Below are 228772 nucleotides of genomic sequence, written 5' to 3'. Positions count from 1 at the left end.
TGATTTTCTGGGCAAGGCTGACCTCAGGGATTTTTCCTATGCCGGCCCGAAAGCCGATCTGGTGACGGTGGCCGATGTATTCATCTATGTCGGCGGGCTCGCAGCCATGGTGAGGACGATTGCCGGGTTGCTGGCCGGCGACGGCCTGTTTGCGTTCTCGGTCGAGAGTTTGGCTGACCCGGCCGGCGATTTCGCGCTGCAGCCGTCACGACGCTTTGCGCATTCGGAACCCTATGTCAGGGGGGTTCTCACCGCCAACGGGTTTTCGATCCTGTCATCGGAGGCAACAACCATCCGGCAGGATCGCCGTCAGGCGGTCGAGGGGCTGGCGGTGGTGGCAGGGAAAATCAGCACAGGCTGAATGCTCACAATGGTGACCACAGCGGTGGTGCCGTCCCGCCTGCCTTTGCTGTGAAAAAGCCCGAATCGCATGCGCGGATGACAGGGGGCTGATATCGGCTGGAGCAAAACCAATGCGCTGGAACATGATGGTCTTGGCGTCTTGCCTGGCGATGGCCGGCTGCATGGGCTCGTCGATGTCCGAACGGCAGGACGCCAATGTCGAGTCCTCGCTGCAGTTCGACACCGTGCCTTGCGATCAATTGCTGGCACAGCGAAACGGCCTGGCCCAGCAATATCATTTGGCGGTGGATGCCAAGCCGACCTTCTCCAATCCGGCGTTGGGTTTTGGTCCGTTCACGCCGGATATGCGCTCGAAAAACCGGCGCGATATCGACCAGGCAACGGGCAGGATCGACGCCATGAACCGCTCGATCGACCGCCGCGATTGCGGCCAGCCGGGCAAGAAAACCAAGTTCGCTTTGCCGGGCTAAGCCTCGCCTGCGTCAATAGCCCGCGTCGCGATCGACCAGATTGTCGAGCTTCTCGCCGCGCTCATAGGCGGCCATCTGCCGAAGCATGATCGGCACCAGATGGACGGGGTCGGAGGTTGCCGCCGCGTGCGGCGTCACGAACACCTTGGGATGGCCCCAGAGCGGGCTGGTCTTCGGCAGCGGTTCGACCTCGAACACGTCGAGGCTCGCCTCCTTCAGCGTGCCGTCGTCCAGCGCCCGCAAGATATCGGCATCTTTTTGCAGCCGGCCGCGCCCGGCATTGATCAGCACCGCGCCGCCAAGGCCATTGCGCCTGCGCAACTCCTTCAGCACGCCATGATTGATGATGCCTTTCGTGTCGGGCGTCAGCGGCAAGAGCACCACCAGGATGTCGGTGGCATTGAGGAAGGGAACCAGCCCGGCCTCGCCCGCGTAGGTCGAAACACCTTTCATCGGTCGCTCGGTGCGCGACCAGCCATTGACCGGAAAGCCTAGCGACAACAGCACCGACGCCGCCGCGCGGCCGAGATTGCCGAGGCCCATAATGCCGACCGAGATGTCGCCGGCCGGTCGCTGCGGCGGTTCGTGCCAGATCTTCTTCGGCTGCTGCGATCGGTAGAGCATGCCTTGGCGGTGATGATCGAGCACCCGCCAGACGACATATTCGGTCATGTACTGGGTGAGGTTGTCTGCGACGACCTTGACGATCGGCACTTTGGGCAGACCGGGGTCGGCGAAGATATGGTCGACGCCGGCGCCGATCGAGAAGATGGCGCGCAGATTGGGCAACGACGCCAGAAGGTTCGGCTTCTGCTTCCACACCACCGCATAGGTAATCGACGGATCGCTGGCGCCGTCCGGCTCGAGCACCACCTCACGCTCGGCCGACAAAAGTTCGCGCCAGCGCTGCGGATGAAAGCCGGTAACGGCAAGCAGGATGCGGCCTTTTTCCATTTGCGGATCTTATTCCCTCTTGCGCAGTCTACTCGCTCACGATGCCAACCGGCGCCGTCTCGATCCTGAAGGCGGCCGAGATCAGCGCCTTGGTATAGTCGGTCTGCGGCCGCTCGAAAATCTGTTCGGACGGGCCGGCTTCGACGATCCTGCCATTGCGCATGACGATGACGTCGTTGGCAAGGGCGCGGATGACTTTCAGGTCGTGGCTGATGAAGAGGTAGGCAAGGTCGTGCTTTGCCTGCAGGCTGCGCAAAAGGTCGACCACCTGCGCCTGCACGCTCATGTCGAGCGCCGAGGTCGGCTCGTCCAGCATGACGAAACGCGGATTGAGCACCATGGCGCGCGCAATGGCGACGCGCTGGCGCTGGCCGCCGGAGAATTCATGCGGATAACGGTTGCGCGTAGCGGCATCGAGGCCGACTTCGCCGAGCACGTCGACCACCCTTTTGTCGCGCTGGTCGGGCGATAGCTTCGGCTCGTGGATCTTCAGGCCTTCCTCGATGATCTCGGAGATGGACATGCGCGGGCTGAGCGACCCGAACGGGTCCTGGAAGACGATCTGCAACTCGCGCCGCAGCGGTCGCATGGCGTTGAAGGAGAGCTGGTTGATGTCGCGTCCGTTGAACCGGATGGCTCCCGTCGACGAGATCATCCTGGCCAGCGCCAGGCCGAGCGTTGTCTTGCCCGAACCGGATTCGCCGACGACGCCAAGCGTCTGGCCGGCGCGTACGGTGACATCGATGCCGTCGACGGCTTTCACATTGTCGACGGTGGTGCGGAAGAAGCCTTTCTTGATCGGAAACCAGACCTTGATGTCGTGACCCGTCATCACCGGCTTGGCGGCGTCGTTGGCGGCCGGCGGTTTGCCCTTCGGTTCGGCGGCCAGCAGATGGCGCGTATAGGCATGCTGCGGATTGGCGAAGATATCCTTGGTCGGCCCGGCCTCGACGATCTTGCCCTTGGTCATCACGCAGACCCGGTCGGCGATTTTCCGGACGATGCCGAGATCGTGGGTGATGAACAGCATCGACATGCCCTTGCGGCTCTTCAGGCCCGCCAGCAGTTCGAGGATCTGCGCCTGCACGGTGACGTCGAGCGCCGTCGTCGGTTCATCGGCGATCAGCAGTTCGGGTTCGTTGGCTAGCGCCATGGCGATCATGACGCGCTGGCGCTGGCCGCCGGAAAGCTGGTGCGGATAGGCATCGAGCCGCTTCTGCGGCTCGCGGATGCCGACCTCGTTGAGCAGTTCCAGGGTGCGCGCCTTGGCTTGGCGATCGCCCAGGCCCTGGTGCAGTTTCAGGATCTCGACGATCTGCTGCTCGATCGTGTGCAGCGGATTGAGCGAGGTCATCGGCTCCTGGAAGATCATCGTGATCTTGTTGCCGCGCACGCTGCGCAATTTCTTCTCGTTCATCGCCAGCAGGTCGGCGCCCTGGAACAGGATCCGTCCCGACGGATGGCTAGCGGTCGGATAGGGCAGCAGCTTCAGCACCGACAGTGCCGAGACCGATTTGCCGGAGCCGGATTCGCCGACCAGCGCCACCGTCTCGCCCTTGGCGAGGTCGAATGAGATGTGGTCGACCGCTATCGACTGGTTGCCGCCCTGGGTGAAGGCAACGCTGAGATCGCGGACGGAGAGCAGGGGCTCGCTCATCTGAACGCCTTGCGCGGATCGAAGGCGTCGCGCGTCGCCTCGCCGACGAAGACGAGCAGCGACAGCATCAGCGAAATGACGACGAAGCCGGAAATGCCCAGCCACGGCGCGTTGAGATTGCGCTGCGCCTGTTTCAAGAGTTCGCCGAGCGAGGCGGAGCCGGGCGGCAGGCCGAAGCCGAGATAGTCGAGCGAGGTCAGCGTCGAGATCGAACCGCTGAGCAGAAAAGGCATGAAGGTCAGCGTCGCCACCATGGCGTTGGGCAAAAGGTGCCGGAACATGATGGTGCGGTTGGGTACGCCGAGCGCGCGGGCTGCGTTGACATATTCGAAGTTGCGGGCGCGCAGAAACTCGGCCCGCACCACCCCGACCAGTGCCACCCAGGAGAACAACAGCATCAGCCCGAGCAGGATGAAGAAGCCGGGCGGCAAGATGGCGGCGACGATCAGCAAGAGATAGAGCACCGGGATCGCCGACCAGATCTCGATGAAGCGCTGGAACAGAAGGTCGGTCCAGCCGCCGAAATAACCTTGCAATGCGCCGGCCATCACACCGATTACCGACGAGCCGGCGGTCAGGATCAAGCCGAACAGCACCGACACTCTAAATCCGTAGATGACGCGCGCCAGCACGTCGCGCGCCTGATCGTCGGTGCCTAGCCAGTTCCAGTTGCCGATGACGCAATTGGGGTCGGCGGCGCCTTGCGGATACTGGTTGCAACGGGTCTTGGCATCATAGAGCCAGGACGGCTTGGTCGGTGCCGCCTCGGGAATGGCGTTGTTGACGGTCTGGTAGGAGTAGCGCACCGGCGGCCAGATCATCCAGCCATTGGCGTTGATCTCGTCCTGGATGATCGGATCGCGATAGTCGGTAACCGCGTAAAAGCCGCCGAACTTCTCTTCCGGGTAGGCGACCAGCACCGGAAACAGGATCTCGCCCTTGTAGGAGGCGATGATTGGTTTGTCGTTGGCGATCAGTTCTGAAAACAGCGACAGCACGAACAGGACGAGAAAAATCCACAACGACCAGTAGCCGCGCCGGTTGGCTCTGAAATTCTGCAGGCGCCGCTGGTTGAGCGGCGATAGCCGCGGCCGCGGGATCCGCGCCGGCACCGTATCAGTGGCAGTTTGCGCCATCAGACGTCTCTCCGCTCGAAGTCGATGCGCGGGTCGACCCAGGTGTAGATCAGGTCGGACAAGAGCCCGACAAACAGGCCGAGCAGCGAAAAGATGTAGAGATTGGCGAACACCACCGGATAGTCGCGATCGATCACCGACTTGAAGCCAAGCAGGCCGAGGCCGTCGAGGGAGAAGATGTTTTCGATCAGCAGCGAGCCGGTGAAAAAGGCCGAGATGAAGGCGCCGGGAAAGCCCGCGATGACGATCAGCATGGCGTTGCGGAAGACATGGCCATAGAGCACCTGCCGCTCCGACAGGCCCTTGGCGCGTGCGGTCACCACATACTGTTTGCGGATTTCCTCAAGAAACGAATTCTTGGTCAAAAGCGTGGTGGTGGCGAAGGCCGACAGCACCAGCGCAGTCAGCGGCAAGGTCATGTGCCAGAAATAGTCCAGAATCTTGCCTGACCAGGACAGCTGGTCCCAATTGTCGGAGGTGATTCCGCGCAGCGGGAACCAGTCCCAGAACGATCCGCCGGCAAACAGCACCATCAGCATGATGCCAAACAGGAAGCCTGGGATGGCGTAGCCGACAATGACGACGCCGCTGGTCCAGATATCGAAGGGCGTGCCGTCCTTGACTGCCTTGCGGATGCCGAGTGGGATCGAGATCAGGTAGGACAAAAGCGTGATCCACAGCCCGATCGAAATCGAAACCGGCATCTTTTCCAGGATCAGGTCGAGCACCGAAATGTCGCGGAAATAGCTGTCGCCGAAATCGAAGCGGGCATAGTTCCACAGCATCAGGCCGAAGCGCTCAAGCGGCGGCTTGTCGAAGCCGAACTGCTTCTCCAGCTTTTTGATGAATTCCGGATCGAGTCCTTGCGCGCCGCGGTATTTCGAACTGACGTCGCCGGCCGGATCGAAATTGGCGCCGCCCGAATCGCCGCCGCCGCTGCCGAGACGATCGCTGCCACCCTGGTTGGTCAGCTTGGCGATGACCTGCTCGACAGGGCCACCGGGTGCGAACTGGACGACCGCGAAGGACACCGCCATGATGCCGAACAGCGTCGGGATCATCAACAGGATGCGGCGCAGTACATAAGCGCCCATCAGGCTCTCTGCCCTCGATGGGCGAACATCTCAGCCTTTGCCAATCTTTGCCGCCTTGCCCTTGTCCAACCACCACAGCGCTTCGACCGGAAAGCCGAAATCAGGTTTTTGTTCGGGGAAACCGAACATATCCCAATAGGCGCTTCGGTGATTCGCCAGGAACCAACTAGGAATCCAATCGCGTCGCGCACGCAAGGCCCGGTCGAGCGCCCGGACCGCAACCGTCAAGCTTTCACGATCTTTGGCGGCGCCGACAGCGTCGATGAGCGCGTCGATGGCGGGGCTCGAAATGCCCGGCAGGTTGCGAGAGCCGGAAACGGTCGCAGTGCTCGAATGGAAGAAGATTTCGAGATCATCTCGGGTCGGTGTCGCCGAAAACGAGAAGGCGACCGAGATCAGGTCGAAATCGAAGGTCGACTGCCTGAGCTGGTATTGCGCCGGATCGACCAGTCGTATCGTGGCGTCTATGCCGACCGCCCTCATATTGGCGATCCACGGCGAATAGACCTTCACGAAAGTGTCGTCGTCGACGAGGAATTCGGCTGACAGCCGCCCGCCCTTGTCGTTGACGGCAAAATCGCCGGAACGTTTCCAGCCTGCCTCGGCCAGAAGTCTCGCAGCCTTCCCCAACATCTTGCGGTCTCGCCCTGAACCGTCCGAGGCAGGCTGCGTCACCGCCTCGCCGAAGGTCTCCGGCGGCAGCTTGTCACGCAGCGGCTCCAGCAGAGCGAGTTCTTCCGGCGACGGCAGTCCTTCGGCGCGATAGTCCGACTTCTCGAAGCAGGATTGCGAGCGTTCGTAGGAGCCGTAGAAGAAGTTGCGCCGCGTCCATTCGAAGTCGAAGCAGAGCGCGATCGCCTGCCGCACACGCGGGTCCCGAAACTGCTCGCGCCGCTGGTTGACGGCGGTGGCCTGCATGGAAGGGACTGTTTCAGCGGGAAATTCGTGCTTGACCACCTTGCCGGCGGTGAAGGCCGGAAAGTCATAGGCCGTCGCCCACAACCGCGAGGTGAACTCCTCCCGGTAGGTGATTTCGCCCTTCTTGAAGGCTTCGAAACCGGCGGTGCGGTCCTGGTAGAACTCGATGCGGATGCGCTCGAAATTGTTCTGGCCGCGATTGACCGGGAGATCCTTGCCCCAATAGTCGGCGACGCGCTCATATTCGATCCACGACCCCGCCGACCACCGCCCGACCTTGTAGGCGCCGCAGCCGAGCGGAGGGTTCAGTTGCGAGGAATCGAAGGGATTAGCGCTGTAGAAGGTCTTCGACAGGATCGGGAATTCGGCGACGTTGAGGATGGTGCGAACGGAGTGCTTGCCGGAAAAGCTCAGCCTGAGCGTGCGCGGATCGACAGCGACCGCATCCTCGAGATGCGTAAGCGACAATGCCAGGTCGGGATGACCCTTGTCCTTGAACAGCTTGAAGGTAAAGGCCGCGTCCTCGGCGGTCAGCGGCGTGCCGTCGTGGAAGCGCGCTTCGGGCCGAAGCGAGAATTCGAAGCTCTTGCGGTCGTCCGAGATGGTCACACCGTCGGCAATCAGGCCGTAGACGGCATCCGGTTCGTCCAGCGCCCTTGCCATCAGCGAATCGAAGCACATTGCCATGCGCGGTGGCGCGTCACCCTTCGGCGTGAAGGAATTCAGCGTGTTGAAGGTCTCCGTGTTCTGATTGTAGTTCCAGTTGGGCGGCGAGAAATTGAAGGTGCCACCCTGCGGCGCATCGACGTTCACATAGTCGAAATGCGTGAAATCAGATTTGTACTTCAGGTCGCCGAAGGCCGACAGGCCATGCAGTTTCACGCCGGTCGGGATGGCGGCAAAGGCCCGGCCAGGCAGCAATGCGGCGGCGAAGGCCGCGCCGCCCAAGGCCAGGAAGTCGCGGCGGGGCAGCACCGCCATCAATTGCTGCCCTTGTATTTGGCGGCCAGCGCCTTTTCCTTGTCCGGATCGATCCACCACGAATCAATGTCCACGCCCGCGTAGCTTGGCTGCTTTGCCGGGACGCCGAACTTGTTCCAGTAGGCGATGCGAATTTTCCCCAGATGCCATTGCGGGATCACGTAGTAATTCCACAGCAGCACCCGGTCGAGCGCATGGGTCGCCGCCACCAGATCGTCCCGGTCGGTGGCAAAGATGACGCGGTCGATCAGCGCATCGACGACCGGGTTCTTGATGCCGGCGAGATTGCGCGACCCGGACCTGTCGGCTGCGGTGGAGCTGAAGAAATCCCGCTGTTCGTTGCCCGGCGAGTTGGATTGCTGCATGCTCGAAAGCGCCAGCATGTCGAAATCGAAAGCGCGGGTTCGGTTCGTGTATTGGCTGTCATCGACGATGCGCAGCGTGGCATCGATGCCGAGGCGCCGCAGATTGTCGATCAAAGGCGAGGCGACGCGCTCATCCACGGGGTCGTTGCCGAGAAACTCGATCTTGAACGGTTCTCCGGTCTTTTCATTGACCAGCTTGCCGCCTTGATTGATCCAACCCGCTTGCTTGAAAAGATCATAGGCCTTGCGCAGATTTTCACGCCCCGATTGCGGCGTGTTGTAGAGGGGCAGCTTGAACTCCTGGGTGAACAGGTCAGGCGGCAGTCTGTCTCGATATTGCTGCAGGATCTCCAACTCCTTGCCTTGCGGCAGGCCGGTTGAGGCCAGATCGCCACCTTCAAAGTAGCTGTCCGTGCGCGTATAGGCGCCGTAGAAGATGGTGCGGTTCATGCTCTCGAAATCATAGGCGTAGGTCAGAGCCTCGCGCACGCGCACGTCCTGGAACTGGGGGCGGCGCGCGTTCATGACATAGGCCTGCATCGGTTGCGGCGAGGTCGTAGGGTATTCCGTCTTTATGACGTCGCCTGCCTTGATGGCCGGAAACGTGTACTCGACCGCCCATCGCTGGGCGCGTGACTCGACGCGGTAATCCTGAAAGCCGCCCTTGGTGAAGGCTTGCCAGGACGCGTTGTCGTCAAGGAAGTAGCTGAGGCGTTGCGTATCGAAGTTCTCGCGGCCGATCTTTACCGGCAGCTTGGCCCCCCAATAATCGGGCACGCGCTGCCACACGATTTCCGCACCCGGTTTGAAGCTGGCGATCTCGTAGGCGGCCGAGCCCAACGGCGGCTCCAGCGTCGGCCTTGTGACGTCGCGCTTTTTGCCGTTGGCGTCGGTCCCTTCCCACCAGTGCTTCGGCAGCACGACGAGATCGCCGAGGATTTTCGGCAGTTCCCGATTGCCCTTCTGGCTGAAGTGGAACTCCACCTCGCGGTCGGACACGGCGACCGCATCGGTGACGTTCTCGAAATAGCGGCTGTACATCGGGCTGTTGGCCTTCAGCACCTGGAACGACCAGATGACGTCGTCGGTGGTGATCGGCTGGCCGTCATGCCACTTCGCCCGCGGATCAAGCCGGTAGGTGGCCGATGAAAAATCGTCAGGGTATTTGTAGGCGTCGGCGACCAGCGGATGGCTGGTGCTGCCCTCGTCGGTAGCCTGCTCCATCAGCGTGTCGTAGAGCAGGCCGCCGCCGAAAGCGGCAAAACCGGCAGCGGCGGATCCTTGCACGATGTAAGGGTTAAAGCTGTCGAACGTACCGATCACGACCGAATTCACCGTGCCGCCCTTTGGCGCGTCCGGATTGACATAGTCGTAGTGCTGGAAATCGTCGCCGTATTTGGACTCGCCGATCAGCGAGGAGGAAGTCCGCCATTCGTCAGAGGAGGCTGCCTGCAGGCCGCCGGCCAAAGCCGCCACGATCAGCATCGATCTGAAAAGCGCTCGGCCAACCGTCATGCGTTTCCTCTCTGCGGTGCGTTCGCGGACAGTCTAGATGATTTGACGTCCGTGAAAACCGCGACAGACCGGCTTTGTCGCCGCATATGCATCATTCCTAACAAAAAAGCCGGGTTGAACCCGGCTTTTTCAAGGAAGTGTCTATTACAATTTCGTTAGTTGGCCGGCGCTGCCGGTGCCGCAGCCTCGGCCGGCTTGGCTGGCGCTGCACCTTCGGCGGGCTTGGCCGGCGCCGTTGCGTCGGCAGCGGCACCCGGCGCCGGCAGCGGCTTCGGGCTGTCCGAAAGCGTGCGCAGATAGGCGATGACGTTGGCGCGGTCCTCGTCCTTGGGCAAGCCGGCGAAGCCCATTGCCGTGCCCTTTACGAACTTCTTCGGCGAGGTGATGAAGTGATTGATGTTGTCATAGGTCCACTTCTCGGTGCCGCCCTTGGAAAAATCCTTCATGCCGGCCGAATAGGCAAAGCCCTCATGCGCGGCGACCGGACGGTCGATCAGGTCCCACAGATCGGGACCGACCTTGTTGGGGCCGCCCTTTTCGCCGGAATGGCAGGCCTGGCATTTCTTGAAGACGGCAGCGCCTTGCTCGACATTGGCAGTGGCCAAAAGGTCGGCGATCGGCTTGGCCGCTTCGGCAGGCGCCGCCGGGCCGCCTTCGGCAGGCTCGGCCGCCTCGATGGCGAAGCCGGGTTTTTCCGGCGCCGGCGAGGCGAACAGTGCGTCAGACACCAAACCGACCGAGAAGACCACGAAACAGGTTCCGAGCAATCCGGCGAGCAGTTTGTTGACTTCGTTGGAATCCATACGCCCCAGGCTCCCTTTTCCGGCGGACCTCTCCGTCCACGCGTCCGTCGGTATCGCGACCCACCCCGCGGAGCCGGTCAAATCGGGCGGAAACTAGGTCTTTTGCTCAGGCGTTGCAACACCTATAAGGGCGCTTCCAGTGAGACCTTTTGCCACTTTCCCCATCCTCTTTTCGAACGCCTGCTGACTTCATGTCCACGCTCATCCTCATACCGGCCCGCATGGCCTCGACTCGCCTGCCGGGCAAGCCCCTGGCCGACATTGCCGGCGCGCCGATGATCGTCCATGTCGCCCGCCGCGCCGCCGAGGCCGGGCTTGGCCGGGTGGTGGTGGCAACCGACACGCAAAGCGTGGCGGAAGCGGTGCGCGCGCATGGCTTCGAGGCGGTGATGACGCGGAGCGACCACGAGTCGGGCTCGGACCGCATCTTCGAGGCGCTGACCACGCTCGACCCCGGCCGCAAGGTCGAAACCATCGTCAATGTCCAGGGCGACCTGCCGACCATCGACCCCGAAATCATCGGCGCGTCGCTGAAGCCGTTCGAGGATGCGGCGGTGGATATCGCCACGCTCGGCGTCGAGATCGTCCGCGACGAGGAAAAGACCAACCCCAACGTCGTCAAGATCGTCGGCTCGCCGCTGTCGGCGACACGGCTCAAGGCGCTCTATTTCACCCGTGCCACCGCCCCCTGGGGCGACGGGCCGCTCTATCACCACATCGGCCTCTATGCCTATCGCCGCACAGCCCTCGAGCGCTTCGTCGCGCTAAAACCGTCGCCGCTGGAGCGGCGCGAGCGGCTGGAGCAGTTGCGGGCGCTGGAGGCCGGCATGCGCATCGACGCCGAGATCGTCCAGTCGCTGCCGCTCGGCGTCGACACGCCGGAAGACCTCGAACGCGCCAGATCGATCCTTTCAACCTGAGATATTTGCGTCATGCCTGAAAAGACCAACAGAATATCCTTCCAGGGCGAGCCGGGCGCCAATTCCGACACCGCCTCCCGCAACGTCTATCCGTCGATGGAACCGTTGCCGTGCCCGACCTTCGAGGATGCCTTCAATGCGGTCGAGACCGGCAAGGCCGATCTGGCCATGATCCCGATCGAGAACACCATCGCGGGCCGTGTCGCCGACATCCACCATTTGCTGCCGGAATCGAAGCTGCACATCGTCGGCGAATATTTCCTGCCGATCCATTTCCAGCTGATGGTGCTGCCGGGCGTGAAGCGCGAAGAGATCAAGACCGTGCACAGCCACATCCACGCGCTTGGCCAGTGCCGCAAATACATCCGCAAGAACGGCTGGAAGGCGATCGTCGCCGGCGACACGGCGGGTGCGGCCAAGCTGGTCGCCGAGGTCAAGGACCGCACAATGGCGGCGCTGGCGCCGGCGCTGGCCGCGACGCTCTATGGGCTCGACATCATCGAGGAAAATGTCGAGGACACCGACTCTAACGTCACCCGCTTCGTCGTGCTGACCAAGAACAAGCAATGGGCCGAGCGTCCGTCGCCCGACACCAAGATGATGACGACCTTCATCTTCCGCGTCCGCAACGTACCGGCCGCGCTCTACAAGGCGATGGGCGGCTTTGCCACCAACGGTATCAACATGACCAAGCTGGAGAGCTATCAGCTCGGCGCATTCACGGCGACGCTGTTCTATGCCGATATCGAGGGTCATCCCGACGATCCGCTGGTCAAACTGGCGCTTGAGGAGCTGCGCTTCTTCTCCCGCGAAATGCGGATCCTGGGCGTCTACCCCGCCGCCAATTCGCGCGAGGAATGGAAAGTCGCGGATTAGACAAGCAGGCCCAGCGGCACATAGTCGATCTCGAGAAACTTCTCGACCTCCGGCACCCAGCGGTCGCGCACGAAGGCGACGTGGTCGGGATGGTCATTGTACCTGGTATAGGCGGCCTGATCGACGAACTCCATCGAGAAGCCGAAGTGGTAGTCGTTCTTGGGGCTGACCTGCCGCAGCGGCTCGAAATGCGTGACGCCCTTGATCGCGCTGAGGATTCTCTTGGCGTCGGTGAGGAATCTTTTTTCCTCCAGCGAGTGGGGCGGATGCTTCAGCGTGAAGATGACGGTGTGACGGATCATGTTCGTACTCCTGCGACATCTCTTGTTTCGCTGTCGACCCAGGCGCGGATCAGGTGATGCGCGATCGCGCCTTTCGGCGGCGTGACCAGATTGTCCTTGTGCGTCCTGTCCAGCATCAGGCGTACCTCGTCGCGGAAAAACCAGCGGCAGTCTTCGAGTTCGTTGAGGTCGGCCTGGATGTCGTCGTTGAGCGGTTCGCCGAAGCAGCCGATCATCAGCGAGTAGGGAAACGGCCAGGGCTGGCTGGCGTGGTAGACGACGCGGCCAAGCCGGATGCCGGCTTCCTCCAGCGTTTCGCGGCGTACCGCCGCCTCGATCGTCTCGCCCGGCTCGATGAAGCCGGCAAGGGCGGAATACATGCCCGGCCCAAAATGCCGGCCACGGCCAAGCAGGCATTTTTCCGGGGTTACCGTCAGCATGATCGCCACCGGGTCGGTGCGCGGAAAATGCTCGGTGCCGCAATTGGGGCAATGGCGCTTGTAGCCGCCGGCCCGCATGTCCGACTGGGTGCCGCATTTGCTGCAGAAGCGGTGGCTGGCATGCCAGGCGAGCAAGGCCGCCCCTTGCGCCAGCGCACCAGCAGCCGTCTCGTCGATCAGCCCTTGCATATAGACCGAGCGATAGTCGATGGCCTTGATGGTTTCAGGAAGCTGCTCAGGCTCGATCGCGACCGGCACCGCCAACACCGGGCCGCTCTCGGAAAAGCCGAGCAGCACGCCCTGTTCGGGCGAGGCTGTAAGCGGCTGGCTCTCGGCCAGATGGAACCACGGGTCGAAGCTGCCATCCCTCAGCTTCAAGTGAAGCCGGCCGCCATGCATCAGCAAAAGCCTTGCCGAAGGGTCGGCCAGCGCCTTCTCGACGGAATCGTCGGCACGGTTTTCGGATTGCCGGTCGATGGTGTTGCCGGCAAAGCCGACGAACTGGCTCGGCTCGCGCAAGGGCGCGTCAAACAGGCGGAAGGTCATGCAGGGGACTCGAAGGCTGGGATTGGCACGGACAGGCTTATAACGCCGCCTTGATCTGTTGCGCAAACTTGCGGATGTCGGAGCGCTGATAGGGTTCACGCATGCCGTGCCCCCACACCGGCCCCGGCCAGCCGGGATCGCCTTCCGAGCGGGCGATGACATGAACATGCAGCTGGCGCACGATATTGCCGAGCGCGCCGGTGTTGATCTTGGTGCAGCCGGTCACCTTTTTCAGCGCCTGCGCCACCATGTTGGTCTCGAAGGTCAGCATCGCCTGGTCGAGCGGCGTCAGTTCGTGGATTTCCTCCGAGCCCGGCCGCTGTGGCACCAAAAGCAGCCACGGCCAGCGGCGGTCGTTCATCACGCGCAATTCGCACAGCCCGAGCCACATCAGTTGCTCGCTGTCCGCCTCCAGCCTGGAGTCGAGCGTGAATCCGGCCTTGAGGCCCGGCAGCATTGGTGTTTCCCTCACTTTTGCGGCTTTTTTCAAACTTATGAACGCTAGAGCGGCTGCAAGGGGGCTGCAAGCGAATCCTTGACCGGCTCCGGCCTGCGTTGCGGATTCTCATGCGCACTTGCATTTCATCGCGCAATTGCCGATATGGAAAGCGGGAGGTTGGTGGTGGACGATCCACTCGCCAACCGGGTCAGGTCCGGAAGGAAGCAGCCCTAACGAGCCCGGAACGGGTCATTGTTCCAGCCTCCCACCTCATCGGCCCCTCTCGCGACATTGACGACGCATTGCAGCGCGGGCGAGACTATTAGCAGGAATCGGCCACCCTCGGACGCGGCCTTTTGGAGCTTTACGGGCGAATGAGCGAAGCCGGAAATTCGGGGACGGAAAAGGCCGGCGCCTATCGCGTTCTGGCGCGCAAATACCGTCCCTCGAATTTCTCCGAACTGATCGGCCAGGAGCCGATGGTCCGCACGCTGACCAATGCCTTTGCCACCGGCCGCATCGCCCAGGCCTGGATGCTGACCGGCGTGCGCGGGGTCGGCAAGACGACGACGGCGCGCATTCTGGCGCGGGCGCTCAACTACAAGACATCAACTGTCGATCAGCCTTCGATCGACCTTGCCGTGCTGGGTGAGCATTGCCAGGCGATTATGGAAGGCCGCCATGTCGACGTCATCGAGATGGACGCGGCGTCGCACACCGGCATCGACGACATCCGCGACATTATCGAGCGCGTGCGCTACGCCCCGGTGTCGGCGCGCTACAAGGTCTACATCATCGACGAAGTGCACATGCTTTCCACCCAGGCCTTCAACGGCCTGTTGAAAACGCTGGAAGAGCCGCCGCCACACGTCAAATTCATCTTTGCCACCACCGAAATCCGCAAGGTGCCGATCACCGTCCTGTCGCGCTGCCAGCGCTTCGATCTCCGGCGCATCGATGCCGGCGCGCTGGTCGCGCATCTCGCCTCGATTTCGGCCAAGGAAGGCATTGCCGTCGACGACGATGCGCTGGCGATGATTGCGCGGGCCGCCGAAGGCTCGGCCCGCGATTCGCTGTCCATCCTTGACCAGGCGATCGCCCATGGCGGCGGCGCGGTCACCGCCGAAGCGGTGCGTGCCATGCTGGGCCTGGCCGACCGCGCCCGCATCGTCGACCTGTTCGAACATGTGATGAAGGGCGACGTGGCCGCCGCCTTGGCCGAATTCCGCAATCAATACGACACCGGCGCCGATCCGGCCGCGGTGCTGACAGACCTTGCCGAATTCAACCATCTCGTCACCCGGCTGCGTTTCGTGCCGACGGCGCTCGATGACGCCTCGCTGTCCGAGGACGAGCGTGCGCGTGGCGCCGATTTTGCCAAGGCGCTCTCGGTCCGGGTACTGTCCAGGACGTGGCAGATGCTGTTGAAAGGCATTCCCGAGGTGCAGTCGTCCAACCGGCCGGTCAGCGCTGGCGAGATGGTGCTGATCCGGTTGGCGCATGCCGCCGACCTGCCGACGCTGGACGAGGCCTTGAGATCGCTGGAGGGCACGGCGCCGGCTCAAAATAGCGCGCCGCGCTCGAACGGCGCACCGGCAAGCCCCGGCAATGGCGGCGGCGCCAGCGCTGTGGCGCAGACCCGGATGCCGACGCCCAGCGGTGGCGCGCAGACCATGCGATTGGTCGAGACCGAGCCGATGCCTGCCGCCTTTGTTGCACCGCCCGAGCCTGTCGCGGAAGTGCCGCCGGTGTCGCTGAAATCGCTGGCCGACATCGCCGCCCTTGCCGACGCCCAGCGCGACATCGCCTTCAAGGTGCTGGTCAAGCGCTGCATGCGCCTGGTGCGCATCGAGCCCGGCCGCATCGACCTCAGCCTGACCGACGATGCGCCGAAAATGCTGCTCAACGATCTGACCACCAAGCTGCGCGCCTGGACCGGGCGCAGCTGGCTGGTGTCGCTGTCGAAGGAAGCCGGCGGCCAGACGCTGGCCGAGATGGAATCGACCAAGCGCGAGAACGCTTTCCTCGATGCCAAGAGCGACCCGACCGTCGCTGCCATCCTGGCCCGCTTTCCCGGCGCCAAGATCATCGACGTGCGCATTCCCGACGCGCCGGAAGTCGACACGGACAAGACCGAAGTGCCGGTCGAGCCGCCGACCGACGACGACGAAACCTGATAGCAGGCGCTAATCCGCAAAGGACCTGACCATGAAAGATCTTCTCGGCCTGATGGGCAAGGCGAAGGAAATGCAGGCCAAGTTCCAGGCCATGCAGGACGAGATCGCTACGCTGGAGGCCACCGGTGTGGCCGGTGGTGGCCTGGTCGTCGTGACACTGACCGGCAAGTTCGAGATGAAGTCACTGAAGATCGATCCGTCGCTGTTTAGGGAAGACGAGGTCGAGATTCTCGAAGACCTGCTTCTGGCGGCCCACAATGACGCCAAAAATAAGGTCGAGCAGGTCATGCAGGAGAAGACCAAGGCGCTGACGGCAGGCTTGCCGATACCGCCGGGGATGAAACTGCCGTTTTAAGCCGGTGGCTACCAGTTAATTGATTATGAACGGAAATCTGCCGTCGGCCCCAGTGTTAACGGTTTTCCCGGCAGTGTTCACGGCGTTGTTTCCAAGCATTCATAAAGTTTTACCCAAGCTGCACGAATGCTAATCCTTTAGCCATCTTTTTGCCTTTAAGAGTCTCATTCTTGCCACATCTCGGGGCGGGCTGGCATCTGGAAATGAGGCATTTTTGTTGATCGCGACGCGATGGAAGACGCCGCTTTTACTCGGCATTATCTTCTCCCCTCTGTTCCTGGCGGGTTGCAGCCAGACCACGTCTTCGCACGGCATATCGGTCGCCAGCCTGACGGATGCTATCACGCCCAGTTTCCTGAGCTCACGCCCCTTCAGTCACACGCCGAAGGACAAGGAGTGCCTGGAACGGGCGATGTTCTTCGAGTCCAATCGTTCGAGCCGTGACGGCATGATCGCCGTCGGCACCGTCGTCATGAACCGGTTGCGCTCGGGCCAGCATGGCAGCACCATCTGCGACGTCGTCGGTGAGCCAGGCCAGTTCGCCCCCGGCGTGATGACGCGGCCGATGAACTCCAAGGCGATGCCGGATGTCGAGGAAGCCGCCGAGGCGGTGCTCAAGGGCGAGCGCAAGGCCAAGCTCAAGAACACGATGTATTTCCACACCGCAGGCCTGCGCTTCCCTTACAAGAACATGCACTACACCATGGTTGCCGGCGGCAATGCCTTCTACGAAAAGCGCGGCCGCAACTGGCAGCCGCTGCCGGACGAGCCGACAATCATGGTTGCCTCTGCCGAGCCAAAGGCGCCGGTGCCTGCCGCGCCGGTTACGCTTGTCGCCTCAGCTGAGCCGGTAGAGCCTGTCAAGGCGACAGCCGCCAAGGCAACCTATATGACCGCCGGCGTGGCGCAGCCGGTAAAGTCCGCAAGGGTGAGCCCCGCCAAGCCGGTCCTCGTCAAGCCCACCGCCAAGCCGACAATGGTGGCGATGCAGGAGCCCATGCAGGAGCCGGATGCCGCCCGTTTCGGCGGACCGGCGCAGCCCCAGGTCATCACCTCGTTCCCGGCCGCGCCGCAGCAAGCAGCGATGGCATTTGAATCGACGCCGGAGAACACCGACGCCGTCGGCGCCATGATCGCCGGCGAAAGCCTTTCGCTGCAGGCAAACTAGGCGGCGGCGTTCGATCGCCGCGTCCTTTGCGCGTTGATACGTTCCAAAGCGCGTCAAAAAATCCTAAACCGGTGCGATGTCCAAGCGAATCGCCGGTCCCGAGATTGAACGCCTGATCCAGCTCCTGGCCAAGGTGCCGGGGCTCGGTCCGCGTTCTGCCAGGCGCGCAGCCCTCCACCTCATCAAGAAGAAAGAGCAGCTGCTGTCGCCGCTCGCCGCTGCGATGAGCGAGGCGGTCGATAAGGTGCGCATCTGTTCGACCTGCGGCAATGTCGATACGTCGGATCCTTGCATGATCTGCACCGATCCGCGCCGCGATGCTGCCACGCTCATCGTCGTCGAGGACGTCTCCGACCTGTGGGCGCTGGAGCGGGCGGCCGCCATGAATGTGCGCTATCACGTGCTCGGCGGCACGCTGTCGCCGCTCGACGGCATCGGTCCCGAACAGCTCAACATCCGCTCGCTAGTCGACCGCGTCGCCGGCGGCGAGGTGAAGGAAGTGATCCTCGCCGTCAACGCCACCGTCGAAGGCCAGACCACCGCGCATTACCTGACAGACCAACTGTCCGGTTTCGAGATCAAGGTGACCCGGCTGGCGCATGGCGTGCCGGTCGGTGGCGAACTCGACTATCTCGACGAGGGCACGCTGGCCGCCGCATTGCGCTCGCGGACGGCGTTTTGACGCAATTGGCGGGCAGGGAATGCGAATGAAGCCTGCTTCCATGAAATCGGCCCTTGTCTTTTTCTGCCTCGCTTTGATGGTGGCCGTCTCGGCCGCCCCCGCCTCCGCCGCAAAAATCGACGACCAGTTCCACGCCTGGTTGCAAAGCGACCTCTGGCCAGAAGCCAAAACGAAAGGCATCTCCAAAAAAACCTTCGATGCCGCTTTCGATGGCGTGACGCCCAACCTGAAATTGCCGGACCTGGTAAAGCCGGGCGAGAAAGCAACAACGCCGCAAAAGCAGCATCAGGCCGAGTTCGGTTCGCCCGGCGCCTATTTCGCCGAAAAGACCGTGCGCGCCGTCACCGCTGGTGGCCGCACGCGCGAGGCTGCCAATGCCAAGACGCTGGCCGCTATCGAGAACCGTTATGGCGTGCCGGGTGAGGTGCTGCTGGCGATCTGGGGCCGCGAGACCGGATTTGGCGCCGCAAAAATGCCCTATGATGCCTTCGAGGTGCTCGGCACCAAGGCCTTCATGTCGACCAAGAAGGACTTTTTTCGCACCGAACTGCTGGCCGCACTCGAGATCGTCGAGCGCGGGCTGGCCCCGGTCGGTGCGATGAAATCGTCCTGGGCCGGCGCGCTCGGCCAGCCGCAATTCATGCCGACCTCGTTCCTGAAACATGCCGTCGATTTCGATGGCGACGGCCGCGTCGATATCTGGAATTCGACGCCGGACGTGCTCGCCTCGATCGCCAACTACCTCGTCCACTATGGCTGGGTGAAGGGCCGCGGCTGGGGTTTTGAAGTGACCGTGCCGGAAACGGTCTCTTGTTCGCTTGAAGGCCCTGATCAAGGCAAGAAGATTTCCGAGTGGGCGGCGATGGGCATCAAGCGCGTCGGCGCAAAACCGTTTCCGGCCAGCGAATTGAAGGCCGAAGGCTTTCTGTTGATGCCGGCCGGGCGCAGCGGTCCGGCCTTCATCGCCACGCCCAATTTCTACGTGCTGAAGCAATACAACACCAGCGACCTCTACGCCCTGTTCATCGGCCATGGCGCCGACCGCATCGCCCATGGCGACAGCGATTTTTCCGGCAGCTGGGGCGCCGTCGGCGGCCTCTACCGCTCCGACATTGCTGGCTTGCAGCGGGCGCTGGAGGCCAAGGGTTATGATGTCGGCAGTGCCGATGGCTTGCCCGGTTTCAAGACGCGCCGCTCGATCGGTGAGTGGCAGGCCAAGAACGGCCGCGCCGCCACCTGTTTCCCCGACGCCGATCTGGTCGCGGCGCTGAAGTAGCCATAAAACTTAGCAGATTTTTCCCGATTGGCGGCTTCAATTAGCCGGCATATGCGTCGACGCGGCCCTGCCCATTCTGGTCCAATAGGCTGTCGTGCAAATGCTCGTTGCCGGCTTGAAAGCTGCCGGATATGGTGTTGACCAATTGGACAAAAACCACGACGGTAAGGGGTCAGAGAGCCGTCGTGCGGCCCGGAACTAATTCTGCAGCCTGAGCCGGGAACTCAGGTCAACAAACCAACAAAACAGGGAACAGTCAAAATGATGATGATGGAAAAGTTTGCTCTGCGCTCGCGCGTCCTGCTCGCGGGCGCAGCCATGTCCGCGCTGCTGCTGGCCGGTGCGCCGGCTGGCGCGGTTACTCCCGCCGACACGCTGGTCGAAGGTTTCGCGATCGACGACATCATCTCCATGGATCCGGGCGAGGCGTTCGAGCTCTCGACCGCCGAAGTCACCGGCAACACCTATGATCTTCTTGTCCGCCTCGACCTTAGCGACACGTCCAAGGTCAAGGGCGATCTCGCCGAAAGCTGGGCCGTCTCCGATGATGGCCTGACCTACACCTTCAAGCTCAAGCCGGGCCTGAAATTCGCCTCGGGCAATCAGATCACCGCGGCCGACGTCGCCTACTCGTTCGAACGCGCCGTCAAGCTCGACAAGAGCCCCGCCTTCATCATCGGCCAGTTCGGCATCAGCGGCGACAACGTCACCGAAAAGGCCAAGGCAGTCGATGACGCGACCCCCAGTTCACGGTCGACAAGGCCTATGCGCCGAGCTTCGTCTTGAACTGCCTGTCGGCAACTGTCGCTTCGGTCGTCGATGCCAAGCTGGTCAAGGAACATGTCGCGGCGGTGACGCCGAGCGCCGACTACAAATGGGACAATGATTTCGGCAATGCCTGGCTGAAAACCGGCTATGCGGGCTCCGGCACCTTCATACTGCGCGAATGGCGTGCCAATGAAGCGGTCGTCCTCGAGCGCAACGACAACTACTACGGTGAAAAGGCCAAGCTCGCCCGCATCATCTATCGCAACATGAAGGAAAGCTCGGGCCAGCGCCTGGCGCTCGAAGCCGGCGACATCGACGTCGCCCGCAATCTCGAGCCGAACGACCTCGACGCCATCGCCAAGAACGCCGATCTCACCACCACCAGCGCGCCGAAGGGCACGGTGTACTACGTCAGTCTCAACCAGAAGAACCCGAACCTCGCCAAGCCCGAGGTTCGCCAGGCCTTCAAATATCTGGTCGACTACGATGCGCTGAGCTCGACCATCCTCAAGGGCATCGGTGAGATCCACCAGACCTTCCTGCCGAAAGGCGTGCTGGGCGAACTGGACGAAAACCCGTTCAAGCTCGACGTCGCCAAGGCCAAGGACCTGCTCGCCAAGGCCGGTCTGCCAGACGGCTTCAGCGTAACCATGGACGTACGCACCGGCCAGCCGACCACCGGCATGGCGGAATCGATCCAGCAGACGCTGGGACAGGCCGGCATCAAGCTGGAGATCATCCCCGGCGACGGCAAGCAGACGCTGACCAAATACCGCGCCCGCAACCACGACATCTACATTGGCCAGTGGGGTCAGGATTACTTCGACCCGAACTCGAATGCCCAGACCTTCGCCTCGAATCCGGACAATTCGGATGCCGGCAAGTCGCATACGCTGGCCTGGCGCAATGCCTGGGACATTCCGGATCTGACCAAGGAGACGGAAGCCGCCTTGCTCGAAAAGGATGCCGGCAAGCGCGCCGATATGTACAAGGATCTCGAGAAGAAGATCCTCGACACCAGCCCCTTCATCATCATCCACCAGCAGCTGGAAGTGGCCGGCCTGCGCAAGAGCCTCAAGGGCTTCGCGCTCGGGCCGAGCTTCGACTCGAACTTCGTCGGGCCGGTTTCCAAGGAATAGCGTTTTCGGACGCGCCGCATGAGCGCGGTTGACAGTGAGGTCCCAGCCGGGCGCGCAAGCGCCCGTGCTGTTGCCATTGCATCATCGATCGGGCGCTTCCTGCTCATCGCGATAACGACCTATCTCGGTCTTCTCGCGGTGACTTTCTTCATTGGCCGCGTCATCCCGATCGACCCGGTGCTGGCGGTGCTCGGCGACCGGGCGCCGGCTAACGTCGTCGAGCGCACGCGCCGCGAGATGGGTCTCGACCTGCCGCTGGTCGAGCAATTCTACATCTACGTGAAAAGCGCCCTGAACGGCGATTTCGGCACCTCGGTGCTGACCACCAATCCGGTCATGACCGATATCCGCCGCACCTTTCCGGCGACGATCGAACTGGCGACGCTGGGCACTTTGATCGGCTCGCTGCTCGGCGTGCCGCTTGGTGTGCTGGCCGCGGTGCGACGCGGCAGCATCATCGACCAGATCGTGCGCATCGTCGGCCTGATCGGCTATTCCGTGCCGATCTTCTGGATCGGGCTGCTGGGTCTGGTGCTGTTCTACGCCAAGCTGAAATGGGTCGCCTTTCCTGGTCGGCTTGACGTCGTCTATGAATATACCTTCACGCCGATCACCGGCTTCTATCTTCTGGATGCCCTGTGGCAGCGGCAATGGGATGTCTTTTACGATGCCTTCCGCCACATCATCCTGCCGGCAGGGCTGCTCGGCTACTTCTCGCTCGCCTATATCAGCCGCATGACGCGCTCGTTCATGCTCAACGAACTTGCCCAGGAATACATCGTCGCGGCGCGCGCCAAGGGCCTGTCGGAAACCCGCATCATCTGGCGCCATGCGTTGCGCAATGCCGCGGTGCCGATGGTCACCGTGATCGCGCTTTCCTATGCCGGGCTGCTCGAAGGCTCGGTACTGACCGAGACGGTGTTTTCGTGGCCGGGCATCGGCCTCTACATCACCAATTCGCTGCAGAACGCCGACATGAACGCGGTGCTCGGCGGCACCATCATCATCGGCTCGGTGTTCATCGCCATCAATCTTTTCTCCGATCTGCTCTACCGCGTGCTCGATCCGAGGACCAAGGCAGGATGAGCGCGGAGGTGATCCAGAGCCGTCGCGACTGGCTGCTCAGCGAGCGGCCGGCCTCGCGCATGCAGGCCAGGCTCGGCCGCGCCTACGTGGCGTGGCGGCGCTTCTCCGCCAACCGGCTGGCGTTTCTCGGCCTGCTCATCATCATCGCCTTGCTGGTGGTTGCCGGCCTTGCCGATGTGCTGGCGCCCTACTCCCCGACATTCGGCGACCTGAAGAACGCGCGGCTGCTGGCGCCGAGCGCCGCGCACTGGTTCGGCACCGACGACCTTGGCCGCGACATCCTCTCGCGCATCATCTTCGGCTCGCGATGGACGCTCTATGTGGTCATCCTTGTCGCTGTCATCGCCGCCCCGATCGGCCTGCTGGTCGGCACTGTAGCCGGCTATGCAGGCGGCTGGACCGATGCGATCCTAATGCGCATCACCGACATCTTCCTTGCTTTCCCAAAGCTGATCCTGGCGTTGGCCTTCGTCGCTGCCCTTGGCCCCGGCATCGAGAACGCCGTGCTCGCTATCGCCATCACCTCATGGCCGCCTTATGCCCGCATTGCGCGCGCCGAAACACTGACCGTGCGCAACTCCGATTACATCAAGGCGGTGCAGTTGATGGGCGCGTCACCGTTCCGCATCGTGCTGCGCCACATCATGCCGCTCTGCATCTCCTCGCTGATCATCAGGGTGACGCTCGACATGGCCGGCATCATCCTGACCGCAGCCGGTCTCGGCTTCCTTGGCCTCGGCGCGCAGCCGCCGCTGCCCGAATGGGGCGCGATGATCGCCTCAGGCCGCCGGTTCGTGCTCGACCAATGGTGGGTGGCCGGCGCGCCCGGCTTCGCCATCCTTATCGTCAGCCTCGGTTTCAACCTGCTCGGCGACGGCCTGCGCGACGCGCTCGATCCCCGGAGTGGCGAGCAATGAACGGCGACCGTGCGCTTCTTGAGGTCGACGACCTGCGCGTCACCTTCCCGACCCGCACCGGCCTGATCGAAGCGGTGCGTGGCGTCTCCTTCTCGCTTGGCCGCGAACGGCTGGGCATCGTCGGTGAGAGCGGCTCGGGCAAGTCGCAAACCGGCCGCGCCATCATGGGCCTGACCCCGCCGCAGGCCCGCATATCGGCCAACAAGCTTGCTTTTGACGGCATCGACCTGCTCAGCGTCTCGCCGCGCGAACGAAGGGCGATGCGGGGAAAACGCATCGCCATGATCCTGCAGGATCCGAAATATTCGCTCGACCCGGTGATGAGCATCGGCCGCCAGATCGTCGAGACGCTGCGCACACATGAGAAGGTCGGCAAGGCGGAGGCCCGCGACCGCGCGCTCGCCATGCTGGAAGCGGTGCAGATCCGCGACCCGGCCCGTGTCTTCGACCTGCATCCACATGAAGTGTCCGGCGGCATGGGACAGCGCGCCATGATCGCCATGATGCTGATCGCCGGACCGGAAATGATGATTGCCGACGAGCCGACCTCGGCGCTCGACGTCACCGTGCAGCTCGACGTGCTGGGCATTCTCGACCGCCTGGTCAGCGACCGTGGCATGGGGTTGATCTTCATCTCGCACGATCTGCGCCTGGTCTCGTCCTTCTGCGACCGGGTCATCGTCATGTATGCCGGCAAAGTGGTCGAGCAGCTGAAGGCGTCGGAGCTCCGCGACGCCCAGCATCCCTATACGCGCGGTCTGCTCAACTGCATGCCCAGGATAGGCTTCGAACGCCACCCCCTGCCGGTGCTCGACCGCAAGCCGGAGTGGGCGGCATGAGCGCGGCCCTTTCCGTCGACAGGCTGGAAGTGATCTTCGACCGTTTTCGCGCGCTGAAGGGCGTCAGTCTCGAAGTGCAGCCGGGCGAGTCCTTCGGCCTGGTTGGCGAATCGGGCTCCGGCAAGTCGACGTTGCTGCGAGCCATCGCCGGCCTCGCTCCGGTCGCTTCAGGCGGCATCACCGTCAACGGTAAGAAGCTTGGCGTGCGCCGCGACAAGGCCTTTTACCGCGAAGTGCAGATGGTCTTCCAGGACCCCTACGGCTCGCTGCATCCGCGCCAGACCGTCGACCGGCTGCTGCAGGAGCCGCTCGCCATTCACGGCTTTGCCGACGGCGAAAAGCGCATCCAGCAGGCGCTGGACGAGGTCGGTCTCGGCAATGGCTTCCGCTTCCGCTATTCGCATCAATTGTCGGGCGGGCAGCGCCAGCGGGTGGCGATCGCCCGCGCCTTGATCCTCGAGCCGTCGATCCTTTTGCTCGACGAACCGACTTCGGCGCTCGACGCTTCCGTGCAGGCAGAAGTGCTCAACCTGCTGGAGGAAATCCGCAGGCGGCGCAAGCTGACCTTCCTGATGGTCAGCCACGACCTCGCCATCGTCACCCATATGTGCGAGCGGCTCATGGTGATGCAGAACGGCGAGGCGGTGGAAAATCTCACCGCAAGCCAGTTGATCGGCCACCGCGTGACCAAGGATTACACGCGCAATTTGCTCAGGGCGAGCGAGGGGTTTGTGAGGGTTTAGGGTAGCCTGAGCAGCGTTCTGTCGCGCCCCCCTCTGTCCTGCCGGACATCTCCCCCACGGGTGGGGAGATTGCTGTCGTCACGGCTTTCGCCAATCTCCGGCGTTGTAGAATTGGCGCGGTGCAGAAACCGCCAATCTCCCCCCTTGTGGGGGAGATGTCCGGCAGGACAGAGGGGGCGCGAAGGAACTCGACCTTACCTCAAGTCTCTGCAACAGCAGCTCTGTCTACCAGAGCGTTGTCCTGCTCCTACTTCGGCTCCTTGATCCGGAACCACGTCACGTAAAGCGCCGGCAGGAACAGCAGCGTGATCGCGGTGCCGGCGATGATACCGCCCATCATGGCGTAGGCCATCGGCCCCCAGAACACTTCGCGCGCGATCGGGATCAGCGCCAGGCTGGCGGCGGCTGCCGTCAGCGCGATCGGCCGCATGCGGTGTTCGGTCGCTTCGATGACGGCCGCCCAGCGGTCCTTGCCCTCGCGCACCAGATCCTCGATCTGGACGATCAGGATGACCGAGTTGCGGATCAGGATGCCGATCAGCGCCAGCACCCCGAGAATGGCGACGAAGCCAAGCGGTGCGCCGCTCGGCACCAGGGCCGCGACCACGCCGATCAGCCCAAGGGGCGCGACAGCGACGACCAGGAACAGGCGCTGGAAGCTTTGCAGCTGGATCATCAGGATGGTCGCCATGACGAACAGCATTAGCGGCACCACGGCGGCGATCGGTCCCTGGCTTTTGGCGCTTTCCTCGACCGAGCCGGCGGTTGCGACCGAATAGCCGGGCGGCAGCTTGGCGATGAAGGCGTCTACCGATGGCTTCAATTCGTTGACGACGGTGGCCGGCAGCACATCGCCAACCAGCCCGGCGCGCACGGTGATCGTCGGGATGCGATTGCGCCGCCACACAGTCGGCTGTTCCAGGTCGTAGCGGAAGTTGGCGACCGCGGCCAGCGGGATCGCCTCGCCGTTGCCGGTCGGCAGCTGCATGTTCTGCAGCGTGTCGATCGAGCCGCGTTCGGCCTCGCGCGAGCGGGCGACGACGTTGATCAGGTAGGTGGCGTCGCGCACCTGGGTGATGGTGGCGCCGCCAACCGTGCTGTTCAGCGCGCTGGCAATGTCGGAGGAGGTGATGCCGAGTTGCCGCGCCTTGTCCTGCAGCACGTCGACCCGCAGCACACGCTGCGGCTCGTTCCAGTCGAAAGTCGGCGCCGCCAGCTTTGGATTGGCAGAGATCAGGCCGGCGACTTGCTGCGCCAGCTCCCGCACCGTCTGAATGTCGGGGCCGCCGACACGGTACTGCACGGGACGGCCGACCGGCGGCCCGAGTTCGAGCGGCTTGACGAAGGCATCGGTGCCGACGAACTCCTCGCGCAACAATTTTTCCAGCGCCGGCTTGATCCGGTTACGGGCCTCGATGCTCTTGGTGACGATCACGGTCTGGCCGAAATAGGGATTGGCCGGTTGCACATCGAAGGCAAGCAGGAAGCGCACCGCGCCCTGGCCGATATAGGAGCTGAAATGGTCGATATCAGGGTTGCCGGCCAGCGCCCGGCCTTCGAAACGCTCGATCTGGTCGCGCGTCTCGGTGATCGACGAGTTCTGCGGCAGGTTCCAGTCGACGATCAGTTCCGGCCGATCGGAAGGTGGAAAGAACTGCTGCTGGACGAGGCCGAAGCCGGCTATCGAGCCGGCAAACAACAGCACCGTGGCGATGATGGTCAGCCAGTGATGGCGCACCGAGCCCAGAAGCACACTCCGGAAGAGGCTGGTGAAGCGGCCGGGTTTGTCGTGATGCTGTTGCTTCATCGTCGCCGGCAGGATGGTGACGCCAAGCAGCGGCGCAAACAGCACCGCGACGATCCATGACACCAAAAGCGACACGGCGATGACGACGAACAGCGTGAACGTGTACTCACCCGCGGCGCTGTTGTTGAGGCCGATCGGAATGAAGCCGGCGACCGTCACCAGCGTGCCGGTCAGCATCGGGAAGGCGGTCGAGGTGTAGACGTAGGTCGCCGCCTTGCGCAGAGTGTCGCCGACCTCCAGCCGCGCCACCATCATCTCGACCGCGATCATCGCGTCGTCGACCAGCAGCCCGAGCGCGATGATCAGCGCGCCGAGCGAAATGCGCTGCAGCGAGATGCCGAGATAGGCCATGACCGTGAAGGTGATGGCCAGCACCAGCGGGATCGACAGCGCCACGACGAAGCCGGCGCGCATGCCGAGGCTGATGAAGGACACTGCGAGCACGATGGCGACCGCTTCAGCCAGCGCCCGGGTGAAGCCCGAAACCGCCTCCTCGACGATGACAGGCTGGTCGGCGACCAGATGCACGCCGACGCCGACCGGCAGGTCGGCCAGCACCTCGTCCATTTCCTTCTCGAGTGCGGCGCCGAATTCGAGCAGATTGGCGTTGGGCTTCATACCGATGGCCAGCCCGATCGCATCCTGGCCGTTGAAGCGGAACAGCGCCGTCGGCGGATCGGCATAGCCGCGCCGGATCGTCGCCACGTCGCTCAGCCGGAAGAAGCGGTCGTTGACGCGCAGATTGATGGCGCGCAGGCTCTCCTCCGAGGTGAATTGGCCTCCGACGCGCACGCTGACGCGCTCGGGCCCGGATTCGATAACGCCCGACGGCGTGATGGCGTTCTGCGCCTGCAGGCTCGCCACGATCGCCTGCTGGTTGAGGCCAAGCGCGGCGATCTGGCGGGTCGAGAATTCGAGATAGATGGCTTCGTCCTGGTCGCCGACCAGATCGACCTTGCCGGCGTTCGGCACGGCCAGGATCCTGGTCCTGACATCCTCGACATAGTCGCGCAGCTGGCGCGGCGTCAGCCCGTCCGAGGTGAAGGCGTAGATATTGCCGAAGACGTCGCCGAAGCGGTCGTTGAAGAACGGCCCCTGCACGCCTTGCGGAAACTGCGCCTGGATGTCGTTGACCATGTTGCGCACCTGGGTCCAGTTCGGCACGACATCGCGCGCCTTGGTGGTGTCCTTCAGGTTGACGAAGATGACGGTCTTGCCCGCGGTGGTGACCGAGCGGGTGAAGTCGAGGCTGTCGAGTTCCTCGAGCTTCTTTTCGATGCGGTCGGTGACCTGCCGCACCGTCTCGTTGACCGAGGCGCCCGGCCAGTTGGCCTGGATAACCATGGTCTTGATGGTGAAGGCCGGATCTTCCTCGCGGCCGAGATTGAGATAGGCAAAGACGCCGGCGACGACGAAGACCAGCATGAAGTACCAGACCAGCGAGCGGTGGTTGAGCGCCCAGTCGGAAAGGTTGAACCCCTTCATGTCGCCCCTCCTTGCGGGATCTTGACCTTCTGGCCCTCCACGAGGCTGTGGACGCCGGCGGTGACGACGCGCATGCCGGCCTCGAGGCCTTCGGCGACAATGAAGGTGGCGGCACCCTTGGCGGCGACCTTGATGTCGCGCGAACGCACGCTCGACGTTTGCTCATCGACGATCCAGACCTTGTCAGCGCCATTCTTCTCAAGCAGTGCCGACAGCGGCAGCTCGATCGTTGGCGCAACCGTAGCGACGCGTGTCGCCGTCACCGTCGAACCCAGCCGAAATGCCTGCGGCGGATCGGTCAGCGTCAGCCGGACGCGGCGGGTCCGCGTCGAGCCTTCGGCCTGCGGCGCGATCTCGCGCAATTTGGCCTCGGTATGGATCGTCGGCAGCGATTGCAGGATGATGTCGAACGGCGTGCCGGCCGCAAGGTCGCCGGTCAGCTGGTCGGGAATATCGACGACCGCGTCACGCAGGTCCGAGCGGGCCACGGTGACGACGGTCTGGCCGGGCGAAACCGTCTGGCCGACCTCGGCGCCGACGGCTGTGACGACCCCGTCGAAGTCCGAAAACAGGCGGGCATAGCCCAGTTGCTCCTGCGATTTGGCAAGTGCTGCCTTGGCCTTTTCGACGCCGGCTTCGGCCGCCTTCCTGGCTTGCTGCGCGGCATCGAAGACCGCCTGCGAGGTGTTGGCGGCGGCGAGCAACTGGCGCTGCCGCTCCTCGCTGGCGGCGGCATTGGCGAATTGCGCCTCGGCGTTGGAGAGTTCGGCCTTGGCCGCCTGCACGGCAAGCTCCAGCGCTGTCGGATCGAGTGCGGCGATCGTCGTTCCCTTGGTGACGATGTCGCCGACCTTGACGTCACGGGAGACGATCCGGCCGAGCAGGCGGAAGGCGAGATCGGCGCTGAATTGTGGCTCGACCGAGCCAGCAAAACCGAATGTCTGGCTGGTTTGCGGTTCGATCACCACCGACAGCACCGGCCGGACGATCTCTGGCGGCTTCTCGTCCGACTGCGAGCAGGCGGCAAGAGGCGCGAGCGCAAGCAAGCCAAGCAGGCTGAGCGAGAGGGGGATGCGCGGCAGCCGACTCATTGACCCGCTCCCGATATCTCGACCGTCTGGCCGGGGCTGAGCAACTGGCCACCGGCGGTGACAACGCTTTGTCCGGCCTCCAGGCCCTTGTCGATCACGACGATGCCGGAATCGAAGGCCAGCACATTCACCAGTGCCGTTGCCACTGCCTTGCTCGACGCATCGACGACCCAGACCGCCGGCTTGCCCTCGCTCGAGGTTAGCGCCTGCCAGGGCAGGATGACGGCCTTCGACGGCTGGGCGCTGACCGAGCCGATGACCGCCGCGCCCAGCGGCATGCCGGCGGGCGTGTCGGGAATGGCGATCTTGACCCGGATCGAGCCCGAAACCGGGTCGACCGCAGGCGCAATTTCCCGCACCTTGCCCATCGCCTTGACCTGCGGGTCGGACAACAGCGTGATGGTCACCGCCGGCGATGGCGGCGTCTTGGCGACCAGGGTTTCCTGCACATTGAAGACCGCATCGCGGTCGCCGTCCTCGGCGACGGTGAAGACGGTTTGCGCCGCTTGCACCACCTGTCCGGCTTCGACCTGGCGTGCGGTGATGACGCCGCCGGCGCCGGCCCTCAGCTCGGTGAAGGACAGGTTCTCCTTGGCGTTGGAGAGCGCGCTTTGCGCCGCATCGACACTGCCTTGCGCCACCTTCAGCGCCTGGTCGGCCGCATCATAGTCGCGCCGTGTGGTGAAACCCTGGGCAAGCAGCGTCTTCTGCCGCTCGAAGGCCGCGGTGGCCTGGGTCAGCTGCGCTTGCGCCGCATCGAGGTCGGCCTGCGCCGAGCGCAAATCGGATTCCTGTTCCTGCGGATCGATGCGGGCAAGCACGGCATCCTTGTCGACATGCTGGCCGACATCGACAAGGCGTTCGGCGACCCGGCCGCCGACCCGAAACGACAGATTGTTCAGCGTGCGCGCCGCGATCACGCCGGTCAGCGAGGTCCTCGGCGCATAGTCGGCGACCGTCACTGTTTCGGTGCGCACCATGACCGGCAGTTTTTTCGCGGCCGCCTCCTGCTTCTGGCAGCCGGCCAGAAACAAACTCAGCATCGCACAGGCCAGAAGGGCGGGGGCATATTGAAACGGCGAAAGTCTGTGAACCGATGACTGCGTGGCGGACGATGTCGCGTTCCTGCTCATGGGGTCCCTCACCAGCCTGGGATGCTCATGACGAGCGAGCTGTCACAGACGATCGGAAGGATAATCGATCCCAAGGAAAAGGGAACCTGTCTCCTACGCGTATCGGTCGACTGGTTAAGGGCAGAACGGCAGGCCCAATGGCCGGGCGATGGTGCCGACTTGAGCAAAACGTGAAATAAGGTCAGAAGAGGCCTTGGCAGTCATCAAACGAGAACGGGCGCCGCCCGGCGAGGGACAAACATGAAGAATTCAGCCATTTCCGAACGCAAGAACCAGTCGATTTCGCGCGGCGTCGGCATGACCACGCAGATTTATGCCGATCGCGCCGAGAATTCGGAGATCTGGGACGTCGAGGGGCGCCGTTACATCGACTTCTCCTCCGGCATCGCCGTCGTCAACACCGGGCACCGTCATCCCAAGGTGATCGAGGCCGTCAAGGCGCAGCTCGACCGCTTCACCCACACCTGCCACCAGGTGGTGCCTTACGAGAGCTACGTTCGGCTGGCCGAGCGGCTGAACGGCATGCTGCCCGGCAAGTTCGAGAAGAAGACGATTTTCGTCACCACCGGCGCCGAGGCGGTCGAGAACGCCATCAAGATCGCCCGCAACGCCACCGGCCGCCAGGCCGTCATCGCCTTTGCCGGCGGCTTTCATGGCCGCACCTTCATGGGCATGGCGCTGACCGGCAAGGTCGTGCCCTACAAGGTCGGCTTCGGCGCCATGCCGGCCGATGTTTTTCATGCGCCGTTCCCGGTGCCGCTGCATGGCGTCTCGGTTGCCGATTCGCTGGCCGCCCTCGATCGCCTGTTCAAGGCCGATGTCGATCCGGCCCGCGTCGCTGCCATCATCATTGAGCCGGTCCAGGGCGAGGGCGGTTTCTACGACGCGCCGCGTGAGTTCCTGACGGCGCTGCGCAAGCTCTGCGACCAGCACGGCATGCTTTTGATCGCCGACGAGGTGCAGACCGGTTTTGCCCGTACCGGCAAGATGTTCGCCATGGATCATCATGAGGTCGCTGCCGACATCACCACCATGGCCAAGAGCCTGGCCGGCGGCTTCCCGCTGGCGGCGGTCACCGGCCGCGCCGAAATCATGGATGCGCCCGGTCCCGGCGGGCTCGGCGGCACCTATGGCGGCAGCCCGATCGGTGTCGCTGCGGCGCATGCCGTGCTCGACGTGATCGAAGAGGAAAAGCTCTGCGACCGCGCCAACACACTGGGCGCCCGGCTGAAGCAGCGGCTGCAGTCGATCCGTGACGACGTGCCCGAGATCGTCGACATCCGAGGCCTCGGCTTCATGAACGCGGTCGAGTTCAACGACGTCAAGAAGGGCCTGCCGTCGGCCGAGATCGCCAATGCGATCAGGCTGAAGGCGCTCGACAAGGGGCTGATCCTCTTGACCTGCGGCGTCTATGGCAACGTCATTCGTTTCCTTGCCCCGATCACCATCCAGGACAACGTCATGAACGAGGCGCTCGACATTCTGGAAAGCTCGATCCGCGAAGTCTGCGCTGCCTGAGCAGCGCTTACCTCCCCCTCGTGGGGAGGTCGGACCGCAGGTCCGGGTGGGGGCGGTGCCGCTCCCCCACCCCGCTGCTCGCAGCGACCCTCCCCACAAGGGGGAGGGTAATCGCATCAGCCCGCAGCCCTGGCCGGCTCATCCTGTTGGAACGCCGCCAGCGCCGCCTTGAGCCCATCGGGTCCCTCAGCCACACTCTGCGGCGTCGGCGAGAAGCCGGCGCCGAGCATCTTGCGGCCAAGCATATGGTCGCCCGGCCGGTTGACCGATTCGATGCCGAGCAGCCGGTCTCCGGCATAGTGGTAGATCGAGAATTTGTTCTCGGCGAGATCGCCGAGCACGACATGGCTGTCGCCGCCCGAGGTCAGCCCGACCATCTGCAGCTTCATGTCACCGATATCCGACCAGAACCATGGCACTGCCGCAAAGGCGTCGGCATGACCAACGATGGTGCGCGCCGCAAGCCGCGCCTGGTCGGTGGCGTTCTGCACCGATTCCAGCCGCACATCTGCGCCGGTGAACCAGTGCCGGTAGGAGGCGGCGTCGCCGATGGCGAGGATTTCCGGCAACGAACTGCGCATTTGTTGGTCGACGCGGATGCCGTTGGCGATCGCGATGCCGGCGGCCGCAGCCAATTCGACATTGGGAACGACGCCGATGCCGATGATGACCATTTGCGCCGGCAGCTTTTCGCCCGCCGAAGTCACCGCAGCCGAAACACGGCCGTTCTCGCCTTCGAGCCGGGCAATCGTGGTGCCGGTGAGGATGCGCACGCCCGTCGCCTCAAGCCGCTGCCGGACATGGCTGGCGATGACCGGCGCCACCGCCCGGCCGAGCAGCCGGTCGACCGCTTCGACCACTGTGACCTTGCGGCCGGCGGCTTTCAGCGTCGCGGCGATCTCCAGCCCGATGAAGCCGCCGCCGAGGATGACGACATCTTCGCTGTGTGCGCTCAGATCGCGTATCAGCCGCGCATCTGCGAGCGAGCGCAGCGACACGACGCCGGAAAGATCCGAACCCGGCAACGGCAGCATGCGCGGCCGCGAGCCGGTCGCCAGGATCAGGCGGTCGAATGGCAAAACACCACCGCCTGCAATCTCCAGCTTGCGGCCTCCGGCATCGATGCGGTCGATGCGGATGCCCGGCCGGAAGTCGATGGTGCTGCCGGTGTAAAAGGCCTCGCCGCGCAATGGCTGCGGTTTTGCCTCCGGGTCCTTGATGAAGGTCTTTGACAGCGGCGGCTTGTGATAGGGCAGTTCGTTCTCGTCGCCGGTCAGGATCACCGGCCCGTCATAGCCCTCTTCGCGCAGGCTGGCGGCCGCTTGCACGCCCGCATGCCCCGCACCGATTATGACCACACCGTTCTTCATCGCAGCGCCCCAAATTCCTCAACCGATTCTAGGACGTCTGGCCAAGTGGCGATTGTCCGCCGCCGCCGCAAGAGCCCCGGTCCGGGTCGCACCCGGAATGGCCACCTGTCAATCGCCGCATTCCGGAGCCGTGCAACGGGCGAGGCAATTAAAGTTGACAATTATAGTTTAGAATAATTCTAAACTGTTGTTTCGATTGAATTTTCTCGCTGGTGCCAGTTGACTTCCGGCCCCTTCGCCGCTTTATGGGAGGCTCGCGCAGCAAGCGCATCCCTTTGATGTCTGGGCCTTGAACCCTTTCGATTGGAGGCATTTCGGTGTCTTTCTTCCCAAATCGCGCCCGTGTCGCGGCCTCTTTTTCGCCCGATGGCAGATGCATGCCGCGGCGCCGATCATCCATTGCTGCGCTGACGGCGCCGGCATTTCACTGAATTCCCGAGGAGACGACAATCATGAGAGCGATGATCACGGCACGGTATGGCTCAAGGCTTGCAGCGATCGGCGCCACTGCGGTGCTGACGGCGGCGGTGTTCGTGCTGCCGGCCAAGGCGGAAACCGATGCCAAGGCGGTCATCAAGACATATGCCGATATCGGGCTCGCCAAATATGAGGATTCGCTGACCACGGCGCAGGCGCTGGACACGGCCGTCGATGCGCTGCTCGCCAACCCTTCGGTGGAAACGCTGACCGCCGCTCGCGAAGCCTGGAAGGCGGCGCGCGTCCCTTACCAGCAGACCGAAGTCTACCGTTTCGGCAACAAGATCGTCGACGAATGGGAAGGCAATATGAATTCCTGGCCGCTGGACGAAGGCCTGATCGACTATGTCGCCAAGAGCTACGGCACCGAGTCGGATGCCAATGCGCTCTACACCGCCAATGTGATCGCCAACAAGTCGATCGAGATCAACGGCAAGAAGGTCGACGCCACCAACCTCACGCCGGAATTCCTGTCGGGCACGCTGCAGGAGGCCGGCGGCATCGAGGCCAATGTCGCCACCGGCTATCACGCCATCGAATTCCTGCTCTGGGGCCAGGACCTGCATGGCACCGGCCCCGGCGCCGGCGAGCGGCCCTACACCGATTACGACCTCAAGAACTGCACCGGCGGCAATTGCGACCGCCGCGCGCAATATCTGAAGTCGGCGAGCGACCTGCTGGTTTCCGACCTGCAGGAGATGGTCGGCAACTGGAAGGAAGACGGCGCCGCCCGCAAGAACCTCGTCGATGGTGAGCCGAACACCGCCATCTCGGTGATCTTTACCGGCATGGGCTCGCTGTCCTATGGCGAACTGGCCGGCGAACGCATGAAGCTCGGCCTGTTGCTGCACGATCCCGAAGAAGAGCATGACTGCTTTTCCGACAACACCTATAACTCGCATCTCTATGACGCCATCGGCATCCGCGCCGCCTATCTCGCCAGCTATACGCGCCTCGACGGCACCGTCGTTTCGGGCCCGTCGGTGCACGACATGGTCAAGGCCGCCGATCCGGCGATCGACAAGGAACTGTCGGACAAGCTGGATGTCTCGGTCGCCAAGATGGAAGCCATCAAGGCCCGCGCCCTGGCCGGCGAGGCCTATGACCAGCAGATCGCCGAGGGCAATACGCAAGGCAATGCCACCGTGCAGGCGGCAATCGACGCGCTGATCGACCAGACCAAGTCGATCGAACGCGCCGTTGGCGCCCTCAAGCTCAACAACATCGCTTTCGAGGGCTCCGACAGCCTTGATGCGCCGGACAAGGTGTTCAAGTAAGGTCTAAGAAAACAAGCCACACGGCGCGGGAGGCGCCGTCAGCCAGAGCAAATCGATGCTGATCTGCCATTGCAACATCATCACTGAGAAGGAGATCGAGCAGACGATTGTAGCGCTGCTCGATCAGGATCCGTGGCAGCTCATCGTGCCGGCGAAGGTCTATCACGCCATGCAGAAGCGCGGCCGCTGTTGCGGCTGCTTCCCAAATGTGGTCGAAACGATCATTCGGGTCACCGAGAATTACCACGCCCGCTCGGAGGCGAGCGGCGTCGACATCGTTTCACACCTGGATCGCGTCAGAGGCCTGCGCGTCCAATACGGGAGCAGAACCCATGAAAGGCGAAAAGCAGGTCATAGAGCGGCTTAACGAGGCTCTGTTTCTGGAGCTCGGGGCGGTCAACCAATACTGGGTGCATTTCCGTCTTCTGGAAGACTGGGGATACGCTAAGCTGGCGAAGAAGGAACGCGCTGAATCGATCGAGGAGATGCACCATGCCGACCGGCTGGTGGCCCGGATCATCTTCCTCGAGGGACATCCGAACCTGCAGTCCGTGGCGCCCCTGCGCATCGGGCAGAACGTCAAGGAAGTACTCGAATCCGATCTTGCCGGCGAGTATGACGCGCGCACCGCCTACAGGCGCTCGCGCGAGATCTGTGAAGAAGCAGGCGACTACGTGACGATGAAACTGTTCGAGGAATTGCTGGCCGACGAGGAAGGTCACATCGACTTCCTCGAGACGCAACTCGATTTGCTAGCCTCGATCGGCGAGGAAAAATACGGCCAGCTCAACGCCACATCGGCCGACGAAGCGGAATAAGGACATGCGGGAATGCGGCGCCCCTTAGACGTTCTGCGCCGCCTACGGCGGGCCGACGACGGCCTGCCGCCCCGGAAGAACCCACGACACCAAATGTTTCGGGGCCTTTCGCTTGCCGTCGTGGTGACATTGGTGGCTTCGGCCCAGGCCGGCGAGCCGGACCCGGCAGGCCTGGCCACCAGCCGCACGGACCTCACTCCGAAAGACCTGGCGCGCGTCATCGCCGTCACCCGGCCGACGTCAGATTTCTCCAAGCCCGAGCCATCCGAGCTGATGCAGGGCGGCGCCGGCACCTCGAGGAAGGGCGTCGACAGGGACGCGTTCTCGCAATCCGCCGCCAACATTACCTTCGAGGAACAAGGCACTTTCAAACTCGGCAATGCCCTCTTCCGCAAGAACTGGGTGTCGTCGCCCTCGTCGACGCAAGCCTCCGACGGGCTCGGACCGCTGTTCAACGAACGGGCCTGCCAGAATTGTCATCTGAAGGACGGCCGCGGTCATCCGCCGGAGGGCGACACCGGCACCACCTCGATGTTCCTGCGGCTGGCGCGGCAAGCCGGCACCGAGGAAGAGAAAGCCGAGTTCGCCGACCGCAAGGTGCTCAACTTCCCCGACCCGGTCTACGGCACGCAATTGCAGGAATTGGCGGTGCCGGGTCTGCCCGGCGAAGGCAGGATGCGGGTCGACTACAGGGAAGAAAAGGTGACGATCGGCGATGGCAGCGTCGTTTCGCTGCGCAAGCCCAGCTATTCGGTCGATGGTCTCGCCTATGGACCGCTCGATCCGCACACCACCTTGTCGCCGCGCCTGACGCCGCCGATGATTGGGCTCGGCCTGATCGAGCAGATCGCTGCGGCCGATATCCTCGCCAATGCCGATCCGGATGACCGTGACGGCGACGGCATTTCCGGCAAGCCCAACCTCGTGCGCGACATCGGCAGCGGCGAACTGACGCTCGGACGCTTTGGCTGGAAGGCGCAGACCCCGTCGATCCGCCAGCAGGCCGCGGACGCTTTCGCCGGCGATATCGGCATTTCGACACCCGAAGTGCCGAAGCACTGGGGCGATTGCACCGCAGCCGAGCAGAAATGCCTGGCCATGCCGAACGGCGTGCAAGAACGCCTCGGTCCGGTCGAGGCGCCGCCGCCGATCATGGACCTCGTCACCTTCTATTCGCAGAACCTTGCCGTGCCGGCGCGGCGCGACGTCGACGCGCGCCAAGTGCTCGTCGGCAAGGAGCTGTTCTACGCCATGGGCTGCATATCCTGCCACACGCCGAAATTCGTCACCCGTCGCGACGCGCCCAACAAGGCGCAGGCCTTTCAGCTGATCTGGCCATATTCCGACTTTCTGTTGCACGACATGGGGCCGGAACTCGCCGACGGGCAGGCCGTGGGCGACGCCACTGGCAGCGAATGGCGCACGCCGCCGCTATGGGGCATCGGCCTGACCAAGACGGTCAACGGCAACACTTTCTTCCTTCACGACGGGCGCGCGCGCAGCCTTGATGAAGCCATCCTGTGGCATGGTGGCGAGGCCCAGAAGGCCCGCGACCGCTTTGCCGCCGCCAATGCCGCCGACCGCGATGCGCTGGTCAAATTCCTGGAGTCACTCTGATGCTGAAGCGTTCCGCGCTGGTTCTCGTTCTGCCGCTGGTCCTGCTTGGCGGATTCCCCGCGTCGGCCGCGGTGAAGGCCTCCGAAATCATCCAAGGGGTGATCGACGGCTTTGTCCGCCCGGCCTATGCCAATCTGCATGACCATGCGGGACGTTTGAGCAAGGCGATGCACACGCTGTGCGACGCGCCCTCGCAAGCCGACCTCGATGCGGCGCGCGCCGAATTCTCGGCCACGGTCGAAGCCTGGTCATCAGCCGAAATCATCGGCTTCGGGCCGATCAAGGAGAACAACCGGCTGGAGCGGATGCTCTATTGGCCGGATCGCAAGAGCATCGGCCTGAAGCAGGTCCAGGCGGCACTGGCCGGCAAGGACCCGACCGCCACCGATCCGTCACAACTGGCCGGCAAGAGCGTCGCCATGCAAGGGCTGGGCGCGCTGGAATTCGTGCTCTACGGCGATGGCGCCGAGGTGCTCGCCGGCAAGGACGATCCCTATCGCTGCGCCTATGGTGCGGCGGTGGCCGGCAACATCGAAACCATGGCCGCCGATGTCAGCGAGGCCTGGAACAGACCGGATGGGTTTGCAGCACTCTGGGCCAATCCGGGACCGCAAAACGCGCTCTATCGCGATGGCACCGAAGCGGTGACCGAACTGGTGGGTGTCTTCATCAATGAGCTGGATATGATCCGCGATGTGCGCCTGAAAGGATTTCTGGGCGGCAAGCCGGAGGGTGACAAGCCCAGGCAGGCGATCTACTGGCGCTCGCAAAACACCGGCCTGTCGCTAGCTGGCAATCTCTCCGGCATCGATGCGCTGTTCCAGGCCTCGCAACTGGGCGACGCGCTGCCGCAAGATGCGCGATGGATGGCGGACTCGATCCATATCCAGCTGGAGAATGGGGTTGCGACCGCCAAGTCCATCCAGGGTCCGATCGACAAGGCGCTCGCCGATCCGGTGCTGCGCGACAAACTCGACCATTTCGCGCTGATCACTTCGAGCCTGTCGACACTGATCGGCACGCGGCTGACCGCCGAATTCGGCCTGACCGCCGGCTTCTCCTCACTCGACGGAGACTGATCATGAGGACGCCGCTCATTGACCGCCGCGATTTCCTGAGAGCCGCAGGCATTGGCTTCGCCGCCGCAATGGCACCGTCGGCATGGGCAAAGACGCTCGATGTCGACGCCGTCTTCGCCACCGCTTTCGTCAAGCGCGACGGCAGCTATGGTGCGGCGATCCTCTCCGATTCCGGCAAGGTGCTGCATGCGATCGACCTGCCCGATCGCGGCCACGACGTCACCTTCGATCCGGTGTCGAAGCGCTCGGTGGTCTTCGCCCGGCAGCCCGGCACCTTCGCCGTGGTCTTCGACCACACCGGCCGCGACAAGCCGCAGACCATCGCCAGCGTCACCGGCCGGCACTTCTTCGGCCATGGCGTGTTCTCGACCGATGGTGCGCTGCTCTACGCCACCGAGAATGATTTCGACAACGCCGCCGGCGTCGTCGGCATCTATGACGCCCGGGCGAAATTCAACCGCATCGGCGAGTTTCCAACCTACGGCATGGGCTCGCACGAGCTCTTGCTGCTGGGCGACGGCAGGACGCTGGCCATCGCCAATGGCGGCATCGAGACCCATCCCGATTTCGGCCGCGCCGAACTCAACATCGCAACGATGAAGCCGTCCTATGTGCTGGTCGACCGCGCCACCGGCGATCTCATCGAAAAGCACGAATTGCCGGCCGCACTGCACCAGCTGTCGATCCGTCACATGGATGTCGATCAATCCGGCACCGTCTGGTTCGGCTGCCAGTACCGGGGACCGGGCACCGATCGTCCGTTGCTGGTCGGCCGCGCCGCGCGCGGCAAGGAGTTGCAACTGCTCGACATGCCGCAGGACGTGCTCTCCGGCTTCAGGAACTACATCGGCTCGGTCGCGGCCAACCCTGCGAGCGGGATCGTCGCCGTATCCTCGCCGGAGGGCAATTCGCTGGCGACGATCGACGTCACCAGCGGCCGCATCGTCGCCACCCGGTCGCTGGCCGAGGTCTGCGGCGTCGCGCCCGACAAAGCGAGCTTCATTGCGACCACAGGCGCCGGCGCGATCGTCGAAGCAGGCGGCACCATACGCTCCGAACCGGACTACGTCTGGGACAATCATATGCTGCGCATCGAGCAACTCGCCTAGGCTGGCCTGTCGTCCTGGCAAAGCAAGCCGCTTAACGATTTATGCACTATCCCCTTGCGGTCACGGGCCATGGCGGGCACAGGGAAACTGTTTCTCGAACCGGCTGCCTCATGAAGTTGCTTACCATCGACTGTGCCGCCTCTCTCTGTGCTGCCTGCGTCTATGACGCGGCGGCAGGGGAGGAACTTGGCCGCTCGGTGGTCGACCTCGGCAAGGGCCATGCCGAGCATCTGATGGCCGTCATCGATGCGGCGTTGAAGGCAGGTGGAACCGACTTTGCCGGCCTCGGCGCCATCGCCGTCTCCATCGGCCCCGGCTCCTTCACCGGCCTGCGCGTCGGTGTTTCGGCGGCGCGCGGCCTAGCTCTGGCGCTCAAAATCCCGGCGATCGGGGTGACCACGCTGGAAGCGCTCGCCGCGCAAGCAGCAGCTGGATTTCCCGGTCGTGCCGTGCTCGCCGCGCTCGATGCCGGGCGCGAGGAGATCCATGCCGCCCTTTACGATGAATTGTCGGTTTTGCGCTATGGTCCGGCGGTGACCAGGCTCTCGCAGGCCGCCACCATGGCGGCGGACAAGTCTCCGGTTCTTACCGGTACCGCGGCCATGCAGATCGCCGCGACCGTCGGGCACGCCCTAGACATCGGCCCGACGACAGCCACCGCCGACATCCAAATCTATGCCCGTTTGGCGGCAGCCAAGGGTGAGGGCGAAAAGCCGAAACCGCTCTATTTGCGCGGAGCAGACGCGAAGCCGCAGGCCGGTTTTATCCTGGCGAGGCAGGACAAATAATGCGCATTCCCTTCCTCCAGCCACGCCGCAGGGACTATGCGCTCGAGCCGCTGACCATCGCCGACAGCCCGGCGATGTCGGTTCTGCATCGCGAGGATTTTGTGCGGCCGTGGACCGACGGCGAATTCGCGGCATTGCTCGAACAGGATACGGTGTTCGGCTATGCCGCGCGCGAGACCGGGCACGGCGCCAAGCCGCCGGTCGGCTTCGTGCTGGCCCGGCTGGCGGCCGGCGAAGGCGAGATCCTGACCGTGGCGGTGGCGCGCTCGCACCGCCGCCAGGGGCTTGGCTGGCAATTGATGGACGCCGTGCTGCGCGAACTGCACGCGCAGCGCGCCGAAGCGCTTTTCCTCGAAGTCGACGAAACCAATGTCGCTGCCATCGCGCTCTACCGGCGGCTGGGCTTCCGCGAGGTCGGCAAGCGCGCCAACTATTACAAATCGCCGGAACACGGCCCGACCGGCGCGCTTGTCATGCGCCGCGATCTTCGCTAGCCAGAACGCGAGCAGGGCCAGGGCGAATGATCAAGAAAATCCGGATTTTCCTGGCGCTGGGCCTCGTTGTCGTGGCCACGCTTGTCCTTGCGCCGCTGCAGATCCTGTCGATGAAGACCGGCTGGTGGCCCGAGACGTTCATCCTCAAGATCTGGCACGGGATCATCGTCAGGGCGCTCGGCATTCGCATCCATGTCACGGGCAAATTGTCCGACCAGCGTCCGCTGCTGGTGGCGTCCAACCACATCTCCTGGACCGACATCATGGTGCTGGGCTCGATGGTCGATGTGAAATTCATCGCCAGGGCCGATATGGAAGGCTGGCCGCTGATCGGCATGCTGTCGAAGCTGCAGCGCACCGTCTTCATCGAGCGCGAGCGCAAGCGTTCGTCGGGCGATCAGGCGAGCGAGATCGCCAACCGCATGGCCAAGGGCGACGCCATGGTGCTGTTTGCCGAAGGCTCGACCGGCGATGGCAATTTGCTTCTGCCGTTCAAGAGCACGCTGTTCGGCGCCGCCTCGATGGCGCTCGCGGAAGGCGCGGTCGAACAGGTGTTCATCCAGCCGGTGGCGATCGTCTACACGCGCCTGCATGGCGTGCCTCTCGGCCGCCGGCACCGGCCGATTGCCGCCTGGATCGGCGATGAGGACCTGATGCCGCATCTCAAAGTATTGCTGGCCGAGGGCGCTCTCGATGTCGAGGTGCATTTCGGCGAGCCGGTTTCCTTCTCCAAGGGCTCGAACCGCAAGGAAACTTCGAGGCTGATGGAAAGCCAGGTGCGCGCGATGATGCAGGCGGCACTCGCCGCGCCGAAGCCAAGCCGGTAAGCCTTAAGGGCTCCGGGGCAAAAGCGTCTGTTTTTTGTCACCAAAAGGCGTTAGAAGCCGCCGGATGGATTTGAAGACGATAGAACGGGACGACATCGCCACTGCGGCCGAAAGCGCGGTCGCGCCGGCTGCCGCGACCAGAAAGGTCTTCGTCAAGACCTATGGCTGCCAGATGAACGTCTATGATTCACAGCGCATGACCGATGCGCTGGCCGCCGACGGCTATGCCGCGACCGATGCCATCGGCGAGGCCGATCTGGTGCTGCTCAACACCTGCCACATCAGGGAGAAAGCGGCCGAAAAGGTCTATTCCGAGCTCGGCCGTATCCGCGAGATGAAGACCGAACGCGCCCAGGCCGGGCGCGAGATGCTGATCGGCGTCGCCGGCTGCGTGGCGCAGGCGGAAGGCGCGGAGATCCTGCGGCGCTCGCCGGCTGTCGATCTTGTCATCGGCCCGCAGACCTATCACCGGCTGCCCGACGTGCTGGCAAGGGTGCGCGGCGGCGAGAAGGTCATCGAGACCGATTACGCCGTCGAGGACAAGTTCGAGCATTTGCCGCAGCCACGGCGCGCCGAAGTCATCAAGCGCGGCGTTACCGCGTTCCTCACCGTGCAGGAAGGCTGCGACAAATTCTGCACCTTCTGCGTCGTGCCGTATACAAGAGGCTCGGAAGTGTCGCGGCCGGTGGCGCAGATTGTTGCGGAGGCTGAGCGCCTGGCGGAAGCCGGCGTGCGCGAGGTGACGCTGCTTGGCCAGAACGTCAACGCCTGGCATGGCCAGGGCGAAAACGGCGCGGAATGGGGCCTTGGCCGCCTGCTGTTCCGGCTCGCCGAGATTCCCGGCCTTGCCCGGCTGCGCTACACCACCAGCCACCCGCGCGATATGGACGACGAATTGATCGCTGCCCACCGCGATCTGCCGGCGCTGATGCCTTATCTGCATCTGCCGGTGCAGTCCGGTTCCGACCGCATCCTCAAGGCGATGAACCGCCGGCATACGGCAAAAGACTACCTGACGCTGCTCGACCGTGTCCGCGCCGCGCGCAGCGATATCGCGCTTTCGGGCGACTTCATTGTCGGTTTCCCCGGCGAGACGGAAGCCGATTTCGAGGCGACGATGCAGCTGGTACGCGAGGTAAACTATGCCTCGGCCTTTTCGTTCAAATACTCGCCGCGTCCCGGCACGCCGGGCGCGGAGATGACCGATCATGTGCCGGAAGCGGTCAAGGACGAGCGCCTGCAGCGGCTGCAAGCCTTGCTCGTGAAACAGCAGCAGGATTTCGGCTTGAGCCTGGTCGGTAGCACCATCGACACGTTGATCGAGAAGCCCGGCCGCCAGGCCGGACAGAAGGTTGGCCGCTCGCCATGGCTGCAGCCGGTTATTGTTGATGAAAAGGCCGGCGAAATCGGTGACATTATCCAGGTGCGAATCACGAAGACGGGCTACAATAGCCTGTTCGCCGAATTGGCCTGACGGCCTCGGCAGATGAGGAGAGACGGTTGAGCGCTGCTGAAGTGAAGAATCTGCCTCAGAGTTTGACGTCTGGGGCCTCGGATATGGCGCACATCGTTCTGACTTTCGACAACAACAAGCTTGCCAGCGCCCTTTACGGCCAGTTCGACGAGAATCTGGCCCGACTCGAACAAAAGCTCGGTATCGATATCCGCTCGCGCGGCAATCAGCTGACCATCAAGGGGTCCGCTTCGGCAGCCGAGCAGGCGCGCCGCGCGCTCGACAATCTCTATGGCATTCTCCAGAAGGGCGTCGATATCGGCCAGTCGGACGTCGATGGCGCCGTGCGCATGGCGATCGCCGCCGACGACCAGCTGACGCTGCCGACGCTGGAGCGCAAGGGCAAGGTGTCCGCCGCCCAGATCGCCACCCGTAAGAAGACGATCTATGCTCGCTCGCTCAACCAGGACGCCTATATGCGCGCGCTGGAGCGGTCCGAGCTTGTCTTCGGCATCGGCCCTGCGGGCACCGGCAAGACCTATCTGGCGGTGGCGCATGCGGCGATGCTGCTCGAACGCGGCATGGTCGAGCGCATCATCCTGTCGCGGCCTGCGGTCGAGGCCGGCGAACGGCTGGGCTTCCTGCCCGGCGACATGAAGGAAAAGGTCGATCCGTATCTGCGGCCGCTCTATGACGCACTCTACGACATGATGCCGGCCGACAAGGTCGAGCGCGCCATTGCCGCCGAGGTGATCGAGATCGCCCCGCTGGCCTTCATGCGCGGCCGCACGCTGGCGCACGCCGCCGTCATCCTCGACGAGGCGCAGAACACCACGCCGATGCAGATGAAGATGTTCCTCACCCGTCTCGGCGAGAACTCGCGCATGATCGTCACCGGCGATCCGACGCAGATCGACCTGCCCTCCAACACCAAATCGGGCCTGGTCGAAGCGCTGCGGGTTCTCGATGGCGTGGCCGGCGCGGTGACCGTGCGCTTCAACGACGGCGACGTGGTCCGCCACCCGCTGGTGGCCGAAATCGTCAGGGCCTATGATCGCGACGCCAAGCTGGCGCGTGGTCTGGGCGCCGAGAATTGATGTGACGATGCGGGCTCATGCCTGAAGACAAAGAACCTGGCGACGGGAACCTTCCGGTTCCCGTCGAGATCGATATTTCGGTCGAAGCCGGCGACTGGCCCGACGAGGCAGCTCTGACGCGGCTGGTCGATCGCGCCGTCGCGGCTGCTTTCGCCGAAACCGGCGTGGCGGGAAGCTCCGAACTCAGCATCGTCTTTTCCGACGATGCCCATATCCGCACCCTCAATGCCGATTGGCGCGGCAAGGACAAACCCACCAACGTCCTGTCTTTCCCGGCTTTTCCAGTCGCCATAGGCGATCCGCTGCCGCCGATGCTGGGCGATATCGTGCTCGCCGCCGAGACCGTCGCGCGCGAAGCGGCACTGGAAGACAAGCCGGTCGACAACCATATCACCCATCTCGTCATCCACGGCCTGCTGCATTTGCTGGGCCACGATCACGAGACCGACGCCGAGGCCGAGGCAATGGAAGCCATCGAGCGCGCAGCGCTGGCAAGGCTTGCCATTCCCGATCCCTACGCGTAACTACAAAAGACCAAATGACCGGACGACGATGAACGACAAACCAGAAACTGCCGCCCGCCCCGACGCCGGCAGTGCGACCAAGCCTTCCGATACGACGGAAGAGGGCTCGAGTCCCAGTACCATCACCGGCAGCCCCGCTTCTGGTAGCATTGCCAGCGAGCCATCGCCTGCCGGTCCTTCCCTGTTCGACCGCGTGCTCGGCCTGTTCCGGCAGCGCAACGGCACCAGCCTGCGCGAGGAAATCGCCGACGCCTTGGCCGAAACCACAAGCGACGCCGGCGCCTTTTCGCCCGGCGAACGCGCCATGCTCAACAACATCCTGCGTCTGCGCGAAGTGCGCGTCGAGGACGTCATGGTGCCGCGCGCCGACATCGAGGCGGTCGAGATCACCACGACATTGGGCGATCTTCTCGGCCTGTTCGAACAGTCCGGCCATTCGCGCATGCCGGTCTATTCCGAGACGCTCGACGATCCGCGCGGCATGGTCCACATCCGCGACGTGCTGGCGCACATCACCAAGGTCGCCCGCGTCAAGAAGGGCAGGACATCAAGGAAAACCCCTGCTGCCACGCTGCTCGACCTCGCCCAGGTCGATCTTGCGCGCACCATCGGCGATTTGAGCCTGATCCGTCCGGTGCTGTTCGTGCCGCCGTCGATGCTCGCCTCCGATCTGATGGGGCGGATGCAGACGACGCGCACCCAGATGGCTCTGGTCATCGACGAATATGGCGGCACCGATGGTCTCGCCTCGCTCGAAGACATCGTCGAAATGGTGGTCGGCGACATCGAAGACGAGCATGACGACGACGAGCCGCTGATCACCCAGACCGGCGAAGGCGTGTTCGTCGTCGACGGCAAGGCCGAGATCGACGAGGTCGCCAAGATGATCGGTGAGGATTTCACCGCCGGCGAACATGGCGAATATGTCGATACGATCGGCGGCATGATCTTCAACACGCTGGGCCGCGTGCCGGCGCGTGGCGAAGTGGTGCAAGCCATACCCGGCTTCGAGTTCCACGTGCTCGACGCAGACCCGCGCCGCGTCAAGCGGGTGCGCATCGTGCAGAGCCAGAAAGGCGAGCGTCGCCGGCGCGCCGCCCGCACCGAGCAGGCGTAAGGAAGCGCCGACCGATGGCGGTCGACGATCCGTTCAGGCACGCGACGCTCGGCTCCGGCATATTCTACAAGGACCCGCGCGCCGCATTACGATGGCTCGAAGCCGCTTTCGGCTTCGAACCAAGCATGGTCGTCAGTGATGCCGACGGAAAACTTGTCCATGCCGAAATGCGCTTCGGTGATGGCTATATCATTGTCGATTCCGAATGGGCTGACCATATCGCCAGTCCGGCTTCGCTCGGCGGCAGGAACACGCAATCGGTCTATATCAGGCTAAAGGACGGCCTGAACGCCCATTGCGAGCGGGCGCGGGCGGCCGGCGCCGACATCGTTCAGGAGCCCGCCGATCAGTTCTACGGTGAGCGGCTGTATCGGGCGCGCGACGCCGAAGGCCATGTCTGGACTTTCACACAGACTCTGCACGCCGTCCCACGCGAGGAGGCGGAACGGCTGAGCGGCCTCAGCATCGAAGGCTGGCACCGCTAGATCACGTTTAAGCGGTTTGGAGCGGGGACTGCGGCCTGCTAAATCTTCTGCCGTGATTCGCACGAGTCGGAAGCTTTGATGCAGCGCCTTGCCGGCCGGATAATTCTGCTTTGGGGCTGGCGGCGCGCGCTGGTGGCGTTTCTCGCTGGGGCGTCGGCGGTTCTGGCCCAGGCGCCCTACGATTTTTTCGCTGTCTGTTTCGTTTCGTTCCCGCTGCTGGTCTGGCTTCTCGATGGCGCCACCGGTGAAGCCTCGGACGGCTGGCTGCGGCGCCTGCGGCCGGCCTTTGCCATCGGCTGGTGGTTCGGTTTCGGTTATTTTCTCGCCGGCCTGTGGTGGATCGGCTCGGCACTTCTGGTCGAGGCAGACAGTTTCGCCTGGGCCTTGCCGTTCGCCGTTATCGGCATCCCCTTCGCGCTCGCCTTTTTCTATGGTTTCGCCACGGTCGTCGCCCGGCTGCTGTGGAGCAATGACATCGGCCGCATCGCCGCGCTCGCCTTCGGTTTTGCCCTGGCGGAATGGCTGCGCGGCTTCCTGTTCACCGGCTTTCCCTGGAATGCCGTCGGCTATGCGGCGATGCCGGTGCCCTTGCTGATGCAGAGCGTCTCGCTCACCGGCATGATCGGCATGAACGCGCTGGCGGTGTTTGTTTTCGCGCTGCCGGCGCTGCTTGCGGCGCAAAGGCATCTGCGCCTGGGTGCCGCACTGCTGGTCGTTCTTGTCGGCGCCCATGTAGGCTTCGGCTATGTCAGGCTTACCGCTGCGGTCGAACCTGCAACCCGCACCATCGATGTCCGCATCGTGCAGCCCGACGTCGACCTCAGCGAGAAGTGGGACGCCTCGGTGCGCGACCGTATCTTCGCCACTCTGATGGGGTTGTCGGCCAAGGCGCCGGAGCCTGGCCATGGCAGGCCGCAGCTGATCCTGTGGCCGGAGACGTCGGTGCCGTTTCTGTTTACCGAGCGCCCGGATGCGCTGACGGCACTGGGCGAGATGCTTGGGGCCGGGCAGGTGCTGATCGCCGGCGTCGTGCGCGAGGAAGGCGGCTCGGCGGCGAATGCCGACAGCCGCTATTACAATGCCGTGGTGGCGATCGACGACAAGGGTGAGATCACCGATGCCGTCGACAAGGTTCATCTGGTGCCGTTTGGCGAATATCTGCCTTTCGCCGACCTGCTTGGCCGTTTCGGCGTCGATCAGCTCGTTGCCGGGCCGATGAATTTCGCCGCCGGCAATGAACGACACCCGATCGCGCTGCCAGGCGGCATCCGCGCGCTGCCCTTTATCTGTTACGAGGTGATCTTTCCTGATCTGGTTTCAGTTGACGCTGCGTCAGCTGAGCTTATTGTGAACGTCACGAATGACGCATGGTTCGGCGACACGCCGGGTCCGTACCAGCACTTCAGGCAGGCTCAGATTCGTGCGGTCGAGAATGGATTGCCCCTGTTGCGCGCCGCCAACAACGGCATTTCCGCTGTTGTCGACGCTCACGGACGCATCGTCGACGCTTTGGCCGTCGATGCGCGAGGCGCCATCGACGTACGGGTGCCGGTCTCCGGAGAGGCTCTCGTTTCCGCCGGCCAGAGGCGCATTAACGGAATGCTGATCATGTTGCTGTTTGCCATGATCGCCCTCGCATTGAACGTAAGGCAACGGCTACGGGTGAATTGACAGTCGACACATTAGAAACTCATACTGTACGCGCCTAAAATTTCTCGAAGTCGGTTGGAGGTTCTGTTGGGGCAGTTGGCTCCGGCTTCGTTTGGGCAAGAAAAATAGAAAAAGCCGGAAAAATTCGGCGAGGAAAAAATGACAGAAGAAAACAAGAAAAAACCGAATCCGATCGACATCCACGTCGGAAGTCGCATTCGGCTTCGGCGCAATATGCTTGGGATGAGCCAGGAAAAGCTGGGTGAGAATCTCGGCATCACGTTTCAACAGATCCAGAAGTATGAAAAAGGCACGAATCGCGTCGGCGCCAGCCGCCTGCAGGCAATAGCGTCCATACTCAGCGTGCCCGTTGCCTTCTTCTTCGAGGATGCCCCCGGTCAGGAGCCCGTGGGCAATCGCGGATTCGCCGAAGATGCCTCCATGGCTTTCGCCGTCGAATTCTGCGGCAGTCCTGAAGGGCTTCAGCTCAACCGCGCCTTCGTCAAGATCGTTGATGTGAAGGTGCGCCGGCGGATCATAGATCTGGTGAAGTCTCTTTCCACCGAAGGTGCCGACTGATCCAGGAGGCTTGACTGCCGGCGGCGCCATGCCGCCGGTGGTACAAGATATCTGCTGCGACATTCATGCCAGAACTGCGGCACCGCTTGACGAGCGACGCCCAGCACCGCTAACACGTGGCGCGCCAAAGTCGGCAGCCCTGCCGATCCGTTTTTCAAGAGGGGACACCCGTGACGCGGCAGAATTACTTCTTCACCTCGGAATCCGTTGCCGAGGGCCATCCCGACAAGGTTTGTGACCGTATCTCCGACGAGATCGTCGATCTGGTCTATCGCGAAGCCAAGAAGACCGGCATGGACCCATGGAAGGTTCGTGTCGCTTGCGAGACGCTGGCAACCACCAACCGCGTTGTCATCGCCGGCGAAGTGCGTGTTCCCGAGACTCTCCTGAAGAAGGACAAGGCCGGCAATACCCTCAAGGACGCGGCCGGACATTCGATCATCAATCCGGCCAAGTTCAAGTCGGTTGCCCGCAAGGCGATCCGCGAAATTGGCTACGAGCAGGCAGGCTTCCACTGGAAGACGGCAAAGATCGAGGTTCTGCTGCACGGCCAGTCGCCGGACATCGGCCAGGGCGTCGACAACGCCGCCGACCGCCAGGGCGAAGAAGGTGCCGGCGACCAGGGCATCATGTTCGGCTATGCCTGCCGCGAGACCCCGGACCTGATGCCGGCGCCGATCTACTACAGCCACAAGATTCTCGAATTGCTGGCCGCCGCCCGTCACGAGAACAACGGTGAGGCCGGCAAGCTCGGACCGGACGCCAAGAGCCAGGTCACCGTCCGCTACATCGACGGCAAGGCCGCCGAGGCGACGCAGATCGTGCTGTCGACCCAGCATCTCGATGCAAGCTGGGATTCGAAGAAGGTCCGCAAAGTCGTCGAGCCCTATATCCGCGAGGCGCTTGGCGACCTGAAGATCGCCGACAACTGTATGTGGTACATCAATCCGACCGGCAAGTTCGTCATCGGCGGGCCCGATGGCGACGCCGGCCTGACCGGCCGCAAGATCATCGTCGACACCTATGGTGGTGCCGCACCGCATGGCGGCGGCGCCTTCTCCGGCAAGGACACCACCAAGGTCGATCGCTCTGCCGCCTACGCGGCACGCTACCTCGCCAAGAATGTAGTGGCGGCCAAGCTCGCCGACCGCTGCACCATCCAGCTTTCCTATGCCATCGGCGTCGCCCAACCGCTGTCGGTCTATGTCGACCTGCACGGCACCGGCAAGGTTGACGAGGCCAAGCTCGAGGAAGCGCTGCGCACGGTGATGGATCTGTCGCCGTCCGGCATCCGCCGTCACCTCGACCTCAACAAGCCGATCTACGCCAAGACCTCGTCCTATGGCCATTTCGGCCGCAAGGCTGGTCGCGACGGTTCTTTCTCCTGGGAAAAGACCGATCTCGCCAAGGCGCTCAAGGACGCGGTTGCCGCCTGATCGGCGGCCGCCACGCGTCAGCCCATGGATCCCAAGGACAGGCCAAGCCGTGCGAGCGAAGCATTTTTCGGTCGCCGGCGCGGCAAGACCATCCGCCCGCAGCAGGCGGCCGCGCTCGAAAGCGGTTTCAGCACCTACAGGCTCGACCTGACGGCAAAGCCGCCTGCCGATCTGCGTGACCTGTTTGCGGCGGATGTTTCCTCGATTCAGCTGGAAATCGGCTTTGGCGGCGGCGAACACCTTTTGCACCGCGCGACGGCGGCGCCAGCCACCGGTTTTGTCGGCGTCGAGCCGTTCGTCAACGGCATGGCCAAGATGATGATGGCGGTGCGGGAAAAGCCGCTTGCCAATCTTCAGGTCTATGACGACGACGCCACGCGCCTGCTTGACTGGTTGCCGCAGGCTTCGCTCGATGGCATCGACCTGCTTTACCCCGACCCGTGGCCGAAGAAAAAGCACTGGAAGCGGCGCTTCGTCAGCCCGCTCAATCTCGGTCGCTTTGCCCGTGTGCTGAAGCCTGGCGCAAAATTCCGCTTCGCTTCCGACATCGACACCTATGTGAACTGGACGCTGCTGCACTGCCGGGCGCATGGCGCGTTCGCGTGGCAAGCGCAGGAAGCGGCGGACTGGCACCGGCCCTATGATGGTTGGCCGGGCACGCGCTACGAGGCGAAAGCCGTTCGCGAGGGCCGGCGGCCGGCCTATCTCACCTTCGTGCGCGCCTGATCCTGGTTCGCATTTGAAAAGGCGACGCGGACGCGCAGGCCGCGATCGTCCTTGCCCGCCGACAGATCGAGCCGTCCGCCAAACAGTGCCGCGATCTCCTCGACGATCGGCAGGCCGAGCCCGGCTCCCGGCTTGCCGCCGGCACGACCGCGCACGAAGCGCTGGCGCACGCCTGCCAGTTCGTCCGCCGCGATCCCTGGTCCGCTGTCTTCGACTTCGAGCACGACATCGTCGCTGTCGGCGAAAACCTTGACGGTCGCCTCCGTCCCGCTGCCGGCATAGGCGAGCACGTTTTCGATCAGATTGCGGATCATTTCGCTCAACAGCATCGGCTCGCCACGGACAAACTGCGCCTGTTCGCCCTCGAAGCCGAGGTCGATGCCGGCGCTGTGGGCCTGGGCGACAAAGTCGGCGGTCAGCACCTGCGCAAGTTCCGTCAGATTGATCGCGCCAAGGCTCTTCAGCCGGTCGGACATCGCTTCGTCGACCTTGGCAAGCAGCAGCAGCTGGGCGATGACGCGTTCGGCGTGGGCGACAGCCTCGTCGCCGATCGTGGCGGCATGGCGGGCCTCTTCAAGCGAAGGGGCGCGCGCCGAAAGCGCCAGCTGCGTGCGGATGATGGCCAGCGGCGTGCGCAGCTGGTGGCTGGCATTGCCGGTGAAATGCCGCATCGCGCCAAGCGCCGAACCAAGTCTTCCCATGAACGAATTGACGGTGTCGACCAGGCCTCGCACCTCCTTCGGCACCGATTGTTCGATCGGGTGCAAATCCTCCGGGTTGCGCTCGGCAATGGCATCGCGCAGCCGATAGAGCGGCCGCAGCGAAAAGGTGACGGCGAGCCACATGATCGCCGCCGCGCTGCCGATCAGGATGGCCAGGCGCAATGCCGAGCGCAGCAGGATTGTCCGCGCCAGTTGCGTGCGGGCAATCGTCGTTTCGGCGATGGTGACGACGAAGGGGATCGAACTCACCCCGGTCGAAGCAGCGCGCGACAGCGATGTCAGCCGGATGGGCTCGCCGCGAAAGCTGGCATCGGCATAGCCGCTTTCCTCGCGCGCAAGCCCTTTGATCACCGGCAAATTCTGATAGCCGGTTATGAAGCCGCCAGGGCCGTCGACGCGGTAAAACACGCGGTCCTGGGCTGCCGACGTCAGCATTTCGAGCGCCACATAGGGCACGTCGACCTCCAGCGCGCCGTTCTCGGCAACGACGATGCGTTCGGCAATGGCCAGCGCCGAGCCGGCAAGCACGCGGTCCGAGACGGCGTTTGCCGTGTTCACCGCCTCGCGATAGGTGTCGGCGAGCGCAATCAGGCCGATTATGACGAGCGGCACCAGCAGCCAGACCAGCAACCGCCTGCGCAGCGAATATGGTTTTGCCGGCACCATCAGCCGCTTTGGATCTTTTCGAGGTAGTAGCCTATGCCGCGTGCGGTCCTGATCGTCAGGCCATAGGGCGCCAGCCGCTTGCGCAGCCGGCTGGCATATTGCTCGATGGCGTTGGCGCTCAGATCCTCGTCGAAACCGGCGAGCGATTCGATGATCGCCTGCTTGGCCACCACCTTGCCGGCGCGCATGAACAGCGTTTCGAGAAACGCCAGTTCGCGCGCGGGAATGTCGATTGCTACGCCCTGCGAAGAGAAGCTGCGCGTGGTGAGGTCGAGAACCACCTCGCCAAAGGCAACGGTTGCAGTCTTGAGGCCCGCGCGGCGGCGCAGCAGTGTGCGAACCCGCGCCTCCAGTTCACCGACATCGAAGGGTTTGACCATATAGTCGTCGGCGCCAAGGTCGAGCCCCTTGACCCTTTCGTCCAGCGAGTGGCGCGCCGACAGGATCAGCACTGCCGCGTCGTGCTGGCGGCCGCGCATGGTGCGCAGCACCTCCAGACCATCCATCTGCGGCAGGTTGAGGTCGAGAATGACGAGGTCGAACCGCTCGGTGGCAAGGACGGCCACGGCCGACGCGCCGTCGCCGACCACGTCGACGGCATAGCCGCTGCCTTTCAGCACCGCTGCGAGACCGGCGGCCAACGTCTGACTGTCCTCTACCACCAGAATGCGCACTGGGTTCTCCCTCTTCCGACGATGCCCATTCGACAGGCAAAGGTCCAGAGCCGTGTCACTTGGCGTCGGTGGCGTGTCGCCGTTGTGCGGCACCCATTGTTGAGGCATGGTCTCGCGACCATGCGCCTGGCCATCCTCTCCGTTCTGGTTTGTCTTTCGGCGCCCGCATGGGCGGACGTCACCCTCTTTCCCGCACTTGATGGGGCTTCAAATGCCCGCACGCTGGTCGTCTATTCATCGCTGGACGCGCCTTTGGCAAAGCCGATGATCGACGGCTTCCAGAAAGCCAATCCCGACGTCGCCGTGCGCTACGAGGATCTGTTGACGACCGACATTTATGATCGCGTCGTTGCCGAAACCGACGCCGGCAAGGGTACCGCCGACATCGCTTTTTCCTCGGCCATGGACCTGCAGGTCAAGCTCGCCAATGACGGCTACGCGCAGGAAAGCCGCCTGCCGCTTTCCGATCTCTGGCCGCGCTGGGCAAACTGGCGCAACACGGCCTACGCATTGACCTTCGAGCCTGCGGTGTTCGTCTACCACAAGCCGAGCTTCAAGGACGTTGCGCCGCCCGCCACGCGCGGCCAGTTCGTCGATTTTCTCAAGACTCAGGGCGACAAGGTCTATGGCCGCATCGCCACCTACGACATCGAGCGATCCGGCGTTGGTTTCATGTTCATGGCACGCGACCAGGAGCAGTACCCGGACATCTGGTCGGTTATCCGTGCCATGGGAGCGTCTGGCGTAAAGCTTTACTCGACCAGCTCCGCCATCCTCGAGCGCATTGCCGATGGCCGCTTCGTACTTGGCTACAACATCCTGGGCTCCTATGCCGCCGATTGGGCCGCCAGGGATCCCGACGTCGGCATCGTGCTGCCCAAGGATTACACGGTGGTGATGTCACGCATCGGACTGGTGCCCACCGCCTCCCGCTCGCCGGACCTGGGTCGCCGCTATCTCGAATATTTCATGTCCGCCGAGGGACAGACGGTGATGGCGCGCAAACTGCAGATCGCCGCCGTCAATCCGGAAGTTTCGGGCGAGAACACGGCAAACAGGATGCAGGAGGTTCTCGGAGGACAGTTGCGCCCGGTCCCGGTCAGCCCGGGCCTGATGGTCTATCTCGACCAGGTCAAGCGCATGCGCCTCATCGAACGCTGGAATGCGGCGCTGCGCAGTCCCTGATCGTACGATATTCCTATCCTGTTGCATCGGCGTCAGTCTGATGTCAGGTTGCTGCGCTAGGTAGGTTTTGGCCCATCCGTGGAGGCGGCGAGGCTCGGAAAGTTCGGGAGGACTTCGAACACGTTTCCGCAAAGACCACCCGACGGCGGCACCGCCGCCGCGCGAGCGGTTTGGAAACGCTTAGCTACATTGGCCGAACCCTGAGTCGGCCGGTTCCTTCCCCGTTTATTTCGAGACGCAGCCTGACGCGGGCTTCGAAACTGAACAAGCATTTGCCCCGCGCAAGCGGGTCGCAAGGGAGGAACGGCAATGAAGCAATTCGTGTTGGCATCCATCATCGCGGGCGCTCTCGCCCTGCCGGCCGCAGCGGCCGACTACAAGATCATGGCTCCCGCAGCCCCTGGCGGCGGCTGGGACCAGACGGCGCGTTCGATGCAGACCGCGCTCCAGGACGAGAAGATCTCGAGCAGCGTCCAGGTCAACAATGTTCCAGGCGCCGGCGGCACTATCGGCCTCGCGCAATTCGTCAATCAGGCCAATGGCGATCCGAGCCAGCTCATCGTCGGCGGCTACGTCATGGTCGGCGCGATCCTCACCAACGCTTCGCCGGTGACGCTCGATCAGATCACCCCGATCGCCCGCCTGACCGGCGAGTATGAAGCGATCGTCGTTCCAACCGCTTCCGACATCAAGGATATGGCTGGGTTGGTTGCCAAGCTCAAGGCCGATCCGGGCGCTGTTTCCTGGGGTGGCGGCTCAGCCGGTGGCACCGACCATATTGCTGCCGGGCTTATTGCCAAAGCCGTTGGCGTCGATCCCACCAAGATCAATTACATCGCCTTCTCCGGTGGCGGTGAAGCACTTGCCGCCATTCTTGGCGGTCAGGTGACCGTCGGCATTTCCGGCTACGGCGAATTCGACTCGCAGATCAAGGCCGGCCAGTTGCGCATCATCGGCATCTCCAGCGATGCCAAGGTCGAAACCATCGATGCGCCGACCCTGAAGGAGAGCGGCGTGGATGTTTCCATCCAGAACTGGCGCATGGTTGCTGCCGCTCCCGGCCTCTCCGCCGACCAGAAAGCCGCCGTGCTGGCTGACGTCGACAAGATGGTGCAGTCGGCGTCGTGGAAGAAGATTCTCGCCGACAAGGGCTGGGCCAACACCTATCTCGCCGGCGACGATTTCGCCGCACAGCTCAAGAAGGACACCGAAGCCACTGCGGTGATCCTGAAAGATATCGGTCTGGTGAAATGAGCCAGACCGGCCAAAACGAAGCGAAGCGCCGCCCGGACCGGGCGGCGCTTGTCATTGCCGCCATCCTGGCCGTGGTGGCTGTGGTGATTGCGTGGAGCACCGCCAGCCATGGCGCCGGCGCCAATTATGCCCGTGTTGGCCCGACGACCTTTCCCTATTTCATTGCCGCGGTGTTTTTCGGCCTGTCCATCTGGACGGCTTTCGAGGCCGTTCGCGGCGATTTTCCCGAACGCGAGCATCAGGAAATCAGCCCGATCCTGTGGATCGTCGGCGGCCTCGTGGCTCAGATGCTGCTGCTGAAGGTGGCGGGCTTCGCGATCGCCACGGGGCTGCTCTTTGCCGCGACCGCGCGCGCATTCGGCCGCGGCCCGTTGTGGCAGACGGTCCCCATCGGCATCGTCCTGTCGTTCATCATCTGGATCATCTTCGCCAAGGGGCTGCAGCTTTCGCTGCCGGCCGGTCCGCTCGAACGACTGTTCTGAGCGATTTTCATGGGAGTTCGGCCCTAGATGGATACGTTCGGTCTGCTGGCTAACGGGTTGTTGACGGCGCTCCAGCCGATGAACATGCTCTATGCGCTCATCGGCGTCACGCTTGGCACGGCTGTCGGCGTGCTTCCCGGCATCGGCCCGGCGCTCACCGTGGCGCTGCTGTTGCCGGTGACCTACAAGCTGGACCCGGCGGGTTCGCTGATCATGTTTGCCGGTATCTATTATGGCGGCATGTATGGCGGCTCGACGACGTCGATCCTGCTCAACACGCCAGGCGAAAGTGCCTCGATCGTCACCGCGCTGGAAGGCAACAAGATGGCGCGCGCCGGGCGCGGCGGGCCGGCTCTGGCAACGGCGGCCATCGGCTCTTTCGTCGCCGGCCTGATCGCCACCATCGGCCTCGCCTTCATCGCGCCGACCATCGTCAAGATGGCGCTGTCCTTCGGTCCGGCCGAATATTTCGCGCTGATGATCCTCGCCTTCATGACCGTTTCGGCTGCCTTCGGCGACTCGACGCTGCGCGGTCTGACCGCGCTGTTTGTCGGGCTGGCGCTCGGCTTGATCGGCATTGACCTTCAGACCGGGCAGGCGCGTCTTGCCTTCGGCATTCCCGACCTGCTCGACGGTATCGAGGTGACGACGCTTGCGGTGGCGCTGTTTGCTATCGGCGAGGCGCTGAGCGTTGCTGCCAGCAAGAGCAGCAGTTCAACCATCCAGGCGGTCAAGGGTTCGGTCTGGATGACCCGCGAGGACTGGCGCCGCTCCTGGAAGCCGTGGCTGCGCGGCACGGCAATAGGCTTTCCGATCGGCGCGATGCCGGCCGGCGGCGCCGAGATCGGCACGTTCCTGTCCTATTCGGTGGAAAGGCAGCTGGCGGAAAAGCCGGAAGAGTTCGGCCACGGCGCGATCGAGGGCGTTGCCGGCCCGGAAGCAGCCAACAACGCTTCGGCCGCCGGCACGCTGGTGCCGTTGCTGACGCTCGGCCTGCCGACCACGGCCACGGCCGCGATCATGCTCGCCGGTTTCCAGCAGTTCGGGTTGCAGCCCGGTCCGCTGCTTTTTGCCACGAATCCGCAGCTTGTCTGGGGTTTGATCGCCAGCCTGCTCGTCGCCAATCTGATGCTGCTGGTGCTCAACCTGCCGCTGATCGGTGTCTGGATCAAGCTTTTGACCATACCGACGCCTTGGCTCTACGCCGGCATCCTGCTGTTTGCGACGCTTGGAACCATCGGCGCCAATGCGGCGGTGTCGCAGGTCAATGTGCTGGGGCTGTTCACTTTGCCCGTTTCCTTTGAACTGGGCATGCTTTTGGCGTTCGGCCTGCTGGGCTACGGTTTGCGTCGCTTCGGCTATCCGATCGCGCCTGTTGTGGTGGGACTGATCCTGGGGCCGATGGCCGAGCAACAATTGCGCCGCGCCCTGGCCATCAGTCAGGGCGATGTGTCGATCCTTGTCGGATCGCCGATTGCGGTGGTCCTGTTGCTACTTGCGGCGACTGCCGTGCTGCTGCCGCTCTATTTGCGCGCCCGTGGCCGCGGCAAGGTGCTGGCCCAGCTTGGCGCCAGCGAGGACTGATAGGCATGATCCCGAAAAGTGGAATCCGCTTTTCGGAAAAGATCATGCCTAAACAAAGAGAGAACCCCATCCCGATTTTCTCGGGATGGAACAGGCTTTAGAAGCGCCGAATGCGGCGGAATTCGCTGGGGTCGATGCCCAGCGCCACCAGGTCCTGATTCTCGGGGCGGCGACCGCGCTCAACAGCGGCGGATGCGGTGATGGCGCTGCCAAACAGGCGAACCAGTTCGCCAATGGCGCCAAGCGGCTTATAGGTGCTCATGTCTTTCGTCCTTGCTACCGCATTGAGGAAGTCGTGCGGCGCAACGCACATAGGTGCTGGAAAGACAGCCGGTTAGGGGTGCGGACGCATGCTTGCCATGCGCCTGCTGCAACCGTCCTGGGAAATCCGCCCGGGCGCTGCCGGCCGCGGCACTTGAAAGGCGGGCCACCTTCGTTTATATCAACCTCAAATTCTTGGTCGGTATGACGAAGAGTGGGTCCACCCGGTCCCGCTCTTTTTTATTACCTGCCGGTCAGCCACCAATCGAACGACAGGGATCTAATGACTGCAACGGCTAGCGAAGGCGACGACCGCATCATCCGCGAAAGCGGTATCGATGCGCGCATCGCGCTGATCGTACAGCCGGTGCTGCGCGGCATCGGCTTCCGCCTCGTCAAGGTGCATCTGTCGGGCCAGAACGGGCTCACTTTGCAGATCATGGCCGAACGCGAGGACGGCACCATGACCGTCGAGGATTGCGAAGAGGTCAGCCGGGCGGTGTCGCCGGCGCTCGATGTCGATGATCCGATCGAGAAGGCCTATCATCTCGAAGTGTCGTCGCCGGGCATTGACCGGCCGCTGGTGCGCAAGTCGGATTTCGTCACCTGGACCGGTCATCTGGTGAAGCTGGAGACGTCGATCCTCGTCGCCGACCGCAAACGCTTCAAGGGCAAGATCACTGAGGCCGGCGAAGACGATGTGGTGATCGCGCGCGACAAGGCCGCCTATGGCGAGGAGCCGACGGTGCGCATTCCTTATGACGCGATCGCCGAGACCCGGCTGATCCTCACCGACGACCTCATCCGTGACGCGCTGTCGAAGGACAACCGGGCGCGCAAGGAAGCCAAGAAACGCCGCGGCGAACCGGACGACGCGCCTGACGGGGCGGAAGCCGGCGCGGAAGACGAAATCGAACAGGAACTATGATTGAGCAGCCGGGCCCAACAGGCTCGGCAACCAGCTCGGGAGAAAAAAGATGGTTGTAAGCGCCAACAGACTTGAACTGCTGCAGATCGCCGACGCGGTCGCGCGTGAAAAGTCGATCGACAAGTCGATCGTCATCGCCGCCATGGCCGATGCGATCCAGAAAGCGGCGCGCTCGCGCTATGGCCAGGAAACCAACATCCGCGCCGACATCAACCCGAACACCGGCGAGATGAAGCTGCAGCGGCTGATGGAAGTGGTCGAGAAGGTCGACGATTACGCGACCCAGATCGCCATTTCTTCGGCCCGCGAGCGCAATCCCGACGCGCAGCTCGGCGATTTCATTGCCGAACAGCTGCCGCCGATGGATTTCGGCCGTATCGCCGCCCAGTCGGCCAAGCAGGTCATCGTGCAGAAGGTGCGCGAGGCCGAGCGTGACCGCCAGTATGACGAATACAAGGATCGCATCGGCGAGATCGTCAACGGCACCGTCAAGCGCGTCGAATACGGCAACGTCATCGTCGATCTCGGCCGTGGCGAGGCGATCATCCGTCGCGACGAGCTGATTCCGCGCGAAAACTACAAATATGGCGATCGCGTCCGCGCCTATGTCTACGACGTGCGCCGCGAACAGCGCGGCCCGCAGATCTTCCTGTCGCGCACCCATCCGCAGTTCATGGCCAAGCTGTTCACCATGGAAGTGCCGGAAATCTACGACGGCATCATCGAGATCAAGTCGGTTGCCCGCGATCCGGGCTCGCGCGCCAAGATCGCCGTCATCTCGCGGGATAGCTCCATCGACCCGGTCGGCGCCTGCGTCGGCATGCGCGGCAGCCGCGTCCAGGCGGTCGTCGGCGAGCTGCAGGGCGAGAAGATCGACATCATTCCGTGGTCGCCCTCGGCCGCTTCCTTCATCGTCAATGCGCTGCAGCCGGCCGAAGTCGCCAAGGTGGTGCTCGACGAGGATGCCGAGCGTATTGAAGTCGTGGTTCCGGACGACCAGCTGTCGCTGGCCATCGGCCGTCGCGGCCAGAACGTCCGCCTCGCCTCGCAGCTCACCGGCTGGGACATCGACATCCTGACCGAGGCCGAGGAATCCGAGCGCCGCCAGAAGGAATTCGTCGAACGCTCGTCGCTGTTCATGGAAGCCCTCGATGTCGACGAGATGGTCGGCCAGGTGCTGGCTTCCGAAGGCTTCACCAGCGTCGAGGAAGTCGCCTATGTCGACGCCGGCGAAATCGCATCCATCGACGGCTTTGACGAAGACACCGCTTCGGAAATCCAGACCCGCGCCCGCGAATATCTGGAGAAGATCGAAGCCGAGCACGACGACAAGCGCAAGGCGCTGGGCGTGACCGACGAATTGCGCGAAATCCCCGGCGTCACCACCGCCATGATGGTGACGCTCGGCGAGGACGGCGTGAAGACGATCGAGGATTTCGCCGGCTATGCCGCCGACGACCTGACCGGCTGGAAGGAACGCAAGGACGGCGAGACCAAGGTATTCCCAGGCGTGCTCGCCAATCACGGCGTGTCGCGCACTGACGCCGAGCAGATGGTTCTGGCTGCCCGCCTCAAGGCCGGCTGGATCACCGAAGACGAGCTTGCAGCCGAAGAAGTCCCGGCTGACGAAGCCGTTGGTGCGTGAGGTGAAACCGCATCGCACCGAACCCGCCCCAGGACGAGATGAACGATCGCACCTGCATCGTCACCCGCAAGCAGGCCGAACCGGATGATCTGATCCGTTTCGTCGTCGGCCCGGATTCGGCCGTCGTTCCGGATATCAAGAGAAACCTGCCCGGCCGTGGTTGCTGGGTGACCGCCGACCGCCTACATATGGACAAGGCGGCGGCGAAGAACCTGTTTGCCCGCGCCTTCAAGGCGCAAGTGACCGTACCGCCCGATCTCGGCGGCATGGTCGATGGACTGCTTTCCAGAGCCGCTCTGGGCATGCTCGGCCTCGCCCGCAAGGCAGGCGCAATTTCCCTTGGCGCCACCAAGGTCGAGAGCGCGGTGCGTGGTGGGCTGGCGCTTTTCGTGCTCCATGCCGCTGAAGCGTCGGACGATGGCGTGCGCAAGATCAGCCAGGCGAGACGGGCGACCGTCCATCTCGGCGGGCCTGCCATCCTTGCTTACAAACTTTTCTCCGAGGCCGAGTTGAGCTTGGCATTGGGGGGTACAAATGTGATACATGCTGCCGTTCTCGCGGGAGACGCGGGCAAGGCGGTCCAGAAGCGCATGGTTGCGCTCGACCGATATCGGGGCGGTACCCCGGACGATCTGGCAATGCTTGCGGCCGTTGCTGACGAAGATGATGCCGCAGAGGATATGGAATGAGCGATACGAAATCGGGCGACGACAAGACGTTGAGTGTTACACCCAAGAAGACCTTGACGCTGAAGCGCCCCGGTACGGAGCAGGGCATTGTGCGCCAGAATTTCTCGCATGGCCGCACCAAGTCGGTCCTGGTCGAGACCAAGAAGCGCAAGTTCTCGATGCCTGGCGACAAGCCGGAGCCGGTCGCAGCCCCTGCGTCAGTGTTCACGCCGAAGCCGCCAGTAGCGGCAGCGCCCGTTGTGCAGGAAGCGCCAAAGGCGCCACCGCCTCCGCCGCCGGCCGGACGCGGCGGCATGGTGCTCAACGAACTGTCGCGCAATGAAATGGAAGCCCGCCGCAAGGCGCTCGAAGGCTCCAAGGTTCGCGATGTCGAGGATCGCCAGCGCGCCATCGACGAGGCCAAGCGCCGCAACGAAGATGAAGAGCGCCGCAAGCGCGAGCGCGAGGAATCCGCGCGTCGCCAGGCTGAGGAAGAAGCCCGGTTGCAGACCGAGGCCGAGTCCCGCCGCCGCGCCGAAGAAGAGGCACGCCGCCGCGCGCCGCTGGCCGCCGAACTGGCGACCGTCGACGATGAAGAAGAGGTCAAGCCGAAGCGCACCAGCGCCGGTGCCCCGGTGCGCCGTCCGGTCACGCCCGAAGTGGCGCGCCCGGCCAAGCCCACCAAGGGCGAGGAAGACCGCCGTCGCGGCAAGCTGACGCTCAACACAGCGCTTTCCGACGAGGACGCGCGCGCCCGCTCGCTGTCGTCGATGCGCCGCCGTCAAGAGAAGTTCAAGCGCGCGCTGCACAATGAGCCGCGCGAGAAAGTCATGCGCGAAGTGATCCTGCCCGAAACCATTACCATCCAGGAACTGGCGCAGCGCATGTCCGAGCGCGCGGTCGATGTGGTCAAGTTCTTCATGAAGCAGGGCCAGATTCTGAAGCCGGGCGACGTCATCGACGCCGATACGGCCGAACTGGTTGCCACCGAATTCGGCCACACGGTCCGCCGCGTTGCCGAGTCCGACATCGAGGAAGGCCTGTTCAACATCGCCGACAACGCGGAGGATCTCGAGTCGCGTCCGCCGGTGGTGACGATCATGGGCCATGTCGATCACGGCAAGACCTCGCTGCTCGATGCCATCCGCAATGCCAATGTCGTCTCCGGCGAGGCCGGCGGCATCACCCAGCATATCGGCGCCTACCAAGTCGAGAAGAATGGTCACAAGATCACCTTCATCGACACGCCCGGCCACGCCGCCTTCACGGCGATGCGTGCCCGCGGCGCCCAGGCCACCGACATCGCCATCCTGGTGGTGGCGGCCGACGACAGCGTCATGCCGCAGACGATCGAATCGATCAGCCATGCCAAGGCGGCCGGCGTTCCGATCATCGTCGCCATCAACAAGATCGACAAGCACGACGCCGACCCGCAGAAGGTTCGCTCGGAGCTGCTGCGCCATGAGGTCTTCGTCGAATCGATGGGCGGTGAAGTGCTGGACGTCGAAGTGTCGGCGACCAAGGGCACCAACATCGACAAGCTGCTCGAAGCGATCCTGCTACAGGCCGAAATCCTCGACCTGAAGGCCAATCCGGACCGCACCGCCGAAGGTGTCGTCATCGAAGCCCAGCTCGACAAGGGCCGTGGCCCCGTCGCCACCGTGCTGGTGCAGACCGGCACGCTGATGCCCGGTGACATCCTCGTCGCCGGCAACGAGTGGGGCCGGGTGCGCGCGCTGGTCAACGACCGTGGCGGGCAGATCAAGGAAGCTCCGCCGGCAATGCCGGTCGAGGTGCTTGGCCTGCAAGGCACGCCGCAGGCCGGTGACCGCTTCGCCGTGGTCAACAACGAGGCTCGTGCCCGCGAGATCACCGAATATCGCCAGCGTCTGGCGCGTGAGAAGGCGGTGGCCAAGCATGCCGGCCAGCGCGGCTCGCTCGAACAGATGATGTCGCAGTTGCAGACGAGCGGGCTGAAGGAATTCCCGCTGGTCATCAAGGGTGACGTGCAGGGCTCGATCGAGGCGATCAATGCCGCGCTCGACAAGCTCGGCACCGACGAGGTGCGCGCCCGCATCGTTCATGCCGGTGCCGGCGGCATCACCGAAAGCGACGTGTCGCTGGCGGAAACCTCGGGTGCCGCGATCATCGGCTTCAACGTTCGTGCCAACGTGCAGGCGCGTGCGGCTGCTGCCGCTGCCGGCATCGAGATCCGCTACTACTCGATCATCTACAATCTCGTCGATGACGTGAAGGCGGCTCTCTCCGGCCTGCTGTCGCCGGAGCGTCGCGAGACCTTCATCGGCAATGCCGAGATCCTCGAAATCTTCGACATCACCAAGGTCGGCAAGATCGCCGGCTGCCGTGTCACTGAAGGCAAGGTCGAGCGCGGTGCGGGCGTCCGCCTGATCCGCGACAACGTCGTCATCCACGAAGGCACGCTGAAGACCCTGAAGCGCTTCAAGGACGAAGTTTCGGAAGTCCCGGGCGGCCAGGAATGCGGCATGGCCTTCCAGAACTACGAAGACATGCGCGTCGGCGACGTCATCGAGTGCTTCCGCGTCGAGATGGTGACCCGGACGCTCTGAGTTCGAGTATCCTGTTGGGACCGGGCGGTGGTCGAAAGACCGCCGCCCCAGTCCTATTGAGAATGACCCATATGAGACATGCGGCGCGGTCCCATCCCGCGCTTCACGATTTCAGGATTGAGAAAAATGCCCCGTCCAACCACTTCAAGCCCATCCCAGCGCATGCTGCGCGTCGCCGAACAGGTGCGCCATGCGCTGTCCGAAACCTTGCAGCGCGGCGAGATCATCGATCCGCTGATCGAGAACACCGTGGTTTCAGTCTCGGAAGTGCGCATGTCGCCCGATTTGAAGGTCGCCACCGCTTTCGTTTCGCCACTTGGCGCCAAGGATACCGGCGCGGTGATCGACGCGCTCAACAAGCATGCGAAATTCGTGCGCGGCCGTGTCTCCGGCGCGCTGCGGCAGATGAAGTTCATGCCTGAGTTCCGCTTCAAGCTGGACACCTCGTTCGACAACTTCGCCAGGATCAACGATCTGTTGAAATCGCCCGAAGTCGCGCGCGATCTAGGCACCGGCGACCAAGACGACAAGAAGGACACCGAATAGTGGGGCGTCGCGGCAAGAAGAAGGGTCGGCCGATCTCCGGCTGGCTGGTGCTCGACAAGCCCATCGGTATGGGCTCGACCGAAGCCGTCTCCAAGATCAAGTGGCTGTTCCAGGCGGAAAAGGCCGGCCATGCCGGCACGCTCGACCCGCTGGCCTCGGGCATGCTGCCGATCGCGCTTGGCGAGGCCACCAAGACCGTGCCCTACGTCCAGGACGGCGCCAAGATCTATCGCTTCACGGTTGCCTGGGGTGACGAACGCTCGACCGACGATCTCGAGGGCCCGGTGACCCAGAGCTCCGACCGGCGTCCGGCCGAAGCCGATGTGCGGGCGCTGATGCCGAAATACACCGGCGTCATCATGCAGACGCCGCCGCAATTCTCGGCCATCAAGATATCGGGCGAGCGCGCCTATGATCTTGCCCGCGACGGCCAGACAGTCGACATTCCCGAGCGCGAGGTCGAAATCGGCCGCCTTGACCTTGTCGAGCACAGTGCCGACCAGAGTATTTTCGAGGTCGAATGCGGCAAGGGCACCTATGTGCGCTCGCTGGCGCGCGACATGGGCCGCGACCTCGGCTGCTTCGGCCACATTTCGGAACTGCGCCGGATCGAAGTCGAGCCGTTCACGCAGGAAGACTTCGTCACCATCGCCGAACTGGAAGCCGCCCGTTTCGGCGAGCAGGGCGACGAGAAGCCGGAAGAAGCGGACGCTAGCGATGCGGTGGATGTGCCGGTCGACTTCAGCGCCATCGACGCGCTGCTGGTCGATACATCGGCCGCATTGGACTGCCTGCCGCAGATCGCCATCAGCGACGACGCCGCGACCAAGATCCGCCTCGGCAATCCGGTCATCATCCGTGGCCGCGACGCGCCGGTGGAAGCCGAGGAAGCCTGCGCCACCGCGCGCGGCAAGCTGGTCGCCATCGGCGCCATCGAACAAGGCATGTTCAAGCCGAAGCGGGTCTTTGCCGGCTGAGTCCTGTCGTCTAATGTCGCGCAGGGCTTGCACGAGGGGGCATATGGCAAAGACTGGGACGATGAAGAAGCGGGCGCCGGTGACAACGCGGCGGCCGCCAGTCGGTGCCTCGCCGGGCACGCTGATTGCCGATCCCGCGGCGCGACGCTCCGAACTGCGGCTGACGCTGATCTCGCCTGATAAATTCAAGACGATCGAAGATGCCAGCATCGACGACGTCACCGCCAATTGTGACCAATGGCCGGTCATCTGGCTCGACTGCACCGGTCTCGCCAACATTGAGCTGATCGAGGAGATCGGCCGCATTTTCAGCCTGCATCCGCTGGCGCTGGAAGATGTCGTCAACACCGGCCAGCGGCCGAAGGTCGATTTCTTCGAAGACCATGCCTTCGTCGTCGTCAGGATGATCGACGACGTCACCGCGCACCGCTACGAACAGATCGCCGTCTTCTTCGGCAAGAATTTCGTCGTCACCTTCCAGGAGCGCGAAGGCGACCCGTTCGACCCGGTGCGCAAGCGCATCGAAAGCTCGATGCCCAACCGGCTGCGGGCGCGCGGCGCCGACTATCTCGCCTATGCGCTGATCGATGCCATCGTCGACAGCTATTTCCCGCCGATCGAGACGGCCGGCGAACTGGTCGACAGCATTGAGGACCAGATGCTGCACACGCCGCACAAGCACCAGATGCGGCAGCTGCACGAGTTGCGGCGCGATGCCAACGTGCTGAAAGGCGTGCTTTGGCCGATGCGCGATGCGCTGGCGACGATGATCCGCAACGATGTGCCCTTTGTGAAGGCCGAGACCAAGATCTTCCTCAACGACACGCTTGACCATTCGCTCCGGCTGATCGAGCTGGTCGAAACCCAGCGCGACATGCTGACCGGGCTGATCGAGATGCATCTGTCGCTGAGCCAGGCCCGCACCAACGACGTCATCTCCTATCTGACCATCGTCTCGGTGATCTTCATGCCGCTGACCTTCCTCGTCGGCGTCTGGGGCATGAACTTCGACCCTGATACTTCGCCATGGAACATGCCGGAGCTGAAGGCCTATTATGGTTATCCCGTCGCCCTCATCTTCATGCTGGTCGTGGCGATAGGCCTCATCGCCTTCTTCAGATGGAAGAAGTGGCTTTAGCCAAAGCGAAAATCTCGGATTTTGCTGCAAAAGGCTGCGACAAAGCCGGCTTGTGAATGGGGCTGGTGTTTTCCGGGGAATTGCCCTATATGCGCCGCAGCTTAGCGCACTGACGCCTTGCTTGCACCGGCCCCTGCTGGACGACATCCCGGCTGAGGGCGACCCGTTTCCTCAAACAGATAAGGAAAAACACGATGTCGATTACTGCCGAGCGCAAACAGGAATTGATGGGTGAATTCGCAACCGCCAAGGGCGATACCGGGTCTCCGGAAGTCCAGGTGGCCATCCTTTCCGAGCGCATCAAGAACCTGACCGACCACTTCAAGGACCACAAGAAGGATAACCATTCCCGCCGTGGTCTGCTCGCTCTCGTCTCCCAGCGCCGCAGCCTGCTTGATTATCTCAAGCGCAAGGACGACGCGCGCTATCAGACGCTGATCGAGAAGCTCGGTCTGCGCCGTTGACGAATTGACCGGCGGGCTTTCCCAGGGAAGGCCCGCCGGTCGCGCATTCGGCCAGTCGCATCGATTGGCCAGACCCGGTTTCGAGCGTGCAGAGGGCCACTCGAAACCGCCCATGGACGGTCATGGGGCAGGATTGCAGGACGCTCGCGCGCTCGACCAGCGCTGAAATTCCCGAGCTTCCCGTTGTCTTGCCCGTGGCTGCCCGAGAAAGGAAGCCAGGGAAAGGGCATCCGCGCACCGTGAAACGGCGCGGCCCTTTCCGCACATTAAGGACAAGACATGTTCAATCACCACAAAGTGGAAATCGAATGGGGCGGCCGTCCGCTCATTCTCGAAACCGGCAAGATCGCCCGCCAGGCTGACGGCGCCGTGCTCGCCACCTACGGCGAAACCAAGGTTCTCGCCACTGTCGTCTCGATGAAGGAGCCGAAGCCAGGCCTCGACTTCTTCCCGCTGACCGTCAACTACCAGGAAAAGACCTACGCCGCCGGCAAGATCCCGGGTGGCTATTTCAAGCGCGAAGGACGTCCGAGCGAGAAGGAAACGCTGGTTTCCCGCCTGATCGACCGCCCGATCCGCCCGCTCTTCGCCGCCGGCTACAAGAACGACACGCAGATCGTCGTCACCGTCGTCCAGCACGATCTCGAGAACGATCCCGACATCCTGTCGATCGTCGCCACCTCGGCCGCTCTGACGCTTTCCGGCGTTCCCTTCATGGGCCCGGTCGGTGGCGCCCGCGTCGGCTACATCAACGGCGAATATGTGCTCAACCCGCATGTCGATGAGATGCAGGAATCCAAGCTCGACCTCGTCGTCGCCGGCACCGCCGACGCCGTGCTGATGGTCGAGTCCGAAGCCAAGGAATTGGGCGAAGAGTTGATGCTCGGCGCCGTCATGTTCGGCCACAAGGGCTTCCAGCCGGTCATCGACGCCATCATCAAGCTGGCCGAAGTTGCCGCCAAGGAGCCGCGCGATTTCACTGCGCCGGACTATTCCGCGCTTGAAGCCGAGATGCTGAAGATCGTTGGCGACGAACTCAGCAATGCCTACAAGAACGTCGACAAGCAGAAGCGCTACGCCGCCGTCGACGCCGTCAAGGCGAAGGTCAAGGCAGCGTTCGCCCCGGCTGAAGGCGAAGACGCCAAGTACACGTCCGAGCAGATCGGTTCGGTGTTCAAGGAACTGCAGGCCAAGGTCGTGCGCTGGAACATCCTCGACACCGGTTCGCGCATCGACGGCCGTGACCTCAAGACGGTCCGCAAGATCGTCTCCGAAGTCGGCGTCCTGCCGCGCACCCACGGTTCGGCGCTGTTCACCCGCGGCGAAACCCAGGCGCTGGTCGTTGCCACGCTGGGCACCGGCGAGGACGAGCAGTATGTCGATTCGCTGACCGGCATGTACAAGGAGAAGTTCCTCCTTCACTACAACTTCCCTCCCTACTCCGTCGGTGAGACCGGCCGCATGGGTTCGCCGGGCCGCCGCGAAATCGGCCATGGCAAGCTCGCCTGGCGCGCCATCCGTCCGATGCTGCCGTCTTCCGACCAGTTCCCCTACACGCTGCGCGTCGTCTCGGAGATCACCGAGTCCAACGGTTCGTCGTCGATGGCCACTGTCTGCGGCACCTCGCTGGCGCTGATGGATGCCGGCGTTCCGCTGGCCAAGCCCGTCGCCGGTATCGCCATGGGCCTGATCAAGGAAGGCGAGCGCTTTGCGGTTCTCTCCGACATCCTGGGTGACGAAGATCACCTCGGCGACATGGACTTCAAGGTCGCCGGCACCGCCAACGGCATCACCTCGCTGCAGATGGATATCAAGATCGAGGGCATCACCGAGGAGATCATGAAGATCGCGCTGGACCAGGCCAAGGATGGCCGCCAGCATATCCTCGGCGAGATGGCGCATGCCCTGACCGGCGCCCGCCCCGAACTCGGTGAGTTCGCACCGCGCATCGAGGTCATGCACATCCCGACCGACAAGATCCGCGACGTGATCGGTTCGGGCGGCAAGGTCATCCGCGAAATCGTGGAAAAGACCGGCGCCAAGATCAACATCGAGGACGACGGCACGGTCAAGATCGCTTCGTCCAACGCCAAGGAGATCGAGGCGGCGAAGAAGTGGATCCACACCATCGTCGCCGAGCCGGAAGTCGGCGAAATCTACGAAGGCACGGTTGTCAAGACCGCCGACTTCGGCGCTTTCGTCAACTTCTTCGGTCCGCGTGACGGCCTCGTCCACATCTCGCAGCTTGCCAACGACCGGGTCGCCAAGACCTCGGACGTGGTCAAGGAAGGCGACAAGGTCTGGGTCAAGCTGATGGGCTTCGACGAGCGCGGCAAGGTTCGCCTGTCGATGAAGGTCGTCGACCAGGCCACCGGCAAGGAACTCGCCCGCGACAAGAAGGCCGAAGGCGAAGAACACGCCGCCTGAACGGCCTGACAATGTTATCGAAGCGGGCGCGCCGGAAGGTCGCGCCCGTTTTCATTTTCGAGGCATGATCGGGATCGAATGTCTGCCGAGCCGCTGAAGACGCTGTTCCACCCCTTCGAAGCCGAGGCCCTGCCTCTGCCGCGCAAGGGCGAGCGTGTGCTGTTTCTGGGCGCGGAACCGGGTTTTCGCCTGCCCGAGGGCTTCGAGGCAGCGCTCGATCTGGTGCAGGGCTTCCGGCCGCATCTGCGTGCGCTGCAGGCGTCGGGGTTTACCGTCACGCCGCAAGCGCAAGACAGCGGCTTTGATGCAGCGCTCGTGCTTGCCGGCCGCCATCGCGGACGAAACGAGCTGCGCATCGCCGAAGCGCTGGAGCGTGTGGCACCAGGCGGATTGATCGTCGTCGCCGGCGGCAAGGACGATGGCGTCGCCAGCCTGCGCAAGCGCATTGACGAGCTTGTGCCGCTTGAGGGCCATCTGCCGAAATATCACGGCATAGCCTTCTGGTTTCGCCGTCCCGCGGATATCGACGCTGCGGAGAAACTACGCGCCGTCAATCCCGCCTTGCTGGTAGACGACCGCTTCCACACCGCGCCCGGCATGTTCTCCTTTGATAGGGTCGATCTCGGCTCGAAGCTGCTGGTGGACAATCTGCCCAAGGACCTGCGCGGCAATATTGCCGATTTCTGCGCTGGCTGGGGCTATGTCGCGGCCGAGGTTTCAGCACGCTCGCCCGGCATAACCGGGCTCGATCTCTACGAGGCGGACTTCGACTCGCTCGAAGCGGCGAAAGGCAATGTTGGCAAAGGCGCCGTTGAACCGCGTTTCTTCTGGATCGACCTGCTCGGCGAAGCCGTCGAGCAGCGCTACGATGCGATCGTCATGAACCCGCCCTTTCACCGCAGCCGGGCGACGGAGCCGGAGATCGGCGCCGGCATGATCCGCGCTGCAGGCAAGGCGCTGAAGCCGGGTGGGCGGCTGTTCATGGTGGCGAACCGCCAGCTTCCCTACGAGCCGGTGCTGGCCGCGGCCTTTTCCAGCCATGCCGAGATTGCCCGCGATGGCATGTTCAAGGTTTTCGCCGCCCGTCGCTGACGCAAATACGGTGCTGCCCGGTCAGTGCAGGCTGGCGACGCGCGGTGCGCGCACGCTAACGATGGTGCGGACTTCGCCAGGCCTCATCTTGAGCGGTGCGGGTCGGCCGAACAGATAGCCTTGCACCACTTCGCAGCCGGCCGCCCTGAGCAGCGTCGCCTGGTTTTCGGTCTCGACGCCTTCGGCAATGATGCTGACACCGAGCGCGCGCGAAAGCCCGACGATGGTTGAGACGACTGCGCCGGAGCTGGAATCGGTATCGATGCGGCTGACGAATGAGCGGTCGATCTTCAGTTTGCCGAACGCGAAATCGATGAGGTAGCTCAGGTTGGAATAGCCGGTGCCGAAATCGTCGACGGCCACCGAGATGCCCATGTCGGCAAGCTGCTTCAGGATGATGGCGGCGCGGTCGCGGTCCTGCATCATCGCCGTCTCGGTAACCTCCAGCTCCAGCCGTGACGGCTTGATGCCGGTGCTCGCCATCGTCTCGCGCACGATGCCGACGAAATCCTTGGTCATGAACTGGACCGGCGATATGTTGACGGCGACGAAGCATTCCTCGGGCAAATGGCGGGCATCGCTGCAGGCCTTGCGCAGCACCCATTCACCAATAGGATTGATCATGCCGGTTTCCTCGGCGATCGGAATGAACTCCATCGGCGGGATCATGCCGCGTTCCGGATGCTTCCAGCGAATGAGTGCCTCGTAGCCGATGATGCGGCCGCTCGGCAGGTCGAGCTGCGGCTGGTAGTGAAGGTCGAAGTCACCGCGATCGAAGGCAATGTGCAGCTCGGATTCGATCCACTGGCGATAATCGGCGACGCGACCCATGTCGGAATGGAAAGCCGACCAGTTGCCCACCCCGCCGGCGCGTGCATTCTGCAGCGCCAGATTGGAACGGCGCAGAATGAGGACAGGGTCGACGCCATCCTTGGGCATCGCCACGATGCCCACCGACAGGGCCACCGATTGCAGGTGGGAATTGAGATCGTAGGGCTCCATCATCTCGTCGATAAGCTTCTCGACCAGGCTTTCCATCGACCCCTGGATCTCCCGGTCCGTCAGGAGAATGGCGAATTCGCCGGCGCCGATGCGCCCCATTATCGTGCCCTCGGGCATGCAGGCCTTCAGCCGCCTGGTGAAGGCGCGGATCAGTTCGTCGCCATGGCTGTAGCCGATAGCGTCGTTGATCTGCTTGAAGCGGTCGATGTCGATGTCGATCAGAAACACCGGCTCGCCGGTCCGGATCGTCGCCGATGCCGCTTCGGCAATCTTGCCGACCATGGCCGGACGAGCCAGCAGTCCGGTCAGCTTGTCGAAATGGGTTTCCGTGAAGACGTACTCCGCCGATTCATCGACGCCGGCGAAGAAGGACAGGGCAGCTCCCGCAGCGGCGAGTGCGCAAAGCGCGGCGGTGATGCCGGCCATCGTTTCGGCCTGCATGCCGATAAGGTGGTCGCCGAAACCGAGTTTCAAGCCCCAGAGGCCGAGAACGAAACTGCCCAAGCCCGAGCTGGCCACGGTGAGCAGCCGGAATACCGGTGTTCGCTTCGGATTGCTGACGGCAAGCATTACAGAGTCCCCAGGTTGCGGAACTCTAGCGGACATCTCCTTAAAATGAGTTTCCGCCGATGCATTTAATTTTACTGGATCTATTGCAGGGTTAGTCCTTGCCGCCATCCGTCTGCTTCAACTCGTCCAGCGTCGGCATGGAAACGATGTGATAGCCGGAATCGACATAGTGGATTTCGCCGGTAACACCCGACGACAGGTCGGACAGCAGATAGAGCGCGGAACCACCAACCTCGTCGATGGTCACCGTACGGCGCAGCGGCGAGTTGCGCTGCTGGTAGGAAAACATGTGGCGGGCGTCGGAAATCCCGGCGCCGGCAAGCGTGCGCACCGGTCCCGCCGATATGCCATTCACCCTGATGCCGCGGGGACCGTAGTCGTTGGCGAGATAGCGCACGCTGGCCTCAAGCCCTGCCTTGGCGACGCCCATGACGTTGTAGTTCGGCATGACGCGGACGGAGCCGGCATAGGTCAATGTGATCATCGAGCCGCCATCCTTCATCAGCGCGGCGGCATGGCGGGCGACTTCGGTGAAGGAGTAGCAGGAGATGACCATGGTGCGGACGAAATTGTCACGGCTGGTATCGGCGTAGAGGCCCTTCAGCTCATTCTTGTCGGAAAAGCCGATGGCATGGACGATGAAGTCGAGCCCGCCCCATTCCTTGCCCAGGGTCTCAAAGGTGGCAGCGACCGAGGCGCTGTCCTCGACATCGCAAGGCACGACCAGCGCCGCGCCAATCTTCTCGGCGAGCGGCTTGACCCGGCGCCCGAAGGCATCGCCCTGATAGGTAAAGGCGAGTTCTGCCCCATGCTCGGACAGTTTTTTGGCGATGCCCCAGGCGATCGAATGATCGTTGGCGACACCCATGACAAGCCCGCGCTTGCCCTTCATCAGTCCGTCCATGGCAGGCAATCCTTTTAGAGAAACGCTGGTCTTATGCGGAATATCGCTGGAAAACGAGCGTTGCGTTGGTGCCACCGAAACCGAACGAATTGGACAAAACGGTGTCGATCTTGGCGTTATCGATGCGCTTGCGCACGATCGGCATGCCCTCGAATTCCGGATCTAGGTTTTCGATATGAGCGCTTTCGCCGATGAAGCCGCCTTGCATCATCAGGATCGAATAGATTGATTCCTGCACGCCGGCCGCACCCAGCGAATGGCCGGTCAGCGATTTCGTCGAGGTGATATGGGGCATCTTGTCGCCGAACACTTCGCGGATGGCGCCCATTTCCTTGGAATCGCCGACCGGTGTCGAGGTGCCGTGGGTGTTTATGTAGTCGACCGGCGACGAGACGGTCGCCAGTGCCTGCCGCATGCAGCGGATCGCACCTTCGCCCGACGGCGCCACCATGTCGTAGCCGTCCGAGGTCGCGCCGTAGCCGACGATCTCGGCATAGATCTTGGCGCCGCGCGCCTTGGCATGCTCGAGCTCTTCCAGAACCAGCACGCCGGCGCCACCCGCGATGACGAAGCCGTCGCGATTGACGTCATAGGCGCGGGAAGCAGTTGATGCCTTGTCGTTGAACTTGGACGACATCGCGCCCATCGCGTCGAACAGGTCCGACATCGTCCAGTCGAGGTCTTCGTGGCCGCCGGCAAACATCACGTCCTGCTTGCCCCATTGGATCAGCTCGTAGGCATTGCCGATGCAATGCGCCGAGGTCGAGCAGGCCGAGGAGATCGAATAGTTGACGCCGTGGATCTTGAACCAGGTGGCGAGCGTCGCCGAAGCCGTCGACGACATCGCTTTCGGCACCGCGAACGGACCGATGCGCTTCGGGCTGCCGTTCTTGAGCGTCGTCTCGGCCGCCTCGACGATGGTGCGCGTGGACGGTCCGCCCGAGCCCATGACGATGCCGGTGCGGTCGTTGGTGATGTCGGCCTCGTCGAGGCCGGCGTCGGCGATCGCCTGGTCCATGGCGACATGGTTCCAGGCCGCACCTTGGCTCAGGAAGCGCATGGCGCGCCGGTCGATCATGGCCGAAGGGTCGAGCGTCGGCGCTCCCCAGACCTGGCAGCGGAAGCCGTGTTCGGCGAAGGAATCGGAGAAGCTGATGCCGGATCTGGCATCATGCAGCGAGGTCTGCACCTCGTTGGCGTTGTTGCCGATCGACGACACGATGCCGAGGCCTGTGACTACGACCCGTCTCATGGGCTGCTCCTTCCAGAGTGTCCGGTGACGATCAGGCGACCGCCGATTGCTTTGACAGACCCACTTTGAGATCCGTTGCCGCGTATATGGGCTCGCCGTCGGCTTTCAGCCAGCCATCGGCTATGCCAAGCACCAGCCGCCCGCGCATCACGCGCTTGAAGTCGATGCCGTATTCCACCTTCTTGACCGAAGGCGTGACCATGCCCCTGAATTTGACCTCGCCGGTCGACAGCGCCATTCCCTTGCCCTGCTCGCCGAGCCAGCCGAGATAGAATCCCGTCAACTGCCACATCGCATCGAGGCCCAGGCACCCCGGCATGATCGGATTGCCGATAAAATGGCAGGCGAAAAACCAAAGGTCAGGCTTGATGTCGAATTCAGCGCGGATGAAGCCCTTGTCGAAGGCGCCGCCGGTCTCGCTGATCTCGGTGATGCGGTCGAACATCAGCATCGGCGGGTAGGGCAGCTGGGCATTGGCAGGCCCGAACAGCTCGCCGCGGGCGCAGGCCAGCAATTCTTCATAACCGTAGCTGGATTTCGTACCCGCCATCAATCTCGTCCCCGTAATCGTCCCGGGCGGTAGGGCGCCCTTGTCGTTGGTTTCCTAACACAATCTGTTTCAGGCCGGAAACCGGCGTTTGCGCTTAACCCGCCCGTTTGTCCGGGTCAATGCGCGCTATTGATCGTATTCAGCCGACAGAATATATGTCGGGAGGCATCCAGTTTCGGCCGATGACGTTTTTTTGCCACTCTGGGCGTGTCTTGGGGCAGAACTGTGAGCTTGGGCGGATAGATGGATCTGGGCCACCGGAAGGAAAATGTCGCTGTGGACAAGCGGGTTCGCGAAGCCGGGTTGAGGCCGACACGCCAGCGCATCGCGCTGGCCGATCTGCTTTTTGCCAAGGGCGACCGCCATCTTTCGGCCGAGGAATTGCACGAGGAGGCAATCGCCGCCGGTGTGCCGGTGTCGCTGGCCACCGTCTACAATGCCCTGCACCAGTTCACCCAGGCCGGTCTTCTGCGCATCCTGGCCGTCGAAGGCTCTAAGACTTATTTCGACACCAACACCTCCGATCACCATCATTTCTATATCGAAGGTGAAAACAGGATCTTCGACATCGCCAGCGGTCCTGTCACGGTTTCCAACCTGCCGGAGCCACCGGAGGGCATGGAGATCGCCAATGTCGATATCGTGGTGAGGCTGCGCCCGAAGCGCTGCGATTGAGCCGCATCTCCTCCAGAACATCCGTTGGCCGTTCGCCGCAATCCCGAACCTTCGGTTCGGAATGGTTTCGGTCAATCCGGAAGCGCTCAGTTCTTGACGTGCTCGCCCGGATAGGCGCCCCAGACGACCGATTGCGGCAGCCAGCCGGTGTGGCCGTCGAAGGTCATCTCGCACCATTGGCCATCGCAGGTCTTGATCGTGCCCATGACCCCCGGCTCGATGATGGCGATGACGCTGGCATCCTTTTGCGGGTCGTCGAGAAGGTTGATTCGGCCACCGCCCTTGCTGCGCTGCCAGGGCGCGACGATGGCCGTGCGGCGGCCTGAAAGCAGCGACTGGTTGATCCAGCCTTCCGAGCCATCGGCATCGCGCACGCGCCGCCAGGTATCGAATTCCTGGATGATCTCCATAGGCAGGCCGGCCTTCATGTACATCCAGTCGACGGAATAGTTGGCGCCGGGGCCGACGCGTGAGTTCACGCGGCCCGATTTCAGGCTGACGAACCGCGGCAGCGGCAGGCCGCTAGGGCCAAGTGTGACGGTCTGCGCGGGGGCAGCCGCGCTCTGCGCCGCCACCACGGGGGAATAAAGGACAGCGCCGAGAATTGCTGCGCTGAGAGCCAGGCGAAGCGACGCGAAACCAGACACTTTCATTCCTTTCGGCGCCTGCCTATCAGTAACGGCGCGCCTTTTTCTTTGTCTTCGGCGGCACCGCTTGTTACATGAGTCACTGGCACCGCGACCGGCTTCCAGTTTCGCCTGTCTTGGTTAAAGAGGTCTCAACGAGATCGGGTTCGAGGAAACAATGGCAGGCAAAAAACGGCCTCTCGTCGTCATCACGCGCAAGCTGCCCGACCCGGTCGAGACCCGCATGCGCGAATTGTTCGACGCCAGGCTGAATGTCGAGGACAGGCCGATGACGCAGCCGGAGCTGGTTGCCGCGGTCAAGGAAGCCGACGTTCTGGTGCCGACGATTACCGACCATATCGACGCCGCGCTGATCGCCCAGGCGGGCGACAACCTCAAGCTGATCGCCAATTTCGGCAATGGCGTCGACAAGATCGACGTCGAGGCAGCGGCGAAAAAGGGCATCACCGTCACCAACACGCCGAATGTGCTGACCGAAGATACGGCCGACATGACCATGGCGCTGATGCTGGCGCTGCCGCGGCGGCTTGCGGAAGGCGCCAATGTCCTGACCGGCGACAAGAAATGGGCCGGCTGGTCACCGACCTGGATGCTCGGCCGGCGAATCTGGGGCAAACGGCTCGGCATCGTCGGCATGGGCCGCATCGGCACCGCCGTCGCCCGGCGGGCCAAGGCCTTCGGTCTTTCGATCCATTATCACAACCGGCATCGCGTGCTGCCGGCGGTCGAAGAGGGGCTGGAAGCGACCTATTGGGAAAGCCTCGACCAGATGCTTGCCCGCATGGACATCATCTCGGTCAATTGCCCGTCGACGCCAGCGACGTTTCACCTGCTTTCGGCGCGGCGGCTGGCGCTTATGCAACCCACGGCTTACATCGTCAACACGGCGCGCGGCGACATCATCGACGAGGAATCGCTGGTCAAGCTGATCCAGGACGGCAAGATCGCCGGCGCCGGCCTCGACGTCTACGAGCATGAGCCGGCGCTGAACAGCAAATTGCTGAAGCTGGCTGCCAAGAACAAGGTCGTGCTGCTGCCGCATATGGGCTCGGCGACGCTCGAAGGCCGTATCGACATGGGCGAAAAGGTCATCATCAACATCCGCGCCTTCTTCGACGGCCATCGCCCGCCCGACCGCGTGCTGCCGTTGCGGACCTGATCGGTTAGGCCGCGATGGTGAGGGCGCCGTTGTCGGCGACTTTCACATTGCTGTTGCGGTAGCTCTCGAAGACATCGCGCCCCAGCTGCAGCGCCATCGGCGTCTCCCATCCCATTTCCCTGGCGACGATCAGCCCCAGCAGCAGGATCGCGTCCGGCTCATGCAGCACCAGTGCCGCCGGCGCGTGGCCGTTGTGGACGAGTTCCAAAAGCACGGCGGATGCCGACGACGAGCCGATCGTGCCCGGCAGGAACAGCACGCGCCCGGAAATGTTCTCGCCATGCTGCGGATGGCGGACATCGGCGATGCGGCCCGTCTTCGGATCGACGCCGCCCCAGAAACTGATGGGCGCGGTCAGCACCAGCGCCTCGCCTTCGCCGGCTCTGCCCGGCACCAGGATTTCAGGCGCGGCGCTCATGCTGCAATATCCGTGAACTGTGGCTTACCGGATACGGCGCTTTCCACGCAGTCGACCAATGATCCGTAGAGCACCGAATAGCCGGTGTTGCCTGGCGCGTAGTGCGCGAATTTCCCTGAATTGGTCATCAGCACGCCGCCCGCAAGGTCGGGCAGGATCGGCGTCACCACCACGCAGGTGTCGGCGACAATGATGACCCCGCTTGCTTCGAGCGCTTTTCGCCGGCCGCTCTGTTCGAGCCCCGAAAGCACATGGCGCCCGGTGCAGGCGTAGATCGGCACGCTGAGCTGCCGCCCGGCGATCAGCCGCTCCAGCGTATCGAACTCTGTAGGCGACAGATGCGGGCTGCCGATCGCCACCGCATCGATGGTTTTTGGTTTCGCTGTCGTCGAAAGACCCGCGCGGGTCCTTGCAACCATGTCAGGTGTCACGCGGATCACCGTTTCCGGCGTGATACCGCCCAGAATGGTCTCGGCGTCGGGCGCTTCGGGCGTCACGCCGGCAATGTGAAAAAGACCGACGGCGCCCGATGAAGCCGCCGCCGCGCCGAATGCCTTCAGCGCATCTTCGCCGGGGTGGCGTGGCACGCCGATGACGACGCCGACGGCATTGCCGACCTCACGGCCATAGAGGCTGCCCAGCACCGGCCACGCCACCTCCGAACCGAGGAATGATGCAGCAAGCCCCGAGACGTCGAACACCAGCCGCGCCCGCCGGTTCTCGGCGCGGTGCAAGCCGTAATCGGGCGCGCGGCCTGATATGGCGCAGGCGATGTCGAGGAAATCGCCATAGCGGTTGGTGCGCGCGCCCAGCACCGAATTGCAGAACACCACGGCGTTGGATTCGCCCCAGGCGACGTCGCTTCCCAGCGCCGGCCGGTGCCCGGCCTGGTACGGCGCGCAGGTCCAGCTCTGTTCGCAGCCAAGTTTGCGGTAGGCGTCCATCATCCGCCGCGCCATGCCGCGCGCCGGCTCTTCGAGGCGGATGCGCGAGCAGCCCATCAGGTCGAGCGCCCCGACATTGAGGGTCGAGCGAACAGCGACACGGGCTTGGCCCTCGACCAGTCTTTCAGCGAACAGCGTGCCGGAATCGCCATGGTAGAGCGCGCCATCGATATGCGCCGAGGCGATCGGGATCAGCCGCGGCGCACCGAGCAGGCGGGCGCTTTCGGCGACGATGCGCATCGCCATCGCGGCACCGTCCTGGCCCGAGGCAATCACCTGTTCTTCAGGGCTGAGGGCGAGGCTCATGCAAGCACCTTGCGCATGGTGATCGAGGTCGGCCTGTCATAGCCCTCATGCGCCGTCCGTTCGGTTTCGTGAAAGCCGAGACGGGCAAAGGCTGCATGATTTGCGGAGAGCTCGATCCGCGTCTGCAGCTCGATGGCTGCCTTGTTGCAGCGGCGGACAAGATTTTCGACGGCCTGCATCAATTGCCTGCCGATGCCTCGTCCCTGAAGCTCAGGCGCGACGGCGAGCTTGCCGACATAGACGTCTAAGGTCCTCTCCAAGGCGAAGATACAGCCGGCGATCTGGCCATCCTGCAGCGCCAGAAACACCGTTTCCCGGCCAGCCTTGTCCCGGAGGCTTTCGACGCTCAGCAGATGCGCCGAGGATGGTGGGTCGATGACGCCATCCATAGGCGCAAAGGCGCGCATGATCAGGCTGAGCAACTCGTCCCACCGTTCGAAACCAGGGGTAAGCTGCGTGACCAAAACGCTGGCGGGTTGATCCATGCGGTCAGCTTCTCTTGTAGCGGATCGTATCGAAGCGCGCGGACAGTGCGTCGTAGAGCAGCAGCCGGCCGACCAGAGGTTCACCGACGCCAGTGATCAGCTTGATCGCTTCCATCGCTTGCAGCGTACCGATAACGCCGGTCAGCGCGCCGACCACGCCGGCGACGGCGCAGGACGGCACCAGTCCCGGCGGCGGCGCTTCGGGAAAGAGATCGCGATAGCTCGGGTTCTGCCTGCCGTCCGCCCCGGTCTCGAAGGGCTTCAGCACCGTCAGCGAGCCGTCGAAGCGGCCGACGGCGGCATGCACCAGCGGCCGTTTTTCGGCGGCGCAAACATCGGCCACCACATAGCGTGTCTCGAAATTGTCGGAGCCGTCGACGACGATGTCGTAGCCGGCGACGAGGGCAGGGGCATTGTCCGCCGTCAGCCTGAGATTGTGCAGCTCGACGACGACATTGGGATTGATGCGCGCGATTGCCGCTTTGGCGCTGTCGGTCTTGGCCAAGCCGACCGCGTCGGTGTCGTGGATCACCTGCCTTTGCAGGTTCGACAGCGAGACGCTGTCGTCATCGACGATGCCAAGCGTGCCGACGCCGGCGGCAGCGAGATATTCGAGTACCGGTGCGCCGAGCCCGCCGGCGCCGATGACCAGCACGCGCGCGCGTTTCAGCTTCTGCTGGCCGGCGCCGCCGATCTCGGGCAGCACGATGTGGCGGGCATAGCGCTCAAGCTCTTCGTCGGTGAGGGCAGCAGGGATCATTGCCGGACCATATAGCGGGTAAAAAACCTTGTCAGGTCTCTTTGGTTGGCCCAACCGTGCCGTGGTCGACCGTCAGGAACTGCGCGCGTCCAGAAAGACTGGAAAACAGCGCGGCGTCGGTTCCGGTCATGAAGGCCTGGCAGTTCAACTCCTCCAGGATCGAGAACAAGGCCGCGCGCCGGCCGCTGTCGAGATGCGCGGCGATCTCGTCGAGCAGCAGGATCGGCGTCATGCCCGACATTTCGCCGGTCAGCCTTGCATGCGACAGCACAATGCCGACCAGCAGCGCCTTCTGTTCGCCGGTCGAGCAGAGTTCGGCCGGCATTGCCTTCGGCCTATGCCGCACCCGCAGATCCGAACGGTGTGGGCCGTCGAGCGTGCGGCCGGCGGCGCGGTCGCGGTCGCGGCCTTGGGCCAGTGCTGCGCGGAATCGCTCCTCGACATCGACGGCGGGCGCGGTGCTGACTTCGCTTTCCAGTTCGCCGGACAGGCTGATGTCGGCTTGCGGAAACGGACCTGTGCTGGGCAGCCTGTCGATCATGGCGGTGAGCAGGCGCACCAGTTCGGCGCGCGCCGCGGCAATCGCGACACCGGTCTCGGCCATTTGCGTCTCGATCGCATCGAACCAGGCGCCATCGCGGGATCCTTCCGTAAGCAATCGGTTACGGCCGCGCATCGCCTTTTCATAGTCGAGTGCGCGCTGGCCGTGTTGAGGATCGATCGCCAGCACCAGCCGGTCGAGAAAGCGCCGGCGGTCGGCGGCCGGTCCTGGGAACAGGCCGTCCATCGCCGGCGTTAGCCAGACGACGCGGAGCCATTCCAGCATGTCTTCGGCCGATCGTGCCGGGGCGCCATTGATGCGCACCCGCCGGCCGCCCTCGCCGGCGGTGTCGCCACCTGCAATGCCGGTGCCGATCTCGACCTGGCCGTCCGGCCCGTCGATCCGGGCATGCAAGGCAAAGCCGCCGTCGCCGCCCTCGCGCGCCACGTCGATGTAAGGCGCGCGGCGCAGGCCACGCCCCGGTGTCAGCAGGGAAATCGCTTCCAGGAGGTTGGTCTTGCCGGCGCCGTTGTCGCCGGAAAACACCACCGCGCCGGGGCCAAGGTCGATCGCCAACGCCGCATAGTTGCGGAAATTGGTAAGTGTAAGCTTACTTATGTGATTTTGCCCGGGCAACCGCTGTCCGCCTGTCGAAGTCGCCGCAATCATTCTCGCAGTCGCACATTGTCGCGGAGCCAGACTCGGGCGCCGCAGCGCGACTACACGCGCATGGGCATCAGCACGTAAAGCGCTGTCTCGTCAGCCATGTCGTGGATCAGCGTCGGCGAGCCGGCATCCGCCAGCATGAATTTTGCCTCGGTGCCGGTCAATTGCGCGGCGACGTCGAGCAAATACTTCGCATTGAAGCCGATTTCGATCGGGTCCGACGAATAATCTGCGGCCAGTTCCTCGGTGGCGCTGCCCGAATCCGGATTGTTGACCGCAAGGGTGACCTGTCCCTCGGTGATCGAAAGCTTCACCGCGCGGCCGCGTTCGGAGGAAATGGTCGAGACACGGTCGACGGCGGCGGCAAAGCTCTGCCGGTCGATGATCAGCTTCTTGTCGTTGCCGGTCGGGATCACCCGCTGATAGTCGGGGAAGGTGCCGTCGATCAGCTTCGAGGTCAAAACCACGCTGCCGATGGTGAAGCGGATCTTGGTGTCGGACAATTCGGTAGTCACCGCGACATCCGGGTCGTCGACCAGCTTCTGCAACTCGCTGACCGTCTTGCGTGGAATGATGATGCCGGGCATGCCCTCGGACCCTGCCGGCGCGTCGATCTCGGCGCGCGCCAGCCGATGGCCGTCGGTCGCCACCGAGCGCAGCTTCAGCTTGCCGCCGGCCTCATGCGTGTGCAGGTAGATGCCGTTCAGATAGTAGCGCGTCTCTTCGGTGGAGATGGCGAACTGGGTTTTCTCGATCAGGCCTTTCAGCGCCACCGAATCGAGCCGGAAAATGTGCGAGAAGGAGCCGGCCGAGAGCTCCGGGAAATCGGACTGCGGCAGGCACTGGAGACGAAAGCTCGAACGGCCCGACGTCACCGTCATGGCGTTGCCGTCCTCGTCGGTCTTCAGCATGACCTCCGCCCCTTCGGCGAGCTTGCGCACGATGTCGTAGAGCAGATGTGCCGGAACTGTGGTCGCGCCACCGCGCTCGACCTTGGCGGGCGTGGCTTCGGTCACTTCCAGATCGAGGTCGGTTGCCTTCATCTCAAGGCTGGCGCCCTCGGCGCTGAGCAGCACGTTCGACAGGATCGGTATGGTGTTGCGCCGCTCGACCACGCGATGAACGTGGTTGAGAGACTTCAGGAGATTTGACCGTTCCAGGATAACACGCATGACGAAACAGGCTCGCTTGAATGAATGAACGGGTCACCAGTGGGCGGCGCCCCGCGAAAGGTCTGAACAGGCTCAGAATCTGTACAAACTGACAGGAAAAAGCCAGCAAACGCAAGCCCGCGCCACCGGTTCACACCGGTTACGCGGGCTTTCTGGGGATAAAGCCGGCGGAGTTCGCAGGCAGGCGTTTTCAGGCCTGGTCGTTGATCAGCCTTCTCAGCAGTTCGAGCTCCTGCGCCAGCGTGTTATCGGAACCGGAAAGATCCTCGATCTTGCGCACGGCGTGCAGCACCGTCGTGTGGTCGCGGCCGCCGAAGCGCCTTCCGATCTCCGGCAGGGAGCGCGGCGTCATCACCTTCGACAGATACATGGCGACCTGTCGCGGCTTGACGATGGTGCGCGTGCGCCGGTTGGACAGGAGCTCGGTCTTCGACACATTGTAGTGGCGCGCGACGATGCGCTGGATGTCCTCGATGCGCACCCGTTTCGGTTCGCCCGAACGGTAGATATGGCCGAGAATCTCGTCGATGCGATCGATTGTGATCTGCGGCTCGAACGACTGGCGAAACAGAAGCTGGTTGAACGCACCTTCGAGCTCTCGCCCGCTGCCGGTCACCGTGCGGGCGACATGGTTGAGGATCTCCTCCGAAATATCGAGCGACGCATCGTCGACCTTGGCGGTGGCGAGACGCAGCTTCAGCATGCCGATGCGCATGGCGAAATCCGGCGCCGACATTTCAAGCGCAACACCGCCATTGAGGCGCGAGCGTACGCGTGGCTCCAGCGATTCCAGTTCCGACGGCGGCCGGTCGGCGGCGACCACCACTTGCTTGGCGCTGTCGAGCAGCATGTTGATGAGATGGCAGAATTCATGCTGGATCGACTTGCCTTGCAGAAACTGCATGTCGTCGATGATCAACAGGTCGATGTCGCGCAACTGTTCTTTCAGCGTCAGCGCGTTGTTGTCGCGGATCGCGGTCGCGAAGCGCCACATGAAATATTCGGCCGTCAGGTAGACGACCCTCGACTTGGGGTTCTGCTTCAGGGATTCGGCCGCGATCGCCTGCAACAGGTGGGTCTTGCCGAGCCCGACCGTCGCATGAAGAAACAGCGGATTGAAGCGCACCGCGCTCGACTGCGATTCCGCCACCGCCTTGGCCGCGGCGAAAGCCACCCGGTTCGACGGACCTTCGATGAAGGAGCCGAACGTATAGCGTGGGTCGAGCGGCGAACCGAGCACATTGTGCCGGAACTCGGTCTCGATCGGCGTCCCAGGGCGCGGTGCCGGTGCCCGCTCCACCCGGCCGGGACCCGCAGTGCCTGCGGCCAGCGCCGTTTGTGTCTGCCGGGTCATCTTGCGTGCCGGGACCACTTCGGGCTCCACGCCATTGCGCGCCGGACGGGTCGCTGTGCGCACGACGATTTCGATCTTGAGCACTTCCGGATCTTCGTGCTTCCACAGCTCGGCGATGAGGTCGAGATAGTGGCCGTTGATCCACGAGCGCAGGAAGGCTGTGGGCACGGAGATGCGGACAATGCCCCTGGATGCCTCGGCAACCTTCATCCGCCCGAACCAGCTGGAATAGACCTCGGTTCCAAGGCGCGCCTTCAACTGGGTCTTGACCCGATCGAACTTCTGTTCCGCGTCGCTGGAAGCCGTCATGTCGTCCCCTCCGACTAGAGTTCCAGGAAATGGGAGGTCGCCCATAAGCTCCCTTTCGATGCCGCTCTGCATGATCGCGTTCCTTGTTCTTCTTGTACCTGTTTCAGCCGGGGATGCGCCTCCTGCATCCGTGGTTCCGGCCACCGTTCATTCGCTACAACACCATCGCCGCCGCCGGCGGATGAATGTTGCCTCGTCGCCAAGGGATCGGCACCGGCGCCTGAGCCAGTCCGTCTTGACCGCGTCCGGGCAATGCATCGCCGTCCGGCGAAAACGCCGGCGCGTCGCTGACCTGCCATGTAACAATTACGCCAGTCCCCTAACCCACATCGAAAAAGACAAACCAAGCCCGTGCGCGGAATTGCTCCACGTCATGAATTCTGCCATTTTGTGGTGGCCGATTCAGGCTGGGTTGAGGGCCCAATGGCCCGTCCCTTTCGATGGATGGACATTACCGAAATCGCTGTGGATAGGGCAAGGCCATGACTAACGGATTTTTAAGGAATCTGGTTAGTGGAGACGGGTTGAGCCCCGATGCTGCAACTGCACATTTTGACAAAGCCATTGTGATTCAAACCCTTTTCCGGCGAATGTGAAAAAGGCCACACGGCCCGAAATTTTCTGAAATATTTCGCTTGACAGCAACTTGTACCCGATCGCCCTCGGTCGATGTGAACAAGCTGTGGATGACCGCTGGCAAGTAGCTGAAAAACAAAGGTAATTTGTGACAGCCAAATTTATTGGCAACGCCTGTTTCGGCGGATCGGAGCGTTCGCGGACATGTATGTGCCGGCAAAGCATTCCGAGCTTTGAAATCCAAGTCGAGTTCGTTTTGCGGGCGTTCTTTTTTAAGTACTTGCCGGCAAACGAAAAAACCCGGCGTGATCCGCCGGGTTCGAAGAACGCAAGTTCAGGAAAGCTATATCAGGCCGACAGCACTTTGAGCCGGTGAGCCAGGCGCGACACCTTGCGGGACGCCGTGTTCTTGTGGATCACGCCCTTGGTGGCGGCGCGCATCAATTCCGGCTCGGCGGTCTTGAAGGCGGCCAGAGCGGCAACCTTGTCGCCGGCGGCCAGCGCCTCTTCGACCTGGCGGACGTAGGTCCGTACGCGCGAGCGGCGGTTTTTGTTGATCGCCGCGCGACGGACGATCTTGCGCGTTGCCTTTTTGGCCGAGGAGGTATTGGCCATGATGCCTCTCTTCTGATCTGGTGGGCGCATGCGGGATGCCGCAGGGCGCAAAAAACAAACGGGCAGCCACAGGGCCGCCTCGGTTGGAGCGGCTTATAGTTCAGCTTTTCCGGCGCGTCAACGCCGCCTGGCCTTCTTTTTGGTGATCCTAAAGCGCGTCGCGTTTGAACGGATTCAGGCGACGCGCTTTAGGTCTTTGTTCTTATGCATGTCGTTCTCCCAAAACCGGGACCACTTTTGGGCGACATGCATCAGCGGTTGGTAAAATTCGGCTTCCGCTTCTCGGCAAAGGCCGCCATGCCTTCTTTCTGGTCGTCCAGCGCAAACAGCGAGTGAAACAGGCGGCGTTCGAACCGCAGCCCCTCGGCAAGGGTCGTTTCAAAGGCGCGGTTGACGGCTTCTTTTGTCATCATCACCGACGGCAGCGAAAAATCGGCGATCTTGGCGGCCGCCTTCAGCGCTTCCTCGACAAGGTCGCCGGCCGGCACGACCCGCGACACCAGGCCACAACGCTCGGCTTCCGCGGCATCCATCATCCGTCCGGTCAGGCACATATCCATGGCCTTGGACTTGCCGACGAAGCGGGTGAGCCGTTGCGATCCGCCCATGCCGGGCATGACGCCGAGCGTTATCTCGGGCTGGCCGAACCTGGCGGTATCGGCGGCGATGATGAAATCGCACATCATCGCCAGTTCGCAGCCGCCGCCCAGCGCATAGCCGGCGACCGCCGCGATAATAGGCTTTCGCGCCCGTGTGAACTCTTCCCAGCCGACGAAGAAGTCCTGCACATAGGCATCGACATAGGAAATTGCCTGCATTTCCTTGATGTCGGCGCCCGCTGCAAAGGCTTTTTCGGAACCGGTGATGACCATGGCGCCGATAGCGGTGTCCGCGTCGAAGGCGTTCACGGCCGCAACCAATTCCGCCAGAACCTGCGAATTCAGCGCGTTGAGCGCCTTCGGCCGGTTCAGCGTGATCAGCCCGACCTTGCCGCGTGTTTCCACGATGATCGTTTCGTAGGCCATGACTGCATCTCCTCCTTGGTTCACACCTGACAGGTCCGGCAAAAGAAAGTCGAGCGCCCGCTCTGCACGATGCGCTCTATGTGGCCACCGCAGCCGGGTGTGGGGCAGGGCTCGCCTTCGCGGTCGTAGACCGCGAAGGAATGCTGGAAATAGCCCAGCGACCCGTCCGTGTGCACATAGTCGCGCAGCGACGATCCGCCGGCGGCAATCGCATCGGCGATAACCGAGCGGATCGCATCGGCCAGGCGCTCGCTCTGCGCTTTGGCTTTCTTGCCGGGCTTCGCCATTGTGCCCCCCTCGCGCAATGGCGACAGACCGGCGCGCCACAGCGCCTCCGACACATAGATATTGCCGAGCCCTGCGATCAGCCGCTGGTCGAGGAGAGCGGCCTTCAGCGGCGATCTTCGGCCCTTCAGCAGCGAGGCGAGCAGGGCGCCGTCCAGTATGTTGCCGGTCGGCTCGACGCCCAGTCCATTCAGCATCGGATGGCTATCGGGCTCGCCTTCCGCAAACAGCATGAAACCGAAGCGGCGCGGGTCGTTGAAGATCACGCGGGATTGGGCACCTTCGGGAGAGGCGACATGGAACACGACATGATCATGCGCCGTGCTCTTCGAGCGCTCGTGGTGGAACTCTCCTGGTATCTCGCTGCCATCGGACGTTTCGATGCGGAACGAGCCCGACATGCCGAGATGGCAGATCAGCACCGGGCCGCCTTCCACATGCACGACAAGATATTTGGCCCGGCGGCCGAGCGCCGTAATGGTCTTGCCGGTCAGCCGTTCGGAAAATCTTGCGGGAAACGGAAAGCGCAGGTCGGGGCGGCGTGCCTCGACGCTGATGATGCGGGCACCTTCCAGAACCGGTTGCAGGCCGCGCCGAACCGTTTCGACCTCCGGCAACTCAGGCATGGCCGCCGATCGTCGCATGGAAGGAAGCGCCGTGGCGGCCGCGCGCCAGCCCGAGATGTTCGGCCACGGTTTCACCGATATCGGCGAAGGTGGTCCTGAGGCCAATGTCGCCGCCTTTGAGCCCCGGCCCGGTGCCGATCACCGGAATGCGCTCGCGCGTGTGGTCGGTGCCGCGCCAGGTCGGATCGTTGCCATGGTCGGCGGTCAGGATGAGAAGGTCGCCGTGGCGCAGTTTTGCCAGCGCTTCAGGCAGGCGCCGGTCGAAGGCTTCGAGCGCCGCCGCATAGCCGGCAACGTCGCGCCGATGCCCGAACTCGGTGTCGAAATCGACGAAATTGGCAAACACCAGATCGCCGTCGCCAGCGGCGTCCATCGCGCCCAGCGCCTCGTCGAACATCGCCATGTTGCCCGGAGCCTTGCGCACTTCCGAGATTCCGCGATGGGCAAAGATGTCGCCGATCTTGCCGACCGCGATGACCCGGCTGCCGCGCGCGGTCAGCCGGTCGAGCAGCGTCGGCTCCGGCGGCGGCACGGCATAGTCGTGGCGGTTGTACGTCCGCTCGAAGGTGGCGACGGTTTCGCCCAGGAATGGTCGTGCGATCACCCGGCCGATTTTCAACGGATCAACCAGCCGACGCACCACCTGACAGAATTCGTAGAGCCGCTCGAGGCCGAAATGCACCTCATGCGCGGCGATCTGCAGGACGGAGTCGACCGAGGTGTAGCAGATCGGCTTGCCGGTGCGGATATGCTCCTCGCCGAACCGCTCGATGACCTCGGTGCCCGCCGCATGGCAATTGCCGAGAATGCCCGGCACGTTGCCTTCCCGGATGATCGCCGCTGTCAGTTCGGCTGGAAAGGCCGGCACGGTGTTCGGGAAGTAGCCCCAGGCGAAGCGCACCGGCAAGGCGGCGATTTCCCAATGACCCGATGGTGTGTCCTTGCCGCTCGAGATCTCTTGCGCCGCGCCATGGAAGGCGGAGGCAAGGCGGGCCTTGCCTTTGCTGTCGAACTTGAAGCCCGTCGCGGTTTCGGCCGCATGGCCAAGACCGAGTGAGAGCATGTTGGGCACGAAGAGCGGGCCGCTGCGCAGGCCCTCGCGGTCGCCACGGCCTTGCGCGCAGGCTTCGGCGATATGTCCGAATGTGTTGGAGCCGGCGTCGCCATAGGCTTCGGCATCGGCCGCGCCGCCGATGCCGAAAGAATCGAGAACGAAGAGGAAAGCGCGCGCCATTGGAGGATTCATCGTTGCCTGTCTGTCGGCCCAGACATAGGGTTCCGCACCGCCATTGGCAATTCGGAAACCAAACGGCAACGGCTTGGCGCGATAGTCGGGACGTGGCCAAACGGCGGCATGGGCATGGATCGATGAGACGGGTGGCGGATTTCAGCAGGAAGCCTGCCGGGAAGGCGTTTGCGGCCGTCCTGACGCTGCTCGGCGCCGCCTGGCCGAATGCCGCACGTGCCGACTGGCGCGATGACATCGGCACGTTCCGCATCGGCATCGTCGCCGAACCCGGTGCCGGCAACACCGTTCCGGGTCTGGCGCTGTTGACGGACGCCTATACCAGGGCGCTTGGCATGAAGGTCGAATTCGTCGTTGCCCGTGATTATGCTGCGCTGATCGAGGCACAGGCCAATGCCCGTATCGAATACGCCGTCTATTCGGCGACCGCCTACGCCACCGCCTCGCAGCGCTGCGGCTGCGTCGAACCGCTCGTCGCGCCGGTCGATGCCGACGGCGCCATCGGTATCCGCTCCGTCCTGCTGACGCGGGACGGCAAGGTTGCCGATCTGGCGGCGATGAAGGATCACAGGATCGCCATGGCGCCCGCGGACAGCATTGGCGGTTCCCTTTTGCCGCTTGCCGGGCTGACGGCCGAAGGTGTCGGGATCACCGAAGATGCGCCGTTTCTGACCCATGCCGATTCGGCAGCTGCTGCCGAAGCGATGCTGGTCGACGGCCAGGCCGATGCCTTGTTTGGCTGGGAGACCGCCACGGCGGACAGCCAGCCGACCATACCCGGCAGCCAGCCAGTTGATCCGGATGGCACCATGGCAAGACTGGAGGCGGCGGGGATTTCACAGGCAGCGCTTCAGGTCATATGGACGTCCGGCTTGTTGCGATATGGCCCCCATGCCGTTCGCAGCGACCTTGACCCCGAGGCCAAGCGTCGGCTCACCGTCTTCCTCATCAATCTCAAATCGCTGTCGCCTGATATCTACGATCTCCTGGAAACGAAACATTCCGGAGGGTTCATCGTCGCCGGTCCGCAGGACTATGCGCTGGCCGCAGCCATCGTGCACCTGGTGTCAAACGACGGTCAGTAGGCCATTGACCCCGAGCCGAAGGTCCGCTTCAGGGTGCCTCATTTCGAAAGAGCGCGTCGCGCGTTTGAAGCAAGCCGTGCGATCGAAATTGTTTCAGCAGTCGCTGCAAGGGATCGTCAGGGCTCGGCGGGGGCTGAAATAAAAGGTTTCACTCATCTTTATGTTGTCGAAGGCCGAGGTCAATCCAACCCGTTTTTCGCTGTCTTGCGACCAGGTGACCATCGGCTTGTATGCGAGAGTGGTTTGAACGCGAATAAGGAAGGTTCCAGCGATCTTGACCGTCGACGGAACGGTCGTGGTGCTGTTCTTGGCGGCGTCTACGCTATAGGTGCCATTGACCACTTTCCACGACCACGCCACCTGCACCTTCGGCGTCGGATCGGTGGAGATCTGTATTGCAGTGATAAAGATATCGGGGACTGAGCGATTGTAGGGCCGAAGCGTGGAATTGCCGATCTTCATGATGGCGGTGAGATCTGCCTTGACGACCGACGTCTGCTGCGCAACGAGGTCACCCACCATGGAACTGATGCGGCTGACCTTCTTGCTGGTTTCGAAACCCTGCGAGGCCTCCATGGTCACGAAATACATGACAAACAGAAGTGGCACGATCAGGGCAAACTCGACGGCCGCGACACCGCGGCGATCGGGAAAAAACCGCATCGCTCTCTTCCATATGAGTGAAATCCGCGAATGCGCCCCCGCACGATACATGCTTCTACCCTCTTTTGCTGACGCAGCAGCGCAGTTTTCAGTTGTTGAACGGCTCGTTCTGCCAGGTCACCGATGCGAAATGCAGCGTTTTTCCGCCTTGTATGTTGGCCATCGAACTGGCCATGAAATCTGTCATGACCGGCCATTTGTAAAAAACCCGCAGCATGTTCTTCGATTCCGCCAAGCCTGTCTGGACCTGAAAAGTCGTGTCCGTCGTGCCGGTCAGTACAATGTCCGCGCCTGAAATCTTGAAGCCAGCCTTGGCCGCGTCGTCAAAAGTCGGGAACGCCCGCAGATCCACCAGCAAACCGGGGCAATTCTTGGCAACAATAATCTCCAGTCTGGCGCAGATCATGTCCTTCAGCTTGTTTCCCGCCACGTCGACCTGTCTTAGCTGGCCAGTACGCAGCTGACGGGCGATATCGTCGGTGATGTTGGTCATCACTTCTTGCCCGCCAAATGAGATGCAGCTCTCAAGGATGGCGAAGACGAGAAGCGCAAACGGCAAAGCAAGCATCGCAAATTCGACTGCCGTGCTGCCGCGTCGATCGCCAAGGAAGCGCCGGGGGAAGCGCGTCCGCCCTGCCTTGCCCTTGCCGATTTCGGGTTTTGGGTCCCAGCTCATTCCCGTCCCTGCCAATCCTGATGCGGTATCGGCCGGAACACTAGCGAAAACCCATTGAGGTCCGGTTTGGATGACCGCTAAATTCTGCGAGATGGCGTTAACCGCCCGCTAACCGCAGCGGCATGTTCAGCAAGAGGCGGCGTTGCCGGGAAGAGCAGATGGCCCTGATCGCCTACTGGCCGGCGCTCATCTCGGCTTCGGAGTTTTTCTCGGCGTCACTCTTGAAAGAGCTCTCGCAGTAGGGCGTGCAGGACATTGTTTGTATCTGGGCACGTCTGTAGATACGCACCGATGACGCGGCCTGCCGCACCACGGTGACCTGCTCGTCGATGATCGGGCTGCCGTCCTGGTCGAGAACAACCAGGTTGGTGACGCCGAATCCCTTGCCGGTCAACACGATCGTCGATGCATCCTGTACGGCGGCGTCGGCGATTGCCGGATTGCCGACAACGATCGTGTCGGCGGCGCGCGTCAATTTGACGATCTTCGCCTGGTTCATGGTGACTTCAATGCCGGCTCCAGCCTTGGCGGGCACGATGAAAGCCGGCGCAACGAGAAGCGCGGCAATCAGAAACAACGATCTCGACCCGGTCATTGAGGCGCTCCCACGGCAGCAAACTGTTCAACGGAACATGAACGAGATTGGTGAACCAACGGTTAAGTCGACGACCGGCGCGGCGGCGTCTGCATCGACCTGCTCGCATTTAATAATGCAGACAGCTTTCCGGCAGCCGCGCAGTTGCGCCTTTCGCAACCTTTTTCCTGCGCTCAGACCATCATTCGATATTTAGCTCACGGTTAACCACGCAAGCTGTTGGATACCGGAAAGGAATCGGTAATCCTGTTTCTTAAGCCGATCGAAAGAGCTTCTCCCTAGATTGGCAGCATCCGATCAACCACCACAGAAGTTGACGGAAGTGCTGTAACCACGTGGAGTAGGAGCTCTCTAATGTCTAATCTCATCGCACGTTTTGTGAAGGACGAATCCGGCGCGACCGCCATCGAATACGGTCTGATCGCCGCTCTCATCGCGCTCGCCATCATGGTCGGCGCTGGCTCGCTCGGCAACGCCCTGAACAACAAGTTCACGGCCATCGCTTCGGCGGTGAATAACTCTAACTAACCATATCTGGTCGTTATTTCATAATAAGGGCCGCCTCATTGGCGGCCCTTATTCCGTGTTAAGAACCACTTTGAATTCTTGGCATCATCAATCGTTAATCGAGCCTGCCTAGACTGAGGCCAGGTACAATTTCACCATAGGCGCCGCGCCCATGCTTGAAGCTCTGATTTTCGTTGTCTTTCCGTTTTGCATGCTTTTTGCCGCGATCTCCGACACGCTGTCGATGACGATCGCCAATCGCGTGCCGGTCCTGCTTTTGGCTGTCTTTGCCCTGGTCGCGCCACTGACGGGTATGGACTGGGCAAGCTATGGCTGGCATTTCGCCGCCGGTGGTCTGGTGCTGGCGGTGACATTCGGTCTGTTTGCGCTCGGCGGCATGGGCGGCGGCGACGCCAAGCTGCTGGCGGCCACTGCCGTTTGGATGGGACTCAACATCCACCTTGTCGAATACCTCGTCTTTTCGACCTTCATAGGCGGCCTGCTGACGCTCGCCATCCTCGTCTATCGGAAATCGCCGCTGGCGACCTATACCAGCCACAATGCGTTCCTGCGCCACTTCGCCGACGACGCTGGCGGCGTCCCTTATGGCATCGCGCTCGGCATAGGCGGGCTGATTGCCTATCCCGATTCGCCATTGATGGTGTGGGCGCTGGCAAGGTTGGCCGCGTAGTTTTCCCGACCGGGTCCGGCTTGAAATATTGGCTTGGAGAGGGGCGGCTTGGCCGCCCTTCGCGTCTGCGGGAACCGGTTCCGTCTAATTTATGTAAACCTTAAATTAATCACGATCGTAAGCACTGCATTAACCTTGTTTTGACGATTGCGGCTGCAAAGTCCGGCCTGGCCAGGTGGTTTGCCAAAAAAGGCGAGGGTTCGGACAGATGCCAGCATCCCGACTGATCATTCTGAGCGTGGCGGTGGCCGCGGCAGGTGGCGCAGGATATGTTGCGAAGAAAATGGTGGTGGCTCCGCCGCCTCAGGTCGTTGTCGGTGCCCCGCAGGCACCGGCGATCGCGTTGCAGGATGTGCTCGTCCTTTCCGGCGACGTTGCCATGGGCAGCCAGCTTGAGAACAACATCGACTGGGAGTCCTGGCCGGCCAACGGCATCAATGCAAACTTCATCACCCGCGCTGCCGAGCCCGAGGCGCTGGAGAAGCTGAAAAGCTCCGTCGCCCGCGTGGCGATGTACACTGGCGAACCGCTGCGGCGCTCCAAGCTGATCGGCGAGGGGCAAAGCTTCATGTCGTCGATCCTGCCCAGCGGCATGCGTGCCGTCGCTACGGCGATCTCGGCCGACACTTCGGCAGGCGGCTTCATTCTCCCCAACGATTTTGTCGACGTCATTATGACCCGCAGGTCCGATGTCAGCGGCGGCAGTGGGTTTACGACCGAGACCATCCTCAAGAACATCCGCGTCCTGGCGATCGATCAGACCATCCAGGAGGACGAGGAAGGCAAGAAGACCAGGGTCGGCCAGACCGCCACGCTGGAGCTGACGCCGCAGCAGGCGGAGATCATCACCGTCGCCCAGCAGATGGCGGATCGCCTGACCTTGGCGCTGCGGTCGATCACGGACAACCAGGAAAAGATCTCGGATGAGGCCGACTACCTCGTTTCCGGCAATGGACGGCGCGGAACGGTGCGGTTGATCAAGTCGGGCGAAGTTTCCGAAGTGGGGGCAAGGAAATGAGGCTAAACAGTAAACTGCCGGTCATGATGGCAGCGGCAATCGGCCTGTTTCTCATCGGAACCAATGCGCATGGCCTCGTCGAGGCGAAGGCCGCCGGCAAGAATGCCCAGGTATCGGCGTCGACCGCCACCCAGCGCGTCAAGCTTGGCCTCAACAAGTCGGTGGTCATCGACCTGCCGAGTGATGCCTATGACATCCTGGTTGCCAACCCGGCGGTCGCCGATGCGGTGACCCGCACAGCAAGGCGCATCTATCTGTTCGGCAAGTCCGTTGGCGAGACCAACATCTTCGTCTTTGGCCCCAATGGCGAACAGATCGTCAGCCTGGATCTGGCCGTCGAACGCGACGTCGCCGGCCTGGAAGACTACCTCAGGCGTTTCCTTCCGACGGCGCAGATCAAGGTCGAGTTGCTGAACGACAACGTCGTTCTGACCGGAACCGTCGACACGCCGCTGGACGCCAAGCGCGCCGTCGATCTCGCGACCATCTTCGTATCCGGCGGCGAGGCGACCACCGGACAGTATTCACAGACGGCAGCCGGCGGCTCGGCCAATGGCGGCGTCGACATCAACAATCCGGATTCCGAGCGGCGTGTCAGCAAGATCGTCAACCTGCTGCAGATCATCGGCGATGATCAGGTGACGCTGAAAGTCACGGTCGCCGAAGTCAGCCGCTCGGTCATGAAGCAGCTCGGCGTCAATCTGATCGGCAACGGCAGCATCAACGGCATCAGCGCCGGCGCGATAAGTTCGCCGCCTTTCGGGCTGGGCAAACCGATTTCGCAGCTTTCCAACATGGCGTTGGGCAGTGCCGGCGGCAACGGGCTTCAAGCCTACATCAATGCAATGGAACAAAGCGGCGTCATGAAGACGCTGGCGGAACCGACACTTACGGCGGTCTCGGGCGAGAAGGCAACCTTCAAGGCAGGCGGCCAGTACAACCTCATCACCCAACGTACAGGCACGGGACCTGTCACATATACGAACACGAAAATCGAATATGGCATTGGCCTCGAGTTTCAGCCCGTGGTGTTGTCGGCTGGCCGCATCAGTCTCAAGGTCAGGACGTCGGTCTCGGAGCCGACCACCGAAGGCGCCTCCACGCTTGAAGCCAGCGGGGGCTTGCCCGGAACCAGCCTGCTTTCGATCCGCAAGAGACTTGCCGACACGACGGTCGAGTTACCCTCCGGCGGTTCGATGATGATTGCCGGATTGGTCCGTGACGACGTTCGTCAGGCTGTATCGGGACTACCGGGCCTCGGCAAGATACCGGTGCTTGGCACACTCTTCCGCAGCAAGGATTTCATACGCAACGAAAGCGAACTCGTCGTCATCATCACGCCCTATCTGGCGCGACCGGTGGCCCGCAACGATCTGGCCAAGCCGGACGATAATTTCAATGCGCCGAGTGATGGCGCCGGCATGTTCCTCGGCCGCGTCAATCGCGTCTACGGCACCATGCAGACCGACAAGCCCAACGGCCGTTATCACGGCGTTGTCGGCTTCATCTACAAGTAAGCGGGGAAGCGGACATGTCTCAGTCAGCATCAAAGGCAATGACGATCGCCGCCACGGTACGATCCAGCCGCGAGCGCATCTGCCGGTCGGCCATTCCGATCCTGGCGATCGCGGTCGCGGCGTCGCTGGCCGGTTGCGCCAATCTCAGACGCGACAGCATCACGGTTGGTGCAATTCCGGACGACTATCGCACCACGCACCCGATCGTCATCGCGGAGAGGAACGAGAAGATCGACCTTCCGGTCGGCGCCGGCGATCGCGGCATGACCGGCTTCCAGCGCGACACGCTTCTGGGTTTCCTGGACGGCTACGACAAGAGCGCCGCCCCATCGCTGACGATCGCAGTTCCGGTTGGCTCTGCCAATGAGATCGCGGCGACGGCGGCTGGACGCGACTTCGCTAGGCTGGCGGTCGCCAGCGGCATCAACCGCAACCGGATCGTCATGACCACTTATCAGTCCGCTTCCGTCGAAGCCTCGGCCCCGGTCCGTGTCGCCTATATCTCGACGAAAGCCCAGACCGACAAATGCGGGCGCTGGCCCGAGGACATGCTGAAGTCGTCGGAAAACAAGCACTATGCCGATTACGGCTGCTCGTATCAGAACAACCTTGCCGCCCAGATGGCCAATCCGGCCGATCTGCTTGGGCCGCGCAAGCAGGCGCCCATCGACGCTGAGAGGCGTGGGATCGTCATCGACGGATATCGAAAGGCCCCATTCTTCTCGCCGGTCCCCACAACAGAAGTCGACTATTGATCGATCGCAGTCTGGAGCACGCGGACATGAGCAACCTGGCCTACGAGACCCCATCCGACAGCGGCGACACGTCGCAACAGGACATCGCCGCGATGCAGGCGCTGCGGCCGATCCCGCGCATCTCGATCCAGGCATTTTGTGAGACCGAGGGTGTCGCCAATCCCATCGAACGCGCCGGCGAGGATCGCCGCATGGCGAAGGCGCATCTAAAGGTCCATATGGGCGGCGTCGCCACTGCGGTCGAGTTCTACCACTCCGCGCCGACGCCGAACCTGATCCTTCTGGAATCGCGCAGCGAGCCCAAACAATTGCTGGAGCAGCTCGCCCAGCTCTCCGAATATTGCGATCCGACATCGAAGGTTGTGGTGATCGGCCACTATAATGATATCGGCCTTTATCGCGAACTTATCCGCTCCGGCATTTCCGAATATGTCATCGCACCGGTGTCGATGGCCGACATCGTCAGCGTGGTCTCATCGATCTTCGTCGATCCGGAAGCCGAGCCGATCGGCCGCTCGATCGCCTTCGTCGGCGCCAAGGGCGGCGTCGGCTCGTCGACCATTGCCCATAATGTGGCCTGGGCGATGTCGTCGCTGTTCAAGTCCGAAGTGGTCGTCGCCGATCTCGACCTGGCTTTCGGCACGGCCAACATCAATTTCGATCAGGATCCGGCACAAGGCATCGCCGAGGCGGTGTTCTCGCCCGAACGCGTCGATGAAGTCTATCTTGACCGGCTGCTCGCGCAGTGCTCCGAACATCTGTCGCTGCTTGCAGCACCCTCCACGCTGGAACGGGTCTACGATTTTGATCCCGACGCCTTCGCCCAGCTCATCGACGTAGCCCAGCGCAGTGTGCCGCTGCTGGTGCTCGATGTCCCTCACGTCTGGACCGGCTGGACCAAGAACACCCTGATCAAGGCCGACGAGATCGTCATCACGGCAACCCCGGAGCTGGCCAATCTGCGTAACACCAAGAACATGGTCGACATGCTGAAACGGCTTCGCCCGAACGACGCGCCGCCCAAGCTGATCATCAACCAGGCAGGCGTGCCGAAGCGGCCCGAGATTGCATCGGCCGATTTCGCCGAACCGCTTGGCATCTCGCCGATGTCGGTCATCGCTTTTGATCCACTGCTGTTCGGCAACGCGGCCAACAACGGGCGCATGCTGGGCGAGATGGACGCCAAGAGTCCGGTCGTCGGCATGATCAACGAAATCGCGCATGTGCTGACCGGGCGCAGCGAAATCAAGGCGAAGAAGAAAGCCGGCCTCGGTAGTCTCCTCGGCAAACTCTCGCGCAACAAGAAGTGACGCTCCTTAAGCGGAATTGGTAGTCGATCATGTTTGGTAAAAGAGGCTCTGACGACGGCAACCGGTTCGCCCCGGAGTTCCGCCAGCCAGCACCGGCACCTGCCCCTGCAGCACCGGCGGCTGCAACTGCGGAAACGGCGGTTCTGGCCCGGCCTGCGGCAACGCCCCAGGCTGCCGCGCCGCCGGCGCGCCGCGCGGTCGAGGCGCCGCCGCTGGCGCCGGAGCCGAAAAGGGTCCAGCGCGAAAAAAGCGAAACCTACTACGACACCAAGAGCCAGGTTTTTTCCGCGCTCATCGACACCATCGATCTGTCGCAGCTTGCCAAGCTCGACCCTGAGAGCGCGCGCGAGGAAATCCGCGACATCGTCAACGACATCATTGCGATCAAGAATTTCGCGATGTCGATCGCCGAGCAGGAAGAACTGCTCGAGGACATCTGCAACGACGTGCTTGGCTATGGGCCGTTGGAGCCATTGCTTGCCCGCGACGACATCGCCGACATCATGGTCAACGGCTCCAAGAACGTCTACATCGAAGTCAACGGCAAGGTCGAACAGACCGGCATCCGCTTCCGCGACAATCAGCAACTTCTCAACATCTGTCAGCGCATCGTCAGCCAGGTTGGCCGCCGCGTCGATGAATCGAGTCCGATCTGCGATGCGCGCCTTCCCGATGGTTCCCGCGTCAACGTCATCGCGCCGCCGCTCTCCATCGACGGCACCGCGCTCACCATCCGCAAGTTCAAGAAGGACAAGCTGACGCTCGACCAGCTGGTCAAGTTCGGCGCCATCTCGCCGGCAGGCGCCGAGATTCTCAAGATCATCGGCCGTGTCCGCTGCAACATCGTCATCTCGGGCGGTACCGGCTCGGGCAAAACGACGCTGCTCAACTGCCTGACCAACTATATCGACCGCGAGGAACGCGTCATCACCTGCGAAGACTCGGCCGAGTTGCAATTGCAGCAGCCGCATGTCGTTCGTCTCGAAACCCGCCCGCCCAACCTCGAGGGCGAGGGCGAGGTGACCATGCGCGACCTGGTCAAGAACTGTCTGCGCATGCGGCCCGAGCGCATCATCGTCGGCGAAGTGCGCGGACCGGAAGTCTTCGACCTTCTGCAGGCGATGAACACCGGTCACGACGGCTCGATGGGAACGATCCACTCGAACAGCCCGCGCGAATGCCTGAACCGTATCGAATCGATGATCGCCATGGGCGGCTTCTCGCTGCCGCAAAAGACCGTGCGCGAGATCGTCGTCGGTTCCATCGACGTCATCATCCAGGCAGCACGCCTTCGCGACGGGTCGCGCCGCATCACCCACATCACCGAGGTGATCGGCATGGAAGGCGACGTCATCATCACGCAGGATATCGTGCTCTATAACATCAAGGGCGAAGACGCGAATGGCAGGCTGCTGGGCGAGCATGTATCGACCGGCATCGGCCGCCCACATTTCTGGGATCGCGCGCGCTACTATGGCGAGGAACAGCGCCTCGCCGCTGCGCTCGAGTCCATGGAGAAGCGCGCTGACTGATGCAACTGGAGGCGTGGGGGCTCTGATCAATGTTCGGAATTGACGGCACCGTACTGGCATTCATCGTGCTCGCCGGCTTCAGCGCCGGCGCGGTCGCCTATGCTTTCCTGTTCACCCGCATCAGCAATGAGAAGCAGGTCGGCAAGCGGCTTGAGACGATCAAGACCGCCGAGACCGATCGTTCCGTCGTCAAGGCTTCGCGCGATCGTGCCGCCGAAGCGGTCAAGCGGAAGAAAACCGTTCAGGATTCGCTGAAGAATCTCGACCAAAAGCAGAAATCCAAGGACCGTATCGTCAAGAAACCGCCGCTGAAGGCCCAGATCCGTCAGGCCGGCATGCAGGTTTCCATGGAGCGCTTTTACATCTACTCCGCTGTCTGCGGCATCGTGCTCACGGCTCTTGCCTATTACGCCGGTGCGCCGATGCTGACCTTGCCAGGTGCGTTGCTGGCCGGAGCGCTCGGCCTGCCGCGCTGGTTCGTTTCGTTTCGCCGCGCGCGCCGGGTCAAGGCTTTTCTCAACGAATTTCCGAACGCCCTCGACATCATCGTGCGTGCGGTCAAATCCGGCCTGCCGCTGAACGACGCCGTTCGCCTGATCGCCAACGAATCTCCCGAGCCGGTCAGGACCGAGTTCCGTCGTATCGTCGATTCCCAGCAAATGGGCCTGTCGATCCCCGATGCCACCTTGCGCATGGCCGAAACGATGCCGTGCACCGAGGCAAGTTTCTTCGGCATCGTCATCCAGATCCAGTCTCAGGCCGGCGGCAATCTCTCCGAGGCGCTGGGCAATCTTTCGCGCGTGCTGCGCGACCGCAAGAAGATGAAGGCCAAGGTTCAGGCGTTGTCGATGGAAGCAAAGGCCTCCGCCGTCATCATCGGCGCGCTGCCCTTCGTCGTCGCGCTTCTCGTCTACCTGTCGAGCCCGAACTACATCATGCCACTGTTTACCACCAGCACCGGCAATCTGATCCTCGGCTGCGCCGGAGTCTGGATGTCGATTGGCATCCTGGTGATGCGCAAGATGATGAACTTCGAAGTCTAGGATTTCGCGCCAATGACCGACCAAGTCGTCAAATCCCTTACCGACCCCGCCTTCCTGATCGCCCTGCTGGTCGGCATCGCGGTGTTTGCGACCGTCTTCACGCTGCTGCCCGCCCTTAGCGGCAATCAGCTCAAGGCGCGCATGAAATCGGTGGCGCTCGAGCGCGATGAATTGCGTGCAAAACAACGCGCGCGGCTTGCCAACGAAGCCGATCGCCGCCGCAAGGGTTTGCGCGAGGAGCAATCGATCGGCATGCGCAACATCGTCGACCGGCTGGATCTGAGGCGCGCCCTGGCTGACGAGGGGACGCTGCAGAAGCTCAAGGTGGCGGGCTTTCGCGGACAGAACCCGCTGACGCGCTTCCTTTTCTTCCGCCTGATCCTGCCCTTTGTCGGCTTCGGTCTGGCTGCCGTCTACCTGTTCGTGCTTGGCGGGCTGCCGGATCGGCCGGCTTTCGTGAAAGTGTTCGTCTGCATTCTCGTCGCCTATGGCGGCTTCTATGCGCCGATCCTTTACGTCAACAATCGCGCTGCCAAGCGCAAGCAGTCGATCCAGATGGCGTGGCCGGACGCGCTCGACCTGATGCTGATCTGCGTTGAATCAGGCATGTCGGTGGAGGCGGCGCTTCACAAGGTTGCCGACGAGATCGGCGCCCAGTCGGTGGCGCTGGCGGAAGAATTCATCCTCACCAACGCCGAGCTCTCCTATCTGCAGGAACGCAAGCAGGCCTACGAAAACCTGGCAAACCGCGCCGGTCTGGAATCGGTGAAGTCGGTGACCCAGGCGCTGGTCCAGGCCGAGCGCTACGGCACGCCGGTGGCGCACGCGCTGCGCGTGCTTGCCGCCGAAAGCCGCGACATGCGCATGAACGCGGCCGAGAAGAAGGCCGCGGCCCTGCCGCCGAAGCTGACCGTGCCGATGATCCTGTTCTTCCTGCCGGTGCTTTTCGCCATCATTCTGGGACCCGCCGGCATGCAGGTAAGCCAGCGTGGCATCTTCGGCGACCAGCACAAGTCCAGCGAGTAGGTGTCATCGAAATCTACGAAGCAATGAAATCAACATAAAGCCGCGCTGCTGGATGCCGCGCGGCTTTTTGCATTTCAGCGTTGATTGTCGGCGCGGTTGGCCGGCTGCTGCGAACGTCGTCCGCTCAGTTGGTCGCCGGTTTTGTCTTGTCCTGGTCTTTCAGCTGGCTCCAGGCATTCTGCTGGGCGAGCATCTGGCGAAGGTAGGCGACGTTGGCTTGCGCCTGATCGGGCGACAGCTCCTGCGAAGCGATCTTCTCGGCCTCGTCGAAGCGGCCCTGCAGGCCAACGACCAGCGCCAGGTTCTGGCGCACGCGGCTGTCGGCGTTCGGCTGCTGGGCGGCCGAGCGCATATAGGTCTCGGCCGTGCGAAGGTCGCCCTCCAGCACGTAGGACATGCCGAGATTGGAAAGGATCGAGGGTTCGTTCGGCTTGAGGTCGAGCGCCTTGCGGTAATCCTGGCGCGCTTCGTCTTTCTGGCCGAGCTGGTCGAGAATGGCGGCTTCCGCCGACACCAGCCGCCAGTCCGGATATTCCGGCGTCTGCGCGCGGCGCACGGCGTCGAGCGCCTGCTCGAACTGGCCGTTGGCGGCGAGCGCCTTGCCATAGGCGGCAAGCACGCTGCGATCTTTCGGCAGCGCGATCGCCAGCTTGCGCATCACGGCGAGTGACTGGTCGGCGTCGCCGTCCATCTGCAATGCCGCCGCATAATTTGTCGCTATGCGCTTGTCGTCGGGGTTTCGGGCATATGATTCGCCGAGCGCGGTCGTGGCGGTGTGCAGTTCGCCCGCCGACATGGTTTCCAGCGGCTTGCCGCTGGTGCGCCCGATGGAGCCGGTCGTGAACTTGCTGGTGCCGCACCCGGCGATGCCGGCCGCAAGTGCCATCATGAATGCCGTGGTGATCAGCCGTTTTCCCGTGGCGTTCGTTGTGCGGTTGATCGGCATGGGCACCTGGGTCTCCATTCATATGCGTGGCCATTGCCTGACCATCTTCCCTCCCGCAGAAATATTCTGTTAACCCTAACGGACGGTTAAGAAACGCCGACTCGAAAAGCCGCGCGCGGAGAACATCGAATGCCTGTCGAACTCGTCGAAACGAAACCGAAGGCCGCATTGCCGATCCATCTGGTCGCCCAGGGCGGCCTGGATGCGGCGGGCCTAGCGCCGTCCGCGATCGCCTGGGCCGGCGCCAACGGCTTTTCCGGCGAGGCCGGCAGGACGCTTGTCATGCCTGGTGAAAACGGCGCTGTTGCTGGTGCACTGTTCGGTGTCGGCGATGACGAGGGCGCGCTTGCCGTCGGCGCGCTGGCACGAGCCCTGCCGGAAGGCGACTGGTATTTTGCCGCCGCCCCGGCTGAGCCGGAACTTACCGCCATCGCGCTGGTGCTCGGCGGCTATGTCTTTACCCGCTACGGCAAGAAGCCAGGCAAGGCGCTGCGCTTCGCGCTGCCCTCCGGTGTCGATGCGGCGCGTGTTCGCCGCACCGCCGAGGGTGTTTTCCTGACCCGCGATCTGGTCAACACGCCAACCAGCGACATGGGGCCGGACGAGCTGGAGAAGGCGGTGCGAAGCCTGGCCGCGACGCACAAGGCCGAGATATCGGTAATCAAGGGCGACGAATTGCTCAAGCAGAATTTTCCGATGATTCACGCGGTTGGCCGCGCCTCGGTCGGCGCCCCGCGCCTGATCGACATGACGTGGGGGCCGAACAACGCACCAAAGCTGACATTGGTCGGCAAGGGCGTCTGCTTCGACACTGGCGGCCTCGACATCAAGCCGTCGTCGGGCATGCTGTTGATGAAGAAGGATATGGGCGGCGCCGCCAATGTCCTTGGCCTCGCTTCCATGATCATGGCTGCCGGGCTGAAGGTCCGGCTGCGCGTGCTCATCCCCGCGGTCGAGAATTCGATTGCCGGCAACGCCTTCCGGCCCGGCGACGTGCTGACCAGCCGCAAGGGCATCACCGTCGAGATCGGCAACACGGACGCTGAAGGGAGACTGGTGCTGGCGGATGCCTTGGCGCTGGCCGACGACGATGAGCCGCAGCTGCTCATCGACATGGCGACGCTGACCGGGGCAGCCCGTGTCGCGCTCGGACCCGACCTGCCGCCCTTCTACACCGATGACGAGAAGCTGGCGTCGGACCTGGCGGCGGCTTCAATTGCGGTCGAGGATCCCCTGTGGCGCATGCCGCTGTGGCGGCCCTATGACGCAAAACTGTCGTCGAAGATCGCCGACATCAACAATGTCACCACGGACGGTTTTGCCGGCTCGATCACGGCGGCACTTTTCCTTAAGCGTTTCGTCGAACGGACCACGGCTTGGGCGCATTTCGATATCTTCGCCTGGAACCTGTCCGATCGCCCGTATGGTCCGGCAGGCGGCGAGGCGCAAGCCATACGCGCGCTGGAGCGGATTGTCTCGAAACGCTTTGGCTAACCTTGCGCGCAGAGGAGCAAAGTTACCTATGACTGAAACGGAACCGAAACAATTTGCCGTCATGCTGGGCGGATGTCGATTTCCATGCGTCCGAGCCAGGCTTTGCGACTGTGGCAGCAGGTGATGCTGTCGCAGGTGCGCGACGACGCGCCCGACCTCACCATGCGCCAGACGGCCATCCTGTTCACCATCTATCTCGACCCGCCGCCGCACACGGTACGCGGGCTCGCCGCCCGGCTCAACGTCACCAAGCCGGTCATCACCCGAGCGCTCGATACGATGGGCGCGCTGAAGCTGGTGTCGCGCCACCGCGACGAACTCGACAAGCGCAACGTGCTGGTCAAGCGCACGGTCGAAGGCGCGCTCTTTGTCGAGCGCTTCGGCGATGGTATCATAGCCCGAGCCCACGAACTGCCCATCTAAAGCATGATCCCGAAAAGTGGGAACCGGTTTTCGGAAAAGATCATGCTCAAACAATCTGACAGAGTTGCCGATTTGACCGCCAGGGATGCCCGCCTTCACGCCTTCCGTTGCGATCTCGCCGATGCCAGGCTGAAAGGCGAGGTCGTCGCCGACCGTTTTGTCGCCGGCCGGCCGGTGCGCATTGCCGCCTCAGTGGCCGATGTCCGCAAGGCGCCGCGCCCCGATGCCGGCGTCAACACGCAACTTCTGTTAGGCGACGACGTCCTCGTTTTCGATGTCGCCGAGGGCTGGGCCTGGATCCAGGCCGAGCGCGACGGCTATGTCGGCTATGTCGCCGACACCATACTCGGCGGGCGCGACCATGCCCCGACCCACATCGTCTCGGTACCGCGTACCTTCCTCTATCCCGGTCCTGACCTCAGGTTTCCGCTGAGCGACCAACTATCGATGGGATCGACAGTGACGGTGACGGGTACCGCCGAAACGCGCGGCACGCACTATGCCGTCCTGCCCTCCGGCGAGGCGTTGATCGCAGGTCATCTGCGGCCAGTCGGCGAAGCTGCCGCCGACTACGTCGCCATTGCCGAGATGTTTCTCGGTACGCCCTATCTATGGGGCGGCACCTCCGGCTTCGGCATCGACTGTTCCGGTCTCGTCCAGTTGGCGATGCGCATGGCCGGCAAGAACGTGCTGCGCGATTCCGACATGCAGGCAGCAAACCTCGGCGAGCCGCTTGATCCCGGCGCGGATTTTGCCGGGCTGCGGCGCGGCGACCTGGTCTTCTGGAAGGGCCATGTCGCAGTCATGACCGATCCTGAAACAATGATCCACGCCAATGGCCACACCATGCTGGTGTCGCGCGAGGGGCTGAAAGAGGCGATCGCCCGCATCGGCTATCTCTATGGTGCCCCGACCGGGTTTCGCAGGCCGTAGCGCCTCTTCCTTCGCCCTGTTTACGGGGAGGTGAGGAGTGGTTCGCGCAGCGGGCTAGAAGCCAATTGCTTGGCTTTTCGAACGACGAACGCCCGAAGGGCGGATGAGGGGCGGCGCTAACGATTCAAAAGTTCGCGCTGCCCCTCACCTGCCTGCCGGCATCCTCTCCCCCGTAAACGGGGCGAGGGGTGCTCTCCGATCACCTTTTGTTCCGATTCTGCTTGGCGATTGCACGCCGTCGCGCTACCTCTTGCGGGTGACAGAGCAGCCGCGCCTTGCCGAACAGAATGCCGCCGTGGCCCTGCCCGAGCCGTTCATCAGATGGTTCGGGGAAAAGGGCTGGTCGCCGCGCGCCCATCAGGTCGAATTGCTGGCAAGGGCGCAAGCTGGCCAATCGGTGCTGCTGATCGCGCCGACCGGCGCCGGCAAGACGCTGGCCGGGTTCATGCCCTCGCTGACCGAGCTCGCCAATCGTCCCAGGCGAAAGCCGGGGCAGGCGCATCGCGGCATCCACACGCTCTACATCTCGCCGCTGAAGGCACTGGCCGTCGACATTGAGCGCAATCTCGGCAAGCCGGTCGAGGAAATCGGCCTGCCGGTCACCATCGAGACGCGCACCGGCGACACGCCTTCGCACAAGCGCCAGCGGCAGAAACTGGTGCCGCCCGACATCCTGCTGACCACGCCCGAGCAACTGGCGCTGCTGATTGCGGCACCCGATGCCAGGCGCTTCTTCGAAGACCTGCGCTACGTCGTGCTGGATGAGTTGCATTCGCTGGTGATCTCGAAGCGCGGGCATCTGCTGGCGCTCGGGCTGGCGCGGCTGCGCAGCATTGTTCCCGGCCTGCAGACCATCGGATTGTCGGCGACGGTGGCCGAACCGGATCAATTGCGGCGCTGGCTCGTCGGCCAGAACCCTGCGGGCGCCATGGCCGGGCTGATCACCGTCACCGGCGGCGCCAAGCCCGACATCTCAATCCTCGATTCGCAGGAGCGCGTGCCGTGGTCCGGCCATTCGGCCCGCTACGCCATTCCCGAAATCTATGAGGCGATCAAGCGCCATCGCACGACGCTTTTGTTCGTCAACACCCGCAGCCAGGCCGAGCTGCTGTTCCAGGAGCTGTGGCGGTCCAACGAGGATTCGCTGCCGATCGCCTTGCATCATGGTTCGCTTGATGTCGGCCAGCGCCGGCGCGTCGAAAAGGCGATGGGCGACAACGCGCTGCGTGCCATCGTCGCCACTTCGACGCTCGATCTCGGCATCGACTGGGGTGATGTCGATCTCGTCGTGCATGTCGGCGCGCCCAAGGGCGCCAGCCGGCTGGCGCAGCGCATCGGCCGCGCCAACCACCGCATGGATGAGCCGTCCAAGGCGATCCTGATCCCGGCCAACCGCTTCGAGGTGCTGGAGTGCCGGGCAGCACTCGATGCCAATTATCTCGGCGCGCAGGACACGCCGCCGCTGATCAATGGCGCGCTCGACGTGCTGTCGCAGCACGTGCTGGGCGTCGCCTGCGGCGCGCCCGTCAATGCCGATCTTTTGTTCGAAGAGGTGCGCAGTGCTGCGCCCTATGCCGGGTTGGAGCGCGAGACGTTCGACCGTGTCGTCGATTTTGTCGCCACCGGCGGCTACGCGCTGAAGAACTACGAGCGCTACGCCCGCATTCGCCAGACCAAGGATGGCTTGTGGCGCGTCTCCAATCCGCGCATCGCCCAGCAATACCGGCTGAACGTCGGCACCATCGTCGAGATGCCGGAGCTCAACGTGCGCTATGTCAGGCAGGGGCGGGGTATGGCCGGGCGCGGTGGGCCGGTGCTCGGCAAGATCGAGGAGTATTTTGCCGAGACGCTTCGGCCCGGCGACAATTTCCTGTTCGCCGGCAAGGTGCTGCACTTCGAAGGCATCCGCGAGAACGAATGCGTCGTCTCCAACGGCTCCGGCGCCAACATCATCGTGCCGTCCTATGCCGGCGGCAAGTTTCCGCTGTCGACTTATCTGGCCGACCAGGTGCGCGGCATGCTGGCCGACAGCGACCGTTGGCAGGCTTTGCCCGAACAGGTTGCAGACTGGCTGCGCCTGCAGAAGGAAAAGTCGGTGCTGCCCAAACGCGGCGACCTGCTGGTCGAGACCTTCCCGCGCGGCAACCGGCACTACATGGTCGCCTATCCCTTCGAAGGCCGGCTGGCGCACCAGACGCTCGGCATGCTTCTGACACGGCGGCTGGAGCGGGCCAACGCAAGGCCGCTCGGCTTCGTCGCCACCGACTATTCGCTGGCCGTCTGGGCGCTGGACGACATGGCTGCACTGTTCAAGGCGAAGAAGCCCTCGCTGGCGGCTCTGTTTGACGAGGACATGCTGGGCGACGATCTCGAAGCCTGGCTGAACGACAGCTGGATGCTGAAACGCACCTTCCGCAATTGCGCGGTCATTGCCGGTTTGATCGAGAAACGCTTTCCCGGCCAGGAGAAGAGTGGTCGGCAGGTGACGGTGTCGGCCGACCTGATCTACGATGTGCTGCGCAGCCACGAGCCGGACCACATATTGCTGCAGGCGACGCGCACCGACGCCTCGTCCGGATTGCTCGATGTCAGCAGACTTGCCGAGATGCTCTCGCGTGTGCGTGGTCGAATCATGCATAAGCATCTCGACCAGATTTCGCCGCTGGCGGTGCCGATCATGCTGGAGATCGGCAAGGAATCGGTGAATGGCGGCGCCAATGAATCGCTGTTGATGGAAGCCGCCGATCTGGTCGAGGAGGCCATGGGCCAAAGATGAGTTTGGTTTCGAGATGAATTTTTCGCTGGCACGCGCATCGCTGATCGCCGAGGCCGAGATGGTCGGCATCGCCGGCGAGCGCGCGGTCTGCGATCCGCGTGGCGTGCTCTATTTCCCGGACCTCAGGCTGCTGGCGGTGTCCGACCTGCATCTGGAAAAGGGTTCTTCGCTGGCCCGCCGCGGCACGCTGATCCCGCCTTACGACACCGGCGCGACCTTGCTGCGGCTGCAGGCGGTGATATCAGACTATCAGCCCACCATCGTCATCAGCCTGGGCGACTCCTTCCACGATGGCGGTGGCGCCGAGCGCATGCATTCGAGCTTTCGCGAGCGGCTGGAAGCGCTGATGGCAGGCCGCGACTGGTTCTGGGTCGCTGGCAATCATGATCCGGATGCGCCCGCCGACCTGCCCGGCGAAACCGTGCGCGAACTGGCCATCGGGTCGCTGCTGTTTCGACACGAGCCTTCAGCGGTGAGGGTGGAGGGCGAAGTCGCCGGACACCTGCATCCATGCGCCCGCATCGTCCAGCGCGGCCGCTCGGTGCGGCGGCGCTGCTTTGCCGGCGATGGCGGCCGCATGATCATGCCGGCCTTCGGTGCCTATACGGGCTCGCTCAACGTGCTCGACCGCGCCTATGCCGGGCTGTTCCGGCTGGAGACGCTGATGGCCTACATGCTCGGCGCCGAGCGCATTTTTGCCATCTCCCGCTCGATGCTCAGGCCGGGCTGAACCCTACCGACCGTAGTAGAGGGTCACGGTGTGCTTCGCCTCGGCGAAGAAAAGCCAGCGCTCGACCAGCATGCCGGCGAATTGCACCATTGTGGCGAGCACCGAAACCACCGCCGCGAACGGCCACGGCATGGCGAAAGCGGCAACCAGCAGCAAGACGGGCAAGGCGAAGGCCAGAACCTGCGTGACCTGGCGCAGCCGCGCACTGTGCTTGCGTGCGACGCGAAAGCCCATTTCCTTGAGCAGATAATTTTCCTCGGTATGCGGCCATTCCAGCGACCGCACCGTACCGCCGGCCAAGCCAGTCGCGGTGTTGGCGTTGGTCGGGATTTCAAGCACGTCGTTGTGGCGCCAGGTCGCCAGCTTCCAGCCCCAACCGAGCAGGATCAGCAGTAGCGCAAACGCCAGAAGCGTGTTCGAGCCCAAGCCAAACCCTTGCAACAGCGCGTTCAAGAGCACGCAGCCGGTCATCGCCGAAAAAATGAGATAGCCGGGCAAGGTATAGCGGCTGTGCCACTGCGCGATCGGCTTCAGCGAGGCATAGATCATGCCGGTGGTGCAGACGGTGACAGCCGCGCCGGCAGCCGACAGCAACCCGGCGACAGCCACCCAGCCGTCGGTGCGGCCGAAAAACACCCATCCGAAGGCAAACAGCCCCGCCGGGACGAAGGTGGCGACCGAGGCAACGCCTTCGCGCGACAGCCATGAGCTGCGCCATTGCGAGAAGGCGCGCCAGGCACGCTCCGGTCTGCCGAGATGACCGGCCGAGGACAACAGGCCGGCGACGATCAAGCCAAGCGCCAGCCCCATGCCGACCAGCCCGAGCCAGAAATCCGCGGGGATAAACCCTTGTCCGCCCAGCACGCCAAGCAGCGCGAGCAAGCCGTAGCCGGCGCCCGTGGCGGTGGTGAAAAAGACGACTGAAAAGGCTGGATGCATGGATGTCAGTTCGAAAGCATGCGGTCGACCCAGCCAAGAAAACCGCCTTCTGCCCGCACCGTTTCAAGCGCCGGGGCAGGAACCGATGCGGCACGCGTGCTGTGGGCACGCGGCGGCAGGTACTTATTGGTCGGCTTGTACCCCATCTCGGGCATCAGGTCGACGCCGCCACGCTCCGTCACCAGCAGCGAGACCGCCGACAGGGGATCGCCGAGATCGCCGAAATGCCGCGCGCTGGTCGGGCAGGCGGCGACGCAAGCCGGCACGCGGTCTTCCTCGGCCAGATTGTCATTATAGATGCGGTCGACGCACAGCGTGCATTTCTTCATCACGCCGACATCGGTGTCGAATTCGCGCGCGCCATAGGGGCAGGCCCAACTGCACAATTTGCAGCCGATGCATTTGTCCTCGTCGATCAGCACGATGCCGTCAGAGGCTCGCTTGTAGGAGGCGCCGGTCGGGCAGACGGTGACGCAGGCCGGCGTCTCGCAATGCAGGCAGGAGCGTGGAAAATTGACCGTGCGCCCGCCCATCTCTGTTGTGTGCTCGTAGCTATGCACGCGGTTGAACCAGACGCCGTCGACATTGCCGCCATAGGGGTCGATGTCGGTCAGCGGCGCCATATGGCCGCCGGTGTTCCATTCCTTGCAGGCGGTGACGCAGGCCTGGCAACCGACGCAGGTGTCGAGATCGATGACGAGACCGAGCTTCTTGTCGGTATGAGCGGGAAGGCAGGTCATTCGGCGGCCTCTCTTGCCCGGCGGAATTCGGCCCCGAAGCTGAGCTTGTCGGGCGAAGCCTCGAAATACGGCGGCTGCTGAAAACGCTCGAATTGCGGCTCGGTGAAGCCGGCTTCCTCAGAGGCGCATTTGACGATGCGTACGCGCAGATCGAACCATGCCGCCTGGCCGGTCACCGGATCGGAATTCGAATAGCGCTTGCCGCTGGCGTCGGCAGAAGTCTGGTCGCCGATGATGTGATTGAGCAGGAAGCCGCGATTGCTCTCGGCGGCATCATCCTTCAGCCCCCAACTGCCGCGGCGCTTGCCGATGGCGTTCCAGGTCCAGACGGTGTCGGCGTTGACGCCGTCGACCAGCTTGATCTGTCCCTTGACCTTGCCGTTGATGCTCTCGACCCACACCCAGTCGTCGTCGGCCAGCCCGAGGCCGGCGGCTGTCTGCAGGTGCACGAACAGCCGGTTCTGGCTGGTGATCTGCCGCAGCCAGGCGTTCTGCGAGCCCCAGGAGTGATATATGTGCATCGGCCGCTGGGTGAGGGCGTGCAGGGGATACTTCTTGAGGTCGACGGCTGCCTCTTCGAACGGCGCGTACCAGAACGGCAGCGGGTCCATATAGGTCTCGATACGCCCACGCTCCGCCTCCGGCGGCTGCACCCTTCCATGGCCACGCGCGGCAAGGCGAAAGCGCTGCAGCGGCTCGGAATAAAGTTGAAAAACGATCGGCTCGGCCTTCGGGATGAAGCCCATGCTCTCGGCGAAGTCGAGATAGGAGCGATTGGCCATCTTGTAGTAGCGCTGGTCGTCGGCAAAGTCGTGGTGCCAGAAGCCGCCATTGTCGATGTAGCGCTGCAGCTGGTCGGGATTGACCTCCCCTCTGCCGATCGCGGTCCCGTCCTTGCCGCGCCAGCCGGCAAGCGGGCCGATGCCGGGCGTGCGCTCATGATTGACGATGTAATCGGCATAGTCGCGGTACCTGGCCGTGCCGCCATTATCGACGAAACCGGGCAGGCCGAGCCGCGCGCCGAGTTCGATCAGCACCGTCTGGAACGGCCTGACGTCGCGGTCCGGTTCGACGACAGGATGGCGGATGGCGTCGCCCGGCCCGTCGGCATGGCTGATTGGCCGGTCGAGCAGGCTGATGCAGTCATGCCGTTCGAGATAGGTGGTGTCGGGAAGCACCAGATCGGCGAACGGCACGGTCTCGGAATAATAGGCGTCGGAATAGATGATGAAGGGGATCTTGTAGTTGCCGTCTTCATCGCTGTCGGTCAGCATCGCCATGGTCTCGACGGTGTTCATCGACGAGTTCCAGGCCATGTTCGACATGTACATGAACAGCGTGTCGATCCTGTAGGGGTCGCCGGCCCAGGCGTTGCGGATCACCGTATGCATCAGCCCATGCGCGGCGAGCGGCGCATCCCAGGAATAGGCCTTGTCGATGCGCACGGGCACGCCGGCCTCATCGACCAGCAGGTCGTCCGGCCCGCAGACGAAGCCGAGCGGCATGCCTTCGAGCGGCGTCATTGGCCTGACGTCCTTGCCCGCTGGCTTCGGCCCCGGTGGCGCCGCCCGCGGATAGGGCGGCTTGAAGCGGAAGCCGCCGGGAACATCCACCGTGCCGAGCAGCACCTGCAGCAGATGGATGGCGCGGCATGTGTGAAAACCATTCGAATGGGCCGAGATGCCGCGCATCGCGTGCATCGACACCGGCCGCCCCTTGATCGTTTCGTGCCGGCGCCCGGCCCAGTCGGTCCACGCTATCGGCAGCTCGATCGTCTGTTCAAAGGCGACATGCGCCAATTCGGCAGCGATGCGGCGGATCGTGTCGGCCGGGATGCCGCAGCGTGCGGCGACCGCATCCGGCGCGTAGCTTTCCTCGAGATAGCGGTCGGCGATAAGCTGGAAGACCGGCACGCAGCGGCGGCCGTCGATGGTGAAGCTGCCGGTCAGCGCCGGTTTCGCCTCGGCATCGGTGGCGTTGACAGGCGTCTTCGCCACCCTGTCCCAGGCAAGCGGATTGCCATTGCCGTCGCGCACGAACAGCCCGTCATCGGCAGCCCCAGGCTCCTGCATGACGAGCACATGGGCGTTGGTGTAGCGCAGCAAATAATCGAGATCGACGCGGCCGGCCTTCAGCAATTCATGGATGAGGGCGAACACGAACAGGCCGTCGGTGCCAGGGCGGATGCCGATCCAGTCATCGGCAATCGCATTGTAGCCGGTGCGGCACGGGTTGATCGACACCACCTTGGCGCCGCGCGCCTTGAGCTTGCCCAGGCCGATCTTGATCGGATTGGAATCATGGTCCTCGGCGACGCCGAACAGCATGAAGTATTTTGTGTTGTCCCAATCGGGCTCGCCGAACTCCCAAAACGAGCCGCCGATCGTGTAGAGGCCGCCGGCGGCCATGTTGACCGAGCAGAAGCCGCCATGGGCGGCGAAGTTGGGCGTGCCGAACTGGCTCGCCCACCAGCCGGTCAGCGATTGCGACTGGTCGCGCCCGGTGAAGAAGGCGAGTTTTTTCGGATCGGTCCGGCGGATATTCGAAAGCCGCTCTGTCGCGATGGAAAGCGCCTCTTCCCATTCGATTTCGCGAAACTCGCCCGAGCCGCGTGGACCCGTGCGCAACAGCGGCTTCTTCAGCCGCGCCGGGCTGTAGTGCTGCATGATGCCGGCGCTGCCCTTGCCGCACAGCACGCCGCGATTGACCGGATGGTCCTTGTTGCCGTTGATGTAGCGAACCTTGCCGTCCTTGAGGTGGACGTCGATGCCGCAGCGGCAGGCGCACATATAGCAGGTGGTCTTGGCGATGCTGTCGGAGATGCTGGGCGAGGTCTCGACGCCGTCGCCCTCGTCGGGCGCGCGCGTGTCGGCAAGCGGCCGTTGCGACGGTGCGGAATTGGCGCCGCGCGGCGCTCCATGGTTCATGATCTAGGCGCGCTTTTGCGGTCCGCGTTCTTGGCTCTCGTCTTGGGTCCGGGGCCGCGCATATAGTGCTGCTCGGGGTGATAGCGTTCGCCGGCGACGCGCCGCCGCAGGCTGCGCGTCCAATGCGCGAACAAAGACTTGAACCGCCCCATCAATTTCTAACCCTCGCGACTCGGCCGCGATTTTTTTCCAATTTCACGCAAAAACGTAGAACAAAGCAATCGATCTGTCTAACAAGTTGCTCTTGTAATCCCGATCGAATTTGCTTCTTAATTGAGGATGACCCTCGACCAGTTGCGCATCTTCGTCGCCGTCGCCGAGCGCGGCCATATGACCAAGGCAGCCGAGCTGCTGGGCATCTCCCAGTCGGCGGCGTCGGCCGCCATCCGCTCACTTGAACAGCAGCACGGCGTCCAGCTGTTCAACAGGGTCGGCCGCAACATCGAGCTGGCGCAGACCGGGCTCAGGTTCCTGCCCGAGGCCAAGGCTGTTCTTGAGCGGGCGGCTGCCGCCAACAACGTGCTGGAGCATGTCTCGCAGACGATATCGGGCAGTCTGTCGATCGCCGCCAGCCAGACCATCGCCAGCTATTGGCTGCCGCGCCGCCTGGCCTCCTTCCACGAGGCCTATCCGGCCGTCAGGCTGAGCGTCACCATCGGCAACACCAGGCAGGTCGAGACCAATGTTCTCGACGGCACGGCGGATTTCGGCCTGGTCGAAGGGCGCACCGAATCCGACATTCTTCGACGCGCCAAGGTCGATGTCGATCGCATGGTTCTGGTCGTGGGGCGTTCGCATGCCGAGATCGCCGAATTGTCGCCCGGCCATCCCGACATCAGGGGACTGCGTTGGATCATCCGCGAAGCCGGCTCGGGAACGCGCGAGGTGCTGGAGGATATTGCCGGCCGCGAGGGGATTTCCTTCGCCGAACTGCAGATATTCCTGGTGTTGCCGAGCAATGAGGCGATACGCCAGGCGGTCGAAGCCGGCGCTGGCGCCACCATCATTTCGGAACTCGTCGTCGCGCGTGAGGTCGCCGAGGGCAGTTTGCGCGCGGTGCCGATCGACCTGCCGAAGCGCGATTTCGCCATGATCACCCACCGCGATCGACAGGCGAGCCTCGCCCAGATGGCGCTCAAGGCGCATCTGGGCACGAAGGTGCCGGAATAGGCTGCGTTAGCCGAACTTTCTTTGAGCGTCCAAAGCAAGGCCAAGCCCGACCGAGCCGAACATGTCGCCTTCGATGACCGATGCGTGCGGCACCAGCGCCAGGATCTGCTGCCTGGCAAGCGGGATCGCCGTCGATCCGCCGGTCAGGAATACGGCGGTGATGTCGGATGGTTTCACCTGCGCATCCTGAATGGTCTGCGCCACCGTGGCGGTCACCCGCTCGATGTCCCGGTCAATCGTTGATTCCAGCCCGGCGCGCGTGATTTCGGCGGCGAACTTCACTCCCGGCAGCGCGACCGCCACATCGGCGGACACTTGGTCGGTCAGTTCGATCTTGGCCCGCTCGACCAGCGCGGCCAGCGCGTGTCCGTAACGATGCTCGACAATGTGGATAAAGCGGTCGACCAGATCGGCGCGTTCGGCCTCATAGCGAATCTGGCGCAGATGCGTCATCGCCCTGGCGGTGTAGACCAGGTTGATGCGCTGCCATGTCGCCAGGTCGATGAAGTAGCTGGCCGGCAGATTGCGCTTGCCGTCCTTGGTCGGCGTGAGATAGCCGAGCTGCGGCATCACATGGGCGATGCTCAACAGCCGGTCGAAGTCGGTGCCGCCGATATGGATGCCGCGGCTGGCCAGGATGTCGTCCTTGCGGTCGAGCGAGCGGGCGCGCTGCGGCGAGACCCGCACGATCGAAAAATCCGACGTGCCGCCGCCCATGTCGACGATCAGCGCCAACTCTTCCTTCGCCACCTTCTGCTCGTAATCGAGTGCGGCGGCGATCGGCTCGAACTGGAAGGCAATGTGCTTGAACCCTTGCGCGCGGGCCGCGTGTTCGAGTTCACCCTCGGCCTTGGCGTCCGCCTCCGCATCATCGTCGACGAACTGCACCGGACGGCCGAGCACCACGCTCTCAACCGTGTCCTTTGCATCTTCTTCCAGCCGCTTCTTCAGATGTCCCAGAAACAGCCCGACAATCTCCATAAAGCCGATCGAGCGCGACTTGATGCGCGTCTTTTCATGGGCAAGCGAGCTGCCGAGCACGCTCTTCAGCGAGCGCATCAGGCGGCCTTCGATGCTGTCGGTGTAGTTGGCGATGGCGTGGCGGCCGTAACAGGTGCGGTTGTCCTCAAAATTGAAGAACACCGCACTGGGCAGCGTCACCTGGCCGTCCTCCAGCGCCACCAGCCGCGGCTGGCCGTTCCTGACCACGCCCACGGTGGAATTTGACGTGCCGAAGTCGATACCGCCGAATGCTGGTCGCATGGCCTGTTCCTGAATTGTCTTTGGCGAGCGGATCGACGCCATGGGAGGGCGCGCATCCGGGGACCGGACTGCTCTGCTGAACTGAATTGTTTGTGTCTGCCGGGTGGCTGGGAGAGCGCGGTCTAACGCATGACCCCCAAAAGGGAAACCGTTTTTCGGAAAAAGCCGATCCTAGTGCATGTCGCCCAAAAGTGCGCAGCGGTTTTGGGACAACGACATGCATAAAAACAAAGACTTAAAGCACGTCGATTGAAATCCTTTTCAACGCGACGTGCTTTAGTCGCGCCGGAAGATCAATCTTCCGAGCCAGCCCGTCAGCATGGCCAGCGACACCGCAAAGACGCCATAGAGGAAGGAGTAGTCGTGGGCGACGCGAAACACCGATTGCTCGAAACCCGACTTGCGGATCTCGAGTTGGGCCGAGCTTTCCTTGATGAACAGGCCGCTCTTGAACAGGAAGGCCCGTGCCTTGTGGGTGCCGACCGGGACATTCGGCGCCAGCCGCACCGTGGCGCGGAACAGGTTCTGCGACAGGAACTGCACGCCGCCGACATTTTCACTGTAGAGACCGGTCGCCGACTTGCGCTCGCGCAGCGCCGTGGTGAATTCCGCGATCGTTGCCGGGCTGTCGCCTTCGTCGGTCGGCTGCATGTAGAGATTAGAGGCGCCGAGCGACAATTGCTTGTAGCTGTTCGGTTCGGTGATGTCCTGCAGCGGCCGCGTCGTTGCCACCGAATAGGACATCGGCACGTTCTCGAAAGTCTCCGACTGCAGGTTGATCCAGACGCCGAGCACCCGGTCCTTGCGACGCACCACCACCGGCCGTGGCGGGCCTTCGAGCACGACGATGACGTCATAGCGGCCCTGGCGCGCCACCAGCGGGTCGGCGTTTTCCAGCGAGCCGAAGATGGTGAGGTCGGCGCCGGAAAAGCCGGCGGTGATCGACACCGCATCGGTCGACAGGCCGATCTGGATGCTCTCGGTAGGCAGCGTCTGCGCTTTTCCTGACGACGCGCCAGTGAGCAGCGACAGAAATGCAGCGGCCGCAAACATCTTCAAGCCCGCCATCAGCTGACGCCCGCGGCGGTCAGCGAGTAGAGGTTGGGCGGCGTGACGAAGAGGTCGATGGCAAGCCGGATGGCGACCGCCAGCACCAGCAGCGCCAGCAGCGCCCGAAGCTGTTCGCCTCGCAGTTTCTGCCCGGCCTTGGCGCCATATTGCGCGCCGGCGACGCCGCCGGCCATCAGCAGGAAGGCGAGCATGACATCGACCGTCTGGTTGGTCGTGGCGTGGACCAGCGTGGTGTAGGCCGAGGTGAAGATGATCTGGAACAGCGAGGTGCCGATGACGACATTGGTCGGCACTTTCAAGAGGTAGATCAGCGCCGGCACCATGATGAAGCCGCCGCCGACGCCCATGATCGACGATAGGAAGCCGATGCCGGCACCCAGACCCAGCACCGGGATGACGCTGACGAACAGTTTCGAGGCCCGGAAGCGCATTTTCAGCGGCAGCCGGTGAATCCAGTTGTGCTGGCCGGATTTCTTCAGCACCGGCGCAGCACCACTGCGGGTGGCGCGCAGCGCATTGACGCTCTCTACCAGCATCAGCCCGCCGACGGTGCCGAGCAGCACGACGTAGAGCAGCGAGATGAACAGGTCGAGTTGGCCGAGCCGGCGCAAGAAGGCAAAGACAAAGATGCCGCCGGTGGAGCCGACAATGCCGCCGGCCAGAAGCACGCCGCCAAGCTTGAAGTCGAGCGTACCTCGCTTCATGTGCGACAGCGCCCCGGAGAAGGAAGAGGCGATGACCTGGTTGGCGCCGGTGGCGACCGCAATCGCCGGTGGAATGTTGTAGAAGATCAGCAGCGGGGTGATGAGGAAGCCGCCGCCCACCCCGAACATGCCCGACAGGAAACCCACCGCCGCGCCCATGGCCAGCAGTACGAAGACGTTGACGGAAATTTCCGCGATCGGGAGATAGATGCCCACCCGTCAGTCTCGATCAGTGTGCCCTCGGCGAATGCAACCGTTGCGGGCATTTTGCGCCGAAAAGCTAAATTGTTCTTGCGCCGGCAAGGCGGCGAAGTCAAACCTCGCCGCGACGCCGAAACAAAAAACATCTCAATCAGTTAACAGGCAAATGTGTGGCAAGGGCGTCGCATAAGCGACGCATCTGCCGTTATTTGTGTGCAAGCAGCGCCTTGACCAGTTTTTCGTCGATCTCGCCGGTCGCTTTCATCTTGTTGTCGGTCTGGAACGCCATGATGGCGTCCTTGGTCTTCTGGCCAATCATGCCGTCGGCGCCGCCGGCGTCGTAGCCGTTCTTGTTGAGAATGAGCTGGATGTTCTTGACCGCCTTCTTCATGTCGATGCTGGCGGTCGTCTGCGGCGCGCCTTCCTGCCATGATTCAGGGATGTCGGCCGAATTGGACGCCGGATCGAGCGGCTTTGGCTTCCACAGCTCAGTAGCGGCGCGTGCGCGCTCCAGCTGCTCGGGCCGCAGCGCAGCGGCGATCTCGTCGCGTTTGGCCGCCGCGTCCTTGTCACCGGTCTTGGCGACGAGCGCGAACCATTTGTAGGATTCCTCCAGGTTCTGCTTCATGCCGACGCCCTTGGCCGCCAGGATGCCGAGATTGAACTGGCTGTCCTTGACGCCGACGTCGGCGGCGGCCTGGAACCAGTGCGCCGCCGACTCATTGTCGGTGACGCCGTCCGCGGCCATGGCGAAGAGCACCGCAAGATTGTGCATGGCGCTGGCATTGCCCTGCTCGGCGGCGAGCTGGTACCAGGTTTTCGACTTCTTGATGTCGCGGGCGACGCCGATGCCCTTCTCGTAGAAATTGCCGATGCGGTATTCGGCCGGAGCAAAGCCGAGCTCGGCCGATTTCTCGTACCATTTGGCTGCCGCCGCCATGTCTTCCTTGACCCCGCGCGATTCGGCATAGCGCGAACCGATCTCGAACAGCGCCTTGGCGTCGCCGCCGGCAGCCGCGTCGCGCAGTGCGGCCGGACCGGCATCGGCCGGGATGTCGATCTTGGCCGTGGCCGTGGTTGCCGAAGCGTTGGTGGGGGGAACCGCACCGGTCGTGTCCTGGGAGGGGGCTGGCGCGCTGACGTTCTGCGGGAAGTCGGTATCCGACGCCACCGGTTCCGCTGCAGCCGGAACAGCCGGCGCCTTCACGTCCGCTGTTGGCGCTGCCGCATCGGCAGACGGTGTCGAAGCCATCGGCGCCGGAGCCGGCGCGGCCACATCGTCCATCGGTGCTTCGATGTTTGATGGCATGGCCGAGGCAATTTGCGCAGGCATCTCGTCCTTGGCTGCCGGCTCGGCGGGCTCCGCTTGCCTCACGATGCGGGCCGGCGCCTCCTGCGCGGCTGCCTGCGGTTCTGCCTTGGGCTCGTTGGTGGTGGTGACCGCAGCCGTTTTCACCGGCTGTGCGGCAACAATCGGCGCCGCATCATTGCTGGCCATTTCGACGGGATCGGCGAAAAAGGCCTTGCCCAGTTGCAGGCCGGCAAGCGCCAGCATGATCGCGATGGCTCCCATCAGGATCGGCTTGCGCCGCGCCTTGAGCAGGTCGCCGATCCTCAGCGCCTTTACCGGACCTTTCATCGTCGACTGGCGTTTCAGAGCCTCGGCCTCGGCGGCGGCGGCCTGCGCGGCGCGCCTGGCTGCGGCGATGAAGTCGGATTTCGACGCATCGGTATCGCTATGCCGGACCGGCTGGCCGCGCTCGTCACGCACACGCTTCATGATGGCGTTGAGGTCAGGCGCGCCCGAGCCGGGTTCCAGCGGCCGGTTGGCGAGCTTCGGGTCGAGCGGCTCGTCGAGATCGACGCTCGGTATGTCGACATTCGGCGCCGAGCCGGCAAGCGGCGGGATGTCGGCTTGCTTCTTGCCCTTGAAGGCGCGCGCCAGTCCGCCAAACATCGACGTCTTGCGACCGGGCTGGCCGCTTCTATCCGGGACGGTGTCCGAACCGAGCGCCGCCATCGCGGCAGCGGCAGCGGCTTCGGCTGGCGAGCGCGGGGCTGGTTCGCTACGCACACCCGGGTCGCCATGCGTACCCGGGTCGCCATCCGTATCCGGCTCGTTGCGCATGATGGCAGCGGCGCGGCTGTCGAGGTCGGCCATGTCGCCTGTCAGCGGCTGCGGCTGGTCGATATCCATCGATGGTGGATCCTGCACCGCGATCTTGGAGGTGCGTGTCGCCCGGATCGTGCGCGCACGCGCTGGCGCGGCCGCATCGACGAGTTCGCTCACCGCCTCGATCGGCTCGTTGGTTTCCAGTGATCCCAGGCGGTCGACGATCTTGAGCAGCGTGTCGTGGATGGCCTCGAACGTCCGCGAGTTGCGTTCGTCGGAACGGCGGGTCAGCGATTCGAGCGTCTTCAGATCCTGGGCGAGGCCGGCAACGGCCGCCGTGTTGGCGCTTGACCCGGCCATCGTGCGCACGGCACTCTCGGCCGCCTCGCGCGCCGCACCGAGGATCGAATCGCGGGTTCCGGCCAGTGACCTTTCGATTTCGTTGAGACGCGGGCTGATGTCCTCGAATTCCGGCAATGGTGTGCCTGGCTTGGACAGATGAGCCGACAGGCCCGAGACCTGTGCCTCGAGGCTGCGGATCAATGCCGGGTCGATGCCGGCGACCTGCGCGGCCGACGATTCCAGCCGGCTTGAAATGTCTTCCAGCCGGGTCTCCAGGCCACGTATCGCCGCCTCGTTGGCCGGATCCGGAACGCGCGTCTCCATGCGCTTGGCCAGTGCAGTGAAGCGGGCGTCGATGGCGTCCATGATGCCGGCGCCGTCGACCTGCGGCGTGCGCTGGTCCAGCCGGTCGGCGACCTCGTCCAGCCGTCGTTCGAGATCGCGAAACAGCATATTGCCCTGTTCGATCGCATCGCCCTGGCGGCGTTCCATCATGCCGGACAAAACGTCGAAGCGCTGCTCCAGCCCCTGGAAAATATAGTCGGCGTCCGGCATGGCCGGGGCGCGGTCGATCTTGTCGGCGATCAGGGCGATCTGCTTGCCGAGACGCTCCATCGCCTGTTCCGGCAAATTGGCCCGGCCGGCGAGATCGTCGACCCGGTCCGACAGCATGTTGAGGCGGTCGATGACCTCGCCGCTCGGACGGTCCTGCGTCACTTCCTCGATCTGCTGGGCAAGCGAAGCGATCCGCTTTTCGATGCGCTCGAAGAGTTCGGGGTCGACGGAATTGGCCTGGGCGGCGACGGTCGAGGCGACGATGGCGCGGGAAATCTCGTCAAGCCGCTCGTCGATCATGCCGAACGTATCGCTGCCGCGATTGTCCTGCTGGTTGATGAAATGATCGACGGCGCCGGCAAGCGTGCGAACCTTGTCCTCAAGCGAACGCAGCGACAGCGATTCCGGCAGATTGTTGACCGCATTGCTGATCTGCTCCAGCCGGTCGGTCAGCATCGAGAAGCCGGGCGCGTCCGACCGCTGGCGCTGGTCGGCGTCGACGCGATCCTCGAAAGCACTCCAGCGCCGGTCGAAATCGTCCCAGCGGCGGTCGACGGCCTGCACGCTCTCCTCGCGCGCCAGCGTGTCGAGCGCGGCCTTGACCTGTTCCAGCTCCAGCCTAAGCATATTGACGCTTCTGTCGTCGCTCTTTTCGGCCAGGGTCTGGATGGCGCCCGAAAGCCGCTCGAACTCGATGCCGAGTTCGGCGCTGCCCTTGCCCGACTGGCCCCCTGATTGGCTACTTGCCTGGGAAGCCCGTTCGATGTCCTTGCGCAGCGCGTCGAATTCGCGCTGCAGCCCGACCGTCATCTGGTGGCGCAGTTCCTCGCGCAGGCCGCGCAGTTCGCCGGCGATCTTGCCGACCACAGCGACGCTGTCTTCCTGGCCGCGCACGCGGTCGATGTCGCGGGCGATCGTCTGGTATTTCTGATCGAAGGCGGGTGCCGCCGGTGCCGGGCTTTTCAGCCGCTGCGCCGGATGCGGATCCTCATACCAGCGCGGCTGGCCGTAGGGCTGGGCGCTGGCGTAGCGCGGCTCGGCGCCGGGTCGGCGCGGATCGGCCCGCTGCTCTGCCCGGTCCTCGCGCGACCGCTCCAGCCGCTGCTCCAGCGTTTCAAGTGAACGGTTCAGCTCTTCAAGCGCGGTGTGCGGCCTGCGCTGCCTGCCGGCGTTGAGTGTATCGAGATAGGACCGCTTGCTGTTCATCGATGCGCCCGTTTTCAGAATTGCTGGCTTGCAACCAGTTTTCCCCAAAGTTCCTGCCGGAACCGAAGGCGCCCGCAGCCTTGCTGCGGTGGAAGAAAGGCTTCCCGGGGTTCTCACCCGCGCTCCGAAAAACCGTGAAAAATTCGATACAGGATAAACACGGGTAACCGACATGCGCACATTTCGCCCAACGTGGTAAACAACGCGTTAACCAAGCTTAAGAAGTTGCAACGTTGTTGGCGGACCGTCTGTCAGGTGCGGCATAAGGTGCCGCGCACAGAACACACTTGCGTCGTAAGGCGGCTATCGGTATAGAATTGACGTAAACGTAAAAGGGGCGCAGATCGCGCCTTTTGCGATATTTTGTTGAAACCACGTTGGAAGCACGCCCCCGCTTCCACTCAGGCGACGCAAGGTCCGGGACCGCGGCGCCACAGACGGGGAAAGCCAGTGACCATGAAACTCGTTTCGCCCGGCGAAGCCGCGGCCAATACCAATGATATGTCGAACGAAGCCGGCGAGGAACTTGTCCGCATCGGCGAGATGGCCAAGAAATACGGCGTGACGCTGCGCACGCTGCGTTTCTACGAGGACAAGGGCCTTCTCAACCCGAAGCGCGACGGTGCGACCCGTCTCTACACGCGCCGCGACAAGGCCAGGCTGAAGCTGATACTGCTCGGCCGCAAGGTCGGTTTCTCGCTGCGCGACGTCAAGCAGATGATGGATCTCTACGATCCCACCGGCTCCAACACCAAGCAGTTGCGGCTGGCGCTCGACAAGTCGGAGAAGCAGCTTGCCCGCCTGCAGAAGCAGCGCTCGCTGATCGACGACGCCATCAACGAGCTGAGCGGCTCGATGTCGGCCGTACGGCAGATGCTCGCAGAACGCTCGACGCCGGCCAGCGCCGCCGGTTAATTCGGCGACGTCCATCCCCGAACAGCCTTTTGATGAATGAGAGCCGCGTGGCCTGCCGCGCGGCTCTTTCCTTGTGCGCTTGGCTGTTGGCAGAACGGCATTTCAGGCACGCTCCGTGCTGGCGCCCATGATCTTGCCCCACTACGCTCCGGTGTGCCGCGCTGAAGAAATTTTGTCGCAGCAAAAAATTGACGTTTACGCAAACGTCAATTTTTGCTATGCGAATTTCAACTTTGGTCCGCTTGCCGTGAACGGCTTGATATCGGGCCAGGACCGCATGGTGGAGGAAACGCATGCCGATCTACAGGGCGCCTGTCCAGGACACGCTGTTCGTGCTCAACGAAGTGCTGGGCTACCAACGCTATTCCAATCTTCCCGGATTTGCCGACGCGACGCCTGATGTGGTCGAGGCCATCCTCGCCGAGGGTGCCAAGCTCGCCGAAAACGTCATGCAGCCGCTCAACCGTGTCGGCGACATGGAAGGCTGCGTGCGCCATGCAGACGGCTCGGTGACGACACCGAAAGGCTTCAAGGAAGCCTTCGAACAGTATCGCGAAGGCGGCTGGATGGGGCTGGCCGCGCCGGTAGAGTTTGGCGGTCAGGGCCTGCCCTACGCGGTACACACGGCGGTCGCCGAATATATGGTGTCGGCCAACATGTCGCTGATGATGTATCCCGGCCTGACCCAGGGCGCGATCGCGGCCATCATCACCCACGGCACCGACGAGCAGAAGACGACATGGCTGCCGAAGCTGGTCGAGGGGTCCTGGACCGGCACCATGAACCTGACCGAGCCGCATTGCGGCACCGACCTCGGCCTGCTGCGCAGCAAGGCTGTCCCGAACGGCGACGGCACCTACAAGATTTCTGGCCAGAAGATCTTCATCTCGGCCGGCGAGCACGACATGGCGGACAACATCGTCCATTTGGTGCTGGCCCGCATCGAGGGCGCGCCGGAAGGCGTCAAAGGCATTTCGCTGTTCGTCGTGCCAAAACTCAAGCTCGATGCCGAGGGCAATCCGGGCGCGAGGAACACGGTCTCCTGCGGCTCGATCGAAGAGAAAATGGGCATCCACGGCAACTCGACCTGCGTCATGAATTATGACGAGGCGGAAGGCACGCTGCTGGGCGAGGCCAATGGCGGACTGAAGGCCATGTTCACGATGATGAACGAGGCGCGGCTCGGCGTCGGTCTGCAAGGGCTGTCGCTCTCGGAGGTCGCCTACCAGAATGCGGTATCCTACGCCAAGGATCGCCTGCAGGGCCGTTCGCTGTCGGGCGCCAAGGCGCCGGACAAGAAGGCCGACCCGATCATCGTCCATCCCGACATCCGCCGTAGCCTGATGACCATGAAGGCCTTCAACGAGGCCGGTCGCGCGCTGGCGCTGTGGACGGCGATCAAGTCGGACATCGCCCATCGCTCGGGCGACGACAAGGACCGCCAGGCGGCCGACGACTACACCGGCCTGCTGACGCCGGTGGTCAAGGGCGTGCTCACCGACAAGGGTTTCGACCACGCCGTCATGGCGCAGCAGGTGTTCGGCGGCCATGGCTACATCGAAGAACACGGCATGAGCCAGTTCGTCCGCGATGCCCGCATCGCCATGATCTATGAAGGCGCCAATGGCATCCAGGCGCTCGACCTCGTCGGCCGCAAGCTCGGCCTCAATGGCGGCCGCGCCGTGCAGGCCTTCTTCAAGGAGGTCGGCGAATTCTGTGAGGAAAACCGCACTGAAGAAAAAATGGCGCCCTTCACCAAGGCATTGAAGAAGGGCCTCAACGATCTGCAGGCGGCGACGATGTGGCTGGTGCAGAACGGCATGGCCAAGCCCGATAATGCCGGTGCGGCCTCGACCGACTACATGCATCTCTTCGGCCTGGTGGCGCTGGGCTACATGTGGGCGCAGATGGCCAAGGCCGCGCTCGGCAAGACCGGTGCCAATGGCACCCAGTCCTTCTACGACAACAAGATTGTCACGGCGCGCTTCTTCATGGAGCGGATCATGCCGGAGACATCGGCACATCTTGCCCGCATTTCCAGTGGTGCGGACACGCTAATGGCGCTGCCTGCCGAAGCGTTCTAAGTTTGGCGGGCCGGCACCGCCGGCCCACAAWTGTCGGAACGCGGAGGAAATCGTGGCGACAAATCCAGCCGAAATTCTTGGCCTTCCCAAGCCCGCCTGGGCGGCGGACGAGGTTGGCATGCTCTACGACATGGCGCACCGCTTCATGTCGGAAGAGATTGCGCCGCGCTACGACGAGTTCGAGAAGAACGAGATGGTCGACCGTGAGAGCTGGCTGAAGGCCGGTGCGGCCGGCCTGCTCTGCGCCTCTATGCCGGAGGAGTATGGCGGCTCCGGCGGCACCTTCGCGCATGAGAGCGCCATCATCGAGGCGATCGGCCATGTTGGCGTCGACGGTTTCGGCATCGGCCTGCACAATTCGATCGTCGCCCCCTACATCCTCCACTACGGCTCGGAAGAGCAGAAGAAGAAGTGGCTGCCGAAACTGGCGACCGGCGAGTTGATTGGCGCCATCGCCATGACCGAGCCCGGCGCCGGCTCCGACCTGCAGGGCGTCAAGACGCGGGCGGAGAAGGATGGCAACCAGTACAAGATCAACGGTTCCAAGACCTTCATCACCAACGGCCAGCTTGCCAATTTCATCATCGTCGTCACCAAGACCGATCCGGCCAAGGGCGCCAAGGGCACCTCGCTGATCGTCGTCGAGACCGACGAGGTCGAAGGCTTCGAGCGTGGCCGTAACCTCGACAAGATCGGGCTCAAAGCCAACGACACGTCGGAACTGTTCTTCAACGACATGCGCGTGCCGACCTCCAATCTGCTCGGCCACGAAGAAGGCCAGGGTTTCGTCCAGCTGATGCAGCAATTGCCGCAGGAACGGCTGCAGATCGGCACCGGCGCCATCGCCATGATCGAGCGGGCGCTCACGCTGACCATAGATTACGTCAAGCAGCGCAAGGCCTTCGGCAAGGCGATCATCGATTTCCAGAACACCCAGTTCAAGCTCGCCGAGTTGAAGACCGAGGCTACCGTCGGCCGCGTCTTCTACAATGACTGCGTCGCCCGCCACATCGCTGGCGGCCTCGACCCGGTGACGGCTTCGATGGCCAAATACTGGCTCAGCGACCTGCAGGGAAAAGTCGTCGACGAATGCCTTCAATTGCATGGTGGCTATGGCTACATGAATGAATATCCGATCGCCCGCATGTTCCGCGACGCCCGCGTCCAGCGCATCTACGGCGGCACCAACGAGATCATGAAATTGCTGATCGGACGCTCTCTCTAAGCGACTGTCAGCAAACCCGAGGAGCAAGAAGATGACTGAGGCCTATGTCTATGACGCCGTGCGCACGCCGCGCGGCAAGGGCAAGAAGGATGGCTCGCTGCACGAAGTGCCGGCCGTAAGGCTCGGCGCCAAGGTGCTTGAGGCATTGCGCGACCGCAACGGGCTCGACACCGGCACTGTCGACGACATCATCTTCGGCTGCGTCGATCCGGTCGGCGAAGCCGGTTCGGTCATTCCGCGCGCCGCAGCCTTTGAGGCCGGCTACGACACCAAGGCGCCCGGCATGCAGATCTCGCGCTTCTGCGCTTCCGGTCTCGACGCCATCAATTTCGGCGCCGCCAAGATCGCGCAGGGCGCCGACGATATCGTCATTGCCGGTGGCGTCGAATCGATGTCGCGCGTCGGCATGGGCGCGTCCGGTGGTGCCTGGTTCATGGACCCCTCGGTCGGCCTGCCCGGCTGGTTCGTGCCGCAAGGCATCTCGGCCGACCTGATCGCCACCAAATACGGCTTTTCGCGCGACGACGTCGACGCCTACGCCGTCGAGAGCCAGAAGCGCGCCGCCAAGTCCTGGGCCGACGGCCGTTTCAAGAATTCGGTTATCCCGATCAAGGATCAGAACGGCCTGACCATCCTCGACCATGACGAGCACATGCGTCCGTCGACCGACATGCAGTCGCTGGCAGCGCTCAACCCGTCCTTCGTCATGCCCGGCGAAATGGGCGGCTTCGACGCCGTCGCGGTGCAGAAGCATCCCGAGGTCGAGGAGGTCAACCACGTCCACCATGCCGGCAATTCGTCCGGCATCGTCGATGGCGCCGCCGCCATTCTGCTCGGCTCGAAGAAAGCCGGCAAGACCATGGGCCTGAAGCCGCGCGCCCGCATCCGGACTTTCGCCAACATCGGTTCCGAGCCGGTGCTGATGCTGACCGGCCCGGTCGACGTCACCGAGAAGCTGTTGAAGCGCGCCAAGATGAAGATTTCGGACATCGATCTGTTCGAACTCAACGAGGCCTTCGCCTCGGTGGTGCTGCGCTACATGCAGGCCTTCGATATCGAGCACGACAAGATCAACGTCAATGGCGGCGCCATCGCCATGGGTCATCCGCTCGGCGCCACCGGCGCGATGATCTTCGGCACCGTGCTGGACGAGCTGGAGCGGCGCAACCTGAACACCGCGCTGGTGACGCTGTGCATCGGTGCCGGCATGGGCACCGCAACGATCATCGAACGCGTCTGACGGGGAGAGAGACCAATGAGCTACACCAATTTCACCCTCGACATCGACGCTGACGGCATTGCCCTGGTCACCTGGAATAGCCCGGACCGCTCGATGAACGTCTTCACCGAGGAGGTGATGCGCGAGTTGAACGCAATTGTCGATCATGTGGCCGGCGACGCCGCCATCAAGGGCGCGGTGATCACGTCGGGCAAGGACACCTTCTCCGGCGGCGCCGACATCACCATGCTGCAGAAGATGCTGGCCACCTACGCCACTGATAAAGGCAAGGACGCCGACAAGGCGATCAAGGCGCTGTTCGACAATGCCGGCTATATGACCGGCCTGTTCCGCAAGCTGGAAACGTGCGGCAAGCCCTGGGTGTCGGCGATCAACGGCACCTGCATGGGCGGCGCCTTCGAAATGTCGCTCGCCTGCCACGGCCGTGTCGCGGCCGACAGCGACAAGGTCAAGATGGCGCTTCCCGAAGTGAAGATCGGCATCTTCCCGGGCGCCGGCGGCACCCAGCGCGTGCCGCGGCTGACCGACCAGCAGCAGGCGCTGCAGATGCTCACCTCCGGCCAGACGCTGTCGCCGCAGAAGGCCAAGGCGATGGGCCTGATCCACGAGATCGCCGAGCCGGCCAAGCTGATCGAGACCGCCAAGGCGATGATCAAGAATGGGCTGAAGCCGGTGGCGCCGTGGGACGAGAAGGGCTTCAAGCTGCCCGGTGGCCCGGTCTATTCGGTAGCGGGCGCCAATCTGTGGCCGCCGGCCATCGCTATCCTGCGCCGCGAGACCTTTGGCAATTATCCGGCCGCGGCCGCGATCCTGAAATGCGTCTATGAAGGCCTGCTGGTGCCGTTCGATACCGGCCTGCGCATCGAGCAGCGCTATTTCACCGAGATCATGCAGACCAAGGAAGCGGCGGCGATGATCCGCTCGCTGTTCGTCTCGCTGCAGGAACTGAACAAGGGCGCGCGCCGCCCGGCCGGCGTGCCGGAAACCAAGTTCAAGAAGATCGGCATCCTCGGCGCCGGCTTCATGGGCGCCGGCATCGCCTATGTCACGGCCAAGGCCGGCATTCCGGTGGTGCTGCTCGACCGCGACATGGAGTCGGCCACCAAGGGCAAGGCGCATTCCGAAAGCCTGGTAACGGACCAGGTGAAGAAGGGCCGCGCCAAGCCCGAGGAGAAGGACAGGCTTTTGTCGCTGATCACGCCGACGGCCGACTATGCCGACCTTGCCGGCTGCGACCTGGTGGTCGAGGCGGTGTTCGAGGATTCCGCCGTCAAGAAGAGCGCGACCGAACAGGCCGAAGCGGTGCTGAAGCCGGCTGCGATCTTCGCGTCAAATACGTCGACCATTCCGATCTCGTCGCTGGCCAAGAATTCGGCGCGGCCGAAGAATTTCATCGGCATTCATTTCTTCTCGCCGGTCGACAAGATGATGCTGGTCGAGATCATTTTGGGCAAGAAGACCGGCGACAAGGCGCTGGCCACCGCGATCGACTTCGTCCGCGCCATCAAGAAGACGCCGATCGTCGTCAACGACACGCGCGGCTTCTACGTCAACCGCTGCGTGCTGCGCTACATGTCGGAAGCCTACAAGATGCTGATCGAAGGCGTTCCGGCGCCGATGATCGAGAACGCGGCCAAGGCCGCCGGCATGCCGGTCGGTCCCTTGGCTCTGACCGACGAAACGGCGATCGACCTTGCCCAGAAAATCATGAAGCAGACCATCAGGGATCTCGGCGACAAGGCCGTCGATCCGAAGCAGATGGCGCTGATCAACACGCTGGTCGACACACACGGCCGCTTCGGCCGCAAGAACGGCAAGGGCTTTTACGACTATCCGGCAAAGCCGGCCAAGAAGAAGCTGTGGCCGGGCCTGAGGGATCTCTATCCGCAGCTGGCGCCGGAGAAGGTCGACTATGAGGAGTTGCAGCAGCGCCTGCTGGTCACCATCGCGCTGGAAGCCGCAAGGGTGATGGAAGAGGGCATCGTCACCGATCCGCGCGAGGCCGATGTCGGCTCGATCCTCGCCTTCGGCTTCGCACCCTATACCGGCGGTGCGCTGTCCTACATCGACGGCATCGGAGCCAAGGAGTTCGTCAGGATCGCCAAGGGACTGCAGAAGAGATATGGCGCTGAGTTCAAGGCGCCCAAGCTGCTGCTCGATATGGCCGAGAAGGGCGAGACCTTCTACCAGCGCTTCGATCCCTATGCGAAGGGCGAGGCCCGGAAGGCGGCGTAGCGCAGCCTTCCGGGAGGACCTCCTCCCGCCACGCACAGCTTTGTTTGCGATCTGCGGGTCATGCGGTGGACAAGTCGAAGGCTGCGCGTTAGAACGGGAGAGGTATTTTTTCCTGTTTTGAAGGGCAGCGAAATTGCTCTCGCATGACCGCGTATGGGCCGCCATCGACGCTCTGGCCGAGCGTTACTCCCTCTCGGCCTCGGGTCTGGCCAGGCGCGCGGGTCTCGATTCGACCGCCTTCAACAAGTCGAAGCGATTGTCCTCGGACGGGCGGCCGCGCTGGCCGTCGACTGAATCGCTGGCCAAGATCATCGAGGCGACGGGTGCTTCGCTTGACGAATTCACCGGACTGGTCGAGGGCCGAAGCAATACCGGTTCAGGGTCCTCGCCCATGCAGAGGTCGGCGGTGCCGCTGCTCGGCTTTGCCCAGGCCGGCGCTGGTGGTTTCTTCGACGATGCCGGTTTCCCGGCAGGGCAGGGCTGGGATCTGGTCGAGCTTCCGGCGCGGTCGACCGAGACGTCCTATGCGTTGAAGGTGCAGGGCGATTCCATGCTGCCGCTCTACCGCAACGGCGACGTGCTGATCGTCGAACCGGGCGCTGCCACCCGCAAGGGCGATCGTGTCGTCGTCAAGACCAATGCCGGCGAGGTGATGGCCAAGGTGCTCGACCGCCAGACGGTAAAGTCGATCGTGCTGGTCTCGCTCAATCCCGACCATCCGGATCGCGACATCCCTTTGCACGACGTCGAATGGGTGGCGCGGATCGTCTGGGCAAGCCAGTAGTGCGGCTGCTGCAACTGGTCCTGGCCGTGCTGGCGGTGCCGGCCATGGTAGCTCTGATCGTGATAGGCGGCCGCGTCCTGCAGCCCGAACAAAGTAGCGTCGTCATCGATCAGATCGATCAGGACGATTTGGGCGCTGACCCTATCTCCGAGGAGCAGCCGGCAACCTCGGCAATCCCCGAAATTCAGCCCACCCAAGCTGAGTCTCAGTCTCCTTCGGCGCCATCGAGAACGATCGATCCCGAGGAAGTAGCACCGCCGCCGCTAGCGCCTGAGGAGCTCGAACGGGTCGAGCCGCGCCCGCCCTTGAGCGACCTGGCGCTGGCCGGACCGGCCAAGCCGCGCAGGCGAAGAGCGGTCGTCGACGACTGGGGCGGGACGAAATTGTTCCAGCCGGTTGCGTCCGCCGCTGGCCTGATCGAGGCCAATGGCTATTCCGTGGCGGTGTCCGGCATCGATATCGTCAAGGAGGACGAGACCTGCAGCGACGACGGCAAGTCCTGGGCTTGCGGTATCAGGGCGCGCACCGCGTTCCGGTCTTTCCTGCGCGGCCGGGCCGTGGCGTGCAAGGTGCCGCCGGAAGCCGACCGCGAGCTGATTGCCGCCGAATGCCGCATCGGCAAGCTGGATGTCGGCCAGTGGCTGGTCGAAAACGGCTGGGCGCGCGCGACCGCCGGCGGCCCCTATGTCGAAGCGGGCAACAAGGCACACACCGAGAAGAAGGGCATCTTCGGCGCCGCGCCCAATCTTGGCGGCCTGCCGCCGGCGCCAATGCCGGTCAACGCGCCGACGGCGTCGCAACCGATCCTCGATGCCCCGGTGCCAGAGGCGCCGCCGGCCGGGGCGGATATTACGCCGCCAGTTGACCAGCCAGCGCCCGCTCAATGAGCGCCCGCGTCTCGGCAATGCCGTAAAGCGCGGCGAACGAGCCGAAGCGCGGGCCGCGCTCCTGCCCGATCAGCACCTGGTAGATCATCTGGAAGAAGGCGCCCGACACGCCGGGCCCGCCATCCGGGCTCTTTTTGCTGTGGTCCTGATAGCGCTCGATCTTGCGCGCAACGTTGAGCGAGGCGTTCTGGATCGCCTCGCCATCGGCGGCCGGCGGCAATGCGGCGAGCGCCGTCGAAAGGTTCGTCAGCGCCTCGCGCTCGACATCGTCGGCTGCGCGGTACACTTTGGCCGGCTTCACGAAGTCGTCGAAATAGCGGATCGCGTAACCCGTCAGCCTGTCGAGTTCGGGATGCGTCTGCGGGGTCACGCCCGGCGCATGGCGCGAGATGAAACCCCACAGCACGTCCTTGTTCTGGGCGTTGGAGGCGCTGACCAGATTGAGCAGCAGCGAGAACGGCACCGGCATGTCTGTCTTCGGCGGGTTGCCGTCATGCATGTGCCAGACCGGGTTGCCCAGCCGCTCCTTCCAATCCTGCCTGGGGTAAGCCGCGAGGAAGGTGTAATATTCGTCGACGGCCCGCGGGATGACATCGAAATAGAGTTTCTTGGCCTGCCGCGGCCGCTGGTACATGTAGAGCCCGAGGCTTTCGGTCGGCGCATAGGCCAGCCACTGGTCGATGGTGATGCCGTTGCCCTTCGACTTCGAGATCTTCTGGCCGTTCTCGTCCAGGAACAGTTCGTAGACGAAATGCTCCGGCGCGCGTCCGCCGAGGATGTTGCAGATGCGGTCGTAGACCACCGCATTGGTCTGGTGGTCCTTGCCGAACATTTCGAAATCGACGCCAAGCGCTGCCCAGCGCATGCCGAAATCCGGCTTCCATTGCAGCTTCACCCTGCCGCCGGTGATCGAGAGCGTGGTCTCGGTGCCGTCATCGTCGAAGGTGATGGTGCCGGCCTTGGCGTCGACATGCTTCATGGGAACGTAAAGCACGCGGCCGCTTTTTGGCGAAATCGGCAGGAACGGGCTGTAGGTCGCCTGCCGCTCCGGCCCGAGCGTCGGCAGCATCACCGCCATGATCTGGTCGTAGCGCTCGGCAGCCCGCAGCAGCATCGCGTCGAAACGGCCGGCCTTGTAGTATTGCGTCGCGCTGGCGAATTCGTAGTCGAACCCGAACGTGTCGAGGAAGCGGCAAAGCATTACATTGTTGTGGTCCGCGAAGCTTGCATAGTCGCCGCCGAAAGGATTGGGGACCGACGACAGCGGCTTGTGCAGATGCGGCTCGAGGGCTGCGCGATCCGGCACGTTGTCGGGGATCTTGCGCATACCGTCCATATCGTCGGAGAAGCACAGGAGCTTGGTCGCAACCTTGTCCTGCGTGATCACGCGAAAGGCGTGGCGCACCATCGAGGTACGCGCCACTTCGCCGAACGTGCCGATATGCGGCAGGCCCGAGGGGCCGTAGCCGGTCTCGAACAGCACGGTCTCGGGAAAGTCCGTGCCCTTGTAGCGCTCGACGATCTTTTTGGCTTCCTCGAACGGCCACGCCTTGCTTTCAGCCGCTGCCGCAAGCACTTCGGGGTTGAGATCGATGATGTTTGATCCCGCCATGTCACTGTTTTCCAAATCGTTCGCCGGCATTAGCCGGAAGGTGGAGTTCAGCCCGGTCTCTAGGCGTGCATGGCCGGAGCGTCAACGATCCCGGCGCTTTTTCCTTGCGGCGCCGATGCCGCCTTCCTACCTTCGAGGCCCGTTCGAGGAGTTTTTGAATGTCGTTGCCGACACCGCATGAAGCCCTGATCTACCTGATGGTCATCACCTCGGCCTCCGACCGCGACATGACCGATGTCGAACTGGCGCGGATCGGAGATGTCGTCCGCTCCTGGCCGGTGTTCGAGGATTTCAAGCAGGACAGGCTGATTGCCATTGCGCAGGACTGCCAGAAGATGCTGCAAGAAAAGGATGGGTTGGAAGGCGTTCTCGAGCGCGTCGCCGAGGCACTGCCCGAACGCCTGCGCGACACCGCCTATGCCGCCGCCTTCGAAGTTGCGGCCGTCGATCTCGAAATGCGCATGGAGGAGGTGCGGGTGCTGCAGCTCATCCGCCGTCAGCTCGATCTCGACACGCTGACCGTCGCCGCAATAGGCCGTGCCGCCAAGGCCCGCCTGCGCACGCTCACCTAGCTCGAGGCCCTGGGGTCAGAAAAAGCTGACCGGGTCGGATCAGAAAAAGCTGACCGGGACCGGATCAGAAAAAGCTGACCGGGACCGGATCAGAAGAAGCTGACCGGGAAATAGCGCAGATAGAATTCGGCGAACGTGCCCTTTATGGAAATCTCCTGCAGGGCGTAGTCCATGGCCGCGGCCAGTGCTGGATCGCCCGCCCTGGTGGCGATGGCCATGCCCGAGCCCAGATATTCGGGCGCCAGATACGGGCCGCCGGCAAAGCGGCAGCAGCCGGCGGCGTCCGAGCCACCCAGCCAGAAGGCAAAGCGCATGCCGTCGCCGAAGGCTGCGTCGATCTTGCCGGCCTTGAGGTCGCCGTAGAGCGCCTCCGGCCCGTCGAAGGTGACGACCTGAACGTTGCCGAAATAATCGCGCAGCATGCGCTCATGCGCGGAGCCGGCGATGACGCCGACGCGCTTGGCTCGCAGCTTGTCGAAGATCGGTTCGGCAAAAGCCTTGGTCTTCGGCATGATAAAGCGCGCGGGAAACTGCAGATAGGAGCGCGAGAAACCGTATTTCGAGCGCGATTCCGGCGTCGCGGCGATGCCGGCGATGATCGCTTCGCCTTCGCCCTTCTGCAGTGCGCCGTCAAGCTCGGCCCAGGGCAGGGCCTGGATCTGGCATTTGTCCGCGATGTCGAGTTCGGCGCAGATGGCCCGCGCCAGGTCGATGTGGAAGCCGGACAGCCGGCCGGCGCTGTCGAGAAAGTTGAAGGGCGGGAAATCGGTGGTTGTAAGGAATCGCAGTCGCGGCAGCGCGGAAAGGTCGGGCTTCGGCAGTCGCTCCTTGGCGTCCCAAAGCACCGGCACCTGCGGCTCTGCGGCACGCGCGATGCCGGCAAGCGACTGCGTCCCGATAAATATAAATATTGACGCCAGGGCGACGGATATCGACGGAAATGTCACGACTAAACTCCACCCGGTTCTGCCTCTTTTTTGGCTTTTGGTACGAAAACGGCGCAGGCACAACGCTTTTTGATTTAAATACGCCGATTTAGGGATATGCTTTAGTGTATTTTGCAAGTAGTTGCATGGCGTCGACTGGAGGGGGCAGTTGTAGGCGCCACAAAGGGAATACAGCTTTGCAATCCGGGGTTGATGGCTAAGTGCGGGTTGGGCACGTACCATTGGTCCCAATATCGGGAGGCAACATGGGGTGGATGTTGCGATGGGCCATTTCGATCGCACTCTGGAATACATAGATCAGCTGCAGCACGCCAACACGGCGGCCGCGGTCTGCGAAACGCTGCTTGGCGTGACCACGAATTTCGGCCTCACGGCGTTGATGGCCGGGACGGTTCCGCAGCCAGGTACGCCGCGTGGCCAGCAAAAGGACCATGTGCTGCTCTGCGACTGGCCCGTGGAGTGGCTGGAGCGCTATGTGGCGCGCAACTATGTCGATCATGATCCGGTCGTCAGCCACATGAAGCAGCTTCAGGCGCCGTTCCAGTGGCGGGAAGCGGCTCAGGGCATTCGCATCGACAAGAGCAGCGGCGAGGTTATGGGCGACGCCAGCGAATTCAAGCTGCGCGACGGCCTGGCCTTCCCGCTGATCACGCTTGATGGCCAGATCGTCATGGTCTCGCTCGGCGGTGAGGCCGTCGAATTGTCGGGCGCCGAGTTCGGGCTGGTGTCGCTGGTCTCGACCTATGCCGTCGGCCGCGCCATGCAGCTCCACACCATGGCGGGCAAGACCATCGATCACATCGAGTTGACGCCGCGCGAGCGCGAATGCCTGCAATGGGCCGCCGTCGGCAAGTCCGAATGGGAGATTTCACAGATCCTCGGCATCTCGGAACACACCTCCGAGAAACACCTTCTTAACGCTAAAGGCAAACTCGGCGCCGTCAATCGCGTGCAGGCGGTCGCGGAGGCGATAAGGCGGGGCTACATTAGTTAGGTCGGCCGCGCCGACCTAGAAGTTCCTGCATACGTGATCACGTAATTTTCTTGCGAAAGCACGGCCGTATTTTCCTCTTGAACCAGGAGAAGACGGATGCTTTTTGCCCTTACCACCCAGGAATTGATGGAACGTCCCGACCTTTGGGAGGCCGTCCATCGTCTACGCTACCAGGTCTTCGTCGAGGAGATGGGATGGACCGATCTGAAGCGCCCCGACGGGTTCGAGGTCGACCAGTTCGACCACGACGAGGCGGTGCATCAGATTGTCATCCGCAACGGCGAGCTCGCCGGTTATCAAAGAATGCTGCCGACGACGCGGGGGCATCTGCTGACCGAGGTGCTGACGGACCTTTTTGAGGGGACGCCGCCTTCCGGCCCCAATGTCTACGAGCTGACCCGCTATGCGGTGGCACCCGGTTTTCGCGACGGCCGGCGCGGCGTGTCGACGGTCGGCACCGAGCTGATTGCCGGCTTCGTCGAGTGGGGGCTGAAGCGCGACGTCAATCAGGTGATCATCGAATTCGAGCCGATGTGGGTCCTGCGCGCGCTGCAGCTGCATTTCCTGGCAACGCCGCTGGGCTACCAGCGCACCTACGGCAACCAGCAGGTCGTTGCCACGCTGCTCACCTTCAATCAGCACACACTTGATGTGGTGCGTTCGCGCCGCAATCATTTCGCACCTGTGCTGGCCAGGGGATATCCCGACCGGTTCGGCTTGAGGCAGGCGTCGTGAGAGTTGAGAGTACCGTGAGAGTGGAGAGTGTAATGAGTATCCATCCGCAAACCGAGTTCCGCAACCATACGCTGATCGTCACCGTGTCTTCGGATGACGGCCGCCCGGTGCTGGACAGGCGGGCCTATGAAAGCCTGGCCAGGACCTTCCACGAAGCTGCCGTCGACGACGATGTGCGCGTCGTGGTGTTGCGCGGCCTGGCTGGCTGCTTTTGCCTTGGCGGCGACTTCTCGGAGTTCCTCGACGCCACCAAGCATCAGCAGCTGATCGCCGCCGTAACCGACATGTTCCGCACGCTGGCGACGTTTCCCAAACCGATCCTTGCCTGCGTCGACGGCGATGCCGTCGGTGTCGGCTGCACCATCCTGTTCCACTGCGACATGGTGATCGCGTCTGGCAAGAGCACGTTCAGGGTGCCGTTTGTGGATTTCGGCCTGGTGCCGGATGCGGCGACCAGCATCCTGGCGCCGCAAAAGCTTGGCTACGCCGGGGCTTTCCGCTTTTTCTGCCTAGGCGACACGCTGGCCGTCGAAGATGCCAAGGCGCTCGGTCTTGTCGCTGAGATCGTGGCGGACGGCAGCGTCGAGGACGCAGCCCTTGCCAGGGCAAGGCAGCTTGCCAAGAAGCCGGTCGCCGCGCTGCTGCAGACGCGCGGCCTGCTGAGAGGCGACACAGGCGCGCTCTGCGACCGCATCGACCACGAGATTTCGCTTTTCCAGCAGGCGCTGCAGGACGACACCACGCTGCGGCGGCTGCAGCGGATCGCCCGGCTGGTGGCATAGCACAAGCCGTCCCGGCGGCAGTGCATCCAGGACAGAAGCAGCCCCTGTCCCGATAGTATCGGGACGGGCCAGGCCCGGGCCTATTTTTTCAGGAACGACGTTCCTTCGCCGACGATCTTCTTGTCTTCCTTGCCGATGACATCGAGATCGCGACCGTCATAGGGCAGCGACAACAGGATGCGGCGCATGACGGCCAGCCGCGCCCGTCGTTTGTCGTTGGCCCGCACGATGATCCAGGGCGCGAATTCCTTGTGCGTGCGTTCGACCATGAGATCGCGCGCCTTGGTGTAGTCGTCCCATTTGGTGATGCCGGCAACGTCGATCGGCGAGAACTTCCAGTTCTTCAAGGGGCTCCAGCGGCGGTCGTGAAACCGTTCGAGCTGGGTTTCCCGGCCGATGTTCAGCCAGAATTTGAAGAAATGGATGCCCTCGTTTGAGATCATCCGCTCGAAATGCGGCGTCTCGTCGAGGAATTTCTCATGCTGCTCCGGCGTGCAGAAGCCCATCACCGGCTCGACACCGCCGCGATTGTACCAGGAGCGGTCGAAGGTGACGAACTCGCCCGCCGTCGGGAAATGGTCGACATAGCGCTGGTAGTACCACTGCCCGACCTCGGTCGGCGTCGGCTTGGTCAGCGCCACGTTGCGCGCGGTTCGAGGGTTCATATATTGGCGCAGCACGAAGATGGTGCCGCCCTTGCCGGCGGCATCGCGGCCCTCGAACAACGCCACCACCCGTTGGCCGGTCGATTGCAGCCATGCCTGTGCCTTGACTAGCTCGATCTGCAGGAGTTCGAGGGTCTTGTCATAGTCCTCGCTTTTCATTTTCTTGTCGTAAGGGAAGCCGCCAGCGGTCAGCTTGTGGTCCTCGACCCAGTCCGGAAGCTCGGGATTCTCGATATCGAACTCGCGCTCCTTGCCGTCGATCGTGATCTTCAGTGGACCCGTTGCGGGCGCAGCGGTCGTTTCCTTGGCATTTTTCATCGAGACGAACCTTTTCAGCTTCCGGACTCATGCTATGGGGAGCCTCAAAGCCGGTCCAGCGGAAGTTTCCAGCCGGCCGACTGAGTGCAAGGGCACGGGGCGCAGGCGCGAATGGCCGACTTGGGCGCAGAGCAGAAAAGCACGGCGCAAGCCGTCGCTATCAGGCTGTGGAACAGCCGCTGGTTGCTTGCCGCCGGGATCGTCGCGGTTCTGGCCGTCTATAGTTTCGCCGGCATGTCCGGCTATGTCGTCCTGCTGGCATGTGCCGTGCTGCTTGCCGCTGCGATGCTGCCAACCGAAACCGCGCGCCAGTCCGACGAAAGTGCGGCTGCCATCGAGGCGAGCGGGCTGCAGCGGCTTTCCGGCGAATATCTCGCCGCCGCCGTTGCCGATCCGTTGATCATTTTCGATCGCACCGCCACCATCGTCCACGCCAACGCCGCCGCCTTTGCCGCCTTTGGCGGCATCGCGCCGGGCATGTCGCTGTCGCTGAAGTTCCGCGCCCCCGAAATGCAGGCCTTGCTCGACAGCGTCCTGTCGGGAAACGTTGCCTCCGATGTCGTCGATTACACCGAAAAGCTGCCGGTAGAACGGACCTATCGGGTGAGCGCGTCTTCGGTCGGCCACGCCACCGATCTCTATGTGCTGGTGTTCAAGGACCAGAGCGAGGCGCGCCGGATCGACCGCATGCGCGCCGACTTCATTGCCAATGCCAGCCACGAATTGCGTACGCCGCTGGCCTCGATCTCAGGGTTCATCGAGACCTTGCGCGGGCCGGCCCGAAACGACCCGGCGGCGCGCGAGCAGTTCCTGCAGATCATGCAGAGCCAGACCGGTCGCATGGCCCGCCTGATCGACGATTTGTTGTCGCTGTCGCGGCTGGAAATGAAGCCCTATCTGGCGCCGGGAACCGAGGTCGATCTGCGCCAGACCATCGACAGCGTCATCGATTCGCTTGGGCCGCTGGCCCGGGAAAACGGCATCGTCATCGAGCGGACGTTCGCCGAGGGGCCGCTGGAAGTGCCGGGCGACCGGGATGAGCTGTTCCAGGTTTTCGAAAACCTGCTCGAAAACGCCTGCAAATACGGACAATCGGGCGGGCGCGTCATAGTGTCGATCGCGCGCACCGATGTCGGTTCCGAACCCGGCATCGACGTCACCATCAGGGATTTCGGCCCTGGCATTCCCGAAGAACACATTCCGCGCATTACCGAGCGCTTCTACCGTGTCGATGTCGAGAACAGCCGCACCCAGAAAGGCACCGGCCTTGGGCTGTCCATCGTCAAGCACATCCTGACACGTCACAACGCCAGGCTTTCGATCAAGTCGGAAGTTGGCAAGGGCGCAGCGTTCACGGTTCATTTGCCGGCTCGCTAACGCGACACTATGTACTAACGGTTCATTTCTTTTTTCTGTCATCCGGCTAGCGTATCAGCGGAGGATTCGAGGAAACGACTCAAGATCCCGGAAAGGCATTTCGTCCATGCAGTCCGTGCATATCGTCAGCGCCTATGATGAAGAGCTGAAGTACCTGTCGAAGCGCATCGCTGCGATGGGTGGGCACGCCGAGCGCATGGTCGAACAGGCGATCTCGGCTCTGGTCAACGCCGATCCCGGCCTCGCCCAGAAAGTCATCCGCGACGACATCGTGCTCGATGAAGGGCAGCGCGAGATCGACGACAAGGCCATCGTCATCATCGCCAAGCGCCAGCCGATGGCGACGGACCTGCGCGAGATAGTCGGTGCGATCCGCATCTCGGCCGACATCGAACGCGTCGGCGATCTCGGCAAGAATGTCGCCAAGCGGGTGGTCGCAGTTATCGACGGGCGCCAGCCGACCAGCCTGTTCCGCGGCCTCGAGGCATTGGCAAACCTGGCGCTTACACAGCTCAAGGAAGTGCTCGACGTCTACGCGTCGCGCTCGGTGGACAAGATCGGCTTCGTGCGCGACCGCGACGACCAGATCGACGCCATGTACACCTCGCTGTTTCGCGAATTGCTGACCTACATGATGGAAGACCCGCGCAACATCACGCCGTGCACGCATCTCTTGTTTTGCGCCAAGAACATCGAGCGGATCGGCGATCATGCCACCAACATCGCCGAGACGATCTACTACATCGTCACCGGCGACCAGATGCCGGCCGAGCGGCCGAAGGGCGACAAGACCGACAAGATCGGTGCTCCGGCAACGCTACCGGTGAAGTGAACGGTCGCCACTCGAACGCTTCATCCTATTGCGCTAAACTATCCGGACGTTAAGCTTCTCGTTCCCTAGGCCACGTTTTCAGGAGGCCGCGATGGAATATGTCCGAGAGTTTGCTCCTGCACCGCCAACGGCGGGCATCATCGCTTCCAGTGTCTATACGGCAGGCCGGCGTGTCGCCGACATTCCCATCGAGGAAGCCGGCGAATGGGCCAAGAAGTCCGGCCACGTCGTCTGGATCGGCCTGCTCGAGCCCGACCGCGAGCTCTTGCTGCGCGTCAAGGCGCAATTCCAACTGCATGAGCTGGCGATCGAAGATGCCGAACATCCGCACCAGCGGCCGAAGATCGAGCAATATGGCGACGCCTTGTTCATCGTTGCCCGCACCGCCCAGCTGATCGATGGCCGCGTCACCTTCGGCGAGACGCATCTGTTCGTCGGCTCAGGCTATATCGTCAGCGTCAGGCACGGTCCGTCGACCTCCTATGCCGCCGTTCGCCAGCATTGGGAGAGCTGCCCGCATTCGCTGGCCAAGGGCGAGGATTTCGTCCTCTACGCCATTCTCGATTTCATCGTCGACAACTACATGCCCGTGCTCGAACAGATCGAGGACGAGGTCGAGGTGATCGAGGACAGGGTCCTGCTGAAGCCGATGACCGGTCCCGACATAGAGCGGCTCTATATGCTGCGCCGCGATCTGTTGCGCCTGCGCAACGCGGCATTGCCGCTGGTGGAAGTCTGTCGCCGCTTGACCAGCGCCGACCTGCCGCAGATCCACACCGCCATGCATCCGCTGTTTCGCGACGTCACCGACCACATCCGCACCGTCCAGGAGAAGATCGACAGTTTGCGCGAGGTGCTGGCCTTCGCTTTCGAGGCCAGCCTGCTGGTCGGCCAGAGCCAGGAAACGGCGATCTCCAAGAAACTCGCTTCATGGGCCGCCATCCTAGCGGTGCCGACGGCATTCGCCGGCATTTATGGCATGAATTTCAACGACATGCCGGAGCTGAAGATGGAGTACGGCTACCCGGTGGTGCTGGCCACAATCGCCCTGATCTGCTCGTTCCTGTACTGGCGGTTTCGCAAGAACGGCTGGCTGTAAGAGAGCGAGTAGCGAATAGGGAGTAGCGAATAGCGCACAAAAAACGGCTTGCCCCTGTCACGGAAGCCAAGCCGTTCTATTCGCTATTCGCTATTCGCTATTCGCTATTCGCTATTCGCTATTCGCTCAGCGGCTCCGCCGCCGCTCCGAAGCCGGCTGGAACGCAACCCGCGCATGGTACTTGCAATAGGGTCCGGTTTCGGCGGCGTCGTTGCCGCAGAAGTGGAAATCCTCCGAAAGCGGATCGCCATTCGGCCATTTGCAGGTGCGCTCGGTCAGTTCGACGAGCTGCAGATGCCGCGAGATCGGTAAGACGACGTTCTCGACCGGGCGGATGTAGTGGCGCGCGACCGGTTCGGCATCGAACTGCGTCTGCAGCGCGTTGGCGCCGATCGAGGTGGTGACATGGCGCGTGGCACTTGCGGCGCGCGCCACCGATTTCTGGATGGTCGACCCCTGCACCGCCTTCTTCTGGCGCGCCGGCGTCGCGGTCGAGCGTCCGCGGCCCGAAAGCTTCAGCCGGTGCACCTTGCCGATGACCGCGTTACGGCTGACCCCACCAAGCTGTGCGGCAATCTGGCTGGCGCTCAGACCCTCCGACCACAATTTCCTGAGAAGTTCGACCCGCTCGTCAGTCCAGTTCATGAGACCGCGCTCCTGTAAGCGTGCGACGGCCGGAATCCATTCCCGACCCGGCAATCTTTTGCCGGGGCAGACACCACATATATCAGGTGATTAGGTCCGCCGCACGAAATCTAGTTATTTCCCGACTACAATTACCTCATGCGCTGACTCGGTGACAAGAGTCCGAAGTGCAACACGAATCGGTTTTTTAGGTTTTCCCCAACTTGCCCGGTCGCTTATGAGCCGGCGTCTCGTCGGGGGTGCTTGCCGCGCGCCTTTGCACGACGTTTTCGTTGACTTCATGGCCGAAAAACACGATAAGCCGCAAAGGCCGCCGCTTGGGCGGCTTTTTTGATTTTCCGGTTCCGGAGACGCATATAATGAGCGGTTCGGCGCTTTTCGAGACCTTTGCTCGCGCACCCCTGGCTTTCGACCACGGGGAAGGCACCTGGCTGGTCACTGACAAGGGCGAGCGATATCTCGATTTTGCCGGCGGCATCGCCGTGAATTCGCTCGGCCACAGCCATCCGCACCTGGTCGCCGCGCTCACCGAGCAGGCAGCCAAGCTCTGGCACGTCTCCAACCTCTACGAGATTCCGGCGCAGAGCAGGCTCGGCGAACGGCTGGCCGACGCGACTTTCGCCGACAAGGTGTTCTTCACCAATTCCGGCGCCGAGGCGCTGGAATGCGCCATCAAGACGGCGCGGCGCTATCAATTCGTCAACGGCCATCCCGAGCGCTTCCGCGTCATCACCTTCGAAGGCGCCTTCCATGGCCGCACCCTGGCGACCATCGCCGCCGGCGGCCAGTATAAATACCTGGAAGGCTTTGGCCCCAAGGTCGAAGGTTTCGACCAGGTCGGCTTCGACGACATCGACGCCGCCGAAAAGGCGATCACGCCGGAGACAGCGGCGATCCTGATCGAGCCGGTGCAAGGCGAGGGCGGTATCCGCCCGGTGCCGACGCAGTCGCTGAAGCGGCTGCGGCAGCTGTGCGAACAGCACGGCCTGCTGCTGATCTTCGACGAGGTCCAGTGCGGCATCGGCCGCACCGGAAAGCTGTTCGCGCATGAATGGTCGGGCGTCACCCCTGACCTGATGGCGATTGCCAAGGGTATCGGCGGTGGCTTCCCGATGGGCGCCTGCCTTGCCACCGACGAGGCCGCGGTCGGCATGACCGCAGGCGTGCACGGGACAACGTTCGGCGGCAATCCGCTGGCCATGGCCGTCGGCAACGCCGTGCTCGACGTGGTGCTGGAAGACGGCTTCCTCGAGGACGTCCAGCGCAAGGCGCTGCTGATGAAACAGGGGCTGGCGGCTGTTGCCGACGAATTTCCCGATGTCATCGAAGGCATCAGGGGCACCGGGCTGATGCTCGGCCTCAAATGCGCGATGCCCAACACCAAGGTCAACATGGCGCTGCGCGACCAGTATTTGCTGGCGGTGCCGGCCGGCGACAACGTCATTCGCCTGCTGCCGCCACTCACCGTCACCGACGCCGAGATCCACGAGGCGCTCGACCGCATCCGCGCCGGTGCCCGGGGCCTGGCGGATGCCATCGCCGCGGCTGCCGCGAAGTAATCCCGGAACCATTCCTGATGTCACTTCGCCATTTCACCGATCTTTCCGCCGTTTCCGAAGGCGACCTGCGCTTCATGCTGGACGATGCGGTGCTGCGAAAGGCCAGGCTCAAGGCCGGCGAGCGGACCAGGCCGCTCGAAGGCAAGGTGCTGGCGATGATCTTCGACAAGCCGTCGACGCGCACGCGCGTGTCGTTCGACGTCGGCATGCGCCAGCTCGGCGGCGAGACCATCATGCTGACCGGGACCGAGATGCAGCTCGGCCGCTCCGAAACCATCGCCGACACCGCCAAGGTGCTGTCGCGCTATGTCGATGCGATCATGATCCGCACCACCTCGCATGAGCGGCTGCTGGAGCTGACCGAGAACGCGACCATCCCCGTCATCAACGGGCTGACCGACGACACACATCCCTGTCAGCTGATGGCCGACATCATGACCTTCGAGGAACATCGCGGTCCGGTGGCCGGCAAGACCATCGCCTGGACCGGCGACGGCAACAATGTGCTGCATTCACTGCTCGAGGCCTCGGCGCGGTTCAGCTTCAACCTGAATGTCGCCGTGCCCGAAGGCAGCGAGCCGGCGCAGAAGCACATCGACTGGTCGAAGGCAAATGGCGGCAAGCTCAGCTTCACCCGCTCGCCCGAGGAAGCCGTCGATCAGGCCGATTGCATCGTCACCGACTGCTGGGTGTCGATGGGCCAGGAGCATCGCGCCCGCGGCCACAATGTCTTCTCGCCCTATCAGGTCAATGCGGCTCTGATGGCGAAGGCCAAGCCGGACGCCCTGTTCATGCACTGCTTGCCGGCGCATCGCGGTGAGGAAGTTACCGACGAGGTCATCGACGGGCCGCATTCGGTGGTGTTCGACGAGGCCGAGAACAGGCTTCATGCCCAGAAGGCGGTGCTCGCCTGGTGTCTTGGCGCTTGAAGTGTCTTGGCGCTTGAAGTGTCTGGGCGCCTGAGGTGTCTGGGCGCTTGATCTGCGGGGGCGCGATCCCTATTTGCGCCGCATCACGCAAATCAAGCGCGTTTGGACGCATGTGCCCCTCCGGGCCGCATGGCCGCGCCCTGGAGCTTTGTCATGTTGGAAACCTATGAAGTGACTGAACATCACCCCAAACTCGGCGAATTCGGCTATGCCGGCGACGATCATGTCGTGCCCTTCGAGGTCGGCCCGCTCGACGTGCGCGGCCGCACGGTCCAGCTCGGGCCGATGCTCGACGCCATCCTCAGCCGCCACGACTATCCCGAGCCGGTCGCCCGCCTGCTGGCCGAAGCCTGTGTGCTGACGGTGCTGCTTGGCACCTCGCTCAAGTTCGAGGGCAAGTTCATCCTGCAGACCCGCACTGACGGGCCGGTCGACATGCTGGTGGCGGATTTTTCCACGCCCTCGGCGCTGCGGGCCTATGCGCGCTTCGATGCCGACCGGCTGCAAGCCTTGATCGCTGCCGGCGAAACGTCGCAGCAGACGTTGCTTGGCAGCGGCGTTTTGGCGCTGACCATCGACCAGGGCGCTCACACGCAGCGCTATCAGGGCATCGTCCAGCTTGACGGCGAGACGCTGGAAGACGCCGCGCGCACCTATTTCCGCCAGTCGGAGCAGATCCCGACCGATCTCCGGCTTTCAGTGGCCAAGCTTCTGACGCCGGGCCCCGGCGGCGCCCGCGAGCAATGGCGCGCCGGTGGAATCCTGGCGCAGTTCCTGCCGCAATCGCCCGAGCGCATGCGCGTGCCCGACATTTCGGGCGGCGACGGCGATCCGCGCGACATCACGCATGAACCGGCCGACAATTCCTGGCAGGAACTAGTGGCGCTGCTCGGCACCATCGAGCCGACCGAACTGATCGACCCGACGATCGGCGCCGAGCGGCTGCTCTACCGGCTGTTCCACGAGCACGGCGTGCGCGTCTTCGCCGGCGTTCCGGTCGCCGACCAGTGCTCATGCTCGCGCGACAAGATCCGCGGCATCCTCGAAGGGTTCTCCGCACAGGAGATCAAGGACTCGACCGAGGATGGCGGCATCCACGTCGCCTGCGAGTTCTGCTCGAAGCAGTATGACTTCGACCCGGCGGAGTTTGCAGCGGCGCAGTAAGATCTCTTCCTTCTCCCCGTTCTACGGGGAGAAGGTGCCCGAAGGGCGGATGAGGGGCAGCGCGACGCTGGCGCATAGTCTCCGCGTCACTCAGTCATATCCACAAGAAGTCTCCGGAGGTCGGCGCCGCCCCTCATTGCCCTGCCGGGCATTTCTCCCCGTATAAAGACGGGGAGAAAGACGCTAATTCACCGTCCGCCTTGTCCCCGGCAGATCCAGCGAAAACGCCGGGATGGCGATGTCGAATGTCTCGCCCCGCTTGTTGCGCATGGTGTAGTGGCCGACCATGATGCCGGACGGCGTCGAGAGCGGGCAGCCGGACGTGTATTGATAGCTGTCGCCGGGGTTGAGTTCGGGCTGGTCGCCGACGACGCCGGCGCCGCGCACTTCCTCGACCCGGCCGGTGCCGTCGGTGATGTGCCAATAGCGCGACAAAAGCTGCACGAAATCGTCCGACTGGTTGTCGATGGTTATCTGATAGCCCCAGACATAGCGGTTCTCCGAGGGATCTGAGCGATCCTCCAGATAGAACGGCCTGACCTGCACTTCGATGTTGCGCGTTACGGCGCGGTACATGGGCTACTCCAAGGCGATGTGAGCGGAACTGTCGGCGCTCTCCCCGGCCCGGTCAACGACCTCAAGCGCAGGTGCCGCCAAACAATGTCATTTAAGTGACACATGACAATGATGGTGTGCCCGGACTATGTGCGGGCGACTCAAGCGCTCTGTCGAACTGTTGAAAGCGGCCATTCGCGGTCGGCTTTTCCCGGAGTGATCAGATCTCGATGGAACTGACAGTCATAGCTGCTGCCCTGCTTTCGATAGCCCTGCTTCTTTCAAACCTCGCCGGCATCCTGCTTGCTTCATTCAAGCTGAGACGGCCGCGCACCCTTGCGCCGCCTGCCGGCAAGGCACCGGGGGTTTCGATCGTGGTGCCGGCGCGTGGCGTCGAACCGTTTACCGAGGAGACCCTGGCACGCGCCTTCTCGCTCGACTGGCCGCGCTATGAGCTCCTTTTCTGCGTCGCCCACGCCGACGATCCGGTGGTCAAGCTGATAAACAGGGCGATCGCCCGGTTTCCTGAGATACCGGCCCGCTTGCTGTTTGGCGACGACCGCATCAGCGCCAATCCAAAACTCAACAATTGCGTCAAGGGTTGGGAAGCGGCGCGCCACCACTGGGTCATCCTTGCCGATTCCAACGTGCTGATGCCGCGAGACTATGTCCAGCATCTGCTGGCGGCATGGCGCGACGGCACCGGCCTTGTCTGCTCGACGCCGATCGGCTCGCGTCCGGACGGGTTCTGGGCGGAGGTCGAATGCGCTTTCCTCAACACGCTGCAGGCACGCTGGCAATATACCGGCGACGCGCTTGGCCTCGGCTTTGCCCAGGGCAAGAGCATGCTGTGGAACAAGCCGATGCTCGACGCCAATGGCGGCATCCGCGCGCTGGCCGCCGAGATCGCCGAGGACGCCGCTGCTACCAAGCTGGTCAATGGGCTCGGGCTGCGCGTCAACCTTGTCGCCTCGCCCTTCGAGCAGCCGCTTGGCCAGCGCAAATTCGACGAAATCTGGTCACGCCAGGCGCGTTGGGCGCGCCTGCGCCGCGTCACCTTCCCGTTGTTCTTCGCACCCGAGATCCTGACCGGCGCGGCTGTGCCGCTGGTGCTGGCATTGTTGGCGGCGGCGGGCGCCGGCCTCAGCCTGCCGGCAACCACTGTCGCTGTGCTCGCACTCGCCTACCTGCCGGAATGCGCCCTGGCCTGGGCCAAGGGCTGGTACCTGTCGCTGCGCATGATCCCGGCGCTGATGGCGCGCGACGTGATGCTTCCCGCCCTTTGGGTGCGCGGCTGGCTGGGCGGCGCCGTCGACTGGCGCGGCAACGCGATGACCATCGGCACCAAGGCGGCCGAACTGGAAGAGACGCCGTCGGGCGCCTGAGCACCCGCGCCTTGTCGTATCCGGCGACGCCTATTTGGCCGACTTGAGCGCCTGTTCGATGTCCGCCAGCAGATCGTCGACATCCTCGAGACCGACCGACAGCCGGAGCGTTCCCGGCCCGATGCCGAGTTCGGCACGCGCCTCGTCGCTCAGATTCTTGTGCGTCGTCGTCGCCGGATGGGTGATCAGGCTCTTGGCATCGCCGAGATTGTTGGAGATCAGCACGATGTTGAGCGCGTTCTGCAAGGCGAACGCCGCCTGCTTGCCGCCCTTGACGTCGAGGCAGATCAGCGTCGAGCCGCCCAACATCTGCTTCTTGACGACATCAGCCTGCGGATGGTCGGCGCGGCCCGGATAGATGACGCGGGCGATTTCCGGCCGCTCAGCCAGGAAATCAGCGATCTTGCCGGCACTTTCGGTCTGCTGGCGCACCCGCAGCGGCAGCGTCTCCAGGCCTTTCAGCAGCGTCCAGGCGTTGAACGGCGACAGGCTGGGACCGGTGTGGCGGAAATAGTCGTGCAAATTCTCGTCGATCCACTTCTTGTCCGACAGGATGATGCCGCCCAGGCACCGCCCCTGGCCGTCAATGTGCTTGGTCGCGGAGTAGACGACGATGTGGGCGCCGAGCTGCAGCGGCTTCTGCTGCAGAGGCGTGGCAAAGACATTGTCGACGATCAGCCGTGCGCCGATCGAAGTGGCAAGTGCTGCGACCGCGGCGATGTCGACCACTTCCAGCGTCGGATTGGTCGGGCTTTCCAGGAAGAACAGTTTGGTGTTCGGCCTCACCGCCTTTTCCCAATTGGCGATGTCGGTGCCGTCGACCAGTGTCGCCTCGATGCCGTATTTCGGCGCCAGCGTCTCGATCACCCAGCGGCAGGAACCGAACAGCGCGCGCGCCGCTACGATATGGTCGCCGGCCTTGGCGCTGCACAGAAGCGCTGCCGTCACCGCCGCCATGCCGGAGGCCGTGGCGCGCGCGTCTTCGGCACCTTCCAGCGCGCACATGCGCTTTTCGAACATGTCGACCGTCGGGTTGGCGTAGCGCGAATAGATGAAACCCGGCTCTTCGCCCTTGAAGCGGGCTTCGGCTGCCTGCGCCGTCTCATAGACATAGCCCTGGGTGAGGTACATCGCCTCGGACGTTTCGCCGAATTGGGAACGCAGCGTTCCCGCATGTACGAGTGCCGTCTGAGGCTTCCAGTTACGCTTCTTGGTGCTCATCGCTTTTGTTCCAGACACAAAAAAACCGGCCGCGAAAGTCGCAACCGGTCCATACGGCCTTGCGGCCCGACGGTCCTTTAGCGACTTGTTTAACGTGGCTGCAAGCCGACCGGCCAAATCACCACGGGATAACGACCCTTTAGACCTGCACCGCGCTTGCGTCAATTCCCGGCTTGATTAAGAGGTTTGTACCAAGCAGGTTCCGCAAAAGTGTTCCACGGTTTTGCGGCAAGAACCTGCGGCAAGAAAATCGTCTGGCCTAGGAGCAGAGCCTTGCGGCAGACAGGCATTCTTCCCGATCAGGACATCTCGGCGCTGTTCCAGTCCGGTGCGCTGAAGTCGCCGCGTGCGCTCGATGTCGACCAGATCCAGCCGGCCAGCCTCGATCTCAGGCTGGGCGCAAAGGCCTGGCGGGTGCGCGCTTCCTTTCTGCCCGGGCCGAGCCACAAGGTCGCCGAAAAGCTCGACCGGCTGAAACTGCACGAGATCGATCTCGCCGAAGGGGCGGTGCTTGAAACCGGCTGCGTCTATATCGTGCCGCTGCTCGAAAGCCTGACGCTGCCTGCCAACATTTCCGCATCGGCCAACCCCAAGAGTTCGACCGGACGGCTCGACATCTTCACCCGGGTGATGACCGATCGCGGCCATGAGTTCGACAAGATCGCCGCCGGCTACGACGGTCCGCTCTATCTGGAAGTCAGCCCGCGCACTTTTCCGATCGTCGTGCGCACCGGCTCGCGCCTGTCGCAGATACGGTTCCGCACCGGCAATGCGCTCTTGTCGGAGGCTGAGCTGAGCGAATTGCATCGCGCCGAGATGCTGGTCGCCACCGAGCCACCCAACATTTCCGGCGGCGGCATTGCGCTGTCGATCGATCTCGACGGCGACAAGGATGGGCTGGTCGGCTATCGCGGCAAGCATCACACCGGCCTGGTCGATGTCGACAAGCGCGCCGCGCAGGATGTCGTCGACTTCTGGGAGCCGCTCTACAAGCGCGGCGCCGGCGAACTGGTGCTCGATCCCGACGAGTTCTACATACTGGTATCGCGCGAGGCGGTGCACGTGCCGCCGCTCTACGCCGCCGAGATGACGCCCTTCGATCCGCTGGTTGGCGAATTCCGCGTCCACTATGCCGGCTTCTTCGATCCGGGTTTTGGCCATTCGGCGTCCGGCGGCACCGGCAGTCGGGCGGTGCTCGAAGTGCGCAGCCATGAAGTGCCGTTCATTCTCGACCATGGCCAGATCGTCGGGCGGCTGGTCTACGAGCACATGCTTAAGCGGCCGCAGGCGCTCTACGGCACCGATCTCGGCTCCAACTACCAGGCGCAGGGCCTGAAGCTGTCCAAGCACTTCCGCGCCGCGCGCTGATCTTCCTTGTCACCGTCAGACTGCGCTTGCCTGACCCGGCGTGCCGTGCTTGGCTGCAGCCAGGCCGTCAGAAAGACGTAAATCAAGGGGAACAAAAATGCAGATTTCGAGATGGATCCTATCGGCGGCAAGCGCTGCCATGCTGGTCATTGCTGCCGGCTCCTTGTCGGCGCAGGCCGCGGAAAAACTGAAGATCGGCACAGAGGGTGCCTATCCGCCATTCAACACCATCACGCCGGACGGCAAGGTCGTCGGCTTCGACATCGACATCGCCGATGCGCTTTGCGCGCAGATGAAGGTCGAGTGCGAGATCGTCACGCAGGACTGGGACGGCATTATTCCGGCGCTCCAGGCCAAGAAGTTCGACGCCATCATCGCCTCGATGAGCATCACCGAGGAACGCAAGAAACAGGTCGCCTTCACCAACAAATATTACACGACGCCGCTTGCCATGGTGGCCCTGAAGGACAGCGAGCTCACCTCGACCGAAGCGGCAGCCCTTGCCGGCAAGACGGTGGGCGCCCAGGCGTCGACCACCCAGGCCGATTATGCCCAGGATGTCTATGGCAAGGCCGGCGCCGAGGCCAAGCTCTATCCGACCCAGGAAGAGGCGATCACCGATCTGACCAACGGCCGCCTCGACGCCGTCATCTCGGACAAGTTCGTGCTGGTCGACTGGATGAAGAAGGCGAGCGACGGCTGCTGCAAGATGATCGGCGACATCAAGGGCACCGAGACGCAGGCCGGTATCGCCGTGCGCCTCGACGACACTGCACTGCGCGACAAGCTCAATGCGGCCATCGACGCCATCGTCGCCGACGGCACCTACAAGAAGATCCAGGCCAAATATTTCGACTTCGATATTTATTGAGGCTGGAGCTGCAATCTCCCCCCTCGTGGGGGAGATGCCCGGCAGGGCAGAGGGGGGCGCGACGGATCGCGACCTCTCCTTTTCGGCGGTAGGAAACAGCCTGAAGGCACAGTTGTTTGATTGAGACGCTGGAGGGACAGCGCCCCCCTCTGGCCTGCCGGCCATCTCCCCCACGAGGGGGGAGATTACCCAGTCTTACAGCGCCTTCACCGCCACCTTCACCGGCTGCTCGATTTCGAGCGGATTGCGCAGCGGCAGGCCGAAATCCTTGGCTTCGATTTCGAACGTATCGCCGGCCTCGGTCCTGATGCCGTCGGCAAACGACAGCGTCGCCGTGCCGAACATGTGAACATGCACGTCGCCCGGCTGGCGGAAGGCCGAATATTTGAAATGGTGGTGTTCGAGATTGGCGATGGTGTGCGACATGTTCGCTTCGCCCGACAGGAATGGCTTTTCCCACAGCACCTTGCCGTCGCGAACGATGCGCGAGGCGCCCCTGATATCCGACGGCAGGTCGCCGATCAGGATCTCCGGCCCGAACGAAGCGTTGCGCAGCTTGGAATGCGCCAGGAACAGATAATTCACCCGCTCGGTGACGTGGTCGGAAAACTCGTTCGACAGCGTGAAGCCGACGCGGAACGGCGCGCCGTCGTCGCCGATGACGTAGATGCCGGCGACTTCCGGCTCCTCGCCGGCGTCCTGGGCGAAAGCCGGCGACATGAGTGGCGCACCCGGCGCTACCGCCATGGTGCCGTTGCCCTTGTAGAACCATTCCGGCTGTACGCCGGTCTGGCCCTTCGCCGGCTTGCCGCCTTCCAGCCCCATGCGGAACATCTTCATCGAATCGGTGAGCTGTTCCTCGCCGTCGGTGAGCTTCTTGTGCATGGAATCGCGCGTTGCCGCCGAGCCGAGATGCGTAAGCCCCGTGCCGGTGAGATGCAGATGCGCGGGATCGGGGTGGTTGATCGGCGACAACAGCCGCCCCTTCTTGTAGGCGCCGTCGAGATCGACGGCCTCGCCGAAGCCTTTGCGCTCGATCAGCGCGACCAGCCCGGTGCCGGTGCGCGCGGCTTCCATCGCCAGCGAATAGACGCTGCGCGCGCCGTTGATGATCCGGGTCTTGCCGCCGTTGCGGGCGACGACGCGGATCGTCTCGGCGTCGTCGAGGATCTGGGAGATCAGCATGATATACCCTCTCTCTGGTGACTAGGCCCGGCTGCCGGCGTGGCAAACCCTGACCGTCGCGGCTCGGGACCATTCCGCGCCACGGGTGAAATTCTTCGTCGGGATAGCGCTTCGCGGGCCTGGTCCCCTGGGGGACTTCTATGCGCCGGCGGGTTGCCGGCAGCCGCGATGTGACCCGTATGCCTTCCTGGTTCCCTCGCCTTCAACCCTTGTTCTTGTTGTAGACGTCGAAGACCACGGCGCCGAGCAGCACCAGGCCTTTGACCACCTGCTGCCAGTCGACATTGACGCCCATGATCGACATGCCGTTGTTCATCACGCCCATGATGAAGCCGCCGACCACCGCGCCGATGACCTGGCCGACACCTCCCATCGCCGAAGCGCCGCCAATGAAGACCGCGGCGATGACGTCGAGCTCGCTGCCAAGGCCCGCCGCAGGCACGGCCTGCCCCAGGCGCGCCGCTATGATCAGGCCGCCAAGCGCCGACAGCACACCCATGTTGACGAACACCATCAGGGTCAGCCGCTCGGTCTTGATGCCCGACAGCTGCGCCGCCTTGGCATTGCCGCCCATGGCGTAGATGCGGCGACCGATCGTCATGCGTTTGGTGACGAAGACGAACAGCGCGATCAGCGCGCCCATCACCATGAGTACGATCGGCAGGCCCCTGTAGCTGGCGAACTGGTAGACCAGGAACAGCGCCAGCGCGCTGGTCACCAGGGTCTTGACGACGAACAGCGTGAAGGGCTCGGCCTGATAGCCATGCGCTTCGCGAGTACGCCGTGCCTTCAGCCCGAAATAGGCATAGGCGAGCACGGCGATCAGGCCCAGCACGATCGTAGTCATGTGCAGGGTCATGCCGCTGCCGATAATGGTCTTGCCGGCGGCGTTCACCGTCGGCGGTATCAGCGTCAAGGGGCCGATCAGGTCTGGAATGAAGCCGGAGCTGAGCGCCTTGAAGCCGTCTGGAAGCGGCCCCACCGAAGACCCGCCACCCAGCAGCGCCTGGCAGATGCCGCGAAAGATCAGCATTCCCGCCAGCGTGACGATGAAGCTCGGTATTCGGTGATAGGCAATCCAGTAGCCTTGTGCCGCGCCGATGCCGCCGCCGATGATGAGGCAGATAATCGACACCACCAGCGGATTGCTGAACGGTCCGAGCGGCCAGATGACCATCATCATCGCCGCCAGCGCGCCGATGAAACCGGCGACGGAGCCGACGCTGAGGTCGATATGGCCGGAGACGATGACCAGAAGCATGCCCAGCGCCATCACGATGATGAACGAGTTCTGCTGCACCAGATTGCTCAGGTTCACCGGCTTGAACAGGGTGCCTGAGGTGGTGAACTGGAAGAACACCATGATGGCGATCAGCGCCAGAATCAGGCCGTAGTCGCGCAAATTGGTGATCAGCGCCGAGACGGCAACGCGCGGCCCCTGCTGCACATCTTCGGCGACGCCGCTTTTCGGCGCGGGAGCGCTTTCTGTGGTCATGATGCTTTTCCTTCTCCCCGAACGATGGCGCGCATGATCTTTTCCTGGCTGGCGTCGCTCGCCGCCATTTCTCCAACCATGCGCCCTTCATTCATGACGTAGATGCGGTCGGTGATGCCGAGCAATTCAGGCATCTCCGAAGAGATGACGATGATCGCCTTACCCTCGGAGGCGAGGCGGGCGATGATGGTGTAGATTTCATACTTGGCGCCGACGTCGATGCCGCGCGTCGGCTCGTCGAGGATCAGCACTTCCGGATTGGCAAACAGCCATTTCGACAGCACCACCTTCTGCTGGTTGCCGCCCGATAGATTGCCGGTCATCTGATAGACGCTGGACGAGCGGATGTTGGTCTTGGCCTTGTAGTCGTTGGCGACGGCGAGTTCGCGCAAATCGTCGATCACCGCGTGGCGCGAGACGCCGCCAAGGTTGGCCAGCGTGATGTTGTGCTTGATATGATCGATCAGGTTGAGACCGTAGGTCTTGCGGTCCTCGGTGACATAGGCAATGCCATGGGCTACCGCCTTGCTGACCGAGGAGACATCGATCGGCTTGCCGTTGAGCAGCACTTCGCCGGTGATGCGGCGGCCATAGGAGCGGCCGAACAGGCTCATCGCGAATTCGGTGCGTCCGGCGCCCATCAGCCCGGCGATACCCACCACCTCGCCCTTGCGCGCGGTAATATCGATGCCCTTGATCACCTGCCGTTCGGCATGGATCGGATGATAGACCGACCAGTTCTTCACTTGCAGCACGACCTCACCGATCTTCGGTTCGCGCGGCGGATAGCGGTCGTCGAGCGAACGCCCGACCATCGAGGTGATGATGCGGTCTTCGGAAATGTCTTTCTTGGCCAGCGTCTCGATGGTCCGCCCGTCGCGGATGATGGTGACCTTGTCGGCGACTCGGTTTATCTCGTTGAGCTTGTGCGAGATCAGGATCGAGGTGATGCCCTGCCGCTTGAATTCGAGCAAAAGGTCGAGCAGCGTCTGGCTGTCCTTTTCGCTGAGCGATGCCGTCGGCTCGTCGAGGATCAGCAGCTTGACTTCCTTGCTGAGCGCCTTGGCGATCTCGACCAGCTGCTGCTTGCCGACGCCGATATTGGTGATCAGCGTCTTAGGGTCCTCCTTGAGGCCCACCTTCTTCAGCAAGGCGCTGGTGCGCGTCTCGTTGGCATTCCAGTCGATGACGCCGAATTTGGCGTGTTCGTTGCCAAGGAAAATGTTTTCGGCGATCGACAGCATCGGCACCAGCGCAAGTTCCTGGTGGATGATGACGATGCCCTTGTGTTCGCTGTCGTGAATGCCTTTGAAATGGCATTCCTCACCACGGTAGACGATCGCGCCGTCATAAGTGCCGGATGCATAGACGCCCGACAGCACCTTCATCAGCGTCGATTTGCCGGCGCCGTTCTCGCCGACCACGGCATGGATCTCGCCTTCCTCGACGCTGAGGTTGACGTTCGACAGCGCCTTCACGCCGGGGAACGTCTTGGTGATGTCGCGCATCTCCAAAATCGTCGAGGCCATCAGGAATACCGCTCCTTCGAGGTCCGGATCAATGCCGGAAGGCTAGTATGCGAATTTTGGATTCGCCGCGCTAGCAAAAAGGGGCCCCGCTGTACGCGGGACCCCAGGCTTTGTAACCGAGATTACTTCAGGTCTTCGGCCTTGATGTAGCCGGAGTCGACGACCAGCGCCTGGTAGTTCGACTTGTCGACATCATGCGGCGTCAAAAGGATCGAAGGAACGACCTTGACGTCGTTGTTGTAGGTCTTTTCGTCGAGGCCTTCCGGCTTGCCGCCCGAGAGCACCTTGTCGATCAGGCCGACAGTCGCCTTGGCCAGTTCGCGGGTGTCCTTGAACACGGTCGAGTACTGCTCGCCCGAGATGATCAGCTTGACCGAAGCGGTCTCGGCGTCCTGGCCGGTCACGATCGGCCAGGGCTGAGCGTCCGTGCCGTAGCCGACAGCGCGCAGCGAGGCGGTGATGCCGCGCGACAGGCCGTCATAGGGCGACAGAACGCCATCGACGCGGCTGCCGTCCGAGTAGTTGGCGGAGAGCAGGTTGTCCATGCGCGCCTGGGCGGTGGCGGCGAGCCAACGCAGCGTGCCGACCTTGTCCATGCCAGTCTGGCCAGACTTGATCTTGATCGAGCCGTCATCGATCAGCGGCTGCAGGACGGAAATCGCGCCGTTGTAGAAGAAGAAGGCGTTGTTGTCGTCCGGCGAGCCGCCGAACAGTTCGACGTTCCACGGCTTGGTGTTCGGGAAACGCTCCTTGAGGCCCTTGACGAGGGAGTTCGCCTGGATCACGCCGACGCCGAAATTGTCGAAGGTGGTGTAGTAGTCGACATTGGCGGTCTTCTTGATCAGGCGGTCATAGGCAACGACAACGACACCGGCGTCAGCGGCCTTCTGCAGCGCGTCCGACAGGGTGGTGCCGTCGATCGAGGCGATGATCAGCGCCTTCGGGCCCTTGGTGATTTCGTTTTCCAACTGGCTGAGCTGGTTCGGAATGTCGTTCTGCGCATACTGCAGGTCGACGGTGTAGCCCAGAGCCTCGAGCTGGGACTTGACGGCGTCGCCGTCATTGATCCAGCGCTGCGATTCCTTGGTGGGCATCAGCACGCCGATCAGGCCTTTGTCTGCTGCGTGCGCCGAGTAGGTCATGGCAGCGATGCCAAGGGCCGCAACGGCGGCCAGCGTCTTGATGATTTTCACTTAACTCTCCCTGGTTGATGGACGCGGCACCCCGGGGCTTCGCGGGCCGCGCAGTCGAGCGGAAGCGCAAACGCGCCACCGCCGGCATATCGATCTCTGGTATCCTCCCAATCGTCCCGAGACGCTGATTTCAATCGATACGATTTTGCTCGTCACCGACCGTCAAGTCTCAAGACGCGCTCAAAGTGTGTCCCTTTGCCATAACTGTCAAATGCGATCTTTGATAGTTGCTATATCGAAACTGATATATATTAGATGCAGCTGAAGGCATGGCCGGACTGCCGGCTGGTCGCAAGCGGAGAGCAGGGGAAAATCATGGCAGCGCTGCGCAATCCCGATGGAATCTCAAATGGTTACGACGAGCTCCCGGGGAACAGCGAAACCCTTTTGCGCAGCGGCCTCAGCTTGCGCCACATGCGCATGATCGTCGCGCTCGACGACCACGGCCGCGTGAGCGCGGCGGCGCAGGTGATGAATATCTCGCAGCCGGCGGCGTCGCGCATGATCGCCGAGATGGAAGCCGTGCTCGACGTCAAGCTGTGCGAAAGGCTGCCGCGCGGCATCACGCTCACCCCCTACGGCAAGGCGCTGGCGAGGCGCGCCCGCTCGATCCTGCTCGAGATGCGCGAGGCCGACCGCGAGATCTCCGAGCTCAAGGCGGGCAAGGGCGGCGCGGTGTTCCTGGGCGCCGTGACGGCGCCAGCGATCGAACTGGCGGTGCCGGCGATCCGCGAAATCCGCCGCATCTACCCGCGCATCGAGATCACCATGCAGGTCGAGACCTCCAACGTGCTGGCGCGCGAACTGATCGCCACGCGCCATGATTTCATCATCGCCCGCATCCCCGACGACCTCAATCCGCGGCTGTTCGAATCGCGCGTCATCGGCGTCGAAAAGGCCTGCCTGATCGTGCGCCGCGGCCACCCGCTGAGCAACGGCAAAGCGGTGCGGCTGGAGGACACTGCCGCCTATGACTGGGTTTTTCAGTCGGGTGGCTCGCCGCTGCGCCAGGCAATGGAAAGCAATTTCTTGAACCGCAACATCGCGCTGCCGGACCGCATCCTCAACACCAGCTCGCTGCTGTTGACCCTGGTCATGGTCGCTCAGTCCGACGCCATCGCGCCGGTCTCAATCCAGGTGGCGAAATTCATCCAGAGCCCCGATGGGCTGGCAGGCGCCATCGATGTTGTCCAGACCGAGTTCGACATCGAGGTCAGGCCCTACAGCCTGATCACGGTGAAGAACCGCGTGCTGTCGCCGGCAGCCAAGATGCTGCACGACTTCATTCTGCGGGAAGTGGGCTGATTGGAACGAGAATCGAAATCCTGCGTTCAATCCAATCGGCATTTCGCACTGGAGCCTGTTCTAAGCCGGGGGGCGAGATTGCCGGTGGTCAACAACCAGGGAGGTTTCGATGGAACGTCGCTTGTTTCTCACCGGAATGCTTGGCGTAGCGGGGATGGTCACGCTTGCTGGCATAGCCAGACCCGGCAAGGCGGTTGCCGGCATTCCGGACGGCAACGGAATTCTCGATGAACTCGACAAACCGGATCCAGCGTTTTTCGAGGGAGACGATCGGGCCGAAGTGGAGCAGGTCTCCCATCGCCGGCATCACCACCACTATCATCGGCGGCACGTCTGGAGACGAGTCTGCCGCCACTATTGGCGCCACGGCCGGCGTCACGTCCGCTGCTGGCGCAGGCGTGTCTGGTTGGGCATCTGGCTCTGAGAGCCGGCGACTGAAGCACCGGCCATCACAAGGTGGCCGGTGCTCCACTACGAGCTATTCGGCCGATGGGGACCTCCCGAAGAGCCTCCAACTTCTCATCAAGCCACTGCCTACGAAAATGATTTTTTCCACGCGCTTAAATGCCGCGATTGCGTCGGTTGCAAAGACCGCCTTCGATATATATTAGCGCCGGCTACAATTCAAAGGCAGCCTGTTGTTAACCATCTCGATGTTAGCGTGGATGTCATGTGACGAGCGCGAGGTTAACAGCAATGCCCACCAATCTGCCGCCTGCATGGGTTGGATGGACGGTGGCCATGGCGATTGGGTTCTTCGCCGTCCTGACGATGCCGCCCGCGAACGCGGAGACGGTGCGCGGCAATCCCGGTGGCCAGATCGTGACCTTCGCTTTGCACGTCGCCAAACTGCGCGCCGCCGACGAGCCGGTGCACTTTGACGGGGAATGCGACAGCGCCTGTACGCTCTATTTGTCCCTGCCTGCCGAGCAGCTTTGCGCTACCCCGCGTGCATCCTTCGGCTTCCACCTGCCGTACGGCGTCGGCGCTCATGAGAACGCCGTCGCTGCCAACTACCTGCTCTCGCAATATCCCGATTGGGTGCGGCAGTGGATCGAAGAGCACGGCGGCCTGTCGCACACCCTGATACGGATGGATGCCGACGAGGTGGCAATGCACCTTTCCACATGCGCCGAGGTGCTGGCATGAACACCAATGTGCGGCCTGCGGCAGGGCGATCCGTCTAAATCATTGATTTTTGCTGGAGCGGGTAGCGGGAATCGAACCCGCGCGTTCAGCTTGGGAAGCTGACAAGCTACCATTACATCATACCCGCGTCGGCCCTCGTTACCATGATGGGCTGGCCTCGGGCAATCAGGAAGCCGCCAAATACGGCAACGCCGCTTTTTATGCCGGCGTCGGCCATGCTAGAAGCGGCTACGCTTCGGGAATCGGCAACCTGTTTTGTCCGGCGGTCCTGCAGTCCAAATGGTGAATGGGTGGGGACCCAGCTTGGAATTCAGCATACGCAAGAGGAAAAAAGCCTCTGAGCGCAGAACCATGTTTGCGTCGGCAGACCTTGGGTTTCTGCTACAGCTTCCTGTCTTTGCGGTCGTCTCGCTTTTCTTGTCCGAAAGGCGCTGGCGAGCTGTTTGCCTGTCGATGGAGCGGCTGATCCGTGCTGCTTCCGGCCCGGGCGACGACCGCGTTCGACAGACCCTTGCCTGCTTCGGATTGGCTAGCGCCGACGATCTCAGCCGGGTGCGCGCGACGCGCCACGAGCACCATATCCAGATCGTGCGCGAGCGGCTCGCCAGGTGGACACCGGATATCGAGATGCAGGGCCTCGAGCATCTCGAAGCGGCGCGACATGCCGGCCATGGCGCGGTGTTGTGGATCGCGCATTTCAGCTTCAATTCGCTGGCGGCCAAGATGGCTTTTGCCAAGGCCGGGTTCGAGGTGTTCCATGTCAGCAGGCCCGAGCACGGCTTCACCAAGTCGCGCTTCGGCGTGCGTTTCCTCAATCCGATCAGAACCGGCGCCGAGCTGAAATATGCGGCGGGCCGGATCGTCATCGACCGCGGCAATCCCGCGGCCAGCATGAATGAAGCCAGGCGGCTGCTGCACCAGGGCAAGTTCGTTTCGATAACCGCCGGCGCCTGGCAGGGCGAACTGCTGGTCAAGGCGCGCATCGGCGAAGCCGCCCTGGAAATGGCCAGCGGCGCGCCCCGGCTGGCCAGGATCGCCGGCGCTCCGCTGTTGCCGGTCTTTGTCCTGCGCGATGACAGCACAGGCAAGTTCCATGTGACCGTGGAGCGGCCCATCGATCTCAGCCGTCACCAGGACAAGGCCGAACTGATCCAGAGTGCGGCGCAGGACTTCGCCAACCGGCATTTGCCGTATCTTCATAGCCGGCCGCATCAATGGCGAGACTGGGAGAAACTGACGGCTTTCACCCCGGCTGACGGCCAGGAAAGATCAAATGCTGTTTAGCATTCTCATAACGGACGGCGACGGCGACGATCTTTCCGAGCTGGTCGCGGAAAACATCGAGTCGTTCAAGGCCTGCCACCCAGGCGAAGAGCATGTGCTGTTCAGGGAAGCGGCGTTGATCGAGTTCATTGGCGCCCATTTCGACGCCGACGTGCTTGCAGCGTTCCGAACGCTGCGGCCCTATGCCTATAAGGCGGATCTCGCCAAATACTGCCTGCTTTACGAGCGCGGCGGCATCTATGCCGATCTTGCCTATTTCTTCGTACGCGGCGTTCCTCGCGACGAGCAACGGCTGTCGGTCTTTCGCGACTTCCTCAGCTCGACCCCATGGGATACCAGCGTCGGCGTGGTTGCCGCGCCGCGGCGCCACAAGGCTCTGGCAAAAGCCATCGATCTCGTCTGCGCCAATGTCAAACGCGAATATTATGGACCGACCGCGCTGTGCACCACCGGTCCGACCCTGTTCGGCAAGGCCATCGCCCTGACATGCGAGCCCGAGGACCTGATTGTCGGAGAGGCGGTCCGGCTGGCGCAGCCGCCGTCGGCGCCCGAACCCTTAGACAAGTCCAGTCATTGCCTCAGCCACAAGGGGGATCTTGTGGCGATCAAGCGCAAGCGCGGAGGCGGGCCGATGTCGCAGCTCGGGATTTCCAGCGGCAATCGCTACAACCGGCTTTGGCGTTCGCGGGAAGTCTATCGCAAGCGGTCGCCCTGGACCCGCATCTTCCGCCGGAAGAACTGACGGCTGCTCCAGCCGCGCCGTCCCGCCGGGCTCGATTTTGAGCCAAGTCGGGCAGCCGAAGGCGGAGACGTCGTTGTCGGCGGGTTAGTTGTCGTCGCCGCCACTATCGCCGCCGTCGTCGCTGCCACCGTCATCGCTGCCGCCGTCGTCACCGCTGTCGGAATCATCGCCGCCGGAATTGTCGTCGGCGCCGTCATCACCAGCGTCGGCAGGGTCTTCCGCCGCGGGAGCATCATTGTCATCGGTTCCCGAAGCGTCCGGCTCCGTCGCCGAGTCGCTCGCGTCGTCGGCTGTCGTGTCCGCGTCCGAACTCTCGTCGGTAGCCTCGCTCTTGGCCTCGGCGGTGAATTCCTCGGAAGAGGCAGTCTCCTCGATTGTCGTCTCGGATGATTCGTAGCTTGTCGTCATTTCCTGACTGTATTCGCTGTAGAACTCGGAATAGCTGAAGGCCGTGGCAACCGACCAGCTTGTCCATGTCGCGACGGTGACGACATCGATGACGGTTTCGTAGGTGCTGAGCGTGATGGTGCCGGTGGAGTTGTAGGCCTTGCCGTCACGATAGGAATCGAAGCGGAAGTCGGATTTGCCCGCCTTTGCCCAGTAGTAGACCACCGTATCCACGTCGATCGGCTCTTTGATCTTATGGCCGTGGACCTTGGTGATCACGTCGCCCGGCTTGATGCCTTGCTTTTCGCCTGTGCCACCAGGCTTGACCGACAGGACGAGGACACCGTGGGCGTGTGACCCGAGTTTGAACTCCTTGCGCACGGTGTCGTTGATCGGCAGCAGAACCGCTTCGATCGCCCTGGAAATATAGGGTTCGGGCAATTTGACATCGCCCTTCAGCGCATAGGCGTTGGTCGAATAGGAGACAGGAATTGCAGCAAGATGCAGCGCCCAGGCCAGACTGAAAACAGCCCTGGAAAATTTTCCGCCACGTCGCTGAAGCATGTACCGTTCCTCTCTGAATAATTAAGGCTGGGCTTATGTAGTTCCGGCAAGCTCTACCACAGGAAAACCTCGCTGGAGCCGGGTGTTTTGGCCTGTCCCTGACTATCTTTGCTCCGGTCCAGATTGCCGGCTTGCACGCAAAAATCACCTCTCATGCAAGCGATTGATCGCCCTGTCATTCAGGTGAGCAGCATCCCCCGCGCGGGGGATGCGCGGCAGATGCCACGCCTCTACAGCGGGTTGAGATGCGCTTCGATCGCTCCCATTGGGGCACCGGCACGCGCGACCTGAAATCCGCCGCCACGGCCTCCCGGCCAAGCGGAGATTGGGGCGCGCGGCCGGCAAGGCGCGGCGGAAGTGGTCAACGACGCAACAACGTCGAGTTCAACCAACGGCGTCGAAGAGGATGCCAGATACCAAGGGGATTTCATGCTTCGTCCATTCATTCTTGCTGCTTCGCTGGTCGCGACCTCTGCCGCTTTCGCCGCCGACGCGGTGCAGCCGATCGCCATAGAGCCAGTCGTGCCGCACATCTCCGGATATGGGGAATTGTATCTCGGCGGCCTGCAGCTTTCATTTTTCGGAGACGAGAACAGCCTTCGGGCCGGCGGTGGCGCCGGGCGCGTGAACATTCCCTTCGCCGACAAATGGAATGTCCAGGTCGACGGCACTTATGATCGCCTCTGGGACGATGGCGACTACATCGACGGGCTCGGCGGGGCCGTCCATGCCTATTACCGCGATCCACAGCGTTTCGCAGCTGGTTTGTTCGGGACCTACAAGCGCTACGGCAACAACTTCTCGGATGATATCAGCGACTATACGGTCGGGCCGGAGGCGCAGGTCTATTTCGGCAATCTGACGCTCTATGGACAGGCTTACTACGGCAAGTTCGATCTGGATTTCGACCATCCGAACGAGTGGGGAGCGCGAGGTGTCGTGCGCTATTTCGTACAGCCGAACCTCAGGTTCGACGGTGAAATCGCCTTCAACAGCTTCGACGCAGGGTCTGCGAATTTCGACACGGTCAGCGTTGCGGCCCAGGCCATGTACCGTTTCGAGGGCACGCCATGGTCGCTGTTTGGCCGCTATCAATTTGATCGGACTTCGATCCAATCCCACGACTTCACCGGCAACAAGTACATGATCGGCTTGCGCGCCAGCTTTGGCACCGGAACACTGTTCGACGAAGATTGCAGTGGCGCGACGATGGATACCTATAGGTCCAACTTCGTCGCGCCTCTGGGAGGAGCGAGCTAGGTTGCATTGGCGAAGCCCGCGGTGCGGATCATTGCCGAACGGGGAGTTCCATGCGCACGCGAGCGCCCCGCCATGAACCGTTCACGATCTTGATCGTCCCGTGGTGCAACTGGGCGATCTGCCGGGCGAGATTCAATCCGAGGCCCGCGCCGCGCGATTGCGGCTGCAGGCGATAGAACGGCTCGAAGATATTCTCGTGCTCTGCCAGCGGGATGCCGGGCCCTTCGTCGCGCACTTCGAGGCCGCCTGTCGCGTCGGCTGCGATGGTGATCATGCCCGTGCCGCCGCCATGGTCGATGGCGTTGCGAACGAGATTGGCCAGGGCGCGCTCGATCTGCAGCGCATTTGCCTCGATCTCGACCTTGGCGGACGGCGGTTCGAAGGCAAGATCGTAGCCGGCTTCGATGGCGAGGGGGGCGAAATCGGCGGCGACCCGGCTGGCAAGCTCGCTCAGATCGACCATCTGGCGCTCGCTGGCCGGGCGCTCGAGCATCTGGTGGTCGAGCAGCTGTTGCGCCAGGTGCGACAGGCGTTCGATATCCTGCAGCAGCCGCATGCTCTGCGGCTCCTTTGTCAGCAATTCGGCGCGTGTGCGCAGAATAGCGATCGGCGTGCGCAGCTCATGCGCGGCATCGGTCAGAAAGCGGTTGTGACGGTCATAGCCCTGAGCCAGGCGTGCCAGCGTCTGGTTGAAGGCATGAACCAGCGGCGCGATTTCCAGCGGCACCTGGCTGACCGGAAGTTGCATCGCCCTGGTGCTGATGTCGATCCGCGCCGCCTGCTTTGCGGTGTCAACAAGCCCGGCAAAAGACCGGCGAACCACGGCCGGTGTCGTCACCAGCGTGGTAACGCCCATGACCACGACGATGGGCAAAAGCAGTATGGCAATGATCAGCGCCAGCGCCGGCAAGGCTCGCTCCCAGTTTCTACTGCCGTCGGGATTATGAGCGACGTCGACCGTTGCCGAGATGTTGATCTCAAGCCCGTCGGTCTCGCCGCGCGATGAACGTGTCGAGGTGACGATCTGCACCAGCCCGGCCTTGGTAGCGACGTTTTCGACATAGGCCTCGGGCCGCGCATCGTCCCTGGAGAATTCAAGGGTCGCGCGGTCGACGCCGCTCAACAAATCGCCTGGGGCCTTGGCATAGACATCGGGAACGGTGCCGGCACGAAGGGCTTGGCCGTTGCTGTCGCGGATGATGTACCCAGATGCGGGAAGCGCTCGCGGAACTGGCGAAGCTCTTCCGTTTCACGCACCACCAGCCCGCCATCATCGCTGCGCTCGACAGCGCCCTTCAATGCCGCAACGGCGGCCTCGTTGTCGACCAGCCAATGCGGATTGGAGATCCACAGCGCGGCGGCGCACAGCACGATGAAAATGGCCAGCGTCGCCGCCTGCAGCAGGATCAGCCGCCGCACCAGCACCCATTGCAGCGATCGCGTGCGCGGCTCTTTCATGGCACCGCTCGCAACAGGTAGCCGATATTGCGGATCGCCCTGATCTCAATCCCGGCGGCGACATCCTCGAGTTTGCGGCGCAGCCGCGAAATATGCGCATCCAGTGCATTGGAGCCGATCTCGTCGTCCAGCGCATAGACCGCCTCCTCGAGAGCGCTGCGCATGATCGCCCGGCCCGGTCTGCGGATGAGCGTTTCGAGCACCAGGCGTTCACGCCGCGGCAGATCGAGCGCCTGGTCCTCGACCAGCGCTTCGCGATGGCGGAAATCATAGGTGAGGCGGCCGACCACCGCTTGTTCCGCCCGCAAGGCGAACTGGCGCCGGTGCAAGGCATGGAGTCTTGCAACCAGTTCCTCGGTCGCGAACGGCTTGACCATGTAGTCGTCGGCGCCGGCATTCAACCCGCTGACGCGATCGTCGAGGCCGCTCATCGCCGTCAAAGCGATCACCGGTGCATCCATATGCAATGCACGCAGGCGAGGGATCAGGCTGAGGCCGTCGCCATCTGGCAGCCGGCGATCGAGCACCACCGCATCGAAGGACCCCAACCTTGCCATGGCTTCGGCGTCGGCCAATGTCGAAACGTGGTCGACGACGATGTCCCGGCGTTCCAGCGCGGTCTTCAGTACGGACGCCATCTCCGGCTCATCCTCGATCAGCAGGATGCGCATGCCCGAACTCCGTCAGCTGAAAAAGTCTCCGTCAGCGGCGCCGGCGGCCTCTGCCCGGGTAACGACGCGGCAGTCATCGCATGCCTGTGAAGCAGAAACAGGCCCCCGACAAGAGCCAGAAGTCGCCTGATACCGCTCATTCACACTCCAGCTTCGGTTGCCGAAAATTGGTGACGAACCAGCGACCGCCGGAAGAACGGGCGTAGAAAGTGTAGAAGCATTCCTGTCGCTCCAGGTAGCCCGGCGTCTCCGTCGTCTCATATTCCGTGCCGTGCTTTGTGTGGCGAACTTCGCTGCTGGATGAGCCGGAGACCACGTTGGTGGATACCTTTCGCCACTGATAGGCGCGTTCGCCCTGTCCGACATCGATGACGGCGGTCGGAGGACCATAGTCCAGAACGATCGATTCAATCGGCTGTCCGATGTAGTTTTTCATGATGTCGGAGGCGCATCCTGCCAGCGTCAGGATTATCGCCACGAAAGATGCATTCAGGGCCGGGCCGAGGCGACCCGTACAGCGCTTGGACATATTTGGTTCCTGTCATGAAAATGCTGCCCGCACCTAAGCCGCGAAGATTGCACCGACATTACGGGCAGGGCATGGATTGCCGCCCCGCGCGGGTGAGCGCGAGGCAGGGTTGTTCGGGTTCGGATGGAACGTACTCTAGAACCGGTAGTTGAGCCCGGCCTTCAATTCCTGGCTGCCGATGTCGGTCTTGGACTTGCCGAAGGCCGAGGTCGTTTCCACCCCGGAAGTGCGGATGTAGTTGTACTCGATCTTGGCTGAGAGACCGCCGGCAAAGGCTTGTTCGATGCCTCCCCCGACGAGATAGCCGAGCTTGCGTCCGTCACTGTCCTTGAGGCCGCCGCTCTTGTCGAAAGTGGTCATTGCCAGGCCAGCGGTGCCGAACAGCAGCGTCTGGTCGAAGGAGACGCCGGCCCTGGCCTTGGCAGCGGCGCGCCACTTTTCCTTGATCTTGCCGCCTTCGACAGCGTGCTCTGCGCCGCCCAGATAGGAGCCTTCGATCTCGGCGCCGAACACAGCGGGACCGGTCTGGATGTTGTAGCCCGCCTGGACGCCGCCGCTCCATCCGTTGCGGTCGGCGAACGGGTTCGGCATTTTGGTGAAAGCGGTCCCGCCATGCACACCGACATAGGCGCCGCTCCACTGGAAGGCCGGAGGATCGTTGTAGGCCGGCGCGAGATCGGCGGCCATCGCCGCCCGGTTCAAACACACGGCGAGTGCAAGGGCGGCCAGAACAGTCATTCTTTGAGAGGGCACTGCATTACTCCAAAACACGCATACGCATAGCGATCGATGCGCAGATTGAACCTTTAAGAGCCTGACCATTTGCGCGGTCATGCTCCCGCTCGGATGTCCCTCACCGGCAATCGTCCGCAGATGCGCCACGCGGACTGGCGTGGACGGCTTGACCTGTCGGATCGGATTTTCCGTGCAACCTGTTGCTTGAAAGACATCGCTTGTTTTGCAGGCGAAAATTGCGTGCACATTGCGCGAAATCTGAAAAAGAAGGTTTTTCGCTTTATTTTCAATAAATTGTGCCGAACGTGTTTACGCATATTTAAGGGTTCAGCGGGTGGCCTCAGCAGAGACCGGAATGCGACGCTTGGTGATGCCGCCACTCTGCGTCACTTGCGGCCGAACAATGCGGCCCGGCTTGCTGCGAGCCAGCCAAGTCGGTATTTCTGAATCCGTGCCCGAATCCGGGTACCCCAATCGGGAGACAGGCCTTGTCCGCATTGACGCGCTTTCTCGGCGACTCGCCGCTCAGGGTGATCCTGAAGCTGCTTGTGGTGTCTTTTCTCGTCGGCCTGGTCATGAACGCCTTCGGCTGGTCGCCGATGGACGTGTTCTACGGCATCCGGAAATTCTTCATCGACCTGTGGAATCTCGGCTTCCACGCCATCGATCGTTTCCTCGGCTATATTCTGCTGGGGGCGGCGATCGTGGTGCCGGCCTTCATCCTGCTGAGGCTGGCCAGCTACCGCAAGTGAAGCGTCAAGCGTAGCGGGATGCCACCTCGAACAGGATGGCATGGCGCGCCGCAAGTGCCGCCACGTCGGTCGAATAGCCGCCACCGATGACGCCGCAGACCGGAATGCCGCGCGCGCGAAAGTGGTGGATCACCATCTCGTCGCGGGCGCGCAGACCGGCATCCGACAGCGACAGCCGGCCAAGCCGGTCCTCGGCATGGACGTCGACGCCGGCATTGTAGAAAACCAGGTCCCAGCGCGCGCCGAGATCCGGCAGGATGCCGCTCAGCCGCTCGAGATAGGCCGTATCGCCGGTGCCGTCCGGCAAGGCGACGTCGAGGTCGGAAGCGATCTTGCGCACCGGGTAATTGCGGTCGCCATGCATGGAAAAGGTGAACGCGCGTGGCTCATCCCTCAGAATGTCTGCCGTGCCGTCGCCCTGGTGCACGTCGAGATCGACGATCAGGATGTTTTGGACAGCACCCTCGGCGAGCAGCACCAAGGAGGCGACGGCAACGTCGTTGAAGGTGCAGAAGCCGGCGCCTTGCGCGCGCCGCGCATGATGGCTGCCGCCGGCGCTGTTGCAGGCAATGCCATTGAGCAATGCCAGCCGCGCCGCCAGCACCGTGCCGCCAGTGGCGAGTTGCGCGCGCAGCGAAACACGCGGTCCCACGGGAAAGCCGATCTCGCGCTCGATCTTTTCGGGCACTGTGCAGGAGATCACTTGGTCGACATAGTCGGCGGCATGGGCAAGCTTCAGCCATGAGGCCGGCGCCGGCTCAGGCAGGTTGAGTGCATCGGACCCGGCCAGTCCATGTGCGCTCAGCGCTTCCATCAGCAGCGGATACTTGCTCATCGGAAAGCGATGATTGACGGCGAAGCCGGCGTCATAGTCGGGATGATGGACGATCTGCAAAGCCATGGAACGGATTACGGCCGGTGCGCCAGAGGCGGGTTTCGGTTGACCATCAGGAGATGGATGGTTGCGCAGCGGAACGAAACTGGGGCACATCGGCGGCTCGATCAAGCCGCAATCAGCAAGGCAGCAATCCTTGGACGAGGGTGCATCCCCAGCCGACGCCAGATATTTCGTCGTCACCAACCGCTCGGTGCTCGCCATCGCCGTGCCGATGACGCTGGCCTATCTGACGACGCCGCTGCTCGGCCTCGTCGACACGGCGGTGGTCGGCCAGTTCGGCGACGCGGCGCTGCTTGGCGGGCTGGCGGCCGGCTCGCTTGTTTTCGATGTCGTCTTCACCACCTTCAACTTCCTGCGCTCCGGCACCACCGGCCTCGTCGCCCAGGCTTTCGGGCGCGGCGACGAGCTGGAGGAACAGGCGGTGTTCTGGCGCGCCGTGCTGATCGCGGTCGTCGCCGGCATCGTGCTGGCAGCCCTTGCGCCCCTGTTCGCCATCGGCGGCCAAGAATTCATGGGCGCCGAACCGCGCGTCAGCGAGGCGATGGCCGTCTACATCCGCATCAGGCTGCTCGCCGCACCCTTCTCGCTGATCAACTACGCCATCCTCGGCTATGTGCTGGGGCGCGGCGAGGGCGGGCTTGGGCTGATGCTGCAACTGGTGCTCAACGGCATCAACATCGCGCTCTGCATCCTGCTTGGGCTGAAACTCGGCTGGGGCGTTGCCGGCGTCGCCTGGGCGACCGTCACCGGCGAATTCCTGGCCATGCTGCTTGGCCTGGCGATCGTTGTCAGGCGCTTCTGGAAAGCGCCCCGGCTGCCGCGCCATCGCGTGCTCGACATGCCGGCATTCCTGCACATGCTGTCGCTCAACCGCGACATCATGATCCGCTCGTTCTCGCTGCTCGCCGCCTTCGCGCTGTTCACCCGCCAGGGCGCGCAGTTCGGCACGGTGACGCTGGCCGCCAATGCCGTGCTGATGAATTTCTTTCTCGTTGCCGGCTATTTCCTCGATGGTTTCGCCACCGCTGCCGAACAGCTCGCCGGGCGTGCCGTTGGTGCGCGTGCTGCCACGCCCTTCCGGCAAGCGGTGCGGCTGACCCTGTTCTGGGGCTTTGGCCTGGCCGGCGTTGCGACGCTCATCCTGTTGTTTGGCGGCGCCGATCTGGTCGCCGTGATCTCCACGTCACAAGATGTTCGCGCCGTGGCCGACACCTACATGCCCTGGGCGGCGTTCACCGCGCTCAGCGGTGTGCTCGCCTTCCAGATGGACGGCGTCTTCATCGGCGCCACCTGGTCGCGCGACATGCGCAACATGATGCTTTTGTCTTTCCTCGCCTTCACCGCCGCGCTGCTGACGCTGGCACCGGCCTTCGGCAATCACGGACTGTGGGCGTCGCTGCACGTCTTCCTGCTGGTGCGCGGCTTCAGCCTGCTGGCCATTTTGCGGCTGCGGCTGCGGACAGCCTTCTAAAGCGACTTGGACGCCCAGTGATCGAGCCTGATATCGCGCAACGCACTGATCGACGAAAGCCCTTCCTTCTCGGCGAAACGGACCATGCCTTCGAGGATGCGCCCCGGTAGCGCCGGCCCGGCATAGATCATGCCGGTGTAGAGCTGCACGAGATCGGCGCCGGCGCGGATTTTTTCCAGCGCCGCCTCAGCGGAATCGACACCGCCGACTCCGATGATGGCGCGGTTCGGACCAAGCAGCTTGCGCATCCTGGCCAGCACGATGGTGGAACGCTCAAACAGCGGTTTCCCGGAGAGCCCGCCGGTTTCGCCTGATACAGCGCCGCTGCGCAGGCCCGCTCGCGCAATCGTGGTGTTGGAGACGATGACGCCGTCGATCTGCTTCTCGGTGACCTCGGCGGCGATGTCTTCCAGTTCGGCCTCGACCAGATCAGGCGCGATCTTGAGAAAGATCGGCGGCTTGACTGATGCTGCCGCGCGCGCGGCGACGACCCGGGACAAAAGTTCGCCAAGCTGCTCGCGCGCCTGCATGGTGCGCAGGCCCGGCGTGTTGGGCGAGGAGATGTTGACCGTCAGATAGCTGGCGTACTGCGCAAACCGGGAGGCACCGCGCTCATAGTCACTGACGCGGTCGGCGCTGTCCTTGTTGGCGCCAATGTTGATGCCGACAATGCCGGCACGCCCCTTGCGCACGGCAAGGCGTTTTTCGGCCGCGTCGTGGCCTTCGTTGTTGAAGCCGAGCCGGTTGATCACGGCGCCGTCCTGGGTCAGCCGAAAGATGCGCGGCTTCGGGTTGCCGGCCTGTGGCAGCGGCGTGATGGTGCCGACTTCGGCAAAGCCGAAGCCGAGGCCAAGCAGCGCGTCCGGCACCTCGGCGTTCTTGTCATAGCCGGCCGCCATGCCGAGCGGGTTTGGAAACTCGAGGCCGCAGACGCTGACCTTCAGCCTGACGTCGCGTGGTGGACTTCCGGTCATGGGCAGCCCGCATCGCAGCGCCGCGATCGACAGCCCATGCGCGGTTTCCGGATCGAATGTGAACAGCAGTTTTTGGCCGAGCCGGTCGAGCACGCTCATTCGGCCTCCAGTGCCGGGAACTGGTGCGTGCCGTCGGCGCCAAGCGGCAGGGGTCGAACCCACAGCACGGCCTTCAGGTCGAGGGGACCATAAAGATGCGGGAACAGCGCGCCGCCGCGCGAGACCTCGTATTTCAACGCATCGCCGAGCTTGGCGCCGTCGATGGCGACCAGCAGCAGCCCGGCCTGGCCGGTGAAATGTTTGGCCGCCGTTTCGCGAGCCTGCCCGGCAGTGGAAAAATGGATGAAGCCGTCGGCGACATCGATTGGCGCACCGGTGAAGCGGCCGTTTGCTTCGGCCTCGCGCCACAGCGCGTCAGGGGTTATCTTGTAGATAAACTGAGACATGGTTGCGCTATAGTCCGAACCAATCAGGCGGGGAAGGGCACTCCTGAACTCTTCCCCATTTCCGGCGCAAACATGCGCTAGATTGTGTTCACTTGCCCATGGAGGACAACATGCGTCTGCAGCACGTCTTGATCCCCGCAGCTCTGGTCTCGCTGGTTGCGGCATCAGCCTTTTCCGAGGAAACCGATCGCTACCGGCTGGAAAAGTCGGCCAACGGCTATGTCCGCATGGACACGCAGACCGGCGCCATGTCGATTTGCGAGGAACGCACTGGTCAGCTCGTCTGCAAGATGGCGGCCGACGAGCGCGCCGCCTTCCAGGACGAAGTCGACCGTTTGCAAAGCTCGATGAAGGCGATGGACGAGCGCGTCACCAAGCTCGAAAACTCGCTGTCGGCCCGCCTCGAATCGAAGCTGCCAAGCGAAGAGGAATTCAACAAGACGATGAGCTATATGGAGCGCTTCCTGCGCGGCTTCATGGGCATCGTCAAGGATATGGACAAGGACAGCGGCGACGGCGCCAAGCTGAATTCGCAGAAGACCTGAGCGCCGCTAGACAAAATCGCCGAATGGCGATTTGTCCGGGGCTTTGCCGCTTGAAAACAGCTGGCAACGCCGCATAATCGTTCGACTGGTCCCGCAAAAGCAGAAAACCATCAATGGGATTCGGGGAGGGATATTTTGCCGTCGGGCTACACTTTCGTCATCGCCGACGACCATCCGCTTTTTCGCGGTGCCTTGAGAGAGGCGCTTGCCGGCATCGGCAATGTTGCCGCCATTCATGAGGCCGGCGATTTCGAAAGCGCCAAGGCGCTGGTCGTGGCCAATGAGGATGTCGATCTGGTGCTGCTCGATCTGTCGATGCCGGGCGCCAGCGGCCTGTCCGGCCTGATCTCGTTGCGCGGCATTCATCCGGCAGTGCCGCTTGTGGTGGTTTCGGCGCATGACGACCCGGTGACGATCCGGCGCGCGCTCGATCTCGGCGCTTCCGGCTTCATTTCCAAATCGGCCAGCATGGAGGAAATCCGCGGCGCCGTGCAGTCGGTGCTGGCCGGCGATATCGCCGCCCCCATCGGCATCGATCTCGGCGTCGAGCGCGACCCCGAAATTTCCGACCTGATCAAGCGGCTGCAGGCGCTGACGCCGCAGCAGACACGCGTGCTCGGCATGCTGGCGGAAGGGCTGCTCAACAAGCAGATCGCCTATGAGCTCAGTGTCTCCGAAGCGACGATCAAGGCGCATGTCTCGGCGATCCTGCAAAAACTTGGCGTCGACAGCCGTACCCAGGCGGTGATCCTCTTGTCCAAGATCGGCAACGATCCGCTGCAGCCGGTGAACTGAGCGCCGCAAGCGACGCTCAGTCTTATTTGCGTGCCGCAACCAGCCCGCCGGCGGCGCAAACGCCTCGGGCCGCTTTAGCCGAGCCGTACCGACAACTCGACGTCCTCGCCGAAGGGCGTCGACATGTAGCCCGATGCCGGCGAGCGCACGCGCTCCAGATATTCTGGGCTGAAATCGGCATTGTCGGCGATGACCAGCGCGCCGGGCCGCAGCCGGCTTTCGATCAGGCTCAATATCTCCGGATAGATCGCCTTGGCGCCGTCGAGCAGCAGCAGGTCGATCGTTTCAGGCAGATCGGCGCTCAGCGTCTGCAGCGCATCGCCCTCGCGCACTTCCACCAGATCGATGAGGCCGCCTTCGGTCAGATTGGCCTTGGCCCGCATCACCTTGGACGGTTCGAACTCGGTGGTGATCAGACGGCCGCCACCATTGTCCCTGAGTGCGGCAGCGAGATAGAGCGCCGAGATGCCGAACGAGGTGCCGAATTCGATGATGACGCGGGCGCCGCTGCTGCGCGCCAGCATGTAAAGCAGCGTGCCGGTTTCCGGCGAAACCGCGAGCCAGAGATCCTTCAGCCGTCCGTAGAGATCGACATACTCGGTCTTGCTGCGCAGCAGGCGTTGCCGCTCCTCAGGCGAGAACCCGGCCGCTGCGGGGCTCGTCGCCGCCTCGGCCTCCTTGAACAAGCGGGCGAGCAGGGGTGCGAGCGGGGCGTTGGTTAGCGTGGTCATGAAAAGTCTCCAATCCAGAAATGACTGCGTTCTTGTGTCGTGCTGAAAATACGAATAATCCTTCAGGTTTCCAATTCGCATTGCCGGACAGCACCGTGCCTGAACGTCCAAACCATTCAATTTCCACACGAAAACAACCAAAACAGGCGCGCGCGACAGAGCTTGTTTCGGCGATCCTCGAGGCTGCTGTTCAGGTTTTGGCGAGCGAGGGGGCGCAACGTTTCACCACCACGCGCGTGGCCGAAAGGGCCGGTGTGAGCGTTGGCTCGCTCTACCAGTATTTCCCCAACAAGGCGGCGCTGCTGTTCCGGCTGCAGAGCGACGAATGGCGGCAGACGGGCGGCTTGCTGCGCACCATACTCGAGGACGACCAGCGGCCACCCCTCGAACGGCTGCGCACGCTGGTCCATGCCTTCATTCGCTCAGAGTGCGAGGAGGCCGCCGTGCGCGTGGCGCTCAGTGACGCCGCCCCGCTCTATCGCGACGCGCCCGAGGCCCACGAGGCAAGGGCGTCGGGGGAGCGCACCGTCCAGGCGTTCATGCGCGAGGTGCTGCCCCAGGTCCCTGACGCAGTCCGGGAATTGGCCGGCGATCTGATCACGATGACGCTGAGCGCGGTGGGAAAGGATTTTTCAGGAAGCCCCCGCACCGGCGCCGAAATCGAAGCCTACTCCGATGCCATGGCCGACATGTTCTGCGCCTACATCGCAGGCCTTGGACACCGCTGAGATAGGGCCGGATCCCTGGCGGTTATTCAGCCGCCGACGCCAGTGGCCTGACCCTGGCCATCATCGAGCGCAACACGGCCGGTTTCAGCGGCTTGTTGATCACCGGCACGTCGAGCCTTTCGGCAGCCGTGCGCACTTCGTTTGAACGGTCGGCGGTGACCAGCACCGCCGGCAGGCCCTCGCCGTAGACGGCGCGCAGCTTCCTGATCGCGCCAAGGCCGGTCTCGCCGTCGAGATGATAGTCGGCCAGCACGATGTCCGGGCGGCGGATGTCCGATGCTTCGAAATCCTTCGAGCCTGAAACCGTGTCGACGCTGCAGCCCCAGCCTTCGAGCAGAAGCCGCATGCCGTCGAGGATGCGGGCGTCGTTGTCGATGCACAGCACGTGCAGGCCTGCAAGCGAAGCGGTCACCCGCGCCGGCGCCTTGCTTTCGATCTCGCGCTGCGGCGCTTGCACCGCCACCACCGGCAGCAGGACGGAAAAGCGCGTGCCTTTGCCCGGGTTCGAAAAGATGCGGATTTCCAGCCGCAGCACCCTGGCGATGCGGTCGACGATGGAGAGGCCGAGACCGAGGCCTTCGGCCTCGCGCGCGCCTTCGTCGAGCCGGGTGAATTCGTGAAACACCGTGTTCAGCTTGTCGCCGGCAATGCCGATACCGGTGTCGATTACCTGGATTTCGGCCAGTTCGCCTCGCCGGCGCACGCCGACCAGGATGCGGCCATGGCGCGTGTATTTGATGGCGTTGGAGACCAGGTTCTGGATCAGGCGGCGCAACAGATTGCGGTCGGTCATGACGCTGAGCGACGACGGCATGATGGTCAGCACAAGCTTCTTTTCGGCGGCGAGCGGCCGGAAGTCGTTGCCGATCTGGCTGAGCAGCCCGTCGAGACGGAAGGCGCTGTCGTCAGGCTTCATGGCGCCGGCGTCGAGGCGGGAGATGTCGAGCACGGCGCCCAAAATGGTCTCGACCGATTCCAGCGAGGATTCGATGTTGCTTGCCGCCTTGCCCGCCGCCCCCTTGCCGGCCTTTTCGATCAGCGACGAGCAATAGAGGCGGGCAGCATTCAACGGCTGCAGGATGTCGTGGCCGGCGGCGGCAAGGAAGCGCGTCTTGCCGAGGTTGGCCTCCTCGGCCAGCATCTGCGCCTGCGCCAGTTCCTCGTTGACGCGGGTCAGTTCGACGGTGCGCGTCTTGACCCGCTGCTCGAGCGATTCATTGGCGCGCTTCAGCGCCAGGTCCTGCTCGACGCGCCCCGAAATGTCGGCATAGGTGGCGACCATGCCGCCATCGGGCATCGGGTTGGAACGCAACTCCAGGATCCGGCCGCTGGTCTTCAATTCCATCTGCCAGGGGCTGACGAAACTGGTGAGGCGGTTGAGCATCGCCACCCGCTGCTCCGCCGGAATGTCGCCGCGCTCGGCCAGGTGATGCAGGATGCGGTCGAGCGAGACGCCGACCTGGCCCATTTCGTCGGGCAGGTCGAACAGCGCCCGGTACTGGCGGTTCCAGCAGATCAGCCGGAAATCCCGGTCGAAGACGGTGATGCCCTGTTCCATCTGGTCGAGCGCGATCTGCAACAGGTCGCGATTGTGCTGCAGCGCCTCGGTGGCGTCGTCGAGCAGGCGGAAGGCATCCTTGGATTCGCGGTCGTTGCGGCGAAACAGCAAGGACAGGATCAGCCGCGCCGAAGACGAGCCGACGGCACTGGCCAAAAGCTGCTCGGAGAAGCGGATGACGTCCATGCTGGCCTGCTCGTTGCCATGCAGCGACGTGTTGCTGCTTTTTTCGAACGACTGGAACGAGCGTTCCGTACGTTCGACGCCGAGATAGCGCGAGATGGTGTCCTTGAGGTCGTTGACGGTGATGGCGGTGCGGAAGCGGCGCAGGCTCGGCATCGGGCCGGCCTCGCGCGGCACGAAGATCGAGGCCTGGATGCGTTCCAGCGGCACCGAAGCACGTGATAGCGATCCGAACACGAAGAACAGCGTGTTGATCGACAGGCTCCACAGCACGCCGTGGTTCAGCGGCTCGGCACTGGTGCCGAACAGCGCCTGCGGCCGCAGCGCCTCGAAACCGAACAGGCCGTGGACCAGGATGCCGGCATCGGACGCGGCGAGCGAAGGCAAAAGCAGGGTGTAGCCCCAGACGGCGATGCCGGCGACCATGCCGAGCGCGGCACCCCTGCCATTGGCGCCGCGCCAGATCAGGCCGCCGATCAATGCCGGCGCGAACTGCGCGATGGCCGCGAAGGACATCAGGCCGATGGAGGACAGCCGCGCACTGTTGGTGCTCTCGCGATAATAGAGGAAGGCGATGAACAGCATGATGAAGATCGCCGCCCGCCGCACATTGAGGATCAGCGTCGACCAGTCCTCGTTCTCGGAGGTCGTGGTCTTGAGCAGCCTGCGCACGAACAGCGGGATGACGAGGTCGTTGGAGATCATGATCGACAGTGCGACGCTTTCGACGATCACCATCGCGGTTGCCGCCGACAGGCCACCGATGAAGGCCGCCATGGCCAGCACATCATGGCCGCTGAACAAGGGCAGCGACAAAACATAGAGGTCGCTGCTGGTCCTGCTGCCGACCAGCGACAGACCGGCGAGCGCGATCGGCAGCACGAACAGGTTGATGGCCAGGAGGTAGAGCGGAAACACCCATGTCGCGGTGCGCAGTTCGGCCTCGCCGCGGTTCTCGACGATGGTGACGTAGAACTGGCGCGGCAGCATGATGATGGCAAAGCCGCTCAAGCCCGTCAGCACCAGCCAGGTGGCGAGCGAAGTCGAATAGCCCATCGCCTGCCGAACCTCGGTGTTCTGGGCGAGCTTGTCGACCATGTCGCCCGGCCCGCCATAGATCAGGAAGGTGACCATCAGGCCGATCGCCAGGAAGGCGGCGAGCTTCACCACGGTTTCGACGGCCACCGCCAGAACCAGCCCGTCCTGATGCTCGGTGGCGTCGGCGTGGCGGGTGCCGAACAGCACCGCAAACAGCGCCAGCAGCATGGCGACGACCAGCGAGATGTCGCTGACGAAGGGATCGAAGGAGGGTGGCGAGCCGGTATAATGCTCGACCATCAGGCTGACCGAGCCGGAGATCGCCTTCAGCTGCAGCGCGATATAGGGCACAGCACCGATGGTCGCGATCAGCGTGGCGATCGCCGAGACGGTGAAGCTCTTGCCATAGCGCGCGCCGAGGAAGTCGGCGATCGAGGTGATCTTCTCGGTCTTGGCCAGCTTGACGATGCGCTGCAGCAGCGGAAAGCCGAACACGAACACCAGCACCGGACCGATATAGATGCCGAGGAATTCGAGGCCGCGCTCGGAAGACAGGCCGACCGACCCGAAGAAGGTCCATGAGGTGCAGTAGATGGCAAGGCTGAGCGCATAGATGAAGGGTCGGGCGCGGCCAGGCCCCGATGCCGTCGAACGCCGGTCGCCCAGGCTGGCGATGGCGAACAGCAACGTCACATAGGCGACCGCAATGATGACGATGAACCAGCCTTGCACGCCCCGGAAATCCTCCCTTGCCGGTTTTCCATCCGGCCAGCCCAGAACGCAATCACAGCTTGGGGATCAAGTCCATCGCGGCTTTCGGCGCATACTGGCCGCGGTGTTCGACGACGGTCACAGTGAAAACCGCTGATTTTTCTACCTTTTGCGTCTGTTGCAACCGCAGGTTTTTGTTATGTTGCCAGTGGGTCGGTGCCGAAAGGGGACGGCTGCGCGGCCCGTCACGACAGGAGGGTCAAATGCTGAAAGAATTCCAGGAATTCATTTCCAAGGGCAATGTGATGGACTTGGCCGTCGGCGTCATCATCGGCGCTGCCTTCGGCAAGATCGTCGATTCTCTTGTCAACGACATCATCATGCCATTCATTGGCGCACTCGGGAGCGCCGATTTTACGAACTATTTCTTCGGCCTTTCATCCAACGTGCATGCGACAAACCTGGTCGATGCCCGCAAGGAAGGCCCCGTCTTTGCCTATGGCAGCTTCATCACCGTGGTGATCAATTTCGTGATCCTTGCCTTCATCATCTTCTTCATGGTCAAGGCCATGAACAATCTGCGCAGGCGGTTGGAGCGCGAGAAGCCGGCAGCACCAGCGGCCCCGCCGCCCGCCGACGTCGCTCTGCTCACCGAAATTCGCGATCTCCTCGCCAGGAAATAGCCCGAGGCAGATTTCTGGACCAAAACCCCGGTCGTTCGCGGCCGGGGTTTTCTGTTTTCGTATCTGTTAAGAGCACTCGCTCGACATCAAAACGGAAATATCCATGACCCTGATCGATAGCTTGCGCGCCGAAGCGGTGGCTGCGCCCGAAAGCGGCATCGTCGCCGTCGTCAATTACGGCCGGCTGCGCGATGGCATGATCCCGCTCTGGGCCGGTGAGGGCGATTTGCCGACGCCTGCCTTCATCAGCGATGCCGCTGCCCGGGGACTGTCTGCAGGCGAGACCTTCTACACCTGGCAGAAGGGCATTCCGGAGCTCAGGCAGGCGCTGGCCCGCTACTATGTCAGGCATTTCGGCAAGAGCTTCGCCGAGGAAGAATTCATCGTAACCGCATCCGGCATGCACGCCATCCAGCTGGCGCTCGACGCGGTCGCCGGCGCCGGCGACGAGGTCGTCTATCTGTCGCCGGCCTGGCCGAATTTCGCTGCCGCCGCCGGTGTGGCCGGCGCCGTGCCGGTTGCAGTCACGCTCGACCAGTCCGGCAATGGCTGGTCCTGCGACGTCGACAAGATCGCGGCGGCGGTCACGCCGAGGACCAAGGCGCTGTTCGTCAACACGCCGTCCAACCCGACCGGCTGGACCGCCGATCATCAGACGCTGCAGGCCATCCTCGATCTCGCCCGCGAAAAGGGCCTGTGGATCATCGCCGACGAGATCTATTCGCTGTTCCACTACAGCCATGGCCGCGCGCCGTCCTTCCTCGACATTGCGACGGCGGAAGACCGCATCCTGTTCGTCAACAGCTTTTCCAAGAACTGGGCGATGACCGGTTGGCGTGTCGGCTGGATCAAGACCCATCCCGCTCTGCAGCAGGTGTTCGAGAACCTGATCCAGTATTCGACCTCGGGCGTTGCCCAGTTCATGCAGCGCGGCGCCGTTGCGGCACTGGACGAGGGCGATGCCTTCATCGTCGAACAGGTCGAGCGGGCAAGGGCGGCGCGCGACTTGGTCTGCGACATCCTTGGCGCTACCGGCAAGGCCCGCTTCACCGTTCCGCAAGGAGCGTTCTATCTGTTTTTCACCGTCGACGGCATCACCGATTCCCGAACTGCGGCCTTCGACATCGTCGACAAGGCCAATGTCGGCCTGGCGCCCGGCACCGCCTTCGGACCCGGCGGCGAAGCCTTCCTCAGGCTGTGCTTCCACCGCCGCCTCGATCAGCTCGAGGAAGCCGCGCACCGGCTGGCGAAATGGATGAAGACCGTTTGAGGAGGCGGCGTCTAGCCGCCAGACTTCGGCACCAATAGCGGAATGATGCGGTCGCTCTTGGCCACCGACGGCCGGCCAGCCGAACCGTAGGGGATACCGAGCGCGTCCCAGGTCTCGACCAGTGCGTCCTGCAGCGAGGCGATCAGCGCATCGGTATGGAACGGCGTCGGCGTGATGCGCAGCCGTTCGGTGCCGCGCGGCACCGTCGGGTAGTTGATCGGCTGGATGTAGATGCCGTGCACGCCAAGCAAGCGGTCGCTGGCCATCTTGCAGAGCTCGGGATCGCCGACCAGCAGCGGCACGATATGGGTGGGGGACTCCAGCACCGGCAGGCCGGCGGCGGCCAGAACCTGTTTGGTCAGCGTCGCCTGGCGCAATTGCGCGTCGCGCTCGGCCTGCGAGCGCTTCAGGTGGCGGATCGAGGTGGTGGCGGCAGCGGCRACRGCCGGCGGCAGCGCCGTGGTGAAGATGAAGCCCGGCGCATAGGAGCGCACGGCGTCGATCACCGCACTTGTACCGGTGATGTAGCCGCCGAGCGTRCCGAACGCCTTGGCCAGCGTGCCTTCGATGATGTCGATGCGGTCGGCCAGGCCTTCGCGCTCGGTGATGCCGCCGCCGCGCGGTCCGTACATGCCGACGGCGTGAACCTCGTCGATATAGGTCATGGCGTTGTAGCGCTCGGCCAGCTCGACGATCTGCCGGATTGGCGCGATGTCGCCATCCATCGAATAGACGCTCTCGAAGACGATCAGCTTGGCGCGCTCGCGGCCGGCCGCCTGCAGCAGGCTTTCGAGATGGGCGACGTCGTTGTGGCGGAAAATCTTCTTCTCGGCGCCCGAGCGCCGCACGCCCTCGATCATCGAAGCGTGGTTCAGCTCGTCCGAGATGATCAGGCAGTTCGGCAAAAGCCGCGCAATGGTCGAGATCGAGGCTTCGTTGGAGACGAAGCCCGAGGTGAAGACCAGTGCGGCTTCCTTGTCGTGCAGGTCGGCCAGTTCCAGTTCGAGCTCGACCAGCGGGTTGCTGGTGCCGGAAATGTTGCGGGTGCCGCCGGCGCCGGAGCCCATCTTGCCGGCTGCGGCCTGGAACGCGGCGATGACGTCGGGGTGCTGGCCCATGCCGAGATAGTCGTTGGAGCACCAGACGGTTATTTCCTCGGCGCGGCCGTTGGAACGCCAGATGGCTTGAGGGAACTTCCCTACGATGCGCTCGAGGTCGGCGAAGACGCGGTAGCGACGCTCGGCATGGAGCTGGTCGATCGCTTCCTCGAAGAACCGCTGATAATTCATGTCGACTTTCCAATTTTGCGCGGGATCATAATCATTGCCCCATTCGGCGTCCACCGGACCTTTTTGGTCAAAATGCCACGCCCCAAGCCTGTTCCTAACGATCCCATATCGTGGCCTATTCCCTTGATGTGGATCAATTTTGTTTCCGTACGATGCCACGGACCGATGAGACTGTTACGGATCTTACATTCGGGAGTTTCTAATGGCCTTGCCGAAGGCTTTCCAGTAAGGCGGTCGTTGAGACAGTTTCCGATAAATCATGAGTAAAAGAGGACGCGGATGACGGTTTTGGTAACGGGCGGCGCTGGCTATATCGGCAGCCATATGGTCTGGGAATTGCTGGATGCGGGCGAAAGCGTCGTCGTGCTCGACCGGCTTTCGACTGGTTTTGAGTGGGCGGTGGCGCCCGAGGCCAAGCTCGTCGTCGGCGATGTCGCCGACAAGGAGCTGGTCGGCGGGGTCATCCGCGACAACAAAGTCGACGCGATCATCCATTTCGCCGGCTCGATCGTGGTTCCCGAATCGGTTTCCGATCCGCTTGGCTATTACGAGAACAACACCTCAAAGACGCGCACGCTGATCGAAACCGCGGTGCGCGAAGGCGTGCCCAATTTCATCTTTTCCTCGACAGCCGCCGTCTATGGCGCCGCCGGGCTGGAGCCGGTGCGCGAGGATGCCCGCCTGGCGCCCGAATCGCCCTACGGTCTGTCCAAGCTGATGAGCGAATGGATGCTGCGCGATGCTGCCATTGCGCACGGGCTGCGCTATACGGCGCTACGCTACTTCAACGTTGCCGGCGCCGATCCGAAGGGCCGCACCGGCCAGTCGACGCCGGGCGCCACGCATCTGATCAAGGTCGCCTGCGAGACCGCGCTCGGCAAGCGCCCCTTCATGCAGGTATTTGGCACCGACTATGCGACGCCGGACGGCACCTGCATGCGCGACTACATCCATGTCAGCGACCTGGCGGCAGCGCATCGGCTGGCCCTGCAGCGGCTGCGCGCCGGTGGAACCAGCTTGGTCGCCAATTGCGGCTACAGCCATGGCTATTCGGTGCTTGAAGTGATCGACAGCGTGCGCCGCGCCTTCGGCCATGATTTCGAGGTGAAGATGGGCGATCGCCGCCCGGGTGATGCCGCTGCCGTGGTCGCCAATTCGGAGCTGGCGCGCGGCGAACTCGGCTGGACGCCGCAGCGCGACGATCTCGACCAGATCGTCGCCGACGCGCTGGCCTGGGAACGCATCCTGACCAGCAAGAATTCGGCGCGGGGCTGAGGACAGTTCTTCATCCAAGGGCTCGTCGGCTGGGCGCTTAAGCGCTATTGAAGGCTTTGCGGCGAAGCGTGGAGGCGCTTTGGCCGAATTTGATTCTTTTGGGGGGCCGCATGAAGATATTGGTGCTCGGAGCCGGCGTGGTCGGCGCGGCGGCTGCCTACTATCTGGCCAGCGACGGCCACGACGTCACGGTGATCGAACGTCACCCGGCGGCGGCGCGCGGCGCCAGCCAGTCGAATGCCGGCCTGGTCTCGCCCGGCGACGCCACCGCCTGGGCCTCGCCCGCCGCGCTGAAGACTTTTTTGCGCGCGCTCTGGAATCATGATCTCGGCATCAAGGTACGGCTGCGCTTCGATCCGTACTTCATCGCCTGGAGCCTGCGTTTCCTCAGGCAGTGCACGAAAGAGCGACTGCGCGCCAACAGCCAGGTCAAGCTGCGCCTGGCGCTCTATTCCCGCGACTGCATCAATGCCATCTCGTCCGACGCCGGCATCCACTATGACGAGCGCAAGAAAGGCATTCTCTATTTCTTCCGCTCGCAGCACAGTCTCGACACCGGCACCGACAACTACCGCTTTCTCGCCGAGCACGGCCTGCCGATCGAGATCGTCGGTCGCGACCGGCTCGTCGAGATCGAACCAGGTCTTGCCGGTGTGAAAGACAAGATCGCCGGCGGCGTCTATTCGCCGATCGACCAGACCGGCGACTCCAGCCAGTTCACGCAAAATCTCGCCGCCTACGCCGCGGAAAAACTCGGCGTGAAATTTCTCTACGGCACGACGGTCGAAGGCCTCGACATAGAGGGCGACCGGGTGCGCGCGGTGATGACTTCGGCCGGACCGATAGCGGGCGATGCGGTGGTGATCTCGATGGGGCCGGAGAGCGGCCTGCTTGGCCGCCGCTACGGCATCGACCTGCCCGTCTACCCCGTGAAGGGCTATACCGCGACGATTCCCCTGGAAGACGAGAGCAAGGGGCCGACCATGGGTGGCGCCGACGAGGACCAGCTGATCGGCTATTCCCGGCTCGGCAACCGGCTGCGGCTCGCCTCGACCGCCGAGTTCACCGGCTTCGACCGCACCCACAAACCAGGCGATTTCGCCACCATGTTCAGGACCGGCAAGGATCTTTTCCCCGGCGCCTTCGACGAGAAGAAGGCCGTGCTGTGGGCCGGCTTGCGGCCGATGATGCCGAACTCGGTGCCGGTCATCGGCCAGGCGCGCTACAAAAACCTCTATCTCGACACCGGTCACGGCCATGTCGGCTGGACCATGGCTTGCGGCTCGGGAAAATTCCTTGCCGATCTGGTCGCCGGCCGCAAGCCGGAGATCGACCCGCAAGGGCTGGTCTACAGGAACTAGGCGATGTCGGGACCGCAAGTCGCCATCGATCTTGGCCGCATCGAACGCAACGCGCGCACCATCGTCGAACGTTGCGCGCTGTCGGGCATCAAGGTCTTCGGCGTCACCAAGGGCACGTGCGGCATGCCGCAAGTGGCGCGCGCCATGCTGCGCGGCGGTGTTGCGGGCATCGCCGAATCGCGCTTCGAAAACATCCGCCGCTTGCGCGACAGCGGCATCAACGCACCGATCATGCTGCTGCGCAGCCCGCCGATGGCGCGCATCGAGGAAATGGTGCGCACCGTCGACATCAGCCTGCAATCCGAACTCTCCACCATCCGCGAACTGTCGCGCATCGCCGAGCGCATGGGCCGCGTCCACGACATCATGCTGATGATCGATCTCGGCGACCTCCGCGAAGGCATCTGGCCCAACGATCTTATCCCGACAGTCGAGCAGATCCTGGCGCTCAAGGGCGTGCGCATTGCCGGCATCGGCACCAATCTCGGCTGCTTTGGCGCCATCATGCCGACTCAGGAGAATCTCGGGCAGCTCGTCGCCCACGCCTACAAGACCGAGCGTCTGGCCGGCACAAGGCTCGACTTGATTTCCGGCGGGGCGTCGTCGTCGCTGACGCTGCTGCTCGAAGGCAAGCTGCCCGCCGGCATCAACAATCTGCGCGTCGGCGAAGCGATCCTGCAAGGCGGTATCGAAACCTTCCGCGATACGCCCTGGGCGGAACTCGAACCCGATGCCTGCCGCCTGACCTGCGACATCATCGAGGTCAAGCTGAAGCCGTCGCGGCCGATCGGGCAATCCGGCTACGATGCGTTCGGCAACCAGCCGGTGTTTCCCGACGAGGGCGACCGGCTGCGCGCCATCGCCAATATCGGCCGCGAGGATGTGCTGATCGAAGGGCTGACGCCGATCGCCAAGGGCGTGCGGGTGCTCGGCGCCTCCAGCGACCATCTACTTCTCGACGTCAACGACGCCAACCCGCCGCCCGCCGTCGGCGACCGCGTCGCCTTCCGCATGAGCTATGGCGCCATGCTGCTGGCGATGACCTCGGAATATGTCGAAAAGGCCCCGATGCACGATGTCGAGGATTTTTCCGGCCGCAAGATGGTGCAGATCACGGCCGAACCGGCTGCGGTCGGCATCCTGGCCCGCGAAGCGACCGGCGCCCGGCTGGAGGCGATGAACTTCGACGTCGTCGAACTGGCCGATGTCGAGCGGCCGCCCTCCGGGCTGATCCGGTTGACCGCCGGCGCTGACCGCCGCACCGCCCACAAGGCGCTGACGACGACTGCGCGGGCCACGCACTCGTTTGGTCTGATCTGGATCGATTCCATCGCGGCGCTGATGCCCGAAGACGAAGACGGCATCGACCTGGCGGAAGCCTCGGTGCTGGCGCGCACGCTGGGGCTCGACCACAAGCCCGGTGCGATGCAGCCGCAGCTGTCGCCGGAAAATGTCGTCATCATCGGTCTGCGCCATGCCGATCCGGCGGAAGTGCGGGTGCTGAAGGATTCGCGTGTGTCGGCCTTCACCATGACCGACATCGACGCCATGGGCATGCGCGACCTGATGCATGAGGCGATCCGCATCGCCACCTCGGGGACGCAAGGCTTCCATGTCAGCTATTCGCCTGAGGTCACCGAATTCGCCGGCTGGCCGGCTGGCTCCGGCGGCCTCACCGTGCGCGAAACCCATCAGGCGATGGAGGCGATCGCGCTCTCCGGCGGTCTGTTGTCGATGGATGTTTCGGGGCTGACCGCGGATCTGGAGCCTCGGATCGGCACCGATGTGGTCAATTTCGTCATGTCGGCCTTCGGCAAGCGGATCTTGTAAATTAGCCCAGAGCAATTCCAGGAAAAGTGTGAAACGGTTTTCCGTCCGGAATTGCGTCAAACGCTTTGTGCGTCGACTGCCACGTGCCATGAGCGCGCGTAGCTGGCCCAGGCCGGATCATCAGGCGGTTCGGTTCTTTGGCCTTTGCCTTGCGCCGTTGCCTGATCCGACGCCAGCAATGCGGCGCCGATGCTGGTGCCGGTCGCAGCCTCGGACGCAATGACGGCGCGCCGCGTTGCCGCCGCCAGCATGCGGACGAAAAGCCGGTTGCGGGCAAAGGGGCCTTCGACAATGGTCGGACCGTCGCCGCCGATCAGTTCGAGGCAGGTCGACGTCATCAGCGCCAGGTAGAACGAGATCGTTGCAAAGCGCTCGCCGATGCTGATGCCATCGGCATTGAGCCATGCGGCGGCGTGATGCGGAAACGGCCCTGAGCCCTGCTGGGTCGAGGGCAGCAGCAATGTCTTTCGCGCCAGCACGGTCGCGACATCGTCTTCGCTCCAGTCTTCCGGGTGGCCTTCAGTGAGCGCGGAGAACTCGCGCCCGCCCATGAAGCGAGCCGACGGCACCGGATCACCAAGCGCGTTGACATTGACCAGCGTATCGCGCGCTGGGTCGAGGTGTACCATCTTGCCGCCCACGGCCATCGACACCACCCAGGTCCCGGTCGACACCACGGAGAAAGGCGGCGGATCGGACAGGAGATGCGGCAGCAGCGACGCGTTGGAATCGTGCAGGCCTAAGAATACCGGCGTCTGCGGATCAAGACCGGTTTGCGCGGCGAGAGCCGGCAGGATCGCGCCGGGGCGGTCCTTGGCCGGTCGCACCGGCGCCATCAGCCGACGCCAGTCCATCGTATCGACCAGCGACGAAAAATCGGCTTTCCACGGGTTCCACAGATCGGTGTGGCAGCCGAGCGAGGTCACCTCGTTGGCGGCGATACCGGTCAGGCGCAAGGCCCAGTATTGCGGATACATCAGCATCGCGGTGGCCTTGGCGAACTCAGCGGGAAAGCGCCTCTGCTGCCAGAAGAATTGCGCGCCGAGATTGAGGCCGAGCGGCAGGCGCGGCGTGCCGGTCTCGGCAAAGGCCGGACGGGCAGCATCGTAGTCCGCAGCCAGGGTGTCCGGGCCATCGAATTCATAGTCAAGGACCGGCAGCGCCAGTTCACCGGACGTATCCACCAGCACTCCCGTCGCGCCATGCGTGGTGATCGAGATCGCGTCGATGCGCTGCTCGCGATTGATTTCGGCGAGGCTGTAGAGAATGAATGCCCATAGGCGTTCGACATCGTGGTGCGGGTAGGGCCCGCCCGTGGCAGGCACGTTCGCCATGCGGCGCAGCGCAACTTCGCTCAATGTGGCGAGATCGACCAGCGCCACCTTGGCGTTGGTCTTGCCGATATCGATGACGGCGATGTGTCTGATATCAGTCATTCCATATGGAACACGGTTTCCAGCGGCACCGCCACCGGCTCGTTGTCCGGTTTGGTCTCCATGATGTCGGCCATGTAAGCCCACCAGCGCTGCATCACCGGGTGCTTCGGCAGGTCGGCCATACCGTTGTCGTCGCGCCGCCACAGCACGCCGAACAGCGTGTTGGTCTCCGCATCGAGATGGATCGAATAGTCGGAGATGCCGGCCTGTTTCAAAAGCGCGACCAGCGACGGCCAGATCTCGTCGTGGCGCTTTTTGTACTCGGCCTTCATGCCCGGCTTGAGCTGCATCTTGAACGCGTATTTCTCGGCCATCAGGCGAAGCGCTCCCGCCGCAGCCGCCGCCAGACGATCGGCAGCGCGATGACGATGATCAGCAGCAGGCCGATGAAAATCGACATGACGATGCCGGGCACGTTGAGCAGGCCAAGCCCGAAGGTCACCAGCCCCATGATGAAGGCGGCCAGCACGACGCCCAGCATGCTGCCGGCGCCGCCCAGAATGCTGATGCCACCGAGCACAACCATGGTGATGACTTCCAGCTCGTAGCCTTGTGCGATCGACGGTCGCGTCGAACCTAGCCGCGAGGTGATCAGCACCGAGGCGATGCCCGCCATCAGCCCGGTCAGGCAAAACAGGGTGAATTTGATGCGGCCGACGCGCACGCCGGAAAACTGCGCCGCGACCGGATTGTTGCCGATGGCAAAGACACGGCGGCCGAAACTCGTCCGGTGCAGCAGGAACCAGTAGATGACGGCCGCGATGAGGAACAGCACCAGTTCGAACGACACCACCCACCAGACATAGCCCTGGCCGAAGAAGGCGAAGCTGTCAGGGTAACCCTTGTAGGCCTGGTCGCCGAGGATGATGAAGGCGATGCCGCGAAACAGGCTCATCGTGCCGATGGTGACGACGATGGAGGGCAGGCCGAGCCTTGTGACAAGCAGCCCGTTGAAGGCGCCGCAGCCGAGTCCGACCACGATGCCGATCGCCACCAGCACCGGTGTGTCGGCACCGGCCTGCACCGCCATGCCCATCATGGTCGATGCGAGCGCTATGATCGCCGCCACCGACAGGTCGATCTCGCCCGAGATGATTAGCAGCGCCATGGCAAAGGCGATCAGTCCCTTCTCGGTGAAATTGAAGGTGAGATCGGACAGCGAATACGGGTCGAGGAAATAGGGCGAGGCGAAGCTGTTGATGGCAAAGATCGCCACGGCGACCACGACCAGCAGCGCTTCCCAGGAAAAGATCGCCGAAGTGAGCGGCTTGTCGAGCCGGTTGGGAATGTGGCGCGGGGCAGAAATGTTGGTCATGCCGCTTCCGCCTTTCTGAGGATGATGCGGCCTTGCCGGCGTTCGCCGCGTGCGTTGAGCACCACGGCCAGGATGATGGCGCTGCCCGAAATCGCCATCTGCCAGAACGGCGAGATGTTGATCACCGGCAATGCGTTGGAGATGATGCCGAGGAACAGCGCACCGAGCACCGCGCCGCCGACCGAGCCGATGCCGCCGGCAATCGAGATGCCGCCGATGACGCAGGCGGCGATGATGTTGAGCTCATAGCCATTGGCGACCTCGACCGAGGCGATCACATAGCGCGAGATCCAGAGATAGCCTGAGAGACCACCGATCATGCCGGAGAGGCAGAAGACGATGAATTTGGTCCGGCCGACATCGATGCCGGCATAGACCGACGCGGTTGGGTTGACGCCGATGGCATAGATCGAGCGGCCAAGTGCCGTGCGCGTCATCAGCAGGAAGAACAAAGCGATGACCAGGATGGCGATCCACGACAGCACCGGGATGCCGAGGAAGGCCGCGCGCTGGAAGCCGATGAAATCAGGGCTCATCTTGTCGGCATTGACCCAGGCGCCGCCCGAAATGACGAAGGTGGCGCCGCGATAGATGGTCAGCGTGCCCAATGTCACCACAATCGACGGGATGTTCAGCCGCCACACCAGAAGCCCGTTGATGGCGCCGAGCACCAGGCCGACGAGAAGGGCGATGATGATCAGCAGCGGGATCGGAATGGCCGGATGCGCGGCGTTCAGCATCGCCACCACCATGCCGGTGAAGCACAGGTTCGAGGCCATCGACAGATCGATCGAACGGGTCAGGATGATCGCCATCTGACCGAGCGCCAGGATCATCAGGATCGAGGTGTCGTTGAACACCTGGCGCAGATTGGCGGGATCGGCAAAGGCGGGGAAGCGGGTCGATATGAGCCCGATCAGCACGACGATTGCCGCAAGCAGCCAGACTTCGCGGTATTTGACAAGAGCTTTCATGCCGCGATCCCCGCTGCCGTCTTGACCAGCGTTTCGGCGTCAAGCTCCTTGTTGTCGTAGACCGCAGCGATGCGGCCCTCGCGCATGACCACGACCCGGTCGGACATGCCGAGAATTTCCGGCAGTTCGGACGACACCATGATCACCGACAGACCTTGCGCCACAAGCTCGGCCATGAAGCCGTGCACGGCGGCCTTGGAGCCGATGTCGATGCCTTTGGTCGGTTCGTCCAAAATGATCACCTTGGGCGCAGTCGCCAGCCATTTGGCAATGACGATCTTCTGCTGGTTGCCGCCCGACAGCGTGCCGACATCCTGGCTGAGCGAGGAGGCCCTGAGGTCGAGCCGTTCGGTGTAGGAGCGGGCCAGATCGAATTCTTCCGCCAGCCGCAACAGTCCGGATTTGGAGGTCCGCTTGAGCGAGGGCAGCGAGACATTCTGGAAGATCGGCAGGCCGATCACCACGCCCTGCTTGCCGCGCTCCTCCGGCACATAGACGATGCCGGCATCGATCGAATCCGCTGCCGATTTCGGCGTGATGGTCTTGCCTTCCAGCGTGATCGTGCCGGCCGAGGTGCGGGTGATGCCTGATATCGCCTGCATCACCTCGCTGCGCCCGGCGCCGACCAGGCCGTAAAAGCCGAGGATTTCGCCCTTGTGTAACTCGAAGCCGATGTCGTCGAATTCAGTGGGGTGCGACAGGCCGGCGACCGAGAGCACCGGCGCACCGATCTCGGCCTTGCGCTGCGGAAAGATGTGGTCGACCGAGCGGCCGACCATCATGCGCACGATCTGGCTCTGGCCGGCATCTTTGATCAGCCCTTCGCCGACCATCTCGCCGTCGCGGAACACCGTATAGCGGTCGGCGATGCGGTAGATCTCATCGAATTTATGGCTGATGAACAGGATCGCCTTGCCTTCGCTCTTGAGGAATTCGATGAGCAAGAAGAGCTCCTCGATTTCCTTCATCGACAAGGCCGCGGTCGGCTCGTCCATGATGACGATCTGCGCGTCGATCGACATGGCGCGGGCGACGGCAACGAGGTGCTTGTTGGCGATGCCGAGGTCCTTCAGCCGCGCGTCGGCGTCGATGTGGCCGGCACGCATCGTGTCCAGCACTTCCTTGGCGTTCTTGCGCATGGTGCGCCAGTCGATGGTGCCAAAGCGCGTGCGCGGCGCGTGGCCGAGAAAGATGTTTTCGGCGACGCTGAGATCGTCGAACAGCACGGTTTCCTGATGAATGGCGGTGATGCCGTGGCCGAAGGCGGCGTGCGCGCTGGACAGGGTGACGGCCTCGCCGTCGATGCTGATCGTGCCCGCGTCGGGTTGGTAGATGCCGGTCATGATCTTGACCAGCGTCGACTTGCCGGCGCCGTTCTCACCGATCAGCGCGGTCACCTCGCCGGCATAGAGCGACAGGCTGACATCGTGCAGGGCGCGCACGCCGGGAAAACTCTTCGAGATACCGGACAGCGTCAGCCGCGGGCCGGCAGGCAAAGGCGCTTGCTTTGCCAATTCGTGTTGGGCCAATTCGTGTTGGGCTGTCGTGTCCATATCCGTATCAAGCCCTGAAGCAAGGTCCCTTTAAAGCCGCGGCGGGATCTGGTCCCGCCGCGCCAGGTCGAAGGCTGCCCGAGATCAATAGATCTTGGAGAACTTTTCGATGTTGGTCTTGTCGAACTGGAAGGGCGGAGCCATCGCAGCCGAGTTGGTGTCGTCTAGCGTCACCTTGCCGACGCGACCGATCGACAGCGTGGCGCCTGGCTTGGCTTCTTCCTTCTTCACCGCCAGATCATGGGCGAGGTAGACGGCGGAGTAGCCGAGGTCGATCGGGTTCCAGAGCGCGACAGCCTGGCTGGAGCCGTTGTCGATGAACTTCTTGAACTCCGACGGCAGCGCCAGGCCGGTGACGTTGACCTTGCCGATCAGGCCTTCGTCGGTCACCACCTGGGCGGCGGCAACGACGCCGACCGTGGTCGGTGCGATGATCGCCTTGAGGTTCGGATAGGACTTCAACAGGCCCTTGGCTTCGTCGGTGCTCTTGGCCGAGTCGTCATCGCCATAGACGGTGGCGACGAGTTTGATCTTGGGGAACTTCTCCGGCAGGATTTTCTTGGCCGCATCGATCCAGGCGTTCTGGTTGGTCGCGGTCGAGGAAGCCGACAGGATGGCGACGTCGCCGCCTTCCGGCAGGTAGTCGGCGGCAAGCTTGATGATGGTCTCGCCGATCAGCCCGGTGTCGGACGGGTTGAGGTGGAGCTGCCGGCCAGCCGGAGCGACGCCCGAATCCCACGAGATGACGGTGATGCCGCGTTCCATAGCCTTCTTCAGCGCCGGCACCAGGGCGTCGGCGTCATTGGCCGAAATGGCGATGGCGTTGACCTTCTGTGCGATCAGCGCGTTGACCACTTCGATCTGCGCTTCGGCGGTTGCCTTGGTCGGGCCGGTGTAGATGATGTCGACATCGCCGAGTTCCTTGGCCGCCTCTTCGGCGCCCTTGTTGGCGGCGTCGAAGAAGCCGTTGCCGAGTGATTTCACCACCAGCGCGATCTTGACGTTCTCGGCATAGGCGGCGTTCACGAACATGGCGGCGGAAAACGCCGCCGTAACCATCAATTTCCTCAGAAAGCTCATCGAATATCCTCCCTTGAGCGTTGCATTCCATCGCCGCTGCTGGCGTGAGTTGGTCTCAGGCCTGCAGTGAAGATTCTTCCTTTGCCGACTTGCGGGCGACGATCAGCGTCACGCCTGCGGTCTCTAACATCTTGGCTTCCCGGTCCTCGATGCCGTCATCGGTGATGACGGTGGCGATGCGCGACAGGCCGCACAGGATCAGGCTCGAGCGTTTGCGGAACTTCGAGGAGTCGACCAGCACCACCAACTCGTCGGCCTGGTCGATGAGTTTCTGCTCGGCCTGGATCAGCAGCGGGTCGCCTTCCATCAGGCCGAGCGGTCCCAGTCCCTGCGCGCCCATGAACATGCGGCGCGCATAGAAATTGCGCGTCACGTCATTGTCGAAGGGCGACAGGATGATGTTCTGCTCTCGGTAGATGGTGCCGCCCGACAGCATGACCGTGTTCTTGGAATGCTTGAGCAGGTGCTCGGCGATCGGGAAGGAATTGGTGAAGATCGGCATGCGGCGGCCGGTCAGGAAATGCACCATCTGGAAGGTGGTGGTGCCGCCATTGATGATGATCGGCTCGCCATCCTTGCACAGCTCAACCGCTTCGCGTGCAATGGCGCGCTTCTGCGAGGCGTTGAGGGTTTCGTTGACCGAGAAGGGCCGGCCGGCAAGGCCGATGAATTGCGGCGGTGAGATCGCTTCGGCGCCGCCACGCACGCGGCGCAGCCGCTTTTGCACATGCAAGGCCGCGATATCGCGCCGGATCGTCGCCTCGGACGAGTCCGTCAGGTCGACCATCTCCTGCACCGTCACCACAGGTTTTTCCTGGACGGCGGACAGAATGATCCTGTGGCGCTCTTTCTCGTGCATGGTTCCTCCCTGCCTGAGCATCTAGGCACCCAAAACGCGCAGTGTCAATCATTTCCGATCATATAATTTCATTGTGCAGTGCAATATGATCGAACTTGATCGTTTGTGATTGACAAACGGAGTGCTTCCGTGGACATTCGGCCAAAGCTGACCCGCTATGCGGTGGCAATCGACGGGCACATTCTGCGCGTCTTACGGGAGGATATTCCAATGCTCGACAAGCGCTCCGGCACGCGCCTCGCCAACCTGTGGGATGAGGCAAAGGCCCAGGCGATGAGCGAGCCGGAACGCCTCGTCTATCGCTCGAACGTGCTCGGTTCCGACAAGCGCGTCACCAATTATGGCGGCGGCAACACGTCCTCCAAGATCTGGCAGACCGATCCGCTCAGCGGGGAGAGCGTCGAAGTGCTGTGGGTGAAAGGTTCGGGCGGCGACAGCGCCTCTATCAAGCTTGACGGTTTTGCCACGCTCTACATGGATAAATTGCGGGCGCTGAAAGGCCTCTATCGCGGCGTTGCGCATGAGGACGAAATGGTCGGCTATCTGCCGCACTGCACCTTCAACCTCAATCCGCGCGCGGCCTCCATCGACACGCCGCTGCATGCCTATGTGCCAAAACCCTTTGTCGATCACATGCACCCCGACGCCATCATCGCCATCGCCGCGGCCAAAGATTCGAAGGCGCTGACCAGGGAGATTTTCGGCGACGCCATCGGCTGGCTGCCGTGGAAGCGGCCGGGCTTCGAGCTTGGCCTGTGGCTGGAAAAATTCTGCCTGGAACATCCCGCGGCCAAGGGCGTCATTCTCGAGAGCCACGGCCTGTTCAGCTGGGGCGACACCCCCAGGGAATGCTACGAAACGACGATCTCGGTGATCAACCAGGCGATCGAGTGGTTCGAGCGGCGGTCCGAAGGTGTGGCGATCTTCGGCGGCGAAGTGGTGAAGTCGCTGGATGCGCCGGCACGCCGCGCCATCGCCGCAAAGCTGATGCCGAGGATCCGCGGCCTGATCTCGGAAAAGAGCCACAAGCTCGGCCATTTCGACGATTCCGCCGCCGTGCTCGAATTCGTCAATTCCAGGGATCTGCGTCCGCTGGCAGCGCTTGGCACCTCCTGCCCGGACCATTTCCTGCGCACCAAGATCCGGCCGCTGGTCATCGAGTTCGATCCGGCAAAGCCGGATGTCGATGCCGTCATCGCGCGCCTCGCCGACGATATTGCCGCCTATCGTGTCGGCTACCAGGCCTATTACGACGGCTGCAAGCACCCGGATTCGCCAGCCATCCGCGATCCTAATGCCGTGGTCTATCTGATGCCCGGCGTCGGCATGTTCACCTTCGCCGGCGACAAGGCGACCGCGCGCATTTCGGCCGAGTTCTACGTCAACGCCATCAACGTCATGCGCGGTGCCTCCACCGTCTCGTCCTATGTCGGCCTGCCCGCGCAGGAAGCCTTTGATATCGAATACTGGCTGCTCGAGGATCTGAAGCTACAACGCATGCCGAAGCCGAAATCGCTGGCCGGCCAGATCGCGCTGGTCACCGGCGGCGCCGGCGGCATCGGCCGGGCAACGGCCAACCGGCTGCTGCGCGAAGGCGCGTGCGTCGTGCTGGCCGACATCGACGAGACCGCACTGGCCAGCGCCCATGACGAGTTGGCCAAAGCCTATGGCAAGGACTTTGTCCGCCCGGTGCTGATCAACGTCACATCGGAGGACCAGGTCGTCTCCGGCTTTGCCGAGACGGCGGTCGAGTTCGGCGGCATCGACATCCTGGTGTCGAATGCCGGCCTGGCCTCCTCGGCGCCGATCGAGGAAACGACGCTGGCGCTGTGGAACAAGAACATGGACATCCTGTCCACCGGCTACTTCCTGGTTTCCAGAGAAGCCTTCCGGCTGTTTCGCGCGCAAAAGATCGGCGGCAACGTCGTCTTCGTCGCCTCCAAAAACGGCTTGGCCGCATCGCCCAACGCCGCCGCCTATTGCACCGCCAAGGCTGCCGAGATCCATCTGGCGCGCTGCCTGGCGCTGGAGGGCGCGGAAGCGCAGATCCGGGTCAATGTCGTCAATCCGGACGCTGTGCTGCGCGGCTCGAAAATCTGGACAGGCGAGTGGAAGGAACAGCGCGCCGCCGCCTACAAGATGTCGACCGACGATCTCGAGGAACACTATCGTTCGCGCTCGATGCTGAAGCGTTCGGTGTTCCCCGAGGACATCGCCGAGGCGATCTATTTCTTCGCCTCCGACATGTCGGCCAAGTCGACCGGCAACATCATCAATGTCGACGCCGGCAACGCCCAGAGCTTTACGCGCTAATTTGGAGCGCTTCCCTTCTCCCCGTTCACGGGGAGAAGGTGCCGGCAGGCGGATGAGGGCAGCGCCGGCCGAACACATTTTGGGAGGAACAGCATTGTCCGAATCCATCATCTCCGCCGACCTCGTTGCCAGCCACAATGCCGCGCGCCAACCCAACCTCGAGCGCGACTACGCCTCGCTCGGCGAGCGTCTCGACCGGCGCGGCATCGCCATCGACGCCATCCGTGACAAGGTCGAAAAATTCGCCGTGGCGATCCCGTCCTGGGGTGTCGGCACGGGCGGCACCCGCTTTGCCCGCTTTCCCGGCGCCGGCGAGCCGCGCGACATTTTCGACAAGATCGAGGATTGCGCCGTCATCCGCCAGCTGACGCAGGCGACGCCGACCGTCTCGCTGCACATTCCGTGGGACAAGGCCGACCCGAACCGGCTGAAACAGGCGGCCTCGCGCTTCGGCCTTGGCTTCGACGCCATGAACTCCAACACCTTCTCCGACGCCAGGGACCAGAAACTGTCCTACAAGTTCGGCTCGCTGTCGCATGCCGATGCCGGGACGCGCCGGCAAGCGGTCGAGCACAATCTCGAATGCATCGAGATAGGCAGGACGCTGGGCTCCAAGGCGCTGACGGTGTGGATCGGCGACGGCTCGAATTTCCCCGGCCAAGTCAATTTCGCGAGAGCCTTCGAACGTTATCTCGACGCCATGAAGGATATCTATGCCGGGCTGCCCGACGACTGGAAGCTGTTCACCGAGCACAAAATGTACGAGCCGGCCTTCTATTCGACCGTCGTGCAGGATTGGGGCACCAACTACATGATCTCAAAGGAGCTGGGCGACAAGGCGTTTTGCCTGGTCGACCTTGGCCATCATGCCCCTAACGTCAACATCGAGATGATCGTGTCGCGGCTGATCCAGTTCAAAAAGCTCGGCGGCTTCCATTTCAACGATTCGAAATATGGCGATGACGACCTCGACGCCGGCTCGATCGACCCCTACCGGCTGTTCCTCGTCTTCAACGAACTGGTCGATGCCGAGCTATCCGGCGCCGAGGGTTTCGACCCGGCGCATATGCTCGACCAGAGCCACAATGTCACCGATCCGATCGAAAGCCTGATGCTGTCGGCGGTCGAAGTGCAGCGCGCCTATGCCCAGGCGCTGCTGGTCGACCGCAAGGCGCTTGAAGGCTTCCAGGACGCCAACGACGCACTGATGGCGACGCAGACGCTGAAAGTGGCCTACCGCACCGATGTCGAGCCGATCCTGGCCATGGCGCGGCTGAAGACCGGCGGCGCCATCGATCCGGTCGCTGCCTATAGGGCGGCAGGCTATCGGGCCAAGGTTGCGGCCGAACGGCCGGCGGTCGCGGGCGGCAGCGGCGGGATCGTCTGAGATTGGCTGGCCTCGGCGAGCGGGCGAACACCAATATGTGTTCGCTCAATATTGATGGTGGACTCGGCCGCTCCAAGTGGCTCTTCTAGGCACACCGCACTTGGAGCACCGCCATGCCCTTGACCCGCCGGACCCTGATTGCTGTCTCCGTTTCCCTTGCAATCGCCCTAACACCATCTGCGGTCGCCATTGCCGCCTCGCCGGCGCCAGCCAAGGGCGAGCATGGCATGGTGGTAACCGCCCAGCATCTGGCCTCGGAAGTCGGCGTCGAGGTGCTGAAGAAGGGCGGCAACGCCGTCGATGCCGCGGTCGCCGTCGGCTATGCGCTGGCTGTCGTCTATCCCAACGCCGGCAACATCGGTGGCGGCGGCTTCATGACCATCCGTTTCAAGGACGGTCGCTCGACCTTCCTCGATTTCCGTGAGCGCGCGCCGCTGGCCGCGACCAAAACCATGTATCTCGACAAGGACGGCAAGCCGGTGAAGGGCGCCAGCCTCGACGGCTATCTTGCCGTCGGCGTGCCGGGCTCGGTGGCCGGTTTCGAGATGGCGCGGGAGAAATACGGCACGCTGTCGCGGCAGGACTTGATGGCGCCGGCGATTGCCTATGCCAAGGACGGGTTCGTCCTCGATCAGGGCGACGCCGCCTCGTTTGCCCGCAACGCCGACCGGTTAGCGAAAGATCCGGCGGCAGCTGCCATCTTCCTGAAACCGGACGGCAAACCCTATGGCATTGGTGAGCGGCTGGTTCAGCCGGACCTTGCTGCCTCGCTGTCGGCGATTTCCGAGAAGGGGCCCGACGCCTTCTACAAGGGCAGCATCGCCGACGCCATCGTCAAGGCGAGCGGCGCCAAAGGCGGTATCCTGGCAAAGGCCGATTTCGAACAATACTCGGTGCGTGAGCTCAAGCCGGTGACCTGCACCTATCGCGGCTACGAGATCACTTCCTCGCCGCCACCCAGCTCCGGGGGCGTCATCATCTGCGAGATCCTCAACGTGCTGGAGGGCTATCCGCTGTCCTATCTCGGCGCCGGCTCGGCCGAGACGGTGCACGTCATGGTCGAGGCGATGCGCCATGCCTATGTCGACCGCAACTCGGCGCTCGGCGATCCCGACTTCGTCGACAACCCGGTCCCGAAGCTGCTGGACAAAGCCTACGCCAAGGACATCCGGGACAAGATCGACCCGTTCCGGGCCGGCGTATCGCAGGAATTGATGCCGAAGGGCTTTGGCGAGAGCAAGGAGACGACGCATTACTCGATCATCGACAATGACGGCAACGCCGTTGCGGTTACCTACACGCTGAACGGCTCCTTCGGTGCCGGCGTCGTTGCCGACGGCACCGGCATCCTGCTCAACAACGAGATGGACGATTTCACCCAGAAGCCCGGCGTGCCCAACCTCTATGGCCTGGTCCAGGGCGAGGCCAACGCCATCCAGCCGAAGAAAACGCCGCTCTCATCGATGAGCCCGACCGTGGTGGCCAAGGACGGCAAGCCGTTCATGGTCATCGGCAGCCCCGGCGGCTCGCGCATCATCACCATCACGCTTGAGGCGATCGTCAACGTCATCGACCACGGCATGAACATCCAGGAAGCGATCGACGCGCCGCGTATCCACCACCAATGGCTGCCCGATACGGTCTATGTCGAGCCGTTTGGATTGTCGCCCGACACCGAAAAACTGCTTGCCGGCATGGGCTATCACCTCGACCTCGGCGATACGATTTGGGGCCAGGCGGCCGGCATACTGGTCGGCGGCAAGAGCCTGGCGGAAATCGAGAAAGGCGGCGGCGCCCGCTACAACGGCGCCATCGACGGCCGCGCCGCGTCAGGCGAGGCGTTAGGCTACTGAACGCACCCGCCTAAACGACCAGCGTAATGGTCGAAGCAAGCAGCATCAGGGCCGCGATGCCGACGAACAGCGCATAGATGCGCGGCCGGTCGAGCAGCAGCGCATTGCCGGAAATCCAGGCCGAGGTGGCGCCGCCAAGCGCGAACAGGAAGCCGTTGCGGTGACCCAGGGTCAAGCCGGCGGCCATCAGTCCACCAATAATCAGCGCGCCGAACACGATGATAACGGCGACGGCGTATTTCTCGAAGTCGTTGCCGCCGCCCATGCTTGGGCCGATCGCATTCAAATTCGGCAGATCGTCCGGATCGAACGGACTGGTCGACCCATACTCATCTTGACCGACAGGTTCTTGCATCACTCATTCTCCGCTAACCGGCACCAAACCATCAAGGCTTGCCGAGCGCAACCGGATCACGCCTCATTGAAGACGGCCGATACGGTCTTCAACACTTTCTGATGCCGACTCGCCACTGTTTTCTGGAGTTGGCCGCAGGCATACCTCAACCTATCTGGAAAAATCGCTGCGCACGATGCCGTGCCGCTGCAGCTTGTCGTAGAAGGTCTTGCGCGGAATCCCCAGGGCTTCGATCGTGCGCCGGACGTCGCCGTCATTGCGGCCAAGTGTCTCGCGGATGATGTCGGCCTCGTAGCGGTCCAGACGCTCGGGCAACGGCATGGCGCCATCCGGCGAAGCCGGGGCAGGAGACGGCGCTTGCGCTGCCTCTTCCAGGCCGAGCACGAAACGCTCGGCAAAATGCGCCAATTCGCGCACATTGCCCGGCCAGTCATGCTCCCTGAGATGGCGGTGGACGGTTGCCGCCACGGCGGGCACCGACCGCCGGAAGCGCGCGGCGGCGCGCTCGGCAAAGTAGAAAAACAGCAGGGCAACGTCGTCACGGCGCTCGCGCAGCGGCGGGATCGAGATCGTCACCACATTGAGCCGGTAATAGAGATCCTCGCGGAAGGTGCCGCGCTGGCGCGGATCGCCGAGATCGACCTTGGCCGCGGCGACGACGCGCAAATCCACCGGCCGCAATTCATTGGTGCCGAGCGGCGTCACCTCGCGCATTTCCAGCACCCTGAGCATCTGCACCTGCGTCGACGGCGGCATGCTTTCGATCTCGTCGAGGAACAGCGTGCCGCCGCTGGCATGCTCGATGCGACCGATCCGTTTCTTCTGCGCCCCGGTGAAGGCGCCCGCCTCATGCCCGAACAATTCGCTCTCGATGACCGTTTCCGGCAGCGTGCCGCAGTTCAGCGCCACGAAATTGCCCTTGGCGCGGCGGCTCCAGCGATGCAAAAGGCTCGCCACCACCTCCTTGCCGGAGCCGGTTTCACCGGTCACAAGCACGTCGACGTCGGTATCGGCGATCTGCCGCAGCGTCCGGCGCAGCCGCTCCATCGCCGGTGTCTGGCCGATCAGCGGCAGGCCGTCCTGCGCCTGCTCGGCGCCCTCGCGCAAGGCGCGGTTCTCCATCACCAGCCGCCGCTTTTCAGCCGCCCGGTGCACGCTCTGCACCAGCCGGTCGGCGGCGAACGGTTTTGTGATGAAATCATAGACGCCATCCTTGATCGCCTTGACGGCAACCGCGATGTCGCCATGCCCGGTGACGAGGATGACCGGAATGTCGGCGTCGAGGCTCAGGATGCGATCGAAAAGCTGCAACCCGTCGATTTCCGGCATGCGGATATCGGACACCACCACCCCGGCAAAACCGGCATCGAGCAGGGCCAGCGCCTCGGCCGCCACCGCAAAGGCCGACACCGAAAACCCAGCAAGCTCCAGCGTCTGCGCGGTGGCTTTGAGGAGATCGCTGTCGTCGTCGATCAGGATGACAGGTGCTGCGCCGTGTTCCGTCATGCTGCTTTTGCCACTACGCCGCTCTCGAAAGATGGATGGTGAAGCGGGTGCCGCTGTCGCCGCTCGCAACCTCGACGCGTCCGCCATAGTCGGCGACGATGTCCTTCGAGATGACAAGACCGAGGCCGAGGCCCTTTTCCTTCGATGTGTTGAACGGCGTGAACAGCGATTTGAGGATCTCGGGCGGAATGCCGGGTCCGTTGTCGGAAACGCTGACCGTTACCCCGTCCGCCGTCTCCTCCACCGAAACCTGCACCCTGGCGTCGTCGCGGCCCTCCAGCGCCTCCAGTGCGTTTTGGAACAGGTTGATCAGCACCTGTTCAAGCCGGACCCGGTTGCCCATCACCTTGAGGCTTGGCGACGGCAATGCGATATCAAGCGCCTCCAGCCGGCCGGCAAAGCGGCTTCGGAGCAGCACCACGGCGCCCTCGATGACGCCGCGTAGTTCCACCGGCTCAGCCGCGGTGCGGCCCTTGCGGGCAAAGGCCTTCAATTCCTCGGTGATGGTGCCGATGCGTTCGGTCAGTGCTGCGATGGCGCCGAGATTTTCCGCGGCCGATACGGTTTGCTTCCTGTCGAGGAAGACGCGGGCATTGTCGGCATAGGCGCGTATGGTGGCGACCGGCTGGTTGATCTCGTGCGCGACGCCGGCGGCAACCTGGCCGAGGATGGCGAGACGGTTGGCCTGCACCAGCTCCTGCTGCACCACCTGCAGCTTGGCTTCCGTGCTGCGGTGCCCTGTGATCTCGGCCTGCAGCCGGTCGCGGGCGCGGCTCAGATCCTCAGTGCGCTCGACGACGCGGCGTTCGAGCTCGGTGCGCGCGGCCTGTTCGGCGGCGATCTGCATCTCACCCGACTGCCGGCGCCACAACAGATAGGCGGCCAGCCCTAGCAGCGGGATGACGACGCCGAGCGCCAGAAGCCGCATCTCGCGGGCCGCGGCGGCGATCGGCGCTTCGGCCGGCACGAGATAGTCGAGCCGCCAGGGTGTCGAAGGGACCAGCGTGGAGAGGCGCAGATATTCCGCGTCGCTGCCGCCCGGTGTGATCGCATGGACGATCGCCACGTCCGGGCTCAAGGCTTCGGGGCGCGTGATCGGCAGCGGCACCAGTGGTGCGTCGCCGAACTGTTGGCTGTCGCGGATGGCGGCAATCGTCGGGCCGGCCAGCGGCGTCGTCGTCATGAAGCGCCACGACGGCACGCTGGTGATCAGCACCACGCCATGGTCGTCGCTGACATAGGCCGGGCGGTTGGCCTCGTGCCAGTCGGCCTCGAGCTGGTCGAACTCCATCTTGACGACGACGACGCCGAGCGGCGCGGCAGCATCGCCGACGCGCCGTGAGATATAGAGGCCGGGCCGCTTGCTGACATTGCCGAGCGCGAAGTATTCCGCGGTGCCGCTCTGCATCGCCCCGGAAAAATAGGCGCGGAACCCGTAATCATTGCCGACGAAGCTGATCGGCTCGCGCCAGTTGCTGGAGGCGATTGCCAGTCCATCGGTGCCGGTGACGTAGAGCACCGATGCCTTGGTGCCGGAGACCAGGCCTTCGAGCTTGCGGTTCAACAGATCGATCGCCGCGGCACCGCCTTGCGTCAGCGCATCGTGCACCTGCTGGTCCTCCGCCAGCAGCAAGGGCAGGGCGCGCGGACTTTCCAGCACGGCGCGCAACAGCGCCACTTTCAGATTGGCATCGGTGCGCCCTTGCGTCGCCAGGGTCGCGACCTCGGCGGTGCGGCCATAGAGGCCGGCGCCGTAGAGTGCTGCGGCGATGATCGCAAAAGCGACCGCCGCAAACAGCAACCATGCGCGGCTCGCCCGCCTGCGCAGTTGCTCAGGGGTCGAAGGCAAGGCAGCGGCAGCGCGTTGCAGCATCGCCTATTTGTGCATGATTTCGCACAAAGGGCAATTCACACTATGCGGATGTTCGCACTGCCTGTGTGCGAGACGCGGTTGCCGTCTTGAAAATGCCAAACGAAATCAACGGATAGACTGTCCGGCGCGGTTTGGCACGGCAGTTGCAGATACCAATCCAGCAGTCGCGAGGCTGCGGAGGTCATAACAATTGCCCCGGGAGGTCGAGCTTTCGATCGGGGCGCCAATGGAGGACGTCATGCAGCCAGCATTCGCTGCCGCCGAACCGCGCGGCAAGGTTCCCTTATACCGGCATCTCTACGTGCAGGTCCTGGTGGCGATCGCCGCCGGCGTGCTGCTCGGTCACTTCTATCCCGAACTGGGTGCTTCGCTGAAGCCGCTCGGCGATGCTTTCATCAAGCTGGTCAAGATGGTGATCGCGCCGGTCATCTTCCTGACGGTGGCGACCGGCATTGCCGGCGTCTCCGATTTGCACAAGGTCGGCCGCGTCGCCGGCAAGGCGATGATCTACTTCCTGGTGTTTTCGACGCTGGCGCTGGTCGTCGGCCTGGTCGTCTCCAACGTCGTCCAGCCGGGCGCCGGCATGCATATCAATCCGGCCACGCTCGACGCCTCGAAGGTGACGACCTTCACCGAGAAGGCGCATGACACGACCATTGTCGGCTTCCTCCTCAACATCATCCCCGACACCATCACCGGCGCCTTCGCCCAGGGCGACATCCTGCAGGTGCTGTTCTTCTCGGTGCTCTTCGGTATCGCGCTGGCGCTGGTCGGCGACCGCGGCAAGCCGGTGGTCGATTTCCTACAGGCGTTGACCGCACCGATCTTCCGCCTCGTCGCCATCCTGATGAAGGCCGCGCCCATCGGCGCTTTCGGCGCCATGGCCTTCACCGTCGGCAAATACGGCATCGGCGCGATCGCCAACCTCGCCTTCCTGATCGGCACGTTCTACGCGACGTCGCTGCTCTTCGTGCTGGTCGTGCTCGGCACTGTGGCATGGTACAACGGCTTCTCGATCCTGGCGCTGATCCGCTACATCAAGGAAGAGCTGCTGCTGGTTCTCGGCACCTCGTCGTCGGAAGCCGCACTGCCGGGCCTGATGGCCAAGATGGAGCGCGCCGGCTGCAACCGCTCGGTGGTCGGCCTGGTCATCCCGACCGGCTATTCCTTCAACCTCGACGGCACCAACATCTATATGACGCTGGCCGCTTTGTTCATCGCCCAGGCGACCGACACGCCGCTCACCTATGGCGACCAGGTCCTGCTGCTGGCTGTCGCCATGCTGAGCTCCAAGGGTGCCGCCGGCATCACCGGCGCCGGCTTCATCACGCTGGCGGCGACGCTTTCCGTGGTGCCCACGGTGCCGGTCGCCGGCATGGCGCTGATCCTCGGCGTCGACCGCTTCATGTCGGAGTGCCGGGCGCTGACCAACTTCGTCGGCAATGCGGTTGCGACGGTTGTCGTGGCGCGCTGGGAAGGCGAACTCGACCAGACGAAGTTCGCCGCCGCGATGGCTGGCACATTGGCCGAGGAGGCCGATCTGGCGCTGTCGGGCGATCTGCAGCCCGCCTGATCGCCAGCAGGGCGGAACGTTTGATCCCAGGACTGTTCAGGCCGCAGCCGGTTCGCCGGTTGCGGCCTGCTTCTTGTCGCCGACCGACGTGCACACCCGGCTGGTGCCGGCCGGGTCTTCCCGGCTAGGGTGCAGGCGGTGCAAGAGAATCGAAAGGCCCGCCAATGAGCAGCCAGTTTCCGGAGATCTATTTGGTTCGTCATGGCGAGACGGAATGGAGCGCGTCGGGAAAACACACCGGCCGCACCGACATACCCTTGACGGCAAAGGGCGAGGCCGCCGCCCGCGGCGTGGCCGATCGCCTCAAGGGCCTGTCGTTTTCCACTGTCTGGTCGAGCCCGTCGCAGCGCGCGTTCAACACCTGCACGCTGGCCGGGTTCTCCGGCGTCAAGAAGGATGATCTGCAAGAATGGGACTACGGCGCCTATGAGGGGCTGACCACCAAGCAGATCCTTGTTGAGCGGCCCGGTTGGAACGTGTTCCGCGACGGCTGTCCGCGTGGCGAAATGGCCGCGAATGTCGGCGCACGCGCCGACGCGATCATCAGTCAGCTGCGCGCCGCCAATGGCAGCGTCCTGGTGTTTTCGAGCGCGCATTTCCTGAGGGTGCTGGCGGCGCGCTGGCTTGGCCTACCGCCCGAAGATGGCGCGCTGCTGGTTCTCGACACCGCAAGCCTGAGCATACTCGGCTACGAGCACGATTTGACCGAGCCGGTTATTCGGAAGTGGAACCAGAGATAGAAGCCGTTCAGGCCGCCAGCATCGCCAGTTCCTCTTCAGTCAGGTGCCGTGCCTTGCCCTTGGCCAGATCGCCGAGCAGCAGCGAGCCGATCGCCACCCGCACCAATCTCAGCACCTCGACGTCAAAGGCGCCAAGCAGCTTGCGGATCTGGCGGTTGCGGCCTTCATCGAGCACGATTTCCAGCCATGCCGTGCGGCCGCCGCTGCGCAGGATTTTGATCGAGCGCGCGCTCGACAGCTCACCGTCGACGACCGCGCCGTCGCGCAACCGCGCCAGCATCGCCTCGTCCGGTGGCGTGCCGATCTGCACGTGATAGGTCTTGGCGACATGCGAGGCGGGGTCGAGCAGGCCATTGGCCCAGCGCGTGTCGTTGGTCATCAAAAGCAGACCTTCGCTGGCCTTGTCGAGGCGGCCGACTGGCGACACGAAAGGCAGGTCGAGCCCCGTCAGGCAGTCATAGACGGTGCCGCGCCCCTGCGGGTCGTCGCGGGTGGTGACCAGCCCGCGTGGCTTGTTGACCATCAGATAGACCTTGGCCTCGGCAACGACGTTCTGGTCGTCGACCGTGATGCGGTCACGATTGAGGTCGACGCGCATGGCTGCGTCGCGAACCACCTTGCCGCCAACGCGCACGCGCCCTTCGGCGATCAGCACTTCCGCTTGCGTGCGCGAGCAAAGGCCGAGCTTTGACAGGGCGCGGTTGAGGCTGACGCCTGCGGAGGCGGGCGGTCGTCTCGCGATGGCTGGTGGCCGTGTCATCGTTTGTCGGTCCCGGAATGAAGGGTGACAGATGCCACGCGCCGCAACGGCTCCGCAACCGGCATGGGCATCCGCTAGCTGCCTCCAGCCCTCATCCTGGCAATGGCCTGCTCCTGTCTTGTGGCTTCCTGCGCCGTCATCGCGCCAAAGCGCAGGGCGCAGCGGAATGTTTCCCCCGGAGCAACAACAACCAGGCGCCCCCTTTCCCTGGCGGCGAGATAGCCATCGGGCTCCGCGGTCGCCGGCAGCAGGAGGCCGAGCGCATCCTGGTCGGCGCCGCGCGTGATCCAGCGCACGGCATAATTGAGCTCCTCGGGGCGATAGCTGACGAAATCCGCCGTCTGGTCCGGATGGACCTGCAAGGCGTGCGCAAAGCCGTCGGCGTCCGCCTTCGCTTTCATGGTCAGCACCAGTTCCGGATCGATCGGCTCGCCCTTGGTCAAGACGCGATGGCGCGACGGATCGGCGACAACGGCGTCGCGGTAGGCAAGATAGCGCTCGCTTGGCGTGAAAAACGGTGGCAGCACCTGGCGCACGACAATGTCGGCGCGATCGTCGGCCACGCTGTCGACAAGACGGCCATCGTCCGCCGGCCTGAAATTGATGTGCGCCAGATACATCAGCTCCATCGGCGAGCCTTTCCGGTTCTCGATGGCAAGGTCGACGGCGACGCCGGTGGCATCGCGCTGCAGTCGCACGGTGGGCTGCGCCACATAGTCGTGGCTGAACGCGATAGTTTGGCGGCAGCGGCCGGTCAGCGCCATGAACGGACCATCGGCATTGTCGCCGACGATCAGCTGCACGTCCCTGTAGGGCGCATTGGGCAGGTCGCCATGCAACGGGTGGCGATCGTTTTGGCCGGGATTGCCCATCGCAGTGGCGCCGCAATGGATGAAGAAGGCGCCATAGTTGGAAAGATAGTCGCGGGTCGCAACCGGCTCATCGAACATCGAGCGCATGGTCAACGAGCGGCCGAGGAATGTCGCATCCCAGATCTGCTGCCCCTGGAACGGCAGCATGACGATCTCACCCTTTGCGTTGCTGATCCGCAGGCCGGCGACGCCGGACCGGTAGCGAAAGGCGCTGGCGACGAGACCGGCATATCGGGCGACGACCGCTTCCGATGGGCCGAACTGCTCGGGGACGAGGTCGATGAGAACGTGATCCGGATGCACTCTTCAGACCTCGATTTGCGGCAGGCGAACGACCAGTTCCTATCAGGAGCAACGGTTGAATTCATCCAGCTTCGAACAGTGAATGATGCGCCGGCGGCTTTCTTATTTCAGCCTTGGCTCTTGCGCCCCGTAGAACTGCACACCAAGCCGCTCGTTCCTCCGCCACCTGACGACGGTCTGATAGACGACGCCATCATCGGGCACATCCAGGAAGAATCGATCTGGTACCGACGCATCGGCAGCCACGCGCAACTCGGCGCCGCTTTTGTGCTGATTCCTCACCGAACACGGGATTTCAGAACTCCCCGCCAGGATGATTGCCTGCTTCAACACATTCGGGCGGCTAAGAAGGCGGCGTTCCGGCTTGGGTTCTTCTTCCACTGTTTGGTTCCACCGAGGTCGGCCCTGTGCCGAATGTGTCGCGAACTTACCTTGCATGGCTCAGTCTGCAAAGACAGACCAAAGCCCGTGGCGATTTCGGTCAAACTCATTTTGCTGAGGCGTATCTCAGCATATTCGTTTGGCGCGTCGGGCGTGTCGCGTTCAATGTTGGACGACGACTATCCAAATGATGAGAAACCCGACCATCAGAACAAAACAGACAGTGACCCCACGATGGAGGGAGGCTGTGAGCCCATATTTCTCGTACGCCCCCGCTGGGTCGGCGCGGAAGTCCTCTTCGATGTGGCGTTCAATTCTATCTTGCAAACTTAATTCTGATGGCTCTTTTTCTGACATGGCGCGTAGCCTCACCTCAACCCAACAGTGCACGCTTTGCATGCGGTGACGGTCAACCGTGGGACAGGCGCGTTCGCAGCATGGCAGGTGAACGTCAGCTTGCCAACCGAACGCCGCAACTCGTTCGCAGCGTCTTGCAATATCCCGCGATTGTCTATCCTGGAGCCGGCGGCAGCTCGAACAGATTGGCGCCGTTCTGCTGGCCACGCTCGACATAGCCGATGATGCGGAACCATCTGGCGACGTCGGCTCGCTGCAGCCAGCTGCGCGAGTGGATGGGAAGGTTGCCGGCCAGCGCCTGGATGTGGCGGATGTGCCGCCTGCAGAAGCGGATGGTCGCGGCGCTGAAGAAACCCTCCTGCGCGGCAAACAGCGTGTCGGCGGCGTCGCTGTTCTCATGCCAGGCGATGATCGCCACCGTCTTGTCGCCCTCGACCAGCGCATGAGCGCGGCCTTCCTTCAAATTCATCATCAGATTGTCGTAGGCAACCTTGCTATCCTTGCCGGCCGCCACGTATTCGTCCGACATCCTCGTGGACAGATCCCGGAAAACACCTTCGAGATCGCCGATCGTAGCTGCGCGTGCTCGCATTGCTCCTCCTGCAGCCCCGGCAGAAGTTTGCCCTAAGGTTGGGGGATCACCAAGCAAATCGAATCCGCGATTTGGCTGATGAGAGCAAAGTGATTTCGGCAGCGATATCGCGCAACTTGGGGGCGCCGACGCCGAGACGGACATTGAAAAAATGGTGCCCAGAGGCGGATTCGAACCACCGACACGCGGATTTTCAGTCCGCTGCTCTACCAACTGAGCTATCTGGGCCTCGCCGGCAAACGAAATCTCGCCGGCCGGATTTCACGAAAGCGCCGTGTGGCGCCCCTTGAAAGCGGGTGGGTTATAGCACGGGAATCCGGCCTGTCCAGCGCCTAAGCGTTGATTTCCCGCAGGAAACGAGACGGGGTTCGCAGGGCCGATTCATCCGCCACTCTTGTTGACGCAAACCCGTCCCCAACGGCCTCATTTCTGCCCGTCGGGATCCGTTTCTTCCTCGTCATCCCGCGCAGTGATGACATAGGCGCCCTTGAGCCAGCGGTTGAGGTCGACGTCCTTGCAGCGTGTTGAGCAGAACGGATAGGTGTCGCGCGCCGATTGTTTGCCGCATTCGGGGCAGGGGCGCCTGGGGCGCAGCGGCGTCACCTCGGCGCTCATGGCCGCGCGGACACCCAACTGGTGTGCACCTTGAAGCCTTCGCCGGAAAGCAGCGCCACCGTCTCATAGAGCGGCAGGCCGACGATGTTGGTGTAGGATCCGACGAGCTTGACGACGAAGGAGCCGGCCAGGCCTTGCACGGCATAGCCGCCGGCCTTGCCGCGCCATTCGCCCGAGGCGACATAGGCGTCGATCTCCTCGCGCGGCAAGCGCTTGAAGCGCACCCTGGACTCGACCAGGCGCAGGCGCTGCTTGCCGCCCGGCGTGATCAGGCAGATGCCGGAATAGACCCGGTGCGAGCGCCCCGACAGCAGGCCGAGGCAGTTGGCGGCGTCGTCGAGCGTCTCGGCTTTAGGCAGGATGCGCCGGCCGACGGCCACCACCGTGTCGGCGGCCAGCACGAAGCTCGGCGTATAGTCGTCCTCGGTCTTGAGCGACGCCAGCGCCTTCTCGGCCTTCTCCTGCGACAGGCGCTTGGCCAGCGAGCGCGGATGCTCGGCGCGCAGCGGCGTCTCGTCGACATCGGCCGGCAACACGCGGTCCGGCTCGATGCCGGCCTGCTGCAGCAGTTCGATCCGACGCGGCGAACCCGAAGCAAGCACGAGCTTTTGCAAAATGCTCATCGCGGTTCCGGTCGGGCTCTAGATCTTACTTGAAACGATAGGTGATGCGGCCCTTGGTCAGGTCGTAGGGCGTCATCTCGACCAGGACCTTGTCGCCGGTCAGCACGCGGATGCGGTTCTTGCGCATGCGGCCGGCCGTGTGGGCGATGATTTCGTGTTCGTTTTCGAGCTTTACCCGGAACATCGCGTTGGGCAGCAATTCCGTCACGACACCCGGAAACTCGAGGACTTCTTCCTTCGGCATTCGATACCTTTGCTTGGATGGTAATTCTGGCACCCGGGCCAGAATTTCGGCGGAACCTATATGATAATCGTCCGCTTGTGAACACGCTTAATCCGTCGCTTTTTTTGCCTCTGGAAGCAGAAAACGGCGGCTTATACGCGCTTTCAGCCGTTCGCGCACGTCGCGATAGGCGGCCAGGATCTGTTCGCGCCGGCCGCCGACATCGGTCGGGTCGGGCATCGGCCAGTATTCGACATCGACGGCCAGCGAGCGGGTGAGTTCGAGCGCGGCATGATGGGCTTCCGGCGCCAGCGTGACGATCAGGTCGAAATAGTCGTCTTCCAGATCGTCCATCGCTCTGGGCTGGCGCTCGCCCAGCGACAGGTCGTCCTCGGCCAGCACGGCATCGACGAACGGATCACGCTCGCCGCGATGCACGCCGGCAGAGGCGACGAAGGTGGCGGCCGGCAGCATCCGGCGCGCCAAAAGCTCGGCCATCGGCGAGCGCACGGCATTCATGCCGCACAGGAACAGGATCGAACGGGGCAGAGCGGCGGGCAGAACTAACCCCGCCAGTGCAGCACGCAGACCAGCGTGAACAGCCGCCGCGCCGTGTCGAAGTCGATGTCGATCTTGCCGGAGAGACGGTCCATCAGCGTCTGCGAACCCTCATTGTGCAGGCCGCGCCGGCCCATGTCGATCGCCTCGATGTGGCTCGGCGTCGACGAGCGGATGGCGTCGTAGTAGCTCTCGCAGATCATGTAATAGTCTTTGACGATGCGCCGCAGAGGCGTCAGCGACAGGATGTGGGTGACCACGGCCGCGCCGTCCTCGCGCGTCACGGCGAAGACCAGACGCGACTCGGCCAGCGACAATTTCAGCCGGTAGGGCCCGGCGCCGTCGTCATTGACCGGCCGAAAGCTGTTCTCCTCGATCAGGTCGAAGATCGCCACCGCGCGCTCATGTTCGACGTCGGGCGTCGAACGGCCAATCGATTCGTCGAGTTCGACATCGATCAGCTTGGCGCGGGTTCGATCGTCGTCCGACATCGTGGCCTACATGTTCAGCCGTATGGCGACGGAGCGGCCATGCGCATCGAGACCTTCCGCCTTGGCCAGCGCGATCGCCGCCGGCGCCAGCGCCCGCAACTGCTCGGGGCCAAGCTTGAGGATCGAGGTGCGCTTGACGAAATCGAGCACCGACAGGCCCGACGAGAAGCGCGCCGAGCGCGCCGTCGGCAGCACGTGGTTGGAGCCACCGACATAGTCGCCGATGACCTCCGGCGTGTGGCGGCCGAGAAACACGGCGCCGGCATTGCGCATCCTGGCCAGAAAGGCTTCCGGATCGTCTATGGCGAGCTCGACATGCTCGGCGGCGATGCGGTCGACCAGCGGCAGCGAAGATTCGATCGTCGGCACCAAGATGACGGCGCCGAAATCGCGCCAGCTTGCCGCTGCCGTCTCGGCGCGCGACAGCTTTTGCAACTGCCGCTCGACCGCCTGTTCGACCGCCTTGCCGAAGGCCGGATCGTCGGTGATCAGGATCGATTGCGCCGACACGTCGTGCTCGGCCTGCGCCAAAAGGTCGGCGGCGATCCAGTCGGGATCGTTGCTGCCATCGGCCACCACCAGCACTTCCGACGGCCCGGCGATCATGTCGATGCCGACAGTGCCGAACACCTGGCGCTTGGCCGCCGCGACATAGGCATTGCCGGGACCGACGATCTTGGCCACTGGCTTGATGGTTTCTGTGCCATAGGCAAGCGCGGCCACCGCATGCGCGCCGCCGACACGGTAGATCTCCGACACGCCGGAAATATCGGCGGCCACCAGCACCAGCGGATTGATGGTGCCCTGCGGCGCCGGCACCGCCATGACGATGCGCTCGACGCCGGCGACGACCGCCGGAACCGCGTTCATCAGCACCGAGCTTGGATAGCTTGCCGTGCCGCCCGGCACATAGAGCCCGACCGCCTCGATCGCCGTCCAGCGCGAGCCGAGTCCCACGCCGATGGCGTCGGTGTAGCGGTCGTCCTTTGGCCGCTGCCGCTCGTGATGGGCGCGGATGCGCTCGCGCGCGAATTTCAGCGCTTCGATCGTCTGCGGGTCGGCGGCTTTGTAAGCCTTGGCGATGTCGTCCATCGACACTGCGATGCCGAGGCTTTTCAAATCGGCATGGTCGAATTTCTGGGTGTAGTCGATCAGCGCCGCGTCGCCCTCGGCGCGCACCCGCGCGATGATGGCGCGCACGGCGGCATCGACGTCCTCCGACACCTCCCGCTTGGTCAACAGGAAGGCGGCGAAACGCTGCTCGAAATCGGCATCGGACTGGCGGAGCGTGATGGCCATCGGACACTCAGGCCTTGTGGACGGGACGCGACGTGGCGCCCCAGGCGCCGCCTATATCGGCCAGCCGCGCCTCGATACATTCGACATCGAGCATGATCGTGCCGCCGCCCGAAAAAATCAGCTCGACAATGCCGGCCGGCTTGCTGATCTCGACGAAGCTGATCGCCAGCAGCGACAAAACCTCGGCCGGCCTGTCACGGGCAATGCCATTGGTCTTGGCGCCGAGCACGCGGTCGAAATGCAGCACCGCCTGCCGCCGCTCATTGTGCTGGCTGAACAGGCCGGACTTCGCCTCCCAGACGAAGCGGTTCATGGTCAGCACGAAACGCTTGGCCGCAGGCAGGAATTCGAGGTCCGCCACCTTCATCACGGCGTCCTGGACATGGGCCGAGACGATGGCCAGGTCCTGATCGTCGAGCGCGATGAGCTTGAGAGCGTCCATACGGAATGCACACCTGAAAGTTGGTTTTCAGCTTTCTGTTAGGCGGTCTTGGCCATCCATGCAACCGCGCCAATGGCCTCAGGTTTGTGCTGCCCCTCATCGCCCTGCCGGGCACTTCTCCCCGTATAGTGACGGGGAGAAGGACGCCTTCACCGAGGATTTCGCCAACATCCGACGTTGCAGGAAGGAGCCGAGGTCGCGGTCAGCCCCTTCTCCCCGTCACTATACGGGGAGAAGATGCCGGCAGGCAGATGAAGGGCGGCGCCGACCTCGTGACGTTTAAGCCGAAATCCGCTCGATCACCGCGCCGCAATTGGACAGCTTCTCTTCCAGCCGCTCAAAACCGCGGTCGAGATGGTAGACGCGGTTGACGGTGGTCTCGCCTTCGGCCGCCAGACCGGCAATGACCAACGACACCGAGGCGCGCAGGTCGGTGGCCATCACCGGCGCGCCCTTCAGCTTCGACACGCCGTCGACGATCGCCGTCTGGCCGGAAAGCGTGATGTGGGCGCCGAGCCGGGCGAGTTCCTGCACATGCATGAAGCGGTTCTCGAAGATGGTCTCGGTGATGCGCGACTTGCCCTTGGCCATCGTCATCAGGCCCATGAACTGCGCCTGCAGATCGGTCGGGAAGGCCGGGAAGGGGGCAGTCGTCACGTCGACCGGCGCAATGCCGGCGCCGTTGCGCTTGACTCGGATGCCGGAATTGGTCGGCGTGATCTCGGCGCCCGTCTGGGCGATGATGTCGAGCGCGGTCTGCAGCAGCTCCGGCCGCGCGCCTTCAAGCACAACATCGCCGCCGGTCATCGCCACCGCCATAGCATAGGTGCCGGTCTCGATGCGGTCGGGAATGACACGGACGCGGGCGCCCGACAGCGATTCGACGCCGTCGATGGTGATGGTGGGCGTGCCGGCGCCGGAAATTTTCGCGCCCATGGCGTTGAGGCAGTCGGCGAGGTTGACGATCTCGGGCTCGCAAGCGGCGTTTTCCAGCACCGTCTCGCCCTTGGCCAGCGCCGCTGCCATCATCAGCACATGGGTGGCGCCGACCGAGACTTTCGGGAACACATAGCGGTTGCCGACAAGGCGGCCATTCTTGGTCTTGGCGAGGACATAGCCGGTGTCGACGTCGATGTCGGCGCCCAGCGCCTGCAGGCCTTCGAGGAACAGGTCGACCGGGCGCGTGCCGATGGCGCAACCGCCCGGCAGCGACACTTTCGCCTCGCCCATGCGGGCCAGCAGCGGGCCGATCACCCAGAACGACGCCCGCATCTTCGACACCAGCTCGTAAGGCGCCGTCGTGTCGACGATGTTGCGGGCCGAGAAATTAATGGTGCGCGAATAGCCCTCATTCTGCTTCTCGCGGCGGCCGTTGACCGAATAGTCGACGCCATGATTGCCGAGGATGCGGATCAGCTGCTCGACATCGGCCAGATGCGGCACATTTTCCAGGGTCAGCGTGTCGTCGGTGAGCAGCGAGGCGATCATCAGCGGCAGCGCCGCGTTTTTCGCGCCCGAGATCGGGATGCTTCCGACAAGCTGGTTGCCGCCGACAATTTTGATGCGATCCATGGAAAACGTCCCCTCGGCCCGAAAGGCCGGTTTCGTCAGTTTGAGTATCGGTCCGTCTAGACCATTGGCCGGCTTCGTTCAAGAAATAGGATTTTGTGGCATTTGGGCCAAGGGTGGCCAGCCAGTGTGGCTGAAATCAGTTAGTCCTTGTGCATTTTTTCAGCAGCAGGCAGTCCTTCCGGTCGTTGGTCGGCATCACCGGTGCGCCGCGAACGCGACTGCGCCTTGCGCTTCTGCAGATTGGCGCGCAACTGCTCGGCCAGCCGGTCCTTGCGGGTTGCGCTGGCCTTTTTCGCTGGAAGTGTCTTGTCGTTCATGGTTCCGTCCCGACCGGCCAACCTGCCATTCAGGGATAGTCAACATTGTGGCGCCGCCATGTCATCAAAAGCCGTCCGGTGCGGCCTTTCGCACATCCGCGCAACTGGTCTTGCGCTTGCCGGTTCGATATGGCAGAAGCCCCGCCATCAGCGGCTGCGGTAGCTCAGTGGTAGAGCACTCCCTTGGTAAGGGAGAGGTCGAGAGTTCAATCCTCTCTCGCAGCACCAGTCTTTTCCGAAGCAGCATCAAAAACTTAGAGTTTTCCGTGGCTTCCGCAAATGCGGACTGTTATGGGAATGTGCTCTGGTATGGCGGGAATTCGGTGGAGAATGCGAGGTCTATCCAAGCGCAAAGGCTCTGAGGTTTGGCAAGGCAAGTTCCGAATCCCCCAGCGCCTCTGGGATCGGCGCGATGATTTGCTGAAGCTCGGGGTCTCCGGGATCGGCGGAAGCCAGGAGTTCACCAAGTCGCTCGGGGTGCGGGATAGAGGCGACGCGACCCGTGCCTACCGCAAGAGATTGGACACCTGGGAGCAGCTCCTGGAGGTCTGGCAGCGTCTTCTCGATACTGGCCCTCAGCGCCTCAGCCACCAGCAACTTGTGGCCCTCGCGGCGGAGCGGGCACGGGCATTCCTCACCGCGCATGAGGCGGACCCCTTTGACGTTCCCCCGGTCGCGGGCCAGGTGCCGCCGCCTGTGGACGATGGCGGGAAGTTTGCTCGAAGCATTGCCGCATTGCCCCTTGCCGAGCAGGAGGCCCTGTTGGCGGACCTCAAGCGCTACCTTTCGGCCAGCGAGGATGCACGGGGGGCCATGGCCCTTCGCCTCATTGAAGCCCACCCGGGCCTCCGCAAGGCGCTCGCCCCAGACCTGTTGGCCGCGCTTGAGGCGATGCATGGAGAGCAATCCGATGAGGCTCTGGTGGCCCGGGGCCTGTACGTCGATTCCGAGACGCGCCGCCTCTTGAACCTCCAGATGGCGCACAAGATGGCGGCTGTTGGGCTCGCCCTCGAAGAGCGCCGCGCGGGCCGCTATAGACCGGTCCCCGAGTTGGATGAGGCTCCGCCCTTCATCCCCACAACGCCAACGTCGAAGGGCAGCGGCAAGGGGGTCACCTTCGAGGCGATCATTGACGCCCAGGTCACCAGGCGGAAGGCGGGGCAGGGCTCTAGGCCGATGCCCGAGAAGTCGGTCAAGAAGTACAAGCGGATCGCGGAGACCTTCGCTGCTCATCGCGGCTCTGACGATGCGGCCACCGTGACAATCCCCGAGGTCGAGGCGTGGCTGGATGCCATGCAGGAGGAGGCCGGTGTCTCAAACCGCACGATTGCCGACCGGCTGGTGGCCATCGGGACCATCATCAACTGGGGCAAGAAGCAGCGGGATCACCGGGACGCCATGGCCCAGGCGGAGATCCTATCGGGGCGAGTAGAGCTGCCCAGCTATATGGAGAAGCCAGCTGACGAGACCTCCTATACCCTGGAAGAAGCCCGCAAGGTGCTCCTCTCGGCGAGGCGTGAGGAAGACGCCAGCAAGCGGTGGCTGCCCTGGCTGTGCCTCTATGCCGGCCTGCGGATCAGTGAGGCGAACACGCTTAGGAAGTCCGACTTCTTCCAGGCGGAGGGCCTCTGGTTCTTTAAGGTGACCAGCGCCGGCAAGCGCTCCCTCAAGACTGCAAATAGTGAGAGGCGCATCCCGGTCCATCCGGCATTGGAGGCGGAGGGATTCCTAGCGTGGGTGGAGGCGGCTCCTCAAGGCCAGCTCTTCAGGGATGGCGCTACGTCCCTCATAGGGCGGTGGGTCCGGAGCAAGGCGGTGGGGCTCGTTAGGACCGGGCTATCCCCTAACCACGGACTACGCCACCTCTTCGTCGGCTTGTCCCGCCGCTTTGGGCTTGAGGGGAGCGCGGCGGAGTATCTCGCGGGCCACTCCACCCAGGCGGTTCACGCCAAATATGGCTCCTCAGATGTCATGTTGCCGGGGCTTGCGGCGGAGATGCGGAAGATCGAGCCGCTGGTGGAGAAGCCGGAGAGCCACTAGGGCGCGGAAAGTCTCAGGCTGGAAAGCCTCGGGTCCCCGCTGGAAGAGGGCGCTCGTAAAGGCCGTGAAGCCCAGCGCCGTCATTACTCGTCCCCGCCCTGTAGAAGAAACCCTAGGGCGTCCTCGTTGACGGCCACTTGGTTTTCAACGGTTCTAAATAAATTTGCGATAGAAGAAAGATTCGGACTGGTGGCTATTTTGTATTGCATAGGATTAACAGGGGTATACTTCCAAATCTCAAAGCTGTATCCGGTCTCCCAATGCCATTCGTCCACGTCTTCCCAGACTTGGATATTGAATGTGGACACCGCATAAGTTTTGTCTCCCTTGGTAGCGGTGAACAGCCTCTCGGAGTGCCGTGCAGAGTTCTGAGAAGGGACATGCTCCCAAATTAATTTCTTCTCGACAGTAAGGCGAATGAGATTTGCGATTGCCTTCGTCCAGTCCCGATCATTGTACATATTGTCTCTTCTTCTCGTCTTGTTGATAGTTATCCATATCAACTTTTAGTTCTTCAAGGCCGAAATATGCTTCCCAAAACCCTGGACTCTCTCTGGTCGGCGCGAGCGGGTTCCGTTGAAACGTTTTTGTTGTTTCCGTCTTAAGCTTCTCAACAGCCTTGACGGCAGCCTTCAGCGAAGCTTTCACAGCGGAGTTGGCTCGGTGTGACTTGATCGAGCGTAAGTTTGCCGCCAGACGGGCCAGCACCCCGCTGGCCATAAAGTCGCCAATTTGAGTGTCCGCCTTGTCCAAGAGAACGGCTGTCTCCTTTTCCAAGGTGCGTCTCAGTAGCGGCAATCTAGCCCTGCCGATAAAACGGCTGGACAGATTGGTGACCTCGTACAAGGCTAACCCCGATAGAGCCGCACCTAAATATGTCAACGCATATCCCAGTACAGACCACCAGGGTTGGAGGGACCACCAAGACTTCTGCGGATCAGGGCTACCATCTAGCCAAAGTGCAAGTGCGCCGAGAAGCAGGCCAAGAAATACTGCAATTGTAGTTCGCCACAACACGCTGCCAAACCCCCCAACTCAGTGTGGAATTGAAACCACTGGCTCGCTGTTGGCAAGGGAGGAGCCAATGAAATTTGAAGTCGCGCATGTCATGAGCCATGTCCCGGATCGCCGCGAGGGGTCGATCACTGGAAGTCTCCAATTTACGTGGCAGAGCGCGGGCTTCCCCCCGGCGGGGGTGACACAAATCCAGACTCCCCTACACTCTCCCCGCTCGCTGAAGGCCAGAGGGCCGGATACGCCGGGAGGATCATGCGCCAAGTCGCCACCAAGGCAGGCATCGCCTGCCTGAGGGAAGCCATTGAGTACCAGGCGCGGCAGCTGACGGTCGGAGGGGCCGTGGTGCTTGTCATAGCGCTTTGCCTCGCCCTCCTCCTGGAATAGCAGTGGGCGCACTCCAAAAGGAAAGGTTCCCAGTGTCACGACCGAGGGAATTGTAGCCTCGGGGCCTGCTCTATGCCGCGACCAACTGCTCATCCTGCTCTAGCGCCTCCAGCCACGGCCCAGCAGCTTCCCCTCGCGCCGTTCCCTTAGGAACTCTGCGACCTCCCAATCCTGAAGGCGGTCGAGCGTAAAGGCGATTGCGGCGCGGGGGCATCGGGTGGTCGACTATGGAACAGAACCTAAGCCCGCGTCTTAGCCAAGACGGCTACTCAAGACAGAGGCCGTGGAAGTTGCCTGTCCTAGTACGCGCTGAGCGCGGTTGCGCTCGGGAGTCCCGTGATCGTTGATCGCACCGGTGTGGTGCAGTGGAAAGACCACTCTTCCGCGATTACCGGGGCAAAATCGAAGAATGCCATGGAACCTGCTCAATGCCTGTTGTAGTTAGTAAGTGCTTCCACAATTTAGGAATTTTCGAGCCTATTCATCCTAATCGTTAGCAAAAACCTCTGAACGGCGAGCACGTCAACATGCACCAATTTACCAGAGTGCAATTTTCACGCTTCAAAGCATTCAAGACCTTCCGGTTAGATATCAAAAATTTCAACATACTGGTCGGGCCTAACAACGCAGGCAAATCAACGATCCTGACCGCGTTCAGAATTCTTGCCTCTGGGATACGTCGGGCGCTGGCGCGGAAGGCGACCTTGGTAAGAGGCCCGCAAGGCGTCGTTCACGGCTATGAACTCGACCTATCGCTTATCTCTGTCGCGGAAGAGAACATCTTTTTCAACTACGAAACTGACGAACCTGCCTCGGTGGAATTTCACCTCTCCAACCAAAATACTCTTACCCTCTATTTCCCTGAGCAAGGGGTTTGCAGGCTGATCCCGAACGCAAACGGAAAAATCATTTCAAGCCCGTCGAACTTCAAAAGACATTTCGACTGCGAGATTGGCTTTGTGCCGATCCTTGGTCCGGTAGAGCATCAAGAGCCGCTGTTTGAAAAAGAGGCCGCGAGGCTGGCGCTCTTCAACTACAGGGCGGCCCGAAACTTCAGGAATATCTGGTATCACTACCCAGAGAAATTCGACGAGTTCCGATCAGCTTTGAGGGAGACTTGGCAAGGGATGGACATCGAGCGTCCCGAAGTTGATCGCTCTCATGGAAAACCGATCCTCCATATGTATTGCCCGGAAGACCGGATACCCCGTGAGCTGTTTTGGTCTGGGTTTGGCTTCCAAGTTTGGTGCCAAATGCTCACTCACATTATACAGTCGAGTGATGTATCCCTTTTCTTGATTGACGAGCCGGATATTTACCTTCACTCGGAATTGCAGCGCCAGCTGTTAGCATTGCTTCGCAGCCTAGGCCCCGATGTTCTGCTCGCTACTCATTCAACGGAGATCATAAGCGAGGCTGAAACAGATGAAATAGTTTTGATCAACAAGCAGCGGCATTCCGGACGGCGTATAAAAAGCTCCTCGCAGATCGAAGAAGTCTTCAGTGCACTGGGTTCAAACATGAACCCTATCCTAACCCAGCTTGCCAAGACCAGAAGAGCTTTGTTCGTCGAGGGCAAAGACTTCCAAATTCTAGGCAAATTTTCTAGGAAGATCGGGGCGTTAAATGTTGGCCATCGGAAGGATTTTGCAGTTGTGCCAGTTAACGCCTTTAGTCCTGAGCGCATCAGAAGCTTGAAAATGGGTATGGAGGTCACGTTAGGCACACCCATTGTCGCGGCCGCAATATTAGACAGAGATTATCGGTGCGCCCAGGAATGCGAGGCCGTGGCTGAAGCTTGCTCGGAGTTCTGTGAATATGTCTCAGTCCATCACGGCAAGGAGGTCGAGAATTTTCTGCTAGTTCCTGCTGCTATCGACAGGGCAATGGCGCGACAAATGGCTGAGCGCTCTCAACGGTCAGGTGTTCGCGCGGAGTACGAAGACAGCATCAGCAAGTTCCTTGAGGGTTACTGCGAAGAACGGAAGAGTTATGTTTTGTCTCAGATCCTGTCTGAACGCAGACGTTTCGGCCGCTCGATTGGAAGTTCCGAACACGAAACCGTCATTACCGAGCGAGCGCTGGACGATTTCAGCAAGGTGTGGGGAGAATTCCAAGGACGGCTGAACGTAGTGCCTGGTAAGGAAACGCTAGGTGCCGTCAATCAGTTTTTGCGTGACAAGTACGGGGCGAATGTTAGCCCGATGGGCATAATTGATGCTATGTCCCGGGACGAAGTGCCTACTGAGGTCGTCGCGCTGGTTGAAATGCTAACTGCGTTTTCGTCCGCCAAAAAGCTTCGACCTGCCTAGCCCGCACACACTTGAGACCTCGGAAACTTGATAGCAGCGGCGTGGTCCCCCCTGCTCTGGCAGGGCTTCGTTTTGCAGGCAGGCTTTGTGCCCGGAGCCGCTGACCTCAAGCCTGCCTCCTCGCCGCATCCACACACGATCATGGACCTGCGCTGCCCTCACCACTACCAGACCGCCACGATAGGCCCGACGCCCCATTGCAGAAGGCGGCGACAAGCTCCCAATGCGTGATCACGGGTCCATAGTGTCTGCCTTACCGTTGACGCCTAGGCAACGTGCGAGCCGTCTCACTAGGGCAAGGCCTAGTGAGTTCGCCGAAAGGCTGCGGAGATCGTCTCACACAAGTGGGTATTGACATTTTGAGACTGTCGGATCAAATGATCCAAGAGTTCAGCGATCCTAGCAGGAGTGGCTTACGATGAAGACTCCAACGACCATGCCCACCGGGGCCGGCCAGCTTGTCGGTTACGCCCGCACCTCCACCGCCGACCAGAAGGCCGGGCTTGAGGCCCAGCTAAGGGACCTCTCCGCAGTCGGGTGCACCAAAGTCTTTCGCGAGGAGCTGTCCTCCGTTGCGGCCAAAAGGCCCGAGCTGGAGAGGACCTTGGACTACCTCCGCGAGGGAGACGCCCTCATCGTGACCAAGCTTGACCGACTTGCCCGCTCCGTGGCGGACCTCGTGGACATCACCGCCAAGCTTCGAGCCAAGAGCGTTGCCCTCCGCATCCTGGCGATGAACCTCGATACGGCAACCCCGACAGGAAAGCTCATGCTCAACCTCCTGGGGTCAATCGCGGAGTTCGAGCGGGAGTTGATGCTGGAGCGGCAGCGGGAGGGAATCGCCAAGGCCAAGGCCGACGGGAAGTACAAGGGAAGGGCTCCCACGGCCCAGCGAAAGGCCGCCGAGGTCATCAGGCTCAAGGCAGAGGGCAGGACCGGGGACGCCATCGCCGAAGAGCTGGGGATTGGGAGGGCGAGCGTCTTCCGCATTCTCCGGTCGGTCTAGGGGTCTGCACCCTCCGTCATTGCACAGGTTAAAGTTGTTGCCTGAGGGATCGGCGTGGCCATACTGGGGAGCGCGACTCTAAACGGAGACTGCGCATGACGGCCCCGACCCTGGCTCCACCCCCGGTATCCGCCGACGAATTCCAAGACCCGACGGCCGCCATCACCTTCGCCCTTGACTACCTAGAGGACTTCGAGATCGGTCCCTTCCTGATGGACTGGCGGGCTAGGCGAGGCCTTGACGGTTGGCTCCAGCACATCATCTCCATACGCGCGGAGGTCGCCGGGTTCTACTCGGATACCGGCATCCCCTATGGGCTCGGTGGAGGCTCAGCCATCACCCATCTCCTAGAAGCTACCCGGCTCATCAAGTCCCAGGCCCGAGACATGCCGCTGGGCATTTCCATCGCGTTCCTGGTGGCCGCCATCTGCGGGACTGACGCCAGGAGCCCTGGCGGCGATGCAATGACATTAGAGGAACTTGCCAAGCGCGTGGACGTATCGCCCACCACAATGTCCCAGCATCTTAGGTACCTTGGCCCCGGTTACCGGGAGGGAACGCCCGGCCTCGGGCTGGTGGAGACCGCTCGACATCCCGACAATGGCCGCAAGAAGATCGTCTTTCTGACCGCCAAGGGTCGTGACCTTATAGCGAAGATCGACCGACTGTTGGCTGGTCCCGACTAAGTAGCCGGAAAGGCGCTACGGCTGGTTCCTAACGGTGGGCGGATTGGAGGCCTACTCGCGCCCGGTAGGCCCTTATGATGCCGCCACCAATCGGGGGCAACCCGTTGAAATTCCTCCAGGCGGTAAAATAGTGCATCTAGTAAATCCGCCACTGTTAAAGCAAAATATTTGGGTTCTTCGATAAATTTCCAAATATGACTTGAAATATCCGACATATTTCGCTACTTGAAGGACGTATCTCAAAATACACCAATCACAAAGTTGAAACGATACTCCGAAGCGTCCTCCTTGGGCAAGGGCGGAGCCAGGACATGCCCGAGACATACGTCTGGGGTGTCACCCTCTATTTGGATGCGGGCGATGGACAGCCAGAATGTTTTTTACTCCGCTTCCCCTTGAAGCGATGGACCACACGGACTTACGGCCCTCCTAACAAGGGCTAGGGCGGCCTCTGACAGACAGGCCCAAGCACATACCGTCTGTCCACTCGGCTCGAAGAGGGTCGGTGCTGCTCCTCCCATACGGCGCTTAGGTAGCTAGGTGGAGAACACGGGATGAGGGGCGGGGATGGTCCGGGAGTGATGCCCTCCCGCTGATGAAGACGCGGCAGCGTCGAAACCACTTCGCGCGGGCCGCGCACCTATCTTCCCCGCCAACACGCAATCCATGGGTCAACCGGGGCGACGTCGTCCCTCCTCCAGGCCCAGGCGGCAAGGTCAGTAATGAGCGCGGCCCGCCTACCCAATGCCAACCCCTGACAAAGAAGGAGGCAGCCTAGTGTCTGTCATAGATATTCCGTTTGACCCCGACGAGATTAACGACCCGACTTCTCTCCGTGCGATCATCCAAATTGACCGGGGGCCGAGACCGGAAGGCTTTGCGCCTCCTCAATGGCTCGGGTCTTACGGAGCAGTCCTCTGGGGGCAGGGCGAGTTGCTTCATCTCTGGGGGGCCGGCTGCGCCAGGAGCGATGATACGCTCAGAGCTGCCGCTGTACTGCGTCTCCTGGGGCACCGACAGGAAGACACCAAGGTCATCGTCCACACTAAGGGGCTCGCAGACCAACTGGCCCACGTATCCCGCAGCAGAGGCTTGAAGGCAGACGGCAAGACACCGTTCGACGGCTTCGGGTTCCTGAAGCCCATCCAGGAGGCCAGGGATCGGGGAGAGTGGGAACTGGTGCGGTTCAAGGCGCGGGTGGAGGAGCCCGAAGGATACCACCTCGCAGGCCAGTCGGCCAAGTCCGGTCTCCGCACAGCCATCACGATGCTCCCTCTGTTCGCTACCATCGCCGTCCAGCATAACGATCCTTTCAATTTCATCGCGGCCACCGACGAAGACCCTGACCCGGACGGGCTGGTGAGCCACCTGGAGGCTGCCCATGGATAGCGGGGGGTCGCCTTACGACATCGAGTACCGCGCTGCCGCGCCTTCCGACCTTTCGCCACGCCGCTGTGTCGCATGGGGATGCAACAATCTCACCCAGCGCTCCGCCAGGAACGGCCTCTCGGAGACCCTTTGCAAGCGCCACGTCGAGTTCCGACGCCGCCACGGTACGCACTGGCGGAGGAGCTACACCATGGCAGAGTTGCGTCCATTCCAAGCGGCTTCGAGGCGGTGGCTCAAGTCTCACGGGGGCGACCACAACCTGGTCCACGTCGTCGCAGCTCTGGATGCCCTCCTGGCCGGAAGTGGCACCCCTCGGACTGCGCAGGATGCCCGGTGGGCCGGCACCGAGGAGAAGGTTCGCAACGCATTGGCGAGGCTCCACCATGCGGGCAAGTCTGGGGAGCAGCTCCTCTTGATCACCCTGACCATCAAGGCCGCCCAGGCGGCGCTTGGCCCGCGAGCTCACCTGGAGTTCCAATACGTCCAGATCGCTAAGATGACCCACCGCCTGGCCTCAGGTACGCACATCAGGTCCAGCCTCTGGGGCGACCGTCACGTCTACCCACGGGCGGAGGGGAGCTTCATGCGGCTCCTCGGGCAGACCATCGAGGACCTCGCCGGGATCGTCGCGGGCTCGGGGGCAGTGAGCGAGGTTGTGGAGGCGACGGGGAGGCACGAGCGGTGAGGCACTTTGACGAGAGATCGGACCAGGACCAGGACCACGACCCGCCATTGGTCCTTCTAGGTGGAGGATACTTGGGGGAGGGCGCCATACCTCCTCCAGCTCTCACCATCATGCACGACCCGTGGCTGACCGTCCGGGAGCCATCTCCTTTGGCGGACCTGGCAGCCTCCGCCCACGTCAAGCTTGAGGCAGCCTCTGGCCGCAATCCAAACCGTAAGCCGCGAGGGGACGCCGCAAAGCGCCGCCTCGTGATTGTCCAAAACCTCGTGGCCAGCCTTGCGCTCGTGTCCCTCCGCCACCCACCAGGAACTCGGATTGTCATCCAGGCCGACAAACAGGCCGCCACAAGATATGACCGCAAGGAACTACCCCGAGGTCCACTCATCAAGACCCTCAAGTCTATGGCCGAGGGCGGGCTGGTGACATACCACGGGGCGGTCTTCAGGCAGCGCCGGACAACCATCGAGCCCGCGCTGGGGTTCAAGGCCTTGCTTGCGGGCGAAGGGGCGGCTGTAGGCGACATTGGCCGAGCGCCAGGGGGCGAGACTATCGTCCTGAAGGCGACGGCGGGCAGGAACCGCCCAAAGGTCTTGGTGGATTACGATGACACGGATGAGACCCTTCGTCTTCGCGCCGAGATGGGGACGATCAATGCCGCCCTGGCTGGAGCCGACATAAGATTGTGGGGCAAGCGTCTGCCGCCCGACCAACTCGTACGGGTCTTCCACATTGGGAGCGTGGACGCGCCGGCCACCTTCGACGGCCATGGGCGGCTCTTTCGGGGCTCCTGGCAGTTCCTCCCTCGCGCGGAGCGGGCGGGTCTCACCATCAGCGGCGAGCGCCTAGTGGAGTTGGACTATCGCGCCATGTACGTTCACCTTGCCTACGCGCTGAGCGGGATGGCTATACCGGCCGGAGACCCGTACGACCTGCCGGGGCTTGAGCGGCACCGGGCCGCCGTCAAGAAGGCCATCGCGTCACTGTTCTTCCGCGACGGGACCATGCGCCGCCTCGCCGGAGAACTGAGGGAACTGCTGCCGGGCGGCTGGACGGCGAAGAGGTTGATGGCAGCGGTGGCGGCCCGCCATCCTGCTATCGCACATGCATTCGGTAGCAACATCGGACCGAGGCTTGCGAACGTCGAGAGTGGCATCCTGGTGGCGGTCCTGCTCCGGCTGCTCTCTGAGGGCGTGGTCGCGTTGCCTATTCATGATTGCGTCCTGGTGGCAGGCAGGCACAAAGAGCTGGCCAGGGTAGTGATGCTTCGAGAGTCACGGAGATTGGCGGGGACCGAAGTGCCTGTCGAGGAGAAGGCCAGCCAGTAAATCGCTGCTATGTAGCAAGGAAATAACTCGCTGCTATAGGCTCCAGGTGTGGCCTTGAGGTCATAGAAGGCCTCCGCTCCTCTCCATCTTCGGCCCACCTGGATTAGGTGCTCACTGTGACTGCCTTAAGCACCGGACTCTCGCATTACCTTGAGGTGACGATGAGGGGCGAAGCCCTCTCTCAGCTAAGGGTCTGGGGCACCGGGATCACCGTAAGGGGCCGCTTCAGAAATCCTGGCGAGACAGACCAGCCGTTCTTAAGCTCGTCGGCGCGTTCGGTCGCGAACATTAAGACCCCAAATGAATCCCTGAAGCTGGCAAAGTGACCGGACATATAGCCGCTGTCATCGGGAACTACGCTGGCCACCCGAAACTGCTCGCCCACCTGAAAGTTGCCTTGGCGGAGGGTACGGCTGGGACCGCACATGGCGATGAATTCCCTGGGCAGTTCCCCATTGTAGGCGTCGAGGTTCGAATACCATTGGACCGTGATGACCCCCTCTGGGGGAAGAATGCGTCCAGTCATGGTCGTGTGTAGTGCAAGCGCCAACTTCGAGGCGAAGATGGTGAATGCCCTTGCGACGATCGGACCATCGAGCCGGACGAAGTTCCAACTTGGAAGGCGTGGGGCAATGTTCTGATAGCGCTTCAGCACGCCAAGCTGGTTCCACTCGGGATAGACCTCCTTAGCGAATCCCGGAATCCTAAGCGCGGAATCTATAAGCCTCTTCACCTCTGCCCGCCCGGCCGCAGTCTTCGCGTCGGGCATCATCCGGCTGAAGGTGGCAACCCAGTGCTCTACCGTTTCGCTCGGCGTTTCCCCGCCACAGAAGATGCAGAACGGCTGGTCTTCTCTAATTCGCTGGGAGAATGTCTTTCGCTGTTTGGCCTCGCCCATTCGAATCGTCCCATGACAACAAGACTCCACGCTGAATTCATTATTTTCGCAACAATGATTCGACAACTTCGGCCTGCCAACGCTAAACTTCGACCTGGGGTGCTTGGGGCCATGTTTCGCGTTTTCTCAATTCTGATAGTGCTGTGGGTCGCGTCGGCGTTGCTGGGCGCTTCGTCCGCCCGAGCTGGGTTGCAGTTCCAGGCCGGAGAGACTGACGGCGGGCTCCACTACATCTTGGTGTCAGGCGATTTTGCCTATCAGGATGACCTGTCGGTCTTTGAGGCACTGGCGCGGTCGAGCACCGCAACGGCAGTTACATTTCGGTCTCCAGGCGGCAACATCCAGAAGGCTATGGACCTGGGTCGGCTAATTCGAAGGCTGGGCATGGGGACCGCGCAGTTTAGGGCCTCTGAATGTGCCTCTGCTTGCTCGTTGGCCTTCTTGGGCGGGGTGATACGCTTTGCCGAGGCGGGGTCCATAGGCGTCCACAAATCATCGTTTCAAGGAGAAGTCCCGCTCAGCACCGACGAAGCTGTCTCCGCCGTTCAGCAAATCACTGCCGACGTTATCACCTATATGATCGAGATGGGTGTAGACCCCGCGCTGCTCCAGCTTTCGTTGCAATATGACAGCAACGACATCCGCTACCTCTCTATGAGCGAGATGGCGAAGTACAAGGTCGTCACTTTCACCCCCGACGCAGGCCAAGCAACAGTGGCAAGCGCGGTGCCGTCCCCGATGCCACCGGCTCAGCCCACATCGCCGACCGCGACCCCCACGCCTCCACTTTCTGCGAATCCTTCACTCGTGATCCCAGAGGCCCATTCTGGTCGGATAGGGCACCCTAAGGGCTCTGCACCCCTCAAGGTATTGCCAGACGGAAAGTCCACGAATGTCGCGGTCCTGCGGAATGGGAGCGCAGTGGCGATCCTGGACATCGTCGGTAGGTGGTACCGAGTCCAGGCCGGGAATCAGGTCGGCTACATGCACGATACCTGGGTCCACATCGATCAGTATGATAGCGGCCCATTTGGACAGCGCCACATCCAGGTCAAGAGCTTCGACAACTACGCAGAGGCCGAGGCTTACGTTCGGACATCATCCATACCGCTCTCCGCCTACCTTGCCACTAATGGCTGGTTCGCCATCACCCTCGCCAACACCTTCGACGAGCCTATGGCTAAAACTCTGGTCAGCGAGATGAAGGCGAGAGGTGCAATCCCTGACGACGCCTACGCAACCTTCGGTAACACCTACGTTCGCAAGGTGTGCTGCCAGTAGACGCTGCCAAGGAGGCATAGTGACAGCAAGGTCTGGAATTCTCTATCGCCTCCTCCGTGGACCCCGGACGGCCATTGCCGGTGTCGTCTTGGTGGCTGCCTTGGGGCCACTCCACGCCGAGACCGTAGACGTGAAGTATCGCGGCCCTGTGGACCTCGCCGAGTTCGAATGCACAGGCGAGCTGGATAGCAGCGTGGTCAAGCGCGTCTGCTACAACGCCGAGCACTCCTACATGCTCATTCGCCTCAAGCAGACTTGGTATCACTACTGCGAGATTGACCAGGGCACGGTGGACGAGCTGCTAGCAGCAGAGTCCAAGGGGCGCTTCTACAATTCGAGCATCAAGGACTCGGGGACGGCCGGTAAGTTCGGATGCCGGGACAAGCCGGTGCCGGAGTTCTGACGAAGATGCGCGATGAGGTCATAGAATCTGCAAGACGTGTGGCTGAGCGGGAACTTGAAGCGCTCCGCAAGCAACTTAGGTCGACGGCTGCGGAGGCTGCCGGACGAGGCGTGTTGCACTCATCGATGTATTTCCGGCTATGCGCAGAGCGCTCTCGTGAGGGGTTCCGGCAGCTATGCAACGCCACCGCCAGCCAGATCGGCAATATTGAAGGCGAAGCGGCGCCTGGGTATGCGACAGTGCTTGATGAAATGCTAGGTGGGTTTCGACAACAGGTGCTTGGAGCGTTTCCGCTGCCGGGCGCTGGCCGCCAAAGCGTGGCACTAGGCGCGGTCGCCTGCCAAACGGTTTCGGAGCTTGAGCGGCACCTCGTTCTGGAACAGGCTGGGGTAATTGCGGATTTGCGGCTCGGCATCGTTGGAGGACAATCCGTGACAAAACTCCCGTCTGTAAGTGTCGACAATCGAGGGGGCTCCGCCCAAATTGCTGTTGGCGGCAGTGGCAATTCGCAGACGGTGCACGGAAATCTTCAGGCAGCTAGCGGGATAGACACGCGGTCGCTGCTCGATATCCTTGAACGTGTTCGGTCCGAAGTTGATGCAGCCCCGCTGGCGATAGAGCATAAGGACGCTATAGGAGACGCCGTTGTCGCCCTGGAGCATGAAGCGAAATCTCAAGGGGCCGACAAAGGGCGAGTAAGACGCTGGCTGACCAAGATCTTGGAAATCGGCAAGGAGCAAGGCGTCCCCATCGCACGTTCGGTAATAGAGGAGTATTTGAAAAGCCTGGTGACGGGTGGCGGCTAGGGCGAGCGGAGCATCTGATGTGCAACCTCTACAACATCACCACGTCGCAAGAAGCCATCCGCCAGTTGACCCGTTGAGCCACCTGCTATCGGCAAGCACCCGTGAGTTGACCGCGAAGAATGTTTGCTCAAGCACCTTGTGGATGTAGCATGCGCTTGTCGTCATCAGCGTCGTTCCTGCCGCCTTAGAGATCAGCTCGCGCGGAGGCACTATAGTGACTGAGCTTACAAGCGATCTCCGTGTCCCGGCTGCGCAATACATTCGCATGTCGACCGAACATCAGCGGTATTCTTTAGAGAACCAAATGGCAGCCATCGCTGAGTATGCCGAAAAGCGAGGGTTCGCTATCGTTGATACCTACGCCGATGCCGGTAAAAGTGGCTTAACCTTGAAGGGAAGAGATGGCCTGAAGCAGTTGTTGGCTGACGTTGTGACTGGCCAACACTCGTACTCAGCGATCTTGGTTCTGGATGTTAGCCGGTGGGGCCGATTTCAGGATACGGACCAATCCGCCCACTACGAATTCATCTGCCGGGACGCCGGGGTTGCGGTTGAGTATTGCGGCGAACCATTCGAGAACGACGGCAGTATGGTCTCGATGATCATTAAGAACCTGAAGCGGGTGATGGCCGGTGAGTACAGCCGCGAACTGTCTACAAAAGTCTCAAGGGCGCAAACACAGCAAGCGCGTCTTGGGTTTAAACAGGGCGGTGGGGTGCTTTATGGAATAAGGCGCCTGTTGGTTAGCGAAGATGGAGAGCATCGATTTCTCCTCGGGCTAGGCGAGCAAAAGGGTTTAAGCACAGATCGCGTTGTCTTCGTGCCCGGTCCACCGGATGAAATCGCAACCGTGCGCCGCATTTTCCGGATGTTCGTTAACCAGCATCGAACAACGACAACCATCGCGCGAGAACTGAACGCTGAAGGTATCCCTGCAACAAACGGTCAGGCTTGGACCCAAACCCGCGTCAGAACCCTGCTCACAAGCGAGTTGATGATAGGATACTACGTCTACAACGTACGAACACGGCGGATGAAAGGACCGTCCAGACCAAATCCTCCAGACCTATGGATCAGAACACGGGTGATGGACCCGATTGTTGATACAAAACACTTCGCGAAGGTTCAACTGGAGAGGCGACGCAAAATCGGCAATACCTATGCGCAAGCTGACATGATCGATAGGTTGAGGAGGCTCTTCAGGGAGAAGGGAAAGCTCTCTCAGGGAGTAATTGATGCCTGTCCATACACTGCTGCTTCGAGTTCGTATGTAAACCACTTTGGAAGCCTCGTGGCATCCTATGAACTCGTCGGATATAATTGCCCTTGGCAGCCAGGTCTCAGGTATACGGATGACTATCTAATCGACGGGATTCGACGCCTCCATGCCAAGTTTGGATATGTCACAGCTAAAATGATTGATGCCGACCCAGACCTCCCTGTGTCTCGTGTGCTCTCGTTTCGATTTGGTTCGTTAATCCGGGCCTATGCGCAGGCAGGCTTTCCTTCAACTAGATATGAGTCCGTCCGTGCGGGGATGAAAAGGGCGACGGCACGTCCTCACTGCAAGTTTAAGTGGGGATTTACGAATGATCAACTTCTCGATGGACTCCGGCGGCTACACGCAAATTTTGGATATATTACCTCTGCCCTCATCAATGCAGACCCCGACCTTCCTGCTGCCAGCGTGTTCAGGTCGCGATTTGGCTCGATACTCCAAGCCTATGGGTTGGCAGGGTTCCCAACTACCCGATCAGAGTCACGCTCAGCGGCGCGGAAAAGAGCGAGGGCGCGTTTAGAGACGGCGGAACGCTAAAGCAAAGCGCTGTGAGCTTGGTTCTGTGGTCGTCATTCTGATCGCCGAATATCGATATCTATGTCGAGGTAATGTCTACTTGTCCTCCGCGTCGACCTTTCTCAGCCCGATTGAGCGATTCGAGACAACGGACAAGGCGGTCGATTGAGAACTCCCCCGTGCGGCCGGTGGCGATGGCGGCGACATCAGGCTCCTTCATCCCAAGCATCTCAGCCGTTTTCGTCGGGGTCAGGCGGCGGCGTTTGATAGTGGCGCGGATTTCGCGGGCCAGCTT

At 62.9% G+C, this 228772-nt stretch carries 209 protein-coding genes, 3 tRNA genes, 1 other RNA gene, 1 pseudogene and 1 riboswitch (2 of these 215 cut by a window edge); of the genes and pseudogenes, 120 read left to right on the top strand and 94 right to left on the bottom strand.

The genetic code is table 11. From position 1 onward, the window contains the following. Both AC1DXU_RS21265 and AC1DXU_RS21260 read left to right on the top strand, forming a co-directional pair. A protein-coding gene (locus tag AC1DXU_RS21265) for a class I SAM-dependent DNA methyltransferase (protein WP_477372151.1) crosses the window boundary here: on the top strand, positions 1–361 show its final stretch. 560 nt of this gene lie to the left of the window's left edge; the window shows 361 of its 921 coding nt (coding positions 561–921); the start codon falls outside the window, past its left edge; the stop codon is at positions 359–361. A gap of 112 nt (positions 362–473) precedes the next feature. Continuing rightward, positions 474–833, top strand: coding sequence for a hypothetical protein (locus AC1DXU_RS21260; protein WP_477372149.1), 360 nt, complete (start codon positions 474–476; stop codon positions 831–833). Between the two features lie 12 nt (positions 834–845). Here the strand turns inward: AC1DXU_RS21260 and AC1DXU_RS21255 are convergent, their stop codons facing one another. The 7 genes from AC1DXU_RS21255 to AC1DXU_RS21225 all read right to left on the bottom strand — a co-directional run bounded on the left by AC1DXU_RS21255 (position 846) and on the right by AC1DXU_RS21225 (position 10256). Further along, complete coding sequence (locus AC1DXU_RS21255) at positions 846–1787, bottom strand: 2-hydroxyacid dehydrogenase (protein ID WP_477372147.1); 942 nt, start codon at positions 1785–1787, stop codon at positions 846–848. A 28-nt stretch (positions 1788–1815) separates the two neighbouring features. Then, positions 1816–3444 (bottom strand): ABC transporter ATP-binding protein, encoded by a 1629-nt coding sequence (locus tag AC1DXU_RS21250; RefSeq protein ID WP_477372145.1) that lies wholly within the window; start codon positions 3442–3444, stop codon positions 1816–1818. After that, complete coding sequence (locus AC1DXU_RS21245) at positions 3441–4580, bottom strand: ABC transporter permease (RefSeq protein WP_477372143.1); 1140 nt, start codon at positions 4578–4580, stop codon at positions 3441–3443. The genes AC1DXU_RS21250 and AC1DXU_RS21245 overlap by 4 nt, the downstream gene beginning before the upstream one ends. Beyond that, positions 4580–5674, bottom strand: coding sequence for a microcin C ABC transporter permease YejB (locus AC1DXU_RS21240; RefSeq protein WP_477372141.1), 1095 nt, complete (start codon positions 5672–5674; stop codon positions 4580–4582). The genes AC1DXU_RS21245 and AC1DXU_RS21240 overlap by 1 nt, the downstream gene beginning before the upstream one ends. A 30-nt stretch (positions 5675–5704) precedes the next feature. Then, positions 5705–7573 (bottom strand): extracellular solute-binding protein, encoded by a 1869-nt coding sequence (locus AC1DXU_RS21235; protein WP_477372139.1) that lies wholly within the window; start codon positions 7571–7573, stop codon positions 5705–5707. Beyond that, positions 7573–9453, bottom strand: a complete 1881-nt coding sequence (locus AC1DXU_RS21230; protein ID WP_477372137.1) for an extracellular solute-binding protein — start codon at positions 9451–9453, stop codon at positions 7573–7575. The genes AC1DXU_RS21235 and AC1DXU_RS21230 overlap by 1 nt, the downstream gene beginning before the upstream one ends. A 155-nt stretch (positions 9454–9608) precedes the next feature. Continuing rightward, positions 9609–10256, bottom strand: coding sequence for a c-type cytochrome (locus AC1DXU_RS21225; RefSeq protein WP_477372135.1), 648 nt, complete (start codon positions 10254–10256; stop codon positions 9609–9611). A gap of 191 nt (positions 10257–10447) precedes the next feature. Between AC1DXU_RS21225 and AC1DXU_RS21220 the strand changes: the two genes are divergently transcribed. Both AC1DXU_RS21220 and AC1DXU_RS21215 read left to right on the top strand, forming a co-directional pair. Beyond that, on the top strand, positions 10448–11176 hold the full coding sequence (locus AC1DXU_RS21220; RefSeq protein ID WP_477372133.1) for a 3-deoxy-manno-octulosonate cytidylyltransferase: 729 nt from the start codon (positions 10448–10450) through the stop codon (positions 11174–11176). A gap of 12 nt (positions 11177–11188) precedes the next feature. Further along, entirely contained in the window at positions 11189–12052 is an 864-nt protein-coding gene (locus AC1DXU_RS21215; protein ID WP_477372132.1) for a prephenate dehydratase, read from the top strand. Here AC1DXU_RS21215 and AC1DXU_RS21210 read toward each other — a convergent pair. From AC1DXU_RS21210 to AC1DXU_RS21200, 3 genes are read right to left on the bottom strand one after another with little or no spacing between them, the layout of a single operon-like run. Beyond that, positions 12049–12354 (bottom strand): Dabb family protein, encoded by a 306-nt coding sequence (locus AC1DXU_RS21210; RefSeq protein ID WP_477372130.1) that lies wholly within the window; start codon positions 12352–12354, stop codon positions 12049–12051. The two genes, AC1DXU_RS21215 and AC1DXU_RS21210, sit on opposite strands and share 4 nt — an antisense overlap. Beyond that, positions 12351–13319 carry an NAD(+) diphosphatase gene (nudC, locus tag AC1DXU_RS21205; protein ID WP_477372128.1) on the bottom strand — a complete coding sequence of 323 codons (969 nt, stop codon included), beginning with the start codon at positions 13317–13319 and terminating at the stop codon, positions 12351–12353. The genes AC1DXU_RS21210 and nudC overlap by 4 nt, the downstream gene beginning before the upstream one ends. A 37-nt stretch (positions 13320–13356) precedes the next feature. Further along, a complete protein-coding gene (locus AC1DXU_RS21200) occupies positions 13357–13776 on the bottom strand; it encodes an HIT family protein (protein ID WP_477372126.1) in 420 nt (139 codons plus the stop codon). Positions 13777–13930: 154 nt separating this feature from the next. On the opposite strand from AC1DXU_RS21200, the gene ffs reads away from it, so the two are divergent. The 11 genes and pseudogenes from ffs (at position 13931) to AC1DXU_RS21145 (ending at position 24908) form a co-directional block, all read left to right on the top strand. Then, positions 13931–14027, top strand: an RNA gene (gene ffs / locus AC1DXU_RS21195) — signal recognition particle sRNA small type. A 105-nt stretch (positions 14028–14132) separates the two neighbouring features. Beyond that, positions 14133–15935 (top strand): DNA polymerase III subunit gamma/tau, encoded by a 1803-nt coding sequence (locus AC1DXU_RS21190; protein WP_477372125.1) that lies wholly within the window; start codon positions 14133–14135, stop codon positions 15933–15935. A 31-nt stretch (positions 15936–15966) separates the two neighbouring features. Further along, on the top strand, positions 15967–16290 hold the full coding sequence (locus AC1DXU_RS21185) for a YbaB/EbfC family nucleoid-associated protein (protein ID WP_477372123.1): 324 nt from the start codon (positions 15967–15969) through the stop codon (positions 16288–16290). 217 nt (positions 16291–16507) lie between these two features. Beyond that, positions 16508–17458 (top strand): cell wall hydrolase, encoded by a 951-nt coding sequence (locus AC1DXU_RS21180; protein ID WP_477372121.1) that lies wholly within the window; start codon positions 16508–16510, stop codon positions 17456–17458. A 76-nt stretch (positions 17459–17534) separates the two neighbouring features. Next, positions 17535–18140: a recombination mediator RecR gene (gene recR, locus AC1DXU_RS21175; protein ID WP_477241542.1), complete on the top strand. Its 606-nt coding sequence runs from the start codon at positions 17535–17537 to the stop codon at positions 18138–18140. A 40-nt stretch (positions 18141–18180) separates the two neighbouring features. Further along, entirely contained in the window at positions 18181–19416 is a 1236-nt protein-coding gene (locus tag AC1DXU_RS21170) for a lytic murein transglycosylase (protein ID WP_477372265.1), read from the top strand. Positions 19417–19680: 264 nt separating this feature from the next. After that, positions 19681–21323: pseudogene (locus tag AC1DXU_RS21165) on the top strand (ABC transporter substrate-binding protein). An 18-nt stretch (positions 21324–21341) separates the two neighbouring features. Then, positions 21342–22409, top strand: coding sequence for an ABC transporter permease (locus AC1DXU_RS21160; protein ID WP_477372119.1), 1068 nt, complete (start codon positions 21342–21344; stop codon positions 22407–22409). Continuing rightward, positions 22406–23326: a nickel transporter permease gene (gene nikC, locus AC1DXU_RS21155; RefSeq protein ID WP_477372117.1), complete on the top strand. Its 921-nt coding sequence runs from the start codon at positions 22406–22408 to the stop codon at positions 23324–23326. Before AC1DXU_RS21160 ends, nikC begins: the two co-directional genes overlap by 4 nt. Continuing rightward, entirely contained in the window at positions 23323–24165 is an 843-nt protein-coding gene (locus tag AC1DXU_RS21150; RefSeq protein ID WP_477372115.1) for an ABC transporter ATP-binding protein, read from the top strand. Before nikC ends, AC1DXU_RS21150 begins: the two co-directional genes overlap by 4 nt. After that, entirely contained in the window at positions 24162–24908 is a 747-nt protein-coding gene (locus AC1DXU_RS21145) for an ABC transporter ATP-binding protein (RefSeq protein WP_477372113.1), read from the top strand. The genes AC1DXU_RS21150 and AC1DXU_RS21145 overlap by 4 nt, the downstream gene beginning before the upstream one ends. A gap of 247 nt (positions 24909–25155) precedes the next feature. Here the strand turns inward: AC1DXU_RS21145 and AC1DXU_RS21140 are convergent, their stop codons facing one another. From AC1DXU_RS21140 to AC1DXU_RS21130, 3 genes are read right to left on the bottom strand one after another with little or no spacing between them, the layout of a single operon-like run. Then, entirely contained in the window at positions 25156–28200 is a 3045-nt protein-coding gene (locus tag AC1DXU_RS21140; protein ID WP_477372111.1) for an efflux RND transporter permease subunit, read from the bottom strand. Then, positions 28197–29291, bottom strand: a complete 1095-nt coding sequence (locus tag AC1DXU_RS21135) for an efflux RND transporter periplasmic adaptor subunit (RefSeq protein WP_477372109.1) — start codon at positions 29289–29291, stop codon at positions 28197–28199. Before AC1DXU_RS21135 ends, AC1DXU_RS21140 begins: the two co-directional genes overlap by 4 nt. Continuing rightward, positions 29288–30334, bottom strand: coding sequence for an efflux RND transporter periplasmic adaptor subunit (locus AC1DXU_RS21130; RefSeq protein ID WP_477372107.1), 1047 nt, complete (start codon positions 30332–30334; stop codon positions 29288–29290). The genes AC1DXU_RS21135 and AC1DXU_RS21130 overlap by 4 nt, the downstream gene beginning before the upstream one ends. 330 nt (positions 30335–30664) lie before the next feature. On the opposite strand from AC1DXU_RS21130, the gene AC1DXU_RS21125 reads away from it, so the two are divergent. Further along, a complete protein-coding gene (locus tag AC1DXU_RS21125; protein ID WP_477372105.1) occupies positions 30665–31942 on the top strand; it encodes a 4-aminobutyrate--2-oxoglutarate transaminase in 1278 nt (425 codons plus the stop codon). A 116-nt stretch (positions 31943–32058) separates the two neighbouring features. On the opposite strand, the gene AC1DXU_RS21120 is transcribed toward AC1DXU_RS21125, so the two are convergent. After that, complete coding sequence (locus AC1DXU_RS21120; protein ID WP_477372103.1) at positions 32059–33312, bottom strand: NAD(P)/FAD-dependent oxidoreductase; 1254 nt, start codon at positions 33310–33312, stop codon at positions 32059–32061. Positions 33313–33773: 461 nt separating this feature from the next. Between AC1DXU_RS21120 and AC1DXU_RS21115 the strand changes: the two genes are divergently transcribed. The 18 genes from AC1DXU_RS21115 (at position 33774) to trmB (ending at position 50865) form a co-directional block, all read left to right on the top strand. Next, entirely contained in the window at positions 33774–35066 is a 1293-nt protein-coding gene (locus tag AC1DXU_RS21115) for an imelysin family protein (protein ID WP_477372263.1), read from the top strand. 55 nt (positions 35067–35121) lie between these two features. Continuing rightward, on the top strand, positions 35122–35433 hold the full coding sequence (locus AC1DXU_RS21110) for a (2Fe-2S)-binding protein (RefSeq protein ID WP_477372102.1): 312 nt from the start codon (positions 35122–35124) through the stop codon (positions 35431–35433). Then, entirely contained in the window at positions 35399–35884 is a 486-nt protein-coding gene (gene bfr, locus AC1DXU_RS21105; protein ID WP_477372100.1) for a bacterioferritin, read from the top strand. Before AC1DXU_RS21110 ends, bfr begins: the two co-directional genes overlap by 35 nt. Positions 35885–35896: 12 nt before the next feature. After that, on the top strand, positions 35897–37501 hold the full coding sequence (locus tag AC1DXU_RS21100) for a di-heme oxidoreductase family protein (protein ID WP_477372098.1): 1605 nt from the start codon (positions 35897–35899) through the stop codon (positions 37499–37501). Beyond that, positions 37501–38580, top strand: a complete 1080-nt coding sequence (locus AC1DXU_RS21095; protein ID WP_477372096.1) for an imelysin family protein — start codon at positions 37501–37503, stop codon at positions 38578–38580. Before AC1DXU_RS21100 ends, AC1DXU_RS21095 begins: the two co-directional genes overlap by 1 nt. A 2-nt stretch (positions 38581–38582) precedes the next feature. Next, positions 38583–39689, top strand: a complete 1107-nt coding sequence (locus tag AC1DXU_RS21090) for a DUF1513 domain-containing protein (protein WP_477372094.1) — start codon at positions 38583–38585, stop codon at positions 39687–39689. 110 nt (positions 39690–39799) lie between these two features. Beyond that, positions 39800–40477, top strand: coding sequence for a tRNA (adenosine(37)-N6)-threonylcarbamoyltransferase complex dimerization subunit type 1 TsaB (gene tsaB / locus AC1DXU_RS21085; protein WP_477372092.1), 678 nt, complete (start codon positions 39800–39802; stop codon positions 40475–40477). Then, positions 40477–40971 (top strand): ribosomal protein S18-alanine N-acetyltransferase, encoded by a 495-nt coding sequence (gene rimI, locus AC1DXU_RS21080; RefSeq protein WP_477372090.1) that lies wholly within the window; start codon positions 40477–40479, stop codon positions 40969–40971. The genes tsaB and rimI overlap by 1 nt, the downstream gene beginning before the upstream one ends. 26 nt (positions 40972–40997) lie before the next feature. After that, positions 40998–41798 carry a lyso-ornithine lipid O-acyltransferase gene (gene olsA, locus AC1DXU_RS21075; RefSeq protein WP_477372088.1) on the top strand — a complete coding sequence of 267 codons (801 nt, stop codon included), beginning with the start codon at positions 40998–41000 and terminating at the stop codon, positions 41796–41798. Positions 41799–41862: 64 nt separating this feature from the next. Beyond that, complete coding sequence (gene miaB, locus AC1DXU_RS21070) at positions 41863–43272, top strand: tRNA (N6-isopentenyl adenosine(37)-C2)-methylthiotransferase MiaB (protein ID WP_477372086.1); 1410 nt, start codon at positions 41863–41865, stop codon at positions 43270–43272. 83 nt (positions 43273–43355) lie between these two features. Beyond that, on the top strand, positions 43356–44348 hold the full coding sequence (locus AC1DXU_RS21065) for a PhoH family protein (RefSeq protein ID WP_477311561.1): 993 nt from the start codon (positions 43356–43358) through the stop codon (positions 44346–44348). 17 nt (positions 44349–44365) lie between these two features. After that, positions 44366–44872, top strand: a complete 507-nt coding sequence (gene ybeY, locus AC1DXU_RS21060; protein WP_477372084.1) for an rRNA maturation RNase YbeY — start codon at positions 44366–44368, stop codon at positions 44870–44872. Positions 44873–44900: 28 nt separating this feature from the next. Next, positions 44901–45989 (top strand): hemolysin family protein, encoded by a 1089-nt coding sequence (locus AC1DXU_RS21055; RefSeq protein WP_477372082.1) that lies wholly within the window; start codon positions 44901–44903, stop codon positions 45987–45989. Positions 45990–46003: 14 nt separating this feature from the next. Next, positions 46004–46474, top strand: a complete 471-nt coding sequence (locus AC1DXU_RS21050) for a VOC family protein (protein WP_477372080.1) — start codon at positions 46004–46006, stop codon at positions 46472–46474. A gap of 78 nt (positions 46475–46552) precedes the next feature. Next, positions 46553–48145: an apolipoprotein N-acyltransferase gene (gene lnt, locus AC1DXU_RS21045; protein ID WP_477372078.1), complete on the top strand. Its 1593-nt coding sequence runs from the start codon at positions 46553–46555 to the stop codon at positions 48143–48145. Positions 48146–48283: 138 nt separating this feature from the next. Further along, positions 48284–48703: a helix-turn-helix domain-containing protein gene (locus tag AC1DXU_RS21040; protein ID WP_477241592.1), complete on the top strand. Its 420-nt coding sequence runs from the start codon at positions 48284–48286 to the stop codon at positions 48701–48703. A 170-nt stretch (positions 48704–48873) separates the two neighbouring features. Next, positions 48874–50139: a methionine adenosyltransferase gene (gene metK, locus AC1DXU_RS21035; RefSeq protein WP_477372076.1), complete on the top strand. Its 1266-nt coding sequence runs from the start codon at positions 48874–48876 to the stop codon at positions 50137–50139. A 24-nt stretch (positions 50140–50163) separates the two neighbouring features. Then, positions 50164–50865, top strand: a complete 702-nt coding sequence (gene trmB, locus AC1DXU_RS21030; protein WP_477372074.1) for a tRNA (guanine(46)-N(7))-methyltransferase TrmB — start codon at positions 50164–50166, stop codon at positions 50863–50865. Here trmB and AC1DXU_RS21025 read toward each other — a convergent pair. Further along, entirely contained in the window at positions 50841–52253 is a 1413-nt protein-coding gene (locus tag AC1DXU_RS21025; protein WP_477372072.1) for a sensor histidine kinase N-terminal domain-containing protein, read from the bottom strand. The genes trmB and AC1DXU_RS21025 overlap by 25 nt on opposite strands. Next, the gene (locus AC1DXU_RS21020) at positions 52253–52927 is read right to left on the bottom strand and encodes a response regulator (RefSeq protein ID WP_477372070.1); all 675 of its coding nucleotides are present in this window, start codon (positions 52925–52927) and stop codon (positions 52253–52255) included. The genes AC1DXU_RS21025 and AC1DXU_RS21020 overlap by 1 nt, the downstream gene beginning before the upstream one ends. Before the next feature lie 120 nt (positions 52928–53047). On the opposite strand from AC1DXU_RS21020, the gene AC1DXU_RS21015 reads away from it, so the two are divergent. The 4 genes from AC1DXU_RS21015 (at position 53048) to AC1DXU_RS21000 (ending at position 57432) form a co-directional block, all read left to right on the top strand. Next, complete coding sequence (locus tag AC1DXU_RS21015; RefSeq protein ID WP_477372068.1) at positions 53048–54112, top strand: ABC transporter substrate-binding protein; 1065 nt, start codon at positions 53048–53050, stop codon at positions 54110–54112. Between the two features lie 309 nt (positions 54113–54421). Next, positions 54422–55366: a Bug family tripartite tricarboxylate transporter substrate binding protein gene (locus AC1DXU_RS21010; RefSeq protein WP_477311571.1), complete on the top strand. Its 945-nt coding sequence runs from the start codon at positions 54422–54424 to the stop codon at positions 55364–55366. Beyond that, complete coding sequence (locus AC1DXU_RS21005) at positions 55363–55848, top strand: tripartite tricarboxylate transporter TctB family protein (protein WP_477372066.1); 486 nt, start codon at positions 55363–55365, stop codon at positions 55846–55848. Before AC1DXU_RS21010 ends, AC1DXU_RS21005 begins: the two co-directional genes overlap by 4 nt. A gap of 27 nt (positions 55849–55875) precedes the next feature. After that, positions 55876–57432 carry a tripartite tricarboxylate transporter permease gene (locus tag AC1DXU_RS21000; RefSeq protein WP_477372065.1) on the top strand — a complete coding sequence of 519 codons (1557 nt, stop codon included), beginning with the start codon at positions 55876–55878 and terminating at the stop codon, positions 57430–57432. Between the two features lie 97 nt (positions 57433–57529). On the opposite strand, the gene AC1DXU_RS20995 is transcribed toward AC1DXU_RS21000, so the two are convergent. Continuing rightward, positions 57530–57694 carry a hypothetical protein gene (locus AC1DXU_RS20995; RefSeq protein ID WP_477311574.1) on the bottom strand — a complete coding sequence of 55 codons (165 nt, stop codon included), beginning with the start codon at positions 57692–57694 and terminating at the stop codon, positions 57530–57532. A gap of 282 nt (positions 57695–57976) precedes the next feature. Between AC1DXU_RS20995 and rimP the strand changes: the two genes are divergently transcribed. The 10 genes from rimP (at position 57977) to AC1DXU_RS20945 (ending at position 70166) form a co-directional block, all read left to right on the top strand. Further along, a complete protein-coding gene (rimP, locus tag AC1DXU_RS20990) occupies positions 57977–58621 on the top strand; it encodes a ribosome maturation factor RimP (RefSeq protein ID WP_477372063.1) in 645 nt (214 codons plus the stop codon). 49 nt (positions 58622–58670) lie between these two features. After that, the gene (nusA, locus tag AC1DXU_RS20985; RefSeq protein WP_477311576.1) at positions 58671–60266 is read left to right on the top strand and encodes a transcription termination factor NusA; all 1596 of its coding nucleotides are present in this window, start codon (positions 58671–58673) and stop codon (positions 60264–60266) included. A 38-nt stretch (positions 60267–60304) separates the two neighbouring features. After that, a complete protein-coding gene (locus AC1DXU_RS20980; protein WP_477311577.1) occupies positions 60305–60955 on the top strand; it encodes an RNA-binding protein in 651 nt (216 codons plus the stop codon). After that, positions 60952–63522 carry a translation initiation factor IF-2 gene (infB, locus tag AC1DXU_RS20975; protein WP_477372061.1) on the top strand — a complete coding sequence of 857 codons (2571 nt, stop codon included), beginning with the start codon at positions 60952–60954 and terminating at the stop codon, positions 63520–63522. The genes AC1DXU_RS20980 and infB overlap by 4 nt, the downstream gene beginning before the upstream one ends. Before the next feature lie 126 nt (positions 63523–63648). Then, on the top strand, positions 63649–64068 hold the full coding sequence (rbfA, locus tag AC1DXU_RS20970; RefSeq protein ID WP_477372059.1) for a 30S ribosome-binding factor RbfA: 420 nt from the start codon (positions 63649–63651) through the stop codon (positions 64066–64068). Then, positions 64068–65045 (top strand): tRNA pseudouridine(55) synthase TruB, encoded by a 978-nt coding sequence (gene truB, locus AC1DXU_RS20965; RefSeq protein WP_477372057.1) that lies wholly within the window; start codon positions 64068–64070, stop codon positions 65043–65045. The genes rbfA and truB overlap by 1 nt, the downstream gene beginning before the upstream one ends. Positions 65046–65088: 43 nt before the next feature. Next, on the top strand, positions 65089–66183 hold the full coding sequence (gene corA, locus AC1DXU_RS20960) for a magnesium/cobalt transporter CorA (RefSeq protein ID WP_477372055.1): 1095 nt from the start codon (positions 65089–65091) through the stop codon (positions 66181–66183). A gap of 152 nt (positions 66184–66335) precedes the next feature. Then, positions 66336–66647 carry a 30S ribosomal protein S15 gene (gene rpsO, locus AC1DXU_RS20955; protein WP_269470859.1) on the top strand — a complete coding sequence of 104 codons (312 nt, stop codon included), beginning with the start codon at positions 66336–66338 and terminating at the stop codon, positions 66645–66647. Positions 66648–66926: 279 nt separating this feature from the next. Then, a complete protein-coding gene (gene pnp / locus AC1DXU_RS20950) occupies positions 66927–69074 on the top strand; it encodes a polyribonucleotide nucleotidyltransferase (RefSeq protein WP_477372053.1) in 2148 nt (715 codons plus the stop codon). 78 nt (positions 69075–69152) lie between these two features. Next, complete coding sequence (locus tag AC1DXU_RS20945) at positions 69153–70166, top strand: class I SAM-dependent methyltransferase (RefSeq protein WP_477372051.1); 1014 nt, start codon at positions 69153–69155, stop codon at positions 70164–70166. Between the two features lie 21 nt (positions 70167–70187). On the opposite strand, the gene AC1DXU_RS20940 is transcribed toward AC1DXU_RS20945, so the two are convergent. The 4 genes from AC1DXU_RS20940 to fabA form a co-directional block, all read right to left on the bottom strand. After that, on the bottom strand, positions 70188–71738 hold the full coding sequence (locus tag AC1DXU_RS20940) for a putative bifunctional diguanylate cyclase/phosphodiesterase (RefSeq protein ID WP_477372049.1): 1551 nt from the start codon (positions 71736–71738) through the stop codon (positions 70188–70190). A 91-nt stretch (positions 71739–71829) separates the two neighbouring features. Then, positions 71830–72642, bottom strand: a complete 813-nt coding sequence (fabI, locus tag AC1DXU_RS20935) for an enoyl-ACP reductase FabI (protein WP_477372047.1) — start codon at positions 72640–72642, stop codon at positions 71830–71832. A 31-nt stretch (positions 72643–72673) separates the two neighbouring features. Continuing rightward, on the bottom strand, positions 72674–73894 hold the full coding sequence (gene fabB / locus AC1DXU_RS20930) for a beta-ketoacyl-ACP synthase I (RefSeq protein WP_477372045.1): 1221 nt from the start codon (positions 73892–73894) through the stop codon (positions 72674–72676). 31 nt (positions 73895–73925) lie between these two features. After that, a complete protein-coding gene (gene fabA, locus AC1DXU_RS20925) occupies positions 73926–74444 on the bottom strand; it encodes a 3-hydroxyacyl-[acyl-carrier-protein] dehydratase FabA (protein WP_477372043.1) in 519 nt (172 codons plus the stop codon). 243 nt (positions 74445–74687) lie between these two features. Between fabA and irrA the strand changes: the two genes are divergently transcribed. Further along, positions 74688–75119 carry an iron response transcriptional regulator IrrA gene (gene irrA, locus AC1DXU_RS20920; RefSeq protein WP_477372041.1) on the top strand — a complete coding sequence of 144 codons (432 nt, stop codon included), beginning with the start codon at positions 74688–74690 and terminating at the stop codon, positions 75117–75119. An 86-nt stretch (positions 75120–75205) separates the two neighbouring features. Here the strand turns inward: irrA and AC1DXU_RS20915 are convergent, their stop codons facing one another. Beyond that, positions 75206–75766: an SH3 domain-containing protein gene (locus AC1DXU_RS20915; protein ID WP_477372039.1), complete on the bottom strand. Its 561-nt coding sequence runs from the start codon at positions 75764–75766 to the stop codon at positions 75206–75208. Between the two features lie 157 nt (positions 75767–75923). On the opposite strand from AC1DXU_RS20915, the gene AC1DXU_RS20910 reads away from it, so the two are divergent. Further along, a complete protein-coding gene (locus AC1DXU_RS20910; RefSeq protein ID WP_477372037.1) occupies positions 75924–76925 on the top strand; it encodes a 2-hydroxyacid dehydrogenase in 1002 nt (333 codons plus the stop codon). A 4-nt stretch (positions 76926–76929) separates the two neighbouring features. Here the strand turns inward: AC1DXU_RS20910 and AC1DXU_RS20905 are convergent, their stop codons facing one another. The 11 genes from AC1DXU_RS20905 to AC1DXU_RS20855 form a co-directional block, all read right to left on the bottom strand. After that, positions 76930–77343, bottom strand: a complete 414-nt coding sequence (locus AC1DXU_RS20905; RefSeq protein ID WP_477372035.1) for an aconitase X swivel domain-containing protein — start codon at positions 77341–77343, stop codon at positions 76930–76932. After that, the gene (locus AC1DXU_RS20900) at positions 77340–78593 is read right to left on the bottom strand and encodes an aconitase X (RefSeq protein WP_477372033.1); all 1254 of its coding nucleotides are present in this window, start codon (positions 78591–78593) and stop codon (positions 77340–77342) included. The genes AC1DXU_RS20905 and AC1DXU_RS20900 overlap by 4 nt, the downstream gene beginning before the upstream one ends. Continuing rightward, positions 78590–79078: a GNAT family N-acetyltransferase gene (locus AC1DXU_RS20895; protein WP_477372031.1), complete on the bottom strand. Its 489-nt coding sequence runs from the start codon at positions 79076–79078 to the stop codon at positions 78590–78592. Before AC1DXU_RS20895 ends, AC1DXU_RS20900 begins: the two co-directional genes overlap by 4 nt. Positions 79079–79082: 4 nt before the next feature. Then, the gene (locus AC1DXU_RS20890) at positions 79083–79838 is read right to left on the bottom strand and encodes a molybdopterin-synthase adenylyltransferase MoeB (protein ID WP_477372029.1); all 756 of its coding nucleotides are present in this window, start codon (positions 79836–79838) and stop codon (positions 79083–79085) included. A 31-nt stretch (positions 79839–79869) separates the two neighbouring features. Further along, on the bottom strand, positions 79870–81015 hold the full coding sequence (recF, locus tag AC1DXU_RS20885) for a DNA replication/repair protein RecF (protein WP_477372027.1): 1146 nt from the start codon (positions 81013–81015) through the stop codon (positions 79870–79872). An 83-nt stretch (positions 81016–81098) separates the two neighbouring features. Further along, entirely contained in the window at positions 81099–82217 is a 1119-nt protein-coding gene (dnaN, locus tag AC1DXU_RS20880; RefSeq protein ID WP_477372026.1) for a DNA polymerase III subunit beta, read from the bottom strand. A 190-nt stretch (positions 82218–82407) separates the two neighbouring features. Next, positions 82408–83880 (bottom strand): chromosomal replication initiator protein DnaA, encoded by a 1473-nt coding sequence (gene dnaA, locus AC1DXU_RS20875; protein ID WP_477372024.1) that lies wholly within the window; start codon positions 83878–83880, stop codon positions 82408–82410. Positions 83881–84804: 924 nt separating this feature from the next. Next, positions 84805–85071, bottom strand: coding sequence for a 30S ribosomal protein S20 (rpsT, locus tag AC1DXU_RS20870; RefSeq protein WP_477241655.1), 267 nt, complete (start codon positions 85069–85071; stop codon positions 84805–84807). A 251-nt stretch (positions 85072–85322) separates the two neighbouring features. Continuing rightward, the gene (locus tag AC1DXU_RS20865) at positions 85323–86096 is read right to left on the bottom strand and encodes an enoyl-CoA hydratase (RefSeq protein ID WP_477372022.1); all 774 of its coding nucleotides are present in this window, start codon (positions 86094–86096) and stop codon (positions 85323–85325) included. 20 nt (positions 86097–86116) lie between these two features. Next, positions 86117–87007 (bottom strand): bifunctional DNA-formamidopyrimidine glycosylase/DNA-(apurinic or apyrimidinic site) lyase, encoded by an 891-nt coding sequence (mutM, locus tag AC1DXU_RS20860; RefSeq protein WP_477372020.1) that lies wholly within the window; start codon positions 87005–87007, stop codon positions 86117–86119. Continuing rightward, positions 87000–88241, bottom strand: a complete 1242-nt coding sequence (locus AC1DXU_RS20855) for a phosphopentomutase (RefSeq protein WP_477372018.1) — start codon at positions 88239–88241, stop codon at positions 87000–87002. The genes mutM and AC1DXU_RS20855 overlap by 8 nt, the downstream gene beginning before the upstream one ends. A 134-nt stretch (positions 88242–88375) precedes the next feature. Between AC1DXU_RS20855 and AC1DXU_RS20850 the strand changes: the two genes are divergently transcribed. Then, complete coding sequence (locus AC1DXU_RS20850) at positions 88376–89338, top strand: phosphate/phosphite/phosphonate ABC transporter substrate-binding protein (RefSeq protein ID WP_477372017.1); 963 nt, start codon at positions 88376–88378, stop codon at positions 89336–89338. A 93-nt stretch (positions 89339–89431) separates the two neighbouring features. On the opposite strand, the gene AC1DXU_RS20845 is transcribed toward AC1DXU_RS20850, so the two are convergent. The 3 genes from AC1DXU_RS20845 to AC1DXU_RS20835 form a co-directional block, all read right to left on the bottom strand. After that, positions 89432–90001 carry a TadE/TadG family type IV pilus assembly protein gene (locus tag AC1DXU_RS20845; RefSeq protein WP_477372015.1) on the bottom strand — a complete coding sequence of 190 codons (570 nt, stop codon included), beginning with the start codon at positions 89999–90001 and terminating at the stop codon, positions 89432–89434. Positions 90002–90089: 88 nt separating this feature from the next. After that, positions 90090–90677 (bottom strand): TadE/TadG family type IV pilus assembly protein, encoded by a 588-nt coding sequence (locus tag AC1DXU_RS20840; protein ID WP_477372013.1) that lies wholly within the window; start codon positions 90675–90677, stop codon positions 90090–90092. Between the two features lie 172 nt (positions 90678–90849). Beyond that, positions 90850–91272, bottom strand: a complete 423-nt coding sequence (locus AC1DXU_RS20835) for a pilus assembly protein N-terminal domain-containing protein (protein WP_477372011.1) — start codon at positions 91270–91272, stop codon at positions 90850–90852. 354 nt (positions 91273–91626) lie between these two features. Here AC1DXU_RS20835 and AC1DXU_RS20830 point away from each other — a divergent pair, with 354 nt between their 5' ends. The 9 genes from AC1DXU_RS20830 to AC1DXU_RS20790 all read left to right on the top strand — a co-directional run bounded on the left by AC1DXU_RS20830 (position 91627) and on the right by AC1DXU_RS20790 (position 100671). Beyond that, on the top strand, positions 91627–91800 hold the full coding sequence (locus AC1DXU_RS20830) for a Flp family type IVb pilin (RefSeq protein ID WP_477241671.1): 174 nt from the start codon (positions 91627–91629) through the stop codon (positions 91798–91800). 151 nt (positions 91801–91951) lie between these two features. Continuing rightward, entirely contained in the window at positions 91952–92470 is a 519-nt protein-coding gene (locus tag AC1DXU_RS20825; RefSeq protein ID WP_477372009.1) for an A24 family peptidase, read from the top strand. 208 nt (positions 92471–92678) lie between these two features. Beyond that, positions 92679–93488 (top strand): Flp pilus assembly protein CpaB, encoded by an 810-nt coding sequence (gene cpaB, locus AC1DXU_RS20820; protein ID WP_477372007.1) that lies wholly within the window; start codon positions 92679–92681, stop codon positions 93486–93488. Continuing rightward, positions 93485–95005 carry a type II and III secretion system protein family protein gene (locus AC1DXU_RS20815; RefSeq protein WP_477372005.1) on the top strand — a complete coding sequence of 507 codons (1521 nt, stop codon included), beginning with the start codon at positions 93485–93487 and terminating at the stop codon, positions 95003–95005. The genes cpaB and AC1DXU_RS20815 overlap by 4 nt, the downstream gene beginning before the upstream one ends. Positions 95006–95019: 14 nt before the next feature. Next, complete coding sequence (locus tag AC1DXU_RS20810; protein ID WP_477372003.1) at positions 95020–95760, top strand: CpaD family pilus assembly protein; 741 nt, start codon at positions 95020–95022, stop codon at positions 95758–95760. Between the two features lie 26 nt (positions 95761–95786). Further along, on the top strand, positions 95787–97070 hold the full coding sequence (locus AC1DXU_RS20805) for a CpaE/TadZ family protein (RefSeq protein WP_477311609.1): 1284 nt from the start codon (positions 95787–95789) through the stop codon (positions 97068–97070). 29 nt (positions 97071–97099) lie between these two features. Beyond that, complete coding sequence (locus AC1DXU_RS20800) at positions 97100–98602, top strand: CpaF family protein (protein ID WP_477311610.1); 1503 nt, start codon at positions 97100–97102, stop codon at positions 98600–98602. Positions 98603–98631: 29 nt separating this feature from the next. After that, on the top strand, positions 98632–99645 hold the full coding sequence (locus AC1DXU_RS20795) for a type II secretion system F family protein (protein ID WP_477311611.1): 1014 nt from the start codon (positions 98632–98634) through the stop codon (positions 99643–99645). Positions 99646–99657: 12 nt separating this feature from the next. Continuing rightward, positions 99658–100671: a type II secretion system F family protein gene (locus AC1DXU_RS20790; RefSeq protein WP_477311612.1), complete on the top strand. Its 1014-nt coding sequence runs from the start codon at positions 99658–99660 to the stop codon at positions 100669–100671. Between the two features lie 124 nt (positions 100672–100795). Here AC1DXU_RS20790 and AC1DXU_RS20785 read toward each other — a convergent pair whose 3' ends face one another. Then, the gene (locus AC1DXU_RS20785; RefSeq protein WP_477311904.1) at positions 100796–101617 is read right to left on the bottom strand and encodes a tetratricopeptide repeat protein; all 822 of its coding nucleotides are present in this window, start codon (positions 101615–101617) and stop codon (positions 100796–100798) included. 129 nt (positions 101618–101746) lie between these two features. Between AC1DXU_RS20785 and AC1DXU_RS20780 the strand changes: the two genes are divergently transcribed. The 5 genes from AC1DXU_RS20780 to pdeM all read left to right on the top strand — a co-directional run bounded on the left by AC1DXU_RS20780 (position 101747) and on the right by pdeM (position 107973). Then, positions 101747–103111, top strand: a complete 1365-nt coding sequence (locus tag AC1DXU_RS20780; RefSeq protein ID WP_477372001.1) for a leucyl aminopeptidase family protein — start codon at positions 101747–101749, stop codon at positions 103109–103111. Positions 103112–103183: 72 nt separating this feature from the next. Then, the gene (locus tag AC1DXU_RS20775) at positions 103184–103534 is read left to right on the top strand and encodes a MarR family winged helix-turn-helix transcriptional regulator (RefSeq protein ID WP_477371999.1); all 351 of its coding nucleotides are present in this window, start codon (positions 103184–103186) and stop codon (positions 103532–103534) included. 42 nt (positions 103535–103576) lie between these two features. Beyond that, positions 103577–104467, top strand: coding sequence for a C40 family peptidase (locus tag AC1DXU_RS20770; protein ID WP_477371997.1), 891 nt, complete (start codon positions 103577–103579; stop codon positions 104465–104467). A gap of 256 nt (positions 104468–104723) precedes the next feature. Then, a complete protein-coding gene (locus AC1DXU_RS20765; protein WP_477372261.1) occupies positions 104724–107243 on the top strand; it encodes a ligase-associated DNA damage response DEXH box helicase in 2520 nt (839 codons plus the stop codon). A gap of 13 nt (positions 107244–107256) precedes the next feature. Further along, on the top strand, positions 107257–107973 hold the full coding sequence (pdeM, locus tag AC1DXU_RS20760) for a ligase-associated DNA damage response endonuclease PdeM (RefSeq protein ID WP_477371995.1): 717 nt from the start codon (positions 107257–107259) through the stop codon (positions 107971–107973). Between the two features lie 3 nt (positions 107974–107976). Here the strand turns inward: pdeM and AC1DXU_RS20755 are convergent, their stop codons facing one another. From AC1DXU_RS20755 to AC1DXU_RS20745, 3 genes are read right to left on the bottom strand one after another with little or no spacing between them, the layout of a single operon-like run. After that, positions 107977–108912, bottom strand: a complete 936-nt coding sequence (locus AC1DXU_RS20755; protein ID WP_477371993.1) for a dimethyl sulfoxide reductase anchor subunit family protein — start codon at positions 108910–108912, stop codon at positions 107977–107979. 5 nt (positions 108913–108917) lie between these two features. Continuing rightward, entirely contained in the window at positions 108918–109652 is a 735-nt protein-coding gene (locus tag AC1DXU_RS20750; RefSeq protein WP_477371991.1) for a 4Fe-4S dicluster domain-containing protein, read from the bottom strand. Further along, entirely contained in the window at positions 109649–112579 is a 2931-nt protein-coding gene (locus AC1DXU_RS20745; RefSeq protein WP_477371989.1) for a molybdopterin oxidoreductase family protein, read from the bottom strand. The genes AC1DXU_RS20750 and AC1DXU_RS20745 overlap by 4 nt, the downstream gene beginning before the upstream one ends. 279 nt (positions 112580–112858) lie before the next feature. Between AC1DXU_RS20745 and AC1DXU_RS20740 the strand changes: the two genes are divergently transcribed. Beyond that, entirely contained in the window at positions 112859–113749 is an 891-nt protein-coding gene (locus tag AC1DXU_RS20740; RefSeq protein ID WP_477372259.1) for a LysR substrate-binding domain-containing protein, read from the top strand. 6 nt (positions 113750–113755) lie between these two features. On the opposite strand, the gene AC1DXU_RS20735 is transcribed toward AC1DXU_RS20740, so the two are convergent. The 4 genes from AC1DXU_RS20735 to AC1DXU_RS20720 all read right to left on the bottom strand — a co-directional run bounded on the left by AC1DXU_RS20735 (position 113756) and on the right by AC1DXU_RS20720 (position 121204). After that, the gene (locus AC1DXU_RS20735) at positions 113756–115012 is read right to left on the bottom strand and encodes an Hsp70 family protein (RefSeq protein ID WP_477371987.1); all 1257 of its coding nucleotides are present in this window, start codon (positions 115010–115012) and stop codon (positions 113756–113758) included. A 276-nt stretch (positions 115013–115288) separates the two neighbouring features. Continuing rightward, positions 115289–116080: a TIGR02186 family protein gene (locus tag AC1DXU_RS20730; protein ID WP_477371985.1), complete on the bottom strand. Its 792-nt coding sequence runs from the start codon at positions 116078–116080 to the stop codon at positions 115289–115291. Next, positions 116080–117003, bottom strand: coding sequence for a sulfite exporter TauE/SafE family protein (locus AC1DXU_RS20725; RefSeq protein ID WP_477241709.1), 924 nt, complete (start codon positions 117001–117003; stop codon positions 116080–116082). The genes AC1DXU_RS20730 and AC1DXU_RS20725 overlap by 1 nt, the downstream gene beginning before the upstream one ends. Positions 117004–117193: 190 nt before the next feature. Continuing rightward, a complete protein-coding gene (locus AC1DXU_RS20720; protein WP_477371983.1) occupies positions 117194–121204 on the bottom strand; it encodes a peptidoglycan-binding protein in 4011 nt (1336 codons plus the stop codon). Between AC1DXU_RS20720 and AC1DXU_RS20715 the strand changes: the two genes are divergently transcribed. From AC1DXU_RS20715 to AC1DXU_RS20680, 8 genes are all read left to right on the top strand, one after another. Next, a complete protein-coding gene (locus tag AC1DXU_RS20715; protein WP_477311626.1) occupies positions 121194–121361 on the top strand; it encodes a hypothetical protein in 168 nt (55 codons plus the stop codon). The genes AC1DXU_RS20720 and AC1DXU_RS20715 overlap by 11 nt on opposite strands. A gap of 299 nt (positions 121362–121660) precedes the next feature. After that, a complete protein-coding gene (locus tag AC1DXU_RS20710) occupies positions 121661–122119 on the top strand; it encodes a MerR family transcriptional regulator (protein WP_477371981.1) in 459 nt (152 codons plus the stop codon). Positions 122120–122412: 293 nt separating this feature from the next. Beyond that, positions 122413–124203, top strand: coding sequence for an acyl-CoA dehydrogenase (locus AC1DXU_RS20705; protein ID WP_477371979.1), 1791 nt, complete (start codon positions 122413–122415; stop codon positions 124201–124203). 52 nt (positions 124204–124255) lie between these two features. Then, on the top strand, positions 124256–125428 hold the full coding sequence (locus AC1DXU_RS20700) for an acyl-CoA dehydrogenase family protein (RefSeq protein WP_477371977.1): 1173 nt from the start codon (positions 124256–124258) through the stop codon (positions 125426–125428). A 31-nt stretch (positions 125429–125459) separates the two neighbouring features. After that, positions 125460–126668, top strand: a complete 1209-nt coding sequence (locus AC1DXU_RS20695; RefSeq protein WP_477371975.1) for an acetyl-CoA C-acetyltransferase — start codon at positions 125460–125462, stop codon at positions 126666–126668. Between the two features lie 15 nt (positions 126669–126683). Next, complete coding sequence (locus AC1DXU_RS20690) at positions 126684–128903, top strand: 3-hydroxyacyl-CoA dehydrogenase NAD-binding domain-containing protein (RefSeq protein ID WP_477371973.1); 2220 nt, start codon at positions 126684–126686, stop codon at positions 128901–128903. A 133-nt stretch (positions 128904–129036) separates the two neighbouring features. Then, positions 129037–129687: a S24 family peptidase gene (locus tag AC1DXU_RS20685; protein ID WP_477311631.1), complete on the top strand. Its 651-nt coding sequence runs from the start codon at positions 129037–129039 to the stop codon at positions 129685–129687. Next, complete coding sequence (locus AC1DXU_RS20680; protein WP_477372257.1) at positions 129687–130574, top strand: thermonuclease family protein; 888 nt, start codon at positions 129687–129689, stop codon at positions 130572–130574. Before AC1DXU_RS20685 ends, AC1DXU_RS20680 begins: the two co-directional genes overlap by 1 nt. Here the strand turns inward: AC1DXU_RS20680 and AC1DXU_RS20675 are convergent. Continuing rightward, positions 130537–132186: a lysine--tRNA ligase gene (locus AC1DXU_RS20675; protein ID WP_477371971.1), complete on the bottom strand. Its 1650-nt coding sequence runs from the start codon at positions 132184–132186 to the stop codon at positions 130537–130539. The two genes, AC1DXU_RS20680 and AC1DXU_RS20675, sit on opposite strands and share 38 nt — an antisense overlap. A gap of 158 nt (positions 132187–132344) precedes the next feature. On the opposite strand from AC1DXU_RS20675, the gene AC1DXU_RS20670 reads away from it, so the two are divergent. Then, entirely contained in the window at positions 132345–132758 is a 414-nt protein-coding gene (locus tag AC1DXU_RS20670; RefSeq protein WP_477371969.1) for a tellurite resistance TerB family protein, read from the top strand. An 89-nt stretch (positions 132759–132847) separates the two neighbouring features. Here AC1DXU_RS20670 and AC1DXU_RS20665 read toward each other — a convergent pair whose 3' ends face one another. Continuing rightward, the gene (locus AC1DXU_RS20665) at positions 132848–133657 is read right to left on the bottom strand and encodes a transporter substrate-binding domain-containing protein (protein ID WP_477372255.1); all 810 of its coding nucleotides are present in this window, start codon (positions 133655–133657) and stop codon (positions 132848–132850) included. A 310-nt stretch (positions 133658–133967) separates the two neighbouring features. On the opposite strand from AC1DXU_RS20665, the gene AC1DXU_RS20660 reads away from it, so the two are divergent. The 3 genes from AC1DXU_RS20660 to AC1DXU_RS20650 all read left to right on the top strand — a co-directional run bounded on the left by AC1DXU_RS20660 (position 133968) and on the right by AC1DXU_RS20650 (position 136216). Next, positions 133968–134699 carry a helix-turn-helix transcriptional regulator gene (locus AC1DXU_RS20660; protein ID WP_477311634.1) on the top strand — a complete coding sequence of 244 codons (732 nt, stop codon included), beginning with the start codon at positions 133968–133970 and terminating at the stop codon, positions 134697–134699. 96 nt (positions 134700–134795) lie between these two features. Continuing rightward, complete coding sequence (locus AC1DXU_RS20655; protein ID WP_477311635.1) at positions 134796–135434, top strand: acyl-homoserine-lactone synthase; 639 nt, start codon at positions 134796–134798, stop codon at positions 135432–135434. 32 nt (positions 135435–135466) lie between these two features. Then, on the top strand, positions 135467–136216 hold the full coding sequence (locus AC1DXU_RS20650; RefSeq protein ID WP_477371967.1) for an enoyl-CoA hydratase-related protein: 750 nt from the start codon (positions 135467–135469) through the stop codon (positions 136214–136216). Positions 136217–136296: 80 nt separating this feature from the next. On the opposite strand, the gene ppk2 is transcribed toward AC1DXU_RS20650, so the two are convergent. Next, on the bottom strand, positions 136297–137199 hold the full coding sequence (ppk2, locus tag AC1DXU_RS20645; protein ID WP_477371965.1) for a polyphosphate kinase 2: 903 nt from the start codon (positions 137197–137199) through the stop codon (positions 136297–136299). 111 nt (positions 137200–137310) lie between these two features. Here ppk2 and AC1DXU_RS20640 point away from each other — a divergent pair, with 111 nt between their 5' ends. The 3 genes from AC1DXU_RS20640 (at position 137311) to AC1DXU_RS20630 (ending at position 140507) form a co-directional block, all read left to right on the top strand. After that, positions 137311–138576: an ATP-binding protein gene (locus AC1DXU_RS20640; RefSeq protein ID WP_477371964.1), complete on the top strand. Its 1266-nt coding sequence runs from the start codon at positions 137311–137313 to the stop codon at positions 138574–138576. 106 nt (positions 138577–138682) lie between these two features. Continuing rightward, positions 138683–139408, top strand: a complete 726-nt coding sequence (gene phoU, locus AC1DXU_RS20635; RefSeq protein WP_477371962.1) for a phosphate signaling complex protein PhoU — start codon at positions 138683–138685, stop codon at positions 139406–139408. A gap of 91 nt (positions 139409–139499) precedes the next feature. After that, the gene (locus AC1DXU_RS20630; protein WP_477371960.1) at positions 139500–140507 is read left to right on the top strand and encodes a magnesium and cobalt transport protein CorA; all 1008 of its coding nucleotides are present in this window, start codon (positions 139500–139502) and stop codon (positions 140505–140507) included. A gap of 126 nt (positions 140508–140633) precedes the next feature. On the opposite strand, the gene AC1DXU_RS20625 is transcribed toward AC1DXU_RS20630, so the two are convergent. Then, entirely contained in the window at positions 140634–141152 is a 519-nt protein-coding gene (locus tag AC1DXU_RS20625; protein ID WP_477311641.1) for a GcrA family cell cycle regulator, read from the bottom strand. Between the two features lie 359 nt (positions 141153–141511). Here AC1DXU_RS20625 and AC1DXU_RS20620 point away from each other — a divergent pair, with 359 nt between their 5' ends. The 3 genes from AC1DXU_RS20620 (at position 141512) to AC1DXU_RS20610 (ending at position 144804) form a co-directional block, all read left to right on the top strand. Beyond that, complete coding sequence (locus AC1DXU_RS20620) at positions 141512–142711, top strand: acetylornithine transaminase (protein ID WP_477371958.1); 1200 nt, start codon at positions 141512–141514, stop codon at positions 142709–142711. Between the two features lie 17 nt (positions 142712–142728). After that, positions 142729–143640, top strand: a complete 912-nt coding sequence (gene argF / locus AC1DXU_RS20615) for an ornithine carbamoyltransferase (RefSeq protein WP_477371956.1) — start codon at positions 142729–142731, stop codon at positions 143638–143640. A 129-nt stretch (positions 143641–143769) separates the two neighbouring features. Then, complete coding sequence (locus AC1DXU_RS20610; protein ID WP_477371954.1) at positions 143770–144804, top strand: Hsp33 family molecular chaperone; 1035 nt, start codon at positions 143770–143772, stop codon at positions 144802–144804. A gap of 183 nt (positions 144805–144987) precedes the next feature. On the opposite strand, the gene apaG is transcribed toward AC1DXU_RS20610, so the two are convergent. Next, positions 144988–145380 (bottom strand): Co2+/Mg2+ efflux protein ApaG, encoded by a 393-nt coding sequence (gene apaG, locus AC1DXU_RS20605; RefSeq protein WP_477241752.1) that lies wholly within the window; start codon positions 145378–145380, stop codon positions 144988–144990. Between the two features lie 209 nt (positions 145381–145589). Between apaG and AC1DXU_RS20600 the strand changes: the two genes are divergently transcribed. Next, positions 145590–146744 carry a ceramide glucosyltransferase gene (locus AC1DXU_RS20600; protein WP_477371952.1) on the top strand — a complete coding sequence of 385 codons (1155 nt, stop codon included), beginning with the start codon at positions 145590–145592 and terminating at the stop codon, positions 146742–146744. 30 nt (positions 146745–146774) lie between these two features. Here AC1DXU_RS20600 and AC1DXU_RS20595 read toward each other — a convergent pair whose 3' ends face one another. After that, positions 146775–147965, bottom strand: coding sequence for an O-succinylhomoserine sulfhydrylase (locus tag AC1DXU_RS20595; protein WP_477371950.1), 1191 nt, complete (start codon positions 147963–147965; stop codon positions 146775–146777). Positions 147966–148022: 57 nt separating this feature from the next. After that, a riboswitch (SAM riboswitch) is annotated at positions 148023–148100 on the bottom strand. A gap of 138 nt (positions 148101–148238) precedes the next feature. Between AC1DXU_RS20595 and AC1DXU_RS20590 the strand changes: the two genes are divergently transcribed. Both AC1DXU_RS20590 and AC1DXU_RS20585 read left to right on the top strand, forming a co-directional pair. Then, positions 148239–149333: a 2'-deoxycytidine 5'-triphosphate deaminase gene (locus tag AC1DXU_RS20590; RefSeq protein ID WP_477371948.1), complete on the top strand. Its 1095-nt coding sequence runs from the start codon at positions 148239–148241 to the stop codon at positions 149331–149333. 97 nt (positions 149334–149430) lie between these two features. Further along, the gene (locus tag AC1DXU_RS20585; RefSeq protein ID WP_477371946.1) at positions 149431–150204 is read left to right on the top strand and encodes an ABC transporter substrate-binding protein; all 774 of its coding nucleotides are present in this window, start codon (positions 149431–149433) and stop codon (positions 150202–150204) included. A 195-nt stretch (positions 150205–150399) separates the two neighbouring features. On the opposite strand, the gene araD1 is transcribed toward AC1DXU_RS20585, so the two are convergent. The 4 genes from araD1 to chvE all read right to left on the bottom strand — a co-directional run bounded on the left by araD1 (position 150400) and on the right by chvE (position 155606). Continuing rightward, positions 150400–151389 carry an AraD1 family protein gene (gene araD1, locus AC1DXU_RS20580; RefSeq protein ID WP_477371944.1) on the bottom strand — a complete coding sequence of 330 codons (990 nt, stop codon included), beginning with the start codon at positions 151387–151389 and terminating at the stop codon, positions 150400–150402. Between the two features lie 202 nt (positions 151390–151591). Beyond that, positions 151592–152884: a multiple monosaccharide ABC transporter permease gene (gene mmsB / locus AC1DXU_RS20575; RefSeq protein WP_477311650.1), complete on the bottom strand. Its 1293-nt coding sequence runs from the start codon at positions 152882–152884 to the stop codon at positions 151592–151594. After that, positions 152881–154413 carry a multiple monosaccharide ABC transporter ATP-binding protein gene (gene mmsA, locus AC1DXU_RS20570; protein ID WP_477371942.1) on the bottom strand — a complete coding sequence of 511 codons (1533 nt, stop codon included), beginning with the start codon at positions 154411–154413 and terminating at the stop codon, positions 152881–152883. Before mmsA ends, mmsB begins: the two co-directional genes overlap by 4 nt. A gap of 122 nt (positions 154414–154535) precedes the next feature. Then, complete coding sequence (gene chvE, locus AC1DXU_RS20565) at positions 154536–155606, bottom strand: multiple monosaccharide ABC transporter substrate-binding protein (protein WP_183445507.1); 1071 nt, start codon at positions 155604–155606, stop codon at positions 154536–154538. A gap of 315 nt (positions 155607–155921) precedes the next feature. Between chvE and AC1DXU_RS20560 the strand changes: the two genes are divergently transcribed. Then, a complete protein-coding gene (locus tag AC1DXU_RS20560; RefSeq protein ID WP_477311652.1) occupies positions 155922–156911 on the top strand; it encodes a LysR family transcriptional regulator in 990 nt (329 codons plus the stop codon). Between the two features lie 88 nt (positions 156912–156999). Here the strand turns inward: AC1DXU_RS20560 and AC1DXU_RS20555 are convergent, their stop codons facing one another. Next, complete coding sequence (locus AC1DXU_RS20555) at positions 157000–157266, bottom strand: hypothetical protein (protein WP_477311653.1); 267 nt, start codon at positions 157264–157266, stop codon at positions 157000–157002. 341 nt (positions 157267–157607) lie between these two features. Here AC1DXU_RS20555 and AC1DXU_RS20550 point away from each other — a divergent pair, with 341 nt between their 5' ends. After that, a complete protein-coding gene (locus AC1DXU_RS20550; protein ID WP_477371940.1) occupies positions 157608–158060 on the top strand; it encodes a hypothetical protein in 453 nt (150 codons plus the stop codon). Positions 158061–158113: 53 nt separating this feature from the next. Here AC1DXU_RS20550 and AC1DXU_RS20545 read toward each other — a convergent pair. Continuing rightward, positions 158114–158187: transfer RNA gene (locus AC1DXU_RS20545), tRNA-Gly, on the bottom strand. A gap of 224 nt (positions 158188–158411) precedes the next feature. On the opposite strand from AC1DXU_RS20545, the gene AC1DXU_RS20540 reads away from it, so the two are divergent. After that, positions 158412–159344: an LpxL/LpxP family acyltransferase gene (locus AC1DXU_RS20540; RefSeq protein WP_477371938.1), complete on the top strand. Its 933-nt coding sequence runs from the start codon at positions 158412–158414 to the stop codon at positions 159342–159344. Next, complete coding sequence (locus AC1DXU_RS20535; RefSeq protein ID WP_477311656.1) at positions 159334–160086, top strand: glycosyltransferase family 32 protein; 753 nt, start codon at positions 159334–159336, stop codon at positions 160084–160086. Before AC1DXU_RS20540 ends, AC1DXU_RS20535 begins: the two co-directional genes overlap by 11 nt. 84 nt (positions 160087–160170) lie before the next feature. On the opposite strand, the gene AC1DXU_RS20530 is transcribed toward AC1DXU_RS20535, so the two are convergent. Beyond that, entirely contained in the window at positions 160171–161037 is an 867-nt protein-coding gene (locus AC1DXU_RS20530) for a PDZ domain-containing protein (RefSeq protein WP_477311657.1), read from the bottom strand. A gap of 357 nt (positions 161038–161394) precedes the next feature. Between AC1DXU_RS20530 and AC1DXU_RS20525 the strand changes: the two genes are divergently transcribed. Next, entirely contained in the window at positions 161395–162297 is a 903-nt protein-coding gene (locus tag AC1DXU_RS20525) for a hypothetical protein (RefSeq protein ID WP_477371936.1), read from the top strand. A gap of 28 nt (positions 162298–162325) precedes the next feature. On the opposite strand, the gene AC1DXU_RS20520 is transcribed toward AC1DXU_RS20525, so the two are convergent. The 5 genes from AC1DXU_RS20520 to AC1DXU_RS20500 all read right to left on the bottom strand — a co-directional run bounded on the left by AC1DXU_RS20520 (position 162326) and on the right by AC1DXU_RS20500 (position 165693). Beyond that, positions 162326–163420, bottom strand: coding sequence for a sensor histidine kinase (locus AC1DXU_RS20520; RefSeq protein WP_477371934.1), 1095 nt, complete (start codon positions 163418–163420; stop codon positions 162326–162328). Beyond that, positions 163417–163755 (bottom strand): hypothetical protein, encoded by a 339-nt coding sequence (locus AC1DXU_RS20515; protein ID WP_477371932.1) that lies wholly within the window; start codon positions 163753–163755, stop codon positions 163417–163419. The genes AC1DXU_RS20520 and AC1DXU_RS20515 overlap by 4 nt, the downstream gene beginning before the upstream one ends. Then, positions 163752–164426, bottom strand: a complete 675-nt coding sequence (locus AC1DXU_RS20510; protein WP_477371930.1) for a response regulator transcription factor — start codon at positions 164424–164426, stop codon at positions 163752–163754. Before AC1DXU_RS20510 ends, AC1DXU_RS20515 begins: the two co-directional genes overlap by 4 nt. Before the next feature lie 136 nt (positions 164427–164562). After that, entirely contained in the window at positions 164563–164955 is a 393-nt protein-coding gene (locus tag AC1DXU_RS20505) for a hypothetical protein (RefSeq protein ID WP_477371928.1), read from the bottom strand. A 135-nt stretch (positions 164956–165090) separates the two neighbouring features. Beyond that, the gene (locus AC1DXU_RS20500; protein ID WP_477371926.1) at positions 165091–165693 is read right to left on the bottom strand and encodes an outer membrane protein; all 603 of its coding nucleotides are present in this window, start codon (positions 165691–165693) and stop codon (positions 165091–165093) included. A 485-nt stretch (positions 165694–166178) separates the two neighbouring features. Here AC1DXU_RS20500 and AC1DXU_RS20495 point away from each other — a divergent pair, with 485 nt between their 5' ends. Beyond that, the gene (locus AC1DXU_RS20495; protein WP_477311662.1) at positions 166179–166442 is read left to right on the top strand and encodes a DUF6460 domain-containing protein; all 264 of its coding nucleotides are present in this window, start codon (positions 166179–166181) and stop codon (positions 166440–166442) included. A gap of 4 nt (positions 166443–166446) precedes the next feature. On the opposite strand, the gene AC1DXU_RS20490 is transcribed toward AC1DXU_RS20495, so the two are convergent. Next, positions 166447–167343, bottom strand: a complete 897-nt coding sequence (locus tag AC1DXU_RS20490) for a histone deacetylase family protein (RefSeq protein WP_477371924.1) — start codon at positions 167341–167343, stop codon at positions 166447–166449. 130 nt (positions 167344–167473) lie between these two features. On the opposite strand from AC1DXU_RS20490, the gene AC1DXU_RS20485 reads away from it, so the two are divergent. Continuing rightward, a complete protein-coding gene (locus AC1DXU_RS20485) occupies positions 167474–168811 on the top strand; it encodes an MATE family efflux transporter (protein WP_477372253.1) in 1338 nt (445 codons plus the stop codon). Here the strand turns inward: AC1DXU_RS20485 and AC1DXU_RS20480 are convergent. Together AC1DXU_RS20480 and AC1DXU_RS20475 are read right to left on the bottom strand one after the other, a co-directional pair. Next, complete coding sequence (locus AC1DXU_RS20480; RefSeq protein ID WP_477371922.1) at positions 168808–169884, bottom strand: quinone-dependent dihydroorotate dehydrogenase; 1077 nt, start codon at positions 169882–169884, stop codon at positions 168808–168810. The two genes, AC1DXU_RS20485 and AC1DXU_RS20480, sit on opposite strands and share 4 nt — an antisense overlap. Further along, complete coding sequence (locus tag AC1DXU_RS20475) at positions 169881–170231, bottom strand: DUF952 domain-containing protein (protein WP_477371920.1); 351 nt, start codon at positions 170229–170231, stop codon at positions 169881–169883. The genes AC1DXU_RS20480 and AC1DXU_RS20475 overlap by 4 nt, the downstream gene beginning before the upstream one ends. A gap of 110 nt (positions 170232–170341) precedes the next feature. Here AC1DXU_RS20475 and AC1DXU_RS20470 point away from each other — a divergent pair, with 110 nt between their 5' ends. Together AC1DXU_RS20470 and AC1DXU_RS20465 are read left to right on the top strand one after the other, a co-directional pair. Beyond that, positions 170342–170776, top strand: coding sequence for a hypothetical protein (locus tag AC1DXU_RS20470; protein ID WP_477371918.1), 435 nt, complete (start codon positions 170342–170344; stop codon positions 170774–170776). 135 nt (positions 170777–170911) lie between these two features. Next, positions 170912–171571 (top strand): response regulator transcription factor, encoded by a 660-nt coding sequence (locus AC1DXU_RS20465; protein WP_477311668.1) that lies wholly within the window; start codon positions 170912–170914, stop codon positions 171569–171571. Positions 171572–171645: 74 nt separating this feature from the next. Here AC1DXU_RS20465 and AC1DXU_RS20460 read toward each other — a convergent pair whose 3' ends face one another. Next, positions 171646–172302, bottom strand: a complete 657-nt coding sequence (locus tag AC1DXU_RS20460) for an O-methyltransferase (protein ID WP_477371916.1) — start codon at positions 172300–172302, stop codon at positions 171646–171648. 20 nt (positions 172303–172322) lie between these two features. On the opposite strand from AC1DXU_RS20460, the gene AC1DXU_RS20455 reads away from it, so the two are divergent. Next, on the top strand, positions 172323–173030 hold the full coding sequence (locus AC1DXU_RS20455; protein ID WP_477371914.1) for a TetR/AcrR family transcriptional regulator: 708 nt from the start codon (positions 172323–172325) through the stop codon (positions 173028–173030). Positions 173031–173052: 22 nt separating this feature from the next. On the opposite strand, the gene AC1DXU_RS20450 is transcribed toward AC1DXU_RS20455, so the two are convergent. Further along, positions 173053–176541, bottom strand: a complete 3489-nt coding sequence (locus tag AC1DXU_RS20450; protein WP_477371912.1) for a PAS domain-containing hybrid sensor histidine kinase/response regulator — start codon at positions 176539–176541, stop codon at positions 173053–173055. A 242-nt stretch (positions 176542–176783) separates the two neighbouring features. Between AC1DXU_RS20450 and mscL the strand changes: the two genes are divergently transcribed. Together mscL and AC1DXU_RS20440 are read left to right on the top strand one after the other, a co-directional pair. Then, positions 176784–177203, top strand: coding sequence for a large conductance mechanosensitive channel protein MscL (gene mscL, locus AC1DXU_RS20445; protein WP_477372250.1), 420 nt, complete (start codon positions 176784–176786; stop codon positions 177201–177203). Between the two features lie 103 nt (positions 177204–177306). Beyond that, entirely contained in the window at positions 177307–178473 is a 1167-nt protein-coding gene (locus tag AC1DXU_RS20440; RefSeq protein WP_477371910.1) for a pyridoxal phosphate-dependent aminotransferase, read from the top strand. A gap of 11 nt (positions 178474–178484) precedes the next feature. Here the strand turns inward: AC1DXU_RS20440 and hemA are convergent, their stop codons facing one another. Then, on the bottom strand, positions 178485–179762 hold the full coding sequence (hemA, locus tag AC1DXU_RS20435; protein WP_477371909.1) for a 5-aminolevulinate synthase: 1278 nt from the start codon (positions 179760–179762) through the stop codon (positions 178485–178487). A gap of 279 nt (positions 179763–180041) precedes the next feature. On the opposite strand from hemA, the gene galE reads away from it, so the two are divergent. The 3 genes from galE (at position 180042) to AC1DXU_RS20420 (ending at position 184228) form a co-directional block, all read left to right on the top strand. Further along, on the top strand, positions 180042–181037 hold the full coding sequence (gene galE, locus AC1DXU_RS20430; RefSeq protein WP_477371907.1) for a UDP-glucose 4-epimerase GalE: 996 nt from the start codon (positions 180042–180044) through the stop codon (positions 181035–181037). Between the two features lie 110 nt (positions 181038–181147). Then, entirely contained in the window at positions 181148–182398 is a 1251-nt protein-coding gene (locus AC1DXU_RS20425; RefSeq protein ID WP_477371905.1) for a D-amino acid dehydrogenase, read from the top strand. 3 nt (positions 182399–182401) lie between these two features. Then, positions 182402–184228, top strand: coding sequence for an alanine racemase (locus AC1DXU_RS20420; protein ID WP_477371903.1), 1827 nt, complete (start codon positions 182402–182404; stop codon positions 184226–184228). Between the two features lie 56 nt (positions 184229–184284). Here AC1DXU_RS20420 and AC1DXU_RS20415 read toward each other — a convergent pair whose 3' ends face one another. From AC1DXU_RS20415 to AC1DXU_RS20385, 7 genes are all read right to left on the bottom strand, one after another. Then, positions 184285–185664: an FGGY-family carbohydrate kinase gene (locus tag AC1DXU_RS20415; RefSeq protein WP_477371901.1), complete on the bottom strand. Its 1380-nt coding sequence runs from the start codon at positions 185662–185664 to the stop codon at positions 184285–184287. Continuing rightward, positions 185661–185978, bottom strand: coding sequence for an L-rhamnose mutarotase (gene rhaM, locus AC1DXU_RS20410; RefSeq protein WP_477371899.1), 318 nt, complete (start codon positions 185976–185978; stop codon positions 185661–185663). Before rhaM ends, AC1DXU_RS20415 begins: the two co-directional genes overlap by 4 nt. After that, a complete protein-coding gene (locus AC1DXU_RS20405; protein ID WP_477371897.1) occupies positions 185978–186979 on the bottom strand; it encodes an ABC transporter permease in 1002 nt (333 codons plus the stop codon). Before AC1DXU_RS20405 ends, rhaM begins: the two co-directional genes overlap by 1 nt. Next, positions 186976–187953, bottom strand: a complete 978-nt coding sequence (locus tag AC1DXU_RS20400; RefSeq protein ID WP_477371895.1) for an ABC transporter permease — start codon at positions 187951–187953, stop codon at positions 186976–186978. Before AC1DXU_RS20400 ends, AC1DXU_RS20405 begins: the two co-directional genes overlap by 4 nt. Then, positions 187950–189506 carry a sugar ABC transporter ATP-binding protein gene (locus tag AC1DXU_RS20395; RefSeq protein ID WP_477371893.1) on the bottom strand — a complete coding sequence of 519 codons (1557 nt, stop codon included), beginning with the start codon at positions 189504–189506 and terminating at the stop codon, positions 187950–187952. The genes AC1DXU_RS20400 and AC1DXU_RS20395 overlap by 4 nt, the downstream gene beginning before the upstream one ends. A gap of 84 nt (positions 189507–189590) precedes the next feature. Beyond that, entirely contained in the window at positions 189591–190586 is a 996-nt protein-coding gene (gene rhaS / locus AC1DXU_RS20390; RefSeq protein ID WP_477311683.1) for a rhamnose ABC transporter substrate-binding protein, read from the bottom strand. Between the two features lie 55 nt (positions 190587–190641). Then, complete coding sequence (locus AC1DXU_RS20385; RefSeq protein WP_477371891.1) at positions 190642–191445, bottom strand: DeoR/GlpR family DNA-binding transcription regulator; 804 nt, start codon at positions 191443–191445, stop codon at positions 190642–190644. A 210-nt stretch (positions 191446–191655) separates the two neighbouring features. Between AC1DXU_RS20385 and AC1DXU_RS20380 the strand changes: the two genes are divergently transcribed. The 3 genes from AC1DXU_RS20380 to ggt all read left to right on the top strand — a co-directional run bounded on the left by AC1DXU_RS20380 (position 191656) and on the right by ggt (position 196998). Continuing rightward, positions 191656–193758 carry a bifunctional rhamnulose-1-phosphate aldolase/short-chain dehydrogenase gene (locus AC1DXU_RS20380; RefSeq protein WP_477372248.1) on the top strand — a complete coding sequence of 701 codons (2103 nt, stop codon included), beginning with the start codon at positions 191656–191658 and terminating at the stop codon, positions 193756–193758. A gap of 94 nt (positions 193759–193852) precedes the next feature. Beyond that, on the top strand, positions 193853–195145 hold the full coding sequence (gene rhaI / locus AC1DXU_RS20375; protein ID WP_477371889.1) for an L-rhamnose catabolism isomerase: 1293 nt from the start codon (positions 193853–193855) through the stop codon (positions 195143–195145). A gap of 113 nt (positions 195146–195258) precedes the next feature. Then, positions 195259–196998, top strand: coding sequence for a gamma-glutamyltransferase (gene ggt, locus AC1DXU_RS20370; protein WP_477371888.1), 1740 nt, complete (start codon positions 195259–195261; stop codon positions 196996–196998). Between the two features lie 10 nt (positions 196999–197008). Here ggt and AC1DXU_RS20365 read toward each other — a convergent pair whose 3' ends face one another. The 3 genes from AC1DXU_RS20365 to AC1DXU_RS20355 form a co-directional block, all read right to left on the bottom strand. Then, positions 197009–197353 carry a hypothetical protein gene (locus tag AC1DXU_RS20365; protein ID WP_477311687.1) on the bottom strand — a complete coding sequence of 115 codons (345 nt, stop codon included), beginning with the start codon at positions 197351–197353 and terminating at the stop codon, positions 197009–197011. A 150-nt stretch (positions 197354–197503) separates the two neighbouring features. Then, on the bottom strand, positions 197504–198859 hold the full coding sequence (locus tag AC1DXU_RS20360) for a sigma-54-dependent transcriptional regulator (protein ID WP_477371886.1): 1356 nt from the start codon (positions 198857–198859) through the stop codon (positions 197504–197506). A gap of 13 nt (positions 198860–198872) precedes the next feature. After that, positions 198873–200732 carry a sensor histidine kinase gene (locus AC1DXU_RS20355; protein ID WP_477371884.1) on the bottom strand — a complete coding sequence of 620 codons (1860 nt, stop codon included), beginning with the start codon at positions 200730–200732 and terminating at the stop codon, positions 198873–198875. A 238-nt stretch (positions 200733–200970) separates the two neighbouring features. Here AC1DXU_RS20355 and AC1DXU_RS20350 point away from each other — a divergent pair, with 238 nt between their 5' ends. Both AC1DXU_RS20350 and AC1DXU_RS20345 read left to right on the top strand, forming a co-directional pair. Then, the gene (locus tag AC1DXU_RS20350; protein ID WP_477371882.1) at positions 200971–202305 is read left to right on the top strand and encodes a dicarboxylate/amino acid:cation symporter; all 1335 of its coding nucleotides are present in this window, start codon (positions 200971–200973) and stop codon (positions 202303–202305) included. A 164-nt stretch (positions 202306–202469) separates the two neighbouring features. Further along, the gene (locus AC1DXU_RS20345) at positions 202470–203045 is read left to right on the top strand and encodes a histidine phosphatase family protein (protein WP_477371881.1); all 576 of its coding nucleotides are present in this window, start codon (positions 202470–202472) and stop codon (positions 203043–203045) included. 7 nt (positions 203046–203052) lie between these two features. Here the strand turns inward: AC1DXU_RS20345 and AC1DXU_RS20340 are convergent, their stop codons facing one another. Further along, positions 203053–203805, bottom strand: a complete 753-nt coding sequence (locus tag AC1DXU_RS20340; protein WP_477371879.1) for a pseudouridine synthase — start codon at positions 203803–203805, stop codon at positions 203053–203055. Positions 203806–203879: 74 nt separating this feature from the next. Next, complete coding sequence (locus AC1DXU_RS20335) at positions 203880–204980, bottom strand: DUF4432 family protein (protein WP_477371877.1); 1101 nt, start codon at positions 204978–204980, stop codon at positions 203880–203882. On the opposite strand from AC1DXU_RS20335, the gene AC1DXU_RS20330 reads away from it, so the two are divergent. After that, the gene (locus AC1DXU_RS20330; protein WP_477371876.1) at positions 204975–205694 is read left to right on the top strand and encodes a hypothetical protein; all 720 of its coding nucleotides are present in this window, start codon (positions 204975–204977) and stop codon (positions 205692–205694) included. The two genes, AC1DXU_RS20335 and AC1DXU_RS20330, sit on opposite strands and share 6 nt — an antisense overlap. A 178-nt stretch (positions 205695–205872) precedes the next feature. On the opposite strand, the gene AC1DXU_RS20325 is transcribed toward AC1DXU_RS20330, so the two are convergent. The 11 genes from AC1DXU_RS20325 to AC1DXU_RS20275 form a co-directional block, all read right to left on the bottom strand. Continuing rightward, positions 205873–206310: a hypothetical protein gene (locus AC1DXU_RS20325; protein WP_477371874.1), complete on the bottom strand. Its 438-nt coding sequence runs from the start codon at positions 206308–206310 to the stop codon at positions 205873–205875. A 152-nt stretch (positions 206311–206462) separates the two neighbouring features. Then, a tRNA-Phe gene (locus AC1DXU_RS20320) sits at positions 206463–206538 on the bottom strand. A 195-nt stretch (positions 206539–206733) separates the two neighbouring features. Then, the gene (yacG, locus tag AC1DXU_RS20315) at positions 206734–206925 is read right to left on the bottom strand and encodes a DNA gyrase inhibitor YacG (protein WP_477371873.1); all 192 of its coding nucleotides are present in this window, start codon (positions 206923–206925) and stop codon (positions 206734–206736) included. After that, positions 206922–207548 carry a Maf-like protein gene (locus AC1DXU_RS20310; protein ID WP_477371871.1) on the bottom strand — a complete coding sequence of 209 codons (627 nt, stop codon included), beginning with the start codon at positions 207546–207548 and terminating at the stop codon, positions 206922–206924. Before AC1DXU_RS20310 ends, yacG begins: the two co-directional genes overlap by 4 nt. A 25-nt stretch (positions 207549–207573) precedes the next feature. Then, positions 207574–207792, bottom strand: a complete 219-nt coding sequence (gene infA / locus AC1DXU_RS20305; RefSeq protein ID WP_006200926.1) for a translation initiation factor IF-1 — start codon at positions 207790–207792, stop codon at positions 207574–207576. Between the two features lie 87 nt (positions 207793–207879). Continuing rightward, positions 207880–208347: an arsenate-mycothiol transferase ArsC gene (locus AC1DXU_RS20300; RefSeq protein ID WP_477372246.1), complete on the bottom strand. Its 468-nt coding sequence runs from the start codon at positions 208345–208347 to the stop codon at positions 207880–207882. Then, positions 208335–208820, bottom strand: coding sequence for a UPF0262 family protein (locus AC1DXU_RS20295; RefSeq protein ID WP_477371869.1), 486 nt, complete (start codon positions 208818–208820; stop codon positions 208335–208337). Before AC1DXU_RS20295 ends, AC1DXU_RS20300 begins: the two co-directional genes overlap by 13 nt. Before the next feature lie 6 nt (positions 208821–208826). Continuing rightward, positions 208827–210119: a histidinol dehydrogenase gene (gene hisD, locus AC1DXU_RS20290; protein ID WP_477371868.1), complete on the bottom strand. Its 1293-nt coding sequence runs from the start codon at positions 210117–210119 to the stop codon at positions 208827–208829. Positions 210120–210126: 7 nt separating this feature from the next. Then, entirely contained in the window at positions 210127–210561 is a 435-nt protein-coding gene (locus tag AC1DXU_RS20285; RefSeq protein ID WP_477311700.1) for a DUF2948 family protein, read from the bottom strand. A gap of 279 nt (positions 210562–210840) precedes the next feature. Beyond that, positions 210841–212133: a UDP-N-acetylglucosamine 1-carboxyvinyltransferase gene (gene murA, locus AC1DXU_RS20280; RefSeq protein WP_477371866.1), complete on the bottom strand. Its 1293-nt coding sequence runs from the start codon at positions 212131–212133 to the stop codon at positions 210841–210843. 140 nt (positions 212134–212273) lie between these two features. After that, entirely contained in the window at positions 212274–212450 is a 177-nt protein-coding gene (locus AC1DXU_RS20275) for a hypothetical protein (RefSeq protein ID WP_477371864.1), read from the bottom strand. Positions 212451–212603: 153 nt separating this feature from the next. Between AC1DXU_RS20275 and AC1DXU_RS20270 the strand changes: the two genes are divergently transcribed. Beyond that, positions 212604–212678 (top strand) — tRNA-Thr (locus AC1DXU_RS20270). A gap of 189 nt (positions 212679–212867) precedes the next feature. After that, positions 212868–214490: a site-specific integrase gene (locus AC1DXU_RS20265; protein ID WP_477371862.1), complete on the top strand. Its 1623-nt coding sequence runs from the start codon at positions 212868–212870 to the stop codon at positions 214488–214490. 450 nt (positions 214491–214940) lie between these two features. On the opposite strand, the gene AC1DXU_RS20260 is transcribed toward AC1DXU_RS20265, so the two are convergent. Then, positions 214941–215336, bottom strand: coding sequence for a hypothetical protein (locus AC1DXU_RS20260; RefSeq protein ID WP_477371860.1), 396 nt, complete (start codon positions 215334–215336; stop codon positions 214941–214943). Between the two features lie 1082 nt (positions 215337–216418). Here AC1DXU_RS20260 and AC1DXU_RS20255 point away from each other — a divergent pair. From AC1DXU_RS20255 to AC1DXU_RS20230, 6 genes are all read left to right on the top strand, one after another. Further along, on the top strand, positions 216419–218203 hold the full coding sequence (locus AC1DXU_RS20255) for an ATP-dependent nuclease (RefSeq protein WP_477371858.1): 1785 nt from the start codon (positions 216419–216421) through the stop codon (positions 218201–218203). Positions 218204–218621: 418 nt separating this feature from the next. Then, positions 218622–219209: a recombinase family protein gene (locus AC1DXU_RS20250; protein ID WP_477371856.1), complete on the top strand. Its 588-nt coding sequence runs from the start codon at positions 218622–218624 to the stop codon at positions 219207–219209. A gap of 95 nt (positions 219210–219304) precedes the next feature. After that, complete coding sequence (locus AC1DXU_RS20245) at positions 219305–219895, top strand: hypothetical protein (RefSeq protein WP_477371855.1); 591 nt, start codon at positions 219305–219307, stop codon at positions 219893–219895. Between the two features lie 777 nt (positions 219896–220672). Then, entirely contained in the window at positions 220673–221284 is a 612-nt protein-coding gene (locus AC1DXU_RS20240) for a hypothetical protein (RefSeq protein WP_477371853.1), read from the top strand. Positions 221285–221474: 190 nt separating this feature from the next. Beyond that, positions 221475–221969, top strand: a complete 495-nt coding sequence (locus tag AC1DXU_RS20235; protein WP_477371851.1) for a hypothetical protein — start codon at positions 221475–221477, stop codon at positions 221967–221969. A gap of 71 nt (positions 221970–222040) precedes the next feature. Further along, positions 222041–223294 (top strand): hypothetical protein, encoded by a 1254-nt coding sequence (locus AC1DXU_RS20230; protein ID WP_477371849.1) that lies wholly within the window; start codon positions 222041–222043, stop codon positions 223292–223294. A gap of 181 nt (positions 223295–223475) precedes the next feature. Here the strand turns inward: AC1DXU_RS20230 and AC1DXU_RS20225 are convergent, their stop codons facing one another. Then, a complete protein-coding gene (locus AC1DXU_RS20225; protein ID WP_477371848.1) occupies positions 223476–224192 on the bottom strand; it encodes a hypothetical protein in 717 nt (238 codons plus the stop codon). Positions 224193–224303: 111 nt separating this feature from the next. Between AC1DXU_RS20225 and AC1DXU_RS20220 the strand changes: the two genes are divergently transcribed. From AC1DXU_RS20220 to AC1DXU_RS20205, 4 genes are all read left to right on the top strand, one after another. Beyond that, a complete protein-coding gene (locus AC1DXU_RS20220) occupies positions 224304–225473 on the top strand; it encodes a COG3904 family protein (protein WP_477371846.1) in 1170 nt (389 codons plus the stop codon). A gap of 130 nt (positions 225474–225603) precedes the next feature. Then, positions 225604–225876, top strand: a complete 273-nt coding sequence (locus AC1DXU_RS20215) for a KTSC domain-containing protein (RefSeq protein ID WP_477371844.1) — start codon at positions 225604–225606, stop codon at positions 225874–225876. A 5-nt stretch (positions 225877–225881) separates the two neighbouring features. Beyond that, positions 225882–226682: a hypothetical protein gene (locus AC1DXU_RS20210; RefSeq protein WP_477371842.1), complete on the top strand. Its 801-nt coding sequence runs from the start codon at positions 225882–225884 to the stop codon at positions 226680–226682. Positions 226683–226896: 214 nt separating this feature from the next. Beyond that, on the top strand, positions 226897–228498 hold the full coding sequence (locus tag AC1DXU_RS20205; protein ID WP_477371840.1) for a recombinase family protein: 1602 nt from the start codon (positions 226897–226899) through the stop codon (positions 228496–228498). A gap of 58 nt (positions 228499–228556) precedes the next feature. Here AC1DXU_RS20205 and AC1DXU_RS20200 read toward each other — a convergent pair whose 3' ends face one another. Continuing rightward, positions 228557–228772 carry the 3' portion of a helix-turn-helix domain-containing protein gene (locus tag AC1DXU_RS20200; protein WP_477371838.1) on the bottom strand. Its footprint extends 90 nt past the window's final position, so 216 of the gene's 306 nt are visible here — the last part of the coding sequence; the start codon falls outside the window, past its right edge; it ends in the stop codon at positions 228557–228559.

It is taken from the genome of Mesorhizobium sp. P3_A10 (assembly GCF_056403175.1).
Note: the sequence above shows the minus strand (reverse complement) of the source record. Positions and strands in the feature narration are given on the sequence as shown.

Coding starts and splice junctions, on each gene's coding strand:
- AC1DXU_RS21010 (WP_477311571.1), top strand. CDS start 54,422: ATGAAGCAATTCGTGTTGGCATCCATCATCGCGGGCGCTCTCGCCCTG.
- pdeM (WP_477371995.1), top strand. CDS start 107,257: ATGAATTTTTCGCTGGCACGCGCATCGCTGATCGCCGAGGCCGAGATG.
- mutM (WP_477372020.1), bottom strand. CDS start 87,007: ATGCCTGAGTTGCCGGAGGTCGAAACGGTTCGGCGCGGCCTGCAACCG.
- AC1DXU_RS21095 (WP_477372096.1), top strand. CDS start 37,501: ATGCTGAAGCGTTCCGCGCTGGTTCTCGTTCTGCCGCTGGTCCTGCTT.
- AC1DXU_RS21185 (WP_477372123.1), top strand. CDS start 15,967: ATGAAAGATCTTCTCGGCCTGATGGGCAAGGCGAAGGAAATGCAGGCC.
- AC1DXU_RS21090 (WP_477372094.1), top strand. CDS start 38,583: ATGAGGACGCCGCTCATTGACCGCCGCGATTTCCTGAGAGCCGCAGGC.
- rimP (WP_477372063.1), top strand. CDS start 57,977: ATGACTGCAACGGCTAGCGAAGGCGACGACCGCATCATCCGCGAAAGC.
- AC1DXU_RS20995 (WP_477311574.1), bottom strand. CDS start 57,694: ATGAGCACCTATAAGCCGCTTGGCGCCATTGGCGAACTGGTTCGCCTG.
- AC1DXU_RS20805 (WP_477311609.1), top strand. CDS start 95,787: ATGAGCAACCTGGCCTACGAGACCCCATCCGACAGCGGCGACACGTCG.
- argF (WP_477371956.1), top strand. CDS start 142,729: ATGTCACTTCGCCATTTCACCGATCTTTCCGCCGTTTCCGAAGGCGAC.
- AC1DXU_RS20945 (WP_477372051.1), top strand. CDS start 69,153: ATGTCTGCCGAGCCGCTGAAGACGCTGTTCCACCCCTTCGAAGCCGAG.
- ppk2 (WP_477371965.1), bottom strand. CDS start 137,199: ATGAAAAATGCCAAGGAAACGACCGCTGCGCCCGCAACGGGTCCACTG.
- AC1DXU_RS21150 (WP_477372115.1), top strand. CDS start 23,323: ATGAACGGCGACCGTGCGCTTCTTGAGGTCGACGACCTGCGCGTCACC.
- AC1DXU_RS21220 (WP_477372133.1), top strand. CDS start 10,448: ATGTCCACGCTCATCCTCATACCGGCCCGCATGGCCTCGACTCGCCTG.
- AC1DXU_RS20515 (WP_477371932.1), bottom strand. CDS start 163,755: ATGAAAGAGCCGCGCACGCGATCGCTGCAATGGGTGCTGGTGCGGCGG.
- AC1DXU_RS20310 (WP_477371871.1), bottom strand. CDS start 207,548: ATGAGCATTTTGCAAAAGCTCGTGCTTGCTTCGGGTTCGCCGCGTCGG.
- AC1DXU_RS20535 (WP_477311656.1), top strand. CDS start 159,334: ATGCTGTTTAGCATTCTCATAACGGACGGCGACGGCGACGATCTTTCC.
- AC1DXU_RS20345 (WP_477371881.1), top strand. CDS start 202,470: ATGAGCAGCCAGTTTCCGGAGATCTATTTGGTTCGTCATGGCGAGACG.
- AC1DXU_RS21050 (WP_477372080.1), top strand. CDS start 46,004: ATGGCGGTCGACGATCCGTTCAGGCACGCGACGCTCGGCTCCGGCATA.
- apaG (WP_477241752.1), bottom strand. CDS start 145,380: ATGTACCGCGCCGTAACGCGCAACATCGAAGTGCAGGTCAGGCCGTTC.
- AC1DXU_RS20910 (WP_477372037.1), top strand. CDS start 75,924: ATGGCAGGCAAAAAACGGCCTCTCGTCGTCATCACGCGCAAGCTGCCC.
- AC1DXU_RS20475 (WP_477371920.1), bottom strand. CDS start 170,231: ATGTCTCAGTTTATCTACAAGATAACCCCTGACGCGCTGTGGCGCGAG.
- AC1DXU_RS21115 (WP_477372263.1), top strand. CDS start 33,774: ATGATCACGGCACGGTATGGCTCAAGGCTTGCAGCGATCGGCGCCACT.
- AC1DXU_RS21125 (WP_477372105.1), top strand. CDS start 30,665: ATGAAGAATTCAGCCATTTCCGAACGCAAGAACCAGTCGATTTCGCGC.
- AC1DXU_RS20550 (WP_477371940.1), top strand. CDS start 157,608: ATGCCCACCAATCTGCCGCCTGCATGGGTTGGATGGACGGTGGCCATG.
- AC1DXU_RS20325 (WP_477371874.1), bottom strand. CDS start 206,310: ATGCGAGCACGCGCAGCTACGATCGGCGATCTCGAAGGTGTTTTCCGG.
- phoU (WP_477371962.1), top strand. CDS start 138,683: ATGCAGTCCGTGCATATCGTCAGCGCCTATGATGAAGAGCTGAAGTAC.
- AC1DXU_RS20595 (WP_477371950.1), bottom strand. CDS start 147,965: ATGAGCACCAAGAAGCGTAACTGGAAGCCTCAGACGGCACTCGTACAT.
- fabB (WP_477372045.1), bottom strand. CDS start 73,894: ATGAGACGGGTCGTAGTCACAGGCCTCGGCATCGTGTCGTCGATCGGC.
- AC1DXU_RS21110 (WP_477372102.1), top strand. CDS start 35,122: ATGCTGATCTGCCATTGCAACATCATCACTGAGAAGGAGATCGAGCAG.
- AC1DXU_RS20770 (WP_477371997.1), top strand. CDS start 103,577: ATGCTCAAACAATCTGACAGAGTTGCCGATTTGACCGCCAGGGATGCC.
- AC1DXU_RS20660 (WP_477311634.1), top strand. CDS start 133,968: ATGGGCCATTTCGATCGCACTCTGGAATACATAGATCAGCTGCAGCAC.
- AC1DXU_RS20510 (WP_477371930.1), bottom strand. CDS start 164,426: ATGCGCATCCTGCTGATCGAGGATGAGCCGGAGATGGCGTCCGTACTG.
- AC1DXU_RS21040 (WP_477241592.1), top strand. CDS start 48,284: ATGACAGAAGAAAACAAGAAAAAACCGAATCCGATCGACATCCACGTC.
- AC1DXU_RS20705 (WP_477371979.1), top strand. CDS start 122,413: ATGCCGATCTACAGGGCGCCTGTCCAGGACACGCTGTTCGTGCTCAAC.
- AC1DXU_RS20585 (WP_477371946.1), top strand. CDS start 149,431: ATGCAGATTTCGAGATGGATCCTATCGGCGGCAAGCGCTGCCATGCTG.
- ggt (WP_477371888.1), top strand. CDS start 195,259: ATGCCCTTGACCCGCCGGACCCTGATTGCTGTCTCCGTTTCCCTTGCA.
- rhaS (WP_477311683.1), bottom strand. CDS start 190,586: ATGAGCTTTCTGAGGAAATTGATGGTTACGGCGGCGTTTTCCGCCGCC.
- nudC (WP_477372128.1), bottom strand. CDS start 13,319: ATGACCTTCCGCCTGTTTGACGCGCCCTTGCGCGAGCCGAGCCAGTTC.
- AC1DXU_RS20840 (WP_477372013.1), bottom strand. CDS start 90,677: ATGAGCTGGGACCCAAAACCCGAAATCGGCAAGGGCAAGGCAGGGCGG.
- AC1DXU_RS20245 (WP_477371855.1), top strand. CDS start 219,305: ATGACGGCCCCGACCCTGGCTCCACCCCCGGTATCCGCCGACGAATTC.
- AC1DXU_RS20340 (WP_477371879.1), bottom strand. CDS start 203,805: ATGACACGGCCACCAGCCATCGCGAGACGACCGCCCGCCTCCGCAGGC.
- rpsT (WP_477241655.1), bottom strand. CDS start 85,071: ATGGCCAATACCTCCTCGGCCAAAAAGGCAACGCGCAAGATCGTCCGT.
- AC1DXU_RS20365 (WP_477311687.1), bottom strand. CDS start 197,353: ATGCAAGAACCTGTCGGTCAAGATGAGTATGGGTCGACCAGTCCGTTC.
- lnt (WP_477372078.1), top strand. CDS start 46,553: ATGCAGCGCCTTGCCGGCCGGATAATTCTGCTTTGGGGCTGGCGGCGC.
- nikC (WP_477372117.1), top strand. CDS start 22,406: ATGAGCGCGGAGGTGATCCAGAGCCGTCGCGACTGGCTGCTCAGCGAG.
- dnaN (WP_477372026.1), bottom strand. CDS start 82,217: ATGCGTGTTATCCTGGAACGGTCAAATCTCCTGAAGTCTCTCAACCAC.
- AC1DXU_RS20780 (WP_477372001.1), top strand. CDS start 101,747: ATGCCTGTCGAACTCGTCGAAACGAAACCGAAGGCCGCATTGCCGATC.
- AC1DXU_RS20220 (WP_477371846.1), top strand. CDS start 224,304: ATGTTTCGCGTTTTCTCAATTCTGATAGTGCTGTGGGTCGCGTCGGCG.
- miaB (WP_477372086.1), top strand. CDS start 41,863: ATGGATTTGAAGACGATAGAACGGGACGACATCGCCACTGCGGCCGAA.
- tsaB (WP_477372092.1), top strand. CDS start 39,800: ATGAAGTTGCTTACCATCGACTGTGCCGCCTCTCTCTGTGCTGCCTGC.
- irrA (WP_477372041.1), top strand. CDS start 74,688: ATGGATCTGGGCCACCGGAAGGAAAATGTCGCTGTGGACAAGCGGGTT.
- AC1DXU_RS20490 (WP_477371924.1), bottom strand. CDS start 167,343: ATGGCTTTGCAGATCGTCCATCATCCCGACTATGACGCCGGCTTCGCC.
- AC1DXU_RS20460 (WP_477371916.1), bottom strand. CDS start 172,302: ATGACCACGCTAACCAACGCCCCGCTCGCACCCCTGCTCGCCCGCTTG.
- bfr (WP_477372100.1), top strand. CDS start 35,399: ATGAAAGGCGAAAAGCAGGTCATAGAGCGGCTTAACGAGGCTCTGTTT.
- AC1DXU_RS20415 (WP_477371901.1), bottom strand. CDS start 185,664: ATGACTGATATCAGACACATCGCCGTCATCGATATCGGCAAGACCAAC.
- galE (WP_477371907.1), top strand. CDS start 180,042: ATGACGGTTTTGGTAACGGGCGGCGCTGGCTATATCGGCAGCCATATG.
- AC1DXU_RS20745 (WP_477371989.1), bottom strand. CDS start 112,579: ATGAACCATGGAGCGCCGCGCGGCGCCAATTCCGCACCGTCGCAACGG.
- AC1DXU_RS20225 (WP_477371848.1), bottom strand. CDS start 224,192: ATGGGCGAGGCCAAACAGCGAAAGACATTCTCCCAGCGAATTAGAGAA.
- infA (WP_006200926.1), bottom strand. CDS start 207,792: ATGCCGAAGGAAGAAGTCCTCGAGTTTCCGGGTGTCGTGACGGAATTG.
- AC1DXU_RS21190 (WP_477372125.1), top strand. CDS start 14,133: ATGAGCGAAGCCGGAAATTCGGGGACGGAAAAGGCCGGCGCCTATCGC.
- AC1DXU_RS20825 (WP_477372009.1), top strand. CDS start 91,952: ATGCTTGAAGCTCTGATTTTCGTTGTCTTTCCGTTTTGCATGCTTTTT.
- AC1DXU_RS20530 (WP_477311657.1), bottom strand. CDS start 161,037: ATGCTTCAGCGACGTGGCGGAAAATTTTCCAGGGCTGTTTTCAGTCTG.
- AC1DXU_RS20620 (WP_477371958.1), top strand. CDS start 141,512: ATGAGCGGTTCGGCGCTTTTCGAGACCTTTGCTCGCGCACCCCTGGCT.
- AC1DXU_RS20560 (WP_477311652.1), top strand. CDS start 155,922: ATGGCAGCGCTGCGCAATCCCGATGGAATCTCAAATGGTTACGACGAG.
- AC1DXU_RS20295 (WP_477371869.1), bottom strand. CDS start 208,820: ATGTCGGACGACGATCGAACCCGCGCCAAGCTGATCGATGTCGAACTC.
- AC1DXU_RS20355 (WP_477371884.1), bottom strand. CDS start 200,732: ATGCTGCAACGCGCTGCCGCTGCCTTGCCTTCGACCCCTGAGCAACTG.
- AC1DXU_RS21250 (WP_477372145.1), bottom strand. CDS start 3,444: ATGAGCGAGCCCCTGCTCTCCGTCCGCGATCTCAGCGTTGCCTTCACC.
- AC1DXU_RS20800 (WP_477311610.1), top strand. CDS start 97,100: ATGTTTGGTAAAAGAGGCTCTGACGACGGCAACCGGTTCGCCCCGGAG.
- AC1DXU_RS20750 (WP_477371991.1), bottom strand. CDS start 109,652: ATGACCTGCCTTCCCGCTCATACCGACAAGAAGCTCGGTCTCGTCATC.
- AC1DXU_RS20500 (WP_477371926.1), bottom strand. CDS start 165,693: ATGACTGTTCTGGCCGCCCTTGCACTCGCCGTGTGTTTGAACCGGGCG.
- AC1DXU_RS20420 (WP_477371903.1), top strand. CDS start 182,402: ATGTCGGGACCGCAAGTCGCCATCGATCTTGGCCGCATCGAACGCAAC.
- AC1DXU_RS21235 (WP_477372139.1), bottom strand. CDS start 7,573: ATGGCGGTGCTGCCCCGCCGCGACTTCCTGGCCTTGGGCGGCGCGGCC.
- AC1DXU_RS20360 (WP_477371886.1), bottom strand. CDS start 198,859: ATGACGGAACACGGCGCAGCACCTGTCATCCTGATCGACGACGACAGC.
- AC1DXU_RS20395 (WP_477371893.1), bottom strand. CDS start 189,506: ATGGACACGACAGCCCAACACGAATTGGCCCAACACGAATTGGCAAAG.
- rhaM (WP_477371899.1), bottom strand. CDS start 185,978: ATGGCCGAGAAATACGCGTTCAAGATGCAGCTCAAGCCGGGCATGAAG.
- infB (WP_477372061.1), top strand. CDS start 60,952: ATGAGCGATACGAAATCGGGCGACGACAAGACGTTGAGTGTTACACCC.
- trmB (WP_477372074.1), top strand. CDS start 50,164: ATGGATCCCAAGGACAGGCCAAGCCGTGCGAGCGAAGCATTTTTCGGT.
- AC1DXU_RS21015 (WP_477372068.1), top strand. CDS start 53,048: ATGCGCCTGGCCATCCTCTCCGTTCTGGTTTGTCTTTCGGCGCCCGCA.
- AC1DXU_RS20815 (WP_477372005.1), top strand. CDS start 93,485: ATGAGGCTAAACAGTAAACTGCCGGTCATGATGGCAGCGGCAATCGGC.
- mmsB (WP_477311650.1), bottom strand. CDS start 152,884: ATGACCACAGAAAGCGCTCCCGCGCCGAAAAGCGGCGTCGCCGAAGAT.
- AC1DXU_RS20740 (WP_477372259.1), top strand. CDS start 112,859: ATGACCCTCGACCAGTTGCGCATCTTCGTCGCCGTCGCCGAGCGCGGC.
- AC1DXU_RS20650 (WP_477371967.1), top strand. CDS start 135,467: ATGAGTATCCATCCGCAAACCGAGTTCCGCAACCATACGCTGATCGTC.
- AC1DXU_RS20775 (WP_477371999.1), top strand. CDS start 103,184: ATGTCGATTTCCATGCGTCCGAGCCAGGCTTTGCGACTGTGGCAGCAG.
- AC1DXU_RS20400 (WP_477371895.1), bottom strand. CDS start 187,953: ATGAAAGCTCTTGTCAAATACCGCGAAGTCTGGCTGCTTGCGGCAATC.
- AC1DXU_RS21055 (WP_477372082.1), top strand. CDS start 44,901: ATGAACGACAAACCAGAAACTGCCGCCCGCCCCGACGCCGGCAGTGCG.
- recR (WP_477241542.1), top strand. CDS start 17,535: ATGTCCAAGCGAATCGCCGGTCCCGAGATTGAACGCCTGATCCAGCTC.
- AC1DXU_RS20285 (WP_477311700.1), bottom strand. CDS start 210,561: ATGGACGCTCTCAAGCTCATCGCGCTCGACGATCAGGACCTGGCCATC.
- rimI (WP_477372090.1), top strand. CDS start 40,477: ATGCGCATTCCCTTCCTCCAGCCACGCCGCAGGGACTATGCGCTCGAG.
- corA (WP_477372055.1), top strand. CDS start 65,089: ATGGCAAAGACTGGGACGATGAAGAAGCGGGCGCCGGTGACAACGCGG.
- AC1DXU_RS20630 (WP_477371960.1), top strand. CDS start 139,500: ATGGAATATGTCCGAGAGTTTGCTCCTGCACCGCCAACGGCGGGCATC.
- AC1DXU_RS21005 (WP_477372066.1), top strand. CDS start 55,363: ATGAGCCAGACCGGCCAAAACGAAGCGAAGCGCCGCCCGGACCGGGCG.
- AC1DXU_RS20810 (WP_477372003.1), top strand. CDS start 95,020: ATGTCTCAGTCAGCATCAAAGGCAATGACGATCGCCGCCACGGTACGA.
- olsA (WP_477372088.1), top strand. CDS start 40,998: ATGATCAAGAAAATCCGGATTTTCCTGGCGCTGGGCCTCGTTGTCGTG.
- AC1DXU_RS21025 (WP_477372072.1), bottom strand. CDS start 52,253: ATGGTGCCGGCAAAACCATATTCGCTGCGCAGGCGGTTGCTGGTCTGG.
- AC1DXU_RS20940 (WP_477372049.1), bottom strand. CDS start 71,738: ATGCTTGCCGTCAGCAATCCGAAGCGAACACCGGTATTCCGGCTGCTC.
- AC1DXU_RS20275 (WP_477371864.1), bottom strand. CDS start 212,450: ATGAACGACAAGACACTTCCAGCGAAAAAGGCCAGCGCAACCCGCAAG.
- AC1DXU_RS20845 (WP_477372015.1), bottom strand. CDS start 90,001: ATGCGGTTTTTTCCCGATCGCCGCGGTGTCGCGGCCGTCGAGTTTGCC.
- yacG (WP_477371873.1), bottom strand. CDS start 206,925: ATGAGCGCCGAGGTGACGCCGCTGCGCCCCAGGCGCCCCTGCCCCGAA.
- AC1DXU_RS20735 (WP_477371987.1), bottom strand. CDS start 115,012: ATGCGACCAGCATTCGGCGGTATCGACTTCGGCACGTCAAATTCCACC.
- AC1DXU_RS20235 (WP_477371851.1), top strand. CDS start 221,475: ATGGCAGAGTTGCGTCCATTCCAAGCGGCTTCGAGGCGGTGGCTCAAG.
- AC1DXU_RS20895 (WP_477372031.1), bottom strand. CDS start 79,078: ATGGATCAACCCGCCAGCGTTTTGGTCACGCAGCTTACCCCTGGTTTC.
- AC1DXU_RS20210 (WP_477371842.1), top strand. CDS start 225,882: ATGCGCGATGAGGTCATAGAATCTGCAAGACGTGTGGCTGAGCGGGAA.
- AC1DXU_RS20385 (WP_477371891.1), bottom strand. CDS start 191,445: ATGCACGAGAAAGAGCGCCACAGGATCATTCTGTCCGCCGTCCAGGAA.
- AC1DXU_RS20440 (WP_477371910.1), top strand. CDS start 177,307: ATGACCCTGATCGATAGCTTGCGCGCCGAAGCGGTGGCTGCGCCCGAA.
- AC1DXU_RS21200 (WP_477372126.1), bottom strand. CDS start 13,776: ATGCTGCCGGGCCTCAAGGCCGGATTCACGCTCGACTCCAGGCTGGAG.
- AC1DXU_RS21245 (WP_477372143.1), bottom strand. CDS start 4,580: ATGGCGCAAACTGCCACTGATACGGTGCCGGCGCGGATCCCGCGGCCG.
- AC1DXU_RS21000 (WP_477372065.1), top strand. CDS start 55,876: ATGGATACGTTCGGTCTGCTGGCTAACGGGTTGTTGACGGCGCTCCAG.
- AC1DXU_RS20695 (WP_477371975.1), top strand. CDS start 125,460: ATGACTGAGGCCTATGTCTATGACGCCGTGCGCACGCCGCGCGGCAAG.
- AC1DXU_RS20425 (WP_477371905.1), top strand. CDS start 181,148: ATGAAGATATTGGTGCTCGGAGCCGGCGTGGTCGGCGCGGCGGCTGCC.
- AC1DXU_RS20350 (WP_477371882.1), top strand. CDS start 200,971: ATGCAGCCAGCATTCGCTGCCGCCGAACCGCGCGGCAAGGTTCCCTTA.
- AC1DXU_RS20380 (WP_477372248.1), top strand. CDS start 191,656: ATGCTCGACAAGCGCTCCGGCACGCGCCTCGCCAACCTGTGGGATGAG.
- AC1DXU_RS20670 (WP_477371969.1), top strand. CDS start 132,345: ATGTCGTTGCCGACACCGCATGAAGCCCTGATCTACCTGATGGTCATC.
- AC1DXU_RS21260 (WP_477372149.1), top strand. CDS start 474: ATGCGCTGGAACATGATGGTCTTGGCGTCTTGCCTGGCGATGGCCGGC.
- AC1DXU_RS20900 (WP_477372033.1), bottom strand. CDS start 78,593: ATGAGCCTCGCCCTCAGCCCTGAAGAACAGGTGATTGCCTCGGGCCAG.
- AC1DXU_RS21100 (WP_477372098.1), top strand. CDS start 35,897: ATGCGGCGCCCCTTAGACGTTCTGCGCCGCCTACGGCGGGCCGACGAC.
- AC1DXU_RS20470 (WP_477371918.1), top strand. CDS start 170,342: ATGCGTCTGCAGCACGTCTTGATCCCCGCAGCTCTGGTCTCGCTGGTT.
- AC1DXU_RS21065 (WP_477311561.1), top strand. CDS start 43,356: ATGGCGCACATCGTTCTGACTTTCGACAACAACAAGCTTGCCAGCGCC.
- AC1DXU_RS20540 (WP_477371938.1), top strand. CDS start 158,412: ATGTTTGCGTCGGCAGACCTTGGGTTTCTGCTACAGCTTCCTGTCTTT.
- mscL (WP_477372250.1), top strand. CDS start 176,784: ATGCTGAAAGAATTCCAGGAATTCATTTCCAAGGGCAATGTGATGGAC.
- AC1DXU_RS21170 (WP_477372265.1), top strand. CDS start 18,181: ATGAAATCGGCCCTTGTCTTTTTCTGCCTCGCTTTGATGGTGGCCGTC.
- AC1DXU_RS20455 (WP_477371914.1), top strand. CDS start 172,323: ATGACTGCGTTCTTGTGTCGTGCTGAAAATACGAATAATCCTTCAGGT.
- AC1DXU_RS20755 (WP_477371993.1), bottom strand. CDS start 108,912: ATGCATCCAGCCTTTTCAGTCGTCTTTTTCACCACCGCCACGGGCGCC.
- AC1DXU_RS20835 (WP_477372011.1), bottom strand. CDS start 91,272: ATGACCGGGTCGAGATCGTTGTTTCTGATTGCCGCGCTTCTCGTTGCG.
- murA (WP_477371866.1), bottom strand. CDS start 212,133: ATGGATCGCATCAAAATTGTCGGCGGCAACCAGCTTGTCGGAAGCATC.
- AC1DXU_RS21230 (WP_477372137.1), bottom strand. CDS start 9,453: ATGACGGTTGGCCGAGCGCTTTTCAGATCGATGCTGATCGTGGCGGCT.
- AC1DXU_RS20675 (WP_477371971.1), bottom strand. CDS start 132,186: ATGGCGGGATCAAACATCATCGATCTCAACCCCGAAGTGCTTGCGGCA.
- AC1DXU_RS20790 (WP_477311612.1), top strand. CDS start 99,658: ATGACCGACCAAGTCGTCAAATCCCTTACCGACCCCGCCTTCCTGATC.
- AC1DXU_RS20850 (WP_477372017.1), top strand. CDS start 88,376: ATGAGACGGGTGGCGGATTTCAGCAGGAAGCCTGCCGGGAAGGCGTTT.
- AC1DXU_RS20505 (WP_477371928.1), bottom strand. CDS start 164,955: ATGTCCAAGCGCTGTACGGGTCGCCTCGGCCCGGCCCTGAATGCATCT.
- AC1DXU_RS21130 (WP_477372107.1), bottom strand. CDS start 30,334: ATGCTGAGTTTGTTTCTGGCCGGCTGCCAGAAGCAGGAGGCGGCCGCG.
- AC1DXU_RS21140 (WP_477372111.1), bottom strand. CDS start 28,200: ATGAAGGGGTTCAACCTTTCCGACTGGGCGCTCAACCACCGCTCGCTG.
- AC1DXU_RS20625 (WP_477311641.1), bottom strand. CDS start 141,152: ATGAACTGGACTGACGAGCGGGTCGAACTTCTCAGGAAATTGTGGTCG.
- AC1DXU_RS20720 (WP_477371983.1), bottom strand. CDS start 121,204: ATGAACAGCAAGCGGTCCTATCTCGATACACTCAACGCCGGCAGGCAG.
- AC1DXU_RS20710 (WP_477371981.1), top strand. CDS start 121,661: ATGAAACTCGTTTCGCCCGGCGAAGCCGCGGCCAATACCAATGATATG.
- araD1 (WP_477371944.1), bottom strand. CDS start 151,389: ATGCTGATCTCCCAGATCCTCGACGACGCCGAGACGATCCGCGTCGTC.
- AC1DXU_RS20855 (WP_477372018.1), bottom strand. CDS start 88,241: ATGGCGCGCGCTTTCCTCTTCGTTCTCGATTCTTTCGGCATCGGCGGC.
- AC1DXU_RS20655 (WP_477311635.1), top strand. CDS start 134,796: ATGCTTTTTGCCCTTACCACCCAGGAATTGATGGAACGTCCCGACCTT.
- fabI (WP_477372047.1), bottom strand. CDS start 72,642: ATGGACGGACTGATGAAGGGCAAGCGCGGGCTTGTCATGGGTGTCGCC.
- AC1DXU_RS20795 (WP_477311611.1), top strand. CDS start 98,632: ATGTTCGGAATTGACGGCACCGTACTGGCATTCATCGTGCTCGCCGGC.
- AC1DXU_RS20690 (WP_477371973.1), top strand. CDS start 126,684: ATGAGCTACACCAATTTCACCCTCGACATCGACGCTGACGGCATTGCC.
- AC1DXU_RS20730 (WP_477371985.1), bottom strand. CDS start 116,080: ATGGCGGGCTTGAAGATGTTTGCGGCCGCTGCATTTCTGTCGCTGCTC.
- AC1DXU_RS20600 (WP_477371952.1), top strand. CDS start 145,590: ATGGAACTGACAGTCATAGCTGCTGCCCTGCTTTCGATAGCCCTGCTT.
- AC1DXU_RS20640 (WP_477371964.1), top strand. CDS start 137,311: ATGGCCGACTTGGGCGCAGAGCAGAAAAGCACGGCGCAAGCCGTCGCT.
- hisD (WP_477371868.1), bottom strand. CDS start 210,119: ATGGCCATCACGCTCCGCCAGTCCGATGCCGATTTCGAGCAGCGTTTC.
- ybeY (WP_477372084.1), top strand. CDS start 44,366: ATGCCTGAAGACAAAGAACCTGGCGACGGGAACCTTCCGGTTCCCGTC.
- AC1DXU_RS20830 (WP_477241671.1), top strand. CDS start 91,627: ATGTCTAATCTCATCGCACGTTTTGTGAAGGACGAATCCGGCGCGACC.
- AC1DXU_RS20890 (WP_477372029.1), bottom strand. CDS start 79,838: ATGATCCCTGCTGCCCTCACCGACGAAGAGCTTGAGCGCTATGCCCGC.
- AC1DXU_RS20610 (WP_477371954.1), top strand. CDS start 143,770: ATGGCCGCGCCCTGGAGCTTTGTCATGTTGGAAACCTATGAAGTGACT.
- AC1DXU_RS21215 (WP_477372132.1), top strand. CDS start 11,189: ATGCCTGAAAAGACCAACAGAATATCCTTCCAGGGCGAGCCGGGCGCC.
- dnaA (WP_477372024.1), bottom strand. CDS start 83,880: ATGACGGCTTCCAGCGACGCGGAACAGAAGTTCGATCGGGTCAAGACC.
- nusA (WP_477311576.1), top strand. CDS start 58,671: ATGGTTGTAAGCGCCAACAGACTTGAACTGCTGCAGATCGCCGACGCG.
- AC1DXU_RS20980 (WP_477311577.1), top strand. CDS start 60,305: ATGAACGATCGCACCTGCATCGTCACCCGCAAGCAGGCCGAACCGGAT.
- AC1DXU_RS21225 (WP_477372135.1), bottom strand. CDS start 10,256: ATGGATTCCAACGAAGTCAACAAACTGCTCGCCGGATTGCTCGGAACC.
- AC1DXU_RS20250 (WP_477371856.1), top strand. CDS start 218,622: ATGAAGACTCCAACGACCATGCCCACCGGGGCCGGCCAGCTTGTCGGT.
- AC1DXU_RS20255 (WP_477371858.1), top strand. CDS start 216,419: ATGCACCAATTTACCAGAGTGCAATTTTCACGCTTCAAAGCATTCAAG.
- AC1DXU_RS21255 (WP_477372147.1), bottom strand. CDS start 1,787: ATGGAAAAAGGCCGCATCCTGCTTGCCGTTACCGGCTTTCATCCGCAG.
- rbfA (WP_477372059.1), top strand. CDS start 63,649: ATGCCCCGTCCAACCACTTCAAGCCCATCCCAGCGCATGCTGCGCGTC.
- AC1DXU_RS21120 (WP_477372103.1), bottom strand. CDS start 33,312: ATGAAGAACGGTGTGGTCATAATCGGTGCGGGGCATGCGGGCGTGCAA.
- AC1DXU_RS20865 (WP_477372022.1), bottom strand. CDS start 86,096: ATGGCCTACGAAACGATCATCGTGGAAACACGCGGCAAGGTCGGGCTG.
- AC1DXU_RS21240 (WP_477372141.1), bottom strand. CDS start 5,674: ATGGGCGCTTATGTACTGCGCCGCATCCTGTTGATGATCCCGACGCTG.
- AC1DXU_RS21160 (WP_477372119.1), top strand. CDS start 21,342: ATGAGCGCGGTTGACAGTGAGGTCCCAGCCGGGCGCGCAAGCGCCCGT.
- AC1DXU_RS21145 (WP_477372113.1), top strand. CDS start 24,162: ATGAGCGCGGCCCTTTCCGTCGACAGGCTGGAAGTGATCTTCGACCGT.
- AC1DXU_RS20480 (WP_477371922.1), bottom strand. CDS start 169,884: ATGAGCGTGCTCGACCGGCTCGGCCAAAAACTGCTGTTCACATTCGAT.
- pnp (WP_477372053.1), top strand. CDS start 66,927: ATGTTCAATCACCACAAAGTGGAAATCGAATGGGGCGGCCGTCCGCTC.
- mmsA (WP_477371942.1), bottom strand. CDS start 154,413: ATGGCCTCGACGATTTTGGAGATGCGCGACATCACCAAGACGTTCCCC.
- fabA (WP_477372043.1), bottom strand. CDS start 74,444: ATGGCGGGTACGAAATCCAGCTACGGTTATGAAGAATTGCTGGCCTGC.
- AC1DXU_RS21135 (WP_477372109.1), bottom strand. CDS start 29,291: ATGAGTCGGCTGCCGCGCATCCCCCTCTCGCTCAGCCTGCTTGGCTTG.
- cpaB (WP_477372007.1), top strand. CDS start 92,679: ATGCCAGCATCCCGACTGATCATTCTGAGCGTGGCGGTGGCCGCGGCA.
- AC1DXU_RS20330 (WP_477371876.1), top strand. CDS start 204,975: ATGCACTCTTCAGACCTCGATTTGCGGCAGGCGAACGACCAGTTCCTA.
- AC1DXU_RS20405 (WP_477371897.1), bottom strand. CDS start 186,979: ATGACCAACATTTCTGCCCCGCGCCACATTCCCAACCGGCTCGACAAG.
- AC1DXU_RS21210 (WP_477372130.1), bottom strand. CDS start 12,354: ATGATCCGTCACACCGTCATCTTCACGCTGAAGCATCCGCCCCACTCG.
- AC1DXU_RS20905 (WP_477372035.1), bottom strand. CDS start 77,343: ATGAGCGCCGCGCCTGAAATCCTGGTGCCGGGCAGAGCCGGCGAAGGC.
- AC1DXU_RS20785 (WP_477311904.1), bottom strand. CDS start 101,617: ATGCCGATCAACCGCACAACGAACGCCACGGGAAAACGGCTGATCACC.